The organism is Streptomyces maremycinicus (assembly GCF_001184025.1).
Lineage (GTDB): Bacteria > Actinomycetota > Actinomycetes > Streptomycetales > Streptomycetaceae > Streptomyces > Streptomyces maremycinicus.
Genome location: NZ_BBYG01000021.1, coordinates 1 through 227,060 on the forward strand (window position 1 = coordinate 1; position 227,060 = coordinate 227,060).

The window sequence follows — 227,060 nt, forward strand, 5'->3', positions numbered from 1 at the left end:
AGCCGGAGCCGTAGGGGCCGATGCCCGAGCCGGGGGAGTCGCGGGGAGTGCCGGAGCCGGGAGTGCCGCCGGGAAAGCCGGGTTCTGTCCTGCGCCGGGGGAGGCCGGTTCTGGCGCGGGGGAGTGCCGTCACCGCCGGTGCATCCCCCGGAGGGCCCTCACCCGCGTGGCCCCCGAGAACAGGCCCCCGCGGGTTCCGGGCCGCCAGGATGCCGCCATGGGTATACGCATGCTTCACCGCCGGAAGGCCCACGCACGCGTTCTCGCCACGGCGGCCATGGCCCCTTGGTCCGCGCCCGGCGAGACCTCCCGGAGGAGACCACGCCCGGCCCTGGAGCCCGGCGCGGCCACGCCCCGCATCCCGTGGACCCCCGGCACGGCCCTGCGGACAGCCGCCGCACGGCTCCGCGTCCCGGCTCCCGCCCGGCTCCTGCCCCCGGCCGTGACCCGGCTCCTCGCCGGGTTCGTGCCCCGGTACGACAGCCGGCGGCGCCTGTGGGCCGAGGCGGTCCGCGGTCACCTCGCCCTGGCCCTCGCTCTCCTCGGCCGGCTCCGCGGCCCCCGTACCGTCCGCCGCATCCCCCTCTTCGTCGTGACGGCGGCCCCGCTCACCGAACGCCGGGGCGACTCCGCCGCACACTGACCGCGTCCGCGCCCACGTCTGCGCCCGTGGTGGCGTCCGTATCCCCGCCCGGCCGCCCGGCGCGGGTCTCGGCGTCGGCCTCGGTGACGGCCGGACCGGGCGGAGGTGCCGGGCGCCACAGCCGGACGCCGACCGCGTACACCAAGACCCCCAGCACCAGCCCCGCGCCCGCCCCGAAGCACAGCGTCGGGACGAGCTCCCACGGCTTCGCCTCGCGCGCGCCCCAGTACTCCCACCACCGCGTCGCCCGCCGGACCGCCGCGATCAGCGCGCACCCCCCGATCACGGCACCCGCCCACCACCGGTCCCGCGCCGACAGCACCGCGACCCCCACCGGCTCGCCGGCCGGCGCCCGCCGCAGCGCGTACGTCACGAACGCGGCGAGCACGACCGCGGCCACGGCCGAACCCCCGTACTGGAGGTACCAGTAGAGCGGCGAGCCGGCGACGTCCTCGCCGAGGACGGGGAAGAGCCGCATGCCCCAGCGGTCGAGGTGGGTGAAGGCGTCCCACACCACATGGGTCAGCGCGCCGAGCGCCGCGGAGACGTACCACCACAGGGCGGTGGACGGCCGGACAGGCGCGCGCGGTGCTCCGCAGCGGGTCAGCGCTGCCGTACGGCCCTGCCGGGACCGCGGCAGCAGCGCGACCAGCGGCTCGCGCACCAGCAGCCAGAGCCCCACCAGCGCCCAGGCGATGAGCACGTCCACCGTGAACACCCCGGGGAAGGAGTGTGTGACGTCACCGAACTCCATGGCCCCGGACAGCACGCTCGCCGCGTAGTAGGTCAGGTCGGGGGCGAAGGACCCCGCCACGAGGACACCCGGGACGAGGGGCCCGCGGCCGGTGCCGTCGGCGCGCACGGCGGGCAGCACGGCCGCCGCGTGACTCAGCGTGAACGGCAACGAGACTCCCCGGTGCGGACGTCGGCGGGCCGGCCGGCCCGGTGATCTACGACGTCCAGTATGCAAGGCACGGTTCCCGGCCGACGGCACGTGACCGGCTGGTGAAAACGGCACCCGAACGGGTGCCGGTGCAAAAGAAGTTGTCGTAGGGTCGCCTGGGTCGGTGTGCCCGAGGGCGCGTCGAACACAAGGTCGGAGCAGGGCAAACCGCCCATGAGTGCAACCCTCGGGGCGGGTTGATCGTCACACCGGTGACGGCGGCACCGGCGGCGACGGCCACAACAGTGGCAACAGCCGTCAGTGCGGGGTGCAGGCGAAGAGATGGGCGTACCGCGTCCACGGGAGGGTTTCACTTCATGTCGGCGCATTTCGGCACGAGGCTGCGCAAGGGAGCGGTCAACACGACCGTGGCCGCACTGGCGGTGGCGGCTCTGGCCGCGTCCCAGGCACCGGACGTCACGGCCGACGGTCACGGCAGACAGACCGCCGCCGACACCCCGTCGCCCGCCGAGACCGGCAGCGGCATCGGGGACAGCGCCACCGGCAACTCGCCGTACTACACGGACCTGCCGCCGCTGAAGAGCCCGAACCCCGCGCCGAGCGAGAGCTCCTCCACCACCCCGGCCGCCACCGGCACCGCGGAGGCGGGCATCCCGGCGACCGTCCTGGACGCCTACAAGAAGGCCGAGGCGGAGCTGGCGCGGTCCAAGCCCGGCTGCAACCTGCCCTGGCAACTCCTCGCCGCCATCGGCAAGGTCGAGTCGGGACAGGCCCGCGGCGGCGACGTGACCGCCGACGGCACCACCATCTCGCCGATCCTCGGCCCGGTCCTCAACGGCGTCGGTTTCGCGAACATCAGCGACACCGACAACGGCGCGTACGACGGCGACAGCACCTACGACCGTGCCGTGGGCCCCATGCAGTTCATCCCGTCCACCTGGGCGTGGGCGGGCCGCGACGGCAACGCCGACGGCAAGAAGGACCCCAACAACATCTACGACGCCGCGCTCGCCGCCGGTCACTACCTGTGCCGTTACGACTGGGACATGTCGGCCACGTCCGGGATGCGCAGCGCGATCCTCAGCTACAACAACTCGACGGACTACCTGAACACCGTCCTGTCGTGGCTGGAGTACTACCGCAAGGGCACGCACGAGATCCCCGACGGCACCGGCACCGTGCCGGACAACCGCAGCGACGACGGCACGAGCTACACGCCCACCTCGCCGTCCACCCCCTCTTCGCCGAGCACGCCCGTGACGCCGTCGACCCCCGGCAAGCCCAACACCCCCACGACGCCCACCCCGACGCCCACCCCGACCCCGACGCCCACCCCGACGCCGACGCCGACCGAGACGGTCGGCCACCTCGAGGACGCGGGCACGGCGAGCCTCACCGCGATGGCGGGCGACGCGTTCACGGAGCGTGTCAGCACCCGCGCGGAGACGGCGGCCGGCAAGGCCGTCGCCAAGGTCAGGATCCGGTTCACCGTCGTCGGCGACACCGACGCCACCTTCGCGGGCGGCGAGAGCGTCGCCACGATCGTCACCGACGCCAAGGGCGTGGCCCTGGCGCCCGCCCTCCAGGCGGGGGAGAAGACCGGCGTCTTCATCGTCCGGGCCACGGTCCTCGGCCGCACGCTCTCCGCAGTCGACTACAAGGCCACCGTCACCGCCCGCGCCGCCGACACCCTCGCCCGCACCGGCAGCACCGAGCTGACCTGCGCCGCCGGAGGCGAGTTCGCCGACCAGGTCGAGGTGAAGGCCACCTACAAGGGCGCCGTGGCGGACAAGGTCGCGGCCACCGCCACCCTGATCAAGTCGTCCGACGACCCGACCGCGAACGACAAGGGCCCCTACTTCAAGGACGCCGCCGGCAACCCCGTCCGCACCCTGGACCTCCGGACGGACGCGAACGGTCTGCTCCAGCTGCCCAAGCTGTACGCGGACGACACCGCGGGCACCTATCTGCTCCGCATCACCACCACCGGTGGAGCGACCCTGACGGTCGAACTCACCGTCACGGCCGCCGCGACCGACACACCGAGCCCGACGCCCAGCGAGTCGGAGTCGACGGCCGCCGGGTCGTAACCCCTCAGCGGACCCTGCTCCGCAGACCGCTGCGCGGACTCCTTCCCGGAGCGCTCCGCGACGGTTCTCCGGACGACGACGGCGGCGCCCCTCTCCACGGGGGGCGCCGCCGTCGTGTGCGACGTGTTCTCATCTCGGCCGCCCGTTGCTACCGTGCCCGAACTGACGTCCCGTCAGCTCCGGGAGGACCGTATGCGCGCCCTGATCGCCGCCGCGACCGGTCTCGCCGTCGCGCTCGCCCTGGTCCTCACGCTGACCGCGATCGGCGCACCGGCCGGGAAGACCTCGCCGAAGCCCCTGCTGACGACGGTGCCCGCACACCCGTGACGACCCGGAGGGAGGCCGAGATGCGCCGCAGGGCAAGCCTGATCCTGCTCGCCCTCGCCGTGTTCTGCGCCGCGCTGTCCCCGCTGCTGCGCTGGTACGCCTTCCCCCGGCTGGCCAAGATCCCGGCGAACGAGTACCAGACCATGGTCCTGGAGGCGAAGAACGCCACCCTCCTCGACTACGGCAGCATGACCGCCCGCACGGTCCCCAAGGTGACCATCGTCCAGACCCTGAAGGGCGATGTGGAGGCCTCCGAGAAGATCGAGAGGACCGCCGGCCGCGACGTCGTCGTCTGGGACGGCCTGTCCTACGTCCAAGGGCCCGACGGCAAGATGGTCTCCAAGGTCCCCGAGCGCTACATCTTCGACGCGCACACCCAGGAACCCGTGCACGCCACCGGCGAGATGGTCGACGGCGATCAAGTGCGCCGGGAGGGCATCGAGTTCAAGTGGCCCTTCCTCACGGAGAAGCGGGACTACGAGTACTTCGACGCGCAGACCCGCACCACGGCCCCCATCCACTACCAGGGGACCCGGGACTTCCGAGGCCTGGAGGTCTACTACTTCGAGCAGACCGTCCCCTGGACCAAGGTCGCCATGCCCAGGACGATGCCGGTGGCGGGCATCACCCCGGAGACCGTCGCCAGGACCGGCACCACCCGCTGGTACACCACGGTCCGTAAATTCTGGGTCGAACCCGTCACCGGCGCGCCCGTCTACGGCGAGGAGGTCCACCGCGAGGAACTCCGCGGCGGGACCCTGCTCGGCGGCCGCGCGAAGGTCACCGCCTTCGCCGGACACGTGAAGATGCGCGAGGACTACATCGAGCACACGGTGTCCGTGGTCAAGTCCAACCGCACCCTGGTCCTGCTGCTGACCGCCTACCTGCCCTGGGGCCTCCTCCTGCTCGGCGCCCTGCTGATGTGCCTCTCCCTCCACCTGGAGGCCCGCGCCCGCCGCCCGGACGGACCAGCCGCCGCCGAGCCCGCCCCGCAGCCCGTCACCGCCTGAGCCGCGCGTTGGTGAACCGCGTCGGCTCGGCCCCGGCCGGATCCTCGGGCCAGGGATGCTTCGGATAACGGCCGCGCAGCTCCGCCCGCACCCCCTTGTAGCCGTCGCGCCAGAAGGAGGCGAGGTCGGCGGTGACGGCGGCGGGCCGCCCGGCGGGCGACAGCAGGTGCACCAGCAGCGGCACCCCGGCGACGCGCGGTGACTCGTGGAGCCCGAACATCTCCTGGAGTTTCACCGCGAGGACCGGCCGCTCCGGGTCGGCGTAGTCGATCCGGATCCTGGACCCGCTCGGTACCGTGATCCGCTCCGGCGCGAGTTCCTCCAGCCGGGCCGCCTCACCGGAGGCCCAGGGCAGCAGCCGGCCCAGCGCGTTCCCGGCGTCGATCCGCCCGAGATCGCTCCGCCGCCGCGCCCGGCTCAGCTCGGGCTCCAGCCATTCGTCCACGCGCGCGTGCAGCGACGCCTCGGAGACGTCGGGCCACGGCTCGCCGCGATGCCACCGCAGGAACGCCAGCCGCTGCCGCAGGACGTCCGCGTCGGGCGACCACCGCAGCAGGCGCAGCCCTTCCTTCTCCAGCCCTTCGATCAGCGCACCGCGGACGAGTCCCGCGTCGGCGTTCCGGAGCGGACGCGCCGCCAGTTCGACGGCCCCCAGCCGCTCCACCCGCCGCGCCACGACATCCCCGTCGGCCCAGTGGACCTCGTCCCGTTCGTCGTGCAGCGCCCCGGCCGCGATCCGGGCGATCTCCTCGTCCACGACCGCCGCGAGCTGCACGCGCGCGTGCCCCTTCCCCACCGGACGGTCGGCGACGGCGACGGCGAGCCAGGGCGCCCCCCGCAGATCGGTGCCCTCGCGGACCTCGGCCCGGGTGCCGGAGACCATGAGGTACGAGCCCCCGTCGGCCCGGGCGAGCCGCTCCGGGAAGGCGAGCGCGACGACGAGCCCGGCCAGGGCGTCCGCACCGGCACAGCCCCCACCCCCGACACCGCTCCCGGCCCCGGCCCCGGCTCCACCTCCGACGCCGCTCCCACCTCCGGTGCCGCTCCCACCTCCGGTGCCGCTCCCACCTCCGGTGCCGCTCCCGGCTCGACCTCCGACGCCGCTTTCTGCCCCGGCTCCACGTCCGGCTCCGCTCCCGGCTCCACCGCTCCCGGCACCGGCTCCGACCGCACCTCTCCCGGCCCCGGCTCCGCTCCCGGCCTCACCTCCGGCCGGGCCTCCGTCTTCGCGGCCGTCGTGGCCCGCGGCGGCCTGCCCGGTCGGCGTCGAGCCTTCGACGACGGTCCGCAGTCGGCGTACCTCCGTCCGCCACCGCGCCCCGTAGGCGTCACCGCCGCGCCGGGCGGACCGCAGAGCGGCGGCCAGATCGTCGCCGTACTCCCGCGGAGCCTCCTCGCTCAGCAGCGCGACCACCTCGACGGCCCGGTCCACCCCCACCGCCGCGGCCCCGTCCAGCAGCGCCCGGCCCAACCGCGGGTGCAACCCCAGCCGGGCCAGCCGCAACCCCCGCTCGGTGGCCCGGCCGGCGGAGTCCACCGCCCCGATCGCCGTCAGCAGTGAGCGCGCCGCCGCCATCGCCCCGCCCGGCGGCGGATCCAGCAGCGCCAGCCCGGAGGCGTCAGGATCTCCCCAGCACGCCGCCTGAAGGGCGAACGCCGTCAGGTCGGCCACCCGGATCTCCGGTGCCGGGAACGACGGCAGGCGGGCGTCCTCCGCCTCCTCCCAGCACCGGTACACCACACCCGGTGCCTCCCGCCCGGCCCGCCCCGCCCGCTGCCGGCCCGCCGCCTGCGAGGCACGCACGGTCGCCAGCGCGCTCAGCCCGCGCGCGTGGTCCACCCGCGGCTCCCGCGCCAGCCCCGAGTCGACGACCACCCGCACCCCGGGCACCGTCAGCGAGGACTCCGCCACGGAGGTCGCCAGCACCACCCGGCGCCGCTCCCCGGGAGCCAGCACCGCGTCCTGCACGGCCGCCGGGGCCCGCCCGTGCACCTGGAGCACGTCCACCCCGGCCGGCGCGCCGAGCAGCCCCGCGACCCGCCCGATCTCCCCGACACCCGGCAGGAAGCACAGCACGTCCCCCGGCCGCTCGGCCAGCGCCCGCCGCACGACCGAGGCGACATGCGCGAGCAGCGCGGGATCCACCCGCATGCCGTGCGGCGGCCGCACCGGGCGGGCCGGCGGCGCCCAGACCACCTCGACGCCGAAGGCGGAACCATGGGCCTCCACCACCGGTGCCCCGCCCAGCAGCCGCGCCCAGCCGGCCGTGTCCGTCGTCGCCGAGGCCGCCACCAGCCGCAGCTCGGGCCGCAGCGTCTCGCGCACGTCCCACAGGAAGGCGGCCGAGGTGTCCGCGTCGAGGTGCCGCTCGTGACACTCGTCCAGCACCACCACGTCGACGCCCGTCAGCTCCTGGTCGCGCTGAAGACGCTGGAGCAGCACACCGGTCGTGACGACCTCCACGCGCGTGTGCCGCCCGACGACCCGCTCCCCGCGCACGGTGTGGCCCACGCTCTGCCCGGGCCGCTCACCCAGCAGCCACGCCATCCGCCGGGCCGCAGCCCGCGCGGCGATCCGCCGCGGCTCTGCCACCAGTACCCGGCGGGCCGGCCCCTCGCCCAGCAGCCCGGCCAGCGCGAGCGGCACCAGCGTCGTCTTGCCCGTACCGGGCGGCGCGGCGAGGACGGCGGTGCCGTGCCCTTCCAGGGCGTCGTTCAGGGCGGGCAGGGCGGCCCGTACGGGCAGCGCGTCCAGGGCTTCGTCACGGGGGATCACGCCCCCAGTGTCGTACGGCCCCGCGAACGTCCCGCACGCGCGCGGGCGGGTGCGGGTGAGCGGGGAGAGCGCCCCGGGAAGAGGGGCCGGCTCAGTCCCGCTCGCAGACGAAGACGGCCGTCCCCGGGATCAGGTTCCCGCGCAGCGGGGACCAGCCGCCCCACTCCGAGGAGTTCCAGGCGGGCCACTGCGGCTCGACCAGGTCCACCAGCCGGAAGCCGCCCGCCACGATGTCGCGGACCCGGTCGCCCAGCGTCCGGTGGTGCTCCACGTACACCGCGCGGCCCCGGTCGTCCTGCTCGACGTAGGGAGTGCGGTCGAAGTAGGACGAGGACACCGTGAGCCCCTCCGGACCCGGCTCGTCCGGGAACGCCCAGCGGATCGGGTGGGTCACGGAGAACACGAAACGGCCCCCGGGTCGCAGCACCCGCCGCACCTCCTTCAGGACCTGCACCGGGTCGGCCACGAAGGGCATCGCCCCGTACGCCGAGCAGGCCAGGTCGAAGGAGGCGTCCGCGAAGGGCAGGACGCCCGCGTCGGCGCACACCAGCGGGAACGAGCCGCCGATGCGCAGCGCGTGCTGGAGCTGGCGGTGCGAGAGGTCCAGGGCGACCGGACGCGCGCCCTGGGCGGCCAGCCAGCGCGCGCACTGCGCCGCGCCGGCGCCGATCTCCAGCACCGCCTTGCCCTTGAGGTCCTCCGGCGGGCCGAGCAGCTCCGCCTCCACCTCGTCCAGTCCCTCGGGACCCCACACGAAGCGGTCGTCGCCGAGGAAGGTGCCGTGCTCGATCTGGTACTCGTCCGCGTTGCGGTCCCACCAGCCCCGGTTGGCCCGGGAACTCTCGGTGACGTCGGCGTCACGTCGGGTGGCTTCCGGCTCGAAGGCCGTCTCGGACGATTCAGGCTCTTGGATGATCGGCTCCCTCGTCGTACTCTTCCGTGCAACCCGCCCGTCGGTGTCACCGGAGGTGTCACCGAAGAGGCTTCCTGCGGCCTGCGTGACCTCAGGGGAAAGGTTGTGTGCCGGGAATGCGGCGATCCGCCCCGGGTGTGCGCCTTCGCGCATTGACCCCGCCCGGCTGCCCCCGTATGCTACAAGTTGCGCTGCGGGCCTGCGCACCTCAGACGTAGCAGGCTGCGCTCGCATCTGTTGTATGTCCCCTCGGTTCTCGAGGTGCCATCACCAGTTCCCTGGTGAGGTGCTTCCTAAGCTGTCCGGCTTCTTCAGAGCGATCACGGGCTCCCGGCGTAGCAGTACCTACGACTCACTGTCCGTACCGGAGCCCTTTCCCACATGACGAGCAGCACCGAGACCACCTCTACCACGCCGCAGGTAGCGGTCAACGACATCGGTAACGAGGAAGCCTTCCTCGCCGCGATCGACGAGACGATCAAGTACTTCAACGACGGCGACATCGTCGACGGCGTCATCGTGAAGGTCGACCGGGACGAGGTCCTGCTCGACATCGGTTACAAGACCGAAGGCGTTATCCCGAGCCGCGAACTCTCGATCAAGCACGACGTCGACCCCAACGAGGTCGTCGCCGTCGGTGACGAGATCGAGGCCCTTGTTCTCCAGAAGGAGGACAAGGAAGGCCGCCTGATCCTCTCGAAGAAGCGCGCCCAGTACGAGCGTGCCTGGGGCACCATCGAGAAGATCAAGGAAGAAGACGGGATCGTCACCGGCACCGTCATCGAGGTCGTCAAGGGTGGTCTCATCCTCGACATCGGCCTCCGTGGCTTCCTGCCGGCCTCCCTCGTCGAGATGCGTCGCGTCCGCGACCTCCAGCCTTACGTGGGCAAGGAGCTCGAGGCCAAGATCATCGAGCTGGACAAGAACCGCAACAACGTGGTCCTGTCCCGCCGTGCCTGGCTCGAGCAGACCCAGTCCGAGGTCCGCCAGACGTTCCTCACGACCCTCCAGAAGGGTCAGGTCCGTTCCGGCGTCGTCTCCTCGATCGTCAACTTCGGTGCGTTCGTGGACCTCGGTGGCGTCGACGGCCTCGTCCACGTCTCCGAGCTCTCCTGGAAGCACATCGACCACCCCTCCGAGGTTGTCGAGGTCGGCCAGGAAGTCACCGTCGAGGTCCTCGACGTCGACATGGACCGCGAGCGTGTCTCCCTGTCGCTGAAGGCGACCCAGGAAGACCCGTGGCAGCAGTTCGCCCGCACGCACCAGATCGGGCAGGTTGTTCCCGGTAAGGTCACCAAGCTCGTTCCGTTCGGTGCGTTCGTGCGCGTCGACGAGGGTATCGAGGGCCTGGTCCACATCTCCGAGCTGGCCGAGCGCCACGTGGAGATCCCGGAGCAGGTCGTCCAGGTCAACGACGAGATCTTCGTCAAGGTCATCGACATCGACCTCGAGCGCCGCCGCATCAGCCTCTCGCTGAAGCAGGCCAACGAGTCCTTCGGTGCCGACCCGGCCTCGGTCGAGTTCGACCCGACCCTGTACGGCATGGCCGCGTCCTACGACGACCAGGGCAACTACATCTACCCCGAGGGCTTCGACCCCGAGACCAACGACTGGCTCGAGGGCTTCGAGTCGCAGCGTGAGGTCTGGGAGAACCAGTACGCCGAGGCGCAGACGCGCTTCGAGCAGCACCAGGCTCAGGTCATCAAGTCCCGCGAGGCGGACGAGAAGGCCGCTGCCGAGGGTGGCGACGCCGCGGGTGCGGCTCCGGCCGCGTCCGGTGGCAGCGGCGGTGGCTCCTACTCCTCCGAGGGTGCCGACACGTCCGGCGCGCTGGCCTCGGACGAGGCGCTCGCCGCTCTGCGCGAGAAGCTGGCCGGAGGCCAGAGCTGAAGCTAGCCGCTGAGGCTTAGCAGCTTGCCGAGGGCCCGCACCTTTCGAGGTGCGGGCCCTCGGTGCTGCCCGGGAGCGGAATCGCCGTCCCCTCTGCGACCGCCCTCGCGCGCCCCGACCCGGCCTGCCCTCACCCGGTGGCCGTGCGGAGCCGGTGACGAGTCACCTGATCAAGGGACGCGGACCGGGAATGCCCACGGTCCGGCGCGCGTTGGACAGGAGGAACACGAGGGGAGCGGTCCAAGTGCTTGATCCGCAGGGTTTGTACGCATGGGAGCCGAAGGGCCTGGCAGTCGTCGACGTGGCGCTGGCCCAGGAGTCGGCCGGACTTGTCATGCTCTACCACTTCGACGGATACATCGACGCGGGCGAGACCGGTGACCAGATCGTCGACCGACTTCTCGACTCGCTGCCCCACCAGCTCGTGGCCCGCTTCGACCACGACCGGCTGGTGGACTACCGCGCCCGCCGCCCGCTGCTGACCTTCAAGCGCGACCGATGGACCGAGTACGAGGAACCGGCCATCGAGGTACGGCTCGTACAGGACACCACGGGTGCCCCCTTCCTCCTGCTGTCCGGCCCCGAACCGGACGTGGAATGGGAACGCTTCGCCGTCGCCGTCCGGCAGATCGTGGAGCGCCTCGGCGTCCGCCTCTCGGTGAACTTCCACGGCATCCCCATGGGCGTCCCGCACACCCGCCCCGTGGGTCTCACCCCGCACGGCAACCGCACGGACCTCATGCCGGGCCACCGCAGCCCGTTCGACGAGGCCCAGGTCCCCGGCAGCGCCGAGGCGCTCGTCGAGTACCGCCTCATGGAAGCCGGCCACGACATCCTGGGCGTCGCCGCACACGTCCCGCACTACATCGCCCGCTCGGCGTACCCGGACGCGGCCCTGACCGTCCTGGAGGCCATCACGGCGGCCACCGGCCTGGTCCTGCCGGGCATCGCGCACGCCCTGCGCACGGACGCCCACCGGACGCAGACCGAGATCGACCGCCAGATCCAGGAGGGCGACGAGGAACTCACCTCCCTCGTCCAGGGCCTGGAGCACCAGTACGACGCCGCCGCCGGCGCCGAGACCCGCGGCAACATGCTCGCCGAACCGGTCGACATCCCGTCGGCCGACGAGATCGGGCAGGAGTTCGAGCGCTTCCTCGCCGAACGCGAGGGCGAAGGCTGAGCAGCGCGCGGGGGCCTGTCGGGTGCGTCGTCACCGGCAGGCCCTAAGCTTCCGCTCATGCTGAAAGTGGGCCTGACCGGCGGGATCGGCGCCGGCAAGAGCGAGGTGTCCCGGCTGCTCGTCGAGTGCGGCGCCGTACTGATCGACGCGGACCGCATCGCACGCGAGGTCGTCGCGCCGGGCACCCCGGGACTCGCCGCGATCGTGGAGGCCTTCGGCGAGGAGGTCCTCGCCCCCGACGGCAGCCTCGACCGCCCCCGGCTGGGTTCGGTCGTCTTCGCCGACCCCGCGAAACTGGCGCTCCTCAACTCCATCGTGCATCCCCTGGTCGGCGCCCGCTCCGGCGAACTCGAGGCGGCCGCCCCCGAGGGCGCCGTCGTCGTGCACGACGTCCCCCTGCTCACCGAGAACGCCCTCGGCCCCCTGTACGACGTCGTGGTCGTCGTCGACGCGGCCCCCGAGACCCAGCTCGACCGGCTCGTCCGGCTCCGCGGGATGTCCGAGGAGGACGCACGCGCCCGCATGGCCGCCCAGGCGACCCGCGACCAGCGCCGGGAGATCGCGGACATCCTCATCGACAACGACGTACCCCTCCCGGAGCTCCACCGGCGCGTGAGGGAGGTATGGGCCGACCTCGCGCGGCGCGCGCACGCGTCGCACGGGAGCTCGCCGGAATAGCGGCCCTCGCCCCGCGCGTTGAACGCGTTGAGCAAGGGAAGGATTTTTCCGTGCCCGATACCAGTGGTTCGACCGGAGGACGCACTCCGGAGACAGACGTCATCGACTTCCGTGCCGCGGAGCACCTGCTCGCCGCCCGGGACCCGCGGGGCGCGGTGAAGTTGCTCGACGGCGTCATCGCCGCACACCCCGAGAACACCGCCGCCCGGCTGCTGCGCGCGCGTGCCTTCTTCGCCGCCGCCCAACTACGGCCCGCGGAGCTGGAGTTCACCATCGTCCTGGAGCGCGAGCCGGACAACGCCTTCGCGCACTTCGCGCTCGGCCGCACCTATGAGCGGCAGGGCCGGGTCGACCAGGCCAAACGCCACTTCCGACTGGCCGCGGCACTGGACCCGAACCCGCAGTACGTCAAAGCGGCACGCTTCGAGAACTGAGAACGGCGGCGCGCTGAGCCGCGCCGGATCCCCGGGGCGCCGGACCTCCGAGCAGGCCGGACCTCCGGGCCGCCGGATCTCCGAGCCCACGGATCTCCGAGCCCACGGATCTCCCAGCCCACGGATCCCCAGCCGCACGGATCTCCGGGCGGGCCTCAAGGGTGGCGGTGCTCGGGTGGCCGGTAGGGCGGGATGTCGCGGCCCGGCTGATAGTGCGGGCCCTGCCGCCGATGCCTGAGGATCATCGTCAGATCGACCGTGATCACCAGCCACAGCACTCCGCACGCGGCCGCCCACCCCGGGCGCCCCACGAGGGCGAACGCGGCCGTCCCGAAGATCGCCCAGGCCAGACCCCACACGGTCAGCCACAGACGCATCCGCAGCGCACTGCGCGCTGTCATCGGCTCACTGCCCGTACGCATCCGACCACCACTCCTTCCTGCAACGTACTCTTCGGTCCGCACGTTCTCCAGGGGACGGCCGTGCTCGCCTCCGGCGCGCTCGAACAGAGCGGCCATCCCTCGAACGGGTGAACCGTCGGGCAGGAGGAACTGCCGTACCGGGACGGGCCGTTGGACGGGCATGAAGCTGAAGACGCGAGACGGATATCAGGGAACCGGTCCCGGTGCGATCACCCCGGACGGCTGCGCGGTCGAGCTCTACTCGCGCCTGCCGGTGGGGGAGGAGCCGGACATCATCGCCGCGGCGGTGCCCCCGGGCGCACACATCCTGGAGCTGGGCAGCGGGGTCGGCCGCGTCACCCACGCCCTGCTGGAGCGCGGGTTCGAGGTCACGGCGGTGGACGAGTCCGCCGAGATGCTGGAGCGCGTCCGCGGGGCCCGCACGATATGCGGCCTCATCGAGGATCTCGCCCTGGACGAGACGTTCGACGTGGTCATGCTCGCGTCGTTCCTCGTGCACAACGGAGACGTCGAGGTACGGCGCGGGATGCTGCGGGCCTGCGCACGGCACGTCACGAAGGGCGGCTGCGTGCTGATCCAGCGGGAAGGGGAGGACTACCACTCGAACGTACCGCGCGAGCGCGTCGACCCGAGCGGCTTCACGATCAGGATCGTCTCGGACGAGCCCGTGGGGGACGGCGTCCACTCCGTACGCGCGGAGTACGACTTCCCGGACGCGGTGTGGACCCAGACCTTCCGGTCCCGGCCCCTGACCCAGAAGCAGTTCGAGGAGGCCCTGGCGGAAGCGGGACTGAGGGTGGAGCGCTGTCTCACCGAGGACCGGATGTGGGTGAAGGCGGTGCCGGTCACGGAGTAGCGGAAGAGGGGAGGGACCGGAGAGGACGGGGACGGGCGGGCGGTGAGGGTGACGGCGTGAGAAGGCCCGGCGGGCGGCGATGAGTTCGTCGACGGAGGTCGGTCTACCCCCTCGACAGCACGCCGGACCGCTCACCGCAGGAGACTCCCATGTCCGAGACCACGGCTTCGCTCGCCGCCACCACCTCCACCACGTCCACTGCCGCCACCACGTCCACCGCCGCGCAGGCGTCCGCCTCCCCGAGCCCCCGAGGACGCCGTGCCCGGATCGCCCTGCGAGGCGTGCAGGTGCTGCTCGCGCTCTTCTACGGCTTCGCCAGCGCGCTGCCGAAGCTGATCGCGCACCCCTCGGCCGCCGACGCCTTCGACGAGATGGGCTGGGGCAGCGGGGGCATGTACGCCATCGGCGCCCTGGAACTCGCCGGTGCGGTCGCCCTGCTCGTTCCGGTGCTCCAGTCCGTGGCGGCGATGGCGCTGGGAGCGCTGATGGTGGGCGCCTTCGTCGTCCAGGTCGTGGTCTTCGACGGGCAGAACGCGGCGACGCCGCTCATCCTGCTCGTACCGCTGGCGCTCATCGCCTGGAAGCGTCGGGAGTCCAACGTGGAGCTGCTGAAGTGGGCGCGACGAGGTGCCTGAGGAGGAGCGTGCGGAGTGTGTGATCAGGGGCGGGGGCGTGTTCTACCGTGGAGTCATGGACGCCACCGAGGCCCCCTCCGACCCCGCGACCTCTTCCTCTCGCTCCACGGCCTCCCCCGCACCGGCCGCCCCCTCGGCCCTGGCCCTGCTGGATCGGCGGGTCGGGGAGTGCCGGGCGTGTCCCCGGCTGGTGGCCTGGCGTGAGGAGGTCGCCCGGACCAAGCGGGCGGCGTTCGCGGACTGGACGTACTGGGGTCGGCCGGTACCCGGCTTCGGGCCGTCGGACGCCCGGCTGCTGATCGTCGGACTGGCCCCCGCCGCGCACGGCGGGAACCGTACGGGGCGGATGTTCACCGGGGACCGCTCCGGTGACGTGCTGTACCGGGCGTTGTACGACGTCGGGCTGGCGTCGCAGCCCACGGCCGTGTCCGTGGACGACGGGCTGGAGCTGTACGGCGTGCGGATCACCTCGCCCGTGCACTGCGCACCGCCCGCCAACAGACCGACGCCGGGGGAGCGGGACACCTGCCGGCCCTGGCTCGTGCGGGAGCTGCGTTTGCTGCGGCCCACCTTGCGCGCGGTCGTCGTGCTCGGTGCCTTCGGTTGGCAGGCCGCGCTGCCCGCGTTCGCTGAGGCGGGCTGGACCGTGCCCCGGCCGCGGCCGCCCTTCGGGCACGGCGCCCGGGTACGGCTCGGCGGCCCGGGCGGCCGGGAAGGGCCGGACGGCAGGGCCGTTCCGGACGGCAGGGCCGTTCCGAACGGCAAGGGGACCCCGGAGGGACGGGACGAGCCTGACGGCGTCCACGGCCTCGACGTCTTCGGCTGCTTCCACGTCAGTCAGCGCAACACCTTCACCGGCCGGCTCACTCCCGAGATGCTGCGCGAGGTGCTGCGCACGGCCTCGGGGGCGGCGGGGCTGTCGTGAGCTCCGGTCAGGCGACGCGTGCCGCGGTGACCGGCCGGGAGGCGACCGGGTATGCCTTGTCCTTGGCGGTGTTGACGCTCCAGCGGTAGCGGGAGAACTCCCCGGTGGCGGTGGAGGCGTAGAACATCATGTGGCCGATGCCGACGCCCTCGAACTGCTCCTCCGCGAGGAGGCCGACCATGCGGGTGTCGGGATACCTGGGGTAGTTGGTCAGGGCGTACACGCCGTGCGGTTCGGCCGTGCAGTCGACGACCTCGACGGCGTACTGGGTCTCGCCGGTGAAGTCGGCGACCCCGCTGAAGACGCCCTTGACCTCGCGGACCATGACGATGTGGCCGGTGTTGCCCTCGACCTGGCCGTTGTAGTCCACCGCGATCAGATCGCCCGGCCGGAGGTCGGCGACCTTGCGGATCCGCCGGAAGCGCGGGCCGGCGGTGCCGTCGGCGAACGCCTTGCGGTAGTCGGCGGCCTCGGGGATGCGGTCCTGGAAGTACTGGGTGAAGTAGGCGTCGGTGGCCCAGCCGTAGGTGTGCCTGAGCACCCGGGTGATGAAGGACGAGCAGCGGGCGCGGGCGATCCAGCTCGACGGGTCGTCGGGTGCGCCCCAGGTGACGGTCGACGCGGAGCCGACCAGGTAGACGTTGTTGAGGCCGGCCGTGCGGCCGCTGATCAGGGAGACCTCGTCGGCGCTCAGGGCGCGGCCGTAGGCGCGCACATCGTCGACGGAGCCCTTGAAGTGGTTCACGTAGGCGCCGTTCCAGCGGGCCCGGCCGATGTTGAAACCCTCGGTGGCGGCCCAGGACAGCACGGCGTCGGCGGTGCCTTCCGGCACGCCGTTCACATACAGGTGGAGCGTGCCGCCGTCCCACACTCCGGTCAGGTGGGTCCATTTGCCGGGCGTGACGGTGGTGGTGGCGAGGGCGGAGATCTTGACGCTCTGGTCCTCGGCGCGCACCTTGAACGCCCAGGCGCCGGCGGTGTCGTCGTACTGGAGCAGGAAGCGGCTGCACCCGGTGCCGTCCTGGCTGACCGCCGTGTACATGTTCGTCAGGACGGCGTCGTCCGCGAGGCGTACCCAGGCGGAGACCGTGAACGGCGCCGTGGTGTCGAGCACGGAGGCCGTGGCGGCGTAGGACGCGTCGAGGGTCAGTTCGCCGCCGGCCCGCAGGGTGGTCCAGCCGGCGCCGGGGCCGGGAGTGACGGGGTGGTCGCGGCCGGAGCGGTCGGCGCCGGAGCCGTCCAGTGGCCAGTGTCCGGCGAGGCCGGTGGGCAGGTAGCCGGCCGCCAGGAGTCGCTGGTACTGGACCATCTGCTCGGCCTGGGCGAGATGAGGTGTGGTGAGAGGGGTGAACGGGGTGTCCAGCGGGGCGTCGGCGGTCGCGCTGCCGGCCGCGCCCAGCACGCCGGTCACCGCGCCGGCCCCCACGAGTGCGGCTCCGCTCAGCAGTCCGCGTCTGCTCACCATGGTCGTCTCCCCGTTCCGTCGGCCGCGTGTGCGCGCCTTCGGACACCTGCCCGAAGGGTCAGGGGATTCTAGGCGGAGCGTGATCGGGGGAGGGCGGGACCTCCGGGAGGCCGGCCTCCCCGAACAGGTGCCGGACCGTGGAGCGGTAGTTGGCCTGTACGTGGTCCAGGGCGTGGGCGCGGGCGCGGTCCGGGTCGCCGGAGGCGATGGCGTCGTAGAGGTCCTGGTGTTCGGTGAGGAGTTGGGGCCATTCCTCGTTGCGCCGGGTGAGCCACTGCAAGCGGCCGGCGACCGGTTCCATGACCGAGATCAGCAGGGTGTTGCCGGCCATGGCGAGGAGCCGGTCGTGGAAGCGGGTGTTGATGTCGGTGATCGTCTCGGCGTCCCCCGCGGCGGTGGCGCTCGCCGCGCTCGCCAGGAGGGCGCGCAGTTCGGTGAGGTCCTCCGGGGTGGCCCGGGCGGCGGCCAGTCCGGCCGCGTACACCTCCAACGCCTCGCGCAGCTCGAAGAGTTCCTTGACGTCGGTAGGGCTCAGTGGCCTCACGACCGTGCGGCGCGGGGTCTCGAACAGGACGAAGCCCTCGGCGACGAGTGCCCGGATGGCCTCCCGGACCGGGACCCTGGACACGCCGAAGCGGTCGGCCAGTTCGCGTTCGACGAGCCGGTCGCCGGGACGCAGGCTGCCGGCGATGATCTCCTGCCGCAGGGACCCCAGGACGCGCTCGCGCACCGCTCCGAGGGGTTCGATCTTCGTCATGGGCCCATCTTCGCCGATGCGGGAGGGCTTTTACGGAGCCGTAACGGGACGGACATCGGTCAGAACGCTTGACGGCGGGACCATGGCGGCAGTTTGGTATACCAAACGGTCCGGCCCGTAGTCCTCCTCCGTCCCTTCGCTCAGGGAGGCCCCGTGTCCCTCGCCGACAGCGCCGAAGTCACCGGCGCGCCAGCGTTCGTCCCCGACCCCAGGCTCACCAACGAAGACCTCGCGCCCGCCGGGAAGCGGAACTGGAAGGTCTTCGACCTCTTCGCCATGTGGATGTCGGACGTCCACAACCTCGGCAACTACACCTTCGCCGCCGGACTGCTGGTCCTCGGTATGAACGTGTGGCAGATCTTCACGTCCCTCCTCGTCGGCTTCGTGCTCATCTACATCGGCATGAACTGGATGGGCCGGATCGGCCAGCGCCACGGGGTGCCCTTCCCGGTGGTCAGCCGGATCAGCTTCGGCGTCTGGGGCGCCAACATCCCGGCCCTCATCCGCGCCGTGATCGCCATCATGTGGTACGGCATCCAGACCTACCTCGCCTCGGTCGCCGTCAACGTGATGCTGCTGGCTGCCTGGCCCGGCCTGGAGTCCTGGACGCACCACTCCTTCCTGGGCCTCGACGCGCTGGGCTGGCTCTCCTTCGTGTCCCTCTGGCTGGTCCAGGCGATGATCATCAGCCGGGGCATGGAGTCCGTGCGCAGGTTCCAGGACTTCTGCGGTCCGGCGATCTGGCTGGTGATGATCGCGCTGGCGGTGTGGGTGCTGTCCAAGGCGGGCTGGACCCTCTCGCTCACCTCCACCCCGCACCCGGTCTCCGTGGGGGAGCAGTGGCGGCAGTGGTTCGGCGCCATCGGCCTGATCCTCGCCACCTACGGCACGCTGATGCTGAACTTCTGCGACTTCTCCCGCTTCGCACCCGATTACAAGACGGTCCGCCGCGGCAACTTCTGGGGGCTGCCGCTCAACTCGACGGCTTTCGTGGTGGTCTCCGTGATCGTCACCGCCGGCTCGCTCGAGGTCTTCGGCGAGGCCATCACCGACCCGGCGGAGCTGGTCGCGAAGGTCGGCAACACCTGGGTGCTCGTCCTGGGCGCCCTCACCTTCGCCGTCGCCACCATGGGCGTCAACATCGTCGCCAACTTCGTGTCGCCGGCGTACGACCTCGCCAACGTCTGGCCGCAGAAGATCACCTTCAAGGTCGGCGGCATGATCAGCACGGTCGCGGCGCTCGTGGTCACCCCGTGGAACCTGTTCTCCAACCCCACGGTCGTCAACTACTTCCTCGGCGGGCTCGGCGCCTTCCTCGGCCCGCTGTTCGGCGTGATCATGGTCGACTACTACTGGGTAAAGCGCGGCCGTGTCGACGTGAACGAGCTGTTCGACGCCACTCCCGGCTCCCGTTTCTACTACCGCGGGGGCGTCAACCCCAAGGCGCTGTGGGCGTTCCTGCCCTCCGCGGCGGTCGCGGCGGTGCTCGCGCTGGTCAAGACCTTCAGCGATGTGGCGCCGTACTCCTGGTTCATCGGGACGGCCCTGGGGGCCGGACTGTACGTGCTGCTGTGCCGAGAGGAGCGGGCCGCCGGATCCGCGGTCGCCGTCGAGCGGCCCGTGGAGGTCTGAGCAGCGTGCGGAACGTGCGGATCGTCGTCACCAACTGCAACACCACGCGGGAGATGACCGAGGAGATCGTGCGAGGTGCCCGGGCCGCGGCAGGCCCGGGCACCACCGTGACCGGACTGACCCCGGCCTGGGGCCCCGAGTCCGCGGAGGGCTGGCTCGACAGCTTCCTCTCCGCCGCGGCCGTCATGGACGCGCTGCGGACCTACCGGGGGGCGCCCTACGACGCCGTCGTCATGGCCGGTTTCGGTGAGCACGGGCGCGAGGGCGTACGGGAGTTGGTGGACGTGCCCGTGGTCGACATCACCGAGGCCGCGGCGCATCTGGCGTGTCTGCTGGGGCGCCGGTACGGGGTCGTGACCACCCTGGAGCGGTCCTGCGGCCAGATCGAGGACAGCCTGGAGCTGGCCGGCGTGGGCCGCAACTGTGCCGCCGTCGTCGGCACCGGGCTCGGCGTCCTCGACCTGGGCGACCGCGACCGCACCGAGGCGGCCTTCCTGGCGGCCGCCGAGCGCGCCCGGGCGGCGGGGGCCGAGGTGCTGGTCCTGGGATGTGCCGGGATGACGGGACTGGAGCGACTGGTGGGCGACAAGCTGGGCCTCCCGGTCGTCGACGGGGTCGGCGCGGCCGTCAAACTGGCCGAGTCCCTGGTCACCCTGGGCCTGACGACCAGCCGGACGGGGACACTGGCGAAGCCGGTACCGAAGCGCAGGACCTGGGGGGCCGGATAGCCGGGCGGCGGGACCCCACGGGATAAGCGGTGGACATCGCCGGGCTGTGTTCGCCACGCTGCTGGCTGTGCGGAGCAGGCGGCTGGGTCGATTCACGGCGGCGGACTTCTTACGGGCCTCGCCGGAGAGTCCGGCGGGCCCGCGGAGGTCTGCCATGTCCCGTACCGTCCACCACGTCCGCCCGCGGCACCGGGTCCGGCCCGATGACCGGCCGTCCCGACGGCAGGGCTGGAGCACCGGCCACCGTCTCGGCGAACTGCGCTACAGCGCCGGAGAATCGGCCCGCGCGCTGCGCGAGCGGCGTCGGCCGGTGCCCCTTCCGCTGGTGCGCGTATTCCGCTCCCACACCTTTCCCCGGTCCCTGAACGCGGAGATCGACGGCCCCTACGAGTCCCGTGCGCGGGCCGCGCTGTCCGTCTTCCGCTCGACCGCCCGCAACCGTCTTCGCGCCGCCCCGCCGGGCGCGCTGCTCGCCGTCGCCGAGGACCTGGACCATCCGCCGACCCGCCACCGTCACCGGAACGTGTGGGACTGCTGATCGGAAGCCGCCCATGACCCCCGCATCCGCCTCTCCCGCCGACCGGGACTTCCTCGGTGAGATCACTCGTCGTCTCGCTTCCCTCCCCCATGTCCGGGCCGTCGCTCTCGGGGGTTCTCGGGCTCAGGGGACTCATCGGGCCGACAGTGACTGGGATCTGGCGGTCTACTACCGGGGTTCCTTCGAGCCGGCCGGGCTGCGGGCGATCGGCTGGGAGGGGGAGGTGTCGGAGGTCGGCGGCTGGGGTGGCGGGGTGTTCAACGGGGGTGCCTGGCTGACGATCGACGGGCGGCGGGTCGACGTGCACTACCGGGATCTCGACGTCGTCGAACACGAGTGGGCGGAGGCGGCCGAGGGGCGCTTCCGGGTGGAGCCGCTGCTGTTCCACCTCGCGGGGATCCCGAGCTATCTCGTGGTCGCCGAGCTGGCGATCAACCAGGTGCTCAGCGGTGAACTCCCGCGTCCGGACGGCTATCCGGACGCGCTGCGCCGGACGGCGGGCGAGCGCTGGCACGGGACGGCCCGCGCCACCCTCGCCTACGCCCTGGCCCACCACGCCCCGGCGGGCCGTCTCGCGGAGGTCGCCGGCGCCGTCGTCACCGCCGCCGTACAGGCGGGCCACGGGATCCTCGCGGCCCGGGGGGAGTGGGTGACGAACGAGAAGCGGCTGCTGGAGAGGGCCGGGCTGCGGGGCGTCGACGCCGTCGTCGCGGACCTGCGCGGGTCCGGTCCCGGCGTCCTGGCGGAGGCGCTGGAAAAGGCCGGCCGTCTCTTCGGCCCGCACCCCGTGCAATAACCCGTTGGGATGACGGTGCCGGAGCAACTACCGTCGTCGTCGTGGCGAAACTCAATCAGATCATCGCAGTCGAGAAGGGCATCAAGTCCAAGGCCCACCAGGACCTGAGCACGGCTCAGCACGGACTCCAGAAGCCCGCGCTGCTGGCCGGCATCTCGCGGACCTACCAGCCCAAGGACGAGGAGGGCGAGCAGCTGCCGCCCGAGTCGACGCGGGTGCAGGTGAAGGCCGAGGACGTGCTGCGGGAGACCGCGGCCACCCTGACCCGGCTGTTCGACGTGACCGCCACGAAGGACTGGGCCAACTGCACCGCCCGCGCCGACGTGAAGGTCGACGGCCGTGTACTCGTCGCCGAAGTACCCGTGTCCTACCTGCTCTTCCTCGAGAAGCAGCTCGTCGACCTGACCGCCTTCGTGCGCAGGCTGCCGGTGCTCGACGCCTCCGAGTCCTGGGCGCAGGACCCGTCCACCGACGCGTGGAAGACCGAGCCGGTGCGGACGCTGCGCACCAAGAAGGTGCCGCGCAACCATGTGAAGGCGGAGGCGACCGACAAGCACCCGGCGCAGGTCGAGGTGTACTACGAGGACGTGCCGGTCGGTTACTGGACGACCGTGAAGTTCTCCGGGGCCCTCCCCGCCCGCCGGGTCAACGAGCTGCTGGCCCGCCTGGAGAAGGTGCAGCAGGCGGTGAAGTTCGCCCGCGAGGAGGCGAACGGCGCCGAAGTCGTCGACCAGCGGGTCGGTGACGCCGTGTTCGGCTATCTGTTCGGGTAGCCTTCGAGACTCCCCGGTCCTTCGTGACCGGGGTGCGCGAGGAGCGCAAGCTGAAGCTGAAGCTTGTCGTGACGAGCGAACCGTACCCGCCGAGACATCCAGGGACGGATCGCGTTGAATCTCAGACTCTCGCTCCAGACTCAGCATTCGCCGCCGATCGCCGGAGCGACCGGGCCCAGGCCCCCGGACGTCGAAGTGCCGGTTCAAGTCCGGCCCGCGCAGCTCGATGCGCGGTGGTCCAAAGGCAGGACGCGACGACATCACGACTGACCTGGGTCCTCAAGTGCGCCGGTGTGCGACATGGGCGGCTCCACAGGGGCCGGGGGCAGGCTACGCCCCCGGCCCCGCTCCCGTTTCCGGCCTCGCGTTCATGAAGAACCCGGGATCCGGGCCAGGTGTCACCTCGCCGAAACGCAGCCGTCCCCGCCTTCGCGAGAACACCCCGTACCGTTGACACCACAGCTCACAGCTCACAGCTGACAAGCCCCGGCCACCGTCGCCCGAAGGCACACCCCGCCCTCGTCCCGACAGGAGCTCCGTGTCCCCGCGCCCGCACATTCCCGCACGCGCACGCACCCCCCTCACCGCCCTTCCACCCTGGCTCGCCCACGCCCTGCGCACCCAGCGCGGGCCCGTGCCCTGGAGCGCGGTCACCCGGGGAGCACTGGCCGCCGGGCCGCTGCTCCTCGTGTCCGTCCTCGCCGGCCGGATCTCCCTCGGGGTGATCGCCGCCATCGCGGCGATGCTCGCCGGGATCAACGACCGGCCCGGCAGCAGGCGGACCGCCGTGAAACGGCTCGGCGCCCCCGCGCTCGTCGGTGCGGGAGGGCTGCTCGTCGGGACCTATGTCGGGGATCACGTCGGGGCCGTCGCGCTGACCGCCGTCCTCACCGGACTCGGGCTCCTCGCCGGCGGGATGAGTGCCATCGGGCCCGTCGCGTCCGGCGCCGGCACGCAGTTGCTCGTCGCCTCCGCGATCGGGGCCGGGATGCCCGTCCCGGAGACCGGGTGGCTCCGCGCCCTCGCCTTTCTCGCCGGGGCCGGGTGGCTGCTCGCGCTGCGGCTCGTGCTGCCCACCCCCGGCGCGATGACCGGCGACTTCCGCTTCGACGGCGAACGGGACGCGGTCGCCCGCGTGTACGACGCCGTCGCGGAGTTGCTCGACGCCGCGGGCACCGGGCAGGCCACCGCCCGGCGCGCCGCGCTCACCGCCGCCCTCGACCACGCCCAGGACGCGCTCGCCGGCCCCCGGCTCCGGCGCGGGGCCGGCTCCGCCGCCGAACGCAGGCTGCGCGCCCAGTACGCCGCCGCGCTGCCCCTGGCCGAGGCCGCGACCGCCCTCGCCTGGGCCGCGGAACCCCTCTCCGAGCGGGCCTCGGCCGGGCCCCGGCGGCTCGCCGCCGCCGTCCGCGGGAACACGCACACCGGGCCGCTGCCCGCGCCCTCCCGGTCCGCCCCCGCACTGCGCGCCCTCGACGACGCCCTGCTGCACGCCGCCGACGCCTTCGACCAGGGCGGCGGCGGGGACCTGCACGCCCGCCGACGGGGCGTCCGCGACCTGCTGCGCACCGCGTTCGGGGCGGGCGGCCGCGAGTACGGGCTGCGGGTCGCCCTGTCCTTCGGGGCCGGCGCCGCCGTCGCGCAGGCCCTCTACCACTCCCAGTGGTACGGCCGGCACACGCACTGGTACTGGCTGCCCGCCACGGCCGTCTTCCTGGTCAAGCCCGACCTCGGACCGCTGGTCTCCCGGGTGCTCTGCCGGGCCGCGGGGACCGTGCTCGGGGCGCTGCTCTTCGCCGGTCTCGCCGCCGTGCTGCCCCGGCCGGAGGGGCTGGTGGCGCTGGTCGCGCTGTGCGGAGCGCTCATCCCGGTGTCCACCCGGCACTTCGCCGCCCAGACGGCCGTCGTCACCGTCCTCGTGCTGTCCCTGGTGATGGTCGGCGGGGAGCCCCAGGCCTCCACAGCCCGGATCGCGGAAACCCTGCTGGCCTGCGCGATCGTGCTGATCGTCGGACATCTGCCGATGCCGGGGGAGCGCGGCGGCCAGGTACGCGCCCGGCTCGCCGCGGCCGCGGGCGCCGCGCACGCCTACCTCACCCATGTGCTCGACGGCCCCGACGACCGTGCCGCCCGCTGGACCCTGCGCCGCGAGGCCTACCGCGCCCTCGCCGAGGCCCGGACCGCCATCGCCCTCGCCGCCCACGAACTGCCGGCCGTCGCCCGGCACACGGAGGGCACGGACGAGGTCGCCGCCGTCCTCGAACGGCTCGTCGACACCACCACCGCCTGCGCCGTCCACCTCGACGACGCCGGACGGCTCACCGCACGGCACCGGGAGCGGCTCGCCGAACTCCTCGACGAACTCGCCGCGGGGCGGGACCGGGTGGGCCTGCGGGCCCCCGTGCCGGACCTGCCGGTGGCCGGATAGCCGGGCAGGGCGCAGCCCGGCCCTGCCCGCACTCGCTCCGGCCCGCTGCGCCCTGCCCTGCTGGCACTCGCTCCCGCCCGCTGTGCCCTGCCCTGCCCTGCTCTGGCCGTCGGTGGACTGTGCTGTCCGTCAGTCGATCCGCACCCACACCGGGGCGTGGTCCGACCCCGGTTCGTTCCTGCGCGTCGCCGGATCGGGACCCACCGACGGCAGCCGCGATCCCTTCGGCGCCCCCGGCCCCGCATCCGTCCCCGTACCCGCCGACGTCAGCCGGTGGACCAGGCGGTGGCTCGTCAGGATGTGGTCGATCAGCTCGCGGCGACCGGAGTTGATCCGCGAGCAGCGGCGGTCGGCGGGGATCAGCGGCGCCACGTCCCACAGGCGGTCGGCGTCGCCCCGGTCGGGCGCCTCGAACCCGCGGGTGCCGATCTCCGAGCCGGGCGGACCGAGCAGGATCTGCGTGGTCGCCGCCTGGACCTCGTCGTTCAGATCGCCCAGCACCGCCACGTCACGCGCGCGGCCGTCGCCGTCCAGGAGATCGTCGGCCAGCGCGCGCAGTGCCGTCGCCTCCGCGGCCCGGCGGTAGAGGGCGTACGCGCCGTAGCGGGCCCGTTCGCCCTCGTCGCGCGGGAAGAAACGATCACCCGGGTACGACAGCAGCTTCGACTTCAGATGGGCCACCGCCACCCGCAGCGGCCCGGCCGGTGTGACCGTCTCCACCGCGAGGAAGCCACGGCCCGAGCCGTCCGCGGTGGCCCTCGAGTCGTCCGCCTGCACGGGCCGCAGCCGCGCCGGGTACGCGCGCGTGTCGGCCAGCACCTCCAGGGGCGTACGGCTGATCACGCCGACCCGGATGCCCCGGCCGTCGGGATGCGCGGACAGCGCCGCGTGCCAGGTGCCGCCCACCGTCTCCAGCAGGTCGGCCAGCGCCTGAGGTTCCCCGATCTCCTGGACGCCGAGCACGGCCGGATCGAGCGCGGTGACGACGGCGGCGAGGGCGGCGAGCTTCGCCTCGTAGGCGGCCTTGTCCCGCGGGCCGTACGGACCTCCGGGCCGATAGAGGTTCTCCAGGTTCCAGGTGCCGAGGAGCATGCCGGGCTCCGATCAGAAGGTGTCGTGGCGCCAGGGTGCCCGCCCGCCGGGCCCGGCGACAGGTCCGGGACAGGATGCGCGCCACGGCTCACCCGGGGGCACGACACCGTCGTACGTCGAGACGATGACGCCTTCTCCACCGCCCTCCCCGGGGCACCCGGAGCATCCGGAGCGCCCGGCTCCCCCGGGGCACCCGGAGTATTCGGAGCCGGACGGCGATGAGTTTCGTGCCGCGCGCGAGTCACCCCTTCGACGGACCGTCGCACAGGAGGGGCAGCCATGGCGCATCCGGAGCTTCCGGAGATCGTCTCGCGCGAGGAGTGGCGCGCGGCGCGCGAAGAACTGCTGGCCAAGGAGGAGGCGGTGGCACGCGCGCGGGACGCGCTGAGCGCCGCGCGACGCTCACTGCCCATGGTCGAGGTCGACAAGGAGTACGTGTTCGAGGGCGGCGACGGCAAGGCCCGGCTCCTCGACCTGTTCGGCGGCCGCGGACAACTCGTCGTCCACCACTTCATGTTCGCCCCCGAGTGGCGGTCCGGCTGCCGCTGCTGCGCCGCCTTCCTCGACCAGGTCGGCCATCTCGCGCACCTCGACGCGTGCGGCACCTCGTTCGCGGTGGTGTCCCGGGCGCCGTTCCCGCGGATCCTGCCGTTCAAGGCGCGCATGGGCTGGACGGTGCCCTGGTACTCGTCGTACGACGGTGATTTCAACGGCGACTTCGAGGCGACGGTGGGGCAGCCCGGCGGCCTCGCCGAGCGGCCGGGGGTCAGCTGCTTCCTCCGGGAGGGCGACCGGGTCTTCCACACGTACTCGGTCTTCGACCGCGAGCTCGACCGGCTCGGCCCCGCGACGACGTTGCTGGACCTGACGGCACTGGGGCGGCCGGACGGCGTACGCCTCCGCTACCACGACGAGTACGAGTACTGACACGGAGTGTGCCCGACATGTTCGTAAGGTGACCGGATTCTCACACTCTGCGGTGAGCGCGTGTCAACTACGTCTCAGTACCGCAACCTGCCGAGGCCATCACCCTCCCAAGAGCGTTAACTCCTACAAGCAGACGCTGATCGGAGGTGCGAGATGGTGAACGGGCGGACCGTGCTCGAGCGCTTTCCCGCGGGTGGGCCGCGAGGCTCGTGGCCGGCGGAGGAGTTCGCGCGGGCGCGACGGATGGAAGGGCTGGCCGCCGAGGTCGTCATGGACCTCGACTCGGACACCTTCCTGGTGGTCGTCCGGGGCGGCGACACCGCGCGGTGAGGCGTCAGCCCGCCTGTGAGGGGGCGGGCACCTGCGCCGTGAACTGCTCGGCCTGGAGCGTGTACAGCTCGGCGTAGACACCACCGCCCGCCAGCAGCTCGTCCGGGGTGCCGGACTCCACGAGCCGGCCCTGGTCCAGGACGTGCACCAGGTCCGCGTGCCGGACCGACGCCAGCCGATGGGTGATCAGCACGACCGTCTGGCCGCTGTCGGCCAGCGCGCGGATCTTCTCGAAGACCTCCAGTTCGGCCCGGGCGTCCAGGGCCGCCGTCGGCTCGTCCACGATCAGGATGCGTCCGCGCCGATAGGCCGCGCGGGCGATGCCCAGGCGCTGCCACTGGCCGCCGGACAGCTCGTGACCGCCGCTGAAATGCCGGGCCAGCAGGGTGTCCAGGCCGCGCGGCAGGTCGTCGACCACCTCCTGGGCGCCCGCCTCCGCGACCGAAGCGGCCAGCCGTTCCTCGGTGAGCGGCGCGGCGGACCGGCCGATGGCGACGTTGACCCGGGCCGTGAACGGCCACCGCTTGAAGTCCTGCGCCACCATCGCGATGCGCTCGGCCAGCTGGTGCCGGTCCGCGTCCGCCGCGTCCACGCCGTCCCACAGGATCCGTCCCCGGTCCGGCCGGTACAGCCCTGCCAGCAGCTTCACCAGGGTCGTCTTGCCGGAGCCGTTCTCACCGACGAGCGCGATGATCCGGCCGAGGGGCAGCGCGAGGCTGACGTCGTCGAGGGCGGGACGCGCGGACTCCCCCGGATAGCCGAACGTGACGTTCTCGAACCGGATCTCGCGCGGGTCCTCCGGCAGGGCCGCGCCGCCCACCGGGATCGCCCGGTCGGCCGCCTCCACGTAGAGACGCTGGAGGTCGCCCACGAACAGGGCCTCCTCGTGCAGCTGGTTGACCTCCAGGACGAGGGTGTTCAGGCTCGCCGAGCCGCTGCGGATCGCGATCACGGCCGTGCCCGCCACCGCCAGCGCCATCGTCCCGGTGAGCAGCAGTCCGCCCAGCGTGGCGTAGGTCGCCAGGGTCGCCAGGCCCGTCCAGGTCGCCGCGAACAGCCCGGTACGGGCCGCGAGCCGGGCCAGCCGGGCCTGCTCCGCCTCCGCCGTCTCGGACATCGCGCGGAAGTGCCGCAGCAGGAAGGGGCCTACGCCGTGGACGCGGATCTCGGGCGCGGCCGCCGGCTCGGTGAGGAGTTCGGCGATCAGATGCCCCGCGCGGGCGTGCTGCACCCAGGTGTGGAAGGACTCGTAGCGGCGCCGGGCGTTGGTGAGGGCGCTCCAGGCGCTCGGCAGGGTCATCGTGACCAGCAGCGGCAGCAGGAGCGGGTGGAGCACGGTGAGCACCCCGGCCGACGCGGCCAGCGAGATCATCGCGTTCACCACCCGCGTGCCGTGACTGATCATGTAGCGGCTGGACCGGGCGCCGTACTGCGCGGTGTCCAGCAGCTTGTGGAAGGCGTGGTCCTCGATCGCGGAGAGCTCGACGGCGGCCGCCCGCTCCAGATACAGCTCGGTCGCCACCCGCTCCACCTTGGGCTCCAGCCGCCCGGTGGCATACGTCGACGCGGCCCGCAGCAGTGCACCGACGAGCAGGACGACGGCCATGGCGGCCAGCGCGGGGGCGGCGCCGCGCAGCCGGTCCTCGATCGGGCCGCCGGTGATGAGCCGGCCCAGCACGGCGTTCATCGCGAGCAGGCCGATCGCCTGCGCCACGCCCCGGGCGATCTCGGCGGACAGCACGATCCGGGCGGCCTTGGGGTCGGCCTGCCGGGCCAGCCGGAAGCTGGTGCGCAGGAGGGAGGGCAGCCGGGTGAGCATGGCGCGGAAGTTCAGCTCCAGAAAGGCGTCCCGGTGCTGGTTCCATCCCATGTCGTAGCGGAGCGGGCCGCCGAAGAGGAGCCGCTCCGACTCGGACACGTCACGCTCGTCGGGCCCCTGGGGCGGGAGGTTCTTCCCGGCCGCCGACGTCTTTCCGGTCGCCCGTGGCGTCCCGGCCTCGCGTGTCTTCCCCGCCTCCTGTGCCGTGCCCGCCTCTCGTGCCTCTCCCACCGTCGGCCCTCCCCGGTCGCGATAGTCGACGAACGGCCACTATCGCGGGACGGAGCGGGGCAGGGCAGGGCGCGGGAGGGGAGAGCCGGGACGCGCGGGCGTGCGCCGGGACGGCCCCGGGACGGGCTAGCGGTGGTGCGGAGGGGACTTCTCGGAGGGGCTCAGGCGCTGATCGCCCGTGACCAGGTGGGCGTCGTGCCCGTGAGGCGGCACAGCGCCAGGTAGAGGGGGATCGGCGGGGTGTACGGAAGCGTGCCGTCCGGTCGGTGGATGAGGCCGGGGACGTGCGGCGAGTCCGGCAGGAGGGCGCCCGTGGCGTAGTGCGCGGGGGCGGGCCATTCCAGGGCGTAGTCGGAGTCCGAGGGCACCAGCCACCACCAGCGTGCCTCGTCGGCGTAGACGCACCCCACCCGCGGCAGGCGCGGCATCAGCAGCGGGCCGAGCCGGGCGGGGACGGAGACGGCGTCGCAGCCCAGCGGGGCCGTCATGCCGTCGGGCACGGCCAGCCGGCGCGGCGGCTCGGGGGTGTGCTTACCGCCCGGCCCGCGCTTGAGGCGGACGAGCGTGTCGAGGGTCAGCAGCGGAGCCCTGCCGGAGACCGCGCTCATGCCCTTCCCCGCTCGCGGCCGTGCTCGAGCGGGAGGGGTCCGGCGGAGTGGCCGGCCGGCCGGCCGTCGCGGCCGCCCTCGTATCCGCCGTGGCCACCGGGAGCGCGATGCCACTGGGGCGCGATGCGAGGGGCCGGACTGTCGGGCGCGGATGCGGGCGCGGGTGCGGGTGCGGGGACGGGCTTGGCGGAGGAGGCGGCGGGCAGGACCGGCGGCACGGGGTGGGGCCGGCGGGCGGCCCGGCCGGCCATGGCGCGGTACCACTGCTCGGCCTGTTCGTCCTCGTCGGCCGGGCTGTCGGACGATCCCGGCTTCGGGCGGGCGCCCCAGCCGAGGTCGTTGCGCGGCACGGCCGGGCCGGTGCGGGGCTCGGCCGGGCCGTCGTGGAACTCGTCCAGCGTGTCCAGCAGCTCGTGCAGGTCGGCGTGGTGCGGCTCGGCCGGGTCCAGGCTGTTGCAGGGCTCGGCGGGATCGCGGGGAGCGTCGGCCTTGCGGGTCAGGTCGGCCCAGACCAGCAGGCCGGGCCCGTGCTCCTGGGCACCCCAGGCGTGACAGAGGGCTTCGACGAGGAGCAGTCCCCTCCCGTGCTCCTCCTCGGGGCGCTGCGGGGAGGGATGGGGCTCACCCGGCGCGCACCCCTCGTCGCGCACGGCTATGCGCACCAGGTCCTCGCCGTCGTGCAGCTCGCAGACGACGATGTCGCTCGCGGTGTGCACGATCGCGTTGGTGACCAGCTCGGATATGACCAGGGCGGCGGTGTCGCAGGTGTCCTCGCACACCGACCAGCCGGTCAGCCGGGCCCTCGTCAGGCGTCTGGCCTGGGCGGGGGAACCCGGATGGGCGGCCAGTTCGAATCGGAACCGGCGCTCGGCAGCGGCCTGGTCGGGGCCTGCTCCCGCGCTGGCACCGAGACCCTGGGGGCGGCCTGCGGCGGCGTCTGTTCCTAAGGGCGCGGACGGAATCACGCTTGCCACTATCTCCCCGCCGTGAACACTTGGCAAGTGTCACTCTGAAAAATGCAGAGTGCTGTGTGACGCGGTGGAGGGCCGTGGCACACTGCTCGCAACAGCACGTTGAACGGCGCCGGTTGGGACCGTCGAAGATCCGTACTCATTCGTACAGATCTTCGAATGGATCTTCGAGCGGCGCCGTAGGGCTGTCGGGATTCTTTTCGTGACCGGCCGGGTCGGGGCTCGTGCGGCCCCCGCGTGACCGGCCTGGCTCTTCGTGGAGGTGGAGCGTGAGCGAACCGCGGTCCGCGCCGACGGTCGGACAGGTCGTCCTCGGTCGGCGCCTGCTGGACCTGCGGGAACGCGCCGGGCTCAAGCGCGAGGAAGCCGCCCGCATCCTGCGCGTCGCACCCGCCACGGTCCGCCGTATGGAGATGGCCGAGGTCAGCCTCAAGATCCCGTACCTCCAGCTGCTGCTGAAGGCCTACGGCGTCACCGAGGAGGAAGCCGACGGCTTCGTCCAGCTCGCCGAGGACGCGAACAAGCCGGGCTGGTGGCAGCGGTTCCACGACGTCCTGCCCGGCTGGTTCTCGATGCACGTCAGCCTCGAGGGCGCCGCCGCCCTGATCCGTCAGTACGAGCCCCACTTCGTGCCCGGCCTGCTCCAGACCGAGGACTACGCCCGCGGCGTCCTGAAGTCCGGAGCCATCGGCCAGACCCGCCCGGAGGACATCGAGCGCCTCGTCGACCTGCGCATGCAACGCCAGGATCTGCTCACCCGTCAGGACGCGCCCCGGCTGTGGGTCGTGATGGACGAGACGGTGCTGCGTCGCCCGGTCGGCGGCCCGGAGGTGATGCGCGCGCAGATCGACACCCTGCTCGAGGCCACGAAGCTGCCCAATGTGACGCTCCAGATCGCCCCGTTCGAGAACGGGCCGCATCCGGGCACGTACGGGCCCTTCGTGCTGTTCCGATTCGCCATGCCGGAGCTTCCGGACATGGTCTACAGCGAGTACCTGACCGGCGCCGTCTATCTCGACGCCCGCAGCGAGGTGGCGACCCACCTCGAGGTCATGGACCGCATGGCGGCGCAGGCCGCTACAGCACATCGCACGAAGGAGATCCTCCGGGATCTCCGCAAGGAGTTGTGAATGAATCACATCAGGACCCAGTCCAGGCCGAGGGTCCGCGCACAGCGGATCTACAACGGCATGCCCGCCCGTGAGCTGGGCAGTGAGGGCTGGCACAAGCCGTGGAGCGGCGGCAACGGAGGCAACTGCCTGGAAGCGATGAAGCTCGCCGACGGCCGGATCGCCGTCCGGCAGTCCACCGACCCCGACGGACCGGCGCTGATCTACACCTCCGACGAGATGACGGCCTTCATCGAGGGAGCCAAGGCGGGGGAGGCGGACTTCCTGCTGTCCTGAACCGACCTGCCTGGCACCTTTTGCTCAGCCCACCCCCCACCCGCCCTACCTCACCCCCCACCCGTCCTTCCCCTTCCGTCTTCCCCATCCCCGCTCACTCCCTTTTCTTCTGCTCGACTCCCTTGATTTGGTAATGACTTGAACACCATCCGCGTCACATGCTTACGGAGTGCCTCATGACCGGGCAGGACCCCACCGGAGCCCCAGAGATCGACACCAGCAAGCCCCACCCCGCACGGATGTACGACTGGTACCTCGGCGGGAAGGACAACTACCCCGTCGACGAGGCGATGGGCCGGCAGATGCTCGCCCTCGACCCGCGCGTGCCGGTGATGGCACGAGTCAACCGGGCCTTCATGCACCGCTCCACCCGCTGGCTGGCCCACCACGGGGTACGGCAGTTCCTGGACATCGGCACGGGCATCCCCACCGAGCCCAACCTGCACCAGGTCGCCCAGCGGATCGCGCCCGACGCCCGCGTCGTCTACTGCGACAACGACCCGATCGTGCTGGCCCACGCGGCCGCCCTGCTGCGCAGCACGCCGGACGGCGTCACCGAGTACCTCCAGGCGGACGTCCGTGATCCGGACGCCATCATCGAGGGGGCCGGGAAGATCCTGGACCTCGGCCGGCCGGTGGCGCTCTCACTGGTCGCGCTGCTGCACTTCGTCCCCGACGAGGACGGCGCGCACGAGCTGGTCGGCCGGCTGCTCGCCGCGCTGCCCTCCGGCAGCTACCTGATGATGACCCACGCCACCGCCGACTTCTCCCCGGAGGAGTCCGCGGCCGCGACGGAGAAGCTGAAGGCGGCGGGCGTCACCCTCGCCCTGCGGTCCCGCGCCGAGTTCACCCGCTTCTTCGACGGGCTCGACCTGGTCGAACCCGGCGTCGCGGTGGTGCCCGACTGGCACCCCGAACTCGGCGAACCGGTACCGGGCCAGGACGACGGGGTGATCCCCGGATACGGGGCGGTGGGCCGCAAGCGCTGAGCCCGCCGCGACCGGTGCCGCGCGCGCCGTGGGACGTCCCCGGGACGGCTCACGGCGCGTCGTCACGTCCGGCGGCGCCGCGCCGTCCCGCGTCCGCCGGCGGCAGGATCCGGCACAGCGCCTCCAGCGCCGCCCCGTAGGCGTGCTCCGGCGGCGTCGCGTACCCGACGACGAGACCGTCCCGCGGTGCCATGTCGGTCGTCGGATGCCGGAAGGCGGCCAGACCGTCCAGGGCGACGCCCTGCCAGACGGCCGCCTTCAGCGCCGACGGCTCGGTGCCGGGCGGCAGCCGCAGCACCGCGTGGAGACCGGCCGCGACCCCGGTGACCTCGACGTGCGGCGCCTGCGCGGCGAGCGCGTCGACCAGCCGGTCCCGGCGACCGCGGTACCGCTGCCGCATCCGCCGTACGTGACGGTCGTACGCTCCGGAGGTGATGAGGTCGGCCAGACTCAGCTGGTCCAGCACGCTCGCCCAGGCCTCCCGCTCGCCCTTGGCCGCCAGGACCCCGTCGACATAGCGCTCGGGCAGCACCATCCAGCCCAGGCGCAGCGCGGGCGACAGGCTCTTGCTGACCGAGCCGACGTAGATCACCCGTTCGGGATCGAGTCCCTGCACGGCGCCGACGGGCTTGCGGTCGTAGCGGAACTCCCCGTCGTAGTCGTCCTCGAGGAGCACCCCGCCCCGCGCGCGTGCCCAGTCGATCACGGCGGCCCGGCGGCTCGCGTGCAGGGGACCACCGGTCGGGAACTGGTGCGCGGGGGTGAGCAGTACCGCCCGCTCGCGATCCAGCCGCTCCACCCGCGCCCCGTCCGCGTCCAGGGGCAGCACGGTCGTCCGCACGCCGGCCGCCGCCAGCAGACCCCGGTGGAACTCCAGGCCGTACGCCTCCACGGCCAGCGGACCGCGCGGGAGCCCGCCGCCCGGACCGAACAGCAGCCGCAGCGCATGGGCGAAGCCCGAACAGATCACGATGCGCTCGGGCTCGGCGCGCACCCCGCGCGCGCGTGCCAGATAGACGGTGAGGGCCTCCCGCAGCTCCCGGCGGCCCGCCGGGTCACCGGGGCCGAACACCTCGTGGGGCGCCTGCTGGAGGGCCCGCCGGTAGGAGGTCAGCCAGGCCGCGCGCGGGAACGACGACGCGTCCGGTGTGCCCTGCCGCAGGTCGTGCAGGGGTCCACGCGTGCGTGCGGGTGCCCTGACGGGTGTGCGGTGCGCGGGCCGCAGCGGTTCGGTCCGGTCGGCGACCCGGGTACCGGACCCCTGCCGGGCGGTCAGCCAGCCCTCCGCGACGAGTTCCGCGTACGCGTCGGCCACCGTGTTGCGGGCCACGCCGAGATCGGCGGCGAGCGAGCGGTACGGCGGCAGCCGGGTGCCGGGAGGCAGGCGCCCGCCGCGCACCGCCTCACGCAGGGCCCGGATCAGGGCGGCCCGCCGACCGCCCGGACCGGCCAGCTCCACATGCAGGTCGGCACCGATCCGCTCCGCGGAATCGACCCACGAATCCACCATGGAAATGCACCCTACAGGGGGTCTTTGCGGCCCGTAGGTTGAGAGACATGACGACGCATTGCATGACGACGACGAACGCCACGGGTACCGACGTGACGACTGCGACTGCGACTGCGACTGCGGCTGCGGCGGGGGCGGAGGCGGAGGCGGGGGCATCGGCTTCGGCGGGGGCCGTGGCTTCGGACGCGGGGGTGGCCGCACGGTCCCGGCTCGACTTCGGGAAGACCGCCCCGAAGGCGTTCCGCGCCCTCATCGGCTTCGACGCCGCCGCCCGCCAGGGCCTCGACCCGGCGCTCGTCGAGCTGATCCAGATCCGCGCCTCGCACCTCAACCGCTGCGCGTACTGCCTCCACTTGCACACCGGCGACGCCCGCAAGGCCGGCGAGAGCGAGGAACGGCTGCACATGGTCGCCGTCTGGCGCGAGGCCCGGCACTTCTTCACCGAGCGGGAACAGGCGGCCCTGGCCCTGACGGAGGCCGTCACGCTGGTGGCCGACGACGGCGTCCCGGACGGCGTCTACGCCGAGGCCGCCGCCCGCTTCGACGAGCAGGAGCTGGCCCAGGTGCTGGCCCTGATCTGCGCGATCAACACCTGGAACCGGGTGGCCCTGGCGACGGGCAAGGTGGCCGGCACGGACGAGCGCCGCTGACACGATCGGCGGGCCACGGCCCGCCGGCCCCGGGCGCGGCGGGCGTCGGCTTCGGGTGCGGCGGTCGGGGCTAGCGGCTCATCGGGCGGTCGTACGGGCCGATCGGCATCGGCAGCCGTGAACTCCCCGTCAGATGACGGTCGACGGCCGATGCCACCGCCCGCCCCTCCGCGATGGCCCACACGATCAGCGACTGCCCGCGCGCCGCGTCCCCCGCGGCGAACACCCCGGGGACGTTCGTCGCGAAGTCGCCGTCCCGGGCGATGGTGCCGCGCGGCTCCAGCGTCAGCCCCAGCTGCTCGACGAGCCCGTCCTCCCGGTCGGGCCCGGAGAAGCCGAGGGCCAGCAGCACGAGATCGGCGGGGAGGGCCCGCGCGGTGCCCTCCACCGGCCTGCGCCGTGCGTCGACCTCGACGAGGTGCAGCGACCGTACGTGGCCGGTCTCGTCACCGGTGAAACGGAGCGTGGACGCCGCGAACAGCCGTGCGTCCGCGTCCGCCGCCGGCGCGGACCCCAGATCACGCGCCTCCTCGTGCGCTGCCGAGAGCCGGTAGATCTTCGGATAGGTCGGCCAGGGGTCGGTGTCCTCGTCGCGCTCCGGACCGGGCTGCGCGTAGATGTCCAGCTGGGTCACGGACGCGGCCCCCTCGCGCACCGCCGTGCCCAGACAGTCGGCCCCCGTGTCACCCCCGCCGACGATGACGACGTGCTTTCCGGCGGCGGACATCGGGGACGACTCCAGGTCCCCCTCGCCCACCCGGTTGGCCAGCGGCAGATACTCCATCGCCTGCTGTATACCGGTCAACTCCCGCCCGGGAACGTGCAGTTCCCGCCACTCGGTCGCGCCGGTGGCGATCACCACGGCGTCGTGGCGGACCCGCAGATCCGCGGCCATGACGTCCCGCCCGACGGTGGTCGAGGTGCGGAACTTCGTGCCCTCGGCCCGCATCTGCTCGATCCGCCGCTCCAGGTGGTGCTTCTCCATCTTGAAGGAGGGGATCCCGTACCGCATGAGTCCGCCGATCCGGTCGTCCTTCTCGTAGACGGCGACCGTGTGCCCGGCCCGCGTCAGCTGCTGTGCCGCGGCCAGCCCGGTGGGCCCGGAACCGATCACCGCGACCGTCTTGCCGGAGAGCCGGTCCGGCGGCCGCGGCGGTGTCAACCCGTCCGCCCAGGCCCGGTCGGCGATGGCGGCCTCGACGTTCTTGATGGTGACGGCCGGCTGATTGATGGCGAGGACGCACCCGGCCTCGCACGGCGCGGGACACAACCGGCCGGTGAACTCGGGGAAGTTGTTCGTCGCGTGCAACCGGTCGCTCGCCGCCCGCCAGTCCTCCCGGGACACCAGGTCGTTCCACTCGGGGATCAGGTTGCCGAGCGGACAGGCCTCGTGGCAGAACGGGACACCGCAGTCCATGCAGCGGTCCGCCTGCCTGCTGACGATGGGCAGCAGTGCCCCGGGGACGTACACCTCGTCCCAGTCCCGCACCCGCTCCTCGACCGGCCGCCGGGGCCAGTCCTCGCGGGGCGTGGTCATGAATCCCTTGGGATCGGCCATGGGCGTCTTCCTCGCGTACGCGTGCGACAGGCCGAGCGTCATCGGGCGGCACTCTTCCGGCCACGATACGTCCCGTCGGCCGCCCACGCAGAGCGGCGGACAGCGCTTTCCGTTCGTCCACCCCGGCGGGACCGCTCCCCGGCGGGACCGCTCCCCGGCGGGACCGCGTCCCGGCCGGACCGGTCGGTCCGCTCCGACCGGTCGGACTGCTCTCACCGATAGGTCCGCTCGGTTCGGTCAGAGGGTCAGACCAGGGCCAGGACGTACACGATCGCCGAGGCCGCGGAGGCGAGCGCGCGCACGTGGTTCCACCGCGTCCACTGGCGCAGATAGACCGGCCAGTACGTGACGGCCTCCGCTGTGCCCGGTTCCAGTTTCGCCAGCGCCTCGTTGCGCGGCACATTGGCCGTCACCGTCACCCCGAACGCGCCGCACAGATACAGCGCGCTGCCCAGCAGCAGCTGGAGCGTGCCGTCGTCCGGCCACAGGACGAAGGTCACCACCGCGATCACCGCGCACACCGCCGCCGCACCGAGGAACAGCACCATGAACGCCGGCGTCATCGCCGAGGAGTTGATCGCGTTCATCGCCGCGACGCCCTGCGCGGGCGGCAGCGCGGCGAGTCCCCGCATCACCAGGACCGAGAAGGCACAGAAGACGCCGGCCATCACCCCCGCGGTCACCGTGCCCACCATCGCGAGCACCTCGTACGGTCCATCGATCATGACAACGTCAACTCCCACCCGTAGAGCGGAGATCCTGCCCGGGTCCGTCCCTCACCTCAAGTGAAATCCCGTGCATGATCCGCGGCCATGGGTGAAACGCGCGCGGACATGCGCGGACGTCCACCGGAGAGCCGTCAGCGCCCCGGAACCGTCCCGCCGCCGTTTCCCTCGCCGCCGTTCCCCTCGCTGCCGGTCGCCTCGTCGGCGGTGCCGTCGCCACCGGTGCCCTGGCCGCCCTCCCGCCACGTCCGCATCCGGGCCTCCACGTCCGCCGCGATCCGCCGCCGTGCCTCGTGCCGGGGCACCCCGCTCATCAGCAGCCGGTCGTACGGCGTGTCCAGATGCCGTACGGACGCGACGACCGCGGAGACGACGGCCCCCTCGGACAACGCCCGCCCGGCGGCGCTGCGTCCCACCCGGCCACTGCCCCGCAGGGAGGCGTGCGCGGCGATCGCGCGCGCCCGGTCTCCCGGGCACCCGGGGAGCAGCCGCAGGATTTCCGCCGCGAACTCCCGCGCGAAGCGCGCGTCCTGCGCCGCCCGGCGCCGCGCGTCCCGGGTGCGGCGCCGTCGCCGTGCCTCGGCGTCCGCCAGGCACCGCTCCTCGGCGCGGGCGAGCGCCGTCTCCTCCACCAGGACGCCCTGACGCTCGTAGCGCCCTTTGCGCCGGTTGAACCGGACCACCACCGCCGACAGCCCGCTCTCCTCCCGCGACCGGCGGGTCAGAGCCGTGTCACCACGCGGCAGGAACACCAGGTGCCCCAGATCGGCGCAGTCCAGGCAGCGCGGCGCGGCGTCCTCCAGGACCAGCATCGGCAGCGGCCCGCGACGGCACCCTGCACAGTGCTTCCGCCGGAGCGGCTGGACGACGACGAGACCGGCACGGGCCGCGGGCGTCACCGGGCTGGGAGCGGGAGCGGGGGCGGGGGTGGAGGTGGAAGTGGGAGCGAGGGTGGGAGCGGGCCCGCGGACGGGGGCGGGGGCGGGGCCGGGGACGGTGGGGGCTGGGGCTGCCATAGAGCCTTCATGCCCCCTGGTGGAGGCGCCGGCACCTGGCCACCGGGTCCCGGGCAGTCCGAGGGGATGCAGTGCGGCCCGGGTGCTCCCGTACCGTTCGGGACAGTCGTGGGGCGTATCGGTCGGGGTCGGTCCTGGGCGGTCGTGGGGCGTATCGGTCGGGGTCGGTCCTGGGCGGTCGTGGGGCGTACCGGCCGGGGCCGGTCCTTGGCGGTCGTGGGCCGTGCCGGACGCGGTCGACCCTGGTCGGCGACGGACCCGGATCGCACCGGGGCCAGGCAGCCGGACCGGCGTCTGACGCATCATGGGCCGTGTGCGACTCGAAGCGATCACCTGGGAACGGCTCGGCGACCTCCTGGCCGAGCGGCTGCTCGACCTGAAGCCCGACGACGGGATCCGTCGTCCGCGCATCGCCTTCGACGGCGCCCCGGCGGCCCGCCCCGGAGACCTCGCCGAGCGCGTCGCCGAGGCCCTGCGCGCCCGCGGGCGCCCCTCCCGGGTCGTGGACACGCACGGCTTCCTGCGCCCCGCCTCCCTCCGCCTCGAGTACGGCCACCACGATGTCGACGCCTACTACGACGGCTGGTTCGACACCGGCGCTCTGTGGCGCGAGGTGTTCGATCCCCTCGAACCCGGTGGCGACGGCCGGATCCTGCCCGATCTCCGGGACCCCGTCACCGACCGTGCCACCCGCAGCCCCTACGTCCCCCTCCCGCCCGGCGGTTTCCTGCTGCTGCACGGCCCCTTTCTGCTGCGCCACTGGTTCCCCTTCGACCTGACCGTGCACGTCCTTCTCTCACCGCCGGCCCTGCGCCGCCGCACCCCCGAGGCAGACCACTGGACGCTGCCCGCCTTCGAGCGCTACGTCCAGGAGACCGATCCGGCCGCGGCCGCCGACGTCCTGGTCCGCGCGGACGACCCTCGCCATCCGGCCTGGGGCGGCTGACGCCGCGCCCGGTGAGCGCCGGGTCCGGTGTGCCGTGTCGCGGAGCCGTCCTCCGGGTGCGGGCGCCATGCGGCGCTACAAGAATGTAGGGCGCCGGGACCAGCGGTGCCTTCCCGCGCCGCGCCGGCCGTCGGGCACCGGGAGGTACTTCATGACCACCGCCGGAGACATCATGCACCGGGGCGCCCAGTGGATCCCCGCCCATGAGACCCTCGACCGCGCCGCCCAGTTGATGCGTGAACTGAACGTCGGCGCGCTGCCCATCAGCGACGAGAACGAGCGGCTCTGCGGGATCCTCACCGACCGGGACATCGTCGTCGGCTGCGTGGCCGTGGGGCACGACCCCGCCAAGGTCACCGCGGGCGAGATGGCCCAGGGCACACCGCGCTGGATCGACGCGGGAGCCGACGTCGGCGAGGTGCTCCACGAGATGCAGGAACACCGGATCCGCCGGCTGCCCGTCATCGAGAACAAGCGCCTGGTGGGCATGATCAGCGAGGCCGACCTCGCCCGGCACCTGCCCGAGGAACAGATCGCCACCTGGGCCGAGACCGTCTACGCCCGGTCCTGATCCGGCCCGGACCTGATCCATCCCTCCCGGTCCTGTCCTCAGGATCCGCCGCTTCCTGATCCGCCGGGCACCGGCCGCGGTGCGGTGGCCGGCCGGGCAGAGCCGTCGTTCACAGCCAGCCGTTGCGCCGGAACCCCCGGTACAGGACCCAGCAGGCGACGGATATCACGCCGATGACCAGGGGATAGCCGAACTTCCAGTGCAGCTCGGGCATGTGTTCGAAGTTCATGCCGTACATCCCGCAGACCATGGTCGGCACGGCGATCACCGCGGCCCAGGCCGTGATCTTCCGCATGTCCTCGTTCTGCGCGACCGTGACCTGAGCCAGGTGCGCCTGAAGGATCGAGTTGAGCAGTTCGTCGAAGGCGGCGATCTGTTCCGTGGCGCGCAGCAGGTGGTCGGAGACGTCGCGGAAGTACGCCTGTATCTCCGGGTCGATCACCCGGACGGGCCGGTCCGCGAGATCCAGGAGCGGACGGCCGAGCGGCACCACCGCCCGCTTCAGCTCGAGGAGTTCACGCTTGAGCTGGTAGATGCGGCCCGGATCCGCCCGAGCGCCGTTCGCCGCGAAGACGTCCGTCTCGACCCTGTCGATGTCCTCCTGCACGGAGTCGATGACATTGAGGTAGTCGTCCACCACATGGTCCGCGACCGCGTGCAGCACCGCGGACGGCCCCTTGCCCAGCTGAGTGGTGTCGGACTCCAGCTCCTCGCGCAGCGGGCCCAGTGACCCGTGCCGGCCGTGCCGCACCGTGATCACGAAGTCCCGGCCGACGAACACCATGATCTCGCCGGTGTCGACCACCTCGCTGGTCTCCGTGAGCTCCTCGTGCTCGACGTAGCAGACCTTCTTGAACACCGCGAACAAGGTCTCCCCGTACCGCTCGACCTTCGGCCGCTGATGGGCCTCGACGGCGTCCTCGACGGCCAGCGGATGCAGGTCGAACAGCTCGGCGATGCCCGCGAACTCGTCGTTCGTCGGCTCGTGCAGGCCGAGCCAGACGAAGCCGTGCCCCTGCTTGCGCACCCGTTCCACCGTGTCGACCAGGTCACCGCCGCGCGGGGCCCGCACGCCGTCCCGGTACGCCACACAGTTCACCACCGAGGAACCCAGCGGGGACCGCGCGGGGTGACTCAGGTCGACCCGCGGCCGTCGCCGGGCCAGCCGTGCCACCCTGCGCAGGCCGCCGACCCTTCCGAGGCCGGTGACCTTCCGCAGATTCCCTGCCATGGTCATCTGGGTCTCCTTGTGTGTCTGTCCGCGGACCGCGCCGCTGCGTCCTGGCGGGCCAGTCTGCCAGGCCCGCACAGACCGGGGCCAAGCCTGTGGAAAGGGCAGGTTCCGCTTTGTTCCCGCCTGTGGACGACGACACCCGGCATGGTTCGCGGGTCCGGTGGCCGACCGTTCCCGGTCCGGGTTCCCGGTGTCGCCGACCGCATCCCGGCGGGCTGTCCCGCACCCCGCCCCGGCCGCGTCGACGACCTCCGACGAGCCGGACAACTGGGATGATCGCGGCATGACGCGACCCGACGGGTACCTCCTCGACAACCGGCAGCCCGAGGCGGAGGAACGCTTCGACGCCTTCGCCGCCCTCTTCGACGCCACGACGTTCCGCCACCTCGAGGCGTTCGGGGTCGGGCCCGGCTGGCGCTGCTGGGAGGCCGGTGCGGGCGGCACCTCCGTGGTCTCCTGGCTGGCGAAGAGGGTCGGTCCGACGGGCAAGGTCCTCGCGACCGACATCGACACCTCCCTGCTGACGCCGGCCGGCCGTCCCCCGGTCGAGGTACGCGTCCACGACCTCGGCACCGAGGAACCGCCGATGGAGGGCTTCGACCTGGTGCACGCCCGGCTCGTGCTGGTCCATGTGCCGGACCGGGAGCGGGCGTTGCGCTCCATGGTCAGGGCACTGCGGCCGGGCGGGCGGCTCCTGATCGAGGACGGTGACCCCGCCCTCCAGCCCCTGATCTGCCCCGACGAGTACGGCCCCGAACAGCAGCTGGCGAACCGCTTGCGGCACGGCTTCCGCAAGCTCCTGGAAGCCCGGGGCGCCGACCTCGCCTACGGCCGTAAGCTCCCGCGCCTGCTCCGCGAGGCAGGGCTGCACCGTGTCGAGGCCGACGCCTACTTCCCCGTCACCTCACCCGGCTGTGCGGCCCTGGAGTCCGCGACGGTCCGTCAGATCCGCGGCCGCCTCGTCGAAGCGGGCCTCGCGACCGACGAGGACATCGACCGGCATCTGGCGAACGTCGCCGCGGGCGGCATGGACCTGGCCACGGCCCCGCTGATCTCGGCCTGGGGACGCAAGGGGTAGCGGCCCGAGCGGGTGGTGGGCACGGGCGGGCGGAGAACCCGGGCGGGTGCAACGTGTGAGCGGGCGTCGGCCGACGGGGGAGGCGGCCCGCTCGAGGTGAGCGCCCACCCGGCGTGGTGCCCTCGCGGCGTGGTGCCCTCGGCGGTGGCGCGGTGGCGCGGTGGCGTGGTGCGCCTAGCCCGCGTGCGTCCGGTGCGTCGTCGGCACCGCGCCCTCGCCGCGCGCGGGTGGTCTGCCGCCCACACGCTCCACCGCGCGGGCCCCCGCCCTGCACCCCTCGGCCGCCGCGGCCATCTCGTCGGCGCACGCGAGCAGCGCGGCGAGGAAGGCTCCCGTGAAGGCGTCGCCGGCGCCCGTGGTGTCCAGGGGCGTCGCCGGAGCGGCGGGGACGCGGACGAGCACGGCGCCGTCGCGGGCCACCAGCGCGCCGTCGACGCCCTCCTTGGACACCACCAGCGGGACCACCCGGCTCAGCGCGGCCGCGGCGGCCGCCCCGTCGAGCAGCCCGGTCAGCAGACAGGCCTCGGCACGGCTGGGCAGCAGCACGTCCATCCCCTCGACGAGGGTCAGGAAACGGTCGACGCCCAGGTCCGCCAGGAAGCCCGCCGACGCGGGATCGAGGCTCACCGGCACCCCCCGCGCGCGGGCCGCGGCCGACGCCGTGCCCACCAGCGCGCGCCCGGACTCCGAGAACAGCAGGTAGCCCGACAGATGCAGCCGGCCGACCCCGTCCAGCAGGGCGTCCGACCAGTCCTCCGGGCCGAGCCGCAGGGACGCGCCGCTGTCGGTGAGGAACGTCCGCTCGGCGGCGGCACCGGTGTCGACCAGGCAGATCACCGTCCCGGTGGCCGCCTGCGGGTCGACCACGAGCCGGGGCCGTACCCCGCAGGCGGTCAGCTCCCGTTCGTGCCAGGCCGCCGACTCCGTGCCCACCCGGCCGAGGAGCCGGACGTCCGGGCACCCCCGGTGCGCCGCCCAGCACGCCACGTTGGCGCCCGCCCCGCCCGGCAGGGTCCGGATCACGGAAACAGTGTCCGTGCCCGAGGCGAGCGGGCCCCGATGGCGGGCGACGACGTCCGTCACGACGTCCCCGACGACGAGCAGCGCCCCGCCCCCCGAGCCGCCGACCCCGCTGCCCCCATTTCCCCCTGATCCGCCGGTTGCCCCGGAACCCCTTCCGCCCGCTGCGGAGCCCGATCCCGCCCCCGGGCCGGGGCTCGTCGCCGCATCCGTCTCCCGGATCGGCTCGGCGGGGTCGCCCCGGCCGCCGTCCGCTCCGCGTGGCCGCGCGGTCATGCCTCGGTCCACGCCGTCGCGATCCGCGACGCCAGCCGCACATTGCCGCGCACCGCCGCCAGATTGGCGCTCAGCGACGCCCCGTCGGTGTGCCGGACCAGGTGGTCGAGCAGGAACGGCGTGACGCCCTGGCCGGTGACACCGGCCTCCTCGCACGCGTGCAGCGCGTCGGCGAGCACCCGCGCGTGCACCTCGGGATCCAGTTGCTCCTCCCGCGGAACCGGGTTGGCGACGATCAGCGCGGACTCCGGCGCGCCGAGCGCGTCCTGAGCCCGCATCACCTCGGCCACCTGCCCAGGGGTCCGCAGGGTCCAGTCAACGGGATGACCCGAGTCGGACAGGTAGAACCCGGGGAAGCGATCGGTTCCGTACCCGGCGACGGCGACGCCCAGTGTCTCCAGTCGCTGAAGGGTCGCCGGCACGTCCAGGATCGACTTCACCCCCGCGCACACCACCGTGATCCGGGTGCTCGCCAGCAGCCCCAGGTCGGCCGACTCGTCCTGGGTGACCGTCCACTGCCGGTGCACCCCGCCGAGCCCGCCCGTCGCGAACACCCGCACCCCCGCGAGCTTCGCCAGCAGCGCCGTGGCCGAGACCGTGGTCGCCCCGCTCGCCCCCGAGGCCACGGCGAGGGGCAGATCGCGATGGCCCAGCTTGCGGAAACCGTCCTCGTTCGCGACCCGCTCCAACTGCCCCTTGTCCAGGCCCACATGGGGGTGCCCGTCGAGCACGGCGATCGTCGCCGGTACGGCGCCCTCCGCGCGGACGACCGCCTCCAGCTCCAGCGCCACCTGGAGGTTGCGCGGGCGGGGCAGCCCGTGCGAGATGATCGTGGACTCCAGGGCCACCACGGGTCGACGCGCGTCGACCGCGTCCCGCACCTCTTCCGACACCACCAGCACCACGCGCCCGCCTCCTGTCCGTCGGTCTCCTCTCATCTCTGGCAGGCGGCGCGCCCGGCCAAACCCTTGCGGCCTGTGGGGCGGGACACCAGCCTGGGAGGTATGACGGACGACATGGGACGTGCGACGGACAACCTGGGACGTGCGACGGACAGAACGAGACGCGACACGACACGTCTCGACCACGTGGTCCTGTGGGTACGTGACCCGATCGCCGCCGCCGACTTCTACGAGAAGGCCGTCGGCCTGGAGCCCGTCCGCCTTTCCGAGTTCGCCGCCGGCGAGGAACCGTTTCCCTCCGTACGCGTCGACGAGGATGCCCTCCTCGACCTCATGCCGCTGTCGATGGCCGAGCGGATGACGATGCTCCCCGGCGCCGCCGAGAGCGCGGGGCACCCGGTGAACCATGTCTGCCTCGCCCTGACGCGCGGCGACTTCGACACGCTGCTCGCCCGCCTGGAGGAGCGCGCCGTCCCGGTGTCGGACGTCTCGCGGGGCTCCTTCGGCGCCCGTGGCGAGGCCACGCGCAGCTTCTACTTCCGCGACCCGGACGGCAACGTCATCGAGGCACGGCACTACGACTGACGTTCCCGCACCGCCGCGTTCCCGTTCCTGTTCTCCTCCTCGGCGTTCCTGTTCTCCTCCCCGTTCCTGTTCCCGTTCCTGTTCCCGGTCCGGGTGAACAGCACCAGCGCGGCCAGCGGGACGAGCAGACTCGCCGCGGCGAGGTTGAGCCAGGCGTAGCTCGCCCGCGCGACGATCAGCCCGGCGATCGCCCCGCCGATCCCCGCCGAGGCGTTCATGGTGAGGTCGGAGAGCCCCTGGGCGGCGGCCCGCGCGGCCTGCGGCACCGCGTCCGTCAGCAGCGCGGAACCCGACACGATCCCGGCCGACCAGCCCAGCCCGAGCACGAAGAGCCCGGCGGCGGTCTGCCCGTGGCCAGCGCCCGCCGTGCCCGCCAGGAACAGCGCGACGGCCAGCAGCCCGGCCGCGAGTCCGGCCACCGAGAGCCGTCCGACCCGGTCCGCCAGCCGTCCCATCAACGGCGCGAACGCGTACATGCCCGCGATGTGCCCGCTGATGACCAGCCCGATCAGGTCGACGCCCGCGCCGTGGTGGGTGAGGTCCAGCGGCGTCATCGACATGACCGAGACCATCGCCGTGTGCGACACGGCCACGGTCACGAGCGCCAGCCGCGCCCGGGGCGAGGCGGCCACGGCCGCCAGGCCGGCCCGCAGGGAACGGGCCTGTGGTGAGCGCTCCTCCCGTGGCCCGAGCGCGCGGGCCGTCAGCAGCGGGTCGGGGCGCAGCAGCACGCCCACCAGGACCGCGGCCATGACGAAGATCCCGGCCGCCCACAGGAAGGGGCCCGCCGCCGCGGGTATCCCGAGTCCCGCCACGCTCCGGCCGGCGGGCGCGGCGATGTTCGGGCCCAGGACCGCGCCGATGGTGGTCGCCCACACCACGTTCGAGATGGCCCGGGCACGGTGCCGCGGCTCGGCCAGGTCGGCGGCGGCGAACCGCGCCTGGAGGTTCGCCGAGGACGCCGCGCCGAAGGCGGCCATGCCGCCCAGCAGCAGCGGGTAGTTCCCGGCGCGCGCCGCCAGCACGACGACGCAGGCGCCCAGGGCGCCCACCAGATAGGCCAGTACCAGCCCCGGCCGGCGCCCGCGCGCCGTCATCAGGGCGGCCATGGGTATCGACAGCACGGCCGTACCGGCGACGGTGGCGGTGGGTGCCAGCCCGGACAGCGCCTCGGTGCCGCTGACCTGCCGGGCCAGTACGGCGGACAGCGCGATACCGGTGGCGACGCCGAGTCCGCCGAGGATCTGGCTCGCGACCAGCACCGCGGTCGTACGGCGCCGCAGCGCGGGCAGGAGTACGGCGTCGACGGGCGCGGCGGCGCGCTCGACGGCGGTCACGGTCCGCGCCGGACCGTCGCACGGCCGTGGCGGACCGTCGCACGGTCGTGGCAGCGTCCGGGAGATGTGGTCACCGGCGCAGTGTCCCCTCAGAACAGCGGCTCGGGTAGTACCCCTTCCAGCGCGAGCAGCTTCCGCTTGGTCTCCAGACCGCCACCGAACCCGCCGATGCCGCCGCCGCTCTCCACCACCCGGTGACAGGGCACGACGACCGGCAGCGGGTTGGCGCCCATCGCCACCCCCACGGCCTGCGCCGCCCGGGGCTGGCCCACCCGCCGGGCGAGATCGCCGTAGCCGACGACCGCGCCGTACGGGACACCCGACGCGAGTTCGCGGAGCACCTGCCGGTTGAAGCCCGCGATCAGCGACCAGTCCAGCGGCAGCTCGAAGGTCCGCCGCTCACCGGCGAAGTAGGCCTCCACCTGGCGTATCGCCTCGGCCAGCAGCGGGGAGCCGGGTGCCTCGACGGGCTCCGTGCCCAGCCGGGCCGCGAGTCTGCCGAGTGCCTGGTCGCGTACCGCGTCGCCGGCGTGGAACACGACGTTGAGCAGGCCCGCGTCGGTCGCGGCCAGCAGCAACGGACCGATGTCGGTGTCCACGACGGCCCACACGACCCGCTGTCCGTCCTGCCCATGGCTGTCCATGCGCCCACGGTACGGCCTGCCACCGACAACGCCTCGGGGCGGCGGCCCGGCCCCCGCCCGGGGCGCCGCCCCCGGGCCCGGGGGCGTCAGTACCCGTACAGGGCCCGCCGCACCACATCCGGTTTGTTGGTGATCACGCCGTCGACGTCGTACCCCGCGACGGCCTGCGCGGTCGCGGGGTCGTCGACGGTCCAGGCGAAGACCTTCATCGGCTTGCCGTGCGGTCCGGTGAGGGCGTGCACGGCGGAGACGTAGGCGGGGGAGAGGGCGGCGTACGACGGGTTGATCAGGTCCGCGAAGCCCGCGCACCGGGGCAGGTCCGCGAGGGCCGGCCTGCCGAGCAGACCGGTCCGCACCCGCGGCGACAGCTCGTGCACGGCCCGCAGGCTGTCGGCGCTGAAGCTCTGCACGATCAGCCGGTTCGTGAGGTGCCGCCGGTCCAGCCAGCCCTCGTCGCCCAGCAGCTTGAGGGTCTGCTGTTCGATCCCCGGATACAGTTCGGGGTTCTTGACCTCCAGGAGCAGCTTCTGGCGGTGGTGCTCGACCCGGTCGACGTACTCCTCCAGCGTCGGCACCCGCGCGCCCGCGTAGGCTGCGCCGAACCAGGTCCCCGCGTCGAGGCGGGCTATCTCGGCCGCCGTGAAGTCCCGCACCTTCCAGGGCGCGCGGCCGGGAAAGACCTCCTCGGCGTCGGTCGTGCGGCGGAGACTGTCGTCGTGGATCACCACGAGCTCGCCGTCCTTGGTGCGCTGGACGTCGTTCTCCACCCAGGCGATCCCGAGTGCGGCCGCCTCGTCGACGGCGGCCAGGGTGTTCTCGGGGGCGTGGGCGGAGGCTCCCCGGTGGGCGATCACCGACGGCCGGAAGACGCTGCCCGCCCGGGCGTCGTGAACGGGGAGCAGGAGGGCGACGATGCCCAGGACCGCGGCGGTCGTGGCGGCAACTACGCGCGCGTGCATGCGTACTCCTCGCGTCGGTCCATCACGTACAGCTCAACAGTGACAGCAGAGAGTGGACGGCGGGGGGAGCGCGGGACGACCACAGAACGAAAGGAGGACGCGGAGGCCGCTCACGGGTGCCGCACATGTGCGACAAGGGCGTGTTTCTTTGCCGGAAAATCGTTCGACCATTCCGGTGGGAGTCATACTCTCTCTCAGCCTTGACCGCGCTCAGCGGTCCTGGGGAGGGGCGAATTTCAGGAAAACCAGGCAACAGGCGAAGGGCAACCGCGCATGCACGGCACGGTCGACGGTTTCAGCTACGGACTCGTCACACCGCTGGTGGCCTACCTCATGGCCTGCCTCGGCGGCGCGCTCGGTCTGCGCTGCACCACCAGAGCCCTGCTCGTCGCCCAGTCCTGGCGCCCGGGCTGGCTCGCCCTCGGCTCGGCGGCCATCGGCTCGGGCATCTGGACCATGCACTTCATCGCGATGATCGGTTTCACGGTCGACGGCGCCCCGATCCACTACGACAAACCGATGACCTACGCGAGCCTGGGCATCGCCATCGTCATGGTGGGCGTGGGGATCTTCATAGTCGGTTATCGGGGCGCGACCGGAACGGCGCTCTTCACCGGGGGCACCATCACCGGCCTGGGCATCGCGTCGATGCACTACCTGGGCATGGCCGGAATGCGCTTCAACGGCACGTTCGAGTACAACACCCTCACCGTCGCCACCTCCGTCGCCATCGCCATGGCGGCCGCCACCGCCGCCCTGTGGGCCGCGGGACAGGTCAGGGGCTTCCTGTGGAGCGTGGGCGCCAGCCTGGTCATGGGGCTGGCCGTCACCGGCATGCACTACACCGGGATGGCCGCCCTGAGCGTGCACCTGCACACCGGCACCCCGACCGCGGGCGACTCTCCCGCCGCCCTCCTCGCGCCGATGCTCATCGGTCCCCTCGCCTTCCTCTGCCTCGCGGGCGTGGTCGTGATGTTCGATCCGCTGATGGTCATGGGCAAGCCCGACTGGACCCCCGCCGAGCACAAGCCCGGCGTCCCGGCGCACCCGCCCGTGCGGCATCCGTCGCGCGCCGCCCGGCCCCGCAGCCGCCGCAAGGTGACGCACCGCGAGTCCCCGGCCCCGCAGAACCGCTGACGCCCGCACCCGCGCGGCCCGGCCGCCGGTCCTCGCGCAACCGCTGATCGGACCCCGTTGTCAGTGGGGGGTCGTACGGTTGATGACATGCGGCCCGTTTCCCACATCGAACGCACGGTGGCGCCTTTCGAGGTCGTCAGCCCCTACCAGCCCAGCGGTGACCAGCCGGCGGCCATCGCCGAGCTCGCCAAGCGCGTCGAGGCAGGTGAGAAGGACGTCGTCCTGCTCGGCGCGACAGGCACCGGAAAGTCCGCGACCACCGCGTGGATGATCGAGAAGCTCCAGCGCCCCACCCTGGTGATGGCGCCGAACAAGACCCTGGCCGCCCAGCTGGCGAACGAATTCCGCGAACTGCTGCCGAACAACGCGGTCGAATACTTCGTCTCGTACTACGACTACTACCAGCCCGAGGCGTACGTCCCTCAGTCGGACACCTACATCGAGAAGGACTCCTCGATCAACGAGGAGGTCGAGCGCCTGCGCCACTCCGCGACCAACTCGCTGCTCACCCGGCGGGACGTCGTGGTGGTCGCCTCGGTCTCCTGCATCTACGGCCTCGGCACCCCGCAGGAGTACGTGGACCGCATGGTCCCGCTCCGTGTCGGCGACGAGGTCGACCGGGACCAGTTGCTGCGCCGCTTCGTCGACATCCAGTACACGCGCAACGACCTGGCGTTCAGCCGCGGCACCTTCCGGGTCCGCGGGGACACCATCGAGATCTTCCCGGTCTACGAGGAGCTCGCCGTCCGCATCGAGATGTTCGGCGACGAGATCGAGGCCCTGTCCACGCTGCACCCGCTCACCGGCGAGATCATCAGCGACGACCAGCAGCTGTACATCTTCCCGGCCACGCACTACGTCGCGGGACCGGAGCGCCTGGAGCGGGCCGCCAACGACATCGAGAAGGAGCTGGGCGAGCGCCTGGCCGACCTGGAGAAGCAGGGCAAGCTCCTGGAGGCCCAGCGGCTGCGCATGCGCACCACGTACGACCTGGAGATGCTCCGCCAGATCGGCTCCTGCTCCGGCGTCGAGAACTACTCGATGCACTTCGACGGCCGTAAGCCCGGCTCCCCGCCGAACACCCTGCTCGACTACTTCCCGGACGACTTCCTGCTCGTCATCGACGAGTCGCATGTCACCGTCCCGCAGATCGGCGCCATGTACGAGGGGGACGCCTCCCGCAAGCGCACGCTCGTCGACCACGGCTTCCGGCTGCCCTCGGCCCTCGACAACCGCCCGCTGAAGTGGGAGGAGTTCCAGGAGCGCATCGGGCAGACCGTCTACCTGTCGGCGACCCCCGGCAAGTACGAGCTCTCCCGGGGGGACGGCACCGTCGAGCAGATCATCCGCCCCACCGGCCTGATCGACCCGGAGGTCGTGGTCAAGCCCACCGAGGGCCAGATCGACGACCTGGTGCACGAGATCCGCACGCGCGTGGAGAAGGACGAGCGCGTCCTGGTGACCACGCTCACCAAGAAGATGGCCGAGGACCTCACGGACTACTTCCTGGAACTCGGCATCCAGGTGCGCTATCTGCACAGTGACGTCGACACGCTGCGCCGGATCGAGCTGCTGCGCGAGCTGCGCGCCGGTGAGTTCGACGTCCTGGTCGGCATCAACCTCCTGCGCGAGGGCCTCGACCTGCCCGAGGTGTCCCTGGTCGCGATCCTCGACGCCGACAAGGAGGGCTTCCTGCGCTCCGGCACCTCGCTGATCCAGACCATCGGCCGCGCGGCGCGCAATGTCTCCGGTCAGGTCCACATGTACGCCGACAAGATCACCCCGGGCATGGAGCGGGCCATCGAGGAGACCAACCGCCGCCGGGAGAAGCAGGTCGCCTACAACACGGCGAACGGCATCGACCCGCAGCCGCTCCGCAAGAAGATCAACGACATCGTCGCCCAGATCTCCCGCGAGGAGGTCGACACGGAGCAGCTGCTGGGCTCGGGCTACCGCGCGAAGAAGGACGGGCGGGGCACCAAGGCCCCGGTGCCCTCCCTCGGCGGCAAGGCGGCGGCCAAGGGCGCCGCGTCCGGGTCGGCCAAGGGCAGGACCAAGGCCGCGGAGACGGTGCCGACGGACCGTCCCGCCGCCGAACTCGCCGGGCAGATCGAGGAGATGACGGAGCGCATGCGGGCCGCCGCCGCCGACCTCCAGTTCGAGGTGGCCGCCCGGATCCGTGACGAGGTCTCCGAAATGAAGAAGGAACTGCGCCAGATGAGGGAGGCGGGGCTGGCCTGACGGACCCCCGAGGTCGCCGTGCCTCCGGCCCGCGCGCGCTGTGTTGCAAGACCGACACAAAGTGCGGGCCTGGGTACGGCACTGTCAGTGCCTTTGCGTAGGGTTTCCGTCAACCGCGGCTCGCGGCAACAGGGGACAGCTCGAGAGGGGAATCAGCGCGTGACCGTCAACATGACCAAGGGTCAGGCCATCAGTCTTCAGAAGAACGACGGGGGCAGCCTGACCGCGGTACGCATGGGTCTCGGCTGGCAGGCGGCCCCGCGGCGCGGCCTGTTCGGTTCCCGGACCCGGGAGATCGACCTCGACGCCTCCGCCGTGCTGTTCGCCGACAAGCAGCCGGTCGACGTCGTCTTCTTCCGTCACCTGGTGAGTGACGACGGCTCGGTCCGGCACACCGGTGACAACCTCGTCGGCGGTGTCGGCCAGGGCGGCGACGACGAGGCGATCCTCGTCGACCTCGCGCGCGTGCCGGTCCACATCGACCAGATCATCTTCACGGTGAACTCCTTCACCGGCCAGACCTTCCAGGAAGTGCAGAACGCCTTCTGCCGCCTGGTCGACGAGACCAACGGCCAGGAGCTGGCGCGCTACACGCTGGCGGGCGGCGGCGCCTACACGGCCCAGATCATGGCGAAGGTGCACCGGGTGGGCGGGGGCTGGAACATGACGGCTCTCGGCGCGCCGGCCAACGGCCGCACCTTCCAGGACCTGATGCCCGCGATCCTGCCCGCGCTGTAAGGCGCGGAGCGGCCGACCGGGACACCACCACACGCGACGCAGGGGGAGACAGGCGATGACGGCCGAGCTGGTGCGGGGGCAGAACCACCCGCTCTCCCAGGTCCGCCTCGAGATCCGGGTCTCGGCCGGCAGGCCGGTCACGGCGGTCGCCACACTCGGCGACGAGAGCGGCAAGGTCCCCGGCGTCGAGTGGGTGGCCCACCCCGGTGTACCCACCCTGCCCGGTGTGGAGGTCTCCCGGCAGGCGGCCGCGGACCACCGCCTCGCGGTGGACCTGGACGCCGTGTCGGCGGCCGTGCACCGGGTCAGCGTGCTGCTCGCCCTGCCCGCGGGCGTCGGCGGGCCGGTCAGCTTCGGGGCGGTGGCGGCCCCGTTCGTCGCGGTGACCGGCCTCGACGGCACCGAGGTCGCCACCTACACCATTACCGGTCTGGACGCGGAGTCGGCGGTCGTCGCGCTGGAGCTGTACCGGCGGCAGGGCGCCTGGAAGGTGCGTGCCGTCGGCCAGGGATACGCGGGCGGCCTGACCGAACTCCTCACCGACCAGGGCCTGCCGCAGGCGCAGCGGCTGGCGTCCGGTATCAACGACGCCGTGGTCCAGAGCCTGGCCCGCTCGGTACCGGCGCCGCCGCCGCGCACGGCCGACGGCGACCGCTCCCGGCAGGCGGCCGCGTCCGCCCTCGGCCCGGACCAGAGCGGCTCGCCGTACGGCGCGCAGGGCACCCAGGGCGGTGCCGGCCCGTACGGGACGGGCCAGAACCCGCAGGGCCCCTCGGGTCCGGGCCACCCGGCGGGCGCCGCACCGGCGGATCCCGACGCCACCCAGCCGACGCCGCAGACACCCGCCACCGGTGGCCCGATCGACTACAGCCACCCGCGCCGGCAGAGCGCCGCTCCGCCCCCGCCGCCGCCCACCGCGCCCCCGGCCCGGCCCGGACAGCCCGCCCGGCCCGTCGCGGGCGACGCGACCGGCTGGTCCATGGAGGAGCGGCTCTACAACCAGGTCTGGGGCATGTTCGAGGACCTGGCCCGCAGCACGGCCGCGTACCGCAGCGCCGTCGACTTCGCCGACACGCGCATGGAGAAGGAACTGGACCAGGTCCTGTCCGATCCGCGCAGCAGGATGGGCGGTCAGGGCGACGCCGCCCGCGAGGCGGCCCAGGCCAAGCACGTCCAGCTCGTCGACCAGGCCAGGGAGGCCCTGGACCGGGATCTCGTCCAGCTCGGCGCCGAGGCCGACGTGGTCGAACCGGCGCTGCCCGCGGCGTACGCGCGCTGGGACAACCCCGTCTGGCACGCCTATCGCGTCCCCATGGAAATGCCCATGGCCGTGCGGCTGGGCGACCTCCACCTTCCCGAGAGCGACCCGCTGCGCATCCCGATGCTGGTCAGGCTCCCGCTGGAACGCGGCCTGTGGATCGACAGCGGGCGATCGGGTTCGTCCGACGGGTCGTTCGCCGACTCCCACGAACTGCGCCGGCTCGCCATGGAGTCGGCCGTGGCGCACACGGCCCGGCTGCTGGCGGTGCATCCGGCGGACGAGTTCACGGTGCATGTCGTCGATCCGGCCGGCTCGGGCGCCAGGGAACTCGCGCCGCTGGTGCGCAGCGGCGTGCTCGCGGCCCCGCCCGCGGTCGGCGCGGCCGGTGTCGCGGCGGTTCTGAGCCAACTCACCGAGCGGGTAGACCTGGTGCAGATGGCGGTGCGGGGCGGCATGGCCGACTCGCTGCCGCCCGGGTTCGACACGGCCCAGCAGCTCCTGGTCGTCAACGACTTCCCGCACGGCTTCGACGACCGTGCCGTGACCCAGCTGCGCTACCTCGCGGACGAGGGGCCCGGCGTCGGCGTCCACCTGATGATGGTCGCCGACAGGGAGGACGCCGACAGTTACGGTCCGTTGCTGGATCCGCTGTGGCGGGCACTGCTGCGGCTGACGCCGGTACCCGAGGATCACCTCGCCGACCCCTGGGTGGGGCATGCCTGGACGTTCGAACCGAGCCTCGTACCGCCCGGCAGCCAGGTGCTCCAGCAGGTGCTCGCCCAAGTGGCTGCGGCTCGCGCCAAGTACTAGTAAAGGCCTATGACCAGCGGACTTGGTCTTTCTTTTGCCAATCGCTTTACCTTTTCTTGGTGGTTGGGGTACTGTTTTCCTCACGGAGGGGAGTACTCCTGCTGCGGCGTACCCGTCAATACGGATCAGAGCTGATCCCGGGGCGCCGGCCCGTTCAGGGTGGAAGAGACCTCCGGCAGCGCGACGACGCTGATTACCTGCCGTTACGACTGTCGGAGGCGCAGTGGATGTTTCCTTGGCCCTATGGGTCTTCACCATCGTGGGCCTTGCCGCCCTCATCGCGGTCGACTTCTTCATCGGCCGCAAGCCGCATGACGTGTCGATCAAGGAAGCCGGGATCTGGACGGTCGTCTGGATCGCCCTGGCCGGGCTCTTCGGAGTCGGGCTGCTCCTGTTCAGCGGCGGTGAGCCTGCCGGAGAGTTCTTCGCGGGCTTCATCACCGAGAAGTCGCTGAGCGTCGACAACCTCTTCGTCTTCGTCCTGATCATGGCGAAGTTCTCGGTCCCCTCGCAGTACCAGCAGCGGGTCCTGCTCGTCGGTGTCCTCATAGCCCTGGTCCTGCGGGCGATCTTCATCGCCGCGGGCGCCGCGATCCTCGCCAGCTTCGCGTGGGTGTTCTACCTCTTCGGCGCCTTCCTGATCTGGACCGCCTGGAAGCTCATCCAGGAGGCCCGAGCCGACGAGGAGGACGAGGAGTTCGAGGAGAACAAGCTCCTCAAGGCCGCGGAGAAGCGATTCGGTGTCGCCGACCGCTACCACGGGACGAAGCTGTGGATCGAGCAGAACGGCAAGCGGGTCATGACCCCGATGCTGGTCGTGATGCTCGCGATCGGCACCACCGACGTGCTCTTCGCCCTCGACTCGATCCCCGCGATCTTCGGCCTGACGCAGGACCCGTACATCGTCTTCACCGCCAACGCGTTCGCGCTGATGGGTCTGCGACAGCTCTACTTCCTCATCGGCGGTCTGCTGAGGAAGCTGGTCCACCTCAGCTACGGTCTGTCGGTCATCCTTGGCTTCATCGGCGTCAAGCTGGTGCTGCACGCCCTGCACGAGTCCGGGGTCCACGTCCCCGAGATCAGCATTCCGGTCTCGCTCGGCGTCATCTGCTCCGTCCTGATCATCACCACGATCACCAGCCTGCGGGCTTCGCGGAAGCAGGCGGCGGCCGAGGCGGAGCGCACGGAGAGCGAAGGCGCTCCGAAGGACAGCATCCAGGCCTGACCACGCCGGACGGAGGAACGACCACCCCCCCCGGGAGCGGTGCGCGGCTGATGGCCGCGCACCGCTCCCGGCGCTTCCTCCGGTCCGTCCCGCGCGGACGGGCAGCAGGCCCGGACGGGCCCGGACGGGTGGGAGGGGCCGGAATGCGGAGCCCTGGAGGCTCTGCGACGATCGCTGCATGATCGCTCGGCTCAGGTCGGTCACGACCCGGTGGACAGCCCTCGTGCCGGTGCTGGCGGTCGTCCTGCTGGCCCTGACCTGGGGACGCGACCTGCCGGGTGCCGTCGTCGCCGTGGTGACACTGGTCCTCGCCGGTGCCGTCCTGGCCGCCGTGCACCACGCGGAGGTCGTGGCCCACCGGGTGGGCGAACCCTTCGGTTCCCTCGTCCTCGCGGTGGCCGTGACGATCATCGAGGTCGCCCTGATCGTCACACTGATGGCGGACGGCGGCGACAAGAGCTCGACCCTGGCCAGGGACACGGTCTTCGCGGCCGTGATGATCACCTGCAACGGCATCGTCGGCCTGTGCCTCCTGGTCGGCTCGCTCCGCCACGGCACGGCGATCTTCAACCCGGAGGGCACCGGCGCGGCCCTGGCGACCGTCGCCACGCTGGCCACGCTCAGCCTGGTCCTGCCGACCTTCACCACCAGCAAACCGGGCCCGGAGTTCTCCACCGTCCAGCTCACCTTCGCGGCACTGTCCTCGCTGGTGCTGTACGGCCTGTTCGTGACGACGCAGACCGTCCGCCACCGCGACTACTTCCTGCCGATCACCCGGCAGGGAGACGTGATCACCGCCGACGACCACGCCGGCGCGCCCACGGCCCGGACCGCCTGGATCAGCCTCGGGCTGCTCGGCCTGGCCCTGATCGGTGTGGTGGGCCTCGCCAAGGGCGTCTCGCCCACCATCGAGTCCGGGGTGGACGCCGCCGGACTGCCCCAGGCGGTGGTCGGTGTGATCATCGCGCTGCTCGTGCTGCTCCCCGAGACGATCGCCGCGCTCCGCTCGGCCCGCCGCGACCGGGTGCAGACCAGCCTCAACCTCGCGCTCGGCTCCGCCATGGCCAGCATCGGCCTCACCATCCCCGCGGTGGCCCTGGCCTCCGTCTGGCTGTCGGGACCGCTCGTCCTCGGTCTCGGCCCCACCTACATGGTGCTGCTCGCGCTGACCGTAGTGGTCAGCTCCCTCACGGTGGTCCCGGGACGGGCCACGCCACTGCAAGGCGGCGTCCACCTCGTCCTGTTCGCGGCCTACCTGGAACTGGCGGTCAATCCGTGACCGGCCGAACGGCGGCCGCCCGCACCGGCCGGGTCTCCGGCAGCAGCGCGAAGCAGCCCAGGCTGAGCAGCGCGATCCCCGTCAGATAGGCGCCCACACCCCACGGCACCCGCCCCGAGTGCTCGGCGAGGGCGGTCGCCGCGATCGGCGTGAGCGCGCCCCCGAGAACCCCCCCGAGGTTGTAGCCGACCGCCGCCCCGGTGCAGCGCACGCGCGGCGCGTAGAGCTCCGGCAGATACGCCGAGATCACCGCGAACATCGTGACGAAGGCGAGCAGGGCCCCCAGGAAGCCGAGGAACATCGGCAGCGGCTCGCCCGTCGAGAGCAGCGCGACCAGCGGGAACATCCACAGCGCGGCCGCCGAGCAGCCCACCAGGCACAGCGGCCGCCGGCCGAAGCGGTCGCCGAGCATCGCCATGACGGGAGTCAGCGAACCCTTCACCACCACGGCGGCCATGACGCACACCAGCATGACCGTGCGGCTGACCCCGAGCCGCTCCGTCGCGTACGCCAGGGACCAGGTCGTCACGGCGTAGAAGATCGCGTACCCGGCGGCCAGCGCGCCGGCGGTCAGCAGAACGAGCCTCCAGTGGTCGCGCACGACCTCGGCGAGCGGCACGCGCGCGTGGTCGTCGATCTCCAGGAACCGGGGGCTCTCGGGCAGCGACGACCGCAGCCACAGCCCGAGCACGGCCAGCGCCCCGGCAGCCCAGAAGGGCACCCGCCACCCCCACCGCGCGAACTGCGCCTCCGTCAGCGTCACCGACAGGACCAGCACCACGCCGTTGGCGAGCACGAACCCCACCGCCGGCCCGACCTGCGGGAAGCTCGACCACAGCCCACGCCGCTCGGCGGGCGCGTGTTCCGCCGTCAGCAGCACCGCGCCGCCCCACTCCCCGCCGAGCCCCAGCCCCTGGAGGAAACGCAGGACGAGCAGCAGCAGGGGAGCGGCCACCCCGATCGTGCCGTACGTCGGCACGCAGCCGACCGCGACCGTCGAGGCGCCGGTCAGCAGCAGGGACGCGACCAGGACCGGCCGGCGCCCCCGCCGGTCCCCGATGTGCCCGAACAGCACCGACCCCAGCGGCCGCGCCACGAAGCCCACGCCGAACGTCGCGAACGCGGCCAGGGTCCCCGCCAGCGGTGAGAACGTCGGGAAGAAGAGTGGCCCCAGGACCAGAGCGGCCGCGGTTCCGTAGACGAAGAAGTCGTAGAACTCGATGGCCGTCCCCGCGAGCGAGGCGGCCGCGAGCCGCGGCATGGAGGGCGCCTTCACGGTGTGTACGTCACGCATGCCGCGTCAACCACCCACAGTGATCGCGGGTTACGGGGGCGTGCGGGGGCGCGGACCGTCGCGAGGGGGCTCAGTAGGTCACGGTGATGCGCCGCGCGGGGCCGTCGACGCGGATCGTGCCGCCGTAGGGGAGGACGAGCTGCGGGTCGGTGTGGCCGAAGTCCACGTCGAAGACGGCCAGGGTGTCGGGCGCGTACGCCCGCAGCGCGCGCTCCACCGCCGCGCGCTGCCCGGCCGCGTAACGGGCGGCCTCCTGCGGACCGTGGGGGCGCTCGAAGGACCAGCTCTTGGCCCGGGCCATCAGCAGTGCCGGGAAGCGCCGCAGCAGACCGCGCTCGCCCATGCTGCGCAGGATCCGGAAGACCTCCGTGGCGCTCGGCAGTTCCTCCGACGTCTCCAGGATCAGCACCCCGCCGTCGTACACCGAGGCGTCGCGGGCGATCTCGCGGTCCGCCATCAGCAGCCAGGAGAGGATCTCCAGGTTGCCGCCCCAACTGCGGCCCTCCACCACGCGGTCGGCGTTGACCCAGCCCCAGCCGGCGCCGGGCCGGCTGCCGGGCTCCGAGGCGAAGGTCGCCGGATCGCCCCAGTCGCCGTTGATGTCGTTCCACCGCTCGGCGGGCCGCAGCTCGTAGGGACCCGAGGTGAACAGCGCGGCGCGCAGCGAGTCGGCGGTGAGCGGGTGCATGGCTCCGGGGCGTCCCAGCTCGCACATCACGCTCGCGCCGTGGTAGGCGACGACACCGCAGTTGTACAGGAACGCCAACAGGTTGGTGTTGTCGCTCCACCCGAAGAACGGCTTCGGGTCGGCGCGAAGCAACTCCCGGTCCAGCAGCGGCAGTACGGTGATCTGGTCCTCGCCGCCGATCGACGCGATGACGGCGCGCACGCTCGGGTCGGCGAACGCGGCGTGGATGTCGTCGGCGCGTTCCCGCGGCGTCGCCCCCGTCCTGCGCGTCGTCGGGTACTCGACGGGCACCAGAGCGAACTCCTCGCGCAGCCGCTCCAGGCCCAGTTCGAAGGGGCGCGGGAAGAGCCCGGGCAGACCCGCGGAGGGCGAGATGACGGCCACGCGGTCACCGGGCACCGGCTTCGGGGGATACGAGGGTGTCGTCATGCCGGGAGGGTACGGCCTGCTGCCCTGCGGTTTCACCGTGATAAACCGGTGTGAGCGGTGGCCCCGGACGGGCCGCCCACGAACGGACCGGAGGAACCGTGCCCCGCAGCCTGGCCAACGCCCCGATCATGATCCTGAACGGCCCCAACCTGAACCTCCTGGGCCAGCGGCAGCCGGAGATCTACGGTTCCGACACGCTCGCCGACGTCGAGGCGCTGTGCGTCAAGGCGGCGGCCGCGCACGGCGGCACCGTGGACTTCCGCCAGTCCAACCACGAGGGACAGCTGGTCGACTGGATCCACGAGGCACGGCTGGACCACTGCGGCATCGTGATCAACCCGGGCGCCTACTCGCACACGTCCGTCGCGATCCTTGACGCCCTCAACACCTGTGACGGCCTGCCGGTGCTGGAGGTGCACATCTCCAACATCCACCAGCGCGAGTCCTTCCGGCACCACAGTTACGTCTCGCTGCGCGCCGACGGCGTCATCGCGGGCTGCGGGGTGCAGGGTTACGTGTTCGGCGTGGAGCGCGTCGCCGCGCTGGCGGGGGCGGCCAGGGCGGACACGTAAGCATCGCCTTCCGGGAGAGCGCCCCTTACCGAGTCCAACCGCGCCTCTCGGAGAGACCGTGACTCTCCCAGGGGGCGGATTCGCCCCCTCAGAGACGGCCCGCCTCCACGATCCGCCGCAGGAAGCGCCGGGTGCGCTCCTGCCGCGGGTCGCCGAAGAGCTGCTCCGGGGTGCCCCGTTCCAGCACGACGCCTCCGTCCAGAAAACAGACCTGGTCGGCGACCTCGCGCGCGAAGCCCATCTCATGGGTGGCGAGCACCATGGTCATGCCGTCGGCCTTCAGATCGCGGACGACGTTCAGGACCTCGCCCACCAGCTCCGGGTCCAGCGCGGCCGTGATCTCGTCGAGCAGCAGCAGCCGGGGCCGTACGGCCAGCGCGCGCACGATCGCGACCCGCTGCTGCTGGCCGCCGCTGAGCCGGTCGGGATACTCGCCCGCCTTGTCCGCCAGCCCGAGCCGCTCCAGGAGCTCCCTGGCGTGCTTCTCGGCCTGCGCGCGGGAGACGCCGTGCACGCGGCGCGGGGCGAGCGTGATGTTCTCCAGCACCGTCATGTGCGGGAACAGGTTGTACGCCTGGAAGACGACGCCGATCCGGCGCCGTACCGCGTCCTGGTCGGCGCGCGGGTCGGTGATCTCCTCGCCGTCCAGCCAGATCGCGCCGTCGTCGATGTCCTCCAGCAGGTTGGCGCAGCGCAGCAGCGTGGACTTGCCGGAGCCGGAGGCGCCGATCAGCGCCGTCACGGTGTGCGGGGCGACCTCCAGGTCGACGTCGCGCAGGACCACGGACCCGCCGAAGGTCTTGCGGACGGACTCCATCCGCAGCACCGGGGCCGGCGGTTCCGGGGTCCGCGGCACGGGAGCCTGCGGTGCGGGTGTCCGCGGTGCGGGGGCCTGCGGTACGGGTGTCCGCGGTGCGGGGGCGTCGCTCATGTCGTTCCTCCCTGGGCCCGCTGACGGTCCATCCGGGCCGTCACCCAGTCCGTGAAACGGGTCATCGGAATCGTCAGGGCCACGAAGACCAGGCCCGCGACGATGTACGGCGTGTAGTTCAGGCTGCGGCCCACGATGATGTCCGCCGCGCGGACGGCGTCGATGGCGCCGCCGATCGAGACGAGACCGGTGTCCTTCTGGAGCGACACCAGGTCGTTCAGCAGCGGTGGCACCTGGCGGCGCACGGCCTGGGGGAGCACCACGAAACGCAGCGCCTGCCGGTTGCTGAGGCCCAGTGAGCGGGCCGCCGCGCGCTGCGAGGGGTGCACGGACTCGATGCCCGCGCGGAACACCTCGGCGACGTACGCCGAGTACGTCAGCGTCAGCGCCGTACCGCCCAGCAGCACGGGGTCGACGGTCACCCCCTGGAGCCGCAGGGCCGGGACGCCCAGCACCACGATCATCAGGTTGATGATCAGCGGCAGACCGCGGAAGAAGTCCGTGTACGCCGCCGCCAGCACCCGCAGCGGGAAGAACACCGGACCGCGCAGAGTGCGGGCCACGGCGATGAGCATGCCGAGGACGAGCACGGCGGCCCCGCAGACCAGCAGCAGTCTGACGTTCAGCCAGAGTCCCTCGAGGACCTTGGGCAACGCCTCGCGCGCGTACTGCCCGTCGAAGAAGGTCTCCTTGGTACGCGGCCAGCCGGGCGCGCCGACGACGACCAGGTAGAGGGCGGCCCCCGTGACCAGGGTCGACAGCGCGCCGATCGCGGCGGCGCGGCGGGCACGCGCCCGCTTGTGGCGTTCACGCTCCAGCCGCCGCCGCGAGGGGACATAGCCGTCGTCGGGGACGGCCTTGTCACCCTCGGACCCGCCGCCCTCGCTCGCGGCGCCGCCCGCGCTCGCCGCGGCGCCCTCGCCTTCCCGGCCGGACCCGTCCTCGGTGACCGTCACTTGAGCACCGGTGCGTCGACCGCGTCGGAGAGCCACTGCTGCTCGATCTTCGCCAGGGTGCCGTTCGCGCGGAGCGCGTCCACGGCGCCCGTCACGCAGGAGGTGAGGGCGCTGCCCTTGTCGAGCACGAGCCCGAACTGCTCGGGCGAGCCGCCCTGGTTCTCGAACTGACCGACGATCTCGGCGTCCGTGACCTCCGCGGCCGTGATGTAGAACGCGGTCGGCAGATCGGTGACGATGGCGTCGACCTGCCCGTTCTTCAGCGCGGACTTGGCCTGGTCGTTCTTGGCGTAGACGGCCGCGTCCCGGGTCGGCTTCACCACGTCGTCGATGTAGTCGAGGCTGGTCGTGCCGACCTGGGCGCCCAGCTTGAGGCCCTTGAGGTCCGCGACGCTCGTCGCCGCGGCGGCCTTCGTGCCCTTCAGGGCGATGACGGCCTGGCGCACGTCGTAGTAGCCGGACGAGAAGTCGACGGCCTTCTTGCGCTCGTCGCTGATCGACACCTGGTTGATGTCGAAGTCGAAGGTCTTCTCGCCCGGCGCGAAGGCCTTGTTGAACGGCACGCTCTGCCAGACCACGGCGCTCTTGTCGTAGCCGAGCCGCTCCGCCACGGCGTACGCCACCGCCGACTCGAAACCTTGGCCGTTGGCCGGCTTGTCGTCCTTGAACCACGGCTCGTACGCGGGCTCGTCGGTAGCGATCGTGAGCTTGCCGGAGGTCTCGGTGGCCAGTTCGCCCTTGGCGCAGGTGTCCGCGCTCGAACCGGAGGGTGCCGAAGCGGCCTTCTCCTCCGGCTGCGGGGCGCAACCGAGGGCGGTCGCGAGGAGGGCCACGGTGGCGCCGGCGACGGCACGGCGCAGTACACGAGGGGCGGGATGCATGGCGGGAGAGTGGCAGCGAAACCCCTGTTTGTCGAGGTCACACCCCCACATGTCCGCATACTGGGAACGGGTGTTGCGTTCTCGTGAACAGGGTCGGCCCGGTGGCCCGGGCCGCCGGCCGAGGGCGGGGAACGTAGACCGGCGGCCCGATCCGCGCCGGAGCCGTCATCCCGCGCGGAACTGCTGCCAGTTGACCGCGTCACCCCGCGCGCGGGGAGCGCGTGCGGGGGTCCGGCGCGTGCGCGGGATTCACACGGGGCGCGCGTTCGGCGACGCCCGCCCTGTCCGGTGAGAACTCACCACCCGCGCGCGTGCCACTCCGGAAGGTGCGGCCGCTCCGCGCCCAGCGTGGTGTCGTTGCCGTGGCCCGGGTAGACCCAGGTCTCGTCCGGCAGCACGTCGAAGATCTTCGTCTCGACATCGCGGATCAGGCTCGCGAACGCCTCCGGGTCCTTGCGGGTGTTGCCCACGCCACCGGGGAACAGACAGTCGCCGGTGAACACGTGGGGGTGGCCGTGCGGGTCGTCGTAGACCAGGGCGATCGAGCCGGGTGTGTGCCCCACCAGATGGCGCGCGGTGAGCTCCACGTTGCCCACCCGGATGACATCACCGTCGTCCACCGGGACGTCGGTCGCCACCGGGATGCCCTCGGCGTCCTCCCGGCCCGCGTAGGTCCGCGCGCCCGTGGCGGCCACGACCTCGGCGAGCGCCTGCCAGTGGTCGCCGTGCTGATGGGTGGTGACGACGGACGCGATGCCGTCGTCCCCGATCGTGCCGAGCAGGGCGTGCGCGTCGGCGGCCGCGTCGATCAGCAGCTGCTCGTCCGTGGCCCGGCAGCGCAGCAGATAGGCGTTGTTGTTCATCGGGCCGACCGCGATCTTGGTGATCATCAGGTCCTTGAGCTCGTGCACGTCCGCCGGTCCGCCGACCGTCACCTCACCGCTGTACGTCATGGCGGCAGCCTATAGCGGCGGAAGGGCCGGCAGCGGCCCGCCGTCCGTCGTCAGCCCGGAGCCGTCCCTGCGTCCGGCGAGCCAGCCCAGGAGGTCCGGGGCGGGGCCCCGGACGCCGACGGGGCCGCCGGGAGCGCCGCCGCCCGTGGTCCAGACGGCGCCGTCGTCGCTCCGCAGGGCCGTCGACGGCACGGCCTCGTGCCCGGCGAAGCGGTCGGCCAGGAAGTCGATCTCCCGGCCGACGAACTCCTTCGGCAGATCCTCCAGCTCGTAGCCGATGCCGAGGTCCACGGCGTGCAGCTCCACCTCGACCCACCGCCGGAACGGCACGCGGGCCGCCGTGTCGACCACCCCGTTGCGCAGCTGCACCGTGCGCGACCAGTCCGCGGGCGCGGCTCCCGCCGCCTGGAAGCGGGCCGCGCTCTGCCGTACGTCCGCGAGCTGGACGTCCAGGGGGCGCGGGGCGTCCCGCTCGATGTCGGCGTCGCGGACCTGCGCGTCGGCGTACATGGGACGGCCCTCGAGGACGTTCACGAGGGCGTCCGCGTTACGGGCGATGTGAGCGAGGACATGTCCCCGGCTCCAGCCGGGCAGGCGTGACGGCTCGGCCATCGACGCGTTGTCCAGTGCGGCGACTGCGGTGAGGAGCCGCTCGGTCGCGTCACGTACAGACTCCAGGTCATGAGCGTGATCAATCATGGTGCTGACCCTAGCCTCGCCACCCCTTCGGGTGAAGGTGGCCGACCGAGCCCGCAAATCGAATGCGCGTGCTATAAGGTCGGTGGCGGCGTCGGGCATGCTGGAAGGCCGGGGATTGTTGTGAACCGGTGAATCCCGACCGGCGTTGTCAGTGGCTCGCCCTAGTCTGAAGAAGACGGGGGCCCCGCCCCTGTCACTTCTCTCTAGAAAGGTGCGGACCGGCGTGGCCGACCGTCTCATCGTCCGTGGCGCGCGCGAGCACAACCTCAAGAATGTCTCGCTCGACCTGCCACGCGACTCGCTCATCGTCTTCACGGGCCTGTCGGGGTCGGGCAAGTCCTCGCTGGCCTTCGACACCATCTTCGCCGAGGGTCAGCGGCGCTACGTGGAGTCCCTCTCCTCGTACGCCCGGCAGTTCCTCGGCCAGATGGACAAGCCGGACGTCGACTTCATCGAGGGCCTCTCCCCGGCCGTCTCCATCGACCAGAAGTCGACCTCGCGCAACCCGCGCTCCACGGTCGGCACCATCACCGAGGTCTACGACTACCTGCGTCTGCTCTTCGCGCGCATCGGCAAGCCGCACTGTCCCGAGTGCTCCCGGCCGATCACGCGCCAGTCGCCGCAGGCCATCGTCGACAAGGTCCTGGAGCTGCCCGAGGGGAGCCGCTTCCAGGTGCTGTCGCCGCTGGTGCGCGAACGCAAGGGAGAGTTCGTCGACCTGTTCGCCGACCTCCAGACCAAGGGCTACTCCCGCGCGCGGGTCGACGGCGAGACGATCCAGCTGTCCACCCCGCCCACGCTGAAGAAGCAGGAGAAGCACACCATCGAGGTGGTCATCGACCGCCTCACGGTGAAGGAGTCCGCCAAGCGCAGGCTCACCGACTCGGTGGAGACCGCCCTCGGTCTCGCCGGCGGCATGGTCGTGCTCGACTTCGTCGACCTCCCCGAGGACGACCCCGAGCGCGAGCGCATGTACTCGGAGCACCTGTACTGCCCGTACGACGACCTGTCCTTCGAGGAGCTGGAGCCCCGCTCCTTCTCCTTCAACTCGCCCTTCGGCGCCTGCCCCGAGTGCTCCGGCATCGGCACGCGCATGGAGGTCGACCCCGAGCTGATCGTCCCGGACGAGGACAAGTCCCTCGACGAGGGCGCCATCCACCCCTGGTCGCACGGCCACACCAAGGACTACTTCGGCCGGCTGATCGGCGCCCTCGCGGACGCCCTCGGGTTCCGCACCGACATCCCCTTCGCGGGACTGCCGCTGCGCGCCAGGAAGGCCCTGCTGCACGGCCACAAGACGCAGATCGAGGTCCGCTACCGCAACAGGTACGGGCGCGAGCGTGTCTACACGACCCCCTTCGAGGGCGCCCTTCCGTTCGTGAAGCGCCGGCACGGCGAGGCCGAGAGCGACGCCAGCCGGGAGCGCTTCGAGGGCTACATGCGCGAGGTGCCCTGCCCCACCTGTGAGGGCACGCGCCTGAAGCCGCTCGTCCTCGCGGTCACGGTCATGGGGAAGTCCATCGCCGAGGTCTCCGGGATGTCCATCAGCGACTGCGCGGACTTCCTGGGCGAGCTGAAGCTCGACGCCCGCGACAAGAAGATCGCCGAGCGGGTCCTGAAGGAGGTCAACGAGCGGCTGCGGTTCCTCGTCGACGTCGGTCTGGACTACCTCTCGCTGAACCGCGCGGCCGGCACGCTCTCCGGCGGCGAGGCCCAGCGCATCCGCCTGGCCACCCAGATCGGCTCCGGCCTCGTCGGCGTCCTCTACGTCCTCGACGAGCCGTCCATCGGCCTGCACCAGCGTGACAACCACCGGCTGATCGAGACCCTGGTCCGGCTGCGGGACATGGGCAACACGCTGATCGTCGTCGAGCACGACGAGGACACCATCAAGGTCGCCGACTGGATCGTCGACATCGGTCCCGGCGCCGGCGAGCACGGCGGCAAGGTCGTGCACAGCGGCGGCCTGAAGGAACTGCTGGCCAACACCGAGTCGCAGACCGGCCAGTACCTGTCCGGCAAGAAGGCCATCCCGGTGCCCGACATCCGGCGCCCGCAGGACCCGACCCGCAGGCTCACCGTCCACGGCGCCCGCGAGAACAACCTCCAGGACATCGACGTCTCCTTCCCGCTGGGCGTGTTCACCGCGGTCACCGGTGTGTCCGGCTCCGGCAAGTCGACGCTGGTCAACGACATCCTGTACACGCACCTGGCCCGCGAACTGAACGGCGCGAGGAACGTCCCGGGCCGGCACACGCGCGTGAACGGCGACGACCTCGTCGACAAGGTCGTGCACGTCGACCAGTCGCCCATCGGCCGCACCCCGCGGTCCAACCCGGCCACCTACACCGGTGTCTTCGACCACGTCCGCAAGCTGTTCGCGGAGACCACCGAGGCGAAGGTCCGGGGCTATCTGCCCGGCCGCTTCTCCTTCAACGTCAAGGGCGGCCGCTGCGAGAACTGCGCGGGCGACGGCACGATCAAGATCGAGATGAACTTCCTCCCGGACGTCTACGTCCCGTGCGAGGTCTGCCACGGCGCCCGCTACAACCGGGAGACCCTGGAGGTCCACTACAAGGGCAAGTCCATCGCCGACGTCCTGAACATGCCGATCGAGGAGGCGACGGAGTTCTTCGAGGCGGTCCCCGCGATCGCCCGTCACCTCAACACCCTGAAGGACGTCGGCCTCGGGTACGTCCGGCTCGGTCAGTCCGCGACCACCCTGTCCGGCGGTGAGGCCCAGCGGGTGAAGCTCGCCAGCGAGCTCCAGCGCCGCTCCACCGGCCGTACGGTATACGTCCTGGACGAGCCGACGACGGGCCTGCACTTCGAGGACATCAGCAAGCTGCTGAAGGTGCTCGCCGGCCTGGTCGACAAGGGCAACACGGTCATCGTCATCGAGCACAACCTCGACGTGATCAAGACCGCCGACTGGGTCGTCGACATGGGTCCCGAGGGCGGCGCCGGCGGTGGTCTCGTCATCGCCGAGGGCACGCCGGAGGAGATCGCCGGAGTGTCGACCAGCCACACCGGCAAGTTCCTGCGGGAGGTCCTCGGCGCCGACCGGATCAGCGACGCGGCCCCGGTGAAGGCCCCGCGCAAGGCGGCGGTCAAGAAGACGGCCGCGAAGAAGACGGTCACGGCGAAGACCGTCGCGGCGAAGTCGACGACGCGCAGGACGGCGACCGCCGGCACCACGACCGCCGCGAACAACACGGCGGCCAAGAAGGCCGCCGCGGCGACGACGAAGGCGGCCGCCGCGAAGAAGACCACGCGGGCCCGTAAGGCCTGACGGGACCCGGGCCACGAGGCCCGGCGAACCACGTGAGCCGTTCGGCGCCCCGCGGGAACCCCCGCGAGGCGCCGTCCGGCATTCCGAGGGAACTCCCGCGAGGCGCCGTCCGGCGTTCTGCGGGAACCTCCGCGGGGACCGTGGCATCGCGGCGAGTCCGGCAGCGGGAAGGCCCCGCGCCGCCGTCCGCCGTTCCTCGGCCGACCGACGCCTAGGGCAGGGCCGGGAAGCCGCTCAGTTCGGCGGCGTACGGCGGCTCCGCGCCGGCCCGGGAGCAGGTGATCGCCGCCGCGCGGGCGGCGAACCGCAGCAGCCGTTCCCAGCCCTCGGCGCCCAGGTCGGCGAGCCCCGCGGGGGAGAGCGCGTCCCGCGCCGAGAGGCCGTGCAGCAGGGCCGCGTTCACGGTGTCCCCGGCGCCGATGGTGTCCACGACGTCCACCTGCTCGCCGGGCACCGCGTACACGGCCCCGTCCCGGGTGAAGGCGGTGAGTCCGTCCCCGCCCTGGGTGATCACGACGGCGGAGGGGCCGGCGGACAGCCACTCGCGCGGGGTGCCGCCGAGCCACTCGGCGTCCTCCGCGGAGAGCTTGAGCAGGGACACCGAGGGCAGCCAGCCGCGGAAGCGGGCCCGGTAGGCGTCGGCGTCCGGGATCAGTCCGGCCCGGATGTTCGGGTCGAGCGCCGTGAACAGTCCCCGCGCCGAGGCGGTCCGCATCAGCTCCTCGTACGCGCCGGCCCCCGGTTCGAGGACGAGGGAACAGGTACCGAAGGAGACCGCGCGCGTGCCCGCGGGCAGTGCGTCCGGGGCCGTGAACAGGCGGTCGGCGGTGCCGTCGACGTAGAAGGAGTAGGCGGCCGAACCGTTCCCGTCGAGGGTGGCGACCGCCAGCGTGGTCGGCTCCGTACCGCGCTGCACCGCGGACACGTCCACGCCCGATTCCCGCAGCCCGGCCAGCAGCGCCTCGCCGAAGGCGTCCCGGGAGACGCGGGAGCAGAAGGCCGTGGGGGAGCCCAGGCGGCCGAGGGCGACGGCCGTGTTGTAGGGGCCGCCGCCGAGCGCGGGCCGGAGCCCGGCGAGGGCGCCCGCGCCCTGCGGTACCAGGTCGATCAGGGCCTCACCGGCGACGACGATCACGGCGGTTCCTTTCTGCGGCTGTCTGCGACTGCTCTGCTCTGCTCGGACCGTGCCCGCGGGGCCGCCGCACGAGGTGCGACCGACGCGGTGGCGGGTGAGCCGTCGGCCGGGAAGCTACCCCATCCCGCAGCCGCGCGTAAAAGGCCGCGTCACGGGCCGCCGAAGGCAGCCGTCACTCCCAGTCCCAGCCGATGCCGACCATGCCGGACCGGACCCGCGGCTCGACCAGGTGCACGGCACGGTGGCGGCCGCTGAGCGGCAGCTCCTGACGGCCGCCGCGCGGGGCCGCCGCCGAGTGCTGGGTGAACCGGTGGCAGCGCACGGGCACGGCGTTCTCCGCGAAGCGGACCTGGAGGGCGTACTGGCCGCCCGCCGCGCCGAAGCCGCGCACGTACTCGCGGGACACGTCCGCGGTGCCGTCCTCGACGCCGTACCGGAAGAGGAAGGTGTCGCCGGCCCGCAGCCGGGTGTCGAAGAGGAGCTCGGCCACGAGCACACCGGTGTCGTGGTGGCGGCGGACCCGGCCGGCCCGGCAGTTCTCCAGGGCGTGCACCGTCATCCGCTCCGGTGCGCAGCCGGGGTCGCCGTGATGGACGGCCACGAAGCGGTCGACGCCGTCGCGGTGGGCGCGCACGATGTGCTGCGACTCGCGTCCCAGGAGCTCGCGGCGCGACCCGATGCGGACCCGCTCGTGGTGCCCCAGGGTGTGCAGCCCCCCGTCGACGGGGCACTCCAGTTCGCCGAGCAGTTGTTCGAGAATGCCCGAGGCCTCCAGGAGCGAGCGGTAGGAGCGCCCCGCGGACTGCCCGGGCGCCGTGCCGCCGTCCCCGCCCTCGGGCTCCGCGAGCAGCCGGATCAGGGACTCGTCCGGCAGGTGCAGGATCTCCTCCAGCGCCCGCACGGCGCGCAGCGACTCGGGACGCTGCGGCCGCCGGGCACCCTGCTGCCAGTAGCTCAGGCTGGTCACGCCCACCTTCACCCCGTAGCGCGACAGATGGTGTTGGACGCGCTGGAGCGGCAGGCCACGGGCGGCGATCGCGGCACGCAGCGCCACATGGAAAGGACCGCCGCGCAGGGCCGTGTCCAGTTCCGCGGAGGCGGCGTCGACGGCGGCGTCCGCGTGCTGTGTGGCGTGCGGCATGCAGGGGCCTTTCTGTGAATGCTCACGACGGCTGGTCGGACCGTTCGTGTGGGTGGTCGGGGCCTTTCCGGCGTCGCCGGAGCTCCTTCACATCCGTAGGGCGGCCCTCAGGGCCCGAGTCCCCCCGCATTGAAGCGTGTTGACCTAGTCCCGACAACACCTGATGCCCGAGTGGCACGTGCGTGTGGCCGAGTCGATGCCTCCGGGTCCGGGCCCCTGCGCCCCGCTCGTCCACAGCCCGCTCGGACACCCGGCCGTCGTCCACAGCCCGCCGGAGTGTCACCCCGCGCCAGTAGGGTGTGAGACATGGCCGACCCCTCCAGCTACCGCCCCAAGCCGGGACAGATCCCGGACTCCCCCGGGGTGTACCGCTTCCGCGACGAGCACCGCCGGGTGATCTACGTCGGAAAGGCGAAGAGCCTGCGTCAGCGCCTGGCGAACTACTTCCAGGACCTGTCCGGGCTCCACCCGCGCACCCGCACCATGGTGACCACGGCCGCCTCGGTGGAGTGGACCGTGGTGTCCACGGAGGTGGAGGCGCTCCAGCTGGAGTACTCCTGGATCAAGGAGTACGACCCCCGGTTCAACGTCAAGTACCGCGACGACAAGAGCTATCCCTACCTCGCGGTGACGATGAACGAGGAGTTCCCGCGCGTCCAGGTGATGCGCGGCCACAAGAAGAAGGGCGTCAGGTATTTCGGGCCGTACGCGCACGCGTGGGCGATCCGGGACACCGTCGACCTGCTGCTGCGGGTCTTCCCCGTGCGCACCTGCTCGGCCGGCGTCTTCAAGAACGCCGCCCGCACCGGCCGGCCCTGTCTGCTCGGCTACATCGGCAAGTGCTCCGCGCCGTGCGTCGGCCGGATCTCCGCCGAGGAGCACGGCGAACTCGCCGAGGAGTTCTGCGACTTCATGGGGGGCCGCACCGGCACCTACCTCCGCCGGCTGGAGAAGCAGATGACGGAGGCGGCCGAGGAGATGGAGTACGAGCGGGCCGCCCGCCTGCGGGACGACATCGAGGCCCTGAAGAAGGCCATGGAGAAGAACGCGGTCGTGCTCGCGGACGCGACCGACGCCGACCTGATCGCGGTCGCCGAGGACGAGCTGGAGGCGGCCGTCCAGATCTTCCACGTCCGCGGCGGACGGGTGCGCGGCCAGCGCGGCTGGGTGACCGACAAGGTCGAGGACGTCACGACCGGCGCCCTCGTCGAGCACGCCCTCCAGCAGCTGTACGGCGAGGAGCGGGGCGACTCCGTCCCCAAGGAGGTCCTGGTCCCCGCCCTGCCCGAGCCCGTCGAACCCGTCCAGCTGTGGCTGACCGAGCGCCGGGGGTCCAACGTGTCGCTGCGCATCCCGCAGCGGGGCGACAAGAAGGCGCTGATGGAGACGGTCGAGCGCAACGCGCAGCAGGCGCTCGTGCTGCACAAGACCAGGCGCGCCTCCGACCTGACCACGCGCTCGCGCGCCCTGGAGGAGATCGCCGAGGCGCTCGACCTGGACAGTGCGCCGCTGCGGATCGAGTGCTACGACATCTCGCACCTCCAGGGCGACGACGTGGTGGCCTCCATGGTCGTCTTCGAGGACGGCCTCCAGCGCAAGAGCGAGTACCGCCGCTTCCAGATCAAGGGCTTCGAGGGCCAGGACGACGTCCGCTCCATGCACGAGGTGATCACCCGGCGCTTCCGGCGCTACATCGCCGAGAAGGAGCGGACGGGGGAGTGGAGCGACGGCGAGAACCCGCTCGACGGCACCGACGGGACGGCCCTCACCGACGCCACCGAAGCACCCCTGACCAGCAGCCTCAAGGACGACGACGGCCGCCCCAAGCGGTTCGCCTACCCGCCTCAGCTCGTCGTCGTCGACGGCGGACAGCCACAGGTCGCGGCGGCCAAGCGGGCGCTGGACGAGCTGGGTATCGACGACATCGCCGTCTGCGGCCTCGCCAAGCGCCTGGAAGAGGTCTGGGTGCCGGACGACGACGACCCGGTCGTCCTGCCCCGCAGCAGCGAAGGTCTCTATCTGCTCCAGCGCGTCCGCGACGAGGCCCACCGCTTCGCCATCACCTACCAGCGCACCAAGCGGGCCAAGCGCTTCCGGGCCGGCCCCCTGGACGAGGTGCCCGGCCTCGGCGAGACCCGCAAGCAGGCGCTGATCAAGCATTTCGGCTCGGTGAAGCGGCTGCGGGCCGCGACGATCGAGCAGATCTGCGAGGTTCCCGGCATAGGCCGCAAGACGGCCGAGACCATCGCCGCGGCCCTCGCCCGGGCGGCATCGCCCGCCCCCGCCGTGAACACGGCGACCGGAGAGATCATTGATGACGAGGAACCCGGTACGACGGCGGGTTCCCCCGGAGATCCCGTGACGGCGGGCGCCCCGGAAGAACGACGGGGGCAGGAGACATGACCGAGCACGACGCACACCCCACGGCGGAGCCGGAACAGGCGCCCACTACTGTGCCCACAGCCGCGCCCCAGCGGGGACCCAGGGAACCGGGCGAGGATTCCACCGCGCACCCCGCGGTCCCCGACAGCCCTCAGCAAGCAGCACGCCAGGAAGACGGAGCACAGGTGAGTACGGACGTCACGCCGCCAGGGATCCCCGACGCGGCCATCCCCGAGCTGGTGATCATCTCCGGCATGTCCGGGGCCGGCCGCTCGACGGCAGCCAAGTGTCTGGAGGACCTCGGCTGGTTCGTCGTCGACAACCTCCCGCCCGCCCTGATCCCCACCATGGTGGAGCTGGGCGCCCGTTCCCAGGGCAACGTGGCGCGGATCGCGGTCGTCGTCGACGTCCGCGGCCGGCGCTTCTTCGACAACCTCCGCGAGTCCCTCGCCGACCTCGAGGCGAAGGGCGTCACCCGGCGGATCGTCTTCCTGGAGTCCTCCGACGACGCCCTGGTACGTCGCTTCGAGTCCGTGCGCCGTCCGCACCCCCTCCAGGGCGACGGCCGCATCGTCGACGGCATCGACGCCGAGCGCGAACTGCTGCGCGAGCTGCGCGGGGACGCCGACCTGGTGATCGACACCTCCAGCCTCAACGTCCACGAGCTGCGCGCCAAGATGGACGCCCAGTTCGCCGGTGACGAGGAGCCCGAGCTGCGGGCCACCGTGATGTCCTTCGGCTTCAAGTACGGCCTGCCGGTCGACGCCGACCTGGTCGTGGACATGCGCTTCCTGCCCAACCCGCACTGGGTTCCGGAGCTGCGCCCCTACACCGGTCTCAACGAGGAGGTGTCGGCGTACGTCCTCAACCAGCCCGGCGCCAAGGAGTTCCTCGACCGGTACGCCGAGCTCCTCCAGCTGGTCGCCGCGGGCTACCGCCGGGAGGGCAAGCGCTATGTGACCATCGCGGTCGGCTGTACGGGCGGCAAGCACCGCTCGGTGGCCATGTCGGAGAAGCTCGCCGCGCGTCTCGCGGCCGAGGGCGTGGAGACGGTGGTCGTGCACCGGGACATGGGACGGGAATGACAGGACGCTCTCCACGGCTCGGCCGGCTGCGCAGGAGCCCGTCCGACGGGCGTGTGGTCCGGCCGGTCGAGGCACGCGGCGGCAAACCGCGCCGCCGCGGCACCCAGCCCAAGGTCGTCGCCCTCGGCGGCGGCATGGGACTGTCCGCCTCGCTCACCGCGCTGCGCCGCATCACCGGCGACCTCACGGGCGTCGTCACGGTGGCCGACGACGGCGGGTCCAGCGGACGGCTGCGTGAGGAGCTGGGCGTCCTGCCGCCCGGTGACCTGCGCAAGGCGCTGGCCGCGCTGTGCGGTGACGACGACTGGGGCCAGACCTGGTCCCGGGTCATCCAGCACCGGTTCCAGTCGCAGGGCGAGATCAACGGCCACGCCGTGGGCAATCTGCTGATCGTCGCCCTGTGGGAACAGCTCGGCGATCACGTCATGGCCCTGGACCTGGTCGGCAAGCTGCTGGGCGCGCACGGGCGGGTGCTGCCCATGTCCGCCGTACCGCTGGAGCTCCAGGCGCTGGTCAAGGGCCACGACCCGGAGCGGCCGGACGACGTGGACACCGTGCGGGGACAGGCCACGGTGGCGCTGACGCCCGGCGAGGTGCAGTCCGTGCACCTGGTGCCGAACGACCCGCCGGCCGTCCCGGAGGCGGTCGACGCCGTCCTGGACGCCGACTGGGTGGTGCTCGGGCCCGGCTCCTGGTTCTCCTCGGTCATGCCGCACCTGCTGGTGCCGGATCTGCTGGACGCCCTCATGGAGACGAAGGCGCGCCGGGTGCTCTCCCTGAACCTCGCACCGCAGCCCGGAGAAACCGACGGCTTCTCCCCGCAGCGTCATTTGGAGGTTTTGGGACGACACGCCCCTAAACTCGCCCTGGACGTGGTGCTGGCCGATGTGGCCGCCGTGCCCGACCGCGACTCGCTGACCGACGCCGCCACACGGTTCGGGGCCGCGGTCGAGCTGGCGCCGGTGGCCCGGCCCGACGGAACCCCGAGGCACGACCCGGAGCTGTTGGCCGCCGCGTACGACCGTATTTTTCGGATGCATGGAAGGATCGGCCCATGGCGATGACGGCAGCGGTGAAGGACGAGATCTCCCGGCTCCCCGTCACCCGGACCTGTTGCAGAAAGGCGGAGGTCTCCGCCATCCTGCGGTTCGCCGGCGGCCTCCACCTGGTGAGCGGGCGGATTGTGATCGAGGCGGAGCTGGACACGGCGATGGCGGCCCGCCGGCTCAAGCGGGACATCCTGGAGATCTTCGGCCACAGCTCGGAGCTGATCGTGATGGCCCCGGGCGGTCTGCGCCGCGGCTCGCGCTATGTGGTGCGGGTGGTCGCGGGCGGTGACCAGCTGGCCCGGCAGACGGGTCTGGTCGACGGCCGTGGCCGCCCGATCCGGGGTCTGCCCCCGCAGGTGGTCTCCGGCGCGACCTGTGACGCGGAGGCGGCCTGGCGCGGGGCCTTCCTGGCGCACGGCTCACTGACCGAGCCCGGCCGCTCGTCCTCCCTGGAGGTGACCTGCCCGGGCCCGGAGGCCGCGCTCGCGCTGGTCGGCGCCGCCCGCCGGCTGTCCATCGCCGCGAAGGCCCGCGAGGTGCGCGGGGTCGACCGGGTCGTGGTCCGCGACGGCGACGCGATCGGCGCGCTGCTCACCCGGCTGGGCGCGCACGAGTCGGTGCTGGCCTGGGAGGAGCGCCGGATGCGCCGCGAGGTGCGGGCCACGGCGAACCGGCTCGCGAACTTCGACGACGCCAACCTGCGCCGCTCGGCGCGTGCGGCCGTCGCCGCCGGGGCCCGTGTCCAGCGCGCCCTGGAGATCCTGGGCGACGAGGTGCCCGAGCACCTCGCGGCGGCCGGCCGGCTGCGGATGGACCACAAGCAGGCCTCCCTGGAGGAGCTGGGCGCGCTCGCCGACCCGCCGCTGACGAAGGACGCGGTCGCCGGACGGATCCGCCGGCTGCTGGCGATGGCCGACAAGCGGGCCTCCGACCTCGGCATCGCGGGCACGGACGCCAACCTCAGCGACGAGCTGGCCGACAACCTGGTCGGCTGATCACCCCTCAGAACGCCGGTGGGGTCGCCCGATCGGGCGACCCCACCGGCGTTTGCGTGGCTTTGAGGCGCTCTTGACTGGATCATGAACTGTCATGAGCCTGGCAGAGTTCGCTGCTGGGGCGGACTCACGCTAGGGGGGTTCATGAGACGAAGAGCGAGATCGATCCTCGCTGTCGGCGCGCTGCTGCTCGGTGGAGCGGCACTCGCACCCATCGCCCAGGCACAGCCCGGCACCACACCGAAACCCGACGCGGACGAGGTCAAGGTCTTCCGCGCGGAGGTCACCAAGCAGCAGGTACCCCTGCTGCTGGCGGCCGGCCAGGACGGTCACGAACTCAGCGAGCAGGCGCCCGAGAAGGGCACCGCGACGGTCGAGGTCTACCTCACCGACAAGCAGGCGAAGAAGCTGGGGAAGCAGGGCGTCGCCCTCACCGAGCACACACTTTCGGCCAAGGCGGAGAGCAGGGTCGAGGCCGCCGCCGACGGGGTGTTCCGGCCGTACAGCGGCAGCGGCGGGCTCAAGGAGGAGATCCTCCGCACCGCTCAGCAGAACCCCGGCCTCACCAAGGTCGTCTCCATCGGCAAGACGGTGAAGGGCCAGGACATCCTCGCGCTCAAACTGAGCAAGGACGCGAAGAAGTCCAAGGACGGCTCCAAGCCCTCGGTCCTGTACATGTCCAACCAGCACGCGCGGGAGTGGATCACCCCGGAGATGACCCGGCGGCTGATGCACCACTACCTGGACAACTACAAGAGCGACCGGCGCGTCAAGAAGATCGTCGACTCCAGCGAGCTGTGGTTCGTCCTGTCGGCCAACCCCGACGGCTACGACTACACCTTCGAGAACACCGACAACCGCCTCTGGCGCAAGAACCTGCGGGACGTCAACGGTGACGGCGCGATCTCCACCGGCGACGGCGTCGACCTCAACCGCAACTTCCCCTACAAGTGGGGCTACGACGACGAGGGTTCGTCCCCGAACCCCACCAGCCAGACCTACCGCGGCGCGAGCCCCGGCTCCGAGCCCGAGACCAAGGCGCTCGACGCCTTCGAGAAGCGGATCGGGTTCACGTTCGGCATCAACTACCACTCCGCCGCCGAGCTGCTGCTCTACGGCGTCGGCTGGCAGGTCGCCACCGACACCCCGGACGACGTCGTCTACAAGGCGCTCGCAGGCACCCCCGAAAACTCCGCGGTCCCGGGCTACCACCCGCAGGTCTCCTCGGAGTTGTACACGACCAACGGCGAGGCCGACGGGCACGCGGCGAACGTCAACGGCACGGCGATGTTCACCCCCGAGATGTCGACGTGCCAGACCGCGTCGGCCATCGACCCGGACGACCAGTGGAACGCCTCCGACTGCCAGTCGGTCTTCAACTTCCCCGACGACGAGAAGCTGATCCAGGACGAGTTCGCCAAGAACGTCCCGTTCGCGCTGTCCGTCGCCGAGTCCGCCGCGCAGCCCGACCAGCCGAAGTCCTCGGTCGGCCTGTCCGCCGCCGACTTCACCCCGGCGCCGTTCACCACCTCGTACGCGCGCGGCGCCGGCCAGGAGGTCTCCGTCGTCGCACGCAAGGCGATCCGCGACAAGGAGCTCAAGTACCGCGTCAACGGCGGCCGTACCCGGGACCGGGCCCTCAAGGCATGGAAGGGCGGCGAGACGTACGGCGGTGACGACAACCTCTACTACGACGAGTACCGGGCCGAGGTGCGCGACGGCCGGCCTGGCGACAAGGTCGAGGTGTGGTTCACGGGCGGGACGAGGAACGGCAAGAAGGTCTCCAGCGCGCACTTCACCTACACGATCGCCGCGCGTCCCCAGGCCGACACCCTGGTCGTGGCCGAGGAAGGCGCGGCCGCCACACAGGCGCAGACCTACGTCGACGCGCTGAAGGCCAACGGCCGCAGGGCGATCGTCTGGGACGTCGCCACCCAGGGCGCGCCCGACGCGCTCGGCGTGCTGAGCCACTTCGGCACGGTCGTCCACTACACGGGCGCGAGCGTCCCGGGCAATCCGACCCAGCTCGCGCTGCGCGCCTTCCTCAACGAGGGCGGCAAGCTGATCGAGGCCGGCGAGCTGGCCGGCGGCAGCGTCGATCTCGGTGACGGCACCCCGTCGAACGACTTCAGCCAGTACTACCTGGGCGCCTACTCCCGCACCTCGACCCCCGGCGCCACCGGCTTCACCGGCTCCGGCGAGCTCGCCGGAACCGGCGCGGCCCTCGGCCCGGCGGCCGGCAACCCGCTCGACCGCGCGGGCACCTACGGCGTCACCTCGGACGAGCTGCCGTCCTCCGCGTTCCCGCAGTTCGCCAGCGCGGGCGCCGGCCAGTTCGCCGGGACGGTCAACCCGTACGGGCCGTTCACCGGCTCGTACATGGCCGCCGCCGTGCACACCGACGACGCCTACAAGCGCCTCACCCGCACCATCGACCTCGGCGGTGTCGGCGCGGCGAGCAAGCCGACCCTGCGCACCCAGCTGCTCTGGGACACCGAGCCCGGCTACGACAACGCGATCGTCGAGATCCACACCGTCGGCGCCGACGACTGGACGACGCTCCCCGAGGCGGGCGGCGCGAGCAGCACCGCCGTCCCCGCGGAGTGCGGCGGCGGCTTCTACATCGGCGAGCACCCGTGGCTGCGGCACTACCTCACCCTCGGTGCGGGCGACTGCACCGCGACCGGCTCCACCGGCTCCTGGAACGCCCTCACCGGCGCCTCCAGCGGCTGGCAGCAGGTGAACTTCGACCTGAGCGCCTACGCGGGCAAGCAGGTCGAGGTCTCGATCGCCTATGTCACCGACCCCGGCAGCGGCGGCCACGGCGTCCTCGTGGACGACGCCTCGCTGGTCGTCGGCGGCACCGCCACCGAGACCGAGGGCTTCGAGACCTCGCTCGGCGCCTGGCGGGCCGCGGGTCCGCCGGCGGGCAGCCCGGCCGTCCTGAAGGACTGGGCGCGCACCGGCACCCTGTTCCGGACGTACGGCGCGGTCACCACCGACGACACGGTGCTGCTGGGCTTCGGCCTGGAGCACGTCATCGCGGCGGCCGACCGGGTCGCGCTCATCGGAAAGGCGCTCGCCTCACTCGAGGGCTGAGGAACGGCTTCGACTCCGGGTGACAGTTCGTGACCGGATGGAGCGATCGGGCCTTCCGGTCCGGGCGGTCCGTACCCCTACTGGCGGGTACGGACCGCCCTGCCGTGTATGGGCGGAGTCGATGTCACTCCGACGGCCTCGGAGAGGTAGGGTCGTGGGTGGTCGGGGACATCCCAAATACAGCTCGCCGGCACCGCATAGCCGGCGTACCAACGAGGAGATCGGTTCGTGACGATCCGCGTAGGCATCAACGGCTTTGGCCGCATCGGTCGTAACTACTTCCGCGCGCTGCTGGAGCAGGGTGCTGACATCGAGATCGTGGCTGTCAACGACCTGGGTGACACCGCGACCACCGCGCATCTGCTCAAGTACGACACCATCCTCGGCCGTCTCAAGGCCGAGGTGTCGCACACCGCCGACACGATCACTGTCGACGGTCACACCATCAAGGTGCTGTCCGAGCGCAACCCGGCGGACATCCCGTGGGGCGACCTGGGCGTCGACATCGTGATCGAGTCGACCGGCATCTTCACCAAGAAGGCCGACGCCGAGAAGCACATCGCCGGCGGCGCCAAGAAGGTCCTGATCTCGGCTCCGGCCAAGGACGAGGACATCACCATCGTGATGGGCGTCAACCAGGACAAGTACGACGCGGCCAATCACCACGTCATCTCCAACGCCTCCTGCACCACCAACTGTGTGGCGCCGATGGCCAAGGTCCTCGACGAGAACTTCGGCATCGTCAAGGGTCTGATGACGACGGTCCACGCGTACACCAACGACCAGCGCATCCTGGACTTCCCGCACTCGGACCTGCGTCGCGCCCGCGCCGCCGCCGAGAACATCATCCCGACCACGACGGGTGCCGCCAAGGCCACCGCCCTGGTCCTCCCGCAGCTCAAGGGCAAGCTGGACGGCATCGCCATGCGCGTCCCGGTCCCGACCGGCTCCGCCACCGACCTGGTCGTGACGCTCCAGCGCGAGGTCACCAAGGACGAGGTCAACGCCGCGTTCAAGAAGGCCTCCGAGGACGGCGACCTCAAGGGCTACCTGGCCTACACCGAGGACCCGATCGTCTCCTCGGACATCGTCAGCGACCCGGCCTCCTGCACCTTCGACTCCTCCCTGACCATGGTCCAGGAGGGCAACTCGGTGAAGATCCTCGGCTGGTACGACAACGAGTGGGGCTACTCCAACCGCCTCGTCGACCTGACCGTCTTCGTCGGCAACCAGCTCTGATCGTAGGATCAGGCACCTCGATGTGAGTGCAGGGCTCGGGCGGCGCGGGGACGCGCCGCCCGAGCCCTGACGCACGTACGGATCAGCCTTCTTCACGGTCGCCGGCGATCACGAGCGATCACGAGCACCACGAGCCCTTCTCAGGAGCCCCCGTAATGAAGACGATCGACGAACTTCTCGCCGAAGGCGTCGCAGGCAAGCGGGTCTTCGTCCGCGCCGACCTCAATGTGCCGCTCGCCGGCGGCACCATCACCGACGACGGCCGTATCCGCGCCGTCCTGCCCACCGTGAAGGCCCTCGCGGACGCGGGCGCCAAGGTGGTCGTCGCCTCGCACCTGGGCCGCCCCAAGGGCGCGCCGGACCCGGACTTCTCCCTCGCCCCCGCCGCCGCCCGGCTCGGCGAACTCCTCGGCACGACCGTGGCCTTCGCGACCGACACGGTCGGCGAGTCCGCGCGGTCCACCGTCGCGGACCTCGCCGACGGCCGGGTCGCCGTGATCGAGAACCTGCGCTTCAACGCGGGCGAGACCAGCAAGGACGACGCCGAGCGCGGCGCCTTCGCCGACCGGCTCGCCGAACTCGCCGACCTCTACGTCGGTGACGGCTTCGGGGCGGTGCACCGCAAGCACGCCTCCGTCTACGACCTCCCGGCCCGGCTGCCGCACGCGGCCGGCTTCCTGATCGCCACCGAGGTCGGCGTCCTCAAGCAGCTCACCGAGGACGTCAAGCGGCCCTACGTCGTCGCCCTCGGCGGCTCCAAGGTCTCCGACAAGCTCGCCGTCATCGACCAGCTGCTCGGCAAGGCCGACCGCATCCTCATCGGCGGCGGCATGGCCTTCACCTTCCTCAAGGCGAAGGGGTACGAGATCGGTGCCTCCCTCGTCCAGGACGATCAGCTGCCCGTCGTCACCGAGTACGTCGAGCGCGCCGAGAAGAACGGCGTCGAGCTGGTCGTGCCCGTCGACGTCGTGGCCGCGGCCCGGTTCCCGGACCTGAAGACCAAGGCCCCGTCCGACCCCGTCACCGTCGCCGCGGACGCGATCCCCGCCGACCTGATGGGTCTCGACATCGGTCCCGAGACCGGTGCCCTGTACGCCTCGAAGCTCGCCGACGCCGGAACCGTCTTCTGGAACGGCCCCATGGGCGTCTTCGAGCACCCCGACTACGCCGAGGGCACCAAGGCGGTCGCCCAGGCCCTCATCGACTCCCCGGCCTTCACGGTCGTCGGCGGTGGCGACTCCGCCGCGGCCGTCCGCCTGCTGGGTTTCGACGAGAACGCATTCGGCCACATCTCGACCGGTGGTGGCGCCTCCCTCGAATACCTCGAGGGCAAGACGCTCCCCGGCCTCGCCGCACTGGAGGGCTGACCCCGTATGACCACTCGCACGCCGCTGATGGCGGGCAACTGGAAGATGAACCTCAACCACCTCGAGGCCATCGCCCACACCCAGAAGCTCGCCTTCGCCCTGGCCGACAAGGACTACGAGGCCGTCGAGGTCGCCGTCCTTCCGCCCTTCACCGACCTGCGCTCCGTGCAGACCCTGGTCGACGGCGACAAGCTGAAGATCAAGTACGGCGCCCAGGACATCTCGGCGCACGACTCCGGCGCCTACACCGGCGAGATCTCCGGTTCGATGCTGGCCAAGCTGAAGTGCACGTTCGTGGCGATCGGCCACTCCGAGCGCCGCCAGTACCACAACGAGACCGACGAACTGGTGAACGCCAAGGTCAAGGCCGCCTACAAGCACGGCCTGACCCCGATCCTGTGTGTCGGTGAGGAACTGGACGTCCGCGAGGCGGGCAACCACGTCTCCCACACCCTCACCCAGGTCGAGGGCGGTCTGAAGGACCTCCCGGCCGAGCAGGCCGAGACCATCGTGATCGCCTACGAGCCGGTCTGGGCCATCGGCACCGGCAAGGTCTGCGGTGCCGAGGACGCGCAGGAGGTCTGCGCCGCCATCCGCGGCAAGATCGCCGAGCTCTACACCCAGGAGCTGGCCGACAAGGTCCGCATCCAGTACGGCGGCTCCGTGAAGTCCGGCAACGTCGCCGAGATCATGGCGCAGGCCGACATCGACGGCGCGCTGGTCGGCGGTGCCTCGCTGGACGCCGACGAGTTCGTCAAGATCGTGCGCTTCCGCGACCAGTGATCCGAGCTGTGAGTATGCGGTAGCGGCGATCCGTCGTACCCTTGCGGGGGCATAGCGGTACTCGCTATGCCCCCGTCGTTCGTCCGAGTCGTTATCCGAATCCGAGGAAGTTGGTCCAGCCGTGGTTTTGGGGTTCTCGATCGCCCTGATCGTCTTCAGCCTGCTGCTGATGCTGCTGGTGCTGATGCACAAGGGGAAGGGCGGCGGCCTCTCCGACATGTTCGGTGGCGGCATGCAGTCCTCCGTCGGCGGCTCCTCGGTCGCCGAGCGCAACCTCGACCGCATCACCGTCGTCATCGGTCTGCTGTGGTTCGCCTGCATCATCGTTCTCGGCATCGTGATGAAGACGAACAGCTGATCAGCTTCGCACAGTCACGCACATTCCGGTACGTAAGGCCCCATGTTCGGTACGCGCAGCTGAGCGCGGCCTATCATGGGGCTTGCGTCTAGGTGTGGGAGCTGTAACTCCAATCACTGGACGCGCGTTGGGCCTTACGTAGACTGAGGCGCTCGCAGCGAAGCGAAACGCCGACTCGCTTTGCGGCACCATCACGCAGGGAGTTACGACCGTGGCAAGTGGCAACGCGATCCGAGGAAGCCGGGTCGGGGCGGGGCCGATGGGCGAGGCCGAGCGGGGCGAGTCCGCGCCGCGTCTGCGCATCTCCTTCTGGTGCTCCAACGGACACGAGACGGTGCCCAGCTTCGCCAGCGACGCGCAGGTTCCCGACACCTGGGACTGCCCGCGCTGCGGCTTTCCCGCGGGACAGGACCGGGACAACCCCCCGGACCCGCCGCGCACCGAGCCCTACAAGACCCACCTCGCCTATGTGCGGGAGCGCCGCAGTGACGCGGACGGCGAGGCGATCCTCGCCGAGGCGCTCGCCAAACTGCGGGGCGAGATCTGACGAACGAGAACCGGCCGGGTACCCGAGGGTGCCTGGCCGGAGATGTGTCGCGCACGGGCGGCCGTCCGCCCGCGGGTTGTCCCTCCATGGCGCCCTCGCGCGCGCCCGCGCGCCCGTGCGGCGCGCCGCAGCGGACCTCGAGGCCCTCGGCGGGGCCTGCGTCCGTCTGACGGCCGGTCACCGGCCGCCCCTCCTCGCCGTCCGTACGCGCGGTGCGCCCTCGTCGTCGCCGCGTTGATACCCGCGGGCCAGGTGGACGTACCTGTTGTTGCCCCCCACGACCGTGGCACGTCGGCTCACCCGACGCGCTGATCAACTAGGTTGGGACCGGCGGGGCAAGGCGTGCGCAGCACGGACAGATGAGGAAAGAGGGCTGAAGTCCGACATGAACGCAGACGGCCGTACGAGGCTCAACCAGACGCCCGAGTGGACCGCTCTGGCCAAACATCGCGAGGAACTCGGCGAGGTGCGGCTGCGGGAGCTGTTCGCCGCCGACCCCGAGCGCGGCACGGGGTACACGTTGCGGGTCGGTGACCTGCACATCGACTACTCCAAGCACCTCGTCACCGACGAGACGCTGCGGCACCTGCGCGAACTGGCCGTCGCCACCGATGTCTTCGGCCTCAGGGACGCCATGTTCCGCGGCGAGAAGATCAACACCACCGAGGGCCGGGCGGTCCTGCACACCGCGCTGCGCGCCCCGCGCGACGCGGTGATCGAGGTCGACGGGGAGAACGTCGTCCCGGCGGTGCACGCCGTCCTCGACAAGATGGCCCACTTCGCGGAGCGCGTCCGCTCCGGCGCCTGGACCGGCCACACCGGCCGGCGGATCCGCAACGTGGTGAACATCGGCATCGGCGGCTCCGACCTGGGCCCGGCGATGGCCTACGAGGTGCTGCGCGGCTACACCGACCGCGACCTCACGGTCCGTTTCGTGTCCAACGTGGACGGCGCCGACCTGCACGAGGCCACTCGCGACCTGGATCCGGCGGAGACGCTGTTCATCATCGCGTCGAAGACCTTCACCACCATCGAGACGATCACCAACGCGACCTCGGCCCGCAGTTGGCTGCTGGACGCGCTCGGGGGCGACGACAGGGCCGTCGCCGAGCACTTCGTCGCACTGTCGACGAACGCCGAGAAGGTCGCGGACTTCGGCATCGACACGGCCAACATGTTCGAGTTCTGGGACTGGGTCGGCGGCCGCTACTCCTTCGACTCGGCGATCGGCCTGTCGCTGATGATCGCCATCGGGCCGGACCGCTTCCGCGAGATGCTCGACGGCTTCCACCTCGTCGACGAGCACTTCAGGACCGCGCCCGCCGAGTCCAACGTGCCGCTGCTGCTGGGCCTGTTGGGCATCTGGTACGGCAACTTCCACGACGCCCAGTCGCATGCCGTGCTGCCCTACAGCCACTACCTGTCCAAGTTCGCCGCCTACCTCCAGCAGCTGGACATGGAGTCCAACGGCAAGTCCGTAGGCCGGGACGGCAGGCGGGTCGACTGGCAGACCGGCCCGGTCGTCTGGGGCACGCCGGGCACCAACGGGCAGCACGCCTACTACCAGCTCATCCACCAGGGCACGAAGCTCATCCCGGCCGACTTCATCGGCTTCGCCGAGCCGGCCGCCGAGCTGAGCGACGAACTCAAGGCCCAGCACGACCTGCTCATGGCCAACTTCTTCGCCCAGACCCAGGCCCTGGCCTTCGGCAAGACCCCCGAGGAGGTGCGGGCCGAGGGCGTGCCGGAGGAACTGGTGGCCCACAAGACGTTCCGGGGCGATCACCCGACGACCACGATCCTCGCCCGTGAGCTGACCCCCTCGGTCCTCGGCCAGCTCGTCGCGCTCTACGAGCACAAGGTGTTCGTGCAGGGCGCGGTCTGGAACATCGACTCCTTCGACCAGTGGGGCGTGGAGCTCGGCAAGGTCCTCGCCAAGCGCGTCGAACCCGCCCTCACCGAGGGCGCCGAGGTCCCCGGCCTGGACCCGTCCACCAAGGCCCTGGTCGCCAAGTACCGCGAGCTGCGCGGCCGGTAGCGGAGGATCTTCAGGGGCCGGCGCTCGCTGGATGCGGCCGGGGGACGCATCCAGCGAGGCCCGACCCGGCGACAAGGACGGTGCCACGGCAAACGCTTCGGCGGTCACGGCGTACGGCGGTCCGCCGTGCTTCATGGTCTTCACGCGGGGTCGAAGGCCGGTCCACGCCCACGGCGGTGATCAACGAGGTACGTTCCGGAGGAGCTCTACGGTCTGCTCTTCGACCCGGCGACGTCCGAGGAACTCCTGGAGCAGATCCGCATGACGCCGGAGGCCTGGGACGAGAGCGTTCTGCCCTGACGGGGCGCTGGGCCGACAAGTCGACGCCGGGCCCCGTCCAGGGGCCCGGCGTCGGCCGTGTTCTCGTGTGCGGGTGGTTACGACAACGCCGGCGGGTACAGCGACCTCGGGAGCTGGGAGGCCGCCGCCGTGTCCAGCAGCCACAGGGTGCGGGAGCGGCCCCGGGCGCCCGCCGCGGGGGCCTGGATCTCGCCCGCGCCGGACAGGGCGATCGCCGCGGCCCGTGCCTTGTCCTCGCCGGCCGCGAGCAGCCACACCTCACGGGCCGCCCGGATCGCCGGGAGGGTGAGGGTGACCCGATGGGGCGGGGGCTTGGGCGCGCCGCGCACACCCACCACCGTGCGCTCGGTCTCCCGCACGGCCGGCAGCTCCGGGAAGAGCGAGGCCACATGGGTGTCCGGGCCGACGCCCAGCATCAGGACGTCGAAGGCGGGCACGGCGCCGTGGTTCTCGGGGCCGGCCGCGCGGGCCAGCTCCTCGGCGTAGGCGGCCGCGGCCGCCTCCACGTCGGCGCCGTACGGACCGTCGGACGCGGGCATGGCGTGCACGCGCTTCGGGTCCACCGGGACGGAGTCCAGCAGGGCCTCACGGGCCTGCGTGACATTGCGCTCCGGGTCGCCCTCGGGCAGGAAACGCTCGTCGCCCCACCACAGGTCCAGCCGGGCCCAGTCGACGGCGTCACGGGCGGGCGCGGCGGCCAGCGCGGCCAGCAGGCCGTTTCCGTTGCGGCCGCCCGTGAGGACCACGGACGCCTGGCCCCGGGAGGCCTGGGCGTCCACGATCTTCGTGATGAGACGCGCGGCGGCGGCCTGCGCCATCAGTTCCTTGTCGTGGTGCACGACCAGCTGGGGAGTGCTCACTGCGGATCCGCTTTCCTGACCGGGGGCATCTGCGCCGGAGAGGGCCGCTCGGCGTCGCCGGGAGCCGCCGGGGCGGCGGCCGGCGGGGCCGGCGCGGCGGCGCGGGCCGCGGGCGCCGGGTCCGGCACCGAGCGCACCGGCAGGGACGGCGGGGGCTGAGCGGCGGCCTCGGCCCGCTCCGCCTCCCGTTCCGCGGCCGACTGGATCCCGCCCAGCCGGTCCACGCCGAAGCGCAGGGCGGAGGCGTACGTGTCGTCCGGATCGAGCCGGCGCAGCTCCTCCGCGAGCAGCTCGGACGTCTCGCGGCGCTTGAGCGCCACCGCGCGGTCCGGCTGGCCGGGCAGCGCCAGCGTGGCCATCGCGCCGTCCGAGCGGTGCAGCGTGATCGGACCGCCGGTGGTCTCCATCCGGACCTGGGTCAGACCCGGGCCGGCCGAGATGGCGCGGCGGACGTGCACATGGAGCCGGTCGGCGAGCCACATGGCGAGCAGCTCGACGCTCGGGTTGGACTCCTCGCCCGCCACTTCGGCGGACACGATCTCGCAGCTGACCTGGTCGAGCGCGGCGGCCAGCATCGAGCGCCACGGGGTGATCCGGGCCCACGCCAGGTCGGTGTCGCCCGGCTCGTAGCTCTCGGCACGGGCCCGCAGCTCGTTGACGGGCTTCTCGGCCGCGTAGCTGTCGGTGACCCGGCGCTGGCCCAGGGCGCCCAGCGGGTCGCCCGCCGGGTCGCGCGGGGCGTCCACCGACCACCAGACCACGACCGGCGCGTCCGGCAGCAGCAGCGGCAGGACGACGGACTGCGCGTGGTCGGAGACCTCGCCGTACAGCCGGAGGATGACCGTCTCGCCGCTGCCCGCGTCCGCGCCCAGCCGTACCTCGGCGTCGAGCCGGGACTGGGTGCGGCCCCGGGGGGACCGCGAGACGCGCTTGATGACCACGAGCGTGCGCGAGGGGTGCTCGTGCGACGCGTCGTTGGCGGCCTTCAGGGCGTCGTAGGCGTTCTCCTCGTCCGTGACGACGACGAGGGTGAGCACCATGCCGACGGCGGGTGTGCCTATCGCACGCCTGCCTTGCACCAACGCCTTGTTGATCTTGCTGGCAGTGGTGTCCGTGAGGTCTGTCTTCATGGCCGGCGCCAGCTCCGTCCGTCTCGCTCGAGCATCTCGTCGGCCTCGACCGGCCCCCAGGTGCCCGACGGGTACTGCGCGGGCTTGCCGTTCTTGTCCCAGTACTGCTCGATCGGGTCCAGGATCTTCCAGGACAGCTCCACCTCTTCCGTGCGGGGGAAGAGGTTCGAGTCGCCCAGCAGCACGTCGAGGATGAGGCGCTCGTAGGCCTCCGGGCTGGACTCGGTGAAGGACTCGCCGTAGGCGAAGTCCATCGACACGTCCCGGATCTCCATCGAGGTGCCGGGCACCTTGGAGCCGAAGCGGACCGTGATGCCCTCGTCCGGCTGGACGCGGATGACGATCGCGTTCGCGCCGAGTTCCTCGGTGGCGGTGGAGTCGAAGGGGGAGTGCGGGGCGCGCTGGAAGACGACCGCGATCTCGGTGACGCGGCGGCCGAGGCGCTTGCCGGTGCGCAGATAGAAGGGGACGCCCGCCCAGCGGCGGTTGTCGACCTCCAGCTTGACGGCCGCGTAGGTGTCGGTCTTCGACTGGGGGTCGATGCCGTCCTCTTCGAGGTAGCCGACGGCCTTCTCGCCGCCCTGCCATCCGGCCGCGTACTGGGCGCGCACGGTGGCGCGGCCCAGGTCCTTCGGCAGCCGTACCGCGCCGAGCACCTTGGTCTTCTCGGCGGCCAGCGCGTCGGCGTCGAAGGAGGCCGGCTCCTCCATGGCCGTGAGGGCCATGAGCTGGAGCAGGTGGTTCTGGATGACGTCACGGGCGGCGCCGATGCCGTCGTAGTAGCCGGCCCGGCCGCCGATGCCGATGTCCTCGGCCATCGTGATCTGCACGTGGTCCACGAAGGACCGGTTCCAGATCGGTTCGAACATGGTGTTGGCGAAGCGCAGGGCCAGGATGTTCTGGACGGTCTCCTTGCCCAGGTAGTGGTCGATGCGGAAGACCTGGTCCGAGCCGAAGACCTCGTGGACGACCTTGTTGAGCTCCTCGGCCGAGGCGAGGTCGTGACCGAACGGCTTCTCGATGACCGCGCGGCGCCAGGAGCCCGCCTTCTGGTCGGCCAGCCCGTGCTTCTTCAGCTGCTGGATGACCACGGGGAAGGAGCGCGGCGGCACGGACAGGTAGAAGGCGAAGTTGCCGCCCGTGCCCTGTGCCTTGTCGAGTTCCTCGATGGTGCCGCGCAGCCGCTCGAAGGCCTCGTCGTCGTCGAAGGTGCCCTGCACGAAGCGCATGCCCTGGACGAGCTGCTGCCAGACCTCCTCGCGGAAGGGCGTGCGGGCGTGCTCCTTGACCGCGTCGTGGACCTCCTGCGCGAAGTCCTCGTGCTCCCACTCGCGGCGGGCGAAGCCGACCAGCGAGAAGCCCGGCGGCAGCAGACCCCGGTTGGCGAGGTCGTACACGGCGGGCATGAGCTTCTTCCGGGACAAATCGCCCGTGACGCCGAAGATGACCAGGCCCGACGGCCCCGCGATACGCGGGAGCCGTCGGTCTGCGGGGTCACGCAGCGGGTTGCTGCTCGACAAGATTTCAGCCCTCCGAGGGGGCGAGGCGCTGGAGCTCCGCCTCGGTCGACTTGAGCAGGTCGTTCCAGGAGGCCTCGAACTTCTCCACGCCCTCGTCCTCGAGGAGCTGGACGACCTCGTCGTAGGAGATGCCGAGCTTCTCGACGGCGTCGATCTCGGCACGGGCCTGCTCGTAGGTGCCGGTGACGGTGTCGCCGGTGATCTGCCCGTGGTCCTCGGTGGCGAACAGGGTCGCCTCCGGCATGGTGTTCACCGTGTTCGGGGCGACCAGGTCGTCCACGTACAGGGTGTCCTTGTAGGCGGGGTCCTTCACACCGGTGGAGGCCCACAGCGGACGCTGCTTGTTGGCGCCCGCCTTCTCCAGCGCGTCCCAGCGCTCGCCGGCGAAGACCTCCTCGTACGCCTGGTAGGCGAGCCGGGCGTTGGCGAGGCCCACCTTGCCGCGGGCGGCCTTGGCCTCGTCGGTGCCGAGCGCGTCGAGGCGCTTGTCGATCTCGGTGTCCACGCGGGACACGAAGAAGGACGCCACGGAGTGGATCTTCGACAGGTCCAGGCCGCGCTCCTTGGCCTGCTCCAGGCCGGACAGGTAGGCGTCCATGACCTGGCGGTAGCGCTCCAGGGAGAAGATCAGCGTGACGTTGACGCTGATGCCGAGGCCGATGACCTCGCTGATGGCCGGCAGGCCGCCCATCGTGGCCGGGATCTTGATGAGCGTGTTGGGGCGGTCGACCAGCCAGGCGAGCTGCTTGGCCTCGGCGACCGTCGGCTTGGTGTGGTGCGCCAGGCGCGGGTCGACCTCGATCGAGACCCGGCCGTCCTGGCCGCCGGTGGCGTCGAAGACCGGGCGCAGGATGTCGGCGGCGTCACGGACGTCCGCCGTCGTGATCATGCGGATGGCCTCTTCGACGGTGACCTTGCGGGCGGCGAGGTCCGACAGCTGCTGGTCGTAGCCGTCGCCCTGCGAGATCGCCTTCTGGAAGATCGACGGGTTGGTGGTGACGCCCACGACGTGCTGCTGGTCGATCAGTTCGGCCAGGTTGCCGGACGTGATCCGCTTGCGCGACAGGTCGTCCAGCCAGATCGCGACGCCTTCTTCGGAGAGGCGCTTGAGTGCGTCTGTCATGGAATTACATCTCCTACGTGTCGTATGTGGGCGTCAGCGCTGGGCGGCGGCGAGGGATTCCCGTGCCTTGGCGGCCACGTTCTCGGCGGTGAAGCCGTACTCCTGGAAGAGGACCTTGCCGTCGGCGGAAGCACCGAAGTGCTCCAGGGAGACGATGCGGCCGGCGTCACCGACGTACTTGTGCCAGGTGAGACCGATACCCGCCTCGACCGAGACACGGGCCTTGACGGACGGGGGCAGGACGCTGTCCCGGTACCCCTGGTCCTGCTCCTCGAACCACTCGACGGACGGCATCGACACCACGCGCGTCGGCACACCGTCGGCTTCCAGCCGCTCGCGCGCCTCGACGGCGACGTGCACCTCGGAGCCGGTCGCGATGAGGAGCACCTCCGGCGTCCCCGTGGAGGCCTCGAACAGGACGTAACCGCCCTTGGCCGCGTTCTCGTCGGGCTCGTACGTCGGCACACCCTGGCGGGTGAGGACCAGACCGTGCGGGGCGCCCTTGCCGAAGACCTTCGTCCAGCGCTTGAGGATCTCGCGCCAGGCGATCGCCGTCTCGTTGGCGTCGGCCGGGCGGACCACGTTCAGGCCCGGGATCGCGCGCAGCGAGGCCAGGTGCTCGACCGGCTGGTGCGTGGGGCCGTCCTCGCCGAGGCCGATGGAGTCGTGCGTCCACACGTACGTCACCGGCACGTGCATCAGCGCCGACAGGCGTACGGCGTTGCGCATGTAGTCGGAGAACACGAGGAACGTGCCGCCGTAGATACGCGTGTTGCCGTGCAGCGCGATGCCGTTCATCTCCGCGGCCATGGAGTGCTCGCGGATGCCGAAGTGGACGGTGCGGCCGTACGGGTCCGCCTCCGGCAGCGGGTTGCCCGCCGGGAGGAACGACGACGTCTTGTCGATCGTCGTGTTGTTGGAACCCGCGAGGTCGGCGGAGCCGCCCCACAGCTCGGGGATGACGGCGCCGAGCGCCTGGAGCACCTTGCCGGACGCGGCACGGGTGGCGACACCCTTGCCGGGCTCGAAGACCGGGAGCTTCTCCTCCCAGCCGGTGGGCAGCTCGCCCGCGGCGACGCGCTCGAACTCGGCGGCGCGGTCGGGGTTGTTGTCCCGCCACTGCTGGAAGGACTTCTCCCACACGGCACGGGCGGCCTGGCCGCGCTCGAGGGCGCCCCGGGTGTGGGCGATGACCTCGTCGGCGACGTCGAAGGACTTCTCCGGGTCGAAGCCGAGGACACGCTTGGTGGCCGCGACCTCGTCGTCGCCGAGCGCCGAGCCGTGGGCGGCCTCGGTGTTCTGCGCGTTCGGCGCGGGCCAGGCGATGATCGAGCGCATCGCGATGAAGGACGGCTTGTCCGTCACCTGCTTCGCGGCCTCGATGGCGTCGTAGAGGGCGTGCGGGTCCAGGTCGCCGTCCGGCTTGGGGGCGACCCGCTGCACGTGCCAGCCGTACGCCTCGTAGCGCTTGACGGTGTCCTCGGACACGGCCGTCTCGGTGTCGCCCTCGATCGAGATGTGGTTGTCGTCCCACAGCAGGATCAGGTTGCCGAGCTTCTGGTGACCGGCCATCGAGGACGCCTCGGCGGAGATGCCCTCCTGGAGGCAGCCGTCACCGGCGATCGCGTAGACGAAGTGGTCGAACGGCGACTCGCCGACCGGGGTCTCCGGGTCGAACAGACCGCGCTCGTAGCGGGCGGCCATCGCCATGCCCACGGCGTTCGCGACGCCCTGGCCCAGCGGGCCGGTCGTCGTCTCGACGCCCGTGGTGTGGCCGTACTCCGGGTGACCCGGGGTCTTCGAACCCCAGGTGCGGAACGCCTTCAGGTCGTCCAGCTCCAGGCCGAAGCCGGCCAGGTACAGCTGGGTGTAGAGCGTCAGGGACGAGTGGCCCGCGGACAGCACGAAGCGGTCGCGGCCGACCCAGTCGGCGTCCGCCGGGTCGTGCCGCATCACCTTCTGGAAGAGGGTGTACGCGGCAGGCGCCAGGCTCATCGCCGTACCGGGATGGCCGTTGCCGACCTTCTGTACGGCGTCGGCGGCCAGGACGCGAGCGGTGTCCACCGCCCGCTGGTCCAACTCGGTCCACTCGAGGTCTGTGGTGGTCGGCTTGGTGCTCACCCTGGGTCAGGGCTCCTCTCCACATGTCACGCATGTCGAATGCCGGTGCACGCGGCGCCCACCGGCCGTTGTCGAGCCTACCCCCGTGAGAACGCGCATTTTTTCGAGTCATTCCAGACTGCCGGGAGACGTGGGGATCCGCCTCCCGACCGGTGTGTTCCCTGTTCGGCAAGTGAATACGGAGCCGCTCGTACGAGTGCTCAACCGAGTGGCCTCCGGCTCTTCCGCAGGTGCTGTCCAACACGACCCCACCCCCGCGAATGTCGGGGTCTGGGCAACGTCTACAGTGGCGTGGTACGCGCGAGCCTTTACCCCGCATTCACATGGGGAGGCTTGCTGGGAGTCTCTGTCAGGGGTGTGCGTGACGGCCGTTGAATCCCGTCCAGCGGGGCTTATCGGGACGAGCCAGAGCCCGAGCCGGCGGCCGTTCGGGGCCCGGGTCAAGGCGTTCGTGGCGCTGACCAAGCCGCGGATCATCGAACTGCTGCTGATCACCACCGTCCCGGTGATGTTCCTGGCGCAGCAGGGCGTTCCGGACCTCGGTCTGGTGGTCCTGACCTGCCTCGGCGGTTATCTCTCCGCGGGCGGCGCCAACGCGCTGAACATGTACATCGACCGCGACATCGACGCGCTGATGGACCGCACCTCGCAGCGCCCGCTGGTCACCGGAATGGTCAGCCCGCGTGAATGTCTCGCCTTCGGCATCACTCTCGCGGTGGTCTCCACACTTCTGTTCGGTCTGACGGTCAACTGGCTGTCGGCCTGGCTCGCCCTCGGCGCGCTCCTGTTCTACGTCGTCGTCTATACGATGATCCTCAAGCGCCGTACCTCGCAGAACATCGTGTGGGGCGGCATCGCCGGCTGCATGCCGGTGCTGATCGGCTGGTCGGCCGTGACGAACTCGGTGTCCTGGGCGCCGGTCGTCCTCTTCCTCGTCATGTTCTTCTGGACGCCCCCGCACTACTGGCCGCTGTCCATGAAGGTCAAGGACGACTACGCGCGCGTGGGCGTGCCGATGCTGCCGGTCGTCGCCTCCAACAAGACCGTGGCCAAGCAGATCGTCCTCTACAGCTGGGTGATGGTCGCCGTCTCGCTGCTGCTGACCCCGCTGGGCTACACCGGGTGGTTCTACACCTCGGTCGCGCTGGTGGCCGGCGGCTGGTGGCTGTGGGAGGCGCACGCCCTCCAGAACCGTGCGAAGGCGGAGGCGACGGGCGGGAAGCTGAAGGAGATGCGGCTGTTCCACTGGTCCATCACCTATGTGTCGCTGCTGTTCGTGGCGGTCGCGGTGGACCCCTTCCTGCGCTGAGCCCCTGCTCCTCACCCGGCTCCCGGGTCCCGGACGGCCGGGGTGCGTGGTCAACACCACGCACCCCGGCCGTCGCCGTTCGATCTACCCGTCGGTAGCATCCTGGCCATGGCAGACACCAAGCAGGCTGACGAGACCGCCGACGCCAAGCAGGCCGCCAAGGCCGAGCGCAAGGCGGGCCGGCTCGCCAAGCGGATCAGCGCCTTCGCCAAGGAGCACGGCGGGGCAGAGGGCCAGATCGCCTACATCGGCGAGCGCGGCGCCCGTATCGTCCTGGTCGGCGAGGACGGCGGCTGGGGCGACCTGGTGGCCCCCACGGTCGCCGTCGCCGAGCTGGCCGTGGGCAAGGCCGGCATCACCGTCCACGAGACCTTCGACGGAGAGTTCGCGGCGAAGGTGAAGACGGGGCCGTACGAGTGGACGCGGATGGCCGGGATCCAGATCGGCGGACCGAAGAACGGCTGAGCAGCAACAACCTGACACCCCGGTCACCCGTTAGGACCCGTAGGAACTACGTGGTCCGTCCCCCGGGGAGTCCGGATGATCGAAACGCCGTCCTTGGTGGACCAGTACTGCCACGGCGTCCTGAGAACGGAGCTGGGTCTCGGCACCTTCGAGGCCCAGTTGGCCCGCACCGAGGGGCCGCCGGCCCCCGGCACGACCCTGTTCGACACCCAGACCGGGTTCGCGGTGCGCCGCTGGTGCCCCCCGCTCCTCGGTCTGGAACCGCACGCGCCGCCCGCCCGCTATCTCGCCCGCCGTCGTGAACTCGGCGTACTGGAAGCGGGCCGCCGGCTGCTGCGCGGCAGCGGCATCACGACCTACCTGGTCGACACGGGCCTGCCCGGCGACCTCACGGGACCGGGCGAGCTCGCCTCCGCCGGCGCCGCCGAGGCACGGGAGATCGTGCGCCTCGAACCTCTCGCCGAACAGGTCGCCGACACCTCCGGCACCGTGGAGTCCTTCCTCGCCAACCTCGCCGAGTCGGTGCACGGGGCCGCCGCGAACGCCGTGGCCTTCGCCTCCGTAGCGGGCGTCCGGCACGGTCTCGCCCTCGCGCCCGAGCCGCCCGGGCCGGGGGAGGTACGGGGCGCGGCGGGCCGCTGGCTGGCGGGCCGCAGGGTCGGCGGCGAGCTGAGCGACCCGGTGCTGCTGCGGCACCTGCTGTGGATCGCGGTCGCCTCGGGACTGCCGCTCCAGCTCCACGCGGGGCTCGGTGAGCCGGGCGCGCGCGTCGACCGCACCGATCCGGTGCTCCTGACCGACTTCGTACGGGCCACGGCGGGCCTCGGCACCGATCTCGTCCTGCTGCACGGCTACCCCTACCACCGGCACGCCGCCCACCTCGCGGGGGTCTTCCCTCATGTGTACGCCGACTCCGGCGCCGCGCTGGTGCGGACCGGTGCGCGCGCCGCGACGATCCTCGCGGAGATCCTGGAGCTGGCCCCCTTCGGCAAGATCCTCTTCTCCAGCGGCGCCGGCGGACTGCCCGAGCTGCACGTGGTCGGGGCACGGCTGTTCCGCGAGGCCCTGGCGCGGGTGCTCGGCAGCTGGGTCGTGGAGGGCGCGTGGTCGCCGGGGGACGCGCAGCGGGTGGCGGGACTGATCGCGGCGGGCAACGCGCGCCGGGTGTACGGGCTCGGCTGAGGTGGACAGACTGGGCGCATGACCAGCCGTACGGATGCCTTGGTGGACCGGTTCCTCGACGGACTCCGGGACCTGGACCCGGTCGCCGTGTGGGCCCACGGCTCGCTCGCCGGGGGCGACTACCAGGAGGGCCGCAGCGACCTCGACCTCATCGCGGTCCTGGCGGGGCCCGTCACAGCGCGCACGGTCTGGGACCTGGCCCGGCTGCACGCCCGGCTGCGGAACGAGCCGCTCGCCCCGCTGCTGCACTGCACCTACCTGACCCCCGACCGGACGGCCGACCCGGAACGGCGCCACCTCACCTGGGCGCACAGCCAGCTGTTCCGGCGTACGGTCACCCCGGTCACCCGGCGGGAACTGCACGACTTCGGCCGGGTGCTGTACGGCGAGCCGCCCGGCGCGCTCCTGCCGCCCGTGCCGGACCGCGCGCTCGGCGACTTCGTCGTCCGCGACCAGCGGGACTTCTGGCGGCCCGCCGTCGACGAGGCCCACCTGTGGCGGCGGACCGTCTGGGTCGACCTGGGGCTGCTGACCTTCGCGCGGGCGACCGTGACCGTGCGGGACGGCCGGCTGATCTCCAAGCGCCGGGCCCTCGACGAACTGTCCGCGCTGGGGGCGCCGCCGGAGGTCGTGGCGGACATCGCGCGCCGCCGCTACGACCAGGGGGAGGGGCCGGCCGACGAGGGGTGGCCGGACCGCCGGGCCGAGCTGACCCGGGACTACCTCGGGCCCGCGATCGACGGCCTGGTCAGTTCGTACACCTGAGCCACGGGTCACCCACGCGCGCCGAGCCACGGGCCACCCACGCGCGCCGAGCCGCGGGTCACCCACGCGCGCCGAGCCGCGGGTCACTCACGCGCGCCGAGCCGCGGGTGACTCACCCGCGCGTGCCGACCGTCGCCTCGGCGGCCGGGGCCGGCAGGTCGATCGCCGTCCCGGGGCGCTCGCGCAGCGCCAGCAGCACGCGCAGCACCGCGATCCACACCAGGCAGGAGCCGAGCATGTGCAGCCCGACCAGGGCCTCGGGGAGGTCGGTGAAGTACTGGACGTAGCCGATGACACCCTGTCCGAGCAGCACCAGGAACAGGTCCCGGGTACGGTCCAGCGGGTCCTTCGGCGCGTCCACCGCCTTGAGGATGAACCACAGGGCGAAGGTCAGCGTGACCACGATCCAGGCGAGCACGGCGTGCAGCTTGGCGACCGTCTCCCAGTCCAGCGGCATCCGCTCGACCTCGCTGGAGTCACCGGCGTGCGGGCCCGCGCCGGTCACCACCGTGCCGACGGCGATCAGCAGCGTCGCGGCGACCACCAGGAACCACACCAGCTGCTGCACCGGCCTGCCGACCAGCGGCCGGGGCTCCCCGTCGCCCTCCCGGCCGCGCTGCCACATCACCGCGGCGACCGCGATCAGCGCCGAGGCGGCCAGGAAGTGCGCCGCGACCGTGTAGGGGTTGAGACCGACGAGCACCACGATCCCGCCGAGCACGGCGTTGCTCATCACCAGCCAGAACTGCGCCCAGCCCAGCCGGGTCAGGCTCCGCCGGTAGGGCTTCTCGGAGCGCGCGGCGATGATCGCCCAGCCGACGGCCGCGCACAGCACGTACGTCAGCATGCGGTTGCCGAACTCGATGGCGCCGTGGAAGCCCATCGCGCCGGTCGTGGTGAGCGAGTCGTCGGTGCACTTGGGCCAGGTCGGGCAGCCCAGACCGGAGCCGGTGAGCCGCACGGCACCGCCGGTGACCACGATGACCACCGACATCACGAGCGAATACAGCGCCGCCCGCCGAACGGTCCGGTGGGTGGGGGTCCAGCGTTCGGCGATGAAGGCGAGCGGGTTGCGCACGGCGGCTACGGCGTCGGCACGGGTCACGTTTGGCACGTGTCCCATCGTAGGCGCCCGCTTGTGCACGCTTTCACGAGGGTCCCCCGGGGTCCCGCGTCCGGCTACTCCCAGCGGAAGAACCGGCCGGCCGCCGTGAGTCCCACGACCGCCCACACGGCCAGGATCCCCAGGTCGCCCCAGGGCATGCCGGCGCCGTCCTGGAGCACGTCCCGCAGGCCGTCCGAGAGCGCCGAGACGGGCAGCAGGGCGAGCACGTCCTGGGCCCCGGCCGGGAACTTGTCGAGCGGGACGATCACCCCGCCGCCCACCAGCAGCAGCAGGAAGACCAGGTTGGCCGCGGCCAGCGTCGCCTCCGCCTTCAGGGTGCCCGCCATCAGCAGGCCGAGGCCCGAGAAGGCGGCCGTGCCCAGGACCAGCAGCAACACGACGGCCGCCGGACCGCCGTGCGGATTCCAGCCGAGCGCGAAGGCGATCGCCGTCAGCAGGATCACCTGGAGGATCTCCGTGACCAGGACCGACAGCGTCTTCGCGGTCATCAGACCCCAGCGGGGCAGCGGCGAGGAGGCGAGCCGCTTCAGCACCCCGTAACGGCGCTCGAAGCCGGTCGCGATGGCCTGGCCGGTGAAGGCCGTCGACACCACGGCGAGCGCGAGGATGCCGGGTGTGAGGAAGTCCACCGCCTCGCCCGCGCCGGTGTCGACGATGTCCACGGTGCTGAACAGCACCAGCAGCAGGGTGGGGATCACGACGGTGAGCAGCAGCTGCTCACCGTTGCGCAGGAGCATCTTCGTCTCCAGCGCGGCCTGCGACCCGATCATGCGGGGCAGCGGCGCCGCGCCGGGCCGGGGCGTGTAGGTACCCGTGGCGGTCATCAGCGCAGCTCCTTGCCGGTCAGTTCCAGGAAGACGTCCTCCAGGGTGTGCCGTTCGACCGAGATCCGGTCCGGCATCACCCCGTGCTGCGCGCACCAGGAGGTGACCGTCGCCAGCAGCTGGGGGTCGACCTTGCCCGTCACGCGGTAGGAGCCGGCCGCCAGCTCGGCGGCCGAGCTGTCCGCGGGCAGGGCCTTGAGCAGGGAGGTCACGTCGAGGCCGGGGCGGCCGGTGAACCGCAGGGTGTTCTCGGCGCCGCCGCGGCACAGCTCCTCGGGTGAGCCCTGGGCGACGACCCGGCCCGCGTCGATGATCGCGACGTCGTCGGCGAGCTGCTCGGCCTCGTCCATGTAGTGGGTGGTCAGGATGACGGAGACACCGTCCGCGCGCAGGTCCCGGACGAGGTCCCAGGTGGCGCGGCGGGCCTGCGGGTCCAGGCCCGCCGTCGGCTCGTCCAGGAACACCAGCTCCGGGCGGCCGACGACGGCCATCGCCAGGGCGAGCCGCTGCTGCTGGCCGCCGGAGAGGCGGCGGTACGTCGTCCGCCCGCAGGACCCGAGGCCGAGGCGTTCGACGAGGGCGTCGACGTCCAGCGGGTGGGCGTGCAGCCCGGCCACGTGCCGGAGCATCTCGTCGGCCCGGGCCCCGGAGTACACGCCCCCCGACTGGAGCATCACACCGATCCGGGGGCGGAGGTCGGCGGCCTGTCTCTGCGGGTCGAGGCCGAGGACCCGCACGAGGCCGGCGTCCGGCCTGCGGTATCCCTCGCAGGTCTCGACGGTGGTCGTCTTGCCGGCGCCGTTGGGTCCGAGGACGGCGGTGACGCCCGCCCGGGCCGTCAGGTCGAGGCCGTTCACCGCGGTCCTGGTCCCGTACCGCTTCACCAGGGCCTCGACCCGGACGACAGGCTCACTTCGCATGGCTCAAGAGTCTAGGTTCGCGGGCGGGTGCTCCGACCGGGGGGTACGGGAACCGGCCGGACGCGACGGCGGCGGGGGCCGGCGCGGGGCGGGCGGATTCAGCATTCGTCCTCGCGGGACCGGTGCAGGGGCAGCCACCGCTGTGCGTAGGCCACGGCGTCCGCGACCGGAAACAGCCGTACGTCCGCCGCCCCGACCGTGCCCCGTACGACGTCCCGGTCGCGTTCGAAGTCATGGCCCAGCTCGTCGAAGCGGTCGGAGTCGATCGACACCTCGGTCATGACCTCCCATGTCCCGCCGGGTCCCGGCCGGCCCACCTCGACGAGCGGGGCCGGGATCCGGTACTCGGCCAGGTGGAAGCTGGTGCAGGTGAGGTATCCGGTGCCCAGGAGCAGGACCCGCGCGCCCGCCCGCTCCAGCCGCGCCAGCGGGCTGCGCTCGCCGAGCCGGCAGTCGGGGGCGTGGCCGTCGACCAGCTCAGCCGCCCGCGCCCCGAGCGCCGCGAACGAGGTGTGCGGATGGGCGCTGCGCAGGGCGCCGGGCCAGGTGCGGACCGTCTCCGGGATCACGCCGACGCCGCGGGAGGGGGTGACGAGCGGGTCGTAGGCGGGCATGTTCGCCCGGATCCGCTCCCACCACTGCGCGGGGACCGGCGGTCTGCTCCACAGGGCCGGGTCGGACAGGTCGCCCGACTGGGTGGGGACCACGAGGGTGCCGTCCGGGCCGATCGCGTCGAGCAGTCCCCGCACGACCGCCACGGCGCCTCCGCACACCCAGCCGAGAGAACTGAGCGAGGAGTGCACGAGGAGGATTTCTCCGGGTTCGACACCCAGGGCGCGAAGCTCCCCCGCGAGGGTGTCGCGGGTGACAAGTGGGCCGGTGGGAGGGGGTGTGGACATGGTCCGGCAGTGTCCTGGAAGGGGGCTCGGCAGGCCAGTGGTTTTATCGCACCGCTGACGTCGGCCGATCGATCAAAGATCGTTTCCGCAGGTCAGATTAGGTATGCCTAAGTGACGCAGGGCACCGCCCGGTGATCCGGACGCGGCTTGCCTGCCCCTGAGGAATTACGCAACAATGGCGTTGTGAAAAACGTCGGCGAGGTTCGGGAGACCCCCACGGGGACCCCCCAGGAGGAGATCGCGACCGGTGAGCGCTCGACGCGCAACCGGGTCGCGCGGTCCATCCTGGACCACGGACCGTCGACCGTCGCCGAGCTGGCCGGCCGGCTGGGCCTCACCCAGGCCGCCGTACGCCGCCATCTGGACGCCCTGGTCGCCGACGACATCGTGGCGGCCCGCGAGCAGCGGGTGTACGGAGCGCGGACCCGTGGGCGCCCGGCCAAGGCCTTCGCCCTCACCGACTGCGGCCGTGACGCCTTCGACCAGTCCTACGACAAGCTCGCCGCCGACGCCCTGCGCTGGATCCAGGAGCGCTTCGGCGGGGACGAGGCCGTCGTCGCCTTCGCCCGCGCGCGCATCGCCGAACAGGCCGCCGGGTACCGCCAGGCCATCGAGGCCGCCGCCCCGGAAGAGCGCACCGAAGCCCTGGCCAAGGCCCTGAGTGCGGACGGGTACGCTGCTACGGCGCGCAGCGCACCGGTCGGCGAGCAGCTGTGCCAGCACCACTGCCCCGTCGCCCATGTCGCCGAGAAGTTCCCGCAGCTCTGCGAGGCGGAGACGGAGATCTTCTCCCAGCTGCTCGGGACCCATGTCCAGCGACTGGCGACCATCGCGCACGGCGACGGCGTCTGCACGACGTTCATCCCCAGAGTTTCCACAGCCACCCAGAACGCATCCGCAAGCACCGCCGGGAGGAACCCCGCATGACGCTCCCCATCGAGGAGACTGCCCACCCCGAACTCGAGGGTCTGGGCAACTACGAATATGGCTGGGCCGACTCGGACGTGGCCGGTGCCTCCGCCAAGCGCGGCATCAACGAGGATGTCGTCAAGGACATCTCCGCGAAGAAGTCCGAGCCGGAGTGGATGACGAAGCTCCGTCTGAAGGGCCTGCGGCTCTTCGACAAGAAGCCCATGCCCAACTGGGGCTCGGACCTCTCGGGCATCGACTTCGACAACATCAAGTACTTCGTGCGCTCCACGGAGAAGCAGGCGGAGTCCTGGGAGGACCTGCCCGAGGACATCAAGAACACGTACGACAAGCTCGGCATCCCCGAGGCGGAGAAGCAGCGCCTCGTCGCCGGTGTCGCGGCCCAGTACGAGTCCGAGGTCGTCTACCACCAGATCCGTGAGGACCTGGAGGAGCAGGGCGTCATCTTCCTCGACACCGACACCGCGCTGAAGGAGCACCCGGAGCTCTTCAAGGAGTACTTCGGCACGGTCATCCCGGTCGGTGACAACAAGTTCGCGTCGCTGAACACCGCGGTGTGGTCCGGCGGCTCCTTCATCTACGTGCCGAAGGGCGTGCACGTGGAGATCCCGCTCCAGGCCTACTTCCGTATCAACACGGAGAACATGGGCCAGTTCGAGCGGACCCTGATCATCGTCGACGAGGGCGCCTACGTGCACTACGTCGAGGGCTGCACGGCGCCGATCTACAAGTCGGACTCGCTGCACAGCGCCGTGGTCGAGATCATCGTCAAGAAGAACGCCCGCTGCCGTTACACGACCATCCAGAACTGGTCGAACAACGTCTACAACCTGGTCACCAAGCGCGCCGTGGCGTACGAGGGCGCGACCATGGAGTGGATCGACGGCAACATCGGCTCCAAGGTGACGATGAAGTACCCGGCCGTCTACCTCATGGGCGAGCACGCCAAGGGCGAGACCCTCTCCATCGCCTTCGCGGGCGAGGGCCAGCACCAGGACGCCGGCTCCAAGATGGTCCACATGGCGCCGAACACCTCGTCCAACATCGTGTCGAAGTCCGTCGCGCGCGGTGGCGGCCGGACGTCCTACCGCGGTCTCGTCGAGATCGGCGAGGGCGCCCACGGCTCCAAGTCCAACGTGCTGTGCGACGCGCTGCTCGTCGACACCATCTCCCGCTCCGACACGTACCCCTACGTGGACGTCCGCGAGGACGACGTGTCCATGGGCCACGAGGCGACCGTCTCCAAGGTCTCCGAGGACCAGCTCTTCTACCTGATGAGCCGTGGTCTGAGCGAGTTCGAGGCGATGGCGATGATCGTGCGCGGCTTCGTCGAGCCCATCGCGAAGGAGCTGCCCATGGAGTACGCCCTCGAACTCAACCGGCTGATCGAGCTCCAGATGGAGGGCGCGGTCGGTTAAGCGACCGCCGTTCCCCGTCAAGCCACTCACGTAAGAAAGCGAGCAGACCGACAGCCATGGCTGAGGCTCAGAACATCCCCGTGGGCTCCACCACCGCGGGCCAGATCGCGGTGGCCGCCGAGTCGACCGTCGCCACGCGCATGAGCGCGCCCCCCTCCTTCGACGTGGCGGACTTCCCCGTCCCGCACGGTCGCGAGGAGGAGTGGCGGTTCACGCCGCTGGAGCGGCTGCGCGGGCTGCACGACGGCACCGCCGTCGCCGACGGCGCGGGCGTGAAGGTCGCCGTCGAGGCGCCCGAGGGCGTCACCGTCGAACTCGTGGACCGCGACGACCCGCGCCTCGGCAGGGCGGGCACCCCGGTGGACCGGGTCGCCGCCCAGGCGTACTCCGCGTTCGACAAGGCCGGCGTGATCACCGTCCCCAAGGACGCGGTGCTCACCGAGCCGATCCGCATCGCGGTGCACGGCGAGGGCGGGGTCTCCTACGGCCACCAGGTCATCGAGCTGGGAGCCTTCGCCGAGGCCGTCGTCGTCATCGACCACACCGGTGACGCCGTGCTCGCCGCCAACGTCGACTACGTCCTCGGGGACGGCGCGAAGCTGACCGTCGTCTCCGTCCAGGACTGGGACGACAAGGCCGTGCACGTCGCCCAGCACAACGCGCTGATCGGCCGCGACGCCACCCTCAAGTCGTTCGTCGTCACCTTCGGCGGCGACCTCGTGCGCCTGCACCCGCGCGTCGCCTACGCCGGCCCCGGCGGCGAGGCCGAGCTGTTCGGCCTGTACTTCACCGACGCCGGTCAGCACCAGGAGCACCGCCTCCTCGTCGACCACAACACGCCGCACTGCAAGTCGAACGTCGCCTACAAGGGCGCGCTCCAGGGTGAGGGCGCCCACGCGGTGTGGATCGGTGACGTGCTCATCGAGGCCAAGGCCGAGGGCACGGACACCTACGAGATGAACCGCAACCTCGTCCTCACGGACGGCGCGCGGGTCGACTCGGTGCCGAACCTGGAGATCGAGACCGGCGAGATCGTCGGCGCCGGACACGCCTCCGCCACCGGTCGCTTCGACGACGAGCAGCTCTTCTACCTGATGGCCCGCGGCATCCCCGCCGACGAGGCCCGTCGCCTGGTGGTCCGCGGCTTCTTCGCCGAACTGGTCCAGCAGATCGGTGTCGACGACATCGAGGAGCGGCTGCTCGCCAAGATCGAGACCGAGCTGGAGGCCACGGTCTGATGACGGCCTTCGTACGCGCCTGCGGACTGAGCGAGCTGGAGGAGGACACCCCCAAACGGGTGGAACTCGACGGCACGCCGGTCTCGGTCGTACAGACCGAGGGGGAGGTGTTCGCGATCCACGACATCTGCTCCCACGCGAACGTCTCGCTCTCCGAGGGCGAGGTGGAGGACTGTCAGATCGAGTGCTGGCTGCACGGCTCCAGCTTCGACCTCCGTACCGGCAAGCCGTCCGGCCTTCCCGCGACGCGCCCCGTCCCCGTATACCCCGTAAAGATCGAAGGGGACGACGTGCTCGTCTCCCTCACCCAGGAGTCCTGAGGCACCCATGGCAACGCTTGAAATCCGAGACCTGCACGTCACCGTCGAGGCCGACAACGCCACGAAGGAGATCCTCAAGGGCGTCGACCTCACCGTGAAGCAGGGCGAGACGCACGCCATCATGGGCCCGAACGGCTCCGGCAAGTCGACCCTCGCCTACTCGCTCGCGGGCCACCCCAAGTACACGATCACCGGCGGCACCGTGCTGCTCGACGGCGAGGACGTCCTGGAGATGTCCGTCGACGAGCGTGCTCGCGCGGGCCTCTTCCTCGCCATGCAGTACCCGGTCGAGGTCCCCGGCGTCTCCGTGTCGAACTTCCTGCGCACCTCCGCCACCGCCATCCGCGGCGAGGCCCCCAAGCTGCGCACCTGGGTGAAGGAGGTCAAGGAGGCCATGGAGCGCCTCAACATGGACACCTCCTTCGCCGAGCGCAACGTCAACGAGGGCTTCTCCGGCGGTGAGAAGAAGCGCCACGAGATCCTCCAGCTGGAGCTGCTCCGGCCGAAGGTCGCGATCCTCGACGAGACGGACTCCGGTCTGGACGTCGACGCCCTGCGCATCGTCTCCGAGGGCGTCAACCGCGTCCGCGAGACCGGCGAGGTCGGCACCCTGCTGATCACGCACTACACGCGCATCCTGCGCTACATCAAGCCCGACTTCGTCCACGTCTTCTCGGCCGGCCGCATCGTCGAGTCCGGCGGCGCCGAGCTCGCCGACAAGCTGGAGAACGAGGGCTACGAGGCATACACGAAGGGTGGCGTATCCGCGTGACGCAGCTGCCGGGCCTCCTCGACACCGAGGCGATCCGCAAGGACTTCCCGATCCTGGACCGACAGGTCCACGACGGCCGGAAGCTCGTGTACCTGGACAACGCGGCGACCTCGCAGAAGCCGCGCCAGGTACTGGACGCCCTCAGTGAGTACTACGAGCGCTACAACGCCAACGTCCACCGCGGTGTGCATGTGCTCGCCGAGGAGGCCACGGCGCTGTACGAGGGCGCGCGTGACAAGGTCGCCGCGTTCATCAACGCGCCGAGCCGCGACGAGGTGATCTTCACCAAGAACGCCTCCGAATCGCTCAACCTCGTCGCCAACATGCTCGGCTGGGCCGACGAGCCCTACCGGGTGGACGCCGAGACCGAGATCGTCATCACCGAGATGGAGCACCACTCCAACATCGTGCCGTGGCAGCTGCTCTCGCAGCGCACCGGCGCGAAGCTGAAGTGGTTCGGCCTGACCGACGACGGCCGGCTCGACCTCTCCAACATCGAAGAGATCATCACGGAGAAGACGAAGATCGTCTCCTTCGTGCTGGTGTCGAACATCCTCGGCACCGTGAACCCGGTCGAGGCGATAGTGCGGCGTGCGCAGGAGGTCGGGGCCCTGGTCCTGATCGACGCCTCGCAGGCCGCGCCGCACATGCCGCTGGACGTGCAGGCCCTCCAGGCCGACTTCGTGGCCTTCACCGGCCACAAGATGTGCGGCCCGACCGGCATCGGCGTCCTCTGGGGCCGCCAGGAGCTGCTCGAGGACCTGCCCCCGTTCCTCGGCGGCGGCGAGATGATCGAGACGGTGTCGATGCACTCGTCGACCTACGCTCCTGCGCCGCACAAGTTCGAGGCGGGCACCCCGCCGATCGCGCAGGCGGTCGGTCTGGGCGCGGCCATCGACTACCTGTCGGCGATCGGCATGGACAAGATCCTCGCCCATGAGCACGCGATCACCGAGTACGCGGTGCGGCGGCTGACCGAGGTCCCCGACCTGCGGATCATCGGCCCGGCGACGGCCGAGGACCGGGGCGCGGCGATCTCCTTCACGCTCGGCGACATCCACCCGCACGACGTGGGCCAGGTGCTGGACGAGCAGGGCATCGCGGTCCGGGTGGGTCACCACTGCGCGAGGCCCGTCTGCCTGCGCTACGGAATTCCCGCGACCACGCGAGCGTCGTTCTACCTGTACTCCACCCCGGCCGAGATCGACGCTCTGGTCGACGGTCTGGAGCACGTACGGAACTTCTTCGGCTGAGGGGCGTGAGCTGAGACCGTGAAGCTGGACTCCATGTACCAGGAAGTCATCCTGGATCACTACAAGCACCCGCACGGGCGTGGTCTGCGCGACGGCGACGCCGAGGTGCACCATGTGAACCCGACCTGCGGTGACGAGATCACCCTTCGTGTGAAGTACGACGGCACGAAGATCGAGGACGTCAGCTACGAGGGCCAGGGCTGCTCCATCAGCCAGGCGAGCGCGTCCGTCCTGAACGACCTCCTGGTCGGCAAGGACCTGGCCGAGGCGCAGAAGATCCAGGAGACCTTCCTGGAGCTGATGCAGTCCAAGGGCCGGATCGAGCCCGACGACGCGATGGAGGAGGTGCTGGAGGACGCGATCGCGTTCGCCGGTGTCTCCAAGTACCCGGCCCGGGTCAAGTGCGCCCTCCTCAGCTGGATGGCGTGGAAGGACGCGACGGCCCAGGCCCTGGGCGGAGCCGACGCCGAAAGGAAGACGGCATGACCGAGACCGTTGAGATGAAGCCGGCCTCCGAGGAGGAGGTCCGCGAGGCGCTGTACGACGTCGTCGACCCCGAACTGGGCATCGACGTCGTGAACCTCGGGCTGATCTACGGCATCCACATCGACGACGCGAACATCGCGACGATCGACATGACCCTGACCTCGGCGGCCTGTCCGCTGACGGACGTGATCGAGGACCAGGCGAAGTCCGCCACGGACGGCCTGGTCAACGAACTGCGCATCAACTGGGTCTGGATGCCGCCGTGGGGCCCGGACAAGATCACGGACGACGGCCGCGAGCAGCTGCGCGCGCTCGGGTTCAACGTCTGAGAAGCACGCACACGAAAGCGGCGGCACCCACCGGGTGCCGCCGCTTTCGTACGGGCTGGTACGAGCCCGTAAGGGCTCGTGCAGGCCGGGGCGGGCTCAGGCCAGAGCGTCCACCAGGTGGAACGAGAAGTCCTCGCGGTGGCCGGAGCCGTAGCCGTACGTGTCCAGGCGCAGTACGAAGTTCTTGTGGCGCAGGAACCGGCCGGGGTAGTTCACCGACTCCAGCATGACCGCGCCGGAGGAGGAAGAGGGGACGGCACAGAAGGTGGCGTCCTGCTCGAACAGGGCCGAGCCGTCGTCGCGCTCGGCGCGCAGGACGAAGTCGCGGTGGCGCAGATACGTGCCGTCCGCCGTGACGAAGCTGGTGCAGGAGCTGTCGGCCAGGCCCTTCACCACGGTGAAGGTGGAGTCCGCGCGGGACTCCGAGCCGCCGACCGCGTCGAGTTTCACCAGACCGCCGCTCACATGCCAGTAGCGGTCGGGGTAGTTGACCGAGCGGACCGAGCGCCGGGTGGCGGCCGGCGCGGGGACGGACGGCTGCTTCGTCGGCGACGCGGAGGCTGTGGCGGCCGGTGCGCGCGGTGTCGAACTGCCCTGCGGCTCGGGGGAGGAGGAGGGCTTCGGGGAGGCGGAAGCGGACGGGCCCTTCTTCCCCGCCGGGGTGGCCGACCCGCTCGCGGACGGGGTGGCGAAGGAGATCAGGCCGCCCTCCGTCTCCCCGCCCGACAGCGGCCGGCCCTGGCGGGACTGTGACGTGTCGTCAACGGGCCTGTCGTTCAGGGCGATCGCGGTCACGCACGCCACGATGGTGGCCATGGCGAGACCACCGGCCAGCCAGAGGCGCCGTGTTCCGGGTGCCCGGGAGGTGTCCGGGGCCCAGCCGTTCTCCCAGGGCTGTTCCTGAGAGGGCCGGGACTTGTTGTCTGGCATGCGCTGTTCCTCCAGCGGCGTCCCTGACGGCGGCCGCGGCTGCGATGACCCGGTGTGTGAACGGTGAAACAGTAGTGGAACCTGTGGCTCGCGTTCATCCGTTTGGGCGAGCGCTTTCCGTAACGCTTTCGACTCCACGGAGCCAACGCTTCCTGCTTCGCGGCGACTTGGTGCGACTTGCGACTTGCGACTTGCGACTCGCGACTTGCGCTTGCGGCGCAGGGTGGCGGGCGGGTGAGCGGGGGAGGGGCAGGGGGGTGGCCGAGGGGTGGTGGGTGAGGGCCGGGCGGGCCGGCAGTGGGCGGGACGGTCCGTCGGGCAGTGATATGTACGGGTGTACGCATCGCTGTGTACGCTTGTACGCTTGTACGCATGGGATACCTGACGCTCGCCGGCGCCATCGCCGCCGAGGTGGCCGCGACGACGGCCATGAAGTACAGCGAGGGCTTCAGCAGGCTCTGGCCCTCGCTGTTGACCGCCTCCGGCTACGTCGTCTCCTTCCTGCTCCTCGCGCAGACCCTCAAGTCCGTCGGCATCGGGACGGCGTACGCGATCTGGGCCGGGGTCGGCACCGCGGCCATCGCCGTCATAGGGTCGGCCTTCTTCGACGAGTCCCTGACGCCCGTCAAGGCCGTCGGCATCCTGCTGATCGTCGGGGGAGTGGTCGTACTGAACCTGGGAGGTGCGCACTGATGCCCCGGCGCCACGACCCCGAGCGGCGGCAGCGGATCATCGACGCGGCGATCCGGGTCGTCGGGGAGAAGGGGCTGGCGGGGCTGAGCCACCGCTCCGCGGCCGCCGAGGCGGACGTGCCGCTCGGCTCCACGACCTACCACTTCGCGACCCTCGACGAACTGATGATCGCCGCCCTGCGTCAGGCCGACGAGGGCTTCGCCAAGGCGGTCGCGACACGTGGTGGGCTGACCGACACCCGCCCGGACCTGCCCGCCGAACTGGCGGGACTGCTCGGCGAATGGCTGGCCGGCGAGCGGACCGGCGTCGAGCTGGAGTACGAGCTGTATCTGGCCGCGCTGCGACGGCCGGCGCTGCGCCCCGTCGCCGCCGAGTGGGCCGAGGACCTGGCCACCCTCCTCGCCCGGCGCGTCGACCCCCTCACCGCACGCGCGCTGGTCGCCCTGATGGACGGGATCTGTCTCCAGGTGCTGCTGACGGACACGCCCTACGACGAGGAGTACGCGCGAGAAGCGCTGACCCGGCTCATTCCCGCGGCTCCGGCTCCGGGCGGGCGTCCCCGCCCAGGCGCCGGACGACGCTGAGCGCCTCCTCGACGCTGCCCGCCACGTCCGTCACCGGATACTGCACATGCCGTACGACCCGCTCCCGGTCCACGATCAGGGTCAGCCGTTTCAGCCGGCTCGTCCCCGCCGCCCGGAACGTCGGCAGCCGCAGCGCGGTGATCAACGTCAGCTCGGCGTCGGACAGGAGCGGAAAGCCCAGCCGCTCCTCCCGCGCGAACGCGCGCTGCTCGTCCGGGCGCTGGGTGGACACCCCGTGCACCGCCGCGCCCGCCGCCCGGAACCCGGCGAGCCGGTCGCGGTAGGTGCGGGACTCCAGCGTGCAGCCCGGGGCGCCCGGGATGTCCGCCCAGCCGGGCGGGTAGGCGTCCGGCCGGACGTAGGCGCCGGGGAAGCAGTAGAGAACGGTGTACGGCACGTCGTCGGCGACCGGATCTCGCGGCGCGTCCTTCTCGTCGGCCAGCCGGAGCCCGGGCAGCCGGGTGCCCGCCAGCGCGTGCACCCGACGCGCCTCCGCGGACGCCTGCCCGGCCGTGGCCGTGGTGCCGCCGTCGCCCAGGACCCAGGCGTCACCCCAGTCCTGGAGGGCGACCAGGACGGGCAGCAGGGCCAGGCCGCGCGGGGTGAGGCGGTACTCGTGACGCACCGGGCGCTCCTGGTACGGCACCCGCGCGAGCACCTCCGCGTCGACGAGGAGCCGCAGCCGCTCGGTCAACACCTTCCGGGAGAGGCCGAGTTCGCGCTGGAGCTCGTCGAAGCGGTGCACTCCGCGCGCGGTGTCCCGGACGATCAGCAGGGTCCACCGGTCCCCGACGACGTCCAGCGCCTGCGCGATGGCGCAGCCGGGATCCTCCAGGCTCGTCCTGCGGGCCATGGGCCTCCTCCCGTCGTCGACGGCCATGCTGGCACAGTTGGTTCCCCACAGAAACTCACCTGTTCGGTGCGGGTGCGCGGCCCGCCCGCTGAGACACCGCTGTGCGGGTTGGCCTCTGCGGGCCCCCGCCGGTTAGGTTGCCCTCATGACCGACACGACTGTTCCCCGCACCACCGGCGCCGCGGCCGCCGGCCTCGCCACGATCGCCGCCGACGGCACTGTTCTCGACACCTGGTTCCCCGCGCCCGCGCTCGTCGCCGAGCCCGGTCCGTCCGGCACCGAGCGACTGTCCGCCGGGAAGGCCGTGGAACTGCTCGGCGAGGGTGCGGCGAAGGCGGTCGGTCCGGACGCCCGCCGGGGCGTCGAGGTGGTCGCGGTCCGCACGGTCATCGCCTCGCTCGACGACAAGCCGCTCGACGCGCACGACGTCTACCTGCGTCTGCACCTGCTCTCCCACCGGCTCGTGAAGCCGCACGGGCAGAGCCTGGACGGCATGTTCGGCCACCTCGCCAACGTCGCCTGGACCTCGCTCGGCCCGGTCGCCGTGGACGACGTCGAGAAGGTCCGGCTGAACGCCCGCGCGGAGGGTCTGCACCTCCAGGTCACGTCCATCGACAAGTTCCCGCGCATGACGGACTACGTCGCTCCGAAGGGTGTCCGGATCGCCGACGCCGACCGTGTCCGCCTCGGCGCCCACCTCGCCGAGGGCACCACGGTCATGCACGAGGGCTTCGTCAACTTCAACGCGGGCACGCTGGGCACCTCGATGGTCGAGGGCCGTATCTCCGCGGGCGTCATCGTCGGCGACGGCTCGGACATCGGTGGCGGCGCCTCCACGATGGGCACGCTGTCCGGCGGCGGCAATGTGATCATCTCCATCGGTGAGCGCTGCCTCATCGGTGCCGAGGCGGGCGTCGGTATCGCCCTCGGCGACGAGTGCGTGGTCGAGGCCGGCCTGTACGTCACCGCCGGCACCCGGGTCACCATGCCGGACGGCCAGATCGTCAAGGCCCGTGACCTCTCCGGCGCCTCGAACATCCTCTTCCGCCGCAACTCGGTCACCGGCGCGGTCGAGGCCCGCCCGAACAACGCGGTGTGGGGCGGCCTGAACGAGATCCTGCACAGCCACAACTGATCACCGCCGGCGCCGTATCACCCTCGAGCGCCCTCCCGGCCCGCCCTGGCGCGGCCCGGGAGGGCGCTCGCTTGTGCGGGGGCCTGTCGGCCTACCGGTCAGGGGGGGGCGGCCCGGTACCGTCTCCGGGCCGCCGACCGCGCGTCACCTCACGCGGACAGGTCCGCCGCCCATCGCGCGAGCGCCGTGAAGTCCTGCTCGCGCAGGCCGATCCGGGGGTCCACGTGGTGCAGGAGCGCCGGGGCCCGGTGGTGGGCGGTGACGTAGGCCGTGTCGGCGGGGGACTGTTCGTCGTCCACCCAGGCGAAGGGGCGGCCCGCCGCGTGGGCGACGATCGTCTCCGTCTTCCAGGGGACCCCGTCGGCCCGGTGGGCGAAGAGCGTCTCGCCGAAGTCGACGTACGCAAGCTCGGGCAGACCCACCACGGGGGCGATCCAACGGTTGGCCTCGGTCATCCAGGTCGTCGCCCAGCACAGTTCGTAGGGCAGGCGGAGCAGGGCGGCGCCGTGCCCGGGGTGCAGCCAGACCCGCAGCGGCCGCTCGCGGCCCACGGATGCCCTGATGGTCGTGTAACCCGCCGGTCGCTTCGAGGGCTTGGCGGCGTACGGGTTGAGGGGACCGTCGACATCGAGGTAGAGCAGCGGTCGGCTCATGTACGTACCGTACGTGAGCACGTTCGGGCGGCCGAGGGAATTTCGGACGCCTTCCCGGGTCGCCCCGCCCACCCGGTCCCGTCGGGTGCCCCGGCGCTTCCGCCCGGTCCGTCGGGTGCCTCGGGGTTTCCGCCCGGCTCCGTCCGTTGCCTCTGGGCTTCGGGCCGGCCCCGTCCGGTGCCTCAGGGCGTCGGGCCGGTCACGAGGCGTTCGTAGATCGCGCGGAGCCTGTGGACCGTCCCGCGGTCGGCGGGGCGCAGGGGGGCCCGGACCGGACCGCCCGGCAGCCCCAGGTCGCCGAGGAGCGCCTTGGCGGTGACCGTTCCGGGCAGGCCCGCGGCCATCATCGCCTCCACCAGTTCCGTCGCCTGCCGCTGGAGCCGTGCGGCCCCGGCGGTGTCGCCCGCGTCGAACGCGTCCAGGACGCGGCGGAGCCGGTCCGGCACGACGTTCGCGACCGTGCTGACGTAGCCGGTACCGCCCACCGCGTACAGCGCGAGGTTGTGCTCCTCGCAGCCCGCGTAGTAAGCCAACCCGGTGTGGGAGAGCACCTTCTGGGCGGCGAGGAAGTCGTAGGAGCAGTCCTTGACCGCGACGATCCGGGGGTGCTCGGCGAGCCGGAGCATGGTGTCCGGCTCGATCCGGGTGCCCGTGCGGCCCGGGATGTCGTACAGCATGACCGGCAGCCCCGACGCGTCCGCGACCTCCCGGAAGTGCGCCTCCAGGGCATCCTGCGGAGGCCTGCTGTAGTACGGGCTGACGACGAGGACCCCGTCCGCGCCCGCCCTCTCGGCGGCCCGGGCCAGCGCGAGCGTGTGACGGGTGTCGGAGGTGCCCACCCCGGCCACGATCGACGCCCGGTCGCCCACCGCCTCCCGCACCGCGGCCACCAGCTCCGCCTTCTCGGCGTCCGAGGTGGTCGGCGACTCGCCCGTGGTGCCGGAGAGGACCAGCCCGTCGCAGCCCGCCGACACCAGATGGTCGGCGAGCAGCCGCGCACCGTCGAGGTCCAGCGCGCCGGTGCCGGTGAACGGCGTGACCATCGCGCAGAGCGCACGGCCGAAGGCCGGGGCGGGGGCGGGGGACGGGACGGTGGAGGCAGGCGGGGGCGTGGTGCGAGCTGTCGTCATACGGGCAGTCTCGGGCGCCCGACGGTGAAGCTCTACTTAATTTTTCTACGGTATACAGATAAGCGATACTGCGATGACGTCGCCGTGGGGTGGCGGGGGCCGACGCGGGTACCCGGGTGTTCCGGAACCGAGAGGAGGCGGAACACCGTGACCGGGACCACGGACTTCCGGCCCGTCAGCCAGGGGCAGTACAGCGACGGGCGGCACAGCGGCACGATCCACCGCGACGGACGGCCCGGCAACGGGCAGCACGGCGACGGACGCCATGGCGACGGACATCACGGCGACGGACACCACAGTGTCGGCGAACTCGTCACCCAGGCCACCGAACAGCTCTCCCGGCTCGTACGGCAGGAACTGGCCCTGGCCAAGCACGAGTTCACCGAGAAGGGGCGGCGCGCCGGACGCGGAGGCGGGCTGCTCGGCGCTTCGGGCGCGTTCGCCTACGCCGGACTGCTCGCCCTCGCCGGTACGGGCGTCGCCGCCCTCGCGCTGGTGCTGCCCCTGTGGGCGGCGGCGCTCATCGTGACGGCGGTGCTCTTCGTGATCGCCGGCGTGCTGGCCGCGGTCGGGCGTGGCCAACTGCGCCGGGCCGCGCCGCCCACCCCCGAGGAGACCCTCGGCAGCGTACGGGCCGATGTCGCGGAGATCAGGGAAAGGGCACACCGATGACGGACAGGACAACGGCCGACCTGCGTCGGCAGATCGAGCGGACCCGGCACCGTCTGGGGGCCACGGTCGGGGAGCTGGCGGCCAGGGCGGACGTCCGCGGCCGCACCCGCACCCGCGCCGCCGACCTCATGGACCGCGCCGGCGCGATGAGCGTGCAACTGCGCAGCACGGCCTCCCAGGCCGGTTATCACCTGCACGAACGGGCCGGGCGGGCCGGGCACGGGATGCAGGAGCGGGCCGGTCGCGCGGCGCACGCCGCTCAGGCCAGGGCGGGCCGCACGGCTCAGGGGCACGGGAGCGGTACGCGGCACACCGTGCGGGACGTCGCCGCCCGCGTCGGTCGCACCGCCCAGGGGCACGCGCACACCGTCCAGGAGCACGCGCTGCGCGCCGGTCACGACCTGCGGGACAGCGCGGTCCGCACGGGCCGCACCGCGGAGCGGTCGGCGCCCGCGCCGGTGCGCGTACCCGTGCGGTTCGCCCTCCGGCACCCGCGGCCGGTGGTGATCGCGGGGGCGGCGGCCGTGGCACTGGTGGCGGCCGGGGTGATCGGCCGCCGCAAGGCGAAGCAGTAGGACCGGTCGGTCGGAGCGGCAGGCAGGACCGGTCGGTCGGAGCGGCAGGCAGGACCGGTCGGTCGGAGCGGCAGGGAGCAACAGGTAGGGCAGGCAGGCGGGAGCGCCGGTCACGGGTGTCGAGGAACCTCGTGGCCGGCGCGCTCGTTTTCGGGGCTTCGGGGCCTTGGGGCCTTGGGGCCTTGGGCCCGTCGAGCCGTGGGGCCGTCGAGCCGTGTGGTCGCCGGAGTCGTTGAGCGGGGTCTGATCCGGGTCGCCCCCGCCGCGCCGCGCCGTTTCACCGAACACTTGACTCGCCTCGACAAAAAAAGTTTTCGGTGAGACGGTGGACGCATGCTGGACGTGACCGTGATCGAGGACCCCGAGGCAGCCGCCGTCTCCCTGGACCCCGTGCGGGCCGGACTGCTCGCCGAGCTGGCCGCCGGGCCCGCGTCGGCGGCGATGCTGGCCGGCCGGGTCGGACTGCCCCGGCAGAAGGTGAACTACCACCTCAAGGCGCTGGAGCGGCACGGCCTGGTCGAACTGGCCGGTGAGCGCCGCAAGGGCAACGTGACCGAGCGGCTGATGCGGGCGACCGCGGCCTCGTACGTGATCTCGCCGCTCGCGCTCGCCCCGGTGCAGCCGGACCCGGACCGCTTCCGCGACCAGTTGTCCGCGCGCTGGCTGCTCGCCCTCGGCGCCCGGCTGGTGCGCGATGTCGGCTCGCTGATCACCGGTGCCGCGAAGGCCCGCAAGGGACTGGCCACCTACGCGCTGGACGGCGAGGTCCGCTTCGCCTCGGCCGCGGACCGGGCCGCGTTCATCCAGGAGCTGACGGCGGGCGTCGGCGCGCTCATCCGCAAGTACGACGCGCCCGACGCCGAGAGCGGCCGCGACCACCGGATCGTCGTGGCGGTCCATCCCACGGTCAAGCCGCAGCCCCAGGTGCCTCCACCGCCCCACTCGGAGACACGGCCGCAGCCCCGCACCCCGGAACCAGACAGTGAGTGACCAGGAGCCAACCATGTCCAAGGAATTCGAGATCGCCCGCGAGTTCGAGGTCGACGCCACGCCGCAGCAGGTGTGGGACGCCTTCACCGCCGGGACCGGCGGCTGGCTGTGGCCGATGGAGGAGCCCGAGCCGCGCGAGGGCGGCAAGGGCCCCTTCGGCTCCACGGTCACCGTCTGGGATCCGCCCCACCGCTACACCAACCGGGTGGAGAACGTCGACGGTATCGCCGAGCAGACCCTCAACCAGCTCGACTACACCGTCGAGCCGCGCGACGAGGGCCGGCGCGCGTGGGTGCGCTATGTGCACAGCGGCATCTTCGTCGACGACTGGGACAACCAGTACGACGCGGCGGGCCGGCACACCGACTTCTACCTGCACACGCTGCGGGAGTACCTGACGCACTTCGACGGCCGCCCGGTCGCCTTCGTCACCTTCGACGGGCCCGACGCCTCCAAGGCGCCCGACGCCCTCACCACCGTGGCGCGGGCGCTGGGCCTCGCGGACGACACGACCGCGGGCGCGCGCGTCCGGGTCGGCGGCCCCGGGGGACGGTTCCCCGAGGCCGTGGTGGACTTCCGCGACCCCTGCTTCGTCGGACTGCGCGGCGACAGCGCGCTCGTCCGTGTCTTCGGCCGCAACCACTGGGGCTACCCGGTCGGCGTCAGCGTCCACGACTTCGCGCCGGACGCCGACGCCGGGGCGAACGAGGCCGACTGGCGGGGCTGGCTGGACACGGTGTTCGGCCTGCCCCGCTGACCGCGGCCGCAGACCTTACGGCTCGAAGCGCAGCACCTGCGGGTCGTGGTCGCTGATCTGGTCGTGGAACTCCGAGTTGATGTGCACGCTGTCGTACGCGAGGTCGCAGCCGCGCCGGATCGACGGGCTCACCAGGATCTGGTCCAGGACCTGCTGGTTGCCCTGGTAGTCGTAGGTGTAACGCTCGTTCTTCGGCAGCGACTTGATCGCCGACCACAGCTCGCCGTCGCCCTCGAGGATCTGCGCGGTGCCGGAGAACTCGAAGTCGTTGATGTCGCCCAGCGCGACGACGTCCGCGTTCTTCTGCGTGTCGAGGATGTCCTTGACGAACGCGTTGACCAGCGTCGCCTGCTGGTGGCGCTGGGTCTCCGAGCTGCGCACCACCGGCTGGTACTGCGCGGTCAGGCCCTGGTCGCCGCCCTTGGAGTTGAAGTGGTTGGCGATCACGAACACCGTGCGGCCGCGGAAGACGAACTCGCCGACCAGCGGCTTGCGGCTGGCGTTCCAGGCCGCGTTCGCCGGGTCGATGCGGCCGGGGGAGGCGGTGAGCCGGGCCTTTCCGTGCACCTTGGTGACGCCGACGGCGGTGGTCGCGTCGCCGCCCGCGCGGTCGGTGAAGGAAACCCGCTCCGGGTTGAACAGGAACACCTGGCGGATGTTTCCGCCCGGCTCGCCGCCGTCGGTGTTGTTCGCCGGGTCGATCGAGCGCCAGTCGTACCGCGGGCCGCCCGCGGCCACGATCGCGTCGATCAGCTTGACGACCGTCGCGTCCGCGGCGACCGTACCGTCGTTGGTCGCGCCGTTGTTGTCCTGGATCTCCTCCAGGGACACGATGTCGGGCGACTTCAGGTTGTTCACGATCGCGGAGGCGTGCTCCTCGAACGTGGCGTCGGACGGGTCGAGGTTCTCGACGTTGTACGTCGCGACCGCCAGCTCGCCCTTCTTCTGCTTCTGCGTCGTCTCCCGCTCCAGGCCGCCGCTCTTCAGCGTGCCGAGCCGGCTCGCGACGAGGGTGTAGCCGCCGAACTGGTTGTAGTCGAGCGGGCCCGCGGTGACGCCGGAGAGGGTGTCGCCGACGTTCGCGACGGGGAAGTCCGCCGTCGCGCCGAGCGACTGGATCTGGAGCCGGCCGGTGTTCTGCGAGGTGTAGGAGCCGTACAGCGTGCCACCGCGGCGGCTGGTGTTCTCGCGCGGCTTCACCGTGACCCACAGCTCGCTGTACGGGTCGGTGGCGGTGACCACGCGGGCGTCGGCGACCTGGACGTTCATGCCTTCGAGGGACTCGTAGTAGTCCAGGGCGTACGCGGCGGGCCGCAGGGTGAGGCCGTTGATCGAGTTGCTCGCGGCGGTGTCGCCGGCCGGGGTGTACGCGGCCGGTACCGACTTCGCGTCCACGACGGTCGCGGCCGGGACCGCGTTGCCGCCAGAGACGACGGTCACCGTCGGCTTGGTGATCTCCGTGACCGTCTGGTTGCCGGTCGAGGCGCCGCCGGGGACGAACTCCGAGACCGTGCCGGAGACCGTGACGGAGTCACCGACGGCGACCTTCGGGGTGGAGCTGGTGAAGACGAAGACGCCCTCACTGGTGGCCGGGTCGGCGTCCGGGTTCGGATCCTGGATCCAGAAACCTCTGGACGAACCGTAGGTGCGCACACCGGTGACGATTCCGGCCACACCCGTGACCGCCTGGCCGGCGTACGGCGACAGCCGGGTCGTGCCCTGGATGTCGTGGACGGCCACCGTGTCCGCGTGCGCGGGCGCGGACAGGGCGACGGTGGAGGCCGCGGAACAGACGGCGGCGACGGTGAGCGCGGCGAGACGCGCGGACTTCTTGCTCGGCAACGGAATCCCTCCGGGGACGTACATGAGCGCCGGGACGAGGGTGGTGCGTGGAACCTGGGTGAAGCGTGGAACGAGGGTGGTGCGTGGAGCCGGGGCCGCGGTCCGCGGGGCGGACGCGACGCGCGTAGAAAATACAGTGAACATATGTCCATCGGATTTCTACGCGCGTCAATCTCCTGCGTGGTCACGCCACTTGTCAAGGTTTCGGCCATGTACGCCGCCCGGCGGGGAGATGAACCGGGCGGCATGGGTCCATACCCGTCTAGGCTGAGTGGCCCAGTGCCCCGAGCGGGCCGGTGGCACCACGCGCCCTAGGAGAACCAGCCGATGTCAGACAGCTCCCCCCTGCCGCCGGTGCGGCTGCACCACGAAGCGGAGCTGGCGCGAGAAGCGCTGTCCACGCCGTTGCTCTCCCGGGCCGCCCTGCTCGCCCGCTGGGCCGGTCCCGACACCCGGGTCGACGCCGGGGGCGGGCTCGTCGAGGACCAGCTGGCGCCCGCCGCCGAGGTGCTGGGGCTGACCGGGGACGACGCGGTCGCCTACGCGAGCGAGGCCTGGCGGGTCGCCGTGGACGCCGGGCTCGTCGAGGTCGTGGACGAGGAGGCCGGGACCGTCACGGCCGGTGAGGACCTGGCCCTGCTGACCGGCGGCTCCCCGCACGACATCCTCGCCGTCTGGCTCGGCGCCCTGGAGACCGTGCTCGCCGACGCGTCCGTCCCGGACCTGGACGAGCTGATGGAGGCCATGGACGAGGGCGGCGAGGTCGACCTCTCCCGGCTCGACTGGAACCCCGAGGCCGAGGCCGAGTTCCTCGACGGGGTGCTCGGCAACCTCTACCTGCTCACCGCCAGTGAGGAGGGCCCCGGCGACGCCCCGGTCCCGCTGCCCGCCCTCGCCGCGTCGATGATCATCCCCGGTGACATGGACGAGCCCACCAACGACGTCCTGGAACAGGTCTCCGACGCGATGATGCGGCTCGACGACCAGTTCCGGCTCCTGGAGCCGATCGGGATCGTCGCCTACCGGCCCGTCGACGAGGACCTGATGGTGGACCCCGAGGAGGAGCCCACCGCCCCCCTCGACGAGACCGACGTCTCCCGCTACGGCATGGTCCGGCTCACCCCTCTCGGCGTGTACGGGCTGCGCGCCCGGCTGCTGGAGGCCGGCTTCCACGCCCCGGCCGTCGGCGACCTCGCCGACAAGGGCGCCGACGTGCTGCTCGACGGCAGCGCCGGCTACGGCTCGCGCGCCGCTCTCGCCGAGACCGAGCAGTGGCTCGTGCGCCGCGAACCCCTCGACGCCGCACGGGAGTTGCTGGCCGCTGCCCGGGGCACGGACCCCGGCGCCCCACTGCGCCGGCTGCGCTGTCAGCAGGCCCTGTCGCTGGTGGGCGGCCAGGCCGAACCCGCCGTCCGCGAGGTCCTCGACGACCCCGAACTCGGCGGCCTCGCCCGCGTCTGGCTCAGCGAGCTCGGCGCCGGGGACGTGCCGGCGCCCTCCGAGGACCTGGTCTTCTGGCTGACCATCGACACGGTGGCGGCGCAGCTCGCCGCCGAGGGCAACTCCGAGGAGCTCCAGGCCCTCGTCGAGGGGCTGGCCCAGCAGCACAGCGGATTCTTCTCGGCGGCCTGGCGCGTCGACCACCCGGCCACCCCGGACGTCCTGGAGGCGATGGGCCGTCTGCACCCGGACAAGCGGATCGCCAAGGAAGCCCGCAAGGCGGCCTTCAAGGCACGCTCGCAGCAGGGCGGATGAGCCGGGCCCGATGACGCGGTGACGCGGGGCGGGCGCCAGTCGCGCGGCGCGGGCGGGACTGGGGCGGCGCGGGCGGGAGTCGGGCGGTGCGGGCGGGAGTCGGGCGGTGCGCGGCTCGGGGTTCTTCGGGCTTGCGCGGCCCGACGCGTACGGATTCACGGAAGCGGGTCCCCTGAAGTCGCCTTCCGTTCAACTCCCGTTCAGGCATGGACGGGACGGTGACGCCGAACCGAGGTCCGCCACCCTCCACGGCACTTCCACCGCGTCTCAGGAGACACCATGTCGCTCACCCGCAGGGACTTCGCCCGACAATCCGCGATCACCGGTGCCGGGGTCGCGCTGGCGGGCAGCGTCGGCGCCCTCGCCACCGCGCCGAACGCCCTCGCGTCCACCGAGACCGAGACCGCGGCGGACACCGCGGAGGCGAAGCAGACGTCGGCCTCCGGACACCACGGGGTCGGCTACGGTCCGCTGCTGCCCGACCCCGACGGCATCCTCGCGCTGCCCGCTGGATTCGAGTACCGCGTCATCACCTACAGCGGCAGGACGAAGCTGGAGTCCGGCGAGATCACGCCGTCCAACCACGACGGCACCGCCGCCTTCAGCGGCCCGCGCGGCGCGACCCTGCTCGTCAACAACCACGAGCTGAAGGGCCCGCGCGCGAGCTGGGCGTACCCGGTCCCGCTCACCGAGGGCCTCGTCTACGACCCGGCGGCGGCCGGCGGCTGCACGGTCGTCGAGGTGCGCCCCGGCGGCCATGTCGCGGAATGGGTCGGCATCGCCGGCACCTCCACCAACTGCGCGGGCGGCACCACCCCCTGGGACACCTGGCTGACCGGTGAGGAGACCGAGGACAAGGCCGGCCAGAACGGCATGACCAAGGACCACGGCTACATCTTCGAGGTCGACCCCGCGGACCGCCGCGCCAACCGTGCCCCCAAGCCCATCAAGGCGTTCGGCCGGTACGCCCACGAGGCCGTCGTCATCGACCCCAAGCGCGGCCACGCCTACCTCACCGAGGACGCCTCGGGCCCCAACGGACTGCTCTTCCGCTGGACCCCGCCGGCCGGGTTCCGTCACGGCCGCGGCAAGCTGCGCACCCTCGCCGACGACGCCGGCGTCCTCCAGGCCTTCAAGTGCTTCGACTCCGGCGGCAAGTTCGTCGACGACCTCTCCCGGGCCACGAAGATCGGCACGGTCTACGGCGTCGACTGGATCGACGTCCCCGACCGCGACGCCAGGTCGGTGCCCGTCCGCAAGCAGTTCACCGACGGTCAGGTCACCCGCGCCCGCAAGCTGGAGGGCATGTGGTGGGGCGACGGAGGCACCTACATCGTCTCCTCCTACGCCCGTGACGAGAGCCCCGTCCAGCACGACGGCGCCGTCTGGTTCTACGACCCCAAGCGCCGCACCCTGACCCTGAAGGTGCTGCTCGGCGTCAACCCCGACCCGTCCGTCGACGGCGCCTTCGACGGCCCCGACAACATCACCGTCTCCCCGTACGGCGGCCTCGTCATCGCCGAGGACGGCGAGGGCGTCCAGCACCTGTTCGGCGCCACCGACAGCGGCCGCACCTATCCCATCGCCCGCAACGAACTGAACATCGGCACCGCGGACGAACCGGAATACAGCGAGTTCACCGGCGTCACCTTCTCGCCCGACGGCCACACCCTGTACGCCAACATCCAGACCCCGGGCATCATGCTGGCGATCACCGGACCCTGGAAGCGCCAGAAGCGGTAATTCACCGGCGCCGTTTAATTCGTTCGCGACTTCCGTGCTGCGTCTCCTAGATTGAGATCACGACAACGCACCTCCCGGTGCGCAGGCTGCGGCTACTTCTTTGCAACAGAAATCGACGCCGCCGACGACTCGATCTCGGGAGGCGCAGCATTGCGGTGGGTGCCCGGTGCGCAGGCAACGGTTACTTCATTGGATCGGACGGTCGCGGGTTCGAGTCCCGTCATCGACTCTGGGTCGATGTAGCTCAGTCGGGTAGAGCATCTGGCTAAGTCCGTCGCCGACTCCTGATCTCGGGCACCTTCCCCATGCTGCGCCACTCCCCGATACACGATGTATTGAGTATTGAATTCGGGGGAATTCATCATGGCGCGCTTCAATGTCCGTGCCCGTGAGCCGCGGCCCACCTCGCCCGTGACCACCACGGGCCGTACGCTCCGCACGCACGAGGGCGGCCGAGGGTACGAGCGGGACGCCCGCTCCGAGCTCTTCCTGCTCGCGGTGGCCAACTTCGTCTCCCAGCGGACCTTCTACGAGACCGGCGCCGCCCGCGACGACCGCTACACGACGCTGGTGCGCGAACTCGCCGTCAGCGACCCGTCCTGGACGGCCGGACTGCTCGGCTGGCTGCGCGGCGAGGGCAACCTGCGTACCGCCGCGGTCGTCGGCGCCGCCGAGTACGTCAAGGCGCGTCTGGCGGCGGGCGTCACCGCGGGCCCGTCGAACCGGCAGGTCGTGGACTCCGTGCTGCGGCGGCCCGACGAGCCCGGCGAACTGCTCGCGTACTGGACGGCCACGTACGGCCGCAGCGTTCCCAAGCCCGTCAAGCGCGGGATCGCCGACGCCGTGCGGCGGCTGTACACCAGCAGGTCGCTGCTGAAGTACGACACCGCGTCCAAGGGCTACCGCTTCGGTGACGTCCTCAACCTGGTGCACGCGGCGCCGGACCCGGACAAGCCCTGGCAGGGCGAGCTGTTCCGGTACGCGCTGGACCGCCGGCACCACCCGGACACGGCTGTGCCGCCCGCCTCGGACCGCGTCCTGAACACGCACCGCGAGCTGATGGCGCTGCCCGTCGAGGACCGGCGGGCGGTGGTCACCTCGCAGGCCGGGGCCGAACGGCTCGCGACGGCCGGCATGACCTGGGAGGCGCTGGCGGGCTGGCTCCAGGGGCCGATGGACAGGGCGGCCTGGGAGGCGGTCATCCCCTCGATGGGGGCCATGGCCGCGACCCGCAACCTGCGCAACTTCGACGAGGCGGGTGTCTCCGACGAGGTCGCCGCGCGGGTGGCGGCGAAGATCAGCGACCCGGCCGAGGTGGCGCGCTCGCGGCAGTACCCCTTCCGGTACCTCGCCGCGTACCAGCACGCGCCGTCGCTGCGCTGGGCGTACCCGCTGGAGCGGGCGCTCGGCCACTCGCTGGCCAACGTGCCCGCCCTGCCCGGCCGGACGCTGGTGCTCGTCGACCGGTCCGGTTCGATGTTCTACGCACGGTTGTCGGACCGTTCCGAGCTCAGCCGGGCCGACGCGGCGGCGATCTTCGGCACGGCGCTCGCACTGCGGGCGGCCGACGCCGATCTCGTCGAGTTCGGCACCAGCAGCAACACGATCACGTTCCGTCAGGAGGATTCGATGCTGAAGATTCTGGAGCGCTTCGGAGACCTCGGTGGTACGGACACCACCGAGGCCGTGCGCCGGCACTACCGCGGCCACGACCGGGTGCTGATCGTCACCGACGAGCAGTACGCGGCCGGCCGCCACGGCGCCCCGACCGACCAGGTTCCGGCGCACGTTCCGGTCTACACCTGGAACCTGGCCGGCCACCGCGCGGGCCACGGCCCGTCGGGCAAGGGGAACCGGCACACCTTCGGCGGCCTGTCGGACGCCGCCTTCCGGATGGTGCCGCTGCTCGAGGCCGCCGACGACACCCGCTGGCCGTGGGTGGCCGCGGCCTGAGCGCCGGGACCCGGTTCGGCCGAGTCGTGAGACCTGGTAATGGCCGATGAGCAACCGGTGGTCGGCCGTCATGCCGAGGGGCCGGGAGTCGTAGTAGTCCGCGACTCCCGGCCTTCCCGTGCTGTACGGGCGCAGGCCCCGGAAGACCGCGTCCCCGGTGAAGCGGGCGGCGACCCGCCCGGGTGCGTGCGCGTCGACCGCGGCCTTCCACCGGTCCAGTACGCCGCGCGGGATCGCCTCGTCGTCCGTCGTACCGCTGCTCGCCCGGCGTGAGTCCTGCGTCAGCCCTGCCGTGAGCCCTGCGTCGGCCCGGCGTGAGCCTTGCGGGGGCGGTCGACTGATATCTAACATTTCAGTTCATGGAGACTGTGCCGCGCACTCTGCTCAGGGACCGCGCCTACGCGGCGATCCGGGACGCCATCGTGGCCGGGGAGATCGCCCCCGGCGCGGCGGTGCGCGACGCCGATCTCGCCGAGCGGCTCGGGCTGTCCCGGGCGCCGGTGCGGGAGGCGTTCGCCCGGCTCGTGGACGAGGGGCTGCTGGAGAGCAAGCCGCAGAGCTACACACGGGTGACCCCGGTCGTCGCCGCCGAGGTAAGGGACGCGGCCGCCGTGGTCGGCGCGATGCACGAGCTGGTCACCCGGGTGGCCGTGCCCCGGCTGTTCGCGGCGGACGTCGAGGTCATGCGCGAGGCCAACGAGCGGTTCACCGGCGCGGTACGGGCCGGGGACGTGGACGCGGCCCTGAGCGCCGACGACGCCCTGCACGACGTTCTCGTCCGGGCCGCCGGCAACCGCGCGGCGGCCGCGACCATCGCCCGCTACACCCCTCTCATCCGGCGGCTGGAGCGACGGCGCTTCGGCGAGGGCGGCACCTGCCGTTCGGCCGGACTGCACGGCCGGCTGATCGAGGCCTGCGCGGGCGGTGACGTGGACGGCGCGGTCCGTGTCACGGCGGAGATCTGGCACACCCTCGCGGACCTCGCCGACCCCGAAGACCTCGCGGACCTCGCCGAATCCGAAGACCTCGCGGACCTCGTCGGCCCCGAAAACCCTGCGGCCGGCCGGCCGAGCGATCGACCGGCGTGACCGGCCGACGACGGGACTGTCCGACCGTATGCCCGAATGGCCGCGTGGCCACGTGACCGACGCGGCCGAGTGACCCGGCGGTCCACCGCTCCAGCCGGACGACCGCTCCAGGCGACCCACTGCTCCAGGAGGCCCCATGTCCCTGTCCTCGTACGCGCGTTACCCGCTCCTCTTCGGTCCCTCCCCGGTCCATCCGATGGAACGGCTCACCGCCCACCTCGGCGGGGCGGCGCTCTGGGCGAAGCGGGAGGACTGCAACTCCGGTATCGCGTACGGCGGGAACAAGACCCGCAAGCTGGAGTACCTGGTCGCCGACGCGCTCGCGCAGGGCTGCGACACGCTCGTCTCGATCGGCGGTGTGCAGTCCAACCACACCCGTCAGGTCGCCGCCGTCGCGGCCCGCGCCGGGCTGAAGTGCGTGCTGGTGCAGGAGAGCTGGGTGGACTGGCCCGACTCCGTGTACGACAAGGTCGGCAACATCCTCATCAGCCGGCTGGCCGGGGCCGATGTGCGCCTGGTCCGGGCCGGGTTCGGGATCGGCTTCAAGGAGAGCTGGGAACTGGCGCTCAGGGAGGTCGAGGAGTCGGGCGGGAAGCCGTACGCCATCCCGGCCGGAGCCTCCGACCATCCGCTCGGCGGCCTGGGCTTCGCCGGCTGGGCGTACGAAGTCGCCGAGCAGGAGCGGGAGGCGGGCGTCTTCTTCGACACGGTGATCGTCTGTTCGGTGACCGGGTCGACGCAGGCCGGCATGGTCGCCGGGTTCGCCGCGCTGGAGGAGGCGGGCGGTCGGACCCGGCGCGTCATCGGGATCGACGCCTCGGCGGAGCCCACCGGGACCCGTGCGCAGATCGCCCGCATCGCACACCGCACCGGGCGACTCATCGGTCTCCGGCGCGAGGTGGGCGTCGAGGACATCGAGCTGGACGAGCGGTACCACGCCGGTGTCTACGGCGTCCCGGACGAGACGACGCTGGAGGCGATGCGGCTCGCCGCGCGGACCGAGGGCATGGTCACCGACCCCGTCTACGAGGGGAAGTCGATGGCCGGGCTCATCGACCTGGTCGCGCGCGGCGAGATCGGCCGCGACTCCACCGTGCTGTACGCGCACCTGGGCGGGCAGCCCGCGCTGAACGCGTACAGCGCGCTGTTCTAGGTTGCGTCCGCCGGGCGGGGCCTAGCCGTCCAGGGCCGGGCTCCTCCGCCCGCCCCCGATCGCGACGGCGGCCGTCAGCAGGGCCGCCAGCGCGATCAGCGCGGCCGCGCCGAAGGCCCGGGCCGCGCCGTGGGTGAGGATCTCGGCCGGGCTGCCGGTCGCGTGCCGGGTGGCCGTCCCGTACACGGTGACCAGCACGGACAGACCGAGCGTGCCGCCGAGCCACTGCAAGCTCTGGAGCAGGCCGGAGGCGGCGCCGGCCTGCTCGGGACCGACCTTCGCGAGGATCGTGGCGTTCAGCGGCATCAGGGCCAGGCCGATGCCGACGCCCAACAGCAGCAGCGGGCCGAGCAGCCCCGTCGCATAGCCGTCGTCGGGGCCGATCCGCCACAGCCAGACCCCGGAGCCGGCGAGCAGCGTCATCCCGGTCAGGATCAGCGGCCTGGCGCCGAGGCGGGCGAGCAGCCGGGGGACGAACCGAACGGTCGTGAACATCACCGCCGTCATCGGCAGAAAGGCGAATCCGGCGCGCAACGGGCTGTAGCGCAGCACCTCCTGGGTGATGAGGGTGAGGAAGTAGAAGGCACCGAACATGCCGGCCGGGAGCAGCAGGACGCCGAGGTACGCGCCCGCCCGGTCGCGGTCGGCGAAGAGCCCCAGCGGCATGATCGGCTGCTCCGCGCGGGCTTCGAGCAGGGCGAAGCCGACGAGCAGCGCGGCCGCGCCGGTGAAGCCGAGCAGCGCCAGGGTGTCGCTCCACCCCTCCTGCGAGACCCGGATGAACGCGTACACCAGCGAGCTCGTCCCGGCGGTGCCGGTCAGGGCGCCCGCCGCGTCGAACCGGCCCGCGCGACGAGGGGTCTCGGTGACGAAGCGGGGCAGGGCGAGGGCGACCGCGATCCCGATGGGCACGTTGATCAGCAGGGCCCAGCGCCAGGACGCCCAGGCGGTGAGCATGCCGCCGAGGACCAGGCCGATGGAGGCGCCGATCCCGGCCGTGGAGGAGTAGACGCCGAGGGCGTGGTGGCGGCGGGGGCCCTCGGGGAAGTTGGTGGTGATCAGGGCGAGGGTGCTGGGCGCGGTGAGGGCGGCGCCGGCTCCCTGGAGGGCACGGGCGGCGAGCAGCCAGCCCCCGTCGCCCGCCAGGCCGCCGAGCAGCGAGGAGCCGGCGAACAGCAGCACACCGAGGGCGAGCGTGCGACGGCGGCCGAGGAGGTCGCCGACGCGTCCGCCGAGCAGCAGCAGTCCGCCGAAGGCGAGGGTGTACGCGTTCAGCACCCAGGACAGCCCGGTGGGGGAGAAGCCCAGGTCGTTCCGTATGTCGGGGAGGGCGACATTGACGACCGTGGAGTCGACTCCGACCATGAGATAGGCGGTGACGATCACCAGGAGGACGGCGCCGGGCCGGGCGGCCGTCCCGGGTGGCGCGGCGGGAGGGGGAGGCGCGGCCGAGGCGGCTGCGGTGGTGGTGCCGGTGACCGAGGCGCCGGTGATCGAGGCGTCGGCGGCCGAGGCGGAAGGGGACGGCGTGGACATGGGGTGGCTCCCTGTCTGGTGTCCCCGCTGGAAGTGGTGGAACATGCGGGCAGCACGAAAAGACCCTGGTCGTGGACCCGCAGAGACGAGCGCACTAAGCGGGGACTGTCTCCGTTTAGTGTCTGCCAAAATACGGAGAGAGTCCCCGGTTCGCAAGGAGTAACTGGATGACGCAGGTCAGGCCCATGCGTGCGGACGCTCGCCGCAATTACGAGCGCTTGCTGAAGGTGGCGGCGGAGGCCTTCGCCGAGCATGGGGAGGGAGCCTCCCTCGACGACATCGCCAAACGGGCGGGCGTCGGATCCGGCACGCTGTACCGGCACTTCCCGACCCGTCAGGCACTGCTGGAGGCGGCCTACGTCGACCGGATCGAGGCGCTCGCCGTGCGGGCCGACGAACTCGGCGCGGAACTCCCGCCGGGCGAGGCGCTGGTGGAGTGGCTCAACGAACTGTGCGTCGGCACGATCCAGGTCCGCGGGATGAAGGCCCTGCTGGGCTCCGCCGTCACGGACGGCAGCGCGGCCGCGGTCACCGCCTGCGGTACGAACATGAAGGAGGCGGCGGCCCGGCTGGTGGAGGCGGCGCAGCGGGAGGGCACCCTGCGGGCGGACATCGAGCCCATCGACGTCCTGCGCCTCGCGCACGGGGTGGCGACGGCGTCGGAGCTGGCGAAGGGCGACCGCAGCGCCATCCGGCGGTATGTGTCGCTGCTGACCGAGGGACTGCGTCCCGCGCGGTGACCACGCCGGGCGACTTCGGCGGGGGACAGCGGAGAGGCCGAGGGTGGCGGGGGCAGCGGAGGCCGACGGCGGCGGGGGACGGCAGAGGCCGGCGGTGGAGGCCTCCTGCCTCGGAAGACCGTGGCGGGTGACGGCAGTGGGCGCCCCCGTGGTGGCGGGCGCCCGTGGCTGAGCGGACTGCGGGCCGAGGCCGGCCCAGGTGCGGCTAGAGGGCCTGGGCGCCCGGCTTCACCATGTTCCGTACGGTGCGGGCCTTGACGAAGTCGCCCATGGCCGTCATCTCCCACTCGCCGGAGTACTGCCGGATCAGCTTGGCCATCAGCACGCCCGTCTGCGGTTCGGCGCCGGTGAGGTCGAAGCGGACGAGTTCCTCGCCGCTCGCCGCGTCCACGAGACGGCAGTAGGCCTTGGCGACCTCCGTGAACTTCTGGCCGGAGAAGGAGTTCACCGTGAAGACCAGACCGGAGACCTCCTGCGGGAGCCGGCCGAGATCGACGACGATCACCTCGTCGTCACCGCCGCCCTCGCCGGTGAGGTTGTCCCCGGAGTGCTTGATCGCGCCGTTCACGATGGAGAGCTTGCCGAAATAGCAGCTGTCGATGTGGTTGCGCTGGGGGCCGTAGGCGATGACCGAGGCGTCCAGGTCGATGTCCTTGCCGCGGAACGCCGGCTCCCAGCCCAGCCCCATCTTGACCTGCGAGAGCAGCGGGCGGCCGCCCTTGACGAGGGAGACGGTCTGGTTCTTCTGGAGGCTGACCCGGCCCTTGTCCAGGTTGATCTTCCCCGGGGCGGCGGGCGGCGCGGCGGGCGGCGCCGGGGGCATCGGAGGGGCCGCGGGGGCCACCGGGGACTGCGGCACGGGCGGCGCGGCGACCTGCCGGGGCGGGGCGGCGGGCGCCGGTTCCTCGACCGTCACCCCGAAGTCGGTGGCGATGCCGGCCAGGCCGTTCGCGTACCCCTGGCCGACCGCGCGGGCCTTCCAGGCGCCGTTGCGGAGGTAGATCTCCACGACGACCAGGGCTGTCTCCGAGCCGAGCTGCGGGGGCGTGAAGGTGGCCAGCACGCTGTTGTCGTCCGCGCCGCGGATCGTCGCCGTCGGTTCGACGCCCTGGAACGTCTGCCCCGCGGCGTCCGGGCTGGCGGTGACGACGATCTTCTCGATGCCCGGCGGCAGCGCGGCCGTGTCGACCACGATCGCGTCGGGGGCCGCGCCGCCACCGGAGCGGTAGGTCACGCCGGGGCCGCTCGGCTGGTTGTAGAAGATGAAGTCGTCGTCGGAGCGCACCTTGCCGTCGGCGGTGAGCAGCAGGCCCGAAACGTCGAGCCGCACCGGGGCGGCGACGTCCACCGTGACGCGCGCGGTGGAGAGAGGGATGTTCGAGCCGGGGGTCATAGCTGTCATGCCCGGTGAACGAGCGAGACCACTTTGCCGTTCCCTTACCCGGACCCGAACGGGCCCGGGCACGCAAACGGCGGGGCCGTCGCGGGGGTGCGGGTCTACGGCACCACGACGATCTTGCGGCCGACCCCGGCCGCGAACTGCTCCAGCGCCCGCGGGTACTCCGCCAGCGGCACCCGGTCGCTGATGAAGACCTCCGGGTCCAGCACCCCGTTCGCGAACAGCTCGGCGGCCCGCTCGAAGCTGTGCAGGACGGCCATCGAGCCGGTGATGGTGATCTCCTGGTTGTAGATCCGGTAAGGGTCGATGGTGACCCGGGTCGCGTAGTCGGTGACGCCGAACTGGAGGAACGTCCCCGCCTTCGCCACCCGGCCCAGACCGTCCTGGATCGCCGCCGCGTTCCCGGTCGCGTCCACGACCAGGTCCCAGCCGCTGGGCCGCTCCAGTTCGTCCGCGTTCGCCGCCGTCCCGGAGACGCCCAGCAGGCGCGCGGTCTCCAGCCGCGCCGGGTTCAGGTCCACCACGTCCACGCTCGCCGCGCCGGTGCGCTTCGCCAGCTCCAGCATCATCAGCCCCATCGTCCCGGAGCCGTAGATCAGCACATGCGCGCCCAGCCGCGAGCGCAGCACGTCGTAGCCGCGTACCGCGCACGACAGCGGTTCGATCAGCGCCGCGTCCTGGGTGCGGACGTGCTCGGGCAGCCGTACGCAGTTGGCCACCGGCGCTACCGCGTACTGTGCCGCGCCCCCCGCCGTGGTGACGCCGATCGCGGCCCACCGTTCGCAGAGGTTGTTGTGGCCGGTGCGGCAGTAGCGGCACTCGTGGCAGTACAGGGAGGGGTCCACCGCCACCCGGTCGCCCACCGACACCTCCGTGACCTGGGTGCCCACGCCCACGACCGCGCCGGCGAACTCGTGTCCCGGCACGATGGGCAGCTTCGGCGCGAACTCGCCCTGGAGGATGTGCAGATCGGTGCCGCACAGGCCGCAGGCGGCGACCTCCACGACCACCTCGCGCGGCCCTGGCGTCGGGTCGGGGACCTCGGTGACGACGGCGCGGCCCACGGACTCGATGACGGCGGCCTTCATTTCACGGCTCCCAAGGACAGGCCCTGGACCAGTTTGTCCTGGGCGGCGAACCCCGCGGCGAGCACCGGCAGGGAGATGACGAGCGACGCGGCGCACACCTTCGCCAGGAACAGGCCCTGGCTGGTGATGAAGCCGGTCAGGAAGACGGGGGCGGTCTCAGCGACCACACCGGTGAGCACCCGCGCGAACAGCAGCTCGTTCCAGCTGAAGATGAAGCAGATCAGGGCCGTCGCCGCGATGCCGGGCAGGGCGATCGGGGCGACCACGCGCGCCAGGATCGTGGGCAGCCGCGCGCCGTCCACCCGCGCGGCCTCGATGATCGCCACCGGCACCTCGGCCAGGAACGACTGCATCATCCACACCGCGATCGGCAGGTTCATGGAGGTGTAGAGGATGACCAGCAGCCAGATGTTGTCCAGCATCCCCGCGTTCTTCGCGAACAGGTAGATCGGCAGCAGGCCCGCCACGACCGGCAGCATCTTGGTCGACAGGAAGAAGAACAGGACGTCCGTCCACTTCTTCACCGGCCGGATCGACAGCGCGTAGGCCGCCGGGAGGGCGAGGAGCAGGACGAACAGGGTGGACGCGACCGACGCCACCACCGAGTTGACCAGCGCGGGCCAGGGGCTCGCGCCGCCGCCGGTGCCGAAGAACTCGCGATAGCCGTCGAGGGTGAGGGCGGCGGTGAAGGACGGCGGGTTGGTGGCCGCGTCCTGCTCCGAGTGGAAGGAGGTCAGGGCCATCCAGGCGACCGGCAGGAAGAACACGATCCCGGTCACCCAGGCCAGCAGCCCGAGGCCGCCTCTGCGTACGACGTTCATGCGCGGGACACCTCCTCGCGGAAGAGGGACGAGACGACCCGCAGGGCGAAGGTCGCGATGACGATCGAGCCGATGACCACCAGGACGCCCGCGGCCGAGGCGAGGCCGTTCTCATGGGCCTGGTAGAAGCTCTGGTAGACGGTGTAGGGGAGGTTGGCGGTGCCCAGTCCGCCCGAGGTGATGGTGAAGACGGCGTCGAAGTTCTGGACGATGTAGATCGAGCCGAGCAGGGCGCCCAGTTCCAGGTAGCGGCGCAGGTGCGGGAGGGTCAGATGGCGGAAGATCTGCCAGTCGCTCGCGCCGTCCACCCGGGCCGCCTCGATCTGCTGCTGGTCCCGGCTCTGGAGGCCGGCCAGCAGGATCAGCATCATGAACGGCGTCCACTGCCAGACCAGGGAGGCCTCCACGGCGAGCAGCGGGGTGTCCGAGATCCAGTCCGGCTGAGGACCGCCCACATAGTGCAACAGGCCGTTGAACAGGCCGTATTCGGGGTTGTAGAGCACGTGCTTCCAGAGCAGGGCCGCCGCCACCGGCACCACCAGGAAGGGCGCGATCAGCAGCGTGCGGACCACGCCCCGGCCCCGGAAGCGGCGGTCCAGGAGCAGTGCCAGGCCCAGTCCCAGCACCAGGCTGACCAGCACCACGGTCGCCGTCAGCAGGGCGGTCGTCCACACCGAGTGGCGCAGGTCGGCGTCGGTCAGGACCTGGTGGTAGTTGTCGAAGCCGGTGAAGCGACGGGCGTTCGGGTAGAGCGCGTTCCAGTCGAAGAACGAGATCACCACCGTGGCCACGAACGGGAGCTGGGTGACCACGATCATGAAGGCCAGGGCGGGGAGCAGCGGGGCCCGGGTCGCCCAGGCGCGCAGCCTGGCGTTCGGGCCGCGCCGGGTGGGTGCGGGAGGTGCGGCCACGGGGGCCGTCGTGGTCGCGGTCATCGTCCCTCGTACTCCTCGGAGATCCGCTCGGCGAGCGCTTGCGACTTGTTCAGGGCCGACTCGACGGACTGGCGTCCGGCGATGGCCGCGCTGATCTCCTGGGAGACCTTGGTGCCGAGGTCGGTGAACTCGGGGATGCCGACGAACTGGATGCCGGGCGCGGGCCGCGGCTGCGTTCCCGGGTCGTTGGGCTTCGCCGCCTCGATGGCCTGCTTCGTCATGTCCTGGAAGGCGGACGCCTCCGCGCGGTAGTCCGCGTTCTCGTAGGTCGACGCCCGCTTGCCGGCCGGCACGTTCGACCAGCCGATCTCCTCGCCGACCAGCTGCTCGTACTCCTTGCTCGACGCCCAGGAGACGAACTTCCAGGCCTTGTCGGCGTTGCGGGAGGCCTTCTGGATGCCCCAGGCCCAGGTGTAGAGCCAGCCGGAGGACCGCGTCTGCTCCACGGGTGCGGGCGCGTAGCCCATCTTGCCCTTGACCGGGGACTTTTCCGCCTCCAGGGAGCCGGCCGCGGAGGTGGCGTCGTACCACATGGCGACCTTGCCCTGGGTCATGTTGTTGAGGCACTCGGCGAAGCCGGACTGGGCGGCTCCGGACTCGCCGTGGTCGCGGACCAGGTCGACGTAGAACTTCGTCGCCTTCTCGAAGGCGGGTGAGTCGAGCCGCGCCTTCCAGTCCTGGTCGAACCAGGTGCCGCCGAAGGTGTTCACCACGGTCGTCAGGGGTGCCATCACCTCGCCCCAGCCGGGCAGCCCGCGCAGGCAGATGCCCTTCATGCCGGGCTCGGCGCCGTCCGTCGCGGCGGCGAGATCGGCCACCTGCTGCCAGGTGGGGTGGGCGGGCATCGTCAGGCCCTTCGCCGCGAACACGTCCTTGCGGTACATCAGGAAGGACGACTCGCCGTAGAAGGGCTGGCCGTAGAGTTTCCCGTCGTCCCCGGTGAGGGACTCGCGCATCGGCTTCAGGACGTCCTGCTCGTCGTAGGCGGGGTCCGCCGCCACGTACGAGTCCATCGCGTGCAGCCAGCCGTTGCGGGCGTAGATGGGTATCTCGTAGTTCGACAGGGTCGCCACGTCGTACTGGCCCGCCTGGTTGGCGAAGTCCTGGCTGATCTTGTCGCGGACGTCGTTCTCCGGCAGCAGGGTGAAGCTGACCTTGATGCCGGTCTCCTTGGTGAAGTGGTCGGCGGTCAGCTTCTGGAGCTCGGTCATCTGGGGGTTGTTGACCATGAGGACGTTGATGGAGTCGCCGCCGGAACCCGCCCCGCCGGCCCCGGCCCAGCAGCCGGAGAGCAGCGGGGCGAGCAGCGTCCCTGCGGCGACCGCGGCGAGCGTGGCTCGCGGCCTCCGTCGGCTCTGGGTGCGCATGGATCGCTCCTGGACATAGTGGGATGTATCGGGCGCCCCGAGGCGTGGTGGTGCCCTCGGAGTGGGTGGTTCGGGGGTTCAGACCCGGATGACCTGAGGCCCCAGCAGTGAGTACCGGTGGGCTTCGGCCGCCGGCAGCAAGGTGCTCGTCACGATCGCCTCCAGGGCGCCCACCTCGGCGAACCGGCAGAAGCTGACCGCCCCGAACTTGGAGTGCACGCCGGTGAAGACCACCCGCCGGGCCGCCCGCACCGCCTGTGCCTTGACCTCGCCGACCGCCGGGTCCGGGGTGGTGAGGCCGTGTTCGCGGGAGATGCCGTTGGCGCCGATGTAGGCGAGGTCGACGACGAAGCCGGCCAGCATCTTCGTCGTCCAGTGGTCGACGGTGGCGAGAGTCCCGGAGCGGACCCGGCCGCCGAGCAGCAGCACGGACATGTTCTCGGTCCCGGCGAGCGCGCCCGCGACCGGCAGCGAGGCGGTGACCACGGTCAGCGGGCGGTCCCCGGGCAGCGCCTCGGCGATGAGCTGCGGGGTGAAGCCCTCGTCGACGAAGACCGTCTCGGCGTCCCCGAGCAGGGCGGCCGCCGCGGCGGCGATCCGGCGCTTCTCGGGCACATGGCTGGTGGCGCGGAAGGCCAGCGTCGTCTCGAAGCCGGCGCTCTCCACGGGATAGGCGCCGCCGTGCGTGCGGCGCACCAGGCCGTGGTCCTCCAGGGCGCGCAGATCGCGTCGTACGGTCTCCCTGGCCACGCCCAGTTCGGTGGCGAGCGTGGTGACGTCGACCGCGCCGGTGGCGCGCGCGGCACGCACGATCTCGCGCTGACGCTCCTCCGCCGTCCTCGGGGTCACGTCGTCACCTCGCTCTCCCGCCGTCGTGCCCGTTCGGGCCCGGTGGGACCCATGGGGGAAGTTCTACAGCGGGTGCGCGGCACTGACCAGGTCTGTTGCGGGCCCGATACTGCCCGGGTGGGCCCGTTTGCCCGTCGGGCCGCCCGGCGCGGACCTGCGGGGCAGCCGGGGGGCGGGTGGGAACGGGCAGGGTGCGTGCCCGGATACGCCGGCGGGCGGGCCCGTTCGGTGCCCGCCCGTCGTCGGTGAGGTCCGCTTTCCGGTCAGTACGGCCAGATCGGGGGGTCGCTGACGAAGTGGCCGCCCAGGTAGGCGTGGGCGATGTTCTCCGGGTCCAGCTCGCCCTGCTCGGCGATCAGCTTCTCGGCGTACGGCTCCGAGTCGTCCTGCGGCTCGTAGCCGAGCGCCCGCGCGGTGCCGAGGTCCCACCACAGCCGGGTGTTGGCGGAGGAGCCGTAGACGACGGTGTGGCCCACGTTCTCGGCGGTCAGGGCCGCGTGGAAGAGGCGGGCGCCGTCGGCCGGGCTCATCCACACCGACAGCATCCGCACGCTGGTGGGTTCGGCGAAGCAGGAGCCGATGCGTACCGACACGCTCTCCAGGCCGTGCTTGTCCCAGTAGAGCTGGGCGAGGTCCTCGCCGAAGGACTTGGACAGGCCGTAGAAGGTGTCCGGGCGGCGCGGGGTGTCGATCGGGATCAAGTCGGCCTCGTCGGGCGACGGGCCGCCGCCGGGACGGGGGGTGAAGCCGACCGCGTGGTTGGAGGAGGCGAAGACGACGCGCTGCACGCCCTCCTCGCGGGCCGCCTCGTACAGGTGGTACGTGCCCGCGATGTTCGCGCCGAGGATCTTCTCGAAGGGGGCTTCCAGCGAGATGCCGGCGAGGTGGATGATCGCGTCGACACCCCGCACGGCCTCCCGGACCGCCTCCTTGTCGGCCAGGTCCGCGACGATCGCGTGCGGCGCGTCGTCGATCGGGCGCAGGTCGAGCAGGCGCAGCTCGTAGCCGTAGGCGGGCAGCAGCTCCCGCATCAGGGTGCCGAGGCCGCCGGCGGCGCCGGTGAGCAGGACGGTGCGCGGAGCGGGCATCCTCGGGTCTCCTTGGATCATGGGGCGGGTGATCATGGGATGGGTGGACGCATGTGTGGCCAAGGTTCACATGCATGGACACGCTAAGGAGCCGTGGCGGCGCCCGTCAAGTGTCCTACAGGCGAGGCAAAAGTGCTGGTGTCTCGCGAGTTGGCACGCTTGACCCGGCTCGATCGGTCGTTTTAGCGTGAGGTCGTTCAGGAATATGGACGCTGCTCAAGAATATGGACCCGTTATGGACCCGGGAGAGCCTGTGACGTCAGCCCCGCTCGCCGACCGCCTCCGCGTCCCCAGCGGACCGCTGTTCTTCCCCGTCACCGCCTACGGCCCCGACGGCTCCCTCGACCTCGACACCTACCGCGCGCATCTCCGGGCCGGCGTCGAGGCGGGTGCCGCCGCCGTCTTCGCCGCCTGCGGGACCGGGGAGTTCCACGCGCTCGCCCCGGAGGAGTTCGAGGCCTGCGTGCGGGCGGCCGTGGCCGAGACCGCCGGACGCGTGCCGGTCGTCGCGGGCGCCGGCTACGGGACCGCGCTCGCCGTGCGCTACGCGCGGCTGGCCGAGTCGGCCGGGGCGGACGGCCTGCTCGCGATGCCGCCCTACCTCGTCGTCGCCGCCCAGGAGGGCCTGCTGCGGCACTACCGCGAGGTGGCGGCCGCGACCGCCCTGCCCGTGATCGTCTACCAGCGCGACAACGCCGTCTTCACCCCCGGGACCGTCGTCGAACTCGCCCGCACCGAGGGGATCATCGGCCTCAAGGACGGCCTCGGCGACCTCGACCTGATGCAGCGGACCGTCAGCGCCGTGCGCACCGAGGTCCCCGGCGACTTCCTCTACTTCAACGGCCTGCCGACCGCCGAGCAGACCCAGCTCGCCTACCGGGCCCTCGGCGTCACCCTCTACTCCTCGGCCGTGTTCTGCTTCGCCCCCGAGATCGCCCTCGCCTTCCACCGGGCCCTCACCACCGGCGACGACGCCACCGCCCACCGCCTCCTCGACGGCTTCTACCGGCCGTTCGTCGAACTGCGGGCCCAGGGACGCGGTTACGCCGTCTCCCTCGTCAAGGCCGGGGTCCGGCTGCGCGGCCTCGACGTGGGCGAAGTGCGCCCGCCGCTGCACGAACCGAGCGAGGATCACGTCAAACAGCTCGCCCAGGTGATCGAGCGCGGCCACGCGCTGCTGGAGGAGGACAGCTGAGTGAAGGCGTCGACATTCGTCTATCCCTGGGACGTCACCGGCGACCCCGGGGCACCGGGCCGGATCGCCGCGCTCGGCGTGGAACAGGTGACCCTCGCCGCCGCCTACCACTCCACCCGCGCCCTGACCCCCCGCCACCCGCGCCACCGCATCGTCACCGCCGAGCACGCGGCCGTGCTGTACCCGACGGATCCGGCCGGCGACCGCTGGAAGGGCCGCGCCCTGCGCCCGTACCCGGCCGGCGACTGGGCGCCCGGCGACGCCTACGGAGAGGCCGCCGAGGCACTCGCGGCCGCCGGGCTCGACGTGCACAGCTGGGTGGTCCTCGCCCACAACTCCCGGCTGGGCGCCGAGCATCCGGACACCTCGGTGGTCAACGCCTACGGCGACCGCTACCCGTGGGCCCCCTGCATCGCCCAGCCCGCCACGCGCGCGTACCTCGTCGACCTCGCCGCCGAGGCCGCCGTACGCCCCGGCGCGGGCGGCACCGAACTGGAGTCCCTCGGCTGGTACGGGCTCCAGCACCTGCACGCCCACGACAAGACAGGCGGCGTCGGCCTCGGGGACGCCGGCCAGTACCTCATGGCGCTCTGCTTCTGCCCCGCCTGCCGGGCCGGTTACGGCGGGCAGGGCCTGGACGCCGACGCGCTCGCCGCCGCCGTACGGGAGGCGCTCGAGCCGCTGTGGCGGGGGGCGCCGGACGGCGGGGAGGGCTGGGCGGAGATCGAGAAGCTGCTCGGGCAGGAGACGGCTGCGGCCACGCGCGCGTGGCGCGACGACACCGCGCGCACACTCCAGGAGACGGCGGTGCGGGCGGTACGGGACGCCGCGCCCGAAGGCTTCCAGGTCCTGCTGCACGCCGACCCCGTGACGTACCACGTCGGCGCGAACCCGGGGGTCGACCCCGAGCACGTCCTGGCCGTCGCGGACGGGGTGGTCGTGCCCTGCGCGGGCGGGCCGGGACCGCTGGCACCGTTCGCCGCGCAGCGCCGCGCGGGCGCGGTCGTCGCCGCCAACTTCGGTGTCGTCTCCGGCATGGGCGGCAGTCCGGGGACCCTGTCCGCCGACCTGGCCCGGGCGCGCGAACTCGGGGCGACCGAACTCCGGCTGTATCACGCGGGACTGGCGTCGGACGGAGACCTGTCGGCGGTACGCGAGGCGCTGGCCGGCCGCTGACCGCCGCGCAGCAGCGGCAGGACCGCCAGCCGGGCCAGGGCCAGCAGCACGAGCAGCGGCCGGTACGGCACGAGAGCGACCAGGCCCGCGCCCGCAGCGAGCCCGACGGCGGTCGGCGCGTACATCAGGGTGCCGGCCGTCGCGGTGACCCGGCCGAGCAGCGCGTCCGGAGTCTCCCGCTGCACGGTCGTCAGCGCGGCGATCAGCACACAGGGCAGCCCCATCCCGATCGCGGCGCCGCACACCAGGGCCACGGCTTCCGAGGAGGCCGCGGCCTGCGCGGCGACCGCGAGAGCCGTGAGGACGATCCCGTACGCGGCGAACCGGCGTTCCCCGAGCCGCCGCAGCGCGGGCCCCGAGAGCAGCCCCACCACGACCGAACCGGCGCCCTGGGCGGCGTAGAGCGTGCCCGCGAAGGCGGGGGAGCGGCCGAGGCCCTCGACGACGGCGTAGACCAGCGGGCCGCCGAGCCCCGAGAGCAGCAGCGCCGCGCCGCCCGCCAGGACCAGTGGGCGCAGCCCGGGATGGTCCCACAGGAAGCGGGCGCCCTCGGCGGTCTGCGCACGCCAGGAGACGGTGGCCCGCCGCGGGCGCTCCTCACGGACCTTCACGCACGCGTACAGCGCCGCCGCGCACCCGAAGGTGGCCGCGTCCAGGAGCGCCACCGCCGGGCCGCCGTAGGCCGCGTAGACGCCCGCGCCGGCCAGCGGGGCGGTCAGCTTCATGCCCTCGGTGGCCGTCATGCGCAGCCCGTTGAAGTCGCCCAGCAGCTCCGGCGCGACGACGGCGGCGACCAGCGCGGACTCCGCCGCGTCGGCGACCACGGCGGCCGCGCCGTACAGGAACAGCACCGCCCACAGCAGCCACAGCAGGCCGGGGGAGTCGACGGCGAGGACGGTGGGCAGCAGCGCCGCCGGGCCCAGGTTGAGCGCGACGAGCAGGGGCTTGCGACGGCCGAGGTCGGCGAGGGTGCCCAGCGGCGGCCCGAGCAGGGTCGGCACCCACAGGGCGAGCGCGGACAGGGCCGCGAGGCCGTTCGAGCCGGTGAGGTCCTTGACCCACACACCGGACGCCAGCCAGAGCGCCGAGGTGCCGAAACCGGAGACCGTCGACGCGGTCAGAAAGAGCGCCGCGTCGCGGTCCCGCAGGACACGCACCACGGACCAGTTCTTCGTCATGCCTGGTCATCGTGGAGCTGAGGCGGCCGCCCGGGCATCGGGCAGATGCCCCGTTCACGCCGCCCGTCCCGCGCGGATCCGTGCGCCCCCGTAGGTAGGCTCCCCGGAGCACCTGAGGCACCGGGCCCGACGCCGGGCCCGGCGGCCCACGTCACCGGCGCGCCCGGACTGCGGTGCCCGGCGCGGACACCACGCGATCGCCGGGCGGGACACCGATGAGTTCACGCGTCGGCACCGGTCCACCCCGTATGACCGACACGACAGCCGCACCCACGTTCGACCTCGGCCCGCAGACCGCCATCGTGGCGCGCCTCGCGGGCGGCGTCCGCGACGAGCAGCTCGCGCACGGGACGCCCTGCCCGGGCTGTGCCGTCCGCAACATGCTCGGGCACCTCACCGGCCTCTCCGTCGCCTTCCGGGACGCGGCCCGCAAGGACCTGGGCCCCATGACCGACACCGCTCCGGACGCCGCCGCGCCGGAGATCGGCCCCGGCTGGCGCGAGGAGTTCGCCAAGGCGCTCGACGAGCTCGCCGACGCCTGGCGCGACCCGGCCGCCTGGACCGGCATGACCCGCGCGGGCGGGGTGGACCTGCCGGGCGCGGTCGCGGCCGCCGTCGTCGCCGACGAGTTGGTGATCCACGGCTGGGACCTGGCCCGGGCCACCGGCCAGGAGTACACGCCCGACCCGGCCGCGCTGTCTGCGGCGCACGGGTTCCTCGCCGCCGCCGCGGCCCAGGGCGAGCCCGGCAGCGGTGTGTTCGGCCCCGTGGTCCCCGTCCCGGACGACGCCCCGCTGCTCGACCGCGCGGTCGGCCTGAGCGGACGCGACCCGGGGTGGAAGCCGTAGCGGCCCCGGCAGACCCGGAAGCTCCGGCAGACCTGGAAGGCTCGACAGACCTGGAAGCCGTAGCGGCCCTGGCAGCCCCGGCAGCAGCTCCGCCGGCCTCGGTAGACCCGGCGGGCCCGGCAGACCCGGCGGGCCTGGCGTGGCCGGTGCCCGGCGGCTGCCGCGGGCGAAGGCAATCACGGCGCGTCCCGCGGGCCCGAAACGTACGCTCCCCAGCATGCCCCTGAGCCTCACCGTCCTCGGTACCGCCTCTCCGCACCCGGGGCCGGGCCGCCCCTGCTCCGGCTATCTGCTGCGCGGCGCGGGGGCGGAGGTGTGGGTGGACGCGGGCCCCGGTACGTTCGCCGAGTTGCAGCGGCACACGGATCCCGAACGGCTCACGGCGATCTGGATCTCGCACCTCCACGCCGACCACAGCGCCGACCTCCTCGCCGCCGCCTACGCCCTCGCCCACGGCGGGATGACCCCGCCGGCCCCGATCCCGGTCTACGCGCCGCTCGACTGCGCCCGGCGTCTCGCGGGCTTCTTCGGCCGGCCCGACGTGCGGTTCCTGAGCGGGGTCTTCGACTTCCGGGCCCTGTTCGACGGGCACACCGTGCGGCACTGGAACCTGCGCCTCAGCTCGCGCGCGATGGCGCACGACACCGAGGCGTACGGGCTGCGGGCCGAGTGCCAGGGGAGCGTCCTCGCGTACTCGGGCGACACCGGGCCGTGCGAGGCCCTCACCGAACTCGCCTCCGGCGCCGACCTGTTCCTGTGCGAGGCGGACATCGACCGTCATCGCGAAGGCGAACATGAGCCGCGGTTCCATCTCACGCCCGAGGAGGCCGGTGAGGCGGCCCGCAGGGCAGGGGTGCGCGAGCTGTACATCACCCACGTCGGGCCCACGCTGACCCGGGAGGCCGCGACCGCCCGCGCCGCCGTCGCCTTCCAGGGGCCCACCCGCACCGCCCGCGAGGGCGAGACCCTTCCCTTCTGACCCACCCGGCCCGCCCGCCCCGCCGTCCTCGTTCCGGGCAACCTCAACTTCCTTTGTCGGAAGCATTGACGAAACACAGGGGCCCTCCTACCTTCAACCGCGTCGTACTTCGTACGTCATATATGAGACGCGATACGTGAGATCCGAGATCAGACACGTGACATCCGAGAGGCGCGCATGACCTCTGTGCCCACGCCGATCCCCTCCCGCACGCAGTACGTGCTGGAGGAGATCAAACGCCGCATCCTCACCGGCCGGCTGACCCCCGGTCAGCCCCTGGTCGAGACCGAGCTCGCCGCGCAGTTCGGGGTCTCCAAGACCCCGGTCCGCGAGGCGCTCAAGACGCTGGCCGGCACCGGACTGGTCGTCATGAGCCAGTACAAGGGCGTCACGGTGCGCATGGTGGACGCGGACATGGCGCGCGAGGTCTACGACGTACGCCTGCTCCTCGAACCCGAGGCGCTCCGGCGGGCCGTGCGCCGGGGCGCCTCCCTGGACGCCGCCCGCGAGGCGCTCACCAGGGCCGACCAGGCGACCGACACCGCCGAACGGTCGCTGGCCAACCGCGAGTTCCACCGCGCCCTGTACCTGCCGTGCGGCAACCCGCTGCTCGGCCGGATGCTCGACGAGGTCCGCGACCAGGCCGCCCTGGTCTCCGCCGTCGCCTGGGCCGCATCGCCCTCCTGGGAACGGGAGGCGGGGGAGCACCGCGAGATCCTGCGGCTCGCCCTGGCCGGGGACTCCGACGGAGCGGCCCGCGCCCTGCACGGCCACATCGCGTCCTTCGTGCACCGGGCGTTCCCCGAGACCGCCCAGGAAGCCCCCGAGGGGTACCGGTCCGAGAAAGGTCAGGAATGAGCAGCGTGGCGTTCGAGACCCAGCGTGCGGCCCTGGCCGACGTGGTGGCCATCCCGGTGACCCCGTTCGCCGAGGACGGATCCGTCGACGGCGACGCCCACCGGGCCCTGCTGCGGCGCCTGCTCGACGGCGGGATCACCACCCTCACCCCGAACGGCAACACCGGCGAGTTCTACGCCCTGACCCCCGAAGAGCGCCGCCTGGTCACGGAGGTGACCGTCGAGGTGGCCGGCGGGCGGGCGGCGATCCTGGTCGGCGTCGGACACGACGTCCCGACCGCCGTCGCCTCCGCCCGGCACGCCCGGGAACTGGGCGCGCAGATGGTGATGGTCCACCAGCCCGTCCACCCCTACGTCTCGCAGCGCGGCTGGGTCGACTACCACCGGGAGATCGCGGCGGCGGTGCCCGAGCTGGGCGTCGTGCCGTACATCCGCAACGCGCAGCTGCGCGGCGAACGGCTCGCCGAACTCGCCGACGCCTGCCCGAACGTCATCGGCGTCAAGTACGCCGTCCCGGACGCCTCCCGGTTCGCCGCCTTCGCGCGGGACGCGGGCCTGGAGCGCTTCGTCTGGGTGGCGGGACTCGCCGAGCCCTACGCGCCCTCCTACTTCTCCGCGGGCGCCACCGGCTTCACCTCCGGGCTGGTGAACGTCGCCCCCGCCGTTTCGCTGAACATGATCGAAGCGCTTCGATCGGGGGACTACCCGGCCGCGATGAAGGTGTGGGAACAGATCAGACGCTTCGAGGAGCTCCGGGCCGCCAACGGCTCCGCCAACAACGTCACCATCGTGAAGGAGGCGCTTGCCTCCCTCGGGCTGTGCCGTCGCGAGGTCCGCCCGCCGAGTCGGCCGTTGCCCGAGGACGAGCGCGCCGAGGTCGCCGCCATTGCCGCCGGATGGTCCATATGAAGCGCTTCGACGATCAAGCCCGCAAACGCCCGGAGGACCTCAGAAGCCACCAGTGGTACGGCGCCGAGGGCCTGCGCTCCTTCAGCCACCGCGCTCGCACCCGCCAGCTCGGCTACCTGCCCGAGGAGCACCTCGGCAAGCCGGTCGTCGCGATCCTCAACACCTGGTCGGACATCAACCCCTGCCACGTCCACCTGCGCGACCGCGCGCAGGCCGTGAAGCGGGGCGTGTGGCAGGCGGGCGGATTCCCGCTGGAGTTCCCGGTCTCCACGCTCAGCGAGACCTTCCAGAAGCCGACCCCGATGCTCTACCGCAATCTGCTCGCGATGGAGACCGAGGAGCTGCTGCGCTCCTATCCCGTCGACGGGGCCGTGCTGATGGGCGGCTGCGACAAGACCACCCCCGCGCTGCTCATGGGCGCGGCCAGCGTCGACCTGCCGACGGTCTTCGTCCCGGCCGGGCCCATGCTCCCGGGCCACTGGCGCAACGAGGTCCTCGGCTCGGGCACCGACATGTGGAAGTACTGGGACGACAAACGGGCCGGCCTCATCGGCGACTGCGAACTGGCCGAGCTGGAGAGCGGCCTCGCGCGCTCGCCGGGCCACTGCATGACGATGGGCACGGCGTCCACGCTGACGGCCGCCGCGGAGGCGCTGGGTGTGACGGTCCCGGGCGCGTCGAGCATCCCGGCCGTGGACTCCGGGCACGACCGGATGGCCGCCGCCGCGGGTCTGCGCATCGTCGAACTGGTCCACCGGGACCGCAGACTGAGCGAGATCCTCACCGCGGACGCGTTCGAGGACGCGGTGACGACCGTCCTCGGCCTCGGCGGTTCGACCAACGCCGTGATCCACCTCATCGCCATGGCGGGCCGCGCGGGCGTCAAGCTCACCCTCGACGACTTCGACCGGATCGCCCGGACGGTCCCCGTGCTCGCCGACGTACGGCCGGGCGGCCAGAAGTACCTCATGGAGGACTTCCACTTCGCGGGCGGACTCCCCGGCTTCCTCTCCCGGATCCCGGACCTGCTCCACCTGGACCGCCCGACGGTCTCGCACGACACCCTGCGCGAGCAGCTCGCCGGCGCCCGGGTGCACGACGAGGACGTCATCCGTCCCCGGCACAACCCGGTCGCGAGCGAGGGCGGGGTCGCCGTCCTGCGCGGCAACCTCTGCCCGGACGGCGCCGTCATCAAGCACATCTCCGCCGAGCCGCACCTGCTCCGGCACACCGGCCCCGCGGTCGTCTTCGACGACTACCGGACCATGCAGCGCACCATCAACGATCCGGAGCTGGGGATCACCGCCGACACCGTCCTGGTGCTGCGCGGCTCCGGTCCCAAGGGCGGCCCGGGGATGCCCGAGTACGGCATGCTGCCCATCCCCGACCATCTGCTCAAGCAGGGGGTGCGGGACATGGTGCGGATCTCCGACGCCCGGATGAGCGGGACGAGTTACGGCGCGTGCGTCCTGCACGTGGCGCCCGAGTCGTACGTCGGCGGGCCGCTCGCCCTGGTGCGCACGGGGGACCCGATCACGCTCGACGTCGAGGCCCGTTCCCTCCGGCTCGAGGTGGACGACGAGGAGCTGGAACGGCGCCGGGCGCAGTGGACGCCGCCCCCCGCCCGGTACGAGCGCGGATACGGCGCGCTCTACAACGATCAGATCACCCAGGCCGACACCGGCTGCGACTTCGAGTTCCTGGCCCGCCCGGGAAAGGTCGCGGACCCGTACGCGGGCTGACGCCGGCGCACCACCACAGTCCCGGCCAAGAACGCACCACGCATCACGAGAAAGCGCTTCCTGCGTGACGCGCCCCGCCCGCGCACGGCACCGAGAGACGTACCGACAGCCGCACCGAGACGCACCGAGACGTACCGACAGCCGCACCGAGACGCACCGAGACGTACCGACAGCCGCACCGAGACGTACCGAGAGACGTACTGAGAACGGAGAACAGTCATGGCCCAAGCCGCAGCCGTGGCGAAGCCGCCCGCGCCACCCCGGCGGCGCCGTGCCTCCGCCACGCCCCGCAGACTGCCGTACCTGCTGATCGCGCCGGCGGCCCTGCTGATGCTGGGCTTCATCGCCTACCCGGTCATCAGCGTGTTCTACTACAGCCTCCAGAACTACAACCCCACCAAACCGTGGCGCAACGGCTACGCGGGCTTCGACAACTTCGTCCACGCCTTCACCGACGACCCCCAGTTCTGGGACACGCTGACCTTCAGCGCCCAGTGGGTCTTCGTCGAGGTCGGACTCCAGCTGCTGTTCGGTCTGGCGCTCGCGCTGATCGTCAACCAGACCTTCGTGGGGCGCTCGCTCGGGCGGGCGCTGGTCTTCTCCCCGTGGGCCGTCTCCGGGGTGCTGACCTCCGCGATCTGGGTACTGCTCTACAACTCCCAGACCGGCATCACCCGTTACCTCGCGGACATGGGGGTCGGTGAGTACGGCACCAGCTGGCTGTCGGACACCTCCACCGTCTTCCCGGCGGCGATCGTCGCCGACCTGTGGCGTGGTGTCCCCTTCTTCGCGATCCTCATCCTCGCCGACCTCCAGTCCGTCTCCAAGGACCTGTACGAGGCCGCCGAGGTCGACGGCGCCAGCAGGATCAAGCAGTTCTGGCACATCACCCTGCCCCACCTGAAGGACGCCATCGTCCTGTCCACCCTGCTGCGCGCGGTGTGGGAGTTCAACAACGTCGACCTGCTCTACACGCTCACCGGCGGCGGTCCGGCGGGGGAGACCACCACGCTCCCGCTCTACATCGCCAACACCAGCGTCGACGCACACAACTTCGGCTACGCGTCCGCCCTCACCACGGTCGCGTTCGTGATCCTGCTCTTCTGCTCGATGGTCTATCTGCGGCTGAGCAAGTTCGGAGGAGGCGAAAAGTGATCACCAAGGAGGCCACCGAAATCACACCCGTCCCCGTGCGCGTGACCGGCGCGCCCGACCGGCGCCCGTCCCGGCACCGGCGTGCCTGGGACGAGGCCCCGCGCTGGCAGATCTACCTCCCCCTGTCGATCTACCTGGTCTTCACCCTCGTCCCCTTCTACTGGATCCTCCTGTTCGCGCTGCGCCCGGCCGGCTCGACCTCGCTCGTCCCGTGGCCGATGACCTTCGAGCACTTCGAGAAGGTCTGGAACGAACGGGACTTCGCCGTCTACTTCCAGAACAGCGTGCTCACCGGTGTGGCCACCCTGCTGCTCACCACCGGCGTCGCCCTGGCCGGCGGCTACGCCCTCGCCCGCTTCGACTTCAGGATCAAGCGCGGCTTCATGCTCGCCCTGCTGTGCACCCAGTTCGTGCCGGGCGCGCTGCTGCTGGTGCCGCTCTTCCAGATCTTCGCCGAACTGAAGATGATCAACTCGCTCGGCAGCGTCATCATCGCCGAGACGGTCTTCCAGCTGCCCCTGTCGATGATCCTGATCAGCGGCTTCATCCGGAACGTGCCGTACTCCCTGGAGGAGGCCGCCTGGGTCGACGGGTGCAACCGGCTCACCGCCTTCCGGATCGTCGTCCTTCCCCTGCTGCGGCCCGGGCTGATCGCCGTCGGCTCCTTCGCCTTCGTGCACGCCTGGAACCACTTCCTGTTCGCCCTGATGTTCCTGTCCGACCAGACCAAGCAGACGATCCCCGTCGGCCTCAACACCCTCATGAGCGCGGACAGCGTCGACCTGGGCGCGCTGGCCGCGGGTGGCATCATCGCCGCCGTCCCCGTGGTGCTGGTCTTCGCCTTCATCCAGAAGTGGCTCATCACCGGCTTCAGCGCGGGGGCGGTGAAGGGGTGAGGACCCGTCAGGCCGCGCTGCCGATTGCCGCGTCGGGGCCGCTCCGCGGGTTCGCTCGGAGCCAGGCCCGGGAAGTCGCCCGTGACGTCCGCGCCGCCGACGGCGGCCGGGCGGCCCCCGGCTCGGGCACCACCCGAGGCGCGGCCGCCGCCGACGCCCACCTCACGACCGTCGACGACCGCGCCGCCCACCTCACGACCGCCACCGACCGCACCGGACTCGTCCGCGCCCGGGACGGCGGCCGCGAGCGCGACCTCACGGCGGTCGTCGGCCCGACGCCTACCCTGCACGGAAAGATCGACAGCGCCGCGGTGGCCGACCGCGAGGCGGCACGCGGCGCGGGCGCAGGGAGGATCCCATGAGCACCGCCGGACCGATGAACACCGCCGAACCGATGAACACCGCCGAACCGTTGAGCAGCCCGGTCCCGATCGTCCTCGCGGGTGCGCGCGGCCACGGCCGCTGGCACCTGGACAACATCCGCCGGCTCCAGGACAAGGGCATCGTCCGCCTGGCGGGCGTCTGCGAGCTGACCCCGCTGACCCCGGCGGAGATCCCCGAAGGGCTGGGCGCACCCGAGCAGTCCGCCGACTTCGGCGCGCTGCTGGACACCACCGGCGCCCGGATCGCCGTCGTCTGCACCCCGATCCCCACCCACACGGACCTGGCCCTGATCGCGGCGCGCAAGGGGGTGCACCTGCTCCTGGAGAAGCCGCCCGCGCCGTCCTACGCCGAGTTCCGGCGGATGGCGGACGGGGTCGCCGAGGCGGGCGTGGTCTGCCAGATCGGCTTCCAGTCGCTGGGCTCGCACGCCGTGCCCGCGATCCGCCGGATGATCGACGACGGGGTGATCGGCGAGGTCGCCGGCGTCGGCGGCGCCGGGGCCTGGGCCCGGCCCGAGGCGTACTACCGGCGGGCGCCCTGGGCGGGCAGGCGACGGCTGAACGGCGTCGACGTGATCGACGGGGCGCTCACCAACCCGCTCGCGCACGCCGTCGCCACCGCCCTCGCGCTGGCCGGCGCCACCCGCGCCGCCGACGTCACCGGCATCGAGACCGAGCTGGCGCACGCCAACGACATCGAGTCCGACGACACCTCCTGCGTCCGCGTCACCACGGCCGACGGCCGCGAGATCGTCGTCGCGGCCACGCTGTGCGCCGAGGACCCCGACGACCCGTACGTCGTCGTGCACGGCGGACGCGGCCGGATCACGTACTGGTACAAGCAGGACCGGGTGCTGCTCCAGCGGGCAGGCCACGGTCCCGAGGAGTTCGAGTACGGCCGCACCGACCTGCTGGAGAACCTCGTCGACCACCTCACCGACGGCACGGAACTGCTGGTCCCGCCCGCCGCGACCGAGTCGTTCATGCGGGTCGTCGAGGCGATCCGGGTCGCCCCCGACCCGGTGCGGATGCCCGACGACGCCTGGCGCCCGCTGCCCGACGAGGAGCGGCGGGTCGTCCCCGGCATCGACGGCCTCGTCGCGGCCGCCGCCGACACCCTCGCCCTCTACTCCGAACTGGGCGCCCCCTGGGCGTTCACGACCGCGCACCCGAAAGAGGTGAGCCCCTGATGACCGCAACCGCCCAGGACGCACCGGTCGTCCTGCGTGTCGCCGGCCGCCCGGTCGCCCGCTACGTGCCCCGGCCCGAGCTGCCCGCCCGGCTCTCCCCGCGCCCCTATCTGCACCCCGTCACCACCCTGGCCGGCACGGCGGTCACCGAGCTGAGCCCGGCCGACCACACCCACCACCTCGGCGTCGGTGTAGCCGTACCCGACGTCGAGGGGCACAACTTCTGGGGCGGACGCACCTACGTCCGTGACCGGGGCCCCACCGAGCTCGACAACCACGGCGCCCAGCGGCACGGCTCCTTCCAGCTTCGTGACCCCGACGGCTTCGTGGAGGAGCTGCGCTGGGTCGCCTCGGGAACGGAGCTGCTGCGCGAGCGCCGGACGGTCGCGGCCACCGAACTCACCGACACCGCCTGGGCGCTGGACTTCACGTTCTCCCTGACCAACGTCACCTCCCGCCCGCTGTCCATCGGCAGCCCGGCGACGAACGGGCGCCCCGGAGCGGCCTACGGCGGTTTCTTCTGGCGGGCCCGCAAGGAGGACACGGCACCCGAGGTCTTCACCGCGGACACGGAGGGCGAGGCATCCGCCCACGGCGCCCGCGCCGACTGGCTCGCGCTGGCCGGCGACCACTGGACCCTGGTCTTCGCCGGCGCCACCGGTGCCACCCGCCGCGATCCCTGGTTCGTCCGCACCGCCGAGTACCCGGGCGTCGGTTCCTCGCTGGCCTCCCGGGAGAGGCTGCCGGTCCCGCCCGGCGAGACGGCCGTACGCCGGATCGTCACCGTCGTCGCCGACGGCCGCCTGGACCGGGGCGAGGCGGCGGCCCTGGTACGGAAGGCGGTCGGCCGGTGACGCACGCGACGTACACCAACCCCGTCCTGAACGCCGACTGGTCCGACCCGGACGTCGTGCGGGTCGGCGACGACTTCTACCTCACCGCCTCCAGCTTCGGCCGCGCCCCCGGTCTGCCCCTGCTGCACTCGCGCGACCTGGTCCACTGGACGCTGATCGGCCACGCCCTCGAACGCCTCGAACCGGCCGACGAGTTCAGCTCCCCGCGGCACGACCGCGGGGTGTGGGCGCCGTCCCTGAGGCACCACGACGACCGCTTCTGGATCTTCTGGGGCGACCCCGACCGGGGCATCTTCCAGGTCAACGCCCGGGAGATCAGGGGGCCTTGGTCGCTTCCGCAGCTGGTGAAGGAGGGCCGCGGGCTCATCGACCCGTGTCCCCTGTGGGACGACGAGACGGGCGAGGCCTATCTGGTCCACGCCTGGGCCAAGTCCCGCGCGGGAGTGAAGAACCGGCTCACCGGTCACCGGATGCACCCGGAGGGGACGGCCGTCCTCGACGAGGGAAAGGTGATCGTGGACGGGGACCGGATACCCGGCTGGTTCACCCTCGAAGGCCCCAAGCTCTACCGGCACGACGGCTGGTACTGGATCCTCGCGCCCGCCGGGGGAGTGGAGACCGGCTGGCAGGGCGCCTTCCGGTCCCGGGACTTCTTCGGGCCGTACGAGGAACGGATCGTCCTGGAGCAGAAGGACACCGAGGTCAACGGCCCCCACCAGGGCGGCTGGGTGCGCACCCGGTCCGGCGAGGACTGGTTCCTGCACTTCCAGCAGCGCGGCGCGTACGGCCGGGTCGTCCACCTCCAGCCGATGCGCTGGGGCACGGACGGCTGGCCGGTGATCGGCGACGAGGGCGCCCCCGTGCTCGAACACCGGCGGCCCGCCCTGCCCGCGGGCCCGCCGGCCAAGCCCGCCGCCGACGACGACTTCCCCGGCGGACGCTTCGGCCGCCAGTGGTCGTGGACGGCCAACCCGCAGGACGGCTTCGCCACCCAGCACTCCGCCGACGGACTGCGCCTGACCTGCGTGCGGACGGCCGGAGCGCACGACCTGCGCACCCTGCCGAACGTCCTCACCCAACGGCTGCCCGGGCTCCCCTCCGCCGTCGAGGTGGAGCTGGAGCTGCACAGCGACGAGCCCGGGGCCCGCGCCGGACTCGCGGTCCTCGGGGACGCCTTCGGCTGGATCGGGCTCCAGCGCGGGACCGACGGGGCGGTCCACCTCGTGCACCGGTTCGCGGAACCGGTCGCCGAGAGGGAACGGGACGCCGCCCACCCGCGGCTCGCCCCCCGGGGACGGGCGCGCCTGCGGATCGAGATCGGCGCCGGAGCACGTTGCCGCTTCGCCTACGACACCGGTGACGGGCTGCGTCTCTCGGGTCCCGTCTTCGCCGCCACGCCCTGGTGCTGGGTCGGTGCGCTGCTCGGCCTCTTCGCCCTCGCGCCGACCGGAACCGGGCACGCGGGATCGGCCTCGTTCGGCGGGTTCCGGATCGTTCCGCTCGGACCGCTCTGACCCGTCAGCACCGCCCGCCTGTCGGGAGCCGCGCACCACCCCGGGCGCCCGCACCGCCCACGGCACCACCACGGCCCCACCCACGGCACCACCCACTGACCCCCCCACAACTTCATATCTCCGTTGGGATCCAGAAGAAGAGAGCCGACCACATGAAGAGCAGCATCCGCAGAAGCAGGCGCGCCGCCCTGGCCGTCGCCCTGGGTTCCGTGCTCGCGCTGACCGCCACCGCCTGCGGCGACGACGGCAGCGGCGGCGCGGGGGACAAGGGAGGCGAGGGCTCCGGCAAAGGGGAGATCACCTTCTGGGACAACAACGGCGGTGTGCGTACCGACGTCTGGAAGGAGATCATCGCCGACTTCGAGAAGGCGAACCCCGACATCAAGGTCAACTACGTCGGCGTCCCGGCCGACAGTGTCCAGTCCAAGTACGACACCGCCATCCAGGGCGGCGGTCTGCCCGACGTCGGCGGCGTGGGCACCGCGATGCTCGCCGAGGTCGCCGCGCAGGGCGCCCTCGAACCGCTGGACAGCCGGATCTCCGGCAGCCCGCTGAACGGCAAGCTCAACCAGAAGTTCCTGGACGGCGTCAAGGCGGCGGGCATCGACGGCAAGACCTACACGGTGCCGACCTCCGCCAACAACGGCACGCTCTGGTACCGGACCGATCTGTTCCAGAAGGCCGGCCTCGACGCGCCGACGACCTGGACGAAGTTCTACGCGGCCGCCGACAAGCTGACCGACAAGGACAAGAACGCGTTCGGGTACACGATCCGCGGTGGCGCGGGTTCCATCGCCCAGGCGCTGGACGCCACGTACGGCCAGAGCGGCATCACCGAGTTCTGGAGCGGCGACAGGACCACGGTCAACGACCCGAAGAACGTGGCCGCGCTGGAGAAGTACGTCGGCCTGTTCAAGAAGAACACCCCGTCCGCCGACGTCAACAACGACTTCACCAAGATGGTCGCCCAGTGGGACTCCGGCACCATCGGCATGCTGAGCCACAACCTGGGCTCGTACGGCGACCACCAGAAGGCGCTGGCCGGCAAGTTCAAGGGCATTCCGGCGCCCACGCAGGACGACGGCACGCGGGTGCAGGTGTCCAACCCCGTCGACGGGCTGGGGCTGTTCAAGGCGAGCAAGAACAAGACCGCCGCCTGGAAGTTCATCGAGTTCGCCGCCTCGCACGCGTCCAACAGCAAGTGGAACGAGACGGCGGGTCAGGTGCCGGCGAACAACGAGGCGGCGCATGACGGCTGGGTGCAGTCCTCCGAGCCGACGAAGCTGGCCGCCGAGGCGCTGGCGGGCACCAGCACCAAGATCGTGCAGCTGCCCTACTACCTGCCCGACTGGAACACCATCTCCAAGGCGGACAACGAGCCGAACTTCCAGAAGGTGCTGCTGGGGAAGCTCAGCCCGAAGGACTTCCTGGACACCTTGGCCGAGCAGCTGAACGCCGCGCAGGCCGACTGGAAGAAGAACCACGCGTAGGGCGCGGTTCCGGTGGTGGGGGACCGCGGGCCGGCCGGGACCGGTCGCGCGGTTCCCCGCGCCCCTCGAAGACATTCACTCGCCCCTGTTGAGAGGTGCACCTCGTGTCCCTTACCCGCAGACAGGTCACTTCGGCGGCGCTCGCCGCCGTTCCGCTGGGCGCGGTGGCCGCCGGGCCCGCCCGCGCCGGGGCCCGCCGACCCCGCACGCTGTTCATCGCCGGTGATTCCACCGCCGCGCAGAAGTACTCCGACGCAGCCCCCGAGACCGGGTGGGGCATGGCGCTCCCCTTCTTCCTGCACAAGGACCGGCCGGTCGCCAACCACGCGGTGAACGGGCGCAGTTCGAAGAGCTTCGTCGACGAGGGCCGACTCGACGCCGTCCTCGCCGCGATCCGGCCCGGGGACCTGCTCCTCGTCCAGTTCGCGCACAACGACGAGAAGACCACCGATCCGACCCGGTACACCGAGCCCTGGACCACCTACCAGGACCACCTGCGGATGTACGTGGACGGCGCCCGCGCGAAGGGTGCGCGGCCGGTGTTCGCCACGCCCGTCGAGCGCCGCAGGTTCGACGCCGAGGGGAACGCCGTGCCGACGCACGGCGAGTACCCGGCCGCCATGCGCGCGCTCGCCGAGGCAGAGCGGGTGGCGCTGCTCGACGTCCAGGCGCTGTCGCTCGCGCTGTGGCAGCGGCTCGGCGTCGAGGAGACCAAGACGTACTTCAACTGGACCGCGACCGAGCAGGACAACACGCACTTCAACCCGCCCGGAGCGATCGCCGTGGCACGGCTCGTCGTGCGCGAGCTGCTGCGCACGCGGGTGCTCGGGCCGCGTGACGTCGTCCGGCTGCACGACGAGATACCCACGTCCTGGATCACCTGGCCCGCACCACTCGCGTGACGCCCGCACCACTCGCGTGACGCCCGCGCCGTCGGCGCGGCACCCGCACGCTCGCGCCGTACCCGTAGCACCCGCAGTACCGCAGCACCCGCAGTACCCGTACACCTTTCGTCACCGGAGGAGATCCGTACAGTGGCCACACAGGTATGTCATGCACGCGTCATAGCCGCCCTGGCGGGGTGCACCGCGCTGGTGCTCTCCGTCACCGGTACGGCGTCCGCCCGGGCCGACGCCCACGCCCGCTCCTCGTCCCGCGACCTCGGCCGTCAGGTCCTGGCCGCGAACGACGGCTGGGCCTCCTACGGGACGGGCACCACGGGCGGCTCGGCCGCCGACGCCGCCCATGTGTACACCGTCACCGACTGGGCCGGATTCAAGGCCGCCCTCGCCGCGGGCGGCACCGCGCCGAAGATCATCAAGGTGAAGGGCGTCATCGACGCCGTCGCCGAGGGCTGCGACGCCTTCGCCGCGCCCGGGTACGACTTCGACGCCTACCTCGCCGCGTACGCGCCCGAGACCTGGGGTCTCGACACGGACCTGAGCGCCGAGCCCGACGACAGCCCGGAGGGACTGCGCCGCGCCTCCGCCGCCGCCCAGGACACGGCCATCAAGGCGAACATCCCCGCCAACACCACCATCGTCGGCATCGGGAAGAACGCCGGCTTCAAGGGCGTCAGCCTCCAGATCAAGGCCGTCGACAACGTGATCATCCGGAACCTGGCCTTCGAGTCGCCCATCGACTGCTTCCCGCAGTGGGACCCGACCGACGGCACGAACGGCAACTGGAACTCCGAGTACGACACCGCCGTCGTCTACGGCTCGACCCACGTGTGGCTGGACCACAACACGTTCACCGACGGGTCCCACCCGGACAGCGCCGCGCCGACCTACTTCGGCATGCTGTACCAGCAGCACGACGGCGAGCTGGACATCGTCCGGGGCGCCGACTACGTCACCGCCTCCTGGAACGTCTTCACCGAGCACGACAAGACGATCCTCATCGGCAACAGCGACAGCGAGTCCACGGCCGTCGGCGACCGGGGGCACCTGAAGGTGACCTTCCACCACAACGAGTTCTCGAACCTGGTCGAGCGCGCCCCCCGGGTCCGCTTCGGACAGGTCGACTCCTACAACAACCACTTCGTCGCCGACGACGCCTTCTCCTACAGCTTCGGCATCGGCAAGGAGTCGCAACTCGTCGCCCAGCACAACGCGTTCACGCTGCCGACGGGCGTCAGCGCGGCCAAGGTGCTGAAGCGCTGGAGCGTCGCGCCGCTCACCGCCGACCACAACTACGTCAACGGCAGGCTCACCGACCTGATCGCGGTGCACAACGCGGAGATCCCGGCCGAGACCCTGGAGTCCGGCGCCGGCTGGACGCCGACCCTGCGCACCAAGGTCGACCCCGCGAAGGCGGTCCCCCGGATCGTCGACTGCGGCGCGGGCGCCGGACGCCTGGGCTGACCCCTCCTCCGAGGCCGGGGCGGGCGGCGCCCGTCGTCGCCCCGGCCCTCCAGCAGAGCCGCACCGCCAAGGAGCACCGCATGTCCTCGCACCCCCGAGACCCCCGAGACCCCCGACAGTCCCGATCCCCGCTCTCCAGAAGAGGATTCCTGACGGCGACCGCCGGCACGGCCGCCGCCCTCGGCCTCGCCGCCGCGCCCGCGCGGGCCGCCACCGGGCGACGCGGCCCGTTCGGCCGCCACGGCTCACCGGCCGATCGGCTCACCCCGCGGACCTTGTACGTCGACCCGCTGGGCCGGGGCGACTTCACCGGCGTCCGGGACGCCGTCGCCGCCACCACCGGCAGCGGCTGGACCCTGGTCCTCGCCCCCGGCACCTACCGGGAGACCGTCGCCCTCGACACCACCCGCACCGAGGCCACCTGGATCGGCGCCTCCGAGGACCCGCGTGACGTCGTGATCGTCTACGACAACGCGGCCGGCACCGCCAAGCCCGGTGGCGGCACCTACGGCACCACCGGGTCGGCCACCACCACCGTGCAGGCCGACGGGTTCACCGCCCGCTGGATCACCTTCGCCAACGACTGGCTGCGCGCCGACCACCCCGAGATCACCGGCACCCAGGCCGTCGCCATCAAGGTCCAGGGCGACCGCTCCGCCTTCCACCACTGCCGCTTCCTCGGCCATCAGGACACCCTGTACGCCGACTCCCGCGCGCTCGCCACCTTCGCCCGGCAGTACTACGCGCACTGCTACGTCGAGGGAGACGTCGACTTCGTCTTCGGCCGGGCGACGGCCGTCTACGAGCACTGCCACTTCCGCACCCTGAACCGCACCGACCTGGCCGCCGCCCCCTACGGCTTCGTCTTCGCCCCCTCGACGGCGGGCGCCAACCCGCTCGGCTACCTGGTCGTCCGGGGCCGGATCAGCAGCGAGGCGCCCGACGCCTTCTACAAGCTGGCCCGCCCCTGGGTGCCCAGCTCCGACACCACCGCCCGCCCGATGCTCACCGTGCGCGACACCCGGCTGGACGCCGGGATCGACGCGGTCGCGCCCTACACCGACATGTCCGCCTCCTTCCCCTGGCAGGACCAGCGCTTCGCCGAGTACCGCAACACCGGGCCGGGCGCGCGGATCACCGTCCCCGAGAACCGCCCCCAACTCACCCCGGAACAGGCGCGATCGGCGACCCGCGGGTCCTACCTGGGCGACTGGGAGCCCTGGCGGGGGGAGTGCTGAGATGCTGCGCCGACGCACCCTCCTCGCGGGCATCACGGGCGCTGCCCTGATCACCGCGACCCCGGCCCATGCCCGGTCCCGCCGCGTCCTGCACGTGCGCCCCGGCGACTCCCTCCAGGCCGCCGTGGACGCCGTCGACGGCCCCGGCGCGACGATCGTCGTGCACCCGGGTACGTACCGGGAAGTCGTGAACGTGTCCGCGGAGAAGGCCGAGTTGACGATCCGCGGCGCCTCCCTCGACCCGCGCGCCGCCGTCCTCGTCCACGACAACGCCAACGGGACCGCCAAGCCCGACGGGTCCGGTACCCACGGAACCGCGGGGTCCGCCACCTTCGCCTCCGCCGCGCCCGGCCTCACCGTCCGCGACCTCACCCTCGCCAACGACTGGCTGCGCGCCGACCACCCGGAGATCACCGGCACCCAGGCGGTGGCCGCCTACGTCACCGGCGACCGTACGCACTTCGACCGGGTGCGCCTGCTGGCCCACCAGGACACCCTGTTCGCCGACACCACCGCGCTGGACGCCTTCGACCGGCAGTACTTCCACCGCTGCTACATCGAGGGCGACGTCGACTTCGTCTTCGGGCGCGGCCGGGCCGTCTTCGACGCCTGCCACTTCCACACCCTCCAGCGGGACGTGACCTTCACCCCCAAGGGCATGGTCTTCGCCCCCGCCACCGCCCGGGCCAACCCCTACGGCTTCCTCGCCGTGCGCGGCCGGATCACCTCCGGTGCCGAGGACGCCGCGTACAAGATCGCCCGCCCCTGGGTGCCGTCGTACGAGACGACCGCCTGGCCCTCGCTGGTCGTCCGGGACACGTGGATCGGTCCCGGTATCGACCCGGTGACCCCGTACACCGACATGCGCGAGGCCTACCCCTGGCAGACCATGCGCTTTCGCGAACACGCCAACTCCGGCCCCGGCGCGGTGATCCCGGTGCCGGAGAACCGGCCGCAGCTGACCGGCGAGGAGGCGGCCACCCACACCCGGCGGACGTACCTGGGGGACTGGAGGCCGTATGGGCGCCCATGACCCGGGGCGACGTGCCTTCGTGGTCGGCACCGGTGCCGCGCTCCTGACCGGGGCCGTCACCCCCGCCGACGCGCAGGGGGCCGTCGTGGCGGGACCGGCGGCCGCGGTGGACGGGCCGGTGGCCGCGCCGGACGGGCCGGCGGCGGTGGTGGACGGGCGGGCGGCCGTCGTCGAGGGGCCGCTGCCGGGCTTCCACCCCGCGCTCAGAGCCGGATTGACCTTCCCCCTGGCCTGGGGGAGGTCCCCGATCCGTGACTTCCGCGTCTGGCGGCGGGCAGCCCGCGCCAAGGTCGAGGAACTGCTGGTCGTCGGGGCGCAGGACCGGATCCCGTACGCCCCCGAGTTCACCGACCGACGCCGTCAGGACGGCTACACGAGCGAGCTGGTGACACTCGCCCTCACCCGCCACGAACGCGTCCGCGCCGCGCTCCTCACCCCGGACGGACCCGGCCCCTTCCCGGCCGTACTGCTCCTGCACGACCACGGGGCGAAGTTCGACATCGGGAAGGAGAAACTGGTCCGGCCCTGGTACGACGACACCCGGCTCGCCTCCGCGCAGGGCTGGTCGGAGCGGTACTTCAGCGGACGGTTCGTCGGCGACGAGCTGGCCCGGCGGGGTTACGTCGTGCTGTGCACGGACGCCCTCGGCTGGGGCGACCGCGGGCCCCTGGCCTACGAGCAGCAGCAGGCCCTCGCCTCCAACTTCTTCAACCTGGGCTCCTCGCTCGCCGGACTCATGGCCCGCGAGGACGCCCGGGCCGCCGGATTCCTGGCCGGCCTCGACCGGGTCGACCGGAGCCGGGTCGCGGCCGTCGGCTTCTCCATGGGTGCCTTCCGCGCCTGGCAGGCGGCCGCGCTCAGCGACGACCTCGCCGCCGCGGCGGCCGTCTGCTGGATGACCGGGCTCAGGGAAATGATGGTGCCCGGCAACAACACCCTGCGCGGGCAGTCCTCGTACTACATGCTCCATCCCGGGCTGCCCCGGTTCCTCGACTTCCCCGACGTGGCGAGCATCGCCGCGCCCAGGCCGATGCTGTTCTTCGACGGCGGGCTCGACCCGCTGTTCCCCGCCGACGGCGTCCGAGCGGCCCACGGCCGGCTGCGCGCCGTCTGGCGCTCCCGTCACGCCGAGGAGCGGTTGCGCCTGAAGAGCTGGCCCGACCTCGGCCATGTCTTCGTCGACCGCATGCAGGACGAGGTCTTCGACTGGCTCGACGGAGTCCTGTGAACGGCTCCCCCTCCCCCCCCCGCACCACGTCCCCTGCACCATCCCCCCGCATCATTCCCGTGAACGACGGAAAGGACCCGCACTCCATGTCTCGTCGTACCGCTCTCACGGCCGTCGCCGCCCTCACCCTGGGCGCCGGACTCGCCGTCCTGCCGACCCAGGCGCAGGCCGCCACCGTGGTGGTCGGCAACTCCACCGACCTGTCCAACGCCATCAAGAACGCCACCGCCGGCACCGTCATCCAGGTCCGCGCCGGCACCTACTACCCGACGGCCACCCTCCAGTCCACGGCCAACGGCACCTCCTCGTCGCCCGTCACCCTCACCGCGTACGGTTCGGAGACCGTGAAGATCGACGGCTCGTCGCTGCCGGACGGGGACTGGATCCTCAAGCTGACGGCCGACTACTGGAACGTCTCCAACATCACGTTCCAGAACTCTCCGGACAGCGCGGTCGTCTGCCAGTCCTGCACCGGCACCAACTGGAACAACATCAAGACCATCAACGGCGGCGACTCCGGCTTCACCCTCACCGGTGACGGCACGGTCAACAACACCGTCAGGAACATCGACTCCTACGGCCACTACGACGCCGCGAACCACGGGGAGAACGCCGACGGCATCGCCGTGAAGTACGGCTCCGGCACCGGCAACCTCATCACCGGCGCCCGCCTCTACAACAACGCGGACGACGGGCTCGACTTCTGGTCCTTCTCCTCGCCCGTCACCATCGAGCACACCTGGTCCTTCGGCAACGGCGTCAACCGCTGGTCCGACTCGGCCTTCGCGGGCGACGGCAACGGCTACAAGCTGGGCGGCGACGGCGAGGTGGTCGCCCACGTCGTCAACAACTCGGCCGCCTGGGGCAACGCCGGAAACGGCTTCACCGAGAACTCCAACACCGGCGCCATCGTCATCAACCGCACCACCGCCTACGCCAACAGCAAGTGGGGCTACTACTTCGCCACCGGCTCCGCCAGGCTCGGCAAGAACCTGGCGGTGAGCAACGGCGGTGGCGCGGTCAGCAAGAGCTCCTCGGTCACCTCGGCCGGCAACAACTGGGACTCCGGCATCTCCACCCCCGCCTTCAGGTCGACGGACGCGAGCTCCACGTACAACGCGCGCGGTTCGAGCGGCACCCTGCCCACGACCACGTTCCTGACGACGGGTTCGACGACCATCGGAGCCACCATGGACTGACCGGCGAGGACGCGCGAGGCCCGGCCGCTTGACCCGATTTTTGCCCGTGATCGGGTATCGATCGGGCAACGGGTCTCGCGCCCGGCAGCGTGACGCGCGTAGAAAACGTGTCATGCAAAAGCCACTTCGCCTCGCGGCCGTCGCCGCGGCCTGTGCCGTCGCCGGTGCCGCCCTGTACGGCGCCGGCGCCGCCACGGCCGGCCAGTCCACGGCCAACTCCACCCACGAGCCCTACAACATCGGGCTCCTGGTGAAGGACATCGACACCTACTACGGCACGGCGGCGGACGCGGCCGGCGTGTACCAGGCGTCGCCGACCAGCCCGTACGCCAAGGACCTCGCGAGCATCGACAAGGCCGCGCGGAAGTACATCGACCAGGCCGCCCGCAAGGCGGTCCACAAGGGCGAGAAGCCCGCGGTCGTCTTCGACATCGACGACACCCTGCTGCTCAGCCTCGACTACGAGAAGCGCTACAACTACACGTACAACAGCGCCACCTGGGCGGCGTACGTCAACAAGGCCGACCGCCCGGCGGTGTTCGGCAGCCCCGAACTCGTGCGGTACGCCGAGGAGAAGGGCGTCGAGGTCTTCTACAACTCGGGCCTCGCCGAGGCACAGCGCTCCGCCGCCGTGGAGAACCTGAAGAAGGTCGGCGCCGACATCAACCTCGACGCGGACCACATGTTCCTCAAGAACGCGGCCGCCCCGCCGTCGTACCTGAGCGGCTGCGCCACCCCGGGCACCTGGACCTGCACGACCGTCCAGTACAAGTCCGGGACCCGCAAGCACATCGAGCGCGACCTCGGCTACGAGATCATCGCGAACTTCGGCGACCAGTACTCCGACCTCGACGGCGGCTACGCCGACCGCACGTACAAGCTGCCGAACCCGACGTACTACGTCGGCTGACGCGACGTTCCCGCCGCCCGCGACGGCCTTCCCGGCCACGGGCCCGACCGCCGTCGGCACGTCGGTGCGGCGGGCGGTGTGCCGGTGGTCAGGAGTCGCCTCCGTCGTCGTCCGCGACGGAGGCGAAGTCGCCGCCCACGGAGCCCTGCCGCTGCTCCGACCGGCCCGTGACCGCGTAGGTGTCGTCCTTGGCGTCGCGGCCGCCGCGGTCGTGGTCGTACTGCCCGGCGAACACCCATTCACCCTCGGCGACCGTACGGCCCTCCTTGAGCACCCAGGTGTAGACCAGGAAGCCGTCGCGCTCGGCCACCGAGAACGTGAAGTCGTCCTCGGGCAGGGAGCGCCAGGCGCCGGCCGACGAGACCCCGCCGGTCTGGGCGACCTTCAGCTGCACGGTCAGCGCGGTCAGTGCCTCGGACGTCTTGATCGTGACGTTGCTCTGCGCCCAGAAGTCGTTGCTGTGCGGGTCGACCGAACCGTCCGACCACAGCGGGCCGTCCTCGTCGTCCTTCGTCGCCGGCAGCAGGGTGGCCCCGGGCGCCGAGGGCGTCACCGCGGGGCTCTTCGACGGGGAGGTGCTCGGCTTCGCACGGTCCTCGGCGCCGCCGGAACCCGGCGTGGCCCTCGGCGATCGCGGCGGCCTGCTCGTCGCCGCCGGGGACTCGACCGGCGGTGAGGAGACGGAGACCGTCTGCTGCGCGGGGGTGTCGTCCTTCACGGCGGACGCCACCGCGTAACCGCCGACCGCGAGCATGCCCGCGACCGCCGCCGTGGCGCCCACGATCCGTGTCCAGCCCCACAGGAGCGGACGGCTCGCCCGGTGCGCCGAGCGCTGCGGTCCCTGTCCCTGTCCCGCCATGCCGCGCTCGACGCGGGCCAGGATGTGCGCCCGGTCGGGTTCGTGTGCCTCGGCCGCCTCGTGCAGCCGGGCGCGCAGATCGTCGTGCACGTCCCGCCGCATCGTCATCGGTCCCTTCCTGAGGCCGAGGCCTCGCCGGTGCGCACCATGGCAGGCATCGTCAGCGGAACTCCCTTGGCGCCGAGCAGCTTCTGGAGCTCGGCCATTCCCTTCGAGGTCTGGCTCTTCACCGTACCGACCGAGACCCCCAGGGCGAGCGCCGTGTCCTTCTCCGAGAGGTCGAAGGCATGCCGCAGCACCACACAGGCCCGTTTGCGGAACGGAAGTCTACGCAGCGCCGACCGGACGTCCACCGCGCCCGCGATGTCCGGGTTCTCCGTCTTCTCCTCGCGCTGCGACCAGAACAGCGCGATCCTGCGGCGCTCCCGGACGGCGCTGCGGATGCGGGTACGGGCGAGGTTGGCGACCACGCCGCGGGCGTACGCCACCGGATGGTCGGCCGCGCGGACCCGGTCCCAGCGGTTCCACAGCGCGAGCAGCGCGTCCGCGGCGAGATCGTCGGCGGCGTCCGCCTCGCCGGTCAGCAGGTGGGCGAGACGGGACAGTTCGGCGTAGTGGCGGTCGAAGAAGGCATGGAATTCCACGGAGGCGGCGTCGTCGACGACTGTGCCCACGGGTGACCTCTTCTCGGAACGACTGCTGTGCCTGTGTGTGTCATGTGAATGACATGGGGATGCCCCGAGGAGGTGGCCGGGGCGAGATCGGGAAGCGTAGCAGTGACCGACTGCTCGGTCCGGTACGGGGGTTCGAACATCAGGTGGCCGGCCGAACGTCCTCGGAGTCCGATTCCGTAACACGGCGAAAACCTGAGGACGGTTCAACGCGGCAACAATCCAGCCAGCATCCGCGCACAGATCATTCAGGCACCTAGGAGCACCCGCCATGTCCGAGACGAAGACCACGGCCGACCGGCCGGGTACCGCGCCACCCGCGGCGAACAGCGTCGACCGGTACTTCAGGATCTCCGAGCGAGGGTCCACCTTCGGCCGGGAGATACGCGGCGGCTTCGCCACGTTCTTCACCATGGCCTACATCCTTGTCCTGAATCCCATCATCCTGGGCAGCGCCAAGGACAAGTTCGGGCACCAGCTCGACACCGTCCAACTCACCACCGCCACCGCCCTGGTGGCCGCCGTGATGACGATCGTCATGGGCGTCGGCGGCAACCTGCCCCTCGCCCTCGCCGCGGGCCTCGGCCTGAACGCGGTCGTCGCCTTCCAGATCGCCCCGCTGATGAGCTGGGACGACGCGATGGGCCTCATCGTGCTCGAGGGCCTGCTGATCTGTGTGCTGGTGGTGACCGGTCTGCGCGAGGCGGTCATGCACGCCGTCCCGCAACCGCTGAAGCAGGCGATCAGCGTCGGCATCGGCCTGTTCATCGCCTTCATCGGCTTCGTCGACGCCGGCTTCGTCAGCCGCATCCCCGACGCCGCGAACACGACCGTCCCCGTGCAGCTCGGCGGCACCGGCACCCTCTCCGGCTGGCCGGTGCTCGTCTTCTGTCTCGGGGTGCTGCTGACGATCGGTCTGCTGGCCCGCAAGGTCAAGGGCGCGATCCTGATCAGCATCGTGGCGATGACGGTCCTCGCGATCGTCATCAACTCGGTCGCGGACATCAAGTCCTGGGGCCTGACCACGCCCTCGTGGCCCGACAAGATCGTCGACACCCCCGACTTCGGACTCATCGGTCACTTCAGCCTGTTCGGCGCCTTCGGCGAGACCGGCGTCATCACGGTCGTCCTGCTGATCTTCACCCTGATCCTGTCCGACTTCTTCGACACCATGGGCACGGTGGTCGGCATCAGCGCGGAGGCCGGGCTGCTCGACGAGAACGGCGATGTGCCCCGACTCGGCCGGGTGCTGCTCATCGACGGCGCGGCGGCGGTCGCGGGCGGCGCGGCCTCGTCGTCCTCCGCGACCTCCTACATCGAGTCGGCCGCCGGCGTCGGCGAGGGATCGCGCACCGGCTTCTCCAACCTGGTCACCGGATCGCTGTTCGCGCTCGCGCTGTTCCTGACGCCGCTGCTCACCATCGTCCCGCTCCAGGCGGCCGCCCCCGCCCTGGTCGCCGTCGGCTTCCTGATGATGACCCAGGTCAAGAGCATCGACTGGGACAAGTACGAGATCGCGATCCCGGCGTTCCTGACCATCGCCGTGATGCCGTTCACCTACTCGATCACCAACGGCATCGGCGCGGGCTTCGTCGCCTACGTCGTCATCAAGACGGTGCTCGGCAAGGCGAAGGAGGTCCACTGGCTGCTGTGGGGGGCCTCGGCGCTGTTCGCGGTGTACTTCGCGATCGACCCCGTCGAGCAGATCCTCGGCGTGAACTAGAACGCCCCGGAAGCGGCGCGGGAGACCGCGCGACCGGCCCGCGGTTCCTCTGTGGCCGGTCGCGCGGTCCGCCCTCAGCTCTTCAGCGCCGCCTGCATCATCGCCTTGGCCACCGGGGCGGCCAGGCCGTTCCCGCTGACCTCGGACCGCGCGGCGTCGGACTGCTCGACGACGACCGCCACGGCGACCTCCTTGCCGGAGGAATCGGACTTGCCGTACGAGGTGAACCAGGCGTAGGGCGCCTTGCTGTTGTTCTCGCCGTTCTGGGCCGTGCCCGTCTTGCCGCCGACGGTGACGCCGTCGATGAGCGCGTTCGTGCCGGTGCCCTTCTCGACGACCGTCCGCATCGCCGAGCGGAGCTGCTCGGCGGTGGACGAGCTGACGATCCGCGTGCTCGACGCCTGGTCGTCGTAGTCCGCCAGGACGTCGCCGCCGCCGTCGGTGATCTGCGAGACCATGTGCGGCGAGACCAGCTCGCCGCCGTTGGACAGGGCGGCCGACACCATGGCCATCTGGAGCGGCGTCGCGGTCACGTCGAACTGGCCGATGCCGGTCAGGGCGGTGGACGACTCGTCCATGCCGGACGGGTACACGCTCGGGTACGCCCGCACCGGCACGTCCTGGCTGTCGTCGTTGAAGCCGAACTTCTCGGCCATCGCCCTCAGCTTGTCCTGCCCGAGCTCGACGGCCATGTGCGCGAAGACGTTGTTGCAGGAGTACTGGAGCGCGACCCGGATCGTGGCGTTCTCACAGGGCGCGGACGTGTTCTCGTTCTTCAGGACCGTCCGTGTGCCCGGCAGGGTGTACGGGTCCTCGCTGTCGGTCTTCTCGTCCACCGACGAGTACAGCCCGTCCTCCAGCGCGGCCGCCGCCACGACCAGCTTGAAGGTCGAGCCCGGTGCCAGCGGCTGCCGCAGCGCCCGGTTGGTGAGCGGCTTGTCGGAGTCCGCGTTGAGCTTCTTCCAGGCCGTCCCGGCGGTGTTGGCGTCGGTCAGCGTCGACGGGTCGTAGGACGGGGTCGACACCACCGCGAGGATCTGCCCGGTCGTCGGGTCGAGCGCGACCGCCGCGCCCTTCTTGTCGCCGAGCGCGTCGTACGCCGCCTTCTGCACGTCCGGGTCGATCGTGGTGATCACGTTGCCCGGGTCCGCCCGCTTGTCGGTGACCGTGTCCAGCGCGGTCTTCAGGCGGGTGTCCGTGCCGTTCAGCAGGTCGGCGTAGATGCCCTCCAGCTGCGTGGGGGCGTAGCTCTGCGAGGCGTAGCCCGTCACCGCCGCGTACAGCTCGCCGTCCGTGTACGTGCGCTTGTATCTGAGGTCGCCGTCCGTGGTCACGGCCGAGCCGGTGATCGCCTTTCCGCCCACGATGATGTTCCCGAGCGGCTCCGCGTACGTCTCGATCGCGTTGCGCCGGTTGTCCGTGTCGTCCGCCAGCGCCTGGCCCTCGTAGAACTGCACCCAGGTCGCCCGGAGCAACAGGGCGAACACCAGCAGCAGGGCGAAGACCGAGGCGCGTCTGATCGTCTTGTTCATTGCGAACAGAAGGACGAACGAGACGGAGGCGGTCGTTCCCTTCCGCCCGTTTTCTCATCGACCGTTCATCTGACGCGTTCGGGTCAGGCCTCCAGCCGCAGCACGATCTCCTCGATCTCCGCGCCCCGCGCGTTCGCGAAGCCGGTGGCCCGGGCGGTGGGACGGAAGCCGCACTTCTCCAGGACGCGCAGCGAACCGGCGTTGTCGGCCGCCGCCCGCGCGAACAGCGGACGCTCGACCACCTCGGACACCAGCGCCCGCAGTGCCTCGGTGGCGATGCCCCGGCCCCAGTAGGCGCGGTCCACCCAGTACGTCACCTCGCGCTCGCCCGGCTCCCCGTACACCGCCGCGCTGCCCACGACGTCCCCGTCGGCCAGGATCGTGCGCGGCACGGCGGACGAGGCGCGGATCCGCTCCCACTGCGCGTCGAAGGCGTCCCGGTCCGTGGGGTCCTTCGCGGTGAACGCGGCCATCCGCAGCGACTCGGGGTCGTTCATCTGCCGGAAGAACACCGGCAGATCACTGTCGTGGACCTGGCGCAGGCTGATCAGCATGCCTCAGAGCCTACGGGTGGCCAGGGTGAGCCGGTCGCGTGCGTCGAACAGCGCGTCCTTCACCAGTTGCTCGTGCGCGGGGGTGAGCCTCGCCACCGGCACCGAGCAGCTGATCGCGTCCCGGGCCGGCGTGCGGTACGGGATCGCCACGCCGAAGCAGCGCAGGCCCAGCGTGTTCTCCTCGCGGTCCACGGAGAAGCCCTGCTCGCGGATCTGGTGGAGCTCCTCGATGAGCTTCTCGCGGTCCGTGATCGTGTGCTCGGTCAGCGCCGGCAACGTCTCCGGCAGCAGCTTGCGCACCTGCTCGTCGGTGTAGGTGCTGAGCAGCGCCTTGCCCAGGGAGGTGGAGTGGGCGGGGAGGCGGCGGCCGACCCGGGTGAAGGGGCGCAGGTAGTGCTGGGACTGGCGGGTGGCGAGGTACACGACGTTCGTGCCGTCGAGCCGCGCCAGGTGGATGGTCTCGGTGGTGTCGTCCGAGAGCCGGTCCAGGGTGGGACGGGCGGCCGCGACCACCTCGTCGCCGTCGATGTACGACGTGCCGACGAGCAGCGCCCGTACCCCGATGCCGTACCGCGTGCCCGTCGCGTCCGTCTCCACCCAGCCCAGTTCCACGAGCGTGCGCAGCAGCATGTAGAGACTGGACTTGGGGTATCCGACGGCCTCCTGGACCGACGCCAGAGAGTGCATCCCGGGGCGGCCGGCGAAGTATTCCAGCAGCTCAACCGTCCGCACCGCGGACTTGACCTGCGCCCCGCCCCCCGTCTCGCCAGCCGACATCGCCCTTGACCCCTTCGTTCGACGGGAAATACGCTCCGACAGCATATTCATCATCAGAGACAGCGTTCAGTATATCGAACGACCCTGGTGGATGAGCCAGTACCAAACGTGGTCAGAACCAAGCGTGGAGGGACCCGCGGTGGCAGCAGCACCAGTCTGGAGTGTCGACCCCCGAACCGGGAAGCAGCGTGAACAGGTTGCGGTGGAGGCCACGGCCCAGGAGGTCGACGCCGTCGTCCGCGCCGCCCATGAGGCACGCGGCTTCCTCGCCGACCGCGGCGTCCGCTCCGCCTTCCTGCGTTCGGCCGCCGACCGGCTCCAGGCGGCCAAGGACACCCTCGTGGAGGTGGCCGACGCGGAGACCGCGCTCGGCCCGGTCCGGTTGACCGGCGAACTCGCCCGCACCTGCTACCAGCTGCGCGCGTTCGCCGACATCGTCGACGAGGGCGCCTTCCTCGACGTCGTCATCAGCCACCCCGACGACACCGCCACCCCGCCCATCCCCGACCTGCGCCGCTACAAGGTGCCGCTCGGGGTGGTGGCCGTGTACTCGGCGTCCAACTTCCCCTTCGCGTTCTCCGTCGCCGGCGGTGACACCGCCAGCGCGCTCGCGGCGGGCAACCCGGTCGTCGTCAAGTCGCACCCCGACCACCCGGGCCTGTCGGAGCTGGTCGCCAAGGTGCTGCGCACCGCCGCCGCCGACCACGGCATCCCCGCGGGTGTCCTCGGTCTGGTGCACGGTTTCGAGGCCGGCGTCGAGCTGATCCGGCATCCGCTGATCGCCGCGGCGGGTTTCACCGGGTCGATCCGGGGCGGGCGCGCGCTGTTCGACGCGGCGGCCGCCCGACCGGTGCCGATCCCGTTCCACGGCGAGCTGGGGTCGCTGAACCCGGTCGTGGTGACCGAGGCCGCCGCCGCCGAGCGGGCCGAGGCCATCGGCACCGGCCTCGCCGGGTCCATGACGCTGGGCGTCGGCCAGTTCTGCGTGAAGCCGGGTCTGGTGCTGGTGCCGTCCGGCGCGGCCGGCGACGGACTGGTCAAGTCCCTCACGGACGCGGTGAGCGACACCGACGCGGGCGTGCTGCTCGACCACCGGATGCGCGACAACTTCATCGCCGGGGTCGCCGAGCGGGCCGAGCTGCCCGACGTGGAGTCGCCGGTGACGCCCGGCGCGGGCGGCGAGCACACCGTCAGCGCGGGCTTCCTCACCGTGCCGGCCTCCCGGCTGACCGCCGAGGGCGCGCACGACCTGCTGCTCGAGGAGTGCTTCGGGCCGGTCACCGTCGTGGTCCGCTACGACGACGAGGGCGAGGTCAAGGCGGTGCTGTCGCGTCTGCCCGGCAACCTCACGGCGACCGTCCAGCTGTCCGAGCGGGAGGCCGCGGGCGAGGGCCGGGGCGGGGAGATCCTCGCCGAGCTGACCCCGCTGGCCGGCCGTGTGCTGGTGAACGGCTGGCCCACCGGTGTCGCCGTCGCCCCCGCCCAGCATCACGGCGGGCCCTACCCGGCCACCACCTCGACGTCCACGTCGGTCGGCGGGACCGCCATCGAGCGCTGGCTGCGGCCGGTCGCCTACCAGAACGCTCCCGCGGCGCTGCTGCCCGTGGAGCTGCGGGACGACAACGAACTGGGGCTGCCGCGCCGGTTCAACGGGCGTCTGGAGCGGTGACGCCCGGCTCGGGCGCGGCTCGGGACGCGTCCGGGCCGCTGTTCGTCCCGGTGCCCCCCGCACGGGTGCCCCACGCACGGATGCCCCGCGCACGGATGCTCCGCGCACGGGTTCGCCGGGGTCTCGGGGACTCGGCCCACCCGAGATGATGTGATGAGGTCATGGACGTCTCGCTTCCCGAACTGCCCTTCCCCCTCCGTACGTACGGGCCCGACGGGCACTGGTCCCATGAGCACGGGGTGCTCACCGGGTGGGCCGGGGCCCGGCAGGACCGGTTCGTGCCGCCCACCGGGGACGGGGTGGAGCCCGCGGCCGACGCACCCCGGCTGCTGGGAGCGCCGGAGGGGGACTTCCAGCTCATCGCACGCGTCACCGTCGGGTTCAACTGGGCCTTCGACGCGGGGGCGTTGTACGTCCAGGTCGGCGAGCGGGCCTGGGCCAAACTGTGTCTGGAGTACTCCCCGGACGTGGCCACCGTCTGCACGGTGGTCACCCGGGGACACTCCGACGACGCCAACTCCTTCACCGTGGAGGGGAGTTCGGTCTGGCTCCGGGTGAGCAGGACCGGCCGCGCCTTCGCCTTCCACGCCTCCCGGGACGGCAGACGGTGGACCTTCGTCCGCCTGTTCACCCTGGGCGAGGAGAAGGAGACCGGCGCCGCCCTGGTCGGCTTCATGACGCAGTCGCCGATGGGCGAGGGGTGCGTCGTGACGTACGACCACCTCGAGTTCAGGACCGACTGGCCGGACGACCTGCGGGACGGAAGCTAGACCCGGCCCGGTCGGAACCGGGGGGAGGGCCGGTTCGTCCTCTCCTGCATGATCGGAGATCGAGTCATGGGACACCGGGTGATCCGGACCGCCGTACCCGCCGAGGCGGAGAGCGTCGTCGCCCTGCACGCGCGGGCCCGGGCGACCTACTACCCGGACGGGGCCCCGCAGGACGGCACCGACTGGCTCGCCGCCTGGCGCACGGCCATCGGGCGGCCCGACGGCCATGTGCTGTGCGTCGTCGAGCGGGGACGGCTCGTCGGCCTCGCCTCCTTCCGCACCCCGGAGGGCGCGCCCGCGCACACGGTCAAGCTGTTCCAGTTCCACGTCGACCCCGACCACTGGCGGGCCGGGATCGGTACGGCCCTGCACACGGCCTGCGTCGAGCAGTGGCGGGCGGACGGACGGCGCACGGCCGTGCTCGACGTGCATGCCGACAACCGGCGGGCCCAGGCCTTCTACGCCCGGCAGGGCTGGAGCCCGGACCCGGAGAACCCGCCCGGCGAGGGCGATCACCACCTCTGGCTGCGGTACGCGGTGACCGGGGAATGAAACGCCCTGCTTGAACGTTCATGCACTCGGCGGAGGGAACCTCCGTGCCGAGCTCCCGCCGGGGAGCGCCGGACCAGCGCACGAACGGGAGAGAGCCGAGACCATGCGCGTCGAGATCTGGAGCGACATCGCCTGCCCCTGGTGCTACGTGGGCAAGGCCCGCTTCGAGAAGGCGCTCGCGGCCTTCCCGCACCGTGACCAGGTCGAGGTGGTGCACCGTTCCTTCGAACTCGACCCGGGCCGCGCCAAGGGCGACGTCCAGCCCGTGCTGGCCATGCTCACCAAGAAGTACGGGATGAGCGAGGCGCAGGCACGGTCCGGCGAGGAGAACCTGGGCGCCCAGGCGGCCGCCGAGGGTCTCGACTACCGCACCACGGACCGCGACCACGGCAACACCTTCGACATGCACCGCCTGCTGCACTTCGCCAAGGAGCACGGCCGGCAGGACGAGCTGATCCAGATCCTCTACCGGGCGAACTTCGCCGAGGAGCGGTCCGTCTTCTCCGAGGGCGACGAGCGGCTCGTGGAACTGGCCGCCGAGGCGGGTCTCGACGCCGGGGCCGCCCGCGAGGTCCTCGCCGACCCCGCCCGCTACGCCGAGGAGGTCCGGGCCGACGAGCGCGAGGCCGCCCAGCTCGGTGCGAACGGCGTCCCCTTCTTCGTCCTGGACCGCGCCTACGGCGTCTCCGGGGCCCAGCCCGCCGAGGTCTTCACGCAGGCGCTCACCCAGGCCTGGGGCGACCGGTCCCCGCTGAAGCTGATCGACGACGGCGGCGCGCAGGCCTGCGGTCCGGACGGGTGCGCGGTGCCGCAGCACTGAGAAACCGCAGGTGAGGACCGATCCATAAGCGGTACTTAGCGGAATCACGTAAAAACCGGCAATGGACGAGGGGTTCCCGGGGTCCCACAGTGGACCCATGGAGACCTTCGAGAGCCTCGTCCGCGCCGAGTTCACCCCGAAGACCACATACCTGAACACGGCGAGCAACGGCCTGCTGCCCGCCCGTACCGTCACCGCCCTGCACGAAGCGGCGGTGCTGCGCGCCGAGGGCCGGCCGCTGACACCGCTGCACGAGGACGTGGAGGCCTGCCGGGCCGCGTACGCCCGGCTGGCCGGCGTCCCGGTCACCCGGGTGGCGCTGGGCGCCTCGGTCGCCGCGCACACCGGCGTGATCGCCGCCTCGCTGCCCGCGGGTGCGGAGGTGCTCACCGCCGAGGACGACTTCACCTCCGTGCTCAACCCGTTCCACGTCCGCGGGGACCTCAAGGTCCGCGCCGTCCCGCTGGAGCGGATCGCCGAGTCCGTCCGCCCCGGCACGGCGCTCGTCGCGGTCAGCGCCGCCCAGTCCGCCGACGGCCGGATCGCCGACCTGACCGCCCTGCGCGAGGCGGCCCGGACGCACGGCGCCCGCACCTACGTCGACTTCTCGCAGTCCGCCGGCTGGCTCGCGACGGACGCCGACGCCCACGACTTCTCCGCCGCCGTCTCCTTCAAGTGGCTGCTCGGCCCGCACGGCGCGGCCTTCCTGGTGGTCCCGGAGGACTTCGGCGGACTGTCACCGGTCCTCGCGGGCTGGGTGGCCGGCGAGCGGCCCTGGGACAGCTGTTACGGCCCGGTGGCCGAACTCTCCCGCTCCGCCCGGCGGTTCGACCTGACGCACGCCCTGTTCACCTACGCCGGACTGCGCCGCTCCCTCGAACTCGTGGAGGAACTCGGCGTGGCGGCGATCGGCGCCCACGACCTCGCCCTCGCGGACCGCTTCCGCGCCGGACTCGCCGGGCTCGGTCACCGTCCGGTCGCCGCGCCCGGTTCCGCGATCGTCTCGGTGCCCGGACTCGGCTTCCGGCAGCCCGAGTTGGACGCCGCCGGCATTCAGGTATCCGACCGTTCGGGCAACCTGCGCGCCTCCTTCCACCTGTTCAACACGGCCGCCGACGTCGACCGTCTGCTCGACGCCCTGTCCGCCTGAGGATGTCCGCCTGAGGATCCCGGCGCCCGACAGGCCAGGACGCCCTCACCCGGAGCGGGTGAGGGCGTCCTGGACCGGTGCCCACGAGCAGCGTGCGGCGGGAGGGAAGGCGGTTCAGCGCACCGGCGTGAAGTCCCGCGCGCCGATGTACTCCGGCCGGCGGACCGGCGCCGCGAACGGCTCCACGGCCGTGTTCTCCACGCTGTTGAACACGATGAACACGTTGCTGCGCGGGAACGGCGTGATGTTGTCGCCGGAGCCGTGCATGCAGTTGCAGTCGAACCAGGTCGCCGAACCGGCCTTGCCCGTGAACAGCTTGATGCCGTAGTCGCCGGCCATCGCGGTCAGCGCCTCGTCCGACGGCGTGCCCGCGTCCTGCATCTGGAGCGACTTCTTGTAGTTGTCCTCGGGCGTCGCCCCGGCGCAGCCGAGGAACGTCCGGTGCGAGCCGGGCATGATCATGAGCCCGCCGTTGGTGTCGAGGTTCTCGGTCAGCGCGATCGACACGGACACCGTCCGCATGTTCGGCAGACCGTCCTCGGCGTGCCAGGTCTCGAAGTCGGAGTGCCAGTAGAAGCCCCCGGCCCCGAAGCCCGGCTTGACGTTGATCCGCGACTGGTGGACGTAGACGTCCGAGCCCAGGATCTGCCGGGCCCGCCCCACGACCCGCTCGTCGCGGACGAGCGCGGCGAACACCTGACTGAGCTTGTGCACCTCGAAGACGGAGCGGATCTCCTTGGACTTCGGCTCCACGATCGACCGTCCGTCCGCCCGGATCTCCGGGTCGGCGACCAGCCGCTCCAGCTCCCGCCGGTAGACGGCCACCTCGTCGTCACCGATCAGCCGGTCGACGGCGAGGAAGCCGTCGCGCTCGTACGCCTGGAGGTCGGCCGCGGGGATCGGGCCCGGCGCGTCGGGGGAGCCCCAGACGACGGGGTCCTTGCGGGGGACGGACACCTCGGTGGTGCCACGGGTGGGGTAGAGATCGGTGAGGGTGGTCACGATGCTTACACCTCCTCGGGCTCGGTCAGCAGGGGGTAGACGCCGTTCTCGTCGTGGTCCTCCCGTCCCGTGACGGGCGGGTTGAACACGCAGATGCAGCGGAAGTCCTCCTTGACGCGCAGCGTGTGCCGCTCGTGCCCGTCGAGGAGGTACATGGTGCCGGGCGTGATGCTGTGCGTCCGCCCGGTCTCGTGGTCGGTCAGTTCGGCCGCGCCCTCGACGCAGACGACGGCCTCGATGTGGTTCGCGTACCACATCGACGTCTCGGTACCCGCGTACAGAATCGTTTCGTGCAGCGAGAACCCGACCCGTTCCTGAGCGAGCACGATGCGCTTGCTCTCCCAGGTGCCGGACGCCGCCCGCACATGCCGGTCGGTGCCTTCGATGTCCTTGAACGAACGGACGATCACGGTGGTGCGATGCCTCCTAGGTAGGGGATACGGGGTCCGAGGGCGTCAGACGGTCTCCCGTACGGCGCGGGCGACGACACTGAGGCCCTCGTCCAGTTCCTCGGGGGTGATGGTCAGGGCCGGCAGCAGTTTGACGACCTCGCTCTCCGGGCCGGACGTCTCGATCAGCAGCCCGAGTTCGAAGGCCCGCTTGGCGACCCGCCCGGCGCGCGCCTTCTCGTGGAACTCCAGGCCCCACACCAGGCCGCGGCCCCGGTACTCCTTGACGTCGGCGAGGTTCTCCTCGGTGATCGAGATGAGCCCCTGCTCGATCTGCTCGCCACGCGCCAGGGTCTGCTTCTCCATCGCGGACCCGTCCGCCCAGTACGTCTCCAGGGCGGCGGTGGCGGTGACGAAGGCCGGGTTGTTGCCGCGGAAGGTGCCGTTGTGCTCACCCGGCTCCCACACGTCGAGCTCCGGCTTGAACAGGCAGAGCGACATGGGCAGTCCGTAGCCGCTGATCGACTTGGAGACGGTCACGATGTCGGGGACGATCCCGGCCTCCTCGAAGGAGAAGAAGGCCCCGGTGCGTCCGCATCCCATCTGGATGTCGTCGACGATCAGCAGCATGTCCTGGCGCTCGCACAGCGCCTTGAGCGCCCGCAGCCACTCCGGACGCGCGACGTTGATGCCGCCCTCGCCCTGCACGGTCTCCACGATCACGGCCGCGGGCTTGTTGAGGCCGGACCCCTGGTCCTCGAGCAGCCGCTCGAACCACAGGAAGTCGGGGACCTGGCCCTCGAAGTAGTTGTCGAACGGCATCGGTGTGCCGTGTACCAGCGGGACCCCGGCCCCGGCCCGCTTGAAGGCGTTGCCGGTCACGGCGAGCGACCCGAGGGACATCCCGTGGAAGGCGTTGGTGAACGACACGATGGCCTCGCGGCCCTTCACCTTGCGCGCCAGCTTCAGGGCCGACTCCACGGCGTTGGTACCGGTCGGGCCCGGGAACATCACCTTGTAGGGCAGGTCGCGCGGCCGCAGCACCAGATCCTGGAAGGTCTGGAGGAAGCTCCGCTTGGCCACGGTCGACATGTCCAGGCCGTGCGTGACGCCGTCCCGCATCAGGTAGTCGACCAGCGCCCGTTTCAGCACGGGGTTGTTGTGGCCGTAGTTGAGGGACCCGGCGCCGGCGAAGAAGTCCAGGTAGCGGTGCCCGTCCTCGTCGTACATTCGGCTGCCCTGCGCGCGGTCGAAGACGGCGGGCCAGCCGCGGCAGTAGCTGCGTACCTCGGACTCGAGGGTCTCGAACACGCTGAGGTCGGGCTGGGTGATGGTCACGACGAAACGCTCCTCGGGGTGGGGTCGGAAGGAGGACGGGCAAAGGCGGGGCGGGGAGGGCGGATCAGAAAGCGAGCGGGCCGATCCGGTACAGGACCTCGGGGTCGTGCGGGCCGTCGGGGAACAGTCCGGTGTCGAACAGCACCTCGCGGGTGACGGTCGCCCCGTGCCGTTCGGCGTACGAGGTGAACAGCCGCTCGGAGGCGGTGTTGCCCGGCGCGATCGTGGTCTCCACGGCGGTCAGCGGGCGTTCGGCCGCGACCCGCGCGGTCAGCCCGTCCAGCAGTGCGGCGGCGAGGCCGCGACCACGCTGCGCGGCGTCGACGGCCACCTGCCAGACCAGCAGGGTGTGCGGGTCCTCCGGCCGTACGTACCCGGTGACGAACCCGACCGGTTCGCCGCCCTCCGCGCGGGCCACCGCCGAGGTGGCGGCGAAGTCGCGGCACCACAGCAGATAGGCGTAGGACGAGTTGAGGTCGAGCGTTCCGGAATCCTTCGCGATACGCCAGAGCGCTGCGCCGTCTTCCACCGACGGGCGTTCGATACGTAGGTCTGCTTGTACGGCAGTCATGCGGATTGAACTTACCCAGGGAAATTCAAAAACGCATGGAGAGGCCGTGGTGATTCCGTGATGCCGATGGGACAGGTTGCCGTTTCGTCCCTTTTTGTACCGTGCGAATAGGGCATATCGCCTAGCTTGTGCAATGCGTCACGCACTTGAAACCTGCCCGAAACCCACCTTGTTTAGGTAGGGGGAATCCGGGCAGAAGAACTCAGGAAAGCTATCGCGGAGAAGAAAGCGGGAAAGGTCGAGGATAAGAGGCGGATAAGAGGCTCGACATTGCTTCGCCAATTACCTTGAATTCAGGTTCCGGTAACCCCGTCGATACGCTCCCGGAGAATGTCCGCGTGGCCGTTGTGCCGGGCGTACTCCTCGATCAGGTGGATCAGCACCCAGCGCAGGCTGACCTCGAGCCCGGCCATCGGCCCGGCGGGGATCCGTCCCGTGGCGTCCAGGGGGCGCCCGGCGATCAGCTCACGCCCGCGCGCGATCTCCCGCCGCCAGGCGCCCAGCGCCTCGTCGAGGCCGCGACCGGCGGTGAGGGCGTACCCGGTCCCCTCCTCGAACACGGGCGGCACGTCGAGCCCCGCGAACGCCCGCTGGAACCAGTTGCGTTCGACCTCGGCGAGATGCTGGACGAGGCCGAGCAGGGTCAACTCGGACGGCTCGGCGGCCGGTTGCCGCAGCTGCTCGTCGTCCAGTTCCGCGCACTTCAGCTCGAGCGTGGCCCGGTGGAACTCCAGCCAGCTCTCCAGCATGGGGAGTTCGTCACCGGTCAGCAGCGGGACGGCGCGGCCGTCGGGGAGTCGCAGGGGAGTGTCGGTAGCCATGCCTGACAGCTTGTCAGGCGGCACCGGCGGCCGGTGTCGTTCCCTCGGGTCCGCCCGGCGGCGACCCGACGACAGCCGTCGGGACGGCGCCCACGGGACGGCGCCCGACCGGGCGGGTGCGGTTCCTCGGGTCCGGCCGGCGGCGACCTGATGGCACCCGTCGGGACGGCGCCCGCCCCGGAGACACGTCGCGGGACGGCATCCGACGCCGGACCGGTGCCGCTTACCGCCAGGCGGCCCACGGGCGGCATCCGACGCTGGCCCGGTGCCGCCTACCGCCAGGCGTCCTCCACGGCCCGCCGGGCCGCTTCGAGGTCCACGTGCAGCCCGTTCTCCGCCAGTGCCGCGCCCAGCGCCGCCAGGCACCCCTGCACCACGCCGACGGTCGCGTCGCCCCCGTAGTGGTTGACCCGGATCATCTCCTTGGCCAGCGCGCCCCCGCCCGCGGCCAGCGGCAGCGTGGAATCGCTCGCCAGAGCCCGGGCCACCAGCTCCGACGCCACCACACCCGACGGCGTCCGCAGCGTCGTGGCGACGGGCGCCGCCTCCGCCGCGTCCCGCACGTACGGCTCCAGCCCGCCGCCCAGCGCGAGCGCACCCGCGCGCGTCGCCGCCGCGGCCGACGCGTGCCGGGCCATCACCGTCTCCGGCCGCTCCGCCTCGATCCGCTCGACGCACGCCTCCAGCGCCAGCATCTCCAGCTGCGCCGGCGCGTGCAGCAGCGCCTTGCGGCCGCCGTCCACCCACCGCTCCTTCCAGTCGAGCAGGGACAGGTACGACCGGCGCGGCGCCTTCGGGTTCGCGGCCATCCGGGCCCAGGCCCGCTCGCTCACCGACACCGCCGAGACGCCCGCCGGACCGCCCATCGCCTTCTGGGCGCCGATCACGCACAGGTCCACGCCCCACGCGTCCGGCAGCACCGGCTCGGCGCCGATCGAGGCGACCGCGTCCAGGTAGAACAGCGCGCCGTGCTCCCGCACCACCTCGCCGATCTCCGCGACCGGGTTGGTGTTGCCGGTCGCCGCCTCGGCGTGCACCAGCGACACGAAGTCGATCCCGGGGTGCTCCGCGAACGCCTCGCGGATCTGCGCGGCCGTCACCGCCGTGTGGAAGGGCACCGCCAGATCGATCACCGTCGCGCCGCAGTCCCGCAGCCAGTCCCCGAAGGTCTGCCCGTAGGGGCCGGTGATCACGTTCAGCGCGGTCGTGCCCGGACCCGCCGTACCGCGGATCGCGCCCTCCAGCGGCAGCAGCGCCTCGCCCTGCATGATCACGACGTCCTGCCGGGTGTCCAGCAGCCGCGCCACGCGGTCCTCGATCGAGGCGAAATGTGCGGCGGTCAGCGGGGCGAGGTCCAGGAACGGGTGTGTCACGGCGGTGCTCTCTTCACTCACGGGGTAGAGGTGACGAGACTAACCGTCACGTACCCCACCCTTCCCGCCCTCCCCACCGGTGACTTCGCAGGCCGCACGCCCAGGAGACCATCGGTTTGATTTGAGAGCCTCAAACTTCTCCTTATAATCGGAACCCACAGTTCCCTTACAGGAAGGCCCGCCGTGAACACCCTCCCCGGCCGCCGCACCCGCGTCCTGGCCGCCACCACCGTGACGGCCGGGCTGATGCTCGTCGCCGCCTGCACCTCCACCGATGACGGCGGCAGCGGCTCCAAGACCGCCGCCGGCGGGGTCGAGCTCGTCAAGGCGGGCCAGCTCACCACCTGCACCCACCTGCCCTACCCGCCCTTCCAGTCGGAGATCGACGGCAAGGTGCAGGGCTTCGACGTGGCCCTGATCGACCTGGCCGCCAAGAACCTGGGCGTGAAGCAGGAGATCCTCGACACGCCGTTCGAGAACTTCAAGACCGGCGCCTTCCTGAACTCCGGCGAGTGCGACCTGGCCGCGGCCGGCATGACCATCACCGACGAGCGCAAGAAGAACGTCGACTTCTCCGACCCCTACTTCGAGGCCACCCAGGCCGTCCTGGTCGACAAGGGCGCGGGCGTCACCTCGCTCGCCGACGTGAAGGCCAAGGGCGTCAAGCTCGGCGCCCAGGCGCAGACCACCGGCGAGGACTACGCCAAGAAGCAGGGCTTCGACCCGGTCTCCTTCGAGTCCTCCGACGCCGTCCTGAACGGTCTGCGCACCGGCCAGGTCAAGGCCGTCATCATCGACTTCCCGGTCGTCCAGGGCTGGCTGAAGGACAAGGCCAACGCCGACGCCTTCAAGGTCGTCGACAACCTCAACACCGGTGAGCAGTACGGCTTCACGGTGAAGAAGGGCAACACGAAGCTGGTCGCCGCGATCAACAAGGCACTGGCGGACGCCAAGGCCGACGGCACCTACAAGAAGCTGTACGAGAAGTGGATCGGCCCGTACGACGAGTCGGCCGCCTCCCCGTCCGCCGTCGCCTCGGCCTCCTGACCCATGGCCGATACCGACGTACGACTCCAACCGAAGAAGAAGGGCCTGACCCGCCGGCAGAAGCGCAGCCTCTCGCGCGGCGCGCAGTACGTCGTCTTCGTCGCCGCCGTGATCGTCTTCGCGGTCACCGCGGACTGGGGCCGGCTGAAGAACCAGTTCGCCCAGTGGGACATCGCGCGACAGATGTTCCCGGACGTCATCACGCTCGCGCTGAAGAACACCGTGCTGTACACGGTGTCCGGGTTCGTCCTCGGCCTGGTGCTCGGTCTGGTCATCGCGCTGATGCGGCTGTCCTCGGTGGGCCCGTACCGGTGGCTGGCCGGTGTCTACATCGAGATCTTCCGCGGTCTGCCCGCCCTGCTGATCTTCGTCTTCATCGGTGTCGCCGTGCCGCTGGCGTTCCCCGGCACGGAGATCGTCGGCGGCACCTACGGCAAGGCGGCCCTCGGGCTCGGCCTGATCGGGGCCGCGTACATGGCGGAGACCTTCCGCGCGGGCATCCAGGCCGTGCCCAAGGGACAGCTGGAGGCGGCCCGGTCGCTCGGCTTCTCGCCGGCCCGCGCGATGGTCTCGGTCGTCATCCCGCAGGCGTTCCGGATCATCCTCCCGCCGCTCACCAACGAGCTGATCATGCTCTTCAAGGACTCCTCCCTGGTCCTGCTCCTCGGGGTGACGCTGGAGGAGCGCGAACTGTCCAAGTACGGCCGTGACCTGGCCAGCACCACCGCCAACTCCACGCCGATCCTGGTCGCCGGCCTGTGCTACCTGCTGGTGACCATCCCGCTCGGCTTCGTCGTGCGGCGTATGGAGGCGAAGGCCCAGGAGGCCGTGAAATGAGCCGACCGGAGATCGAAGTCCGAGACCTGCACAAGTCGTTCGGCACCAACGAGGTGCTGCGCGGCATCGACCTGGAGATCGGCCGGGGTGAGGTCGTCTGTGTGATCGGCCCGTCCGGCTCCGGCAAGTCGACGCTGCTGCGCTGTGTGAACCTGCTGGAGGAGCCCACCAAGGGTCAGGTCTTCGTCGGCGGCACCGAACTCACCGACCCCGACGTCGACATCGACGCCGTGCGCCGCCGTATCGGGATGGTCTTCCAGCAGTTCAACCTCTTCCCGCACCTGTCGGTGACGGAGAACCTCACGCTGCCGCAGCGCCGGGTGCTGCGGCGCGGCAAGGCGGAGGCGGCGAAGGTGGCCGCCGAGAACCTGGAGCGGGTGGGCCTGTCGGAGAAGGCGGACGCCTACCCCGCCTCCCTCTCCGGCGGCCAGCAGCAGCGCGTCGCGATCGCCCGCGCGCTGGCCATGGGCCCCGAGGTGATGCTGTTCGACGAGCCGACCTCCGCGCTCGACCCGGAGCTGGTCGGGGACGTCCTCGCGGTCATGCGGATGCTCGCCGACGAGGGCATGACGATGATGGTCGTCACCCATGAGATGACCTTCGCCCGCGAGGTCGCCGACCGGGTCGTCTTCATGGACGGCGGGGTGGTCGTGGAGGACGGCACCCCGGCCGAGGTCATCGCGAACCCCAGCCACGAGCGCACCCGTCACTTCCTCTCCCGCCTCCTCGACCCGGCGATGGCCGACGTCGAGGAAGAGACCTCCGACCAGCTGGGCAAGGGAGACTAGCCGGTCACTAAGGTGCGGTGCATGAGCGATCACTCGGTGCTGCACGTGAAGGGCCGGGTCCTTGCCGGGCCCGACGATGTCCGCGACGGGCTGTGGGTCGTCGGCGGCCGGATCTCCTACGACCGTCCCGTCGGCGCCCGCGACGTGCGGACCGTCGAGGGCTGGGCGCTGCCCGGCCTGGTCGACGCGCACTGCCATGTGGGCCTGGGCGCCCACGGCCCCGTCGACGCGGACGTCGCCGAGAAGCAGGCGCTGACCGACCGCGAGGCGGGCGCCCTGCTGATCCGTGACGCCGGCTCGCCCTCGGACACCCGCTGGGTCGACGACCGCGAGGACCTCCCGAAGATCATCAGGGCGGGCCGGCACATCGCCCGCACCCGCCGCTACATCCGCGGCTACGCGCACGAGATCGAGCCGGCCGACCTGGTCGCCTACGTCGGGCGGGAGGCCCGGCGCGGCGACGGCTGGGTCAAGCTGGTCGGCGACTGGATCGACCGCGAGGTGGGCGACCTGGCCCCCAGCTGGCCGCGGGAGGCCGCCGAGGCCGCCATCGCGGAGGCCCACCGCCTGGGCGCGCGGGTCACCGCGCACTGCTTCGCCGAGAGCTCGCTGCGCGATCTGGTCGAGTCGGGCATCGACTGCGTCGAGCACGCGACGGGCCTGACCGACGAGCTGATCCCGCTGTTCGCGTCACGCGGCGTGGCGATCGTGCCGACCCTGGTCAACATCGCCACCTTCCCGGACCTGGCCGCCGGCGGCGAGTCCAAGTTCCCGCGCTGGTCGGCCCATATGCGCCGGCTCCACGCCCGCCGCTACGACACGGTGCGCTCCGCTCACGACGCCGGTATCCCGGTCTTCGTCGGCACGGACGCGGGCGGCACCCTGCCGCACGGTCTGGTGGCCGCGGAGGTCGCGGAACTGGTGACGGCGGGCATCCCGCCGCTGGCGGCGCTCTCCGCGACGACCTGGGGCGCGCGTGAATGGCTCGGGCGCCCCGGTCTGGTCGAGGGCGCTCCGGCCGACCTGGTGGTCTACGAGAGCGACCCGCGCGCCGACGTACGGGTGCTGGCGGCTCCGCGCCGGGTGGTACTGAACGGCGCGGTGGTGAGCTGAGAGCGGGGGTCCGCGGGCGGTTGTGGAGAACGTGCGTGCCGATGGATTCGAAGACCTGCTCGGAAAACTCACGTTGGAGTGAACTCACGTCACCCTGCTGACCGTTCACCCCTCGTACGTAATTCTTGCGGGGTCCCGAAGCATTTCTCTTCTGGGGGTCCCACCCTTGAACGGCAACAACTTCCCGCTGCCCGCACGCGCCCGGCGCGCCGCCACCGTCGTCGCGGTCACGGCCCTGGCCGCGGGCCCCACGGCCCTGGCCGGCGCGGGCACCGCCCACGCGACGTCCGGCCACGGCCGGGCGAGCGCGTCCGTCCTGCGCACCGAACTCGACGTGGCCCTGCTCGACAAGGCCGTCGACGTCCCGCTCGCCGTCTCCCTCAACGAGGTGCAGGCTCCGCACAGCGCCGGGAAGACCGCGCTGACGGCCGAGCTGAACGGCGTCGCCGGCGGAAAGCCCTTCAGCGTCCTGCGCGCGGACGTCGCCGAGGCCAAGGCGACCGTCGACGGAACCAGGGCCGAGGCATCCACCCGCCTCGCCCACGCGAAGGTGCATGTCCCGGGCCTTCCGCTGCTCTCCCTCATCGAGGTCGGCACGGTCACCTCCAAGGCGACCTGCGAGGCCGGGAAGACCCCGGTCGCCGTCTCCAACCTGCTCGGCTCGGTGACGGTCCTGGGCAAGAAGGTGTCGGTCAGCACCGGCGGCACGACGGACGTGCGGGTGCCGGGTGTGGGCGAGGTCCGGCTGGACCTGTCGAAGCGCGCGACCACCTCCCGCACGGCAGCCGCCACCGCCCTCGAACTCACCGTCTCCGTCAACCCGGCGAGTCTCGACGTCGCCGAGGTGACCGGCACCCTGACCCTGGCCAAGGCCACCTGCGAAGCCCCCGCCGGGCGGGAGCGGGAAGAGGGAGAGGGCGAGGAGCAGGGCACCGGCGAGGAGCAGGGGCCGGGCGAGGCGCGGGACCAGGGGCAGGAGGAGGCCGCCGAGCCGAGCGCCGCCCCGGCCGGTGATGTCGAGGCCGGTGACGTCAAGGCCCAGGGCGCGCCCGCCCGGGCCGACCTGGCACGGACCGGCGGCGGCTCGACGACCCCGTACCTCATGGGCGGCGCGGTGGCGCTGCTGGCGGCGGGCGGGGGAGCGGTGGTGCTGGCCCGCCGCCGGGGCTGAGCACGGCCGAAGGGGTACGGATCCGGGACGTCCCGCCCGGGTCCGTACCCCGTCGTCATCCCGGCGTCATCCCCGCGTCAGGGCCAACGCCTGGTCCAGTGCCTGGAGGAAACGGTTCACCGTCGCCCGGTCCCGGACCGCCAGCCGCAGCCACTCCTCGTCCAGCCCCGGGAAGGTGTCCCCGCGCCGGACCGCGAAGCCCAGGGTGCGCAGCCGGCGGCGGACGGCGTCGGCCCCGGGCAGCCGCACCAGGACGAACGGCCCCTCCGCGGGCCCCGCGACCCGTACCCCGTCGACGGCGAACTCCTCGAGCCCGGCCACGAGATGGGCCCGGTCCGCGGCGACGCGGTGGGCGGCGTGGGCGGCCTCCGCCAGTGCCTGGGCACCCATGCACGCCTCCGCCGCCACCAGCGCCGGCGTGGACACCGGCCACAGGGGCTGTGCCCGCTCCAGGTCGGCGACCGTCTCCGGCGCGGCGAGCACGTAGCCGATCCGCAGTCCCGCCAGCCCCCAGGTCTTGGTGAGGCTGCGCAGCACCACCAGACCGGGCACGTCGACCTCACCGGCCAGGGTCTCCCGCTCGCCCGGCACCGCGTCCATGAACGCCTCGTCGACCACCAGCGTCCGGCCGGGCCTGGCCAGCCGCCGGAGCGTCCGCGCGGGGTGGAGCACCGACGTGGGGTTCGTCGGATTGCCGACGACCACCAGGTCGGCCGTCTCGGGAACGGCCGCCGGGTCCAGCCGGAAGCCGTCCTCGGCGCGCAGCACCACCCGGTCCACGCTGTGCCCCGCGTCCCGCAGCGCCGCCTCCGGCTCCGTGAACTGCGGGTGCACGACGACCGGCCGCCGGACCTTCAGGGCGCGCGCCAGCAGCACGAACGCCTCCGCCGCACCCGCCGTCAGCAGCACCCGTTCGACGGGCAGCCCGTGCCGCGCCGCCACCGCCGCCCGAGCGGCCCGCCCGTCCGGATAGGACGCCAGGCCGCTCAGCGACGCGGCGACCCGCTCCCGCAGCCAGCGCGGAGGGGTGTCCGCGCGGACGTTCACCGCGAGGTCGACGAGCGCCGAACCGTCGTCACGCACCTCGGCGTCCCCGTGGTGGCGCAGGTCGTGGCCGCCGGGGTGCCCCGCGGCGGCGGTCCCCTCAGTGGGCATGGGAGTGGGCGTGCCCGTGGTGGCCGTGGTGCCCGTGGTGGTGGCCCTCGTCGTCGTCCGGGTGGAAGTGCGGCTGCTGCGGCGCCCCCACCTTGTCCTCGAAGCCCGGCAGCGCGATCCGGTACACGCACGAGTCGCAGTTCATCCGCAGGTCGCCCTTGACGGCCTCCTCGTACCGCTCCATCACCAGGTCGAGCAGCTCCGGCTCGGGACCGATGACGTCCGCCGACCGCACGTCCACCTCCGGGTGCGCGGCCGCCCAGCCCTCGGTCTGCTGCCGTACCCGCTCCGGCAGGATGCCGGTGAACAGGAAGTAGGGGAGCACGACGATCCGCTTCGCCCCCAGCCGTACGCACCGGTCGAGGCCGCTCGGCACGTCCGGCGCGGCCAGCGACACGAACGCGGTCTCCACGCCCGCGTACCCGCGGCCCTCCCACAGCAGCCGCGCCGCCTTGTACACCTCGGCGTTGGCGTCCGGGTCCGTCGACCCGCGCCCGACCAGCAGGACGGTCACGTCGGCCAGGTCCTCGGGGGTGCGCCCCACGGTGCCCAGCGCCTCGTCGAGGCGCCGCTCCAGCACGTTCAGCAGCGCCGGGTGCGGACCCAGCGGCCGCCCGTACGTGTAGGAGATCCCCGGGTGGCGCTCCTTCTCGCGGGAGAGCGCCGCGGGGATGTCGCCCTTGGCGTGCCCGGCGGACACCAGCATCAGCGGAACGGCGGCGAACCGCCGTACGCCTCGCTCCACCAGCTCCGTCACCGCGTCGCCCAGCGGCGGCGGGGACAGCTCGATGAAGCCGCCCGCTACGGGCAGTTCGGGGTGGCGGCGGCCCAACTCCCGTACGAAGTCGCGGAACGCCTCGGCTCCGGCCTCGTCCCGGGTGCCATGGCCGGCGATGAGCAGGGCGGGCGGCGGGGTGGTCACTGTTTCTCCTCGAAGGGCGATGCGGGGGTCGAAAGGGGGGTGTACAGCAGGGCGTTGAGCGCGGCGGAGGCGACCGCCGACCCGCCCTTCTCGGACACGTTGCTCACGGCGGGCAGCCCGCTCTCGCGGAGCGCGGCCTTGGACTCGACCGCGCCGACGAAACCGACGGGCAGACCGATGACGAGCACCGGGGCGGCGTCCAGGGTGAGCAGTTCCTCCAGCGCGGTCGGCGCGTTGCCGATCACCCAGAGGGCTCCCGGGCCGACCTGCTCGTACGCGAGTCGTATCGCGTGCGCCGAACGGGTCAGCCCCGGCCCGGGCTCGGCGTCCCTGAGCCGGCAGACGGTGTCGCGGCGGGTGATCCCGGCCGCCACCATCTCCACGTCCACGACGACGGGCGCTCCGGCGTGCAGCGCGGCGTGCGCCTTCGCCAACTCGTCCTCGTCCATGACGAGATCGCTCGCGTACTCCAGGTCGGCGGCGGAGTGGACGACCCGCTCCACCACCGCCCGGGTCAGCGGCGGGAAGTGCGAGGTGTCCAGGCGGGCACGCAACCGCCGGTAGGACTCCTCCTCGATCGGATGGACCACACGGTTCACAGGGCGCCCTCCCGGGAGTCTTCCCGCGAGCCTTCCGGGGAGTTCTCCTGCCAGCGGTAGCCGCGGGGCGTCACCATGCGCCCCGCGATGTTCCGGGTCGCCGTGTTGCCCACGGTCACGACCGTCATCATGTCGACCCAGGCCGGGTCGAGTTCCGTGAGCGTCGTCAGCCGCGCGGTGCCGTCCGGGCGCGAGGCGTTGCGCACGACACCCACCGGCGTCGTCGGCTCCCGGTGTTCGGCGAGGATCGAGAGCGCCTTGGGGAGCTGCCAGTCGCGGCCCCGGGAACGGGGGTTGTAGAAGGTGACGACGATGTCCGCCTCGGCGGCCGCCCGCACCCGCCGCTCGATGACCTCCCACGGCGTGTGCAGATCGGACAGGCTGATCGACACATGGTCGTGGCCCAGCGGGGCGCCGAGGATCGCACCGGCCGCGAGCGCGGCGGTCACCCCCGGCACCCCGACCACGTCGATGTCGTCGGACGCCTCGGCGAGCGCAGGGGAGGCCATCGCGTACACGCCCGCGTCCCCGCTGCCGATCAGCGCGACGCTCCGCCCGCGCCGGGCCTGCGCCACGGCGGTCCGGGCCCGCTCCTCCTCGGCGCCGAGCCCCGACTGAAGGATCCGGGTGCCGGGCCGCAGCAGGTCGCGGATCTGGTCGACGTACTGGTCGAGGCCGACGAGCACCGAGGCCCGCTCCAGCTCCGCCTTCGCGCGCGGCGTCAGCAGGTCCCGCGCGCCGGGCCCGAGCCCGACGACCGCCAGCCGTCCGCGCCCGGGCCGCCGTACGACGGCACAGGTGGCCATCGCGGGCCGCCCGTCCGCGCGCTCCGACTTCCGCTTGGGGACGAGGAGTCCGCCCCCGCCGATCAGCGCCGCGGCCTCCGCCACGGACGGCGTGCCGACGGCGGCGAGCGGGGCGTCGGACGGGTTCGGCACCTCGACGCCCGCCAGCTCCTCGGCGGAGTACGTCACCACGGGCACGCCGAGCCGCCGGGCGGCCTCCACGATGCCCGGCTCGGCCGCCTTGGCGTCCACGGTGGCGAGCTCGGCGAGACTGCGGACGGACAGCCCCGCCTCCCGCAGCACACCCTCGACCAGGTCGAACACCTCGTCGGCCGGGGCGCCCCTGGACGCGCCGACCCCGACGACCAGGGACGGCGGCCGCAGCAGCACCTCCCCGGAGGCGGGCTCGACCGCGCGGTCCGTCAGCCGCACGGTGTACGCCCCCCGCTCCGCGAACGGCACCGGCGGCAGCGGCCACGCCACCTCGGCGGCCAGCGCGACCGGCTCGCCGTCCAGCAGGGCCCGCGTCACGCCGGCCACATCGCCCTCCACGGGGAGGCCGAGCGTGTCGAGGCCGGGGATGCCGACGGCGTCCGTGGCCGTGGTCACCACGGGCTGCGCACCCAGCAACTCACCGACGGCCAGGGCGAGTTCGTTGGCGCCGCCGGCGTGCCCGCCGACCACCGGGACGGCGAACCGCCCGGCCTCGTCCACGCACACCACACCCGGGTCGGACGTCTTGTCGGACAGCAGGGGCGCGACCAGCCGGACGACCGCCCCGGTCGCCAGGAAGCACACCAGCTGCTCGCACTCGGCGAACGCCCGCCGGACGGCGTCCCCGACCGGGCCGTCGTACACGCGGGTGCGGTCCGGCCAGGCCGCGGCCAGCCGGTCGCGCGCCGCCGCCCCGGCCGCGGTGGCGGAAATGAGGCCGATCACAGGGCTACTCCTTCTCGATGGACAGGGTGCGCGCCGACGGCGTCCGTGACACCCCACAGCAGGAAAACGGGATTGGTCGCGGCCAGCCGGGACACGTCACCCGGCAGCGGCGCGAGCCGGGAGGAGTGCAGCAGCACACCGTCGCAGGCGAACCCGGCCCCGCCGAGTGCGGCGCGCACCGCCGGGACCCGGTCCAGCGCGGCCATCGCCACCACCACGCTCCGCCGGGCCCGTCGCGCGCACGCGGCGACGATGCCGGGCAGCTCACGCCCGCCGCCGCCGACGAACACCGCGTCGGGATCGTCGAGGCCGGCCAGCGCGTCGGGCGCGCCGCCGTGCACCACGTGCACGTCGACGCCGTGCGCCTCGGCGTTGGCGCGGATCCGGGCGACCCCGTCCGCCGCCTTCTCCACGGCGCTGACGGCGGCGCCGAGCCGGGCGCACTCCACGGCCACGGACCCCGATCCGGAGCCCACGTCCCAGACCAGGTCGCCGGGGCGCGGCCCGAGCCGGGCCAGTGCCAGCGCCCGTACCTCGAACTTGGTGATCATCGAGTCGCGGTGGGCGAAGGCGCCCTCCTCCAGCGCCCACCCGGCGGGCCGGACCCCGGACCCGGCGAGCGTGCGTACCGGGCCGAGCGTCCGCGCCTCGTCCAGGCAGAGCACGACGCTCACCGCCGTGCCCCAGTCGCGTCCGGCGGCCTCGGCGGGGGAGACGCGCTCCACCCGCTCGCCCGCCGGGTCGCCCAGCGCGCGGGCCACGACGAGCACCCGGTCGGGCGCGCCGCGCGCGAGCGCGGCGCCCAGCTCGGCGGGCCCGGCACCCGGCCCGGTCAGGACGGCGACCTTCGGGTGCGCCCGGCAGACGTTGACGGCCGTGCGCGGATCGCGCCCGTGCGCGCTCACGACGACGGCGTCGTCCCAGGTCAGGCCGAGCCGTGCGAAGGCGGTGGCCACGGAGGAGACACCGGGCCGTACGTCCAGCCGCTCCGGCCCGAACCGCTCGGCCAGCGCCCGCACGATCCCGAAGAACCCGGGGTCGCCGGAGGCCAGCACCACCACGCGCCGGCCCTTCCCGACGTACTCCGCCACGGCGTCCAGGGCCGGCGCGAGCGGGCCGAGCACGATCCGCTCGGCCGACGCGGGCAGTTCCGCGGCCTCCAGGTGCCGTCGTCCGCCCACGACGAGCCCGGCGCCGGCGAGGACCTCCCCGCCGGACGCCGTCCCGGTACCCGTACCGACGACGGTGATCAGCCCTCTCACGTACTGGCACCCCGTGTCCGCAGCGCCCGGCGGGCCTCCGGGTCGGCCTTGCGATAGCCGTGGAAGTGACCGGGGTGGTAGAGGTGCGAGCGGGTGCCGTGCGCGTCGAGGGCGGGGCCGACCAGGAAGAGGGTGTGCTTCCAGAGCTTGTGCTCCTTGACGGTCTCCTCCAGCGTCTCGATCGTGCACTTCACGACCAGCTCCTCCGGCCAGGTCGCCTGGTAGGCGACGACCACCGGGGTGGCGGTCGGGTAGCCGCCCTCCAGCAGCTCCCGCACCAGCTGACCGCTGCGCGCCGCCGACAGGAAGATCGCCATGGTCGTGCCGTGCTTGGCGAACTCCCGCACCTCCTCGCCGGGCGGCATCGGCGTCTTGCCACCGCCGAGCCGGGTGAGGACGACCGACTGCGCGACCTCGGGGATCGTCAGCTCGCGCCGGGCGAGCGCGGCGACGGCCGAGAAGGAGGACACCCCGGGCACGATCTCCGTCCCGACGCCGATCTCCTCGCACCGGTCGAGCTGCTCCTGGGTACCGCCCCAGAGCGCGGGGTCGCCGGAGTGGATGCGGGCGACCCTCAGCCCCTCCCGGCGGGCCCGCTCGTAGACCGCGACGACGTCCTCCAGGGACATGGTCGCCGAGTCGAGGATCTCCGCGCCCTCGCGCGCGTGTTCGAGGACCTCCGCCTGGACCAGGCTCGCGGCCCAGATCACCACGTCGGCGTCGGCGATGGCACGCGCGGCACGGAACGTCAGCAGGTCGGCGGCGCCGGGGCCGGCACCGACGAAGGTCACCTTGCCGGTGGGGGCATCGGCCATGGGTTCGGGTCCTCTCATAGCGGTTCTTGTCCGTGTTTTCCGGTGTCAGCGGGCGGCGTGGATGTGCGCGACCGGGGGTTGATCGGATAGCAAGGGCCTATGGCGGTCTTCGTCGCGCTCGGCGCGTTCCTGATGACGCTGGCCGGCGGTTGGACGGCGCAGCGCGTGACCGACCGCCGCCATCTGGTGCTGGGCCTGGCCGGCGGCCTGATGCTGGGCGTCGTCGGCCTGGATCTGCTGCCGGAGGCCCTGGAGGCGGCGGGCACGGAGGTGTTCGGCGTCCCGGCCGCGCTGCTGCTCTTCGTGGCGGGCTTCCTGCTGGCCCATCTGGTCGAACGACTGCTGGCGGTGCGGCAGGCCGCGCACGGCGCGGAGGAGCACGACGGCCGGGCCCCCGAGGTCGGCCTGACGGCGGCCGCGGCGATGGTCGGCCACAGCGCCATGGACGGCGTGGCGATCGGCGCGGCCTTCCAGGTGGGCGGCGGCATGGGCATCGCCGTCGCCCTGGCGGTCATCGCCCACGACTTCGCGGACGGCTTCAACACGTACACGATCACGAGCCTGTACGGGAACGACCGCCGCAAGGCCCTGGCCATGCTGTTCGCGGACGCGGCGGCACCGGTCGTCGGCGCGGCCTCGACGTCCTTCGTCACCATCCCCGAGCAGCTCCTCGGCGCCTACCTGGGCTTCTTCGGCGGTGCGCTGCTCTATCTGGCGGCCGCCGAGATCCTTCCCGAGGCGCACCACGAACACCCCGCCCGCTCGACCGTGCTGTGCACGATCGCGGGCGCGGCCTTCATCTGGCTGGTGGTGGGCCTGGCCTCGTGACCCGGCGGCGGACGCACTCACAGCTTGCCGCCCCGGCCGCCCTCGCGCCGAGCGGGCGCGATGAGCGTGGAGAGATAGGGCAGCGGCTCGCCGTCCAGCTCCCCGGCGGGCCGGACGGACTCCTCCGGGAGACCGAGCGCCGACCCCCACACGGCGTCCCCGATCCGCCCGGTCTCCCGCAGCGCCTCGGCGACCTCGGCGGCCTGCCGTCCGAACTTGTAGGCCACGACGGTCCCCGGACCCGCGAGCGCGTCCTTCAGTACGGCCGAGCCCGCGGTCACCGGCACCAGCGTCAACGGTTCGGTGCCCTCGGTCAGCACGGCGCCCGACCGCGCCGCGAGATCCTGCATGGCGGTGATCCCCGGAACGGTCTCGATCACCACGCCCGGCACCGACTCCACGATGGTCTGCGCGAGATAGGTGAAGGTGGAGTACACGTTGGGGTCGCCGATGGTCGCGAAGGCGACGCCGCCGTGCCGCCGCAGCAGCTCGGCGACCCGCTCCCCGGCGGCGTCCCAGGCGGCCTCCCGGCGCGCCCGGTCGGTCCGCTCGTTGAGCGCGAAGACGACCCGGACGATCTTCTCCGCCGGCACGTAGTGCAGCACGGTGGCCTCGGCCCGCCCGCGCTCCCCGCTGTCCAGCACGGGCACCACGACGACCTCGGCGGCCCGCAGCGCGTTGACGCCCTTGACGGTCACCAGCTCCGGATCCCCGGGACCCACCCCGACCCCGACCAGCCTGCTGCTCATGACGTACGGCACCTCTCCACGAACCGACGGGCCACACCGGGCTCGGACGCCCAGTGCGTGTGCAGATAACTCGCGTGCACACCGCGCTCCACAAATCCCTCGACCCGCCGCGGTGCCAGGACCCCCCAGGCGGGAGCCGCCCCCGAGCCGGGCTCGACGACCGTCCGGTGGAACTCGTGACCCCGCATCCGGGTCCCGGCCACGGCCAGCACGCTGTCGCTCACGGCCACCGCGTCCCGGTAGCCGAGCGTGAGCCGCTCGTTCATCCGGGCGGTGGCGTCGAGCACCCCGCACATGGGCTGCCCGTCCAGCTCCCGGCACAGGTACAGCAGCCCCGCACACTCGGCGGCGACCGGCGCACCCGATCCGGCGAGCTCGGCGACCTCCTTGCGCAGCGCCTCGTTCGAGGACAGCTCGGCGGCGTACACCTCGGGGAACCCACCCCCGATGACCAGTCCCCGGGTCCCTTCCGGCAGCCCCTCGTCCCGCAGCGGATCGAACACGACGACCTCGGCCCCGGCGGCGGCGAGCAACTCCGCGTGCTCGGCGTAGGAGAAGGTGAACGCGGCCCCGCCCGCGACGGCGACCCGCACCCTGCCGCCCGGGCCGCTCTCACCCGGCCCGTCCGGCGCTTGAGGACGAGGCCGTTCAGGCCGAGAGCGGGGGTCCGGGGGCGCGGCCCCCGGGGTCGGGACGGCAAGGGGCGGCGGGGGCGAGGAATCGAGCGCCCCGGCCGCGTCCCAGGCCGCACAGGACAACGCCCCCGCACTACGCGCCAGCGCGACCAGCGCCTCCAGATCGCACCCTCGGGAAACCTGCGCCCCCATGGCCGCGACGGAGTCCACCGCGGAAGCCCGCCGTTCGGCGACCGGCACCAGCCCCAGATGCCGCGAAGGCGTCTCCACCTGAGCCACCCGCCGCAGCACCCCCAGCACCGGCACCCCGGCCGCGTCGAGCGCCTCCCGCAGCAACTCCTCGTGCCGGTCGGAAGCGACCTTGTTGAGGATCACGCCCCCGATCCGCACCTGCGGATCCCAGGAGGCGAACCCGTGCACGAGCGCGGCCACGGACCGCGACTGCGACGACGCGTCGACGACGAGCACGACCGGCGCCCGCAGCAGCTTCGCCACCTGGGCGGTGGACGCCAGCTCACCCTCCCCGGCGGCCCCGTCGTACATCCCCATGACCCCCTCGACCACGGCGATGTCGCAGCCGCGCGCACCGTGCGCGAACAACGGCCCCACCAGGTCGGGCCCGCACAGATACGCGTCGAGGTTGCGTCCGGTCCGCCCGGTCGCGAGCGAGTGGTACCCGGGGTCGATGTAGTCCGGCCCGACCTTGTGCGGGGACACGGCGAGGCCCCGCGCGGTGAGCGCGGCCATGAGCCCGGTGGCGACGGTGGTCTTGCCCGAGCCCGAGGAGGGTGCGGCGACGACCAGCCGGGGGACGGAGGACGGGGAGGTCAGCACGGCGTCACCACTCGATACCCCGCTGCCCCTTCTGGCCCGCGTCCATCGGATGCTTGACCTTGGACATGTCGGTGACGAGGTCGGCGTACCCGACGAGCTTCTCCGGCGCGTTCCGCCCGGTGATCACGACATGCTGGGTACCGGGCCGGTCCCGCAGCACGGAGACGACCTCGTCGGTGTCGACCCATCCCCAGTGCATCGGATACGCGAACTCGTCGAGCACGTACAGCTTGTACGTCTCGGCGGCGAGATCCCGCTTGACCTGCTCCCAGCCCTCCCGGGCCTTCTCCTCGTTGTCCATCTGTGAGTCCCGCTGCACCCAGGACCACCCCTCGCCCATCTTGTGCCAGTCGACGGAACCGCCCTGCCCGGACGCCCCCAGCACGCGCAGCGCGTTCTCCTCGCCGACCTTCCACTTCGCCGACTTGACGAACTGGAACACCCCGATGGGCCACCCCTGGTTCCAGGCCCGCAGCGCCAGCCCGAAGGCGGCCGTGGACTTGCCCTTGCCGATCCCCGTGTGCACGACGACCAGCGGCCGGTTGCGTCGCTGACGTGTGGTCAGCCCGTCGTCCGGCACCACACTCGGCTGTCCCTGAGGCATTACGCGGCCCTCCTCGAAGTCCCCTGCACATCCCTGACCAGCCCGGCGATGGAGTCCGCCCGCAGTTCGTCCAGCGTCACGGCGGTACCTCCCAGCTCACCCGCGAGCTGTCCCGCGAGCCCGAGCCGCACCGGCCCCGCCTCGCAGTCGACGACCACGGACGCGATCCCCTCGGCGGCGAACAGCCGGGCCGCCCGCCCGGCGAGCGCGACCGGTTCGGGGCCCCCGGTGGCCCGGCCGTCCGTCACCACGACGACCAGCGCCCGCCGTGCCGGATCCCGCAGCCGCTCGACGCGCAGCACGTCGTGCGCCTTGAGCAGCCCGGCGGCGAGCGGCGTGCGCCCGCCGGTGGGCAGCGACTCCAGCCGTACGGCGGCGGCGTCCACCGACGAGGTGGGCGGCAGCGCGACGTCCGCGGCCGCCCCCCGGAAGCTGACGAGCCCCACCTTGTCGCGCCGCTGATAGGCGTCCAGCAGCAGCGACAGCACGGCACCCTTCACCGCGCTCATCCGCTGCCGGGCCGCCATCGATCCGGACGCGTCCACGACGAACAGCACGAGGTTGCCCTCACGCCCCTCCCGGGTCGCCTGCCGCAGATCGTCCCGGCGCACCACGAGCCCGCGGCCGGTCCTGCCGCGCTCCCGCTGGTGCGGGGCGGCGGCCATCACCGTGGCGGCCAGGTGCAGCTTGGTGAGCGCCCCACGCGGCCGGCGCGCACCGGTCGTCCGCCCGTGCTCGGTCCGGGCCCGTGAGCGCCGTCCGGCGGCCCCCTCGCCGATCCCGGGCACGCTCAGCACCTTCGTGCGGAACGGTTCGGCCGCCCGCACGGCGGACTGCTCCCCGGCGCCGGAACCGGCGGGCTGCGGCTCTCCGTCCTTGCCGCTCTCCGGGCTCGCCGGGCTCTCGGCCGCCCCCTCGGCGTCGGACCCGGCGGTCGTGTCGTCGCCCCGCGGACCGTCGCCGTCGGAGCGCGGCGGCTCACCGCCGTCCCCGCCGCCGTCCCCGCCGTCGGGCCCGTCGGGGTCCGGGTCGGGGTCCTCGTCGTCCTGGCCGCCGAACTCCTCCAGCGTCTCGTCGAGCTTGTCCTCGTCGATTCCCGGCGCGTCGAAGGGGTTGCGGCGACGGCGGTGCGGCAGCGCCAGCAGCGCGGCCTGCCGTACGTCCTCCGCGAGCACGTCCGTGCGCCCGGCCCAGGCGGCCAGCGCGGTGGCCGTCCGCGCCATCACGATGTCGGCCCGCATGCCGTCCACCTCGAAGGCCGCACAGGTCGCCGCGATCTGCCGCAGCGCCCCGTCGCCCAGCCGCACCGACGGCAGCAGCTTCCGCGCGGCCACGATCCGGCCGCGAACGGCGCTCTCCTCGTCCGCCCACCGCTCGGCGAAGCCGGCCGGATCGTCGTCGTACGCGAGCCTGCGCCGGACGACCTCCACCCGCCGGTCGGGCTCGCGCGAGGCGGCCACCTCCACCGTCAGCCCGAACCGGTCGAGCAACTGCGGCCGCAGTTCGCCCTCCTCGGGGTTCATCGTGCCGACGAGCAGGAACCGGGCGGCGTGGCGTACGGAGACACCCTCGCGCTCCACGTACGAGGCGCCCATCGCGGCCGCGTCGAGCAGCAGGTCGACCAGGTGGTCGTGCAGGAGGTTGACCTCGTCGACGTACAGGATCCCGCGGTGCGCGTCCGCGAGGAGCCCCGGCTCGAAGGCCTTGACGCCCTCCGCGAGCGCCCGCTCGATGTCGAGGGCGCCGACCAGCCGGTCCTCGGAGGCGCCGACGGGCAGTTCGACCATCCGGGCCGGCCGGGTCTCGAACGCCCCCGGCTCGTGCGGTCCGTCCGGGCAGGCGGGGTCGGGGGAGTCGGGGTCGCAGGAGAACCGGCAGCCCGAGACCACGTCCAGGGCGGGCATGAGCGCCGCGAGGGCACGCACCGCCGTGGACTTGGCGGTGCCCTTCTCCCCACGGACCAGCACCCCGCCCACGGCCGGTGAGACGGCGTTCAGCAGCAGCGCGAGCCGCAGGTCGTCCTGGCCGACGACGGCCGTGAACGGGAAAGGAGTACTCACTTGTCGTCGCCCTCCAGGTCGCCTTCGAGCTCGAGGTAGGTGGCGCGCAGCCGCTCGATCGTGTCGGCGTCCGGCTCTGCCCACAGCCCGCGGTCGGCGGCTTCCAGCAGCCGCTCGGTGATGCCCCGCAGGGCCCACGGGTTGGACTTCTTCATGAAGTCCCGGTTCTCCGCGTCGAAGACGTACTCGGCGCTGAGTTTCTCGTACATCCAGTCGTCGACGACTCCGGCGGTGGCGTCGTAGCCGAAGAGGTAGTCGACGGTCGCGGCCATCTCGAAGGCGCCCTTGTAGCCGTGCCGGCGCATGGCCGCCATCCAGCGCGGGTTGACCACCCGGGCCCGGAACACGCGGTGCGTCTCCTCGCCGAGCGTGCGCGTGCGCACCTGGTCCGGCGTCGCGGAATCGCCCACGTACGCCTCGGGGTTGGCACCCGTCAGATGCCGGACCATGGCGACCATGCCGCCGTGGTACTGGAAGTAGTCGTCCGCGTCGACGAGGTCGTGCTCGCGGGTGTCCACGTTCTTGGCGGCGACGGCGATCCGCTTGAACGCCGTCTCCATGTCCCCGCGCGCCGCCCGCCCGTCGAGCCCGCGCCCGTAGGCGTAACCGCCCCAGACGGCGTACACCTCGGCGAGGTCGGCGTCCGAGCGCCAGTTGCGGGCGTCGATCAGCGGCAGCAGCCCCGCCCCGTAGGCCCCCGGCTTGGAGCCGAAGACTCGGGCCGTCGCACGCCGCCGGTCGCCGTGCGCGGCCGTGTCCTCCTCCACGTGGGCGCGGACGAAGTTCGACCCGGCCGGCTCGGCCAGCTCGGCCACCGCCCGCACCGCGTCGTCGATCAGCGCCACCACGTGCGGGAACGCGTCCCGGAAGAACCCGGAGATGCGAACCGTCACGTCGATGCGCGGCCGTCCCAGCTCCTCCAGCGGCACGACCTCGAAGCCCGTCACCCGGCGCGAGGCGTCGTCCCACACCGGACGGCAGCCGAGCAGCGCCAGGATCTCGGCGATGTCGTCGCCCTGGGTGCGCATCGCGGAGGTGCCCCAGACCGTGAGGCCGACGGACTTCGGGTACGCGCCGGTGTCCTGGAGGTACCGCTGCACCAGGGAGTCCGCGAGGGCCTGTCCGACCTCCCAGCTCAGCCTGGAGGGAATGGCCTTGGGGTCGACCGAGTAGAAGTTGCGCCCGGTCGGCAGGACGTTGACCAGGCCGCGCGTCGGGGAGCCCGACGGGCCGGCCGGGACGTAACCGCCGTCCAGCGCCTTGAGGATGTGCCCGATCTCGTCGGTCGTCCTCGCCAGCCGCGGCACGACCTCCGTGCACGCGAACTCCAGCACCGCGACGGCGTCCGGGAGTTCGGTGCCCAGCACCTCACGGACGAGGTCCCGGCTCCCGGCGACCGCCCACCCGCGCTCCTCGGCGCCCTCCGCGATCCGCCGGCACAGCTGCTCCAGCAGGTCGACGGCGTCGGCGGCGCTGCGGGCGGGGCCCGCGACGAGATCCGTCAGCTCGACCGGCACCTTCACCGGCGCACCCGGCTCGGCGAGCAACTCTTTCTCCACCAGCCCGAAATGAGCGGCCAGCGCGGCCCGCAACCCCGGCAGCGCGTTCGCCTGCCCGCCCCACACCTGCGAGGCGCGCAGCACGGCAAGCACCAGGTTCACCCGCGCCTCGCCGACCGGACCGCCGCCGAGGATGTGCAGGCCGTCCCTGATCTGCACGTCCTTGATCTCGCACAGATAGCCGTCGATGTGCATCACGAACGAGTCGAAGTCGTCGTCGCCCGGCTGGTCGTCGACGTGCAGGTCGTGGTGCAGCTCCGCCGCCTTGACCAGGGTCCAGATCTGCGCGCGCACGGCCGGTGCCTTCGTCGGATCCAGGTCGGAGACGAGCGCGTACTCGTCGAGCAGCTGCTCCAGCTTGGCCAGGTCGCCGTAGGTGTCGGCACGCGCCATCGGCGGCACCAGGTGGTCGACGACGGTGGCGTGCCCGCGCCGCTTGGCCTGGGTCCCCTCGCCCGGGTCGTTGACGATGAAGGGGTAGACGAGCGGCAGGTCCCCGAGGACGGCGTCCGGGGCGCAGCCCCCGCTCAGCCCGAGCCCCTTGCCCGGCAGCCACTCCATGGTGCCGTGCTTGCCCATGTGCACGATCGCGTCGGCACCGAAACTGTTCTCCAGCCACCGGTAGGCCGCCATGTAGTGGTGCGACGGCGGCATGTCGGGGTCGTGGTAGATCGCGATCGGGTTCTCGCCGAAGCCGCGCGGCGGCTGGATCATCACCACGACGTTCCCGAACCGGAGCGAGGCCAGCACGATGTCGTCCCCGTCGACGTACAGCGAACCCGGCGGCTCGCCCCACGCCTCCAGCATGCCGTCGCGCAGCCCGGGGTCGAGCCGGTCGAACCACGCCCGGTAGTCGGCCAGCGGCACCCGGGCGGGCGCGGCGGCCAGCTGCTCCTCGGTGAGCCATTCCACGTCGTGGCCACCGGCGTTGATGAGCCGGTGGATCAGCTCGTCACCGTTGTCCGGATGCCCCTGGACGCCGTACCCGGCGTCCCGCAGCGCGTCGAGGACGCGGATGGCGGAGGCGGGGGTGTCGAGGCCGACCGCGTTGCCGACCCGCGAGTGCTTGGTCGGGTACGCGGTGAAGACGAGCGCCAGCTTCTTCTCGGCGTTCGGCTTGTGCCTCAGCAGCGCGTGCCGTACGGCGATCCCGGCGACGCGTCCGGCCCGCTCGGGGTCGGCGATGTACACCGGCACGTCGTCCGGGCCCTGCTCCTTGAAGGAGAAGGGGACGGTGACGATCCGGCCGTCGAACTCCGGGATGGCGACCTGCATCGCCGCGTCCATCGGGGAGAGGGCGGCATCGGACTCCTCCCACGCGCTCTTCGACGAGGTGAGGCAGAGCCCTTGCAGCACGGGGATGTCGAGCTCGGCGAGCGCGCCGACGTCCCAGGCCTCCTCGTCCCCGCCCGCCGAGGCCTGCGAGGCGTGCGTGCCGCCGGCGGCCAGGACGGTCGCGACGAGGGTGTCGGCCCGCCCGAGGATCTCGTACAGCCCCGGATCCGCCCCGCGCAGCGAACCGCAGTACACCGGAAGGGCGTTGGCGCCGCGTGCCTCGACGGCGTCGCACAGCGTGTCCACGAAGGCGGTGTTCCCGCTCAGTTCGTGCGCCCGGTAGAAGAGCACCCCGACGGTCGGCCGCCCCTCGACGAGGGCCCGCTCGCCGTGGACGCCGAACTCGGGCATCTTCCGCGGCTCGAGGAACCCCTCACCGGTCAGCAGCACGGTGTCGGAGAGGAACCGGGCCAGCTCGGTCAGGTTGGCGGGCCCGCCCTCGACGAGATAGCGCAGCGCCTCCGCCACCACACCGGCGGGCACCGACGACTCGGCCATCAGCTCCGCGTCGGGCACGGCCTCGCCGCCCAGCAGCACCGTCGGCACCCCGGACGCCCTGAGCGCGGCGAGCCCGTCCTCCCAGGCCCGCTTGCCGCCGAGCAGCCGGACGACGGCGATGTCCGCGCCGTCGAGGAGCGCGGGGAGTTCCCCGGCGACGTCCACCCGGGTCGGGTTGCCGATCCGGTACGAGGCGCCGGTGGCGGCCCGGGCCGCCAGCAGATCGGTGTCGGCGGTCGACAACAACAACACTGTGCTCATGCGGGCGCTCCCGGTGGAATGAAAGGCAGTCCTTGCGGCGCGCCCGACTCGATGAGCCGCCGGAGCGCGTCGGTGTCCGCGTGCTGTTCGATGAGGTCGCCGAGCCGGTCGAGCTGCTCCTCGCGCAGCGCGGCGAACGAGGTGTCGGCGGCCGGTACGAAACGACGGCCCGCGGCGGCCGCCACCTCGCGCAGGAAGGCCCGCCGGAATCCGTCCGACTCCAGTGAGCCGTGCCAGTGCGTGCCCCAGGCGCCGCCGACCCGGCAGCCGTCCAGGAAGGCCTCGCCGCCCAGGACTTCGGCGACCCCGTGATGGATCTCGTACCCCTCGACCCGCTCGCCGAGGGCTTCGCCGACGGGCCGGGTGAGGGTCTTCTCGCGGGCGAACCGCACCCGTACGGGCAGGATCCCGAGGCCCGCCACCCGCCCGCGGCGGCTCTCGACGTCGTCCTCGATGTGCTCGCCCAGGATCTGGAATCCGCCGCAGATGCCGAGGACGGGCCGCTGCTCGGCGGCCCTGCGCAGGATCGCGTCGGCCAGCCCCCGCTCGCGCAGCCACTCCAGGGCGCGCACGGTCCCCCGGGTCCCCGGGATCACCACCAGGTCGGCGTCGGCCAGCTCCTCCGGCCGGTCCACGAACCGCACGACGACGCCGGGTTCGGCGGCCAGCGCGTCCACGTCCGTGAAGTTGGACATGAGGGGGATCGCGCAGACGGCGACCCGCAGCACGTCCTCGCCGACGGGCGGGGCGGTGGTCGACTCCCGCACGGTGCCGCGCAGCGAGACCCTCAGGCCGTCCTCCTCGTCGATGCCGAGTCCGTGCCGGAACGGCAGCACGCCGTAGCTGCGCCGCCCGGTGAGCCCGTGCAGCATGTCCAGACCCGGCTCCAGCAGGGAGACGTCCCCCCGGAACTTGTTGACCAGGAACCCGGCGACCAGCTCCTGGTCCTCGGGCGAGAGCAGGGCGACGGTGCCGAAGAAGGAGGCGAAGACGCCGCCGCGGTCGATGTCGCCGACCACGAGCACGGGCAGCCGCGCGCCCCGCGCGATCCCCATGTTCACGATGTCGGTCCGCCGGAGATTGATCTCGGCCGGACTGCCCGCCCCCTCACAGATCACCGCGTCATACGTGCCCCGCAACTCGGCGAGGCAGTCTAGAACGGTGCCGAGGAGTTTCCGCTGACGGCCCCCGTGATACCCGCGGGCACTCATCTCCCCCACCGGCTTGCCGAGGAGCACGACCTGACTGCTCTGCTCACCCCCCGGCTTGAGCAGCACGGGGTTCATCAGCGCGGTCGGCTCCACCCGGCAGGCCTGGGCCTGCATGGCCTGGGCCCGCCCGATCTCGGCGCCCTCCGTCGTCACGAACGAGTTGAGGGACATGTTCTGCGCCTTGAACGGCGCGACCTTCACCCCCTGCCGCACCAGCCACCGGCAGATGCCGGCCGTGACGACGCTCTTGCCCGCGTCGGAGGTGGTGCCGGCGACGAGGAGCCCCCCGCCCAGACCACCGCTCATGTCGTACGCTCCTTCGGCTGGTTCCTCGCGGCGCCGCGGCCGGCGACGGCGCGGCCGGCGGCGATGCGCGCGGCGACGGTGACGCCGAGCGCGAGCAGGCCGACACGGCGGGAGAGCCGCGCGGCACGTTCGATGTCCCGGACGACGACGGGCCGTCCGGCCGCGCCGTTCAGCACGGGCCGGTGCTCGATCCGGCCGCCGTACGACAGGGTCCCGCCCAGCCGCACCCCGAGGGCGCCCGCGAAGGACGCCTCCACCGGGCCGGCGTTGGGACTGGGATGCTTGCGCGCGTCGGCCCGCCAGGCCCGCACGGCGCCCCGGGGATCGTCCCCGGCGACGGCGGCGAGCACGGCGGTGAGCCGGGCTCCCGGCCAGCCGGCGACGTCGTCGAGGCGGGCGGCGGCCCAGCCGTAGCGCAGATACCTCGGCGACCGGTGACCGACCATGGCGTCCAGGGTGTTGACGGCCCGGAACCCGAGCAGGCCCGGCACCCCGCCCACGGCCCCCCACACCAGCGCCCCCACGACGGCGTCGGAGGTGTTCTCGGCGACGGACTCCACGACGGCCCGGGCGATCCCGTCGGCGTCCAGCGCCTGCGGGTCCCGCCCGCACAGGTGCGGCAGCCGTTCCCGGGCGCCCTCGACGTCGCCCGCCTCGAGCGCCCGCCCGACGGTCCGGGCCTCCCGGACCAGGGAACTGCCCCCGACGACGGCCCAGGTGGCGGCGCAGACCAGTGCGACGGTGGCGACGGGGGAGCGGCGCACGGCCCGCTCGGCGGCCGCTCCCAGGGCCACGGCCCCGCCGGCGCACACCAGGGCGTGGACGGCGCCGCGTCCCCGGTGGTCCCGCCACAGCAGCCGCTCGACGGCACCGGCGGCCCGTCCGAACGCGGCGACCGGATGCCCCCGGCGCGGATCGCCGAGCAGCAGGTCGCCCAGAAGGCCGGTGACGGCGCCGTACGCGTAGAGGCGATCGGCACGCATCGGCTCAGCCGGCCGTGGGGCCGGGCAGTGAACTGGTGCGGTACCTCAACGGCCGAGCGAGCATGGCGATATGTCCTCACTCAGGGTGTCCACGCCCTGGTTCGACGAGACCGGCGGCGAGAGTTCCTGGCTCCCGGGGGTTTCTACCCCGGTGACAGTGGCGGGACCGCGCCGGATTCGCACCGGCTTCCTCTTCTGCCGCCGTACATGGCTCGGGCAGTCCACCACGGCCCGCAAGAGCCGTCAACTTGCTGTTGACCTGCGAGGCTGGAGTGTGCAGAACCCCACACAGGAGTGGTCGGCACGGCCACGAACGCCGAAGGGTGCGGGACGGTGAATCCGTCCCGCACCCCAGGGGTGTTCGGGTGCCGCGTGCCGCGTGTGCGGACGGGGCGTCAGGCGACGATCAGTGAGATCCCGTACGCCACCGCCGCCGCGCAGGCCGCGAAGCAGGCGTACGCGCCGGTCACCGCGAGGGTGGCCGAGCCGCCCTGCGCCGACGCGCGTTCCTGCCGCGACAGGCCCATGACGCCGAGGGTGAACAGGGCGACGAGGCCCACGGTGACCACGAGGCTGACGCCGAAGACGGAGCCCAGGGCTGCCCAGTCGATCTTCATGCTGCTTCTCTTCCTTCGTACCGGGAGCGCGGGCTCAGACAGCCGCGGCCGGGGGAGCGGCGGGGGTCGCCGGCTCCGCGGCCGGGGCGGGGATCGTGGCCGTCAGGTCCGTCGTGCGGACGGCGGTGAGGTCCTCGGCCAGGGTGCCCGCGGGGGGCGGGGTGACGGCGGCGATCGCCGTCGTGACGACACCCGCGGGCTCCTCGGGCGCGTTGACGTTGGAGGCGTCGACGACCTCGCGCCGGGAGACCTTCCAGATGGCCGCGCTGGAGGCGATCAGGAAGACCGCGACGAGGGCCGTGCCCCAGTCGCCGAGGCCGGTGACGGACTCGGCGAGCGCGCCCACCAGGGCCGCGGCCGGGAGCGTCAGGCCCCAGGCGACGAACATCCGGGTCGCGGTCGACCAGCGGACCACACCGCCCTTGCGGCCCAGTCCCGCGCCCATCACCGCACCGGAGACCGAGTGGGTGGTGGAGAGGGAGAAGCCGAGGTGCGAGGAGGCCAGGATGACCGTGGCCGCGCTGGTCTGGGCGGCGAAGCCCTGCTGCGGCTGGAGGTCGGTCAGGCCCTTGCCCATGGTGCGGATGATGCGCCAGCCGCCGAGGTAGGTGCCGAGCGCGATGGCCAGGCCGGCGGAGAGGATGACCCAGGTGGGCGGGTCGGAGTCGGGGGCCACGGCGCCGCCGGCCACCAGGGCCAGGGTGATGATGCCCATCGTCTTCTGCGCGTCGTTGGTGCCGTGGGCGAGGGAGACCAGGCCGGCCGAGGCGATCTGGCCCGCGCGGTAGCCCTTGGCCGCCGCCTTGCCGTCGGCCTTCTTGCCGAGGGTGTAGGAGAGCCGGGTCGCGAGCATCGCCGCGACACCCGCGACGATCGGTGCCGCGATCGCCGGGATCAGCACCTTGGTGACCAGGGCATCACCGTGCACCGCGCCCAGGCCGGCCGAGGCGATGGTGGCGCCGATCAGACCGCCCATCAGGGCGTGCGAGGAACTGGACGGCAGGCCGACCAGCCAGGTCAGCAGATTCCAGAGGATCGCGCCGACCAGGGCGGCGAAGATGACCTCGGGACGGATGCCGGTCTCGTCGACGAGACCCTTGGAGATCGTGTTGGCGACCTCCACCGAGAGAAATGCGCCCACAAGGTTGAGCGCGGCGGACATGGCCACCGCGACCTTGGGCTTGAGTGCACCGGTCGAGATGGTGGTGGCCATCGCGTTGGCGGTGTCGTGGAAACCGTTCGTGAAATCGAACGCGAGTGCGGTTACCACCACAATCGCGAGGATCAGCGAGAAGCTTTCCATTTACCCAGGCAATCGTTCGAAGTCATTGGCGCGTTGACCGTAGGCAATCTGGGTGAACGGAAGATGAACTGGGAACGGCATCAGGGTGTCTGTATACGGGGGTCGGGGCGGGCTCCCACGACCGCCCCGGCGCCGAGGTCGGGCGCCGTACGGTCACCCGTCCCCGGCGGGCCCGCGCGGCGGCGTCCCGGAGCCGCGAAAGAGATTCCGGTCACGCCGCGCCGGTCCGCTGCCGCAGTGCCCGTGGCGGACGCTCCACAGGGCGTGACCGGCGGCGGTCGCGGGTGCCTGCTGGCAGGATCACGGCATGGCTGAGCAGTGGCGCGAGCAGGGGGACGCCCGGGGCGACCGGGACGGCGTACGGGACGTGACGCAGGAGCGGGGGAGGCACGCGGTACTCGAGGAGGCACGCGCCTGGGAGGCGCTGGTGACGGCGGCCCGCCGCACCGTGACCGACGGGCTGGTCGTCGGCACCTCCGGCAACGTCTCCGTACGCGTGGGCGACACCGTGCTCGTCACCCCGTCGGGCGTACCCTACGAGCGGCTCACCCCGGACGACGTCACGGGCGTCGACCTCACCGGCCGGCAGGTGCTCGGCACGCTGCGCCCGACGAGCGAGCTGCCCATGCACCTCGCCGTCTACCGCGGCACGGACGCCGGGGCGATCGTCCACACCCACGCCGTGCACGCGACCGCCGTCTCGACCCTCGTCACCGAGCTCCCCCTCGTCCACTACATGGCCGGCGCGCTCGGCGGACCCGTCCGGGTCGCCCCCTACGCGACCTACGGCACCGAGGAGTTGGCCGAGAACACCCTGCGCGCCCTCGCCGACCGCAGCGGCTGCCTCCTGCGCAACCACGGCACCCTCACCCACGGCGCCACCCTCGACCAGGCCTACGACCGCACCGCCCAACTGGAGTGGATGTGCCGCCTGTGGCTGACGGCGTCGTCCGTACCCGGCCTGAACCCGACGCTTCTGACGGAGGGGCAGGTCGCGGAGGCGGGCGAGCGGCTGCGCGGCTACGGGCAGCGGGACTGACCTCACCCGTGCCTGCCGCTCCCCTCCCGTCCGTGCTGTTCCCCACCCCCGTCCGTGCTGTTCCCCACCCCCCGTTCGGGCTGCACCGCACCGCTGGTGAGCGCCCCTCACCTCACCGCGTCGGGACCCGCCTTCCTCCCCCGGCCGGCCTCCACCACTGGCCGGGAGGAAGGCGGGCCAGGACACTGGACGGGTGCGCACTGTCAAAGCGACGGCCGCTGCCGTCACCGCAGCCCTGGCCGCCGGCGCCGCCGGTGTCGCCGTCGGCCGGCTGGCCAGCGACGCCGCGCTGAAGGCGCCCGCCGGCCGGCCCCTGCCCACCGAACCCCGGCTCACCGTCCACGGCACGGCCGCCGGCCAGATCACCCTCACCCGTGACCTGGCCGCCCTGCGCCCCGGCACCTACGGCCTCTCCGGCAACGGCTCCCACGCGGTCGTGGGCCCCGTCCTGCCCGCCGCCCCGCACTCCGCCGACACCGTCGTGCGCCGCCTGGAGCGGGTCACCCACGGCGCCCTGAACCCCGGCGACGCGGTCTGGCTCACCCCGAACCTCCATGTCGGCAACCCCGGCAGCGCCCTCGGTCTCGACCACGCCGACATCGACGTCCCCGGCGAGCTGGGCAACCTGCCCGCCTGGTTCGTGCCCGGCCCGCGCCGCACCTGGGTGATCGCCGTCCACGGCCTGGGCACCACCCGGGAACACACCCTGAACCTCATGGGCTTCCTGCACCGCCGCCGCTTCCCCGTCCTCGCCCTCTCCCATCGCGGCGACCTCGGCGCGCCCCGCTCCCCGGACGGCCTGAACCACCTCGGCGAGACCGAGTGGCGCGACCTGGACGCGGCGATGCGGTACGCCGTGCGGTACGGCGCCGAACGCGTCGTGCTGTTCGGCTGGTCCACCGGCGCGACCATGGCCCTGCGCGCCGCCGCCGACTCCGGCCTGCGCGACCTCGTGTCCGGACTGGTGCTGGACTCCCCGGTCCTGGACTGGCGGACGACCGTGCGCGCCCTCGCGGCCGCCCGGCACACCCCGGGGGTGCTGCTGCCGCTCGCCGTACGGGCCGCCGAGGGCCGCACCGGGCTGCACACCGGTCCCGGCGGCCACGGGGACGCGATCGCCGATCCCGCCCGGCTGCGGGTGCCCACCCTCGTGCTGCACGGCCCCGACGACGCGGTCGCCCCCTGGGGCGCCTCCCGCCGCCTCGCCGCCCTCCGGCCCGAGCTGGTCACCCTGCACACGGTCCCGCACGCTCCGCACGGCGCCATGTGGAACCCCGACCCCGCGGCCTACGAGGAGGCCCTGCGCCGCTTCCTGACCCCGCTGATGTGACCCGCCCGGCCGCGCCCCCGGACCGGTGCCGCTGGTTCCGTTTAACCCCGTACCACTGGCCTGAAGACGTCTGCTCACCCCTCACGGAACTGTGTGCCTTGGCCAGTCCCGTAGCCCGCCGTGACATTCCGTTTGGGTTTTCGGACCGTCAACCGGAAGACTGCACCCGTGACGTCCCGTATCCCGCGCGACTCCAGGCTTCGACTCGTCCGCCCGCGACCCCTGGCCGCCGCCCCCTCAGCTGTGAACGAGCGGCGCCCGCGCCGCCCCGCACCCCGCCCGCCGGAGGGCACCCCGGCCCCCGCGGAGCTGGCCAGAATGGCGCGCTCCGGACTGGCCGCCGCGGCCCGGGTCGCCCGCTGGGCCGACAACGCCCTCGGCCCCGGCCGAGACGCGGCCACGACCGACGGCAAGGCCACCCTCTCCGACGCGACCGCCGCACGGGCCGCGAGTGACCTGGGTCTGTCCACGGACCGGATCCGGGCCGACTGGGACACCGCCCGCCTCGCCGGTCTCGTCGAGGTGCACGGCGACAGCGCCCGTCCCGGCTGGCGGCTGCGCGCCTGGAACCGCGACGACAGCGCCGTCCTGCGCGGCTGGGTCGCCCTGTTCGACGCCTGGTCGCTCGCCTCCCCGGAACCCGCGGACCAGGAGCCCGGCGCCGTCGCCGAGGTCGTCTCGGCCATGCCGCAGGTGCTCTCCTTCCTCCAGCTCTCCGCCGGGCCCGTCCCCGTGGAACAGCTCCTGGACCTGCTGCGCCAGCGGGTCACCGAACTGCGCACCGAGCGCTGCGAGGTGCCCTACGGCGCCGGTTCGGAACCCGCGACCCCCGTCGCCCCGGTCCTCTCCGCCGACGCCGACCCGGCGGAGCCCGCCCGGGACGCCGAACTCGTCCCCCTCCTCGACTGGGCCCTGCACGCCCTCGCCGCCGTCGGCGCCCTCACCTACGGCGACGGACAGGCCACGCTCACCCCGCTGGGCAGCTGGGCGGTCTGGGTCAAACTGGAGCAGATCTGCGTCGCCGCGCAGAGCCCCGCGGGCAACATCGAGCAGTCGGCCGAGGCCATGCTCCGCGGCTGCGCCCAGCTGCGCCCGAACGCGGCCCGCGCCGAGTACCGCGCCTGGCTCGCCGCCCGGACCGTCGGCAGCGCCGTCGCCGAGCTGCTGTTCGCCGCCCGCGGCGACGACGCCCTGCTGCGCGGCCTGGCCTTCGAGGCGCTGCGCGTCGTCGGCGCCCCCGCCGAGCCCGATGTCCGCGCGGTCGTCGACGAACCCGCCCTGCGGCCGTACGCGCTGCTGTGGCTCGCCGAGCACGACGGCGTCGACCCCGAGGACGCCCACGAGGTGCTCACCCGGCAGGAGGCCACCTGGCTGTGGGTGGACACCGCCGCGGCCGTCGCCGACCACGGGGAGGCGCCGATGCTCGTACGCCACCTGGAGTCCGCGCTCCAGCCGACCGTCCCCGCCCTGCTGACCGAGGTGCGGGCCGTCGGACATCCGCGCACCGTGCAGGTGCTGGTGGCGCTCGCCGCCGCGCACCCCGACCCGGCGCTGGCCAAGGCCGTCCGCCGGGCCGCCTTCCAGGTGCACACCGGAGGCAGCTGAACGGGCCGCGCACGGGACGCGCACGGGCTCCGCACAGGCCCGCGTCCCCTCTCCGGGGGAGGCGCTCAGCCCTGTATCTCGGGCGCGTACGTGCCGAAGCTCCAGATGTTGCCCTCGAGGTCGCGGGCCATGTAGTCCCGGGAGCCGTAGTCCTGGTCCGTCGGGGGCATCAGGATCTCCGCGCCGTGCTCCACGGCCCGCCGGTGGTGTGCGTCGACATCGTCCACCACGACGTACACCCCGGTCGGGCCCGCGCCCTTCATCGCCGTGTCGAAGATCCCGCCGCGGCCCTTCGAGCCGCACATCACGGCGCCGTTGCCCTGCGCCAGCTCGGCGTGCACGACCGAGCCGTCCTCGCCCTCGTAGACGGACAGCTCCGTGAACCCCAGGGCCTGCGTGAGCTGCCGGATCGCCGCCTTCGCGTCGGTGTACAGCACCGTCGGAAAGACGCTGGGACGCCCGCTGTTCGTGCCTGCCATGCCGATCACTCCCTTGTGATCCCTGCCGGATCCGTCACCGCTGCCCAGTCTGGCACCGGCCACTGACAACGTCCCCGGGACGGGGATCCGGCGCGAGCGGGGAAAGATCGAACACCTGAACCCAGAAAAAGTGCTTGCACGGTCCCGTTAGACTGGCGTCATGGCCATTCTCCTCGCGCATTAGACGGCGGGAACGTCCTCGGCCGTCCATCCTGCCAACGACCCCCGCACTGGAGTCTGTCCGTGATCTCCGCCTCCGGCATCGAGCTGCGCGCCGGTGCCCGCATCCTCATCGAGAACGCCTCCTTCCGGGTGGCCAAGGGCGACCGCATCGGTCTGGTCGGGCGCAACGGCGCCGGCAAGACCACGCTCACCAAGGTCCTGGCCGGTGAGGGCATCCCGGCCGCCGGTCAGGTCACCCGCTCCGGCGAGGTCGGCTACCTCCCGCAGGACCCCCGTACCGGCGACCTCGACGTCCTGGCCCGCGACCGCATCCTCTCCGCGCGCGGCCTGGACGTCCTGATCCGCAAGATGCGCGAGAACGAACAGCGGATCGCGAACGGCTCGGGCGCCACCCGCGACAAGGCGATGCGCCAGTACGAGCGCCAGGAGACGGAGTTCCTGACCAAGGGCGGCTACTCCGCCGAGGCCGAGGCCGCCACCATCGCCGCCGCGCTCAACCTGCCCGACCGGGTGCTCGGCCAGCCACTGCACACGCTCTCCGGCGGCCAGCGGCGCCGGGTCGAACTGGCCCGCATCCTGTTCTCCGACGCGGACACGCTCCTCCTGGACGAGCCGACGAACCACCTCGACGCCGACTCGATCGTCTGGCTGCGCGACTACCTCAAGACCTACCGCGGCGGCTTCATCGTCATCAGTCACGACGTCGACCTGGTCGAGACGGTCGTCAACAAGGTGTTCTACCTGGACGCCAACCGCTCCCAGATCGACGTCTACAACATGGGCTGGCGGCTCTACCAGCAGCAGCGCGAGTCCGACGAGAAGCGCCGCAAGCGGGAGCGGCAGAACGCCGAGAAGAAGGCCGCCGCGCTGCACTCGCAGGCCGACAAGATGCGCGCCAAGGCGACCAAGACGGTCGCGGCGCAGAACATGGCCCGCCGCGCCGACAAGCTGCTCTCCGGCCTGGAGGCGGTCCGCCAGTCCGACAAGGTGGCCAAGCTCCGTTTCCCCGAGCCCGCGCCCTGCGGCAAGACGCCCCTGATGGCCGAGGGCCTGTCGAAGTCCTACGGCTCGCTGGAGATCTTCACCGACGTCGACCTGGCCATCGACAAGGGCTCCCGGGTCGTCATCCTCGGCCTGAACGGCGCGGGCAAGACGACCCTGCTGCGACTGCTCGGCGGGGCGGAGCAGCCAGACACCGGCGAGGTCGTCGCGGGCCACGGCCTCAAGCTCGGCTACTACGCCCAGGAGCACGAGACCCTGGACCCGGAGCGCACGGTCCTGGAGAACATGCGCTCCGCCGCCCCCGACCTGGATCTGGTCGAGGTCCGCAAGACGCTCGGCTCGTTCCTGTTCTCGGGCGACGACGTCGACAAGCCCGCCGGTGTGCTCTCCGGCGGTGAGAAGACCCGGCTGGCCCTCGCCACCCTCGTGGTCTCCTCGGCCAACGTGCTGCTGCTCGACGAGCCCACCAACAACCTGGACCCGGCCAGCCGCGAGGAGATCCTCGGCGCGCTGCGTACGTACAAGGGCGCGGTCGTACTCGTCACCCACGACGAGGGCGCCGTGGAGGCGCTCCAGCCCGAGCGGATCATCCTGCTGCCCGACGGCGTCGAGGACCTGTGGGGTGCCGACTACGCCGACCTGGTGGCCCTGGCCTGATCGAAGGCGCACGCCGAAGCATGATCCACGGCGTGCTCCCGGGCCCGTGCCGAGGCGTGATCCATGACGTGATCCACGGGATGATCCACGGCGTGATCCACTGCGGTGGATCATTCGTCTGGATCATTCGGCCTACCGGTGATCCATCATCTGTGTGAGATCTCCTCGTATCGAGGTGTGTCCTACATCGATTTCACGGCCGATCCCTTTGTCGACAAGGGGTCGGCCGTCGCGCGTCTCTGACCTGCCACTTCACCCGACAACCCGTTCGGCCCCACGAACGCCATCGCGTGGAATCACATATTCCACTTGTGGGGACGCACTCCTGTCGTCAAAACCCTGTCGCACGGACCTTGCCGAATGGGTGGCCATCGCGCGCCGTAGGGGTGATCATGAGGATGACCAGAGCGCACTTCCCATGAGGAGGCACGGGTGGCCGAGACTCTGAAGAAGGGCAGCCGGGTGACCGGCGCCGCGCGCGACAAGCTCGCGGCAGACCTGAAGAAGAAGTACGACTCCGGTGCGAGCATCCGGGCGCTGGCCGAGGAAACCGGTCGCTCGTATGGCTTTGTCCACCGGATGCTCAGCGAGTCGGGCGTCACGCTGCGTGGGCGTGGCGGGGCGACCCGGGGCAAGAAGGCCGCCTCGTCCTGACCCCGGGCGGCTCACCGCTTTCGATGGTGGCCACCCGGCCGGTCTTTCCCGCGGGTCCTTCAGGGGCCCGGGGGATTCCCCAGACCGACCGGGTGGTTACTGTGCAGTCACTTAGCTGACCGCTGGCTGACCGCACTCATCGGAGGCACCTCATGGCCACACCCGACCAGGTACTCGTCCCCCTGCTCGACAAGGACGGCGTACGGCTCACCGTCGACGACGCGCTCGCCACGGTGACGCTGGCCAACCCTGCCAAGCGCAATGCGCAGAGCCCCGCGATGTGGCGGGCGCTCGCCGAGGCCGGGCGGCTGGTGCCGGGTTCCGTCCGCGTGGTCGTGCTGCGCGGCGAGGGCAAGTCCTTCTCCGCCGGGCTCGACCGGCAGATGTTCACGCCCGAGGGGATCGAGGGCGAACCCTCCTTCATCGATCTCGCGCGCAGTGGTGACGCCGAACTCGACGCCGCCATCGCCGGGTTCCAGGAGGGCTTCACCTGGTGGCGGCGCAACGACCTCGTGTCCATCGCCGCCGTCCAGGGCCACGCCATCGGCGCGGGCTTCCAGCTGGCTCTCGCCTGTGACCTGCGCGTCGTCGCCGACGACGTGCAGTTCGCCATGCGGGAGACCGCCCTCGGCCTCGTGCCGGACCTGACCGGCACGCACCCCCTGGTCTCCCTGGTCGGCTACGGCCGCGCCGCCGAGATCTGCCTGACCGGCCGGTTCGTGCACGCCGACGAGGCCGTGAGCTCCGGGCTCGCCAACCTCGCCGTACCCGCGCAGGACCTCGACACCGCGGCCCGCGAGCTGGCGGAGGCGATCCTGGCCGCGCCCCGGGAGGCCGTCATCGAGACCAAGGCGCTGCTGCGGGGCGCCGGCGACCGCACCTACGACGAGCAGCGCGCCGCCGAGCGCGCCGCCCAGGGTCGCCGTCTGCGGGACCTGGCCGGCCTGGGCGAGTGAACCCGCTCCTCCCGGGTCCCGTTCACTCCACCGCCGTGACCAGGACGGACACCGTCGGGTGATCCTGCAGCGCTGCCGACACCGCCCCACGCACCCGCCCGGCCACCTCCACGGCCCGGTGGTTCGCGCTCACCGCGATCTCCACGCGTGCGTGGCGGTCCGGCAGGGCGGCCGGATGCTCCCGCTCCTCGATGCGCACCGCCCTGTCGACGACGTCGGTCAGGCGGGTCACCCCCGGCACGGACAGCGCGGCGACGGTCGCGCGCGCCTCGTCGCCGTGCTGTGCCGTCGCGACGTGCCGGGGCTCGGGACCCGGGCGTACCGCCTCCGGTTCCGGGTCCTCGTCCAGCAGGTCGGTCACCCGCAGGTCCACCTCCGCCACCACCAGGCCGAGGCGATCCGTCGCGGCCGCCGCCAGCGCCGTGCGCAGGCGGGCCGTGGCCGCCGGCAGCGGTTCGGACGAGGACGCGGCGATGTCCGCCGTCACGCGCAGCGGCCCGGGGGGCAGGGCGCTCGGCGGAGGGGGCACGGCGGGTTCGTACACCTTTGCCGGGTCGGCCGTCGCGATCCGCAGGGCGCCCACGCGCACACCCGTCACCCCCCGCACCGCCCGCCGCAGCGCCTCCTCGGCCGCCGCCTCCGTGATCCATGCGCCGTCCCGGGGGCCGCCCAGCGGGAGCAGCCTGCCGAGGCCCACCTGATGCCGTACCGCGTTGGTCCATCCGTCCGCCGTCATTGCTCCAGCCTGCCGTATCCCCGGCGCGCGGTCGGGCAACCGCGCTTACCGTGGTGGAAGAGGACGAGGAACGAACCGGACGTAAGGACGTACGGCGATGACCGAGGCAGCAGCGGAGCAGCACCGGACGCAGGGTCCCGACGGCGGCACCGAGCCCCTGGGGACCCGCAGGACGACCAAACGGGGCGGCGGTGATCCGGCGACCCGCGGGCGGACCACCATCGCCGACGGCGTCGTCGAGAAGATCGCGGGCCTCGCGGCACGGGACGTCCTGGGCGTCCACGCGATGGGCAGCGGGCTCAGCCGCACCTTCGGCGCCGTACGGGACCGGGTGCCCGGTGGCTCGAAGTCGGTGACCCGAGGCGTGAAGGCCGAGGTCGGCGAGGTGCAGACCGCGCTCGACCTGGAGATCGTCGTCGACTACGGGGTGGCCATCGCCGATGTGGCGCAGGACGTGCGGGAGAACGTGATCGCGGCCGTGGAGCGGATGACCGGACTGGAGGTCGTCGAGGTCAACATCGCGGTGAGCGACGTCAAGCTGCCCGACGAAGAGGACGAGGAACCGGAGCCCCGGATCCAGTGACACACAGACGGCGGAACGACCGGACCCCCGAGGGGAGAGCACGTTGAGCATGGCCGTGGTCGGCATGATCGCCGGCATGGCGCTGGGCTTCGCCGGATACTTCGGCGGGTTCGGGGCCTTCCTTCTGGTGGCGGCCCTGGGCGCCGTCGGGTTCGTCGTGGGCCGGTTCCTCGAGGGGGACCTGGAACTCGGCGACTTCTTCCGCACCCGCGACGACCGGCGCCGGTGAACCCCGTGGACGAGGAGGGCACCGCCGGCGGCGGACGCCCGTCCGGCGTCGCGCCGGGGGCACGCGGCGCGACCCGCATCGCCGACCGGGTCGTTGCGAAGATCGCCGCCCAGGCCGCGCGCGAGGCGGTCGGCGCCCTGCCGCCCGACGCCGGGCGTCCGCACGCCACCGTCGTCGTCCACCACGAGGCCGCGCACGTCCGGGTCCATCTGGAACTCGACTACCCGACCGATATCGGCGGCCGCTGTCACCGGGTGCGTCGACATGTCGCCGAGCGGGTAGGCGCGTTGGTGGGAATGGAGGTCCCGGAGGTCGCCGTCCAGGTGGAACGGCTGCACCTGACAACGGCCCCCGGGGTGGCGCACGGGAGGACGCGATGAGCGAGCCCGGAGGCTTGCAGGGCGGCACGCTGCCCGTTCTGGACAAACCCACCGGGGACGACGGCCCCGGTGAGGAGGGCCGCCCCGGCGCGGCCGGACCCGCCGAACACCGCTTCTGGTCGGCGCGCCGTGTCCCGGCCGCCGTCGTCGCGGCGCTGCTGCTGGTCGTCGCGGCCGCCTTCCTCTACGACGTGGTCGCCGTCCGGGCCCACCGGTCCGCCATGGCCTGGCGCGGCGAACTGGCCCGACAGCTCGCCGAGCGCCCCCTCGACGACATCTGGGTGCTGATCGGCGCCGGTATCGCGGCGGCCCTCGGCCTGTGGCTGGTCGTCCTGGCCGTGACCCCGGGGCTCAGGGCCGTCCTGCCGATGCGCCGCATCCACCCGGACGTCCGGGCGGGGCTCCACCGGGACGCGGCCGGACTGGTGCTGCGCGACCGGGCCATGGAGGTCGCCGGTGTGCAGTCGGTACGGGTGCGCACCGGCCGCCGGAAGGCCGACGTCCGCGCGCTGTCCCACTTCCGCGACCTGGACGACGTCCACGCCGACCTGGACGCCGTCCTCACCGACGCGATCCGCGGCCTCGGCCTGGTCCGGCCGCTCGCCCTGTCGGTCCGTGTACGGCGACCCGGGAAGAAGGGCTGAGGCGATGCTCACCACCGTCAACCGCGTGCTCGTCGGCGTCGTCGGACTGGTGCTGCTCGCCGTCGGCGGCGCGGTGCTGGCCGTGGGGCTGGGCGCCTCCGCACCCTCCTGGTGGCTCCACGACGGTCCGCACGACGTCCTCCTCACCACCGCCGAACGCACCCGCTGGCGCGCCGAAGGCTGGTGGTGGCCGACGGTGATCGCGGTCCTCGCGCTCCTCGTCCTGCTGACCCTGTGGTGGCTGACGGCGGTACTGCGCCGCCGCCGGCTCGGCGAACTCCTCGTCGACACGGGCGACGGTGCGGGAGCCCTGCTGCGCGGCCGCGCCCTGGAGGGCGTACTCGCCGGTGAGGCGGAACGGCTGGACGGCGTCGCGCACGCCCATGTGGCGCTGAAGGGCAGGCGGGAGGCGCCCGCGGCACGGGTCCGCCTCGTGCTGGAGCCCCACGTGGACCCGGCTACGGCGCTGGACCACCTGACGACGCGCGCCCTGACCCACGCGCGGGACTCGGCCGCCCTCGCGGCGCTGCCCGCCGAGGTACGGATGCGGGGCGTCAGACACAAGGCCGAAAGGGTCAGTTGAGCCGCGGGAGTGCGCGGCGGTGCGTGCGGCGCGGGCGCGGTGACGGTCCACGGCGGTACGGCGATTTGCCTGGCCGTGACCGGCCGCCCCGCCCGGCGCCGGACCGGTCAGAAGCCGTGCCGCATCCCGCCGTCCACCGGCACCATCAGGCCCGTCAGATAGGAGGCCGCCGGCGACAGCAGGAACGCGGCCGTCCGGCCGAACTCCGCCGGGGTCCCGTACCGCCGCAACGGGATCCGCGACTCGTTCGCGGCGCGGGTGGCCTCGGGGTCGGCCGACAGCCCGTCCAGCTCCCGCACCCGGTCGGTGTCGATACGGGCCGGCAGCAGGCCCACGACCCGGATCCCCCGGGGGCCCAGCTCGTCGGAGAGCGACTTCGCGAACCCGGCCAGCCCCGGCCGCAGGCCGTTGGAGATGGTCAGCCCGGGGATCGGCTCGTGTACCGACCCCGACAGCACGAACCCGATGACCCCGCCCGCCTCCAGTTCGGCCGCGGCCGCGCGCGCCAGCCGGACCGCGCCGAGGAACACCGACTCGAACGCCTCCTGCCACTGCTCGTCCGTGTTGTCCGCGACGAACCCGGGCGGCGGGCCGCCCACGCTCACCAGCACCCCGTCGAACCCGCCGAAGGCGTCGCGCGCCGCCGCGATCAGCCGCTCCGCCGCCGCGGGGTCGGCGTTGTCCACGGCGAGACCGCGGGCGTTCGGCCCCAGCTCGGCCGCGGCCTCGGCGACCCGCGTCTCGTCCCGCCCGGTGAGCACCACCTTCGCGCCGTCCGCGACGAGCTCACGCGCGGCGGCGTTGCCGAGGCCGCGCGTCGCCCCGGTGACCACGTACACCCGGTCCTTCAGTCCAAGATCCATGACCCCTATCCTGCCTCCTCCGCGCCGAACAGGGCGAGGGCGGTGTTCACCAGGCCGATGTGACTGAAGGCCTGCGGGAAGTTGCCGAGGTGCCGGCCGGTCGCAGGGTCGTACTCCTCCGCCAGCAGCCCCACGTCGTTGGCCAGACCCACGAGCCGTTCGAACAGCTCCCGCGCCTCCCGGGTGCGGCCCGTCAGATGCAGCGCGTCCGCGAGCCAGAACGAGCAGGCGAGGAACGTGCCCTCGCCGCCCGGCAGGCCGTCGACGGCCGCGCCGTCCGTGCTGTAGCGGCGCAGCAGACCGCCGTGCCCGAGCTCCTCGCGGACGGCGTCGACGGTCCCGACCACCCGCGGGTCGTCCGGCGGCAGGAAGCCGACCCGGGGGATGAGCAGCAGCGAGGCGTCCAGGTCGCGCGAGCCGTAGTACTGGGTGAACGTGCCCCGCTCCGGGTCGTAGCCCTTCTCGCACACCTCGCGGTGCACCTCGTCGCGCAGCGCCCGCCAGCCCGCCAGGTCACCGCTCAGGTCGGGGTGCTCCTCCAGCGCGCGGACGGCCCGGTCGGCGGCCACCCACACCATCACCTTGGAGTGCACGAACTGGCGCCGCCCACCGCGCACCTCCCACAGCCCCTCGTCCGGCTGACGCCAGTTCTCGCCGAGCCACTTCATCAGCGCGCACTGGAGCGACCACATGTGCGGCCGGGGGGGCATGCCCGAGGTCCTGGCCAGCGACAGCGAGTCCATGACCTCGCCGTAGACGTCCAGTTGGAGCTGGTCCACGGCGCCGTTGCCGATGCGTACCGGTCTGGAGTCCCCGTAGCCGGACAGCCAGGGCAGCTCGCACTCGGGAAGCCGGCGCTCGCCCGCCAGTCCGTACATGATCTGGAGGTCGGCCGGATCGCCCGCGACGGCGCGCAGCAGCCAGTTGCGCCAGGCTTCGGCCTCCTCCTGGTAGCCGGCCGCCAGCAGCGCGCCGAGGGCGAGGGTGGAGTCGCGCAGCCAGCAGTAGCGGTAGTCCCAGTTGCGGACCCCGCCCATCTCCTCGGGCAGCGAGGTGGTGAGCGCGGCCACGATGCCGCCGGTGGGGACGTAGGTGAGCGCCTTGAGGGTGATCAGGGAGCGGACGACGGCGTCCCGGTGGGGCCCGTCGTAGCGGCAGCGGGCGGCCCACGCCCGCCAGTCGTCGACGCTGACCCGCAGCGCCTCCCACGGGTCGACGAGCGGCGGACGGGCCTCGTGCGAGGGGTGCCAGGTCAGGACGAAGGCCACCGACTCGCCCTCGGCGACGGTGAACTCCGAGTAGGTGGTGAAGTCCTCGCCCCAGGTGCGCACCTCCGGCTCGCTGCGGAACCAGACGGCGTCCGGACCGCCGACCGCCACCCGATGTCCGTCGGCCCGGCGCATCCACGGGATGATCCAGCCGTAGTCGAAGCGCAGCCGCAGCGCGCTGCGGACGGTGACCCGGCCGCGCAGTCCCTCGACGATGCGTACGACGTCGGGGGCCCTGTCGCGCTGGGGCATCAGGTCGGTGACCCGGATCGCTCCCTCGTCGGTCTCCCACTCGGTGTCCAGGACGAGGGTGTCGGGCCGGTAGGCGCGCCGTGTGCAGGGGCCCCGCGCGCCTCGGGGCGCGATGCGCCAGTGGCCGTTCTCCTCCTCGCCGAGGAGACGCGCGAAGCAGGCCCCGGAGTCGAAGCGGGGCAGACAGAGCCAGTCGACGGAACCGTCCGTGCCGACCAGCGCGGCGGTCTGTTCGTCGCCGATGAGCGCGTAGTCCTCGATGCGGGGGTGCACGCAGTTGCGGGTTCCCGGCGGGCCCCGGGGGCAATCAGGGCTGCGGCCGGGCGAGTGACGACGTGACCGCCCCGCAGGACGTGCGGGCGTCGCCCGGCGCCGCCCCGGCCTCGGTCAGACGGCCGCCGGCTCCGCCTGTTCCGACTCCCGTGCGGCGGCCTGGGCCCGGTCGCGGTTCTCGCGGCGGACCAGGATCACCCAGCCGACGGGGACGCCCGCGGAGAACAGCCACCACTGGATGGCGTACGCGTAGTTCAGGGCCGCGTCCTCGCTGCCGGGCCGCCCGACCAGCTCCGGGCTGTCGCCCTTCGGCTCGGGCGCGGTCTGCGCGATGTAGCCGCCGAGCACCTGGGCGCCGAGCCGCCGGGCCTCCTGCTCACTGTTGATCAGCATGACCTGCCGGTCCGGCAGTCCCTCGAGGTCCTTGATGCCGCTCGCGGCGGTCGTCTCGTCGGGCATGAGCCGCCCGGTGACGGTGATCCGGCCGGCGGGCGGCGCGGGGACCTCGGGGAACGAGGTCTGGCTCGGGGCGTCCGCGGGGATCCAGCCCCGGTCGACCAGCAGCACCTTGCCGTCCGTCAGGACGAACGGGGTGAGGACGTGGAAGCCGACCGTCTCGTCGGCGTTGACCCGGCGCCTGACGACGACCTCGTGCGCGGTGTCGAAGGAGCCCGTGGCGGTGACGCTGCGGTACCGCTCGTCGCGGGTGACGGTGTGTCCCGGGGTGGTCAGCCGCTCCACGGGCACCGCCTCGGCGGTCAGCGCGTCGGAGACCAGCTGGTTGCGCGCGGTGCGCTCGTCGTAGCGATGCATCTGCCAGAAGCCCAGCCTGATCATCGTGGGGATGAGGAGGAGGGAGACCAGCGTGAGGATCACCCACTGCCGGGACAACAGGAAGCGGTACACCCCACGACCGTACAACTCGGTCGTGGGGTGCATTCGGCCGGGTACCCGGCAGGTCCGCTCACACCTTGTCGACGATGCCCGCCCTGCCCTCCGCGCGGGCGCAGTGCGCCCCGCAGTACCAGTGGCCCTCCACCTCGACGCCCTGCCCGATGATCTGCACCCGGCAGTGCTCGCAGATGGGGGCCATGCGGTGGATCGCACAGGAGAAGCAGTCGAAGACATGGATCGCGCCCTGCGCGTGCACTTCGAAGGTCATTCCGTAGTCATTGCCGCAAACTTCGCATCTCGCCATGCGCCACAGGGTGAGCCGTCGTCCCCGCGCGGGCGAGCGGACGGCGGGCGAGTCGCGTGGCAATCACCCGTACGCACGGGTCACTCGTCCGCGGGCTCCACGTCCCGCAGGAGTTGCCCGAAGGCGGCCTCGTCGACGACGGGCGTCCCGAACTGCCGCGCCTTCACCACCTTCGAGGTGCCCGAGTCGGGGTCATTGGTGACCAGCAGGCTGGTCAGCCGGGACAGGCTCGTGGCGACGTGCAGCCCCGCCTCGGCGGCGCGGTCCTCCAGCAGCTCCCGCTCGACCGAGGTGTCGCCCGAGAAGGCGACCCGCATGCCCTGCTTGAGCCTTTTGCCGTCCTCGTACCGTCCCGGATTGGGATGCGGGCATACGGGCCTTTTGCGGGACGGTCGCCAACTGCCGGGCCGATAGCTGCCGTAGCCGCTGGCCGGGCCGCTCGCCTGGCGGCCGATCAGGGGCGCGGGCCGGTCGGCCCACTCGGTCAGCGGCCGGCATTCGAGCAGCGGCAGCCGGACACCGCCCGCGGCCGCGGCCCGCAGACTCGGCCGGAACGCCTCCGCGAGCACGCGGGCGTCGTCCAGCGCGTGGTGCGCCCGCTGCTGCACCACGCCGAAGTGGGCCGCCAGCGACTCCAGCTTGTGGTTGGGCAGCGGCAGACCCAGCTCCTTGGAGAGCGCGATGGTGCACAGCCGCTGCCGTACGGGCGCCTCGCGCTCCGCGCGCGCGTACTCCCGCGCGATCATCTGCCAGTCGAAGACCGCGTTGTGCGCGACGAGCACCCGCCCGTCGAGCCGGGCGGCGAACTCCGCGGCCACCTCGTGGAAGAGGGGCGCGCCCTCCAGTACGTCGCTCGTCAGACCGTGGATCCACACCGGTCCCGGGTCGCGCTCCGGGTTGACCAGCGTGTACCAGTGATCCTCCACCTCACCGCGCGCGTCCAGCCGGTAGACGGCGGCGGAGATGATCCGGTCGTCCCGGGCCAGGCCGGTGGTCTCCACGTCAACGACCGCGTACCCCTGGGGATACGCGGTCGGCCACTCCGTGGGGGAGGACGCTGTCGTCGTGTGGTCTTCGAGCATGGTCACTGAGGATACGGGCCCCCACCGACACCTCGCCGCACCCGCCCCGGTGAGAGGGCGGGCGAAGCCCTCCGGACCGTACGGGAGTTCGCGGGGCGCACGCGCGCGTGCCCGCCGCCGACGGCTGATACCGGGCCAACTCCGACCTGCCGGACGACGGTTCACGCGCCCGCCCGCCCGGCCTGGCACGCCGGCGCCGGCCCGCCGGCCCGGCTCACCTCCCGGCCCGCCCGTCCGCCCGGTGTGCCCGGCTCGCCCGTCCGGTCTGCCCGTCCGTCCGGTGTGCCCGTCCGCGCACCCGCCCGCCCGTCGGCCCCCGCGGGCCCGTGCCGCGCCCGCGCCGTGACGAGGAGCGTCGGTACGGGGCGCGCGCCGTGCGGGGTGCCATCCTCCGTGCTGTGACGGAACCCACTCACGTCGAGGCCCACGGCGGCTCGCTCGGATCCCGGCTGAACTGGCTGCGCGCCGCGGTCCTCGGCGCCAACGACGGCATCGTCTCCACCGCCGGCCTCGTCGTCGGCGTGGCCGGCGCCACGGACGACCGGTCGGCCCTGCTGACGGCCGGCCTGGCAGGGCTGCTCGCCGGGTCGATGTCCATGGCGGCGGGGGAGTACGTCTCCGTGTCGACCCAACGGGACTCGGAGAAGGCGGCCCTGGCGCTGGAGCGGCGGGAGCTGCGCGAGCAGCCGGAGGCCGAGTTGGCGGAGCTGACCGAACTGCTGGCGGAACGCGGCCTGTCCCGGGAGGTGGCCCGGGAGGCCGCCGTCCAGCTCACCGAACGGGACGCCCTGAGGGCGCACGCGCGCGTGGAGCTCGGCATCGACCCCGACGACCTCACCGATCCCTGGCACGCGGCGTGGGCGAGCTTCCTCGCCTTCACGGCCGGTGCCCTGCTCCCGCTGCTCGCCATCGTGCTGCCCCCGGCGGGCGGGCGCCTCTGGGTGACCGTCGCCTCGGTCCTCGCGGCCCTGGTGGGCACCGGCTGGAGCAGCGCCCGGCTGGGGGCGGCCCCGCCGGGACGCGCGGTGCTGCGCAATGTGGCGGGCGGCGCGCTGGCGATGGGGGTGACGTATCTCGTCGGCTCGCTGCTGGGCGCGGCGGGGGTGTGAGGGCCGGGCCGGCGCCCTCGTCCGGTGAACGGAGGACGCCGATTGGCGGAGATCGCCAACAAGCAAGCGCGTACCGTCGGTAATACTTGTGGGTAACAACGTCTAGCCGCGGCTCATCAGCCGTTCTACGGTGCCCACATGCCGAACCTGCCCGATGTCGTGCTGTGGTCGATACCCGCCTTCGTGCTGCTCACCGTGATCGAGGTGATCAGCGTCCGGATCCATCCCGACGAGGACGCGGCCGGGTACGAGACGAAGGACGCCGCGACGAGCGTCGGCATGGGGCTCGGCAGTCTCGTGTTCGACTTCGTCTGGAAGATCCCGATCGTCGCGGTCTACACGGCGATCTACGAGCTGACCCCGCTCCGGGTCCCGGTGCTGTGGTGGACGCTTCCCCTGATGCTGCTCGCGCAGGACTTCTTCTACTACTGGTCCCATCGCGGCCACCACGTCATCCGCGTGCTGTGGGCCTGTCACGTCGTCCACCACTCCAGCGAGAAGTTCAACCTCACCACCGCGCTGCGCCAGCCCTGGACCACGCTGACCGTCTGGCCGTTCTACGTCCCGCTCATCGCCCTCGGCGTCCACCCGGCCGCGCTCGCGTTCTGCTCCTCGGCCAACCTCGTCTACCAGTTCTGGATCCACACCGAGCGGATCGACAAGCTGCCCCGGTGGTTCGAGTTCGTGTTCAACACGCCGTCCCACCACCGCGTCCACCACGCCTCCCAGGGCGGCTACCTGGACCGCAACTTCGGCGGCATCCTCATCGTCTGGGACCGGCTCTTCGGGTCGTTCGTGCCCGAGGTCGACCGGCCCGTCTACGGGTTGACCAAGAACATCAACACGTTCAATCCGATCAAGGTGGCCACCCACGAGTACGTCGCGATCGTCAAGGACGTGAGGGCGGCCGCCAGTTGGCGCGAGCGCACGGGACGCGTGTTCCGCGGGCCGGGCTGGCAGCCCGCGTCCACCGCGGCGCCCTCCACCACAGTCTCGGCCGCCGCGGTCGAGGAGAGCACGGCCGCGTGACCCGCTCCCGCGTCCTCCTCTGCCTGTTCGCGCTCACCGCCGTCGTCGACCTGCTCAGCCTCGCGGTCGGCCTCGACGCCGGGCACCTGGTGGCCAAGCCCCTTCTGATGCCCCTCCTCGCCGCCTGGGCGGCCCTGCGCGGCGCGCCCCGGCTCCTGGTCGCCGCCCTCCTGTGCGGCTGGGGCGGCGACACCCTGCTGCTGCTCGACGCCGACCCCGCCTTCCTCGCCGGCATGGCGTCCTTCGCCGCCGGCCACGTCTGCTATCTGCTGCTGTTCGCGCGCGTGGGAGGGCCCCACGCGCGCGGCGCCCTCCTCGCCCCCTGCTACGTCACCGCCCTGGTCGCCACCGTCGCCCTGCTGTGGCCGGACCTTCCCGCGGACCTGCGGATCCCGGTCGCCGTCTACAGCACCCTGCTCACGGCCATGGCGTACTCCGCGGCCACCCGGCTCGGCCCGGTCGCCGGTGCCGGCGGCGCGCTGTTCCTGCTCTCCGACACCCTCATCGCCACCGGAGTCGCCGACTGGCCCCAGCCGCCCCGTCCCGATCTGTGGATCATGCTCACCTACATCGCCGCACAGGTCCTGCTGGTCCTCGGCGCGACGAGCCATCGCCGACCGGCGGACCACCCCCGGCCCCTGACCGTCACCACTTGATCCCCCTGATCCCCCTGATCGTCTTGATCCACCTTGTTCTGGGGCTCGCGGGTGAATCAACGTTGATCGCCGGCCGTGATCGGCAGTGATCCTCAACCCTTGACGGGCAGCGGCAACGCCGTCAGCAGCCCCGACACCGCGACCACCACACCCAGCGTGACGATCTCCACGCGCGCGGGGGAGCAGGCGGTCAGCGGGTCGGGGGCCCGGCGCAGCCGAGTGCGCGCCCACAGGGCGAGCAGGGCGACCGCGCCCACGACAAGCACCTTGGCGAGCAGCACGCGCCCGTACGCCGTCGTCGTCAGCTGGTCGAGCACCGTGTCCGACGGCATCCGGCGCAGCGAGCTGCACAGCCCGGTCACGGTGACCCCGGCGAACAGGACGGCCGCCACGCGCGCGTAGAGCCCGAGCAGGGCGGCGCCCGCCTCGGAGCCCTCCCACCCCCGCAGCGTCCTCAGCACGCTCAGCAGCCCGCCCGCCCACAGCGCGGAGCATGTCAGATGCACCACCGTCAGCCCGGAGCCGACCAGCGGCGCCGACTCGGTCGGCGGATGCGCGCGCAGCGCCTCGGCCAGGATCACCGCCGCGAGCGGCCACGCCTGCCGGTTCGGGCGGCGCGTGAGCGCGCACAGCCCCGCCACCGCGAACGCGACCGCCTCCAGCAGCGCGAGTACGCCGCCGCGCGAGCCGTGGCCGTGCGGCGCCAGTTCACCGGCGGTCGCCGCGGCCGCGAACCCCACGACCGCCGCGTACGGCGCCCAGCCGACCGGCCGGCCGGGCGGGGCGCCGGGCACCGCCCGGGCGAGACCGGCCGCGAACAGCTCACCCACCTGCACGCACAGCGCCGCGAACAGCAGCGCCCGCAACAGCGCGACCACGCCGGAGTCCGCGGTCGCGGCCTCCCCGGTGCCGTGCGCGGCGACGGAGGGTCCGAGCAGCGGGATCAGCGCCGCGAGCCCCACCAGGACGAGCAGAGCCACCGCCCGGCCCGGTCCGGTCCGGCGGCGGACGGATGTGGTCGCTTCGGTCGGTCGTATGAGGGCCATGCCAGGATCTTCACCATCACCGGCAAATCTGGGCAACTCATCATGAATTGGTCGATGCGGGTGGAGCTGGCGCGGGGACGGCTCGTCCGGGGGCTCACAGCCAGCGCGCCGGATCGGCCCCCCAGGGCCCGGGCGGCCGGGACCAGTCGGCAGGCCCGCCGTCGAACGACACCGGTGGAAGGGCGTGGCGGAGCCGCCCCAGAGGGCTGTCGGTCTGCGTGACCCAGACGTCGGCGACGACGTCGGAGCCCCCGCTCACCTGCCGCTCCGGCGCCTTGGTCATCCCTTTGCCCTCCCCTTCGCCCATCCGGACGTCAGCGCCCTCCCGGACGTCCGCGCCCTCCCGGACGTCCGCGCCCTCCCGGACGTCCGCGCCCTCCCGGGTTCCTTCGGTGAGCCATGCCGCGGTGCGGGCCAGTGCCAGCCGTACGAACCGGCTGCCGCCGTCGTACGACTGCTCGGTCAGCGCCCGTAGTACGGCCGCCGCCAGCAGATAGCCGGTGCCGTGGTCGAGGGCCTGCGCGGGCAGTGCGCCCGGCCGCCCGGCGCGGCCCTCGACGTCCGCGATGCCGGTGGCTGCCTGGACCAGGCTGTCGAAGCCCCGCCGCCCTCCCCACGGGCCGTACGTGCCCCACGCCGACACCTGGGCCACGACCAGCCCGGGCCGGCGCTCGGCCAGCGCCTCGGGGGAGAGTCCGAACCGGTCCAGGGCACCGGGCCGGTAGCCGGTGACCACGACGTCGGCCGTCGCGAGCAGTTCCTCGAAGGTGCGCCGGTCCGAGGCCAGGTCCAGCAGCGCCGAGCGCTTGCCGAAGCCCGTGTCGGCGTGCTGGTCGGGCAGTTCGGGCAGGTGGGGCGCGTCGATCCGCAGGACGTCCGCGCCCAGCAGGGCGAGGGTGCGGGTGGCGACGGGACCGGCCAGGACCCGGGTCAGGTCCAGGACGCGCAGTCCGGCGGCGGGCAGCAGCGGGCCGGCCTCCAGTGGCGCGAACGTACGCGCGCGTGCCTCGTCCGACCGGCCCCGCTCCACCAGGGGGCGAGCGGCGATCATGGCCGCCTGCTCGTGCGCCACCCACTCCTCGGGTGTGCGCGACGCGACGGCGAGGCCCCCGGCCGCGTACACCGCGTCCTCGACGTCCAGGGCGGCGCGCTCGGCGAGCGATGCCTCGACGGCGGCCGGGTCGGCGCTCCGGGGGAGCGCCAGCGCCCTGAGCAACCGTTCGCGGTGGTGCGGGTAGTTGGCGTGGGTGCGCACCCATCCGTCGGCCGTCCGCCAGAACCGTGACAGCGGGGCGAAGGAGACCGGTGCCCGCCCGTCGACCAGCAGCAGCCGCTCGCCGGTGAACGCGGTGGCCACCGCCGCGTCGTCCACCCGCACCCCGGGCAGCTCGCGCAGGCCGGTCCGCCGCGCCGCCAGCTCGGCGCCGGCCAGCGCGCACGCGCCCACGCAGGCGCGGGCCAGCTCCCGCACGGGAAGGCGCGCCGGCAGGACGCCCTCCCGGACGACGGTCGACACACGCGCGAGGAGAGCGGGATCGCCGCCCAGCCCGGACCAAACAGCCTTGATTCCTGTCATGACTGCACTATGCATCATTGATCGAATCAATATATGTGCGCTGTGCGCCTCCCGGTACGCGTCCTGCCGGGCGCCAGGGGATGCCCGCCCGGTACGCGGCCGACCCCGCGGCCCTGCCGGGGCCCGTGCCTCAGGACGCGCGAAGGGCCGGGCGGATGTCCGCCCGGCCCACGCACCGCCCGTCAGTCGGCTACTTCACGGCACGCAGCGCGTTCACGACGCCGAAGCCGAAGAAGCCGTTGAGGCGCTTGCCGCCCACGCAGGTCGCGTCCACGACGCCGTTGCCGTCGCCGTCGTACGGCTCGGTCGGGCACGCCGTGCTGTCGGCCTGGAGCTTGAGCAGCGCCTGGAGCTGGGCCGGGGTCGCGTGCGGGTGGGTCGACTTCAGCAGCGCGGCCACACCGGAGACGTGCGGGGACGCCATCGAGGTGCCCTGGAGGAAGCCGTACGTGTTGTTCGGCAGGGTGGACAGGATGCGGCCGTTGGCCGACGGGGTGTCCGGGATCTGGTACTTGTCGCCACCCGGAGCCGCGACGTCGATGGCGCCCAGTCCGTAGGTGGAGTAGTAGGACTTGGTGCCCTTGACGCCGGTCGCGCTCACCGTGACGACACCCGGCAGCTGGGTCGGGACGTCGAAGCACTCGTGCGGGTCCACGGTCCGCTCGACGGGCGTGGAGTCGTCCGGGCTGGAGGCGTCGACCAGGGAGTCCGAGTCCAGGTCGTGGTTGGAGTTGCCCGCCGAGGCGACGTTGAGCGTGCCCTTCTTCTGGGCGTACAGCTGGGCCCTGTTGACCGCGTCGACGATCGCCCTCTGGTCGGGGTCGTCCATGCAGTTGTACAGCCACGGGTCGACGTAGTAGCTGTTGTTCGTGACCTCGACGCCGTGGTCGGCGGCGAACACGAAGGCGCAGACGACGTTCTCCGGGTAGAAGAGGCCGTCCTTGGGGTCGCTCACCTTGATGCCGGCGACCTTCACGCCGGGCGCGACGCCCGCCACACCGATGCCGTTGCGGGCCGCGGCGATCTCTCCCGCGACATGGGTGCCGTGGTAGTCGTCCGCGGTGTACGGGCGCCAGGCGCCCTCGCTGGTGTCCGCGACACCGCCGACGCAGTTCGCCGACTGGGACGCGGAGAAGTTCGGCGCGAGGTCCGGGTGGGTGTCGTCGACGCCGGTGTCGATCACGGCGACCGTGACCTTCTTGCTGCCCGGGTTGATCCCGGCGGCCTTGTCGGCGCCGATCGCGCGCAGGTCCCACTGGTCGGCCTCGAGCGGCTCGCTCTGGCCCGCCGCGTCGGACGCCTTCTCGATCTTCGCGGCCTCCGCCCGGGAGAGGACCTGGGCGGCCCCCTCGTCGGTGGTGCCCGCGGCGCTGAGCGGCGCGGTACGGGTCGCACCCGCCGACTGCACGCCGCGCACCTTGCGTATCTGAGAGCCGAAGTCGGGGTTCGCCGAGTGGACGACGAGCACGCCGATCTTGTCGTACGCCGCGACGACGGTGCCGCCGGCCGCGGCGATCGCCTTCTTCACCGACCCGATCGTGCGGTGGTCCACCTTCGTGTTGACGACGTATGCCAGGGTTCCGGCATCGGCCGTCCGGGTGGCGGAAGTCGTGACGGGTGCCGCGGAGGCCGCCGTCGGCAGGAAGCCGAGGGAAGCGGTCAGCGACAGCACGACGGGCACCGCGAGCGCGAGGCGGCGTCTGGAAGGCAGATGAGCCATGGGGTCTCCACATCATCCGGAAACGGGACCTGACCCGGGCACAGATGCCGCACCTGGGCAGGTACATGACGGGTGGTGCTCGCCCGAAACTATCTCCCTGACTCACCGGCCAGCAATGATTTCCCGGTGGCGAGTTTGCCGACCCATGACCTGACGCCGCTCCCGTTCGTTGGTCATCACCTGCCGAAGGTCACTTCGACAAACCCGCCCGGCGCGTTGAACCCGTCCTTGCGCGGCGCCGTGACCTTGGGCAGGGAGCGAGAGGACACTCGCCTTCCTTTCGCCGTCCGACCCGCACCCGCAACGAGGAGACTCCGTGGCCATCGAGACACCGCCCCCCTCGAAATCCCCAGCCCAACTCCCCTCCACCGAGGAGTTCGTCGCGGTGCAGGAGAGTCCGGAGTTCGGTGAACTGCGCAGCTCGTACCGCAACTTCGCCTTCCCGCTGACCCTCGCCTTCATCGTCTGGTACCTGCTGTACGTCCTGCTGTCCAACTACGCGGGCGACTTCATGGGGACCAAGCTCTTCGGCAACTTCAACGTGGCCATGACCCTCGGGCTCGGCCAGTTCCTCACCACGTTCCTCATCGCCTGGTGGTACGCGCGGACCGCCGCCGCGCGGTTCGACCCCAAGGCCGAGGCGATCAAGTCCCGGATGGAGGGCGGCGCATGAGCCCCGCACAGCACACCACCCTGCTCGCCGCAGGCGAGGCGAGCGAGCACCGCACACTGATCATCATCCTCTTCTCGGTGTTCGTCGCCGCGACCCTCGTCATCACCGTCTGGGCCGGCCGCCAGACCAAGGACGCCGCCGACTTCTACGCCGGCGGCCGCCAGTTCACCGGTTTCCAGAACGGCCTCGCCGTCTCCGGCGACTACATGTCCGCCGCGTCCTTCCTCGGCATCGCGGGCGCCATCGCCCTCTTCGGCTACGACGGCTTCCTGTACTCCATCGGGTTCCTGGTCGCCTGGCTGGTCGCCCTGCTCCTGGTCGCCGAGCCGCTGCGCAACTCCGGCCGCTACACGATGGGCGACGTCCTGGCGTACCGCATGCGCCAGCGGCCGGTCCGCACCGCGGCCGGTACCTCCACCATCGTGGTGTCGATCTTCTACCTGCTGGCCCAGATGGCGGGCGCGGGCGTCCTGGTCTCCCTGCTGCTGGGCATCACCAGCGACAGCGGCAAGATCGGCATCGTGGCGCTGGTCGGCGTCCTGATGATCGTCTACGTGACGATCGGCGGCATGAAGGGCACCACCTGGGTCCAGATGGTCAAGGCGGTCCTGCTCATCGCCGGCGCCCTCCTGCTCACCTTCCTGGTCCTGCTGAAGTTCGACTTCAACGTCTCCGACCTGCTGGGCTCTGCCGCCGACAACAGCGGCAAGGGCGCGGCCTTCCTGGAGCCCGGCCTGAAGTACGGCGCCACGGGCACCACCAAACTGGACTTCATCTCGCTCGGCATCGCCCTCGTCCTGGGCACCGCGGGCCTGCCGCACATCCTGATCCGCTTCTACACCGTGCCCACCGCGAAGGCCGCCCGTAAGTCCGTCCTCTGGGCCATCGGCCTCATCGGCGCCTTCTACCTCATGACCCTCGCCCTCGGCTTCGGCGCCGCCGCGCTGATCAAGCCGGACGAGATCACCGCCTCCAACAAGGCGGGCAACACCGCGGCGCCCCTGCTCGCCCTCCATCTCGGCGGCGTCGACTCCAACTGGGGCGCGATCCTGCTGGCCACCATCTCGGCGGTCGCCTTCGCCACCATCCTGGCGGTCGTCGCGGGACTCACCCTGGCGTCCTCCTCGTCGTTCGCCCACGACATCTACGCCAACGTCATCAAGAAGGGCACCGCCACCGAGAAGCAGGAGATCAACGCGGCCCGCTACGCCACCGTGGGCATCGGCGCCGTCTCCATCCTGCTGGGCGCGCTCGCCCGTGACCTCAACGTCGCCGGCCTGGTCGCCCTGGCCTTCGCGGTCGCCGCCTCCGCCAACCTCCCGACGATCCTCTACAGCCTCTTCTGGAAGCGGTTCACCACCTCCGGAGCCCTGTGGTCGATCTACGGCGGTCTGGTCACGGCGGTCGGCCTGGTGCTGTTCTCGCCGGTCGTGTCGGGCAAGCCCACCTCGATGTTCCCGGACGTGGACTTCCACTGGTTCCCGCTGGAGAACCCCGGCATCATCTCGATCCCGGTCGGCTTCCTGCTGGGTGTCGTGGGCACCCTGCTGTCGAAGGAGGAGCCGGACAAGGGCAAGTACGCCGAGCTGGAGGTCCGCTCCCTGACCGGCACCGGAGCGCACTGAGCCACCGCCGACCACGCCCCCTCCCGCGGCCGCGTCGTAGATCCCTACGACGCGGCCGCGTCCCGCTCCGTGGGATCTCGTGGGATCGGGCCCTGTCGTTGTCACCGGTGTCACGTAGGCTCGCAAGTGACGAGAAGAACACGCGATCGCTACGAGGGAGGGGGCCCACGTGCTCATCGACACCTACGGCCGCGTGGCCACCGACCTGAGGGTCTCGCTGACCGACCGGTGCAACCTGCGCTGTACGTACTGCATGCCCGAGGAGGGCTTGCAGTGGCTGGCCAAGCCCGACCTGCTCGACGACGACGAGATCGTCCGTCTGATCGGTATAGCGGTCACCGCGCTCGGCATCGAGGAGGTCCGCTTCACCGGCGGCGAGCCCCTGTTGCGCCCCGGCCTGGTGGGCATCGTCGAGCGGGTCGCCGCCCTCGAGCCCCGCCCCCGGATGTCCCTCACGACCAACGGCATCGGCCTGCGCCGCACCGCCACCGCCCTCGAGGCGGCGGGCATGGACCGGGTCAATGTCTCCCTCGACACCCTGCGCCCCGACGTCTTCAAGACCCTCACCCGCCGCGACCGTCACAAGGACGTCCTCGAAGGCCTCGAAGCCGCCCGCGAGGCAGGCCTGACGCCGGTGAAGGTCAACTCCGTCCTGATGCCCGGCCTGAACGCGGACGAAGCCCCGGACCTCCTCGCCTGGGCCGTCGAGCACGACTACGAGCTGCGCTTCATCGAGCAGATGCCCCTGGACGCCCAGCACGGCTGGAAGCGCGACGGCATGGTCACGGCCGGCGACATCCTGGCCTCCCTGCGCACCCGCTTCGAGCTCACCGCCGAGGGCGAGGACGAGCGCGGCTCCGCCCCGGCCGAACGCTGGCTGGTGGACGGCGGCCCGCACCGGGTGGGCGTCATCGCCTCCGTCACCCGCCCCTTCTGCGCCGCCTGCGACCGCACCCGCCTCACGGCCGACGGCCAGGTCCGCACCTGCCTCTTCGCCCGCGAGGAGACGGACCTGCGGGCGGCCCTGCGCTCCGGCGCCCCCGACGAGGAGATAGCCCGCATCTGGCGGCTGGCGATGTGGGGCAAGAAGGCG

General features: G+C 72.1%; 208 protein-coding genes, 1 pseudogene and 1 riboswitch (1 of these 210 running past the window's edge). Of the genes and pseudogenes, 121 read left to right on the forward strand and 88 right to left on the reverse strand.

Annotated features, from left to right (window positions below):
- Window positions 1-217: 217 nt before the first annotated feature.
- Complete coding sequence (locus AOQ37_RS31885) at window positions 218-643, forward strand: hypothetical protein (protein ID WP_062649563.1); 426 nt, start codon at window positions 218-220, stop codon at window positions 641-643.
- Here AOQ37_RS31885 and AOQ37_RS31890 read toward each other — a convergent pair.
- Window positions 609-1,547 (reverse strand): DUF4184 family protein, encoded by a 939-nt coding sequence (locus AOQ37_RS31890; RefSeq protein WP_062649565.1) that lies wholly within the window; start codon window positions 1,545-1,547, stop codon window positions 609-611. The two genes, AOQ37_RS31885 and AOQ37_RS31890, sit on opposite strands and share 35 nt — an antisense overlap.
- Before the next feature lie 356 nt (window positions 1,548-1,903).
- Between AOQ37_RS31890 and AOQ37_RS31895 the strand changes: the two genes are divergently transcribed.
- From AOQ37_RS31895 to pgfA, 3 genes are all read left to right on the forward strand, one after another.
- The gene (locus tag AOQ37_RS31895; RefSeq protein ID WP_062649567.1) at window positions 1,904-3,637 is read left to right on the forward strand and encodes a lytic transglycosylase domain-containing protein; all 1,734 of its coding nucleotides are present in this window, start codon (window positions 1,904-1,906) and stop codon (window positions 3,635-3,637) included.
- A 192-nt stretch (window positions 3,638-3,829) separates the two neighbouring features.
- Entirely contained in the window at window positions 3,830-3,964 is a 135-nt protein-coding gene (locus AOQ37_RS40105) for an SPW_0924 family protein (RefSeq protein WP_107085351.1), read from the forward strand.
- Window positions 3,965-3,984: 20 nt separating this feature from the next.
- Window positions 3,985-4,974: a cell envelope lipid trafficking protein PgfA gene (pgfA, locus tag AOQ37_RS31900; RefSeq protein WP_062649569.1), complete on the forward strand. Its 990-nt coding sequence runs from the start codon at window positions 3,985-3,987 to the stop codon at window positions 4,972-4,974.
- Here the strand turns inward: pgfA and AOQ37_RS31905 are convergent.
- Window positions 4,964-7,747 (reverse strand): ATP-dependent RNA helicase, encoded by a 2,784-nt coding sequence (locus AOQ37_RS31905; protein WP_062649938.1) that lies wholly within the window; start codon window positions 7,745-7,747, stop codon window positions 4,964-4,966. The two genes, pgfA and AOQ37_RS31905, sit on opposite strands and share 11 nt — an antisense overlap.
- A gap of 94 nt (window positions 7,748-7,841) precedes the next feature.
- On the reverse strand, window positions 7,842-8,816 hold the full coding sequence (locus AOQ37_RS31910) for a class I SAM-dependent methyltransferase (RefSeq protein WP_234437067.1): 975 nt from the start codon (window positions 8,814-8,816) through the stop codon (window positions 7,842-7,844).
- A gap of 228 nt (window positions 8,817-9,044) precedes the next feature.
- On the opposite strand from AOQ37_RS31910, the gene rpsA reads away from it, so the two are divergent.
- The 4 genes from rpsA (at window position 9,045) to AOQ37_RS31930 (ending at window position 12,848) form a co-directional block, all read left to right on the forward strand.
- Window positions 9,045-10,553, forward strand: coding sequence for a 30S ribosomal protein S1 (rpsA, locus tag AOQ37_RS31915; RefSeq protein ID WP_020131842.1), 1,509 nt, complete (start codon window positions 9,045-9,047; stop codon window positions 10,551-10,553).
- A 244-nt stretch (window positions 10,554-10,797) separates the two neighbouring features.
- Window positions 10,798-11,736: a PAC2 family protein gene (locus tag AOQ37_RS31920; RefSeq protein WP_062649571.1), complete on the forward strand. Its 939-nt coding sequence runs from the start codon at window positions 10,798-10,800 to the stop codon at window positions 11,734-11,736.
- A gap of 57 nt (window positions 11,737-11,793) precedes the next feature.
- Entirely contained in the window at window positions 11,794-12,414 is a 621-nt protein-coding gene (coaE, locus tag AOQ37_RS31925; RefSeq protein WP_062649572.1) for a dephospho-CoA kinase, read from the forward strand.
- Between the two features lie 50 nt (window positions 12,415-12,464).
- Entirely contained in the window at window positions 12,465-12,848 is a 384-nt protein-coding gene (locus AOQ37_RS31930; RefSeq protein ID WP_062649574.1) for a tetratricopeptide repeat protein, read from the forward strand.
- Between the two features lie 155 nt (window positions 12,849-13,003).
- Here the strand turns inward: AOQ37_RS31930 and AOQ37_RS31935 are convergent, their stop codons facing one another.
- Window positions 13,004-13,270 (reverse strand): DUF6343 family protein, encoded by a 267-nt coding sequence (locus AOQ37_RS31935; protein WP_062649576.1) that lies wholly within the window; start codon window positions 13,268-13,270, stop codon window positions 13,004-13,006.
- Window positions 13,271-13,430: 160 nt separating this feature from the next.
- Between AOQ37_RS31935 and AOQ37_RS31940 the strand changes: the two genes are divergently transcribed.
- The 3 genes from AOQ37_RS31940 (at window position 13,431) to AOQ37_RS31950 (ending at window position 15,686) form a co-directional block, all read left to right on the forward strand.
- Window positions 13,431-14,126 carry a class I SAM-dependent methyltransferase gene (locus AOQ37_RS31940; RefSeq protein ID WP_062649578.1) on the forward strand — a complete coding sequence of 232 codons (696 nt, stop codon included), beginning with the start codon at window positions 13,431-13,433 and terminating at the stop codon, window positions 14,124-14,126.
- Between the two features lie 149 nt (window positions 14,127-14,275).
- Complete coding sequence (locus tag AOQ37_RS31945; protein ID WP_062649580.1) at window positions 14,276-14,761, forward strand: DoxX family protein; 486 nt, start codon at window positions 14,276-14,278, stop codon at window positions 14,759-14,761.
- A 55-nt stretch (window positions 14,762-14,816) separates the two neighbouring features.
- On the forward strand, window positions 14,817-15,686 hold the full coding sequence (locus tag AOQ37_RS31950) for a uracil-DNA glycosylase (protein WP_234437068.1): 870 nt from the start codon (window positions 14,817-14,819) through the stop codon (window positions 15,684-15,686).
- Window positions 15,687-15,693: 7 nt separating this feature from the next.
- Here AOQ37_RS31950 and AOQ37_RS31955 read toward each other — a convergent pair whose 3' ends face one another.
- Together AOQ37_RS31955 and AOQ37_RS31960 are read right to left on the reverse strand one after the other, a co-directional pair.
- Complete coding sequence (locus tag AOQ37_RS31955) at window positions 15,694-17,151, reverse strand: LamG domain-containing protein (RefSeq protein ID WP_062649582.1); 1,458 nt, start codon at window positions 17,149-17,151, stop codon at window positions 15,694-15,696.
- A 58-nt stretch (window positions 17,152-17,209) separates the two neighbouring features.
- Window positions 17,210-17,908, reverse strand: coding sequence for a GntR family transcriptional regulator (locus tag AOQ37_RS31960; protein WP_062649584.1), 699 nt, complete (start codon window positions 17,906-17,908; stop codon window positions 17,210-17,212).
- 153 nt (window positions 17,909-18,061) lie between these two features.
- Here AOQ37_RS31960 and AOQ37_RS31965 point away from each other — a divergent pair, with 153 nt between their 5' ends.
- The 6 genes from AOQ37_RS31965 (at window position 18,062) to AOQ37_RS31990 (ending at window position 24,803) form a co-directional block, all read left to right on the forward strand.
- Window positions 18,062-19,540, forward strand: a complete 1,479-nt coding sequence (locus tag AOQ37_RS31965; protein WP_062649585.1) for an NCS1 family nucleobase:cation symporter-1 — start codon at window positions 18,062-18,064, stop codon at window positions 19,538-19,540.
- A 14-nt stretch (window positions 19,541-19,554) separates the two neighbouring features.
- On the forward strand, window positions 19,555-20,268 hold the full coding sequence (locus AOQ37_RS31970) for an aspartate/glutamate racemase family protein (RefSeq protein ID WP_062649944.1): 714 nt from the start codon (window positions 19,555-19,557) through the stop codon (window positions 20,266-20,268).
- A 154-nt stretch (window positions 20,269-20,422) separates the two neighbouring features.
- A complete protein-coding gene (locus tag AOQ37_RS31975; RefSeq protein WP_062649588.1) occupies window positions 20,423-20,806 on the forward strand; it encodes a hypothetical protein in 384 nt (127 codons plus the stop codon).
- Window positions 20,807-20,819: 13 nt separating this feature from the next.
- Window positions 20,820-21,602 carry a nucleotidyltransferase domain-containing protein gene (locus tag AOQ37_RS31980; protein ID WP_062649590.1) on the forward strand — a complete coding sequence of 261 codons (783 nt, stop codon included), beginning with the start codon at window positions 20,820-20,822 and terminating at the stop codon, window positions 21,600-21,602.
- A 41-nt stretch (window positions 21,603-21,643) separates the two neighbouring features.
- On the forward strand, window positions 21,644-22,375 hold the full coding sequence (locus tag AOQ37_RS31985; protein ID WP_062649592.1) for a DUF7873 family protein: 732 nt from the start codon (window positions 21,644-21,646) through the stop codon (window positions 22,373-22,375).
- Between the two features lie 538 nt (window positions 22,376-22,913).
- Window positions 22,914-24,803, forward strand: a complete 1,890-nt coding sequence (locus AOQ37_RS31990) for an FUSC family protein (RefSeq protein WP_062649594.1) — start codon at window positions 22,914-22,916, stop codon at window positions 24,801-24,803.
- Window positions 24,804-24,932: 129 nt separating this feature from the next.
- Here the strand turns inward: AOQ37_RS31990 and AOQ37_RS31995 are convergent, their stop codons facing one another.
- On the reverse strand, window positions 24,933-25,895 hold the full coding sequence (locus AOQ37_RS31995) for an endonuclease/exonuclease/phosphatase family protein (RefSeq protein WP_062649595.1): 963 nt from the start codon (window positions 25,893-25,895) through the stop codon (window positions 24,933-24,935).
- Window positions 25,896-26,174: 279 nt separating this feature from the next.
- Between AOQ37_RS31995 and AOQ37_RS32000 the strand changes: the two genes are divergently transcribed.
- The gene (locus AOQ37_RS32000) at window positions 26,175-26,822 is read left to right on the forward strand and encodes a DUF899 domain-containing protein (protein WP_062649597.1); all 648 of its coding nucleotides are present in this window, start codon (window positions 26,175-26,177) and stop codon (window positions 26,820-26,822) included.
- A 153-nt stretch (window positions 26,823-26,975) separates the two neighbouring features.
- Window positions 26,976-27,152 carry a DUF8839 family protein gene (locus AOQ37_RS40935; RefSeq protein WP_199825112.1) on the forward strand — a complete coding sequence of 59 codons (177 nt, stop codon included), beginning with the start codon at window positions 26,976-26,978 and terminating at the stop codon, window positions 27,150-27,152.
- Between the two features lie 4 nt (window positions 27,153-27,156).
- Here the strand turns inward: AOQ37_RS40935 and AOQ37_RS32005 are convergent, their stop codons facing one another.
- The 3 genes and pseudogenes from AOQ37_RS32005 to AOQ37_RS42210 all read right to left on the reverse strand — a co-directional run.
- The gene (locus tag AOQ37_RS32005; protein ID WP_234437076.1) at window positions 27,157-29,022 is read right to left on the reverse strand and encodes an ABC transporter ATP-binding protein; all 1,866 of its coding nucleotides are present in this window, start codon (window positions 29,020-29,022) and stop codon (window positions 27,157-27,159) included.
- 341 nt (window positions 29,023-29,363) lie between these two features.
- Window positions 29,364-29,810 carry a hypothetical protein gene (locus AOQ37_RS32010; RefSeq protein WP_062649599.1) on the reverse strand — a complete coding sequence of 149 codons (447 nt, stop codon included), beginning with the start codon at window positions 29,808-29,810 and terminating at the stop codon, window positions 29,364-29,366.
- 461 nt (window positions 29,811-30,271) lie between these two features.
- A pseudogene (locus tag AOQ37_RS42210) lies at window positions 30,272-30,784 on the reverse strand (ATP-binding protein); the annotation flags it as partial.
- Between the two features lie 266 nt (window positions 30,785-31,050).
- Here AOQ37_RS42210 and AOQ37_RS32020 point away from each other — a divergent pair.
- From AOQ37_RS32020 to AOQ37_RS32030, 3 genes are all read left to right on the forward strand, one after another.
- Entirely contained in the window at window positions 31,051-31,911 is an 861-nt protein-coding gene (locus AOQ37_RS32020; protein WP_062649603.1) for a Sco1979 family transcriptional regulator, read from the forward strand.
- Window positions 31,912-32,187: a DUF397 domain-containing protein gene (locus tag AOQ37_RS32025; protein ID WP_020131864.1), complete on the forward strand. Its 276-nt coding sequence runs from the start codon at window positions 31,912-31,914 to the stop codon at window positions 32,185-32,187.
- 176 nt (window positions 32,188-32,363) lie between these two features.
- The gene (locus tag AOQ37_RS32030) at window positions 32,364-33,176 is read left to right on the forward strand and encodes an SAM-dependent methyltransferase (RefSeq protein ID WP_062649605.1); all 813 of its coding nucleotides are present in this window, start codon (window positions 32,364-32,366) and stop codon (window positions 33,174-33,176) included.
- A 49-nt stretch (window positions 33,177-33,225) separates the two neighbouring features.
- On the opposite strand, the gene pdxR is transcribed toward AOQ37_RS32030, so the two are convergent.
- Window positions 33,226-34,686 (reverse strand): MocR-like pyridoxine biosynthesis transcription factor PdxR, encoded by a 1,461-nt coding sequence (gene pdxR / locus AOQ37_RS32035; RefSeq protein ID WP_062649607.1) that lies wholly within the window; start codon window positions 34,684-34,686, stop codon window positions 33,226-33,228.
- 173 nt (window positions 34,687-34,859) lie between these two features.
- Between pdxR and AOQ37_RS32040 the strand changes: the two genes are divergently transcribed.
- The gene (locus AOQ37_RS32040; RefSeq protein WP_063781201.1) at window positions 34,860-35,336 is read left to right on the forward strand and encodes a carboxymuconolactone decarboxylase family protein; all 477 of its coding nucleotides are present in this window, start codon (window positions 34,860-34,862) and stop codon (window positions 35,334-35,336) included.
- 70 nt (window positions 35,337-35,406) lie between these two features.
- Here AOQ37_RS32040 and AOQ37_RS32045 read toward each other — a convergent pair whose 3' ends face one another.
- The 3 genes from AOQ37_RS32045 to AOQ37_RS40940 form a co-directional block, all read right to left on the reverse strand.
- Window positions 35,407-36,894 (reverse strand): glutamate synthase subunit beta, encoded by a 1,488-nt coding sequence (locus AOQ37_RS32045; protein ID WP_062649949.1) that lies wholly within the window; start codon window positions 36,892-36,894, stop codon window positions 35,407-35,409.
- A gap of 245 nt (window positions 36,895-37,139) precedes the next feature.
- A complete protein-coding gene (locus tag AOQ37_RS32050) occupies window positions 37,140-37,619 on the reverse strand; it encodes an anthrone oxygenase family protein (protein WP_062649611.1) in 480 nt (159 codons plus the stop codon).
- A 134-nt stretch (window positions 37,620-37,753) separates the two neighbouring features.
- Window positions 37,754-38,518, reverse strand: coding sequence for a DUF2293 domain-containing protein (locus AOQ37_RS40940; protein ID WP_234437077.1), 765 nt, complete (start codon window positions 38,516-38,518; stop codon window positions 37,754-37,756).
- A gap of 421 nt (window positions 38,519-38,939) precedes the next feature.
- On the opposite strand from AOQ37_RS40940, the gene AOQ37_RS32060 reads away from it, so the two are divergent.
- Together AOQ37_RS32060 and AOQ37_RS32065 are read left to right on the forward strand one after the other, a co-directional pair.
- Window positions 38,940-39,581 (forward strand): nucleoside/nucleotide kinase family protein, encoded by a 642-nt coding sequence (locus tag AOQ37_RS32060; protein ID WP_199825114.1) that lies wholly within the window; start codon window positions 38,940-38,942, stop codon window positions 39,579-39,581.
- Between the two features lie 151 nt (window positions 39,582-39,732).
- Complete coding sequence (locus tag AOQ37_RS32065; protein WP_062649613.1) at window positions 39,733-40,152, forward strand: CBS domain-containing protein; 420 nt, start codon at window positions 39,733-39,735, stop codon at window positions 40,150-40,152.
- A gap of 109 nt (window positions 40,153-40,261) precedes the next feature.
- Here the strand turns inward: AOQ37_RS32065 and AOQ37_RS32070 are convergent, their stop codons facing one another.
- Window positions 40,262-41,389, reverse strand: coding sequence for a magnesium and cobalt transport protein CorA (locus AOQ37_RS32070; protein ID WP_062649615.1), 1,128 nt, complete (start codon window positions 41,387-41,389; stop codon window positions 40,262-40,264).
- A 280-nt stretch (window positions 41,390-41,669) separates the two neighbouring features.
- Here AOQ37_RS32070 and AOQ37_RS32075 point away from each other — a divergent pair, with 280 nt between their 5' ends.
- Window positions 41,670-42,464 carry a methyltransferase domain-containing protein gene (locus tag AOQ37_RS32075; protein ID WP_062649953.1) on the forward strand — a complete coding sequence of 265 codons (795 nt, stop codon included), beginning with the start codon at window positions 41,670-41,672 and terminating at the stop codon, window positions 42,462-42,464.
- 174 nt (window positions 42,465-42,638) lie between these two features.
- Here the strand turns inward: AOQ37_RS32075 and AOQ37_RS32080 are convergent, their stop codons facing one another.
- Entirely contained in the window at window positions 42,639-43,568 is a 930-nt protein-coding gene (locus AOQ37_RS32080; protein WP_062649954.1) for a carbohydrate kinase family protein, read from the reverse strand.
- A 188-nt stretch (window positions 43,569-43,756) separates the two neighbouring features.
- Entirely contained in the window at window positions 43,757-44,665 is a 909-nt protein-coding gene (locus tag AOQ37_RS32085) for a pseudouridine-5'-phosphate glycosidase (protein ID WP_234437071.1), read from the reverse strand.
- 111 nt (window positions 44,666-44,776) lie between these two features.
- On the opposite strand from AOQ37_RS32085, the gene AOQ37_RS32090 reads away from it, so the two are divergent.
- Window positions 44,777-45,247 carry a VOC family protein gene (locus AOQ37_RS32090; RefSeq protein ID WP_062649959.1) on the forward strand — a complete coding sequence of 157 codons (471 nt, stop codon included), beginning with the start codon at window positions 44,777-44,779 and terminating at the stop codon, window positions 45,245-45,247.
- On the opposite strand, the gene AOQ37_RS32095 is transcribed toward AOQ37_RS32090, so the two are convergent.
- From AOQ37_RS32095 to AOQ37_RS32105, 3 genes are all read right to left on the reverse strand, one after another.
- Window positions 45,238-46,584, reverse strand: a complete 1,347-nt coding sequence (locus AOQ37_RS32095) for an MFS transporter (RefSeq protein ID WP_062649617.1) — start codon at window positions 46,582-46,584, stop codon at window positions 45,238-45,240. The two genes, AOQ37_RS32090 and AOQ37_RS32095, sit on opposite strands and share 10 nt — an antisense overlap.
- 89 nt (window positions 46,585-46,673) lie before the next feature.
- A complete protein-coding gene (locus AOQ37_RS32100; protein ID WP_062649619.1) occupies window positions 46,674-47,228 on the reverse strand; it encodes a methylated-DNA--[protein]-cysteine S-methyltransferase in 555 nt (184 codons plus the stop codon).
- 86 nt (window positions 47,229-47,314) lie between these two features.
- Complete coding sequence (locus tag AOQ37_RS32105; RefSeq protein ID WP_062649621.1) at window positions 47,315-48,187, reverse strand: glycerophosphodiester phosphodiesterase; 873 nt, start codon at window positions 48,185-48,187, stop codon at window positions 47,315-47,317.
- A 273-nt stretch (window positions 48,188-48,460) separates the two neighbouring features.
- Between AOQ37_RS32105 and AOQ37_RS32110 the strand changes: the two genes are divergently transcribed.
- From AOQ37_RS32110 to AOQ37_RS32135, 6 genes are all read left to right on the forward strand, one after another.
- Window positions 48,461-49,324 carry an MHYT domain-containing protein gene (locus AOQ37_RS32110; RefSeq protein ID WP_062649623.1) on the forward strand — a complete coding sequence of 288 codons (864 nt, stop codon included), beginning with the start codon at window positions 48,461-48,463 and terminating at the stop codon, window positions 49,322-49,324.
- Between the two features lie 87 nt (window positions 49,325-49,411).
- Window positions 49,412-51,565 carry an excinuclease ABC subunit UvrB gene (gene uvrB, locus AOQ37_RS32115; RefSeq protein WP_062649625.1) on the forward strand — a complete coding sequence of 718 codons (2,154 nt, stop codon included), beginning with the start codon at window positions 49,412-49,414 and terminating at the stop codon, window positions 51,563-51,565.
- Between the two features lie 159 nt (window positions 51,566-51,724).
- Window positions 51,725-52,303 (forward strand): TerD family protein, encoded by a 579-nt coding sequence (locus tag AOQ37_RS32120; RefSeq protein ID WP_057599421.1) that lies wholly within the window; start codon window positions 51,725-51,727, stop codon window positions 52,301-52,303.
- 55 nt (window positions 52,304-52,358) lie between these two features.
- Window positions 52,359-54,374, forward strand: a complete 2,016-nt coding sequence (locus AOQ37_RS32125; RefSeq protein ID WP_062649627.1) for a TerD family protein — start codon at window positions 52,359-52,361, stop codon at window positions 54,372-54,374.
- Window positions 54,375-54,597: 223 nt separating this feature from the next.
- Window positions 54,598-55,599, forward strand: a complete 1,002-nt coding sequence (locus AOQ37_RS32130; protein ID WP_107085353.1) for a TerC family protein — start codon at window positions 54,598-54,600, stop codon at window positions 55,597-55,599.
- 178 nt (window positions 55,600-55,777) lie between these two features.
- Window positions 55,778-56,878: a calcium:cation antiporter gene (locus tag AOQ37_RS32135; RefSeq protein ID WP_062649631.1), complete on the forward strand. Its 1,101-nt coding sequence runs from the start codon at window positions 55,778-55,780 to the stop codon at window positions 56,876-56,878.
- On the opposite strand, the gene AOQ37_RS32140 is transcribed toward AOQ37_RS32135, so the two are convergent.
- Both AOQ37_RS32140 and AOQ37_RS32145 read right to left on the reverse strand, forming a co-directional pair.
- Complete coding sequence (locus tag AOQ37_RS32140; protein WP_234437072.1) at window positions 56,868-58,172, reverse strand: MFS transporter; 1,305 nt, start codon at window positions 58,170-58,172, stop codon at window positions 56,868-56,870. The genes AOQ37_RS32135 and AOQ37_RS32140 overlap by 11 nt on opposite strands.
- Before the next feature lie 70 nt (window positions 58,173-58,242).
- Window positions 58,243-59,289: a S66 family peptidase gene (locus tag AOQ37_RS32145; protein WP_062649633.1), complete on the reverse strand. Its 1,047-nt coding sequence runs from the start codon at window positions 59,287-59,289 to the stop codon at window positions 58,243-58,245.
- Between the two features lie 98 nt (window positions 59,290-59,387).
- Here AOQ37_RS32145 and aroQ point away from each other — a divergent pair, with 98 nt between their 5' ends.
- On the forward strand, window positions 59,388-59,861 hold the full coding sequence (gene aroQ / locus AOQ37_RS32150) for a type II 3-dehydroquinate dehydratase (RefSeq protein WP_062649635.1): 474 nt from the start codon (window positions 59,388-59,390) through the stop codon (window positions 59,859-59,861).
- Between the two features lie 88 nt (window positions 59,862-59,949).
- Here the strand turns inward: aroQ and AOQ37_RS32155 are convergent, their stop codons facing one another.
- From AOQ37_RS32155 to AOQ37_RS32175, 5 genes are all read right to left on the reverse strand, one after another.
- A complete protein-coding gene (locus AOQ37_RS32155; RefSeq protein ID WP_062649963.1) occupies window positions 59,950-60,678 on the reverse strand; it encodes an amino acid ABC transporter ATP-binding protein in 729 nt (242 codons plus the stop codon).
- Window positions 60,679-60,788: 110 nt separating this feature from the next.
- Window positions 60,789-61,748 (reverse strand): amino acid ABC transporter permease, encoded by a 960-nt coding sequence (locus AOQ37_RS32160; RefSeq protein ID WP_062649637.1) that lies wholly within the window; start codon window positions 61,746-61,748, stop codon window positions 60,789-60,791.
- Window positions 61,745-62,629 (reverse strand): ABC transporter substrate-binding protein, encoded by an 885-nt coding sequence (locus AOQ37_RS32165; protein WP_062649639.1) that lies wholly within the window; start codon window positions 62,627-62,629, stop codon window positions 61,745-61,747. Before AOQ37_RS32165 ends, AOQ37_RS32160 begins: the two co-directional genes overlap by 4 nt.
- A 296-nt stretch (window positions 62,630-62,925) precedes the next feature.
- Window positions 62,926-63,582, reverse strand: a complete 657-nt coding sequence (locus AOQ37_RS32170; RefSeq protein ID WP_062649642.1) for an MBL fold metallo-hydrolase — start codon at window positions 63,580-63,582, stop codon at window positions 62,926-62,928.
- A gap of 9 nt (window positions 63,583-63,591) precedes the next feature.
- Window positions 63,592-64,281: a maleylpyruvate isomerase family mycothiol-dependent enzyme gene (locus AOQ37_RS32175; protein ID WP_062649644.1), complete on the reverse strand. Its 690-nt coding sequence runs from the start codon at window positions 64,279-64,281 to the stop codon at window positions 63,592-63,594.
- A gap of 223 nt (window positions 64,282-64,504) precedes the next feature.
- Here AOQ37_RS32175 and uvrA point away from each other — a divergent pair, with 223 nt between their 5' ends.
- Window positions 64,505-67,573: an excinuclease ABC subunit UvrA gene (uvrA, locus tag AOQ37_RS32180; RefSeq protein WP_062649646.1), complete on the forward strand. Its 3,069-nt coding sequence runs from the start codon at window positions 64,505-64,507 to the stop codon at window positions 67,571-67,573.
- Between the two features lie 211 nt (window positions 67,574-67,784).
- Here uvrA and AOQ37_RS32185 read toward each other — a convergent pair whose 3' ends face one another.
- The gene (locus AOQ37_RS32185) at window positions 67,785-68,708 is read right to left on the reverse strand and encodes a carbohydrate kinase family protein (RefSeq protein WP_062649647.1); all 924 of its coding nucleotides are present in this window, start codon (window positions 68,706-68,708) and stop codon (window positions 67,785-67,787) included.
- A 172-nt stretch (window positions 68,709-68,880) separates the two neighbouring features.
- A complete protein-coding gene (locus AOQ37_RS32190; protein WP_062649649.1) occupies window positions 68,881-69,849 on the reverse strand; it encodes a hypothetical protein in 969 nt (322 codons plus the stop codon).
- A gap of 306 nt (window positions 69,850-70,155) precedes the next feature.
- On the opposite strand from AOQ37_RS32190, the gene uvrC reads away from it, so the two are divergent.
- The 11 genes from uvrC (at window position 70,156) to pgi (ending at window position 84,791) form a co-directional block, all read left to right on the forward strand.
- Entirely contained in the window at window positions 70,156-72,252 is a 2,097-nt protein-coding gene (gene uvrC / locus AOQ37_RS32195) for an excinuclease ABC subunit UvrC (protein WP_062649651.1), read from the forward strand.
- Window positions 72,249-73,316 carry an RNase adapter RapZ gene (gene rapZ / locus AOQ37_RS32200; protein WP_062649653.1) on the forward strand — a complete coding sequence of 356 codons (1,068 nt, stop codon included), beginning with the start codon at window positions 72,249-72,251 and terminating at the stop codon, window positions 73,314-73,316. Before uvrC ends, rapZ begins: the two co-directional genes overlap by 4 nt.
- Entirely contained in the window at window positions 73,313-74,380 is a 1,068-nt protein-coding gene (locus AOQ37_RS32205; RefSeq protein WP_062649655.1) for a gluconeogenesis factor YvcK family protein, read from the forward strand. Before rapZ ends, AOQ37_RS32205 begins: the two co-directional genes overlap by 4 nt.
- On the forward strand, window positions 74,371-75,360 hold the full coding sequence (whiA, locus tag AOQ37_RS32210; RefSeq protein WP_062649657.1) for a DNA-binding protein WhiA: 990 nt from the start codon (window positions 74,371-74,373) through the stop codon (window positions 75,358-75,360). Before AOQ37_RS32205 ends, whiA begins: the two co-directional genes overlap by 10 nt.
- A gap of 144 nt (window positions 75,361-75,504) precedes the next feature.
- Complete coding sequence (locus tag AOQ37_RS32215; protein ID WP_062649659.1) at window positions 75,505-78,459, forward strand: M14 family metallopeptidase; 2,955 nt, start codon at window positions 75,505-75,507, stop codon at window positions 78,457-78,459.
- Window positions 78,460-78,687: 228 nt separating this feature from the next.
- The gene (gene gap / locus AOQ37_RS32220) at window positions 78,688-79,698 is read left to right on the forward strand and encodes a type I glyceraldehyde-3-phosphate dehydrogenase (RefSeq protein WP_057580303.1); all 1,011 of its coding nucleotides are present in this window, start codon (window positions 78,688-78,690) and stop codon (window positions 79,696-79,698) included.
- A gap of 155 nt (window positions 79,699-79,853) precedes the next feature.
- Window positions 79,854-81,065 carry a phosphoglycerate kinase gene (locus AOQ37_RS32225; RefSeq protein ID WP_062649661.1) on the forward strand — a complete coding sequence of 404 codons (1,212 nt, stop codon included), beginning with the start codon at window positions 79,854-79,856 and terminating at the stop codon, window positions 81,063-81,065.
- A gap of 6 nt (window positions 81,066-81,071) precedes the next feature.
- A complete protein-coding gene (tpiA, locus tag AOQ37_RS32230) occupies window positions 81,072-81,848 on the forward strand; it encodes a triose-phosphate isomerase (RefSeq protein ID WP_057599382.1) in 777 nt (258 codons plus the stop codon).
- Window positions 81,849-81,975: 127 nt separating this feature from the next.
- Window positions 81,976-82,206, forward strand: coding sequence for a preprotein translocase subunit SecG (gene secG, locus AOQ37_RS32235; RefSeq protein WP_020131907.1), 231 nt, complete (start codon window positions 81,976-81,978; stop codon window positions 82,204-82,206).
- Between the two features lie 211 nt (window positions 82,207-82,417).
- Window positions 82,418-82,753 (forward strand): RNA polymerase-binding protein RbpA, encoded by a 336-nt coding sequence (locus tag AOQ37_RS32240; protein WP_078077905.1) that lies wholly within the window; start codon window positions 82,418-82,420, stop codon window positions 82,751-82,753.
- Between the two features lie 385 nt (window positions 82,754-83,138).
- Window positions 83,139-84,791: a glucose-6-phosphate isomerase gene (pgi, locus tag AOQ37_RS32245; RefSeq protein ID WP_062649663.1), complete on the forward strand. Its 1,653-nt coding sequence runs from the start codon at window positions 83,139-83,141 to the stop codon at window positions 84,789-84,791.
- 377 nt (window positions 84,792-85,168) lie between these two features.
- On the opposite strand, the gene pgl is transcribed toward pgi, so the two are convergent.
- From pgl to tkt, 5 genes are read right to left on the reverse strand one after another with little or no spacing between them, the layout of a single operon-like run.
- The gene (gene pgl / locus AOQ37_RS32250; RefSeq protein WP_062649664.1) at window positions 85,169-85,951 is read right to left on the reverse strand and encodes a 6-phosphogluconolactonase; all 783 of its coding nucleotides are present in this window, start codon (window positions 85,949-85,951) and stop codon (window positions 85,169-85,171) included.
- Window positions 85,948-87,081, reverse strand: a complete 1,134-nt coding sequence (opcA, locus tag AOQ37_RS32255; RefSeq protein WP_062649665.1) for a glucose-6-phosphate dehydrogenase assembly protein OpcA — start codon at window positions 87,079-87,081, stop codon at window positions 85,948-85,950. The genes pgl and opcA overlap by 4 nt, the downstream gene beginning before the upstream one ends.
- On the reverse strand, window positions 87,078-88,601 hold the full coding sequence (gene zwf / locus AOQ37_RS32260) for a glucose-6-phosphate dehydrogenase (protein ID WP_062649667.1): 1,524 nt from the start codon (window positions 88,599-88,601) through the stop codon (window positions 87,078-87,080). Before zwf ends, opcA begins: the two co-directional genes overlap by 4 nt.
- Window positions 88,602-88,605: 4 nt before the next feature.
- On the reverse strand, window positions 88,606-89,724 hold the full coding sequence (gene tal / locus AOQ37_RS32265; RefSeq protein ID WP_062649669.1) for a transaldolase: 1,119 nt from the start codon (window positions 89,722-89,724) through the stop codon (window positions 88,606-88,608).
- A 33-nt stretch (window positions 89,725-89,757) separates the two neighbouring features.
- The gene (tkt, locus tag AOQ37_RS32270; protein WP_062649671.1) at window positions 89,758-91,845 is read right to left on the reverse strand and encodes a transketolase; all 2,088 of its coding nucleotides are present in this window, start codon (window positions 91,843-91,845) and stop codon (window positions 89,758-89,760) included.
- A 355-nt stretch (window positions 91,846-92,200) separates the two neighbouring features.
- On the opposite strand from tkt, the gene AOQ37_RS32275 reads away from it, so the two are divergent.
- The 4 genes from AOQ37_RS32275 to AOQ37_RS32290 all read left to right on the forward strand — a co-directional run bounded on the left by AOQ37_RS32275 (window position 92,201) and on the right by AOQ37_RS32290 (window position 95,566).
- On the forward strand, window positions 92,201-93,154 hold the full coding sequence (locus tag AOQ37_RS32275) for a heme o synthase (protein WP_062649673.1): 954 nt from the start codon (window positions 92,201-92,203) through the stop codon (window positions 93,152-93,154).
- A gap of 108 nt (window positions 93,155-93,262) precedes the next feature.
- Window positions 93,263-93,619: a hypothetical protein gene (locus AOQ37_RS32280; protein WP_062649675.1), complete on the forward strand. Its 357-nt coding sequence runs from the start codon at window positions 93,263-93,265 to the stop codon at window positions 93,617-93,619.
- Between the two features lie 75 nt (window positions 93,620-93,694).
- On the forward strand, window positions 93,695-94,801 hold the full coding sequence (locus AOQ37_RS32285; RefSeq protein ID WP_062649677.1) for an amidohydrolase family protein: 1,107 nt from the start codon (window positions 93,695-93,697) through the stop codon (window positions 94,799-94,801).
- An 18-nt stretch (window positions 94,802-94,819) separates the two neighbouring features.
- The gene (locus tag AOQ37_RS32290) at window positions 94,820-95,566 is read left to right on the forward strand and encodes a nucleotidyltransferase domain-containing protein (protein ID WP_062649679.1); all 747 of its coding nucleotides are present in this window, start codon (window positions 94,820-94,822) and stop codon (window positions 95,564-95,566) included.
- A gap of 112 nt (window positions 95,567-95,678) precedes the next feature.
- Here the strand turns inward: AOQ37_RS32290 and AOQ37_RS32295 are convergent, their stop codons facing one another.
- The 4 genes from AOQ37_RS32295 to AOQ37_RS32310 all read right to left on the reverse strand — a co-directional run bounded on the left by AOQ37_RS32295 (window position 95,679) and on the right by AOQ37_RS32310 (window position 99,335).
- Window positions 95,679-96,689: a COX15/CtaA family protein gene (locus AOQ37_RS32295; protein ID WP_062649681.1), complete on the reverse strand. Its 1,011-nt coding sequence runs from the start codon at window positions 96,687-96,689 to the stop codon at window positions 95,679-95,681.
- Between the two features lie 56 nt (window positions 96,690-96,745).
- The gene (locus AOQ37_RS32300) at window positions 96,746-97,516 is read right to left on the reverse strand and encodes an ABC transporter permease (RefSeq protein WP_078890449.1); all 771 of its coding nucleotides are present in this window, start codon (window positions 97,514-97,516) and stop codon (window positions 96,746-96,748) included.
- Window positions 97,516-98,436: an ABC transporter ATP-binding protein gene (locus AOQ37_RS32305; RefSeq protein WP_062649683.1), complete on the reverse strand. Its 921-nt coding sequence runs from the start codon at window positions 98,434-98,436 to the stop codon at window positions 97,516-97,518. The genes AOQ37_RS32300 and AOQ37_RS32305 overlap by 1 nt, the downstream gene beginning before the upstream one ends.
- A gap of 98 nt (window positions 98,437-98,534) precedes the next feature.
- Window positions 98,535-99,335 carry an AAC(3) family N-acetyltransferase gene (locus tag AOQ37_RS32310; protein ID WP_062649685.1) on the reverse strand — a complete coding sequence of 267 codons (801 nt, stop codon included), beginning with the start codon at window positions 99,333-99,335 and terminating at the stop codon, window positions 98,535-98,537.
- 183 nt (window positions 99,336-99,518) lie between these two features.
- On the opposite strand from AOQ37_RS32310, the gene AOQ37_RS32315 reads away from it, so the two are divergent.
- From AOQ37_RS32315 to AOQ37_RS32350, 8 genes are read left to right on the forward strand one after another with little or no spacing between them, the layout of a single operon-like run.
- Window positions 99,519-100,262, forward strand: a complete 744-nt coding sequence (locus tag AOQ37_RS32315) for a helix-turn-helix transcriptional regulator (protein WP_062649687.1) — start codon at window positions 99,519-99,521, stop codon at window positions 100,260-100,262.
- A complete protein-coding gene (sufB, locus tag AOQ37_RS32320) occupies window positions 100,259-101,683 on the forward strand; it encodes a Fe-S cluster assembly protein SufB (protein ID WP_062649689.1) in 1,425 nt (474 codons plus the stop codon). Before AOQ37_RS32315 ends, sufB begins: the two co-directional genes overlap by 4 nt.
- A 56-nt stretch (window positions 101,684-101,739) precedes the next feature.
- Window positions 101,740-102,921: a Fe-S cluster assembly protein SufD gene (sufD, locus tag AOQ37_RS32325; protein WP_062649691.1), complete on the forward strand. Its 1,182-nt coding sequence runs from the start codon at window positions 101,740-101,742 to the stop codon at window positions 102,919-102,921.
- Window positions 102,921-103,241, forward strand: a complete 321-nt coding sequence (locus AOQ37_RS32330) for a non-heme iron oxygenase ferredoxin subunit (RefSeq protein ID WP_057599368.1) — start codon at window positions 102,921-102,923, stop codon at window positions 103,239-103,241. Before sufD ends, AOQ37_RS32330 begins: the two co-directional genes overlap by 1 nt.
- 7 nt (window positions 103,242-103,248) lie before the next feature.
- Window positions 103,249-104,013, forward strand: coding sequence for a Fe-S cluster assembly ATPase SufC (gene sufC, locus AOQ37_RS32335; RefSeq protein ID WP_062649693.1), 765 nt, complete (start codon window positions 103,249-103,251; stop codon window positions 104,011-104,013).
- The gene (locus AOQ37_RS32340; RefSeq protein ID WP_062649695.1) at window positions 104,010-105,266 is read left to right on the forward strand and encodes a cysteine desulfurase; all 1,257 of its coding nucleotides are present in this window, start codon (window positions 104,010-104,012) and stop codon (window positions 105,264-105,266) included. Before sufC ends, AOQ37_RS32340 begins: the two co-directional genes overlap by 4 nt.
- A gap of 18 nt (window positions 105,267-105,284) precedes the next feature.
- A complete protein-coding gene (gene sufU, locus AOQ37_RS32345; protein WP_062649697.1) occupies window positions 105,285-105,752 on the forward strand; it encodes a Fe-S cluster assembly sulfur transfer protein SufU in 468 nt (155 codons plus the stop codon).
- A complete protein-coding gene (locus AOQ37_RS32350) occupies window positions 105,749-106,081 on the forward strand; it encodes a metal-sulfur cluster assembly factor (RefSeq protein ID WP_062649699.1) in 333 nt (110 codons plus the stop codon). The genes sufU and AOQ37_RS32350 overlap by 4 nt, the downstream gene beginning before the upstream one ends.
- A 96-nt stretch (window positions 106,082-106,177) precedes the next feature.
- Here AOQ37_RS32350 and AOQ37_RS32355 read toward each other — a convergent pair whose 3' ends face one another.
- On the reverse strand, window positions 106,178-107,011 hold the full coding sequence (locus AOQ37_RS32355; protein ID WP_062649700.1) for an AbfB domain-containing protein: 834 nt from the start codon (window positions 107,009-107,011) through the stop codon (window positions 106,178-106,180).
- Between the two features lie 372 nt (window positions 107,012-107,383).
- On the opposite strand from AOQ37_RS32355, the gene AOQ37_RS32360 reads away from it, so the two are divergent.
- Both AOQ37_RS32360 and AOQ37_RS32365 read left to right on the forward strand, forming a co-directional pair.
- Entirely contained in the window at window positions 107,384-107,704 is a 321-nt protein-coding gene (locus AOQ37_RS32360) for a DMT family transporter (protein WP_062649701.1), read from the forward strand.
- Window positions 107,704-108,288 (forward strand): TetR/AcrR family transcriptional regulator, encoded by a 585-nt coding sequence (locus AOQ37_RS32365; RefSeq protein ID WP_062649702.1) that lies wholly within the window; start codon window positions 107,704-107,706, stop codon window positions 108,286-108,288. Before AOQ37_RS32360 ends, AOQ37_RS32365 begins: the two co-directional genes overlap by 1 nt.
- Here the strand turns inward: AOQ37_RS32365 and AOQ37_RS32370 are convergent.
- A complete protein-coding gene (locus AOQ37_RS32370; protein WP_062649703.1) occupies window positions 108,230-109,141 on the reverse strand; it encodes a winged helix-turn-helix transcriptional regulator in 912 nt (303 codons plus the stop codon). The two genes, AOQ37_RS32365 and AOQ37_RS32370, sit on opposite strands and share 59 nt — an antisense overlap.
- A gap of 145 nt (window positions 109,142-109,286) precedes the next feature.
- On the opposite strand from AOQ37_RS32370, the gene dapD reads away from it, so the two are divergent.
- Entirely contained in the window at window positions 109,287-110,276 is a 990-nt protein-coding gene (dapD, locus tag AOQ37_RS32375; RefSeq protein ID WP_062649704.1) for a 2,3,4,5-tetrahydropyridine-2,6-dicarboxylate N-succinyltransferase, read from the forward strand.
- A gap of 149 nt (window positions 110,277-110,425) precedes the next feature.
- Here the strand turns inward: dapD and AOQ37_RS32380 are convergent, their stop codons facing one another.
- Together AOQ37_RS32380 and dapA are read right to left on the reverse strand one after the other, a co-directional pair.
- A complete protein-coding gene (locus AOQ37_RS32380; protein WP_062649967.1) occupies window positions 110,426-110,929 on the reverse strand; it encodes an HAD domain-containing protein in 504 nt (167 codons plus the stop codon).
- Between the two features lie 182 nt (window positions 110,930-111,111).
- Complete coding sequence (gene dapA / locus AOQ37_RS32385; protein WP_062649705.1) at window positions 111,112-112,059, reverse strand: 4-hydroxy-tetrahydrodipicolinate synthase; 948 nt, start codon at window positions 112,057-112,059, stop codon at window positions 111,112-111,114.
- 147 nt (window positions 112,060-112,206) lie between these two features.
- On the opposite strand from dapA, the gene AOQ37_RS32390 reads away from it, so the two are divergent.
- The 4 genes from AOQ37_RS32390 (at window position 112,207) to AOQ37_RS32405 (ending at window position 115,053) form a co-directional block, all read left to right on the forward strand.
- Window positions 112,207-112,731, forward strand: coding sequence for a phage holin family protein (locus tag AOQ37_RS32390; RefSeq protein WP_306305225.1), 525 nt, complete (start codon window positions 112,207-112,209; stop codon window positions 112,729-112,731).
- On the forward strand, window positions 112,728-113,306 hold the full coding sequence (locus tag AOQ37_RS32395; protein WP_062649707.1) for a DUF3618 domain-containing protein: 579 nt from the start codon (window positions 112,728-112,730) through the stop codon (window positions 113,304-113,306). Before AOQ37_RS32390 ends, AOQ37_RS32395 begins: the two co-directional genes overlap by 4 nt.
- Before the next feature lie 333 nt (window positions 113,307-113,639).
- The gene (locus AOQ37_RS32400; protein ID WP_062649709.1) at window positions 113,640-114,296 is read left to right on the forward strand and encodes an ArsR/SmtB family transcription factor; all 657 of its coding nucleotides are present in this window, start codon (window positions 113,640-113,642) and stop codon (window positions 114,294-114,296) included.
- 13 nt (window positions 114,297-114,309) lie between these two features.
- Window positions 114,310-115,053 carry an SRPBCC family protein gene (locus AOQ37_RS32405; RefSeq protein ID WP_062649711.1) on the forward strand — a complete coding sequence of 248 codons (744 nt, stop codon included), beginning with the start codon at window positions 114,310-114,312 and terminating at the stop codon, window positions 115,051-115,053.
- 15 nt (window positions 115,054-115,068) lie between these two features.
- On the opposite strand, the gene AOQ37_RS32410 is transcribed toward AOQ37_RS32405, so the two are convergent.
- The gene (locus tag AOQ37_RS32410) at window positions 115,069-116,895 is read right to left on the reverse strand and encodes a DUF8508 domain-containing protein (RefSeq protein ID WP_062649713.1); all 1,827 of its coding nucleotides are present in this window, start codon (window positions 116,893-116,895) and stop codon (window positions 115,069-115,071) included.
- Window positions 116,896-117,222: 327 nt separating this feature from the next.
- On the opposite strand from AOQ37_RS32410, the gene AOQ37_RS32415 reads away from it, so the two are divergent.
- From AOQ37_RS32415 to AOQ37_RS32435, 5 genes are all read left to right on the forward strand, one after another.
- Window positions 117,223-118,650: a hypothetical protein gene (locus tag AOQ37_RS32415; protein ID WP_062649714.1), complete on the forward strand. Its 1,428-nt coding sequence runs from the start codon at window positions 117,223-117,225 to the stop codon at window positions 118,648-118,650.
- A 279-nt stretch (window positions 118,651-118,929) separates the two neighbouring features.
- Window positions 118,930-120,393 (forward strand): alkaline phosphatase PhoX, encoded by a 1,464-nt coding sequence (locus AOQ37_RS32420; protein WP_062649716.1) that lies wholly within the window; start codon window positions 118,930-118,932, stop codon window positions 120,391-120,393.
- A gap of 363 nt (window positions 120,394-120,756) precedes the next feature.
- Window positions 120,757-122,346, forward strand: a complete 1,590-nt coding sequence (locus AOQ37_RS32425) for a TROVE domain-containing protein (protein WP_062649718.1) — start codon at window positions 120,757-120,759, stop codon at window positions 122,344-122,346.
- 359 nt (window positions 122,347-122,705) lie between these two features.
- Window positions 122,706-123,434, forward strand: coding sequence for a GntR family transcriptional regulator (locus AOQ37_RS32430; RefSeq protein WP_234437073.1), 729 nt, complete (start codon window positions 122,706-122,708; stop codon window positions 123,432-123,434).
- A 136-nt stretch (window positions 123,435-123,570) separates the two neighbouring features.
- Window positions 123,571-124,587, forward strand: a complete 1,017-nt coding sequence (locus tag AOQ37_RS32435; RefSeq protein WP_062649720.1) for a 1-aminocyclopropane-1-carboxylate deaminase — start codon at window positions 123,571-123,573, stop codon at window positions 124,585-124,587.
- Between the two features lie 21 nt (window positions 124,588-124,608).
- Here AOQ37_RS32435 and AOQ37_RS32440 read toward each other — a convergent pair whose 3' ends face one another.
- The gene (locus AOQ37_RS32440; RefSeq protein WP_107085355.1) at window positions 124,609-126,123 is read right to left on the reverse strand and encodes an MFS transporter; all 1,515 of its coding nucleotides are present in this window, start codon (window positions 126,121-126,123) and stop codon (window positions 124,609-124,611) included.
- Between the two features lie 167 nt (window positions 126,124-126,290).
- Here AOQ37_RS32440 and AOQ37_RS32445 point away from each other — a divergent pair, with 167 nt between their 5' ends.
- Window positions 126,291-126,863 carry a TetR/AcrR family transcriptional regulator gene (locus AOQ37_RS32445; protein ID WP_062649721.1) on the forward strand — a complete coding sequence of 191 codons (573 nt, stop codon included), beginning with the start codon at window positions 126,291-126,293 and terminating at the stop codon, window positions 126,861-126,863.
- Window positions 126,864-127,068: 205 nt separating this feature from the next.
- On the opposite strand, the gene AOQ37_RS32450 is transcribed toward AOQ37_RS32445, so the two are convergent.
- From AOQ37_RS32450 to AOQ37_RS32480, 7 genes are all read right to left on the reverse strand, one after another.
- A complete protein-coding gene (locus tag AOQ37_RS32450; RefSeq protein WP_062649723.1) occupies window positions 127,069-128,256 on the reverse strand; it encodes a TerD family protein in 1,188 nt (395 codons plus the stop codon).
- Between the two features lie 104 nt (window positions 128,257-128,360).
- Window positions 128,361-129,350 (reverse strand): zinc-dependent alcohol dehydrogenase family protein, encoded by a 990-nt coding sequence (locus tag AOQ37_RS32455; RefSeq protein WP_062649725.1) that lies wholly within the window; start codon window positions 129,348-129,350, stop codon window positions 128,361-128,363.
- A complete protein-coding gene (locus tag AOQ37_RS32460) occupies window positions 129,347-130,171 on the reverse strand; it encodes a carbohydrate ABC transporter permease (protein WP_020130505.1) in 825 nt (274 codons plus the stop codon). Before AOQ37_RS32460 ends, AOQ37_RS32455 begins: the two co-directional genes overlap by 4 nt.
- The gene (locus AOQ37_RS32465; RefSeq protein ID WP_062649727.1) at window positions 130,168-131,106 is read right to left on the reverse strand and encodes a carbohydrate ABC transporter permease; all 939 of its coding nucleotides are present in this window, start codon (window positions 131,104-131,106) and stop codon (window positions 130,168-130,170) included. Before AOQ37_RS32465 ends, AOQ37_RS32460 begins: the two co-directional genes overlap by 4 nt.
- Window positions 131,103-132,473: an ABC transporter substrate-binding protein gene (locus AOQ37_RS32470; protein WP_062649729.1), complete on the reverse strand. Its 1,371-nt coding sequence runs from the start codon at window positions 132,471-132,473 to the stop codon at window positions 131,103-131,105. Before AOQ37_RS32470 ends, AOQ37_RS32465 begins: the two co-directional genes overlap by 4 nt.
- 78 nt (window positions 132,474-132,551) lie before the next feature.
- Window positions 132,552-133,322 (reverse strand): DeoR/GlpR family DNA-binding transcription regulator, encoded by a 771-nt coding sequence (locus AOQ37_RS32475; RefSeq protein ID WP_062649731.1) that lies wholly within the window; start codon window positions 133,320-133,322, stop codon window positions 132,552-132,554.
- Window positions 133,323-133,585: 263 nt separating this feature from the next.
- The gene (locus AOQ37_RS32480) at window positions 133,586-134,410 is read right to left on the reverse strand and encodes an NAD-dependent epimerase/dehydratase family protein (protein ID WP_062649733.1); all 825 of its coding nucleotides are present in this window, start codon (window positions 134,408-134,410) and stop codon (window positions 133,586-133,588) included.
- A gap of 235 nt (window positions 134,411-134,645) precedes the next feature.
- On the opposite strand from AOQ37_RS32480, the gene AOQ37_RS32485 reads away from it, so the two are divergent.
- The gene (locus AOQ37_RS32485) at window positions 134,646-135,605 is read left to right on the forward strand and encodes a 5-dehydro-4-deoxyglucarate dehydratase (protein WP_199825115.1); all 960 of its coding nucleotides are present in this window, start codon (window positions 134,646-134,648) and stop codon (window positions 135,603-135,605) included.
- A complete protein-coding gene (locus AOQ37_RS32490) occupies window positions 135,606-136,781 on the forward strand; it encodes a hypothetical protein (protein ID WP_062649738.1) in 1,176 nt (391 codons plus the stop codon). It abuts the gene before it with no gap.
- Here the strand turns inward: AOQ37_RS32490 and AOQ37_RS32495 are convergent.
- Window positions 136,718-137,959 (reverse strand): MFS transporter, encoded by a 1,242-nt coding sequence (locus AOQ37_RS32495; protein WP_062649741.1) that lies wholly within the window; start codon window positions 137,957-137,959, stop codon window positions 136,718-136,720. The two genes, AOQ37_RS32490 and AOQ37_RS32495, sit on opposite strands and share 64 nt — an antisense overlap.
- A 248-nt stretch (window positions 137,960-138,207) precedes the next feature.
- Between AOQ37_RS32495 and AOQ37_RS32500 the strand changes: the two genes are divergently transcribed.
- From AOQ37_RS32500 to AOQ37_RS32590, 19 genes are all read left to right on the forward strand, one after another.
- A complete protein-coding gene (locus AOQ37_RS32500; RefSeq protein ID WP_062649743.1) occupies window positions 138,208-138,807 on the forward strand; it encodes a TIGR03086 family metal-binding protein in 600 nt (199 codons plus the stop codon).
- Between the two features lie 217 nt (window positions 138,808-139,024).
- Window positions 139,025-139,786 (forward strand): MBL fold metallo-hydrolase, encoded by a 762-nt coding sequence (locus tag AOQ37_RS32505; protein ID WP_062649746.1) that lies wholly within the window; start codon window positions 139,025-139,027, stop codon window positions 139,784-139,786.
- Between the two features lie 177 nt (window positions 139,787-139,963).
- Window positions 139,964-140,644, forward strand: coding sequence for a GntR family transcriptional regulator (locus AOQ37_RS32510; protein WP_062649748.1), 681 nt, complete (start codon window positions 139,964-139,966; stop codon window positions 140,642-140,644).
- A complete protein-coding gene (locus AOQ37_RS32515) occupies window positions 140,641-141,552 on the forward strand; it encodes a dihydrodipicolinate synthase family protein (RefSeq protein WP_062649750.1) in 912 nt (303 codons plus the stop codon). Before AOQ37_RS32510 ends, AOQ37_RS32515 begins: the two co-directional genes overlap by 4 nt.
- On the forward strand, window positions 141,549-143,294 hold the full coding sequence (gene araD, locus AOQ37_RS32520) for an L-arabinonate dehydratase (RefSeq protein WP_062649752.1): 1,746 nt from the start codon (window positions 141,549-141,551) through the stop codon (window positions 143,292-143,294). Before AOQ37_RS32515 ends, araD begins: the two co-directional genes overlap by 4 nt.
- A 219-nt stretch (window positions 143,295-143,513) precedes the next feature.
- Complete coding sequence (locus AOQ37_RS32525) at window positions 143,514-144,449, forward strand: carbohydrate ABC transporter permease (RefSeq protein ID WP_062649755.1); 936 nt, start codon at window positions 143,514-143,516, stop codon at window positions 144,447-144,449.
- Window positions 144,446-145,345 carry a carbohydrate ABC transporter permease gene (locus AOQ37_RS32530; RefSeq protein ID WP_062649757.1) on the forward strand — a complete coding sequence of 300 codons (900 nt, stop codon included), beginning with the start codon at window positions 144,446-144,448 and terminating at the stop codon, window positions 145,343-145,345. Before AOQ37_RS32525 ends, AOQ37_RS32530 begins: the two co-directional genes overlap by 4 nt.
- The gene (locus AOQ37_RS42040) at window positions 145,342-145,707 is read left to right on the forward strand and encodes a hypothetical protein (protein WP_062649760.1); all 366 of its coding nucleotides are present in this window, start codon (window positions 145,342-145,344) and stop codon (window positions 145,705-145,707) included. The genes AOQ37_RS32530 and AOQ37_RS42040 overlap by 4 nt, the downstream gene beginning before the upstream one ends.
- A 32-nt stretch (window positions 145,708-145,739) precedes the next feature.
- Window positions 145,740-146,918 (forward strand): Gfo/Idh/MocA family protein, encoded by a 1,179-nt coding sequence (locus AOQ37_RS32540; protein WP_062649973.1) that lies wholly within the window; start codon window positions 145,740-145,742, stop codon window positions 146,916-146,918.
- On the forward strand, window positions 146,918-147,772 hold the full coding sequence (locus AOQ37_RS32545; RefSeq protein WP_062649762.1) for a DUF6807 domain-containing protein: 855 nt from the start codon (window positions 146,918-146,920) through the stop codon (window positions 147,770-147,772). The genes AOQ37_RS32540 and AOQ37_RS32545 overlap by 1 nt, the downstream gene beginning before the upstream one ends.
- On the forward strand, window positions 147,769-149,286 hold the full coding sequence (locus tag AOQ37_RS32550; RefSeq protein WP_062649764.1) for a glycoside hydrolase family 43 protein: 1,518 nt from the start codon (window positions 147,769-147,771) through the stop codon (window positions 149,284-149,286). The genes AOQ37_RS32545 and AOQ37_RS32550 overlap by 4 nt, the downstream gene beginning before the upstream one ends.
- 152 nt (window positions 149,287-149,438) lie before the next feature.
- A complete protein-coding gene (locus AOQ37_RS32555) occupies window positions 149,439-150,776 on the forward strand; it encodes an ABC transporter substrate-binding protein (protein ID WP_062649766.1) in 1,338 nt (445 codons plus the stop codon).
- Window positions 150,777-150,880: 104 nt separating this feature from the next.
- Window positions 150,881-151,678: a rhamnogalacturonan acetylesterase gene (locus tag AOQ37_RS32560; RefSeq protein WP_062649974.1), complete on the forward strand. Its 798-nt coding sequence runs from the start codon at window positions 150,881-150,883 to the stop codon at window positions 151,676-151,678.
- A gap of 132 nt (window positions 151,679-151,810) precedes the next feature.
- Window positions 151,811-153,142 (forward strand): pectate lyase family protein, encoded by a 1,332-nt coding sequence (locus AOQ37_RS32565; RefSeq protein ID WP_062649768.1) that lies wholly within the window; start codon window positions 151,811-151,813, stop codon window positions 153,140-153,142.
- A gap of 80 nt (window positions 153,143-153,222) precedes the next feature.
- Window positions 153,223-154,380 (forward strand): pectinesterase family protein, encoded by a 1,158-nt coding sequence (locus AOQ37_RS32570; protein ID WP_062649770.1) that lies wholly within the window; start codon window positions 153,223-153,225, stop codon window positions 154,378-154,380.
- Between the two features lie 4 nt (window positions 154,381-154,384).
- Window positions 154,385-155,413: a pectinesterase family protein gene (locus AOQ37_RS32575; protein ID WP_062649976.1), complete on the forward strand. Its 1,029-nt coding sequence runs from the start codon at window positions 154,385-154,387 to the stop codon at window positions 155,411-155,413.
- The gene (locus tag AOQ37_RS32580; RefSeq protein WP_062649771.1) at window positions 155,400-156,641 is read left to right on the forward strand and encodes a dienelactone hydrolase family protein; all 1,242 of its coding nucleotides are present in this window, start codon (window positions 155,400-155,402) and stop codon (window positions 156,639-156,641) included. Before AOQ37_RS32575 ends, AOQ37_RS32580 begins: the two co-directional genes overlap by 14 nt.
- Window positions 156,642-156,727: 86 nt before the next feature.
- Window positions 156,728-157,840 (forward strand): right-handed parallel beta-helix repeat-containing protein, encoded by a 1,113-nt coding sequence (locus AOQ37_RS32585; RefSeq protein ID WP_062649773.1) that lies wholly within the window; start codon window positions 156,728-156,730, stop codon window positions 157,838-157,840.
- 112 nt (window positions 157,841-157,952) lie between these two features.
- Window positions 157,953-158,750 carry an HAD family acid phosphatase gene (locus AOQ37_RS32590; RefSeq protein ID WP_062649775.1) on the forward strand — a complete coding sequence of 266 codons (798 nt, stop codon included), beginning with the start codon at window positions 157,953-157,955 and terminating at the stop codon, window positions 158,748-158,750.
- A gap of 88 nt (window positions 158,751-158,838) precedes the next feature.
- Here the strand turns inward: AOQ37_RS32590 and AOQ37_RS32595 are convergent, their stop codons facing one another.
- Complete coding sequence (locus AOQ37_RS32595; protein ID WP_062649777.1) at window positions 158,839-159,717, reverse strand: hypothetical protein; 879 nt, start codon at window positions 159,715-159,717, stop codon at window positions 158,839-158,841.
- Complete coding sequence (locus AOQ37_RS32600; RefSeq protein ID WP_062649779.1) at window positions 159,714-160,283, reverse strand: SigE family RNA polymerase sigma factor; 570 nt, start codon at window positions 160,281-160,283, stop codon at window positions 159,714-159,716. Before AOQ37_RS32600 ends, AOQ37_RS32595 begins: the two co-directional genes overlap by 4 nt.
- 268 nt (window positions 160,284-160,551) lie before the next feature.
- On the opposite strand from AOQ37_RS32600, the gene AOQ37_RS32605 reads away from it, so the two are divergent.
- On the forward strand, window positions 160,552-162,003 hold the full coding sequence (locus AOQ37_RS32605) for an NCS2 family permease (protein WP_062649781.1): 1,452 nt from the start codon (window positions 160,552-160,554) through the stop codon (window positions 162,001-162,003).
- A 74-nt stretch (window positions 162,004-162,077) separates the two neighbouring features.
- Here AOQ37_RS32605 and AOQ37_RS32610 read toward each other — a convergent pair whose 3' ends face one another.
- From AOQ37_RS32610 to AOQ37_RS32620, 3 genes are all read right to left on the reverse strand, one after another.
- Window positions 162,078-163,535 (reverse strand): peptidoglycan D,D-transpeptidase FtsI family protein, encoded by a 1,458-nt coding sequence (locus AOQ37_RS32610; protein ID WP_062649783.1) that lies wholly within the window; start codon window positions 163,533-163,535, stop codon window positions 162,078-162,080.
- A gap of 83 nt (window positions 163,536-163,618) precedes the next feature.
- On the reverse strand, window positions 163,619-164,089 hold the full coding sequence (locus tag AOQ37_RS32615) for a GNAT family N-acetyltransferase (protein ID WP_062649785.1): 471 nt from the start codon (window positions 164,087-164,089) through the stop codon (window positions 163,619-163,621).
- A 3-nt stretch (window positions 164,090-164,092) separates the two neighbouring features.
- On the reverse strand, window positions 164,093-164,866 hold the full coding sequence (locus AOQ37_RS32620; protein WP_020130471.1) for an IclR family transcriptional regulator: 774 nt from the start codon (window positions 164,864-164,866) through the stop codon (window positions 164,093-164,095).
- Window positions 164,867-165,005: 139 nt separating this feature from the next.
- Between AOQ37_RS32620 and AOQ37_RS32625 the strand changes: the two genes are divergently transcribed.
- The 5 genes from AOQ37_RS32625 to AOQ37_RS32645 all read left to right on the forward strand — a co-directional run bounded on the left by AOQ37_RS32625 (window position 165,006) and on the right by AOQ37_RS32645 (window position 169,827).
- Window positions 165,006-166,535, forward strand: a complete 1,530-nt coding sequence (locus AOQ37_RS32625; RefSeq protein ID WP_078890450.1) for an aldehyde dehydrogenase (NADP(+)) — start codon at window positions 165,006-165,008, stop codon at window positions 166,533-166,535.
- 161 nt (window positions 166,536-166,696) lie between these two features.
- Entirely contained in the window at window positions 166,697-167,305 is a 609-nt protein-coding gene (locus AOQ37_RS32630; RefSeq protein ID WP_062649789.1) for a DUF1349 domain-containing protein, read from the forward strand.
- Between the two features lie 48 nt (window positions 167,306-167,353).
- Window positions 167,354-167,857 (forward strand): GNAT family N-acetyltransferase, encoded by a 504-nt coding sequence (locus tag AOQ37_RS32635; RefSeq protein WP_199825116.1) that lies wholly within the window; start codon window positions 167,354-167,356, stop codon window positions 167,855-167,857.
- Between the two features lie 103 nt (window positions 167,858-167,960).
- On the forward strand, window positions 167,961-168,677 hold the full coding sequence (locus AOQ37_RS32640; RefSeq protein ID WP_062649791.1) for a DsbA family oxidoreductase: 717 nt from the start codon (window positions 167,961-167,963) through the stop codon (window positions 168,675-168,677).
- A gap of 97 nt (window positions 168,678-168,774) precedes the next feature.
- The gene (locus AOQ37_RS32645) at window positions 168,775-169,827 is read left to right on the forward strand and encodes an aminotransferase class V-fold PLP-dependent enzyme (RefSeq protein ID WP_062649793.1); all 1,053 of its coding nucleotides are present in this window, start codon (window positions 168,775-168,777) and stop codon (window positions 169,825-169,827) included.
- 114 nt (window positions 169,828-169,941) lie between these two features.
- Here the strand turns inward: AOQ37_RS32645 and thpD are convergent, their stop codons facing one another.
- The 6 genes from thpD to AOQ37_RS32675 all read right to left on the reverse strand — a co-directional run bounded on the left by thpD (window position 169,942) and on the right by AOQ37_RS32675 (window position 175,321).
- Window positions 169,942-170,829, reverse strand: a complete 888-nt coding sequence (thpD, locus tag AOQ37_RS32650; RefSeq protein ID WP_062649795.1) for an ectoine hydroxylase — start codon at window positions 170,827-170,829, stop codon at window positions 169,942-169,944.
- Window positions 170,830-170,834: 5 nt separating this feature from the next.
- A complete protein-coding gene (locus AOQ37_RS32655; protein WP_057599305.1) occupies window positions 170,835-171,239 on the reverse strand; it encodes an ectoine synthase in 405 nt (134 codons plus the stop codon).
- A gap of 45 nt (window positions 171,240-171,284) precedes the next feature.
- Entirely contained in the window at window positions 171,285-172,556 is a 1,272-nt protein-coding gene (gene ectB / locus AOQ37_RS32660) for a diaminobutyrate--2-oxoglutarate transaminase (RefSeq protein WP_062649797.1), read from the reverse strand.
- Window positions 172,557-172,620: 64 nt separating this feature from the next.
- On the reverse strand, window positions 172,621-173,127 hold the full coding sequence (gene ectA, locus AOQ37_RS32665) for a diaminobutyrate acetyltransferase (protein WP_062649799.1): 507 nt from the start codon (window positions 173,125-173,127) through the stop codon (window positions 172,621-172,623).
- A gap of 293 nt (window positions 173,128-173,420) precedes the next feature.
- Window positions 173,421-173,948, reverse strand: a complete 528-nt coding sequence (locus AOQ37_RS32670) for a DinB family protein (RefSeq protein ID WP_062649802.1) — start codon at window positions 173,946-173,948, stop codon at window positions 173,421-173,423.
- Window positions 173,949-174,220: 272 nt separating this feature from the next.
- Window positions 174,221-175,321, reverse strand: a complete 1,101-nt coding sequence (locus AOQ37_RS32675) for a pyridoxal-phosphate-dependent aminotransferase family protein (protein ID WP_062649804.1) — start codon at window positions 175,319-175,321, stop codon at window positions 174,221-174,223.
- A 183-nt stretch (window positions 175,322-175,504) separates the two neighbouring features.
- Here AOQ37_RS32675 and AOQ37_RS32680 point away from each other — a divergent pair, with 183 nt between their 5' ends.
- The 5 genes from AOQ37_RS32680 to AOQ37_RS32700 all read left to right on the forward strand — a co-directional run bounded on the left by AOQ37_RS32680 (window position 175,505) and on the right by AOQ37_RS32700 (window position 180,277).
- Window positions 175,505-176,368 carry a transporter substrate-binding domain-containing protein gene (locus tag AOQ37_RS32680; protein ID WP_062649805.1) on the forward strand — a complete coding sequence of 288 codons (864 nt, stop codon included), beginning with the start codon at window positions 175,505-175,507 and terminating at the stop codon, window positions 176,366-176,368.
- A 3-nt stretch (window positions 176,369-176,371) separates the two neighbouring features.
- Window positions 176,372-177,205: an amino acid ABC transporter permease gene (locus tag AOQ37_RS32685; protein WP_062649807.1), complete on the forward strand. Its 834-nt coding sequence runs from the start codon at window positions 176,372-176,374 to the stop codon at window positions 177,203-177,205.
- Window positions 177,202-177,993, forward strand: a complete 792-nt coding sequence (locus AOQ37_RS32690; protein ID WP_062649809.1) for an amino acid ABC transporter ATP-binding protein — start codon at window positions 177,202-177,204, stop codon at window positions 177,991-177,993. Before AOQ37_RS32685 ends, AOQ37_RS32690 begins: the two co-directional genes overlap by 4 nt.
- Window positions 177,994-178,014: 21 nt before the next feature.
- Window positions 178,015-179,106 (forward strand): amidohydrolase family protein, encoded by a 1,092-nt coding sequence (locus AOQ37_RS32695; protein ID WP_062649811.1) that lies wholly within the window; start codon window positions 178,015-178,017, stop codon window positions 179,104-179,106.
- A 166-nt stretch (window positions 179,107-179,272) separates the two neighbouring features.
- A complete protein-coding gene (locus tag AOQ37_RS32700) occupies window positions 179,273-180,277 on the forward strand; it encodes an SCO1860 family LAETG-anchored protein (RefSeq protein ID WP_062649812.1) in 1,005 nt (334 codons plus the stop codon).
- Between the two features lie 66 nt (window positions 180,278-180,343).
- Here AOQ37_RS32700 and cobC read toward each other — a convergent pair whose 3' ends face one another.
- From cobC to cobM, 6 genes are read right to left on the reverse strand one after another with little or no spacing between them, the layout of a single operon-like run.
- Window positions 180,344-181,432 (reverse strand): Rv2231c family histidinol phosphate aminotransferase CobC, encoded by a 1,089-nt coding sequence (gene cobC / locus AOQ37_RS32705; RefSeq protein ID WP_062649814.1) that lies wholly within the window; start codon window positions 181,430-181,432, stop codon window positions 180,344-180,346.
- Window positions 181,422-182,354 carry a sirohydrochlorin chelatase gene (locus AOQ37_RS32710; protein WP_062649815.1) on the reverse strand — a complete coding sequence of 311 codons (933 nt, stop codon included), beginning with the start codon at window positions 182,352-182,354 and terminating at the stop codon, window positions 181,422-181,424. The genes cobC and AOQ37_RS32710 overlap by 11 nt, the downstream gene beginning before the upstream one ends.
- A complete protein-coding gene (locus AOQ37_RS32715; RefSeq protein ID WP_062649817.1) occupies window positions 182,351-182,953 on the reverse strand; it encodes a precorrin-8X methylmutase in 603 nt (200 codons plus the stop codon). The genes AOQ37_RS32710 and AOQ37_RS32715 overlap by 4 nt, the downstream gene beginning before the upstream one ends.
- On the reverse strand, window positions 182,950-184,677 hold the full coding sequence (gene cobJ / locus AOQ37_RS32720; protein ID WP_062649819.1) for a precorrin-3B C(17)-methyltransferase: 1,728 nt from the start codon (window positions 184,675-184,677) through the stop codon (window positions 182,950-182,952). Before cobJ ends, AOQ37_RS32715 begins: the two co-directional genes overlap by 4 nt.
- Window positions 184,674-185,930 (reverse strand): bifunctional cobalt-precorrin-7 (C(5))-methyltransferase/cobalt-precorrin-6B (C(15))-methyltransferase, encoded by a 1,257-nt coding sequence (locus AOQ37_RS32725; RefSeq protein ID WP_062649980.1) that lies wholly within the window; start codon window positions 185,928-185,930, stop codon window positions 184,674-184,676. The genes cobJ and AOQ37_RS32725 overlap by 4 nt, the downstream gene beginning before the upstream one ends.
- 5 nt (window positions 185,931-185,935) lie before the next feature.
- Window positions 185,936-186,754, reverse strand: coding sequence for a precorrin-4 C(11)-methyltransferase (gene cobM / locus AOQ37_RS32730; protein WP_062649821.1), 819 nt, complete (start codon window positions 186,752-186,754; stop codon window positions 185,936-185,938).
- A 99-nt stretch (window positions 186,755-186,853) separates the two neighbouring features.
- Here cobM and AOQ37_RS32735 point away from each other — a divergent pair, with 99 nt between their 5' ends.
- Entirely contained in the window at window positions 186,854-187,582 is a 729-nt protein-coding gene (locus AOQ37_RS32735) for a ZIP family metal transporter (protein WP_020130448.1), read from the forward strand.
- Window positions 187,583-187,599: 17 nt separating this feature from the next.
- Here the strand turns inward: AOQ37_RS32735 and cobI are convergent, their stop codons facing one another.
- From cobI to AOQ37_RS32780, 9 genes are all read right to left on the reverse strand, one after another.
- Window positions 187,600-188,331 carry a precorrin-2 C(20)-methyltransferase gene (gene cobI, locus AOQ37_RS32740; protein ID WP_078890456.1) on the reverse strand — a complete coding sequence of 244 codons (732 nt, stop codon included), beginning with the start codon at window positions 188,329-188,331 and terminating at the stop codon, window positions 187,600-187,602.
- Entirely contained in the window at window positions 188,328-189,800 is a 1,473-nt protein-coding gene (locus tag AOQ37_RS32745; RefSeq protein ID WP_078890451.1) for a cobyrinic acid a,c-diamide synthase CobB, read from the reverse strand. The genes cobI and AOQ37_RS32745 overlap by 4 nt, the downstream gene beginning before the upstream one ends.
- A 4-nt stretch (window positions 189,801-189,804) precedes the next feature.
- Window positions 189,805-190,404, reverse strand: a complete 600-nt coding sequence (cobO, locus tag AOQ37_RS32750; protein WP_062649826.1) for a cob(I)yrinic acid a,c-diamide adenosyltransferase — start codon at window positions 190,402-190,404, stop codon at window positions 189,805-189,807.
- A complete protein-coding gene (locus tag AOQ37_RS32755; RefSeq protein ID WP_062649828.1) occupies window positions 190,404-192,464 on the reverse strand; it encodes a putative cobaltochelatase in 2,061 nt (686 codons plus the stop codon). Before AOQ37_RS32755 ends, cobO begins: the two co-directional genes overlap by 1 nt.
- The gene (gene cobN / locus AOQ37_RS32760) at window positions 192,461-196,117 is read right to left on the reverse strand and encodes a cobaltochelatase subunit CobN (protein WP_062649830.1); all 3,657 of its coding nucleotides are present in this window, start codon (window positions 196,115-196,117) and stop codon (window positions 192,461-192,463) included. Before cobN ends, AOQ37_RS32755 begins: the two co-directional genes overlap by 4 nt.
- Window positions 196,114-197,634: a cobyric acid synthase gene (locus AOQ37_RS32765; protein ID WP_062649832.1), complete on the reverse strand. Its 1,521-nt coding sequence runs from the start codon at window positions 197,632-197,634 to the stop codon at window positions 196,114-196,116. The genes cobN and AOQ37_RS32765 overlap by 4 nt, the downstream gene beginning before the upstream one ends.
- On the reverse strand, window positions 197,631-198,617 hold the full coding sequence (locus AOQ37_RS32770; RefSeq protein ID WP_062649834.1) for a cobalamin biosynthesis protein: 987 nt from the start codon (window positions 198,615-198,617) through the stop codon (window positions 197,631-197,633). The genes AOQ37_RS32765 and AOQ37_RS32770 overlap by 4 nt, the downstream gene beginning before the upstream one ends.
- 101 nt (window positions 198,618-198,718) lie before the next feature.
- A riboswitch (cobalamin riboswitch) is annotated at window positions 198,719-198,858 on the reverse strand.
- A gap of 154 nt (window positions 198,859-199,012) precedes the next feature.
- Window positions 199,013-199,234, reverse strand: coding sequence for a hypothetical protein (locus AOQ37_RS32775; protein ID WP_020130440.1), 222 nt, complete (start codon window positions 199,232-199,234; stop codon window positions 199,013-199,015).
- Between the two features lie 34 nt (window positions 199,235-199,268).
- Window positions 199,269-200,537 (reverse strand): inorganic phosphate transporter, encoded by a 1,269-nt coding sequence (locus tag AOQ37_RS32780; RefSeq protein WP_062649836.1) that lies wholly within the window; start codon window positions 200,535-200,537, stop codon window positions 199,269-199,271.
- 307 nt (window positions 200,538-200,844) lie between these two features.
- Here AOQ37_RS32780 and AOQ37_RS32785 point away from each other — a divergent pair, with 307 nt between their 5' ends.
- From AOQ37_RS32785 to AOQ37_RS32795, 3 genes are all read left to right on the forward strand, one after another.
- On the forward strand, window positions 200,845-201,576 hold the full coding sequence (locus tag AOQ37_RS32785) for a class II aldolase/adducin family protein (protein ID WP_062649838.1): 732 nt from the start codon (window positions 200,845-200,847) through the stop codon (window positions 201,574-201,576).
- Window positions 201,577-201,769: 193 nt separating this feature from the next.
- Window positions 201,770-202,906 carry an alpha/beta hydrolase gene (locus AOQ37_RS32790; protein WP_062649839.1) on the forward strand — a complete coding sequence of 379 codons (1,137 nt, stop codon included), beginning with the start codon at window positions 201,770-201,772 and terminating at the stop codon, window positions 202,904-202,906.
- Window positions 202,907-203,074: 168 nt separating this feature from the next.
- The gene (locus AOQ37_RS32795) at window positions 203,075-204,511 is read left to right on the forward strand and encodes a hypothetical protein (RefSeq protein ID WP_199825117.1); all 1,437 of its coding nucleotides are present in this window, start codon (window positions 203,075-203,077) and stop codon (window positions 204,509-204,511) included.
- Window positions 204,512-204,576: 65 nt separating this feature from the next.
- Here the strand turns inward: AOQ37_RS32795 and AOQ37_RS32800 are convergent, their stop codons facing one another.
- Window positions 204,577-204,990, reverse strand: coding sequence for a VOC family protein (locus AOQ37_RS32800; protein WP_062649982.1), 414 nt, complete (start codon window positions 204,988-204,990; stop codon window positions 204,577-204,579).
- A 243-nt stretch (window positions 204,991-205,233) separates the two neighbouring features.
- Here AOQ37_RS32800 and abc-f point away from each other — a divergent pair, with 243 nt between their 5' ends.
- The 3 genes from abc-f to AOQ37_RS32815 all read left to right on the forward strand — a co-directional run bounded on the left by abc-f (window position 205,234) and on the right by AOQ37_RS32815 (window position 208,442).
- Complete coding sequence (abc-f, locus tag AOQ37_RS32805; RefSeq protein WP_057599278.1) at window positions 205,234-206,832, forward strand: ribosomal protection-like ABC-F family protein; 1,599 nt, start codon at window positions 205,234-205,236, stop codon at window positions 206,830-206,832.
- A 432-nt stretch (window positions 206,833-207,264) separates the two neighbouring features.
- Window positions 207,265-207,486 (forward strand): helix-turn-helix domain-containing protein, encoded by a 222-nt coding sequence (locus AOQ37_RS32810; protein ID WP_004002281.1) that lies wholly within the window; start codon window positions 207,265-207,267, stop codon window positions 207,484-207,486.
- A gap of 152 nt (window positions 207,487-207,638) precedes the next feature.
- Window positions 207,639-208,442 carry an enoyl-CoA hydratase/isomerase family protein gene (locus AOQ37_RS32815; protein WP_062649842.1) on the forward strand — a complete coding sequence of 268 codons (804 nt, stop codon included), beginning with the start codon at window positions 207,639-207,641 and terminating at the stop codon, window positions 208,440-208,442.
- A gap of 22 nt (window positions 208,443-208,464) precedes the next feature.
- Here AOQ37_RS32815 and AOQ37_RS32820 read toward each other — a convergent pair whose 3' ends face one another.
- On the reverse strand, window positions 208,465-209,178 hold the full coding sequence (locus AOQ37_RS32820; RefSeq protein ID WP_062649844.1) for a hypothetical protein: 714 nt from the start codon (window positions 209,176-209,178) through the stop codon (window positions 208,465-208,467).
- Window positions 209,179-209,275: 97 nt separating this feature from the next.
- Between AOQ37_RS32820 and AOQ37_RS32825 the strand changes: the two genes are divergently transcribed.
- The 5 genes from AOQ37_RS32825 to amaP are packed head-to-tail and all read left to right on the forward strand — an operon-like array spanning window position 209,276 to window position 211,597.
- Window positions 209,276-209,761, forward strand: coding sequence for an Asp23/Gls24 family envelope stress response protein (locus AOQ37_RS32825; protein WP_062649846.1), 486 nt, complete (start codon window positions 209,276-209,278; stop codon window positions 209,759-209,761).
- Between the two features lie 43 nt (window positions 209,762-209,804).
- A complete protein-coding gene (locus tag AOQ37_RS32830; RefSeq protein WP_062649848.1) occupies window positions 209,805-209,990 on the forward strand; it encodes a hypothetical protein in 186 nt (61 codons plus the stop codon).
- Window positions 209,987-210,370: an Asp23/Gls24 family envelope stress response protein gene (locus AOQ37_RS32835; protein ID WP_062649851.1), complete on the forward strand. Its 384-nt coding sequence runs from the start codon at window positions 209,987-209,989 to the stop codon at window positions 210,368-210,370. The genes AOQ37_RS32830 and AOQ37_RS32835 overlap by 4 nt, the downstream gene beginning before the upstream one ends.
- Entirely contained in the window at window positions 210,367-211,014 is a 648-nt protein-coding gene (locus AOQ37_RS32840) for a DUF6286 domain-containing protein (protein WP_062649853.1), read from the forward strand. Before AOQ37_RS32835 ends, AOQ37_RS32840 begins: the two co-directional genes overlap by 4 nt.
- A 4-nt stretch (window positions 211,015-211,018) precedes the next feature.
- Window positions 211,019-211,597 (forward strand): alkaline shock response membrane anchor protein AmaP, encoded by a 579-nt coding sequence (gene amaP / locus AOQ37_RS32845; protein WP_062649855.1) that lies wholly within the window; start codon window positions 211,019-211,021, stop codon window positions 211,595-211,597.
- Window positions 211,598-211,704: 107 nt separating this feature from the next.
- Here amaP and AOQ37_RS32850 read toward each other — a convergent pair whose 3' ends face one another.
- The 5 genes from AOQ37_RS32850 to AOQ37_RS32870 form a co-directional block, all read right to left on the reverse strand.
- Window positions 211,705-212,460 carry an SDR family oxidoreductase gene (locus AOQ37_RS32850; RefSeq protein ID WP_062649857.1) on the reverse strand — a complete coding sequence of 252 codons (756 nt, stop codon included), beginning with the start codon at window positions 212,458-212,460 and terminating at the stop codon, window positions 211,705-211,707.
- A gap of 5 nt (window positions 212,461-212,465) precedes the next feature.
- Window positions 212,466-214,253, reverse strand: coding sequence for a glycoside hydrolase family 15 protein (locus AOQ37_RS32855; RefSeq protein WP_062649858.1), 1,788 nt, complete (start codon window positions 214,251-214,253; stop codon window positions 212,466-212,468).
- Window positions 214,254-214,367: 114 nt separating this feature from the next.
- The gene (locus AOQ37_RS32860; protein WP_234437074.1) at window positions 214,368-215,159 is read right to left on the reverse strand and encodes an SURF1 family cytochrome oxidase biogenesis protein; all 792 of its coding nucleotides are present in this window, start codon (window positions 215,157-215,159) and stop codon (window positions 214,368-214,370) included.
- 58 nt (window positions 215,160-215,217) lie between these two features.
- Window positions 215,218-215,451: a metallothionein gene (locus tag AOQ37_RS32865; protein ID WP_078615750.1), complete on the reverse strand. Its 234-nt coding sequence runs from the start codon at window positions 215,449-215,451 to the stop codon at window positions 215,218-215,220.
- Window positions 215,452-215,531: 80 nt separating this feature from the next.
- Window positions 215,532-216,533: a DEDDh family exonuclease gene (locus tag AOQ37_RS32870; protein ID WP_062649862.1), complete on the reverse strand. Its 1,002-nt coding sequence runs from the start codon at window positions 216,531-216,533 to the stop codon at window positions 215,532-215,534.
- Window positions 216,534-216,931: 398 nt separating this feature from the next.
- On the opposite strand from AOQ37_RS32870, the gene AOQ37_RS32875 reads away from it, so the two are divergent.
- The 3 genes from AOQ37_RS32875 to AOQ37_RS32885 all read left to right on the forward strand — a co-directional run bounded on the left by AOQ37_RS32875 (window position 216,932) and on the right by AOQ37_RS32885 (window position 219,327).
- Entirely contained in the window at window positions 216,932-217,642 is a 711-nt protein-coding gene (locus AOQ37_RS32875) for a VIT1/CCC1 transporter family protein (protein ID WP_062649984.1), read from the forward strand.
- A gap of 138 nt (window positions 217,643-217,780) precedes the next feature.
- A complete protein-coding gene (locus AOQ37_RS32880; protein WP_062649864.1) occupies window positions 217,781-218,671 on the forward strand; it encodes a sterol desaturase family protein in 891 nt (296 codons plus the stop codon).
- Window positions 218,668-219,327 carry a lysoplasmalogenase gene (locus AOQ37_RS32885; RefSeq protein ID WP_062649865.1) on the forward strand — a complete coding sequence of 220 codons (660 nt, stop codon included), beginning with the start codon at window positions 218,668-218,670 and terminating at the stop codon, window positions 219,325-219,327. The genes AOQ37_RS32880 and AOQ37_RS32885 overlap by 4 nt, the downstream gene beginning before the upstream one ends.
- A gap of 92 nt (window positions 219,328-219,419) precedes the next feature.
- On the opposite strand, the gene AOQ37_RS32890 is transcribed toward AOQ37_RS32885, so the two are convergent.
- The 3 genes from AOQ37_RS32890 to AOQ37_RS32900 all read right to left on the reverse strand — a co-directional run bounded on the left by AOQ37_RS32890 (window position 219,420) and on the right by AOQ37_RS32900 (window position 223,669).
- Window positions 219,420-220,373, reverse strand: coding sequence for a CopD family protein (locus tag AOQ37_RS32890; RefSeq protein ID WP_062649867.1), 954 nt, complete (start codon window positions 220,371-220,373; stop codon window positions 219,420-219,422).
- 94 nt (window positions 220,374-220,467) lie between these two features.
- Complete coding sequence (locus tag AOQ37_RS32895) at window positions 220,468-221,949, reverse strand: CoA transferase (RefSeq protein WP_062649869.1); 1,482 nt, start codon at window positions 221,947-221,949, stop codon at window positions 220,468-220,470.
- Window positions 221,950-222,139: 190 nt separating this feature from the next.
- On the reverse strand, window positions 222,140-223,669 hold the full coding sequence (locus AOQ37_RS32900) for a S8 family serine peptidase (RefSeq protein WP_062649871.1): 1,530 nt from the start codon (window positions 223,667-223,669) through the stop codon (window positions 222,140-222,142).
- A 316-nt stretch (window positions 223,670-223,985) separates the two neighbouring features.
- Between AOQ37_RS32900 and AOQ37_RS32905 the strand changes: the two genes are divergently transcribed.
- From AOQ37_RS32905 to moaA, 3 genes are all read left to right on the forward strand, one after another.
- On the forward strand, window positions 223,986-224,342 hold the full coding sequence (locus AOQ37_RS32905) for a DUF485 domain-containing protein (protein WP_062649873.1): 357 nt from the start codon (window positions 223,986-223,988) through the stop codon (window positions 224,340-224,342).
- Window positions 224,339-225,967, forward strand: a complete 1,629-nt coding sequence (locus AOQ37_RS32910) for a monocarboxylic acid transporter (protein ID WP_062649875.1) — start codon at window positions 224,339-224,341, stop codon at window positions 225,965-225,967. Before AOQ37_RS32905 ends, AOQ37_RS32910 begins: the two co-directional genes overlap by 4 nt.
- A 169-nt stretch (window positions 225,968-226,136) precedes the next feature.
- A protein-coding gene (moaA, locus tag AOQ37_RS32915) for a GTP 3',8-cyclase MoaA (RefSeq protein WP_062649877.1) crosses the window boundary here: on the forward strand, window positions 226,137-227,060 show its 5' portion. 66 nt of this gene lie beyond the right edge of the window; 924 of the gene's 990 nt are visible here — the first part of the coding sequence; it begins with the start codon at window positions 226,137-226,139; the stop codon falls past the right edge of the window.

Bases quoted from the DNA above. Each gene is read 5' to 3' on its own strand.
- AOQ37_RS31885 (WP_062649563.1), top strand. From the start codon at position 218: ATGGGTATACGCATGCTTCACCGCCGGAAGGCCCACGCACGCGTTCTC.
- AOQ37_RS31895 (WP_062649567.1), top strand. From the start codon at position 1,904: ATGTCGGCGCATTTCGGCACGAGGCTGCGCAAGGGAGCGGTCAACACG.
- AOQ37_RS40105 (WP_107085351.1), top strand. From the start codon at position 3,830: ATGCGCGCCCTGATCGCCGCCGCGACCGGTCTCGCCGTCGCGCTCGCC.
- pgfA (WP_062649569.1), top strand. From the start codon at position 3,985: ATGCGCCGCAGGGCAAGCCTGATCCTGCTCGCCCTCGCCGTGTTCTGC.
- AOQ37_RS31910 (WP_234437067.1), bottom strand. From the start codon at position 8,816: ATGCGCGAAGGCGCACACCCGGGGCGGATCGCCGCATTCCCGGCACAC.
- rpsA (WP_020131842.1), top strand. From the start codon at position 9,045: ATGACGAGCAGCACCGAGACCACCTCTACCACGCCGCAGGTAGCGGTC.
- coaE (WP_062649572.1), top strand. From the start codon at position 11,794: ATGCTGAAAGTGGGCCTGACCGGCGGGATCGGCGCCGGCAAGAGCGAG.
- AOQ37_RS31935 (WP_062649576.1), bottom strand. From the start codon at position 13,270: ATGCGTACGGGCAGTGAGCCGATGACAGCGCGCAGTGCGCTGCGGATG.
- AOQ37_RS31940 (WP_062649578.1), top strand. From the start codon at position 13,431: ATGAAGCTGAAGACGCGAGACGGATATCAGGGAACCGGTCCCGGTGCG.
- AOQ37_RS31945 (WP_062649580.1), top strand. From the start codon at position 14,276: ATGTCCGAGACCACGGCTTCGCTCGCCGCCACCACCTCCACCACGTCC.
- AOQ37_RS31950 (WP_234437068.1), top strand. From the start codon at position 14,817: ATGGACGCCACCGAGGCCCCCTCCGACCCCGCGACCTCTTCCTCTCGC.
- AOQ37_RS31955 (WP_062649582.1), bottom strand. From the start codon at position 17,151: ATGGTGAGCAGACGCGGACTGCTGAGCGGAGCCGCACTCGTGGGGGCC.
- AOQ37_RS31960 (WP_062649584.1), bottom strand. From the start codon at position 17,908: ATGACGAAGATCGAACCCCTCGGAGCGGTGCGCGAGCGCGTCCTGGGG.
- AOQ37_RS31975 (WP_062649588.1), top strand. From the start codon at position 20,423: ATGTCCCGTACCGTCCACCACGTCCGCCCGCGGCACCGGGTCCGGCCC.
- AOQ37_RS31980 (WP_062649590.1), top strand. From the start codon at position 20,820: ATGACCCCCGCATCCGCCTCTCCCGCCGACCGGGACTTCCTCGGTGAG.
- AOQ37_RS31995 (WP_062649595.1), bottom strand. From the start codon at position 25,895: ATGCTCCTCGGCACCTGGAACCTGGAGAACCTCTATCGGCCCGGAGGT.
- AOQ37_RS32000 (WP_062649597.1), top strand. From the start codon at position 26,175: ATGGCGCATCCGGAGCTTCCGGAGATCGTCTCGCGCGAGGAGTGGCGC.
- AOQ37_RS40935 (WP_199825112.1), top strand. From the start codon at position 26,976: ATGGTGAACGGGCGGACCGTGCTCGAGCGCTTTCCCGCGGGTGGGCCG.
- AOQ37_RS32005 (WP_234437076.1), bottom strand. From the start codon at position 29,022: ATGGGATGGAACCAGCACCGGGACGCCTTTCTGGAGCTGAACTTCCGC.
- AOQ37_RS32010 (WP_062649599.1), bottom strand. From the start codon at position 29,810: ATGAGCGCGGTCTCCGGCAGGGCTCCGCTGCTGACCCTCGACACGCTC.
- AOQ37_RS32025 (WP_020131864.1), top strand. From the start codon at position 31,912: ATGAATCACATCAGGACCCAGTCCAGGCCGAGGGTCCGCGCACAGCGG.
- AOQ37_RS32030 (WP_062649605.1), top strand. From the start codon at position 32,364: ATGACCGGGCAGGACCCCACCGGAGCCCCAGAGATCGACACCAGCAAG.
- pdxR (WP_062649607.1), bottom strand. From the start codon at position 34,686: ATGGTGGATTCGTGGGTCGATTCCGCGGAGCGGATCGGTGCCGACCTG.
- AOQ37_RS32045 (WP_062649949.1), bottom strand. From the start codon at position 36,894: ATGGCCGATCCCAAGGGATTCATGACCACGCCCCGCGAGGACTGGCCC.
- AOQ37_RS32050 (WP_062649611.1), bottom strand. From the start codon at position 37,619: ATGATCGATGGACCGTACGAGGTGCTCGCGATGGTGGGCACGGTGACC.
- AOQ37_RS32060 (WP_199825114.1), top strand. From the start codon at position 38,940: ATGGGCCGTGTGCGACTCGAAGCGATCACCTGGGAACGGCTCGGCGAC.
- AOQ37_RS32065 (WP_062649613.1), top strand. From the start codon at position 39,733: ATGACCACCGCCGGAGACATCATGCACCGGGGCGCCCAGTGGATCCCC.
- AOQ37_RS32070 (WP_062649615.1), bottom strand. From the start codon at position 41,389: ATGACCATGGCAGGGAATCTGCGGAAGGTCACCGGCCTCGGAAGGGTC.
- AOQ37_RS32075 (WP_062649953.1), top strand. From the start codon at position 41,670: ATGACGCGACCCGACGGGTACCTCCTCGACAACCGGCAGCCCGAGGCG.
- AOQ37_RS32090 (WP_062649959.1), top strand. From the start codon at position 44,777: ATGGGACGTGCGACGGACAACCTGGGACGTGCGACGGACAGAACGAGA.
- AOQ37_RS32100 (WP_062649619.1), bottom strand. From the start codon at position 47,228: ATGGACAGCCATGGGCAGGACGGACAGCGGGTCGTGTGGGCCGTCGTG.
- AOQ37_RS32105 (WP_062649621.1), bottom strand. From the start codon at position 48,187: ATGCACGCGCGCGTAGTTGCCGCCACGACCGCCGCGGTCCTGGGCATC.
- AOQ37_RS32110 (WP_062649623.1), top strand. From the start codon at position 48,461: ATGCACGGCACGGTCGACGGTTTCAGCTACGGACTCGTCACACCGCTG.
- uvrB (WP_062649625.1), top strand. From the start codon at position 49,412: ATGCGGCCCGTTTCCCACATCGAACGCACGGTGGCGCCTTTCGAGGTC.
- AOQ37_RS32125 (WP_062649627.1), top strand. From the start codon at position 52,359: ATGACGGCCGAGCTGGTGCGGGGGCAGAACCACCCGCTCTCCCAGGTC.
- AOQ37_RS32135 (WP_062649631.1), top strand. From the start codon at position 55,778: ATGATCGCTCGGCTCAGGTCGGTCACGACCCGGTGGACAGCCCTCGTG.
- AOQ37_RS32140 (WP_234437072.1), bottom strand. From the start codon at position 58,172: ATGCGTGACGTACACACCGTGAAGGCGCCCTCCATGCCGCGGCTCGCG.
- AOQ37_RS32145 (WP_062649633.1), bottom strand. From the start codon at position 59,289: ATGACGACACCCTCGTATCCCCCGAAGCCGGTGCCCGGTGACCGCGTG.
- AOQ37_RS32155 (WP_062649963.1), bottom strand. From the start codon at position 60,678: ATGGAGTCCGTCCGCAAGACCTTCGGCGGGTCCGTGGTCCTGCGCGAC.
- AOQ37_RS32165 (WP_062649639.1), bottom strand. From the start codon at position 62,629: ATGCATCCCGCCCCTCGTGTACTGCGCCGTGCCGTCGCCGGCGCCACC.
- AOQ37_RS32170 (WP_062649642.1), bottom strand. From the start codon at position 63,582: ATGACGTACAGCGGTGAGGTGACGGTCGGCGGACCGGCGGACGTGCAC.
- AOQ37_RS32175 (WP_062649644.1), bottom strand. From the start codon at position 64,281: ATGATTGATCACGCTCATGACCTGGAGTCTGTACGTGACGCGACCGAG.
- AOQ37_RS32190 (WP_062649649.1), bottom strand. From the start codon at position 69,849: ATGCCGCACGCCACACAGCACGCGGACGCCGCCGTCGACGCCGCCTCC.
- uvrC (WP_062649651.1), top strand. From the start codon at position 70,156: ATGGCCGACCCCTCCAGCTACCGCCCCAAGCCGGGACAGATCCCGGAC.
- rapZ (WP_062649653.1), top strand. From the start codon at position 72,249: ATGACCGAGCACGACGCACACCCCACGGCGGAGCCGGAACAGGCGCCC.
- AOQ37_RS32205 (WP_062649655.1), top strand. From the start codon at position 73,313: ATGACAGGACGCTCTCCACGGCTCGGCCGGCTGCGCAGGAGCCCGTCC.
- whiA (WP_062649657.1), top strand. From the start codon at position 74,371: ATGGCGATGACGGCAGCGGTGAAGGACGAGATCTCCCGGCTCCCCGTC.
- AOQ37_RS32215 (WP_062649659.1), top strand. From the start codon at position 75,505: ATGAGACGAAGAGCGAGATCGATCCTCGCTGTCGGCGCGCTGCTGCTC.
- AOQ37_RS32225 (WP_062649661.1), top strand. From the start codon at position 79,854: ATGAAGACGATCGACGAACTTCTCGCCGAAGGCGTCGCAGGCAAGCGG.
- tpiA (WP_057599382.1), top strand. From the start codon at position 81,072: ATGACCACTCGCACGCCGCTGATGGCGGGCAACTGGAAGATGAACCTC.
- pgi (WP_062649663.1), top strand. From the start codon at position 83,139: ATGAACGCAGACGGCCGTACGAGGCTCAACCAGACGCCCGAGTGGACC.
- opcA (WP_062649665.1), bottom strand. From the start codon at position 87,081: ATGAAGACAGACCTCACGGACACCACTGCCAGCAAGATCAACAAGGCG.
- tal (WP_062649669.1), bottom strand. From the start codon at position 89,724: ATGACAGACGCACTCAAGCGCCTCTCCGAAGAAGGCGTCGCGATCTGG.
- AOQ37_RS32280 (WP_062649675.1), top strand. From the start codon at position 93,263: ATGGCAGACACCAAGCAGGCTGACGAGACCGCCGACGCCAAGCAGGCC.
- AOQ37_RS32285 (WP_062649677.1), top strand. From the start codon at position 93,695: ATGATCGAAACGCCGTCCTTGGTGGACCAGTACTGCCACGGCGTCCTG.
- AOQ37_RS32290 (WP_062649679.1), top strand. From the start codon at position 94,820: ATGACCAGCCGTACGGATGCCTTGGTGGACCGGTTCCTCGACGGACTC.
- AOQ37_RS32295 (WP_062649681.1), bottom strand. From the start codon at position 96,689: ATGGGACACGTGCCAAACGTGACCCGTGCCGACGCCGTAGCCGCCGTG.
- AOQ37_RS32300 (WP_078890449.1), bottom strand. From the start codon at position 97,516: ATGACCGCCACGGGTACCTACACGCCCCGGCCCGGCGCGGCGCCGCTG.
- AOQ37_RS32305 (WP_062649683.1), bottom strand. From the start codon at position 98,436: ATGCGAAGTGAGCCTGTCGTCCGGGTCGAGGCCCTGGTGAAGCGGTAC.
- AOQ37_RS32310 (WP_062649685.1), bottom strand. From the start codon at position 99,335: ATGTCCACACCCCCTCCCACCGGCCCACTTGTCACCCGCGACACCCTC.
- sufB (WP_062649689.1), top strand. From the start codon at position 100,259: ATGACGCTCCCCATCGAGGAGACTGCCCACCCCGAACTCGAGGGTCTG.
- sufD (WP_062649691.1), top strand. From the start codon at position 101,740: ATGGCTGAGGCTCAGAACATCCCCGTGGGCTCCACCACCGCGGGCCAG.
- AOQ37_RS32330 (WP_057599368.1), top strand. From the start codon at position 102,921: ATGACGGCCTTCGTACGCGCCTGCGGACTGAGCGAGCTGGAGGAGGAC.
- sufC (WP_062649693.1), top strand. From the start codon at position 103,249: ATGGCAACGCTTGAAATCCGAGACCTGCACGTCACCGTCGAGGCCGAC.
- AOQ37_RS32350 (WP_062649699.1), top strand. From the start codon at position 105,749: ATGACCGAGACCGTTGAGATGAAGCCGGCCTCCGAGGAGGAGGTCCGC.
- AOQ37_RS32355 (WP_062649700.1), bottom strand. From the start codon at position 107,011: ATGCCAGACAACAAGTCCCGGCCCTCTCAGGAACAGCCCTGGGAGAAC.
- AOQ37_RS32360 (WP_062649701.1), top strand. From the start codon at position 107,384: ATGGGATACCTGACGCTCGCCGGCGCCATCGCCGCCGAGGTGGCCGCG.
- AOQ37_RS32365 (WP_062649702.1), top strand. From the start codon at position 107,704: ATGCCCCGGCGCCACGACCCCGAGCGGCGGCAGCGGATCATCGACGCG.
- AOQ37_RS32370 (WP_062649703.1), bottom strand. From the start codon at position 109,141: ATGGCCCGCAGGACGAGCCTGGAGGATCCCGGCTGCGCCATCGCGCAG.
- dapD (WP_062649704.1), top strand. From the start codon at position 109,287: ATGACCGACACGACTGTTCCCCGCACCACCGGCGCCGCGGCCGCCGGC.
- AOQ37_RS32380 (WP_062649967.1), bottom strand. From the start codon at position 110,929: ATGAGCCGACCGCTGCTCTACCTCGATGTCGACGGTCCCCTCAACCCG.
- dapA (WP_062649705.1), bottom strand. From the start codon at position 112,059: ATGACGACAGCTCGCACCACGCCCCCGCCTGCCTCCACCGTCCCGTCC.
- AOQ37_RS32395 (WP_062649707.1), top strand. From the start codon at position 112,728: ATGACGGACAGGACAACGGCCGACCTGCGTCGGCAGATCGAGCGGACC.
- AOQ37_RS32400 (WP_062649709.1), top strand. From the start codon at position 113,640: ATGCTGGACGTGACCGTGATCGAGGACCCCGAGGCAGCCGCCGTCTCC.
- AOQ37_RS32405 (WP_062649711.1), top strand. From the start codon at position 114,310: ATGTCCAAGGAATTCGAGATCGCCCGCGAGTTCGAGGTCGACGCCACG.
- AOQ37_RS32415 (WP_062649714.1), top strand. From the start codon at position 117,223: ATGTCAGACAGCTCCCCCCTGCCGCCGGTGCGGCTGCACCACGAAGCG.
- AOQ37_RS32420 (WP_062649716.1), top strand. From the start codon at position 118,930: ATGTCGCTCACCCGCAGGGACTTCGCCCGACAATCCGCGATCACCGGT.
- AOQ37_RS32425 (WP_062649718.1), top strand. From the start codon at position 120,757: ATGGCGCGCTTCAATGTCCGTGCCCGTGAGCCGCGGCCCACCTCGCCC.
- AOQ37_RS32430 (WP_234437073.1), top strand. From the start codon at position 122,706: ATGGAGACTGTGCCGCGCACTCTGCTCAGGGACCGCGCCTACGCGGCG.
- AOQ37_RS32435 (WP_062649720.1), top strand. From the start codon at position 123,571: ATGTCCCTGTCCTCGTACGCGCGTTACCCGCTCCTCTTCGGTCCCTCC.
- AOQ37_RS32440 (WP_107085355.1), bottom strand. From the start codon at position 126,123: ATGTCCACGCCGTCCCCTTCCGCCTCGGCCGCCGACGCCTCGATCACC.
- AOQ37_RS32445 (WP_062649721.1), top strand. From the start codon at position 126,291: ATGACGCAGGTCAGGCCCATGCGTGCGGACGCTCGCCGCAATTACGAG.
- AOQ37_RS32450 (WP_062649723.1), bottom strand. From the start codon at position 128,256: ATGACCCCCGGCTCGAACATCCCTCTCTCCACCGCGCGCGTCACGGTG.
- AOQ37_RS32455 (WP_062649725.1), bottom strand. From the start codon at position 129,350: ATGAAGGCCGCCGTCATCGAGTCCGTGGGCCGCGCCGTCGTCACCGAG.
- AOQ37_RS32460 (WP_020130505.1), bottom strand. From the start codon at position 130,171: ATGAACGTCGTACGCAGAGGCGGCCTCGGGCTGCTGGCCTGGGTGACC.
- AOQ37_RS32465 (WP_062649727.1), bottom strand. From the start codon at position 131,106: ATGACCGCGACCACGACGGCCCCCGTGGCCGCACCTCCCGCACCCACC.
- AOQ37_RS32470 (WP_062649729.1), bottom strand. From the start codon at position 132,473: ATGCGCACCCAGAGCCGACGGAGGCCGCGAGCCACGCTCGCCGCGGTC.
- AOQ37_RS32480 (WP_062649733.1), bottom strand. From the start codon at position 134,410: ATGCCCGCTCCGCGCACCGTCCTGCTCACCGGCGCCGCCGGCGGCCTC.
- AOQ37_RS32485 (WP_199825115.1), top strand. From the start codon at position 134,646: ATGGACCCGGGAGAGCCTGTGACGTCAGCCCCGCTCGCCGACCGCCTC.
- AOQ37_RS32495 (WP_062649741.1), bottom strand. From the start codon at position 137,959: ATGACGAAGAACTGGTCCGTGGTGCGTGTCCTGCGGGACCGCGACGCG.
- AOQ37_RS32500 (WP_062649743.1), top strand. From the start codon at position 138,208: ATGACCGACACGACAGCCGCACCCACGTTCGACCTCGGCCCGCAGACC.
- AOQ37_RS32505 (WP_062649746.1), top strand. From the start codon at position 139,025: ATGCCCCTGAGCCTCACCGTCCTCGGTACCGCCTCTCCGCACCCGGGG.
- AOQ37_RS32510 (WP_062649748.1), top strand. From the start codon at position 139,964: ATGACCTCTGTGCCCACGCCGATCCCCTCCCGCACGCAGTACGTGCTG.
- AOQ37_RS32515 (WP_062649750.1), top strand. From the start codon at position 140,641: ATGAGCAGCGTGGCGTTCGAGACCCAGCGTGCGGCCCTGGCCGACGTG.
- araD (WP_062649752.1), top strand. From the start codon at position 141,549: ATGAAGCGCTTCGACGATCAAGCCCGCAAACGCCCGGAGGACCTCAGA.
- AOQ37_RS32525 (WP_062649755.1), top strand. From the start codon at position 143,514: ATGGCCCAAGCCGCAGCCGTGGCGAAGCCGCCCGCGCCACCCCGGCGG.
- AOQ37_RS32540 (WP_062649973.1), top strand. From the start codon at position 145,740: ATGAACACCGCCGAACCGTTGAGCAGCCCGGTCCCGATCGTCCTCGCG.
- AOQ37_RS32545 (WP_062649762.1), top strand. From the start codon at position 146,918: ATGACCGCAACCGCCCAGGACGCACCGGTCGTCCTGCGTGTCGCCGGC.
- AOQ37_RS32555 (WP_062649766.1), top strand. From the start codon at position 149,439: ATGAAGAGCAGCATCCGCAGAAGCAGGCGCGCCGCCCTGGCCGTCGCC.
- AOQ37_RS32570 (WP_062649770.1), top strand. From the start codon at position 153,223: ATGTCCTCGCACCCCCGAGACCCCCGAGACCCCCGACAGTCCCGATCC.
- AOQ37_RS32580 (WP_062649771.1), top strand. From the start codon at position 155,400: ATGGGCGCCCATGACCCGGGGCGACGTGCCTTCGTGGTCGGCACCGGT.
- AOQ37_RS32585 (WP_062649773.1), top strand. From the start codon at position 156,728: ATGTCTCGTCGTACCGCTCTCACGGCCGTCGCCGCCCTCACCCTGGGC.
- AOQ37_RS32590 (WP_062649775.1), top strand. From the start codon at position 157,953: ATGCAAAAGCCACTTCGCCTCGCGGCCGTCGCCGCGGCCTGTGCCGTC.
- AOQ37_RS32595 (WP_062649777.1), bottom strand. From the start codon at position 159,717: ATGACGATGCGGCGGGACGTGCACGACGATCTGCGCGCCCGGCTGCAC.
- AOQ37_RS32605 (WP_062649781.1), top strand. From the start codon at position 160,552: ATGTCCGAGACGAAGACCACGGCCGACCGGCCGGGTACCGCGCCACCC.
- AOQ37_RS32610 (WP_062649783.1), bottom strand. From the start codon at position 163,535: ATGAACAAGACGATCAGACGCGCCTCGGTCTTCGCCCTGCTGCTGGTG.
- AOQ37_RS32615 (WP_062649785.1), bottom strand. From the start codon at position 164,089: ATGCTGATCAGCCTGCGCCAGGTCCACGACAGTGATCTGCCGGTGTTC.
- AOQ37_RS32620 (WP_020130471.1), bottom strand. From the start codon at position 164,866: ATGTCGGCTGGCGAGACGGGGGGCGGGGCGCAGGTCAAGTCCGCGGTG.
- AOQ37_RS32630 (WP_062649789.1), top strand. From the start codon at position 166,697: ATGGACGTCTCGCTTCCCGAACTGCCCTTCCCCCTCCGTACGTACGGG.
- AOQ37_RS32635 (WP_199825116.1), top strand. From the start codon at position 167,354: ATGATCGGAGATCGAGTCATGGGACACCGGGTGATCCGGACCGCCGTA.
- AOQ37_RS32640 (WP_062649791.1), top strand. From the start codon at position 167,961: ATGCGCGTCGAGATCTGGAGCGACATCGCCTGCCCCTGGTGCTACGTG.
- AOQ37_RS32645 (WP_062649793.1), top strand. From the start codon at position 168,775: ATGGAGACCTTCGAGAGCCTCGTCCGCGCCGAGTTCACCCCGAAGACC.
- ectA (WP_062649799.1), bottom strand. From the start codon at position 173,127: ATGACTGCCGTACAAGCAGACCTACGTATCGAACGCCCGTCGGTGGAA.
- AOQ37_RS32670 (WP_062649802.1), bottom strand. From the start codon at position 173,948: ATGGCTACCGACACTCCCCTGCGACTCCCCGACGGCCGCGCCGTCCCG.
- AOQ37_RS32685 (WP_062649807.1), top strand. From the start codon at position 176,372: ATGGCCGATACCGACGTACGACTCCAACCGAAGAAGAAGGGCCTGACC.
- AOQ37_RS32690 (WP_062649809.1), top strand. From the start codon at position 177,202: ATGAGCCGACCGGAGATCGAAGTCCGAGACCTGCACAAGTCGTTCGGC.
- AOQ37_RS32695 (WP_062649811.1), top strand. From the start codon at position 178,015: ATGAGCGATCACTCGGTGCTGCACGTGAAGGGCCGGGTCCTTGCCGGG.
- cobC (WP_062649814.1), bottom strand. From the start codon at position 181,432: ATGCCCACTGAGGGGACCGCCGCCGCGGGGCACCCCGGCGGCCACGAC.
- cobM (WP_062649821.1), bottom strand. From the start codon at position 186,754: ATGGCCGATGCCCCCACCGGCAAGGTGACCTTCGTCGGTGCCGGCCCC.
- AOQ37_RS32735 (WP_020130448.1), top strand. From the start codon at position 186,854: ATGGCGGTCTTCGTCGCGCTCGGCGCGTTCCTGATGACGCTGGCCGGC.
- cobI (WP_078890456.1), bottom strand. From the start codon at position 188,331: ATGAGCAGCAGGCTGGTCGGGGTCGGGGTGGGTCCCGGGGATCCGGAG.
- cobO (WP_062649826.1), bottom strand. From the start codon at position 190,404: ATGCCTCAGGGACAGCCGAGTGTGGTGCCGGACGACGGGCTGACCACA.
- cobN (WP_062649830.1), bottom strand. From the start codon at position 196,117: ATGAGCACAGTGTTGTTGTTGTCGACCGCCGACACCGATCTGCTGGCG.
- AOQ37_RS32765 (WP_062649832.1), bottom strand. From the start codon at position 197,634: ATGAGCGGTGGTCTGGGCGGGGGGCTCCTCGTCGCCGGCACCACCTCC.
- AOQ37_RS32770 (WP_062649834.1), bottom strand. From the start codon at position 198,617: ATGCGTGCCGATCGCCTCTACGCGTACGGCGCCGTCACCGGCCTTCTG.
- AOQ37_RS32775 (WP_020130440.1), bottom strand. From the start codon at position 199,234: ATGAAGATCGACTGGGCAGCCCTGGGCTCCGTCTTCGGCGTCAGCCTC.
- AOQ37_RS32780 (WP_062649836.1), bottom strand. From the start codon at position 200,537: ATGGAAAGCTTCTCGCTGATCCTCGCGATTGTGGTGGTAACCGCACTC.
- AOQ37_RS32785 (WP_062649838.1), top strand. From the start codon at position 200,845: ATGGCTGAGCAGTGGCGCGAGCAGGGGGACGCCCGGGGCGACCGGGAC.
- AOQ37_RS32800 (WP_062649982.1), bottom strand. From the start codon at position 204,990: ATGGCAGGCACGAACAGCGGGCGTCCCAGCGTCTTTCCGACGGTGCTG.
- AOQ37_RS32815 (WP_062649842.1), top strand. From the start codon at position 207,639: ATGGCCACACCCGACCAGGTACTCGTCCCCCTGCTCGACAAGGACGGC.
- AOQ37_RS32820 (WP_062649844.1), bottom strand. From the start codon at position 209,178: ATGACGGCGGACGGATGGACCAACGCGGTACGGCATCAGGTGGGCCTC.
- AOQ37_RS32825 (WP_062649846.1), top strand. From the start codon at position 209,276: ATGACCGAGGCAGCAGCGGAGCAGCACCGGACGCAGGGTCCCGACGGC.
- AOQ37_RS32840 (WP_062649853.1), top strand. From the start codon at position 210,367: ATGAGCGAGCCCGGAGGCTTGCAGGGCGGCACGCTGCCCGTTCTGGAC.
- amaP (WP_062649855.1), top strand. From the start codon at position 211,019: ATGCTCACCACCGTCAACCGCGTGCTCGTCGGCGTCGTCGGACTGGTG.
- AOQ37_RS32850 (WP_062649857.1), bottom strand. From the start codon at position 212,460: ATGGATCTTGGACTGAAGGACCGGGTGTACGTGGTCACCGGGGCGACG.
- AOQ37_RS32865 (WP_078615750.1), bottom strand. From the start codon at position 215,451: ATGGCGAGATGCGAAGTTTGCGGCAATGACTACGGAATGACCTTCGAA.
- AOQ37_RS32870 (WP_062649862.1), bottom strand. From the start codon at position 216,533: ATGCTCGAAGACCACACGACGACAGCGTCCTCCCCCACGGAGTGGCCG.
- AOQ37_RS32880 (WP_062649864.1), top strand. From the start codon at position 217,781: ATGCCGAACCTGCCCGATGTCGTGCTGTGGTCGATACCCGCCTTCGTG.
- AOQ37_RS32890 (WP_062649867.1), bottom strand. From the start codon at position 220,373: ATGGCCCTCATACGACCGACCGAAGCGACCACATCCGTCCGCCGCCGG.
- AOQ37_RS32895 (WP_062649869.1), bottom strand. From the start codon at position 221,949: ATGACAGGAATCAAGGCTGTTTGGTCCGGGCTGGGCGGCGATCCCGCT.
- AOQ37_RS32900 (WP_062649871.1), bottom strand. From the start codon at position 223,669: ATGGCTCATCTGCCTTCCAGACGCCGCCTCGCGCTCGCGGTGCCCGTC.
- AOQ37_RS32910 (WP_062649875.1), top strand. From the start codon at position 224,339: ATGAGCCCCGCACAGCACACCACCCTGCTCGCCGCAGGCGAGGCGAGC.